Source organism: Lachnoanaerobaculum orale (genome assembly GCF_003862485.1).
In the GTDB taxonomy this organism is placed as follows: domain Bacteria; phylum Bacillota; class Clostridia; order Lachnospirales; family Lachnospiraceae; genus Lachnoanaerobaculum; species Lachnoanaerobaculum orale.
The window spans coordinates 1,355,045-1,585,730 of record NZ_RRCM01000001.1; the positions used below are offsets into that span (position 1 = coordinate 1,355,045).

The window sequence follows — 230,686 nt, forward strand, 5'->3', positions numbered from 1 at the left end:
ATATATTTTAAAGGCTGAGAATACATGTAAAAATGATCTCAGCCTTATCTTTACTTATATATTATATATACCATTAGACAATCTTATTATAATATCCCTCAAATACAAACTTATCAGGATGCTCTTTTATATATTTCATTTCAAATGTATAGTCATAGTCATACAAATCATATACCACACTGTCGGCCTTATCCAAAAGTTCCTCAAAATGTTCACTCATTTTATCCATAGCTTCCCATCGCTCTTCTCTGTCAAATGGAATCTTTCCTCCAAACAGTTCTACAATCTTTTTAAAGTTATCAGCCAGTTCTTCCATGCCGAACTCTTTAAGTCCGTTTAGGGCATCTTCCCATACTATTCCTGTGGAGTTGTCAAAAAACTGAAAATGTCCTCCGTTATTTACTTCCATAAAATACCATGATATTGCGTTAAGATATCTTTGCTCCAATGTAAAATTCCCTGCGGAATTTAAGTACTCCTCATATGAACTGTAAATATCTATAGTCCAATATATCGGATCTAAAATATCCCAAAATTCTTCAATTCTCTCAATATCTTCTGCAGTTATCTTTGCATAAGTTTTACCGGTTCCGGCTTTATTCGTATATTTTTGCATAATCTCTCCAATTTATTTTATAGTACTGATTAACCGGAGGAAATTTGTATTTTTTTTATCCAATATCTCACCATAGACTTAACCGTCAATGACTTCCATATACCACTCTACAAGTAATTTAATATTTGCCTCCGATAATGTTTTATTACATATCTATATTCTTAAACCAAAAATATTTTTTGTCAATATAAAAAGGTCGGAGAATACTCCCCGACCTAAAACTGTAGCAATATCAAATTACTTTTTATTAAATGAAGCAACAAGAGCATCCACCAATGCATCCATATCACTTTCATTGTTCTCTCTGTATGAAGAGGTTATGTTCACTTCATCATCCAAAATATCCATATGTTTCATCTCTTCAAGCTCTGCCTTCATCAGATTTCCTGAATTAGGTGCCCATGAGCCGTTCTCAACTATAGCACAAGTTCTCTTTTGTAAATTGAGAGCCTTCAGATCCATAAGGAAGTTGTGCATTGGAGGGAATATTCCAAGATTATACGTAACTGATGCAAGTACAAGATGGCTATACTTAAATAAATCTGAAACAAGATAGCTTACATGAGTACTTGATACATCATAAAGTCTTGTCTTTGTAATGCCCTTTTCGCATAGCTTTCTTGCCAAAACTTCTGCGGCAGCCTCTGTATTTCCATACATTGAAGCATATACTATCATTATACCCTTCTCTTCAGGCTCATAGCTTGCCCAATGCATATATTTGTCCAGGATATAAGGAATATCTTTTCTCCAAACCGGACCATGAAGCGGGCAGATATACTTAATAGGCAGTGTAGAAGCCTTCTTTAATACCTGTAGAACCTGTGGACCGTACTTTCCAACTATATTTGTATAATATCTTCTGGCATCATCAAGCCATTCTTTATCAAACTCTACTTCATCAGCGAAAAGCTTTCCGTCAAGTGCTCTGAATGAACCGAAGGCGTCTGCTGAGAAAAGCACTCCGCTTGTAGTATCAAATGTTACCATAGCTTCAGGCCAATGTACCATTGGAGCCTTTACAAATGCTAAAGTATGTTTTCCAAAACATCTGCTGTCACCTTCTGTAACCTCATCAACCTGCTCAGGTCTGATATTGAATCCGAACTGACGAAGTATCATTGCAGCTTTCTCTGTTGTAATAATCTTTACATTAGGCCAACGAAGTAAGATCTCCGGAATTGAAGCCGCATGATCAGGCTCTACATGGTTTATAAGTAAGAAATCCAGGTTTCTGTCACCTAAAACACCTTCTACATTTTCTAAGAACTGTCTTCCAACTGACCAGTCAGCTGTATCTACCAGAACTGTTTTTTCATCCATTAAAAGATATGCATTATAAGATACTCCATGATATATAGGATGAATATTTTCAAAAAGACTTAATCTATGGTCATCTCCGCCGACCCAATACAAATCATCTGTAACTTTACGGTAATTATACATACTCTCCTCCTATTATACTTCAATCTCTATGAAATTATCTGCAGCTTCACCACAGTGTGGGCATACCCATTCTTTTGGAATATCCTTAAACTCCGTTCCCGGTCTTACATCACCCTCTTCATCTCCCAGAAGTACATCATATTCATAACCACAACCGTTACATAGATAAAGCTTTCTGGATGGTGTATGTTTCTTAGGTACCGCTCTCTTAATCTTCTTCATTGGTGGTGCAGGCTGCTTTTCACCTGTATCAAGTGCCTTTGTAAGTGCAGGTAATACCTCATTTACATCACCTACTATACCGTAGTCACAGTTTTTGAAGATTCTTGCATTCGGATCCTTATTTATTGCAACTATTGTAGAAGCGTTCTTGATACCCTTTAGATGCTGTAATGCACCTGATATACCACAGGCAATATAAAGATTTCCTTTAAACTTTTGACCTGACATACCTACATATCTGTCAAGCGGCAAATACCCTAAAGTCTCCGCTACAGGTCTTGAAGAGCCTATTGCAGCTCCTGCAGCCTTAGCCAAATCTTCTACAAGTTTCATATTCTCTTTTGATCCTATGCCCTGGCCTGCACTGACAACTCTTTCTGCAGCTACAATAGGTGTATCCATAGGAATACCTACACTGAAGTCATAGCCGTCCTTTTGAAGATTCGCTACAAGTACATCTATTTTTTCTTTTAATGAACCTTCTCCTATGATCATTCTTTTTCTCTCACCGGTCTCAGGTCCCTTTGTTTTCTTAACGGCGGCAGTTTCACCTCTTGATATCTTACCTAATATATGGGCTGCTATAACAACTCTTTGTATCTCATTTGTTCCTTCATATATAGGAGTAATTCTGGCATCTCGATACATTCTCTCTACAGGCATACCCTTTAAGTATCCGTTTCCGCCGAAAATCTGAAGTGCTTCTGAAGTTATCTCAAGTGCAACATCAGATGCATACTGCTTTGCCATAGCCGATTCCATTCCGTACGGAGCATGAGCTTCTTTAAGTTCCGCAGCGGAATATACAAGCATTCTTGCACATCTGAGCTTTGTTGCCATATCCGCAATCTTAAATGCAATTGCCTGCTGTGCGGCTATAGGCTTTCCGAACTGCTCTCTTTCCTTACTGTATTCAACAGCTTCTTCAAAAGCTCCCTGTGCAATACCAAGTGCCTGAGCTGCAATTCCTATTCTACCGCCGTCAAGTGTAGCCATTGCAATCTTAAATCCCTGACCTTCTTTACCAAGTAAATTCGCCTTTGGAACCTTTACATTATTAAAGTTAAGCTCACAGGTCGCAGATGATCTGATTCCAAGCTTGTCATAGTGATCACCGAATGTAAATCCTTCCATACCCTTTTCCACTATAAGTGCTGAGATACCTCTTGTACCTATATTTGGTGTGGTAAGTGCAAAGATTACATAAACATCGGCTTCACCACCGTTTGTGATAAATATCTTGTTTCCGTTTAAGAGATAATAATCTCCCATATCCTCAGCAGTAGTTTCCGTGCCTCCCGCATCGGATCCGGCATTCGGTTCCGTAAGTCCGAAAGCACCTAAAAGCTCACCGCTACATAATCCCGGTAAATATTTCTTTTTTTGCTCTTCATTACCGAAAGCCGCTATAGGATAAGTTCCTAATGAAGTATGAGCCGAAAGGATAACACCTACACCGCCGTCAACTCTTGAAAGCTCTTCTACCGCTATGGCATAGCTTATAACATCAAGACCTGCTCCACCATACTTCTTTTCATATGGCAGTCCCATAATGCCAAGCTTTCCCATGTTCTTCACGATTTGAGTAGGAAATTCGCTCTTTACATCAAGACTGAAAGCTACAGGCTTTATTTCTCTCTCTGCAAACTCACGAACCTTCTCTCTAAGCAACTCATGTTCCTTTGTTGTTTGATAAGACATATATTCCCTCCACTTATATTGTTATCACCGATATAAAACATCGGCAAAATAAAACTGCACAGCAGTCTAAATCATTATAGAATATTTACTATAATGTAATTTTCATACAATCAATCATATACCTTATGTAATACTTTACTTTATAAGTAAAGTATACTTCATTATTTAAAATAGTCAATATACTTTACTAAGAAAGTATAATTTCGGAACAGTGCATAATAAAAAGCCATAGAACTGTTCAATATCACCAATTCTATAGCTTTATAAGTATCTGCCAATATTCTATTATTAAGTTGTTTTAACCTCTATCAAAGTTTATACTCATCCATCAATTTCTTAAACACATCTATTGACTTTTCTATCTTCTTTGTATCTACACAAAAAGAAAGTCTGACATATTCTTTCATTCCGAATCCTTCGCCCGGAACCAAAAGCATATGATATTTCTTTGCTCTCTCACAAAATTCATTTCCGTCATCACTTGGAGACTTTATAAACAGATAGAAAGCTCCTCCCGGATTTGCTACGGTATATCCTATCTTCGGCAGTGATTCAAATAAAATATTTCTGTTGGTTCTGTATACTTCAATATTCGGCTGTGCGTCCACACAATTTTTTATTACATACTGAAACATGGAAGGCGCACAGACATATCCAAGCACTCTGGCGGCACCGCCTACCGCCGCAAACACTTCTCCATGATCTTTTACTTTATTCGGAACCAGAATATATCCTATTCTCTCACCCGGAAGTGAAAGTGATTTTGACCATGAATAAGCCACCAAAGTATTGTCATATATATTAGGCAAAAACTCAGGTTTTTCATTTGTAAACACAAGCTCTCTGTACGGCTCGTCGCTTATTAAAAATATAGGATGCGAGTACTCTTTTTGTTTTTGTTTTAACAGTTCTGCCAGTGCTTCCAAATTCTCCTTAGGATATATCACACCTGAAGGATTGTTCGGAGAGTTTATAAGTACGGCCTTTGTATTTTCATTTATCTTGCTTTCAATTTCGTCTATATCAAGATAAAGATTTTCACTGCATTTTGCAAATACAGGCTTACCTCCCTGTCCCTCTATAAATACCTTATATTCAGGAAAGTAAGGAATATTTACTATTATCTCATCACCCGACTCTATAATCGCCTTAAATATAATATTAAGTGAAGCTGCTGCACCACAGGTCATAAAAATATTTTGCTCATTATAGTCTGTAGAAAAACGCTGATTCAGGTTTTTTGCAACCGCAAGCCTTGTATCGGTATCACCTGCTGATGAAGTATAGCTGTTGTACTCCCTAGGTGAAAGCTCCTCCACCATATACCTTATAGTATTTGCCACCTCTCTCGGAGCCGGAGTACTCGGATTGCCAAGGCTGAAATCAAGTACATTTTCCGCCCCTATCTCCTTTGCAAGCTTGCTTCCATACTCAAATATATCTCTAATAACCGACCTCTTTGTACCGAGGTCAAGCATCTTTTTTGAAACCATTTTTTCTCCTACTTTACTATAGTAACCGATGCCTGTGCCGGCAGGCAAATAGCCGACTCACCTACATTTTTTATATAACCGAATCTTTCGCAGATATGATCGGGACATTCACTGTGTATAAATGCAATCGCACCGTTTTTAATATCCAAATGTATTTTGATGCCGTTGCTCTCCAAATCTATTTCCCTGTCCTTTGACAAATCAATATCCAGACTTAGATTATTGCCATACTTTAAAACCGCCTTTCCGCCTGATTTTTTATTTAATAAAATATAAAGTCCCGCTGCTATGCCTATAATAAGTACAACAATAATCAAAATGATATCATTTTTCTTTAACTTCATTATTTCAGACTCTCCAAAAGCTTTCTTGAAGCCTCTATCTCATCATTTATAGCTTTAAGTCCCGGAGCACCCTTTGTATTTCTCTTTTCAACACAGGTCTTTAGAGAAATTGCATCATAAATATCATTATCAAAGACCTCTGAGATATTCTTAAACTCTTCCAAAGAAAAGTCATCAAGCGCCTTATTATTTTCAATACCGTAGAGTACAAGCCTGCCTACTATCTCATGTGCATCTCTGAAGGCAACATTTTTCTTAACCAGATAATCTGCCGCATCGGTAGCATTTGTAAAGCCGCCTCTTGCACTTTTTGCCATTCTTTCATTATTGAATTTCATGCTTGAAAGCATTCCGCTCATAAGCTTTATCAGACTTTTTACAGTATCTATGGCATCAAAAGACATCTCCTTGTCTTCCTGCATATCTTTGTTATATGCAAGCGGCAATCCCTTCATTGTTGTAAGAAGAGATATCAGACTTCCGTATACTCTTCCGCTTTTACCTCTTATAAGCTCGGCAATATCCGGATTTTTCTTTTGCGGCATTATAGATGAACCTGTAGAGTAGGTATCATCCATCTCTACAAATCTGTACTCATCCGTATTCCATATGATGATTTCCTCTGAAAGGCGACTTAAATGCATTGATATTATGGCAAGGTCTGATAACAGCTCCAAAAGATAATCTCTGTCACTTACGGAATCCATACTGTTTCTTGTAGCCGTATCAAAATCAAGAATGCTTGCTACATAATCTCTGTCAAGATCATATGTTGTTCCTGCAAAAGCTCCTGAACCCAAAGGTGAAAGATTCATTCTCTTTCTTGTGGAAACCAGTCTGTCAAAGTCTCTTATAAACATCTCAAAATATGCACCGAAATGATGTGCCAATGTGGTCGGCTGTGCTTTTTGTAAATGTGTAAATCCCGGCATATATGTAGACTTGTTCTCTTCCATTATATTAAGGACTTCACTAAGCAGTTCATATAAGAGATCCTTAAGCTCATCAATCTCATCTCTTACATAGAGCTTCATATCAAGTGCCACCTGATCGTTTCTGCTTCTTCCGGTATGAAGCTTCTTACCGGTATCACCTATTCTCTCTATAAGATGTGCTTCTACAAATGAATGGATATCCTCAGACCCGTCATCGAATTTTAATTTTCCGGCGTCTATATCCGCTTCTATTGAATTAAGTCCCTCAATGATTTTATCTCTCTCATTATCTGTAAGTATATTTTGTTTTGCAAGCATCTTTACATGAGCAATACTGCCTCTTATATCCTGCTTATAAAATCTGTGGTCAAATGAAAGTGACTCATTGAAGTTTTCAACAAGTTTATTTGTCTCCTTTGTAAATCTTCCACCCCAAAGTTTCATATTTTCTCCAAATCTCTATTCTTTATCATCGCCATCACCATTTGTATCGGCTTCTTTATTACTTTCCTCATTTGTATTGGCGGATGCGATATGCATCATAACATCCACTATCTTCGGGTCTCTTGATGTGTCTTTAGTGTTTATATTTTTAAATTCCTCAGTTTCGGATAACACCTCATCACCTGACTTTGCTACAGTATCCGACTCTTCATGTAAGTCTTTATCTGTGTTTTCATTATCCAAGTCATCATTATCGGCTTCTTCATCATCGTCTTCGTCATCTTCATCCGACTCGTCGTCATCGTCCAAATCTATCTCTTCTATTTCGTCTTCTCTAAGTCCAAGTTCTTCTTTTCTGAACTTAAAGCCGTTATTTTTAAAGAGTATAAATAAGTACATCAAAATAAGTATCGCTATTGAAGCGCCGCTTATTATTGCACCCTCTATAAAACCGACAGTCTGATACTTAAACTCTATCTGATGTTGACCTTTTTCAAGCTTGAGACCGATAAATGCGTCCAAAAGCTTTATCTTCTCAACCTTTTTCCCGTCTACATACACATTCCAACCCTCATCATAAGGAATGGATGTGAAAAGCGTTGTACTCTCCACCGAATGAACATTTCCGACAAGATTTGTATCCGATATCTTACTGAGGGTAAGCGGATTTGTGTTCAAAATATAATAAAGCTTCTTTAATGAATCGTAGTTTACTCTGTAGACTCTGACATCAAGATTTTCATCCTTATTCTTATCGTCACTATTTACAAAGTGTCCGTTCTTTTCGGCATCCAAGGTACCAAGTTCCATTAAATAATGTCTTTTCAGATTTTTGAAAGTTTTCTTGCTTTCACCGTCACCAAAACTGAAATCCACCTCATCAATACTTGGATTTGTAACATAGGCATAGTATTCACCGTCCTCATCTGTAGTAAAGTTTACAGAATTTGATTCATTAAATGTCTCAACCTGTTCAAATATATCAGGTAAATCATATACGGCTGCAAGGTCGTTTTGCACCTCTATCGGGTCACCTAAGTTTATATTCCACTCATCACTGAATCTTTCATCCACCATAAAGCCAAGCGGCAATGTATAAGGATTTTCATACAGATAGCTGTTACCCGACACATCAAGCAGTGAAATATTTGCATTTCTTGTCTCACCTGTATATATTGCATACTTCACGCTAAAGAGCATATCAAGTAAAGGCGTCTCTCCTGTGATGGAATATGCGTTTGTAGACGCTTCATTTCCAAGCTTCTCAAACAGATCCGAGAGTGACGCATTGGCGGTTGATGAAAATATGGATACCGACCTGAAGTTCATCCATGCTCCGTCATCCTTTGTCTTTCTGTCCACCTTGTCAATACGATAAAATTCATCCTTAGAGAGCTTGGCTACAAGTGCTCTTACATCCTTGTTGTCGTTTATATAATTGCTTCTGTTTATTGTGGTTACACTGGTGACAGACATATTTATACTTGACTCTATCACCACCAAAGCAAGCGCACATAAAAATAAGCTTGTAGTTGAAAATCTCTTCTTTATATACATATATGTAAGTATCGCATACACAGAGATAAAAATCATCGCTACATAGAATACCGCAAAATGGAAATCTTCGTTGTTCACTATCTTTTGCGCCAAAAGTATATAACCCATACTTATACCAAAAGAGGTAAAGAGGTCTCTTGCCGTATTTTCCTCAAGCCTGTCATATGCTTTTGCACACATAAAAAGCACAAGGAAAATATATATAAAGCTCTGTCTGGCAGGGAGTGAGTTAGGATAATGAAGTCCGTGCCAGATATAATTAAGTACATTTATGGAAAATCCTGCAAGGAAGAATACAAGCAATGTAGTATACACTGCCTTTTCCTTTTTGCCGATTTTTTTGTTCAACAAATAAAGTATTACAAACAAAAATATTCCGACTCCACAATAAATATTCGGCCAATGGTCAAGTCCTATTTCTATCTGAACATTACCCATATGTCTTGCAATCATATCAAATATGGAGAAATATGATTCAAATGTTGTAGGGAAGTTGAAATCTCCTGATGCGGTAAGCTTCAGCGCATATATCTCAGGTAAAAGCACCAAGGCGCTTAATCCTCCTGCAAGCAATGAAAATACCGCAAACTGTACTGATGTTATGATAAATTTTTTTAAATTATTTTCAGGCTTAAGTATCTGTAAGAATATAAAGTATATCACCATAAACAGACATATCATTATGGAAATATAGTAGTTTGAAAGTATACATATGCCGAGGCTTACAGCGTATAAAAATCCCTTGTTTTTCTTTACAAGGCTTTCAAGGCCTAAGCATACTAAAGGGAACAATACTATACAATCAAGCCACATGATATTCCAACTGTATGCGGCTATATATCCTGAAAGTGCATAGAATATTCCAAAAAAGACTATTCCAGATTTTTTCTTTGTGGAATGCTTTGATAAATAATATGTAAAACTGAGACCGCAAAGACCTATCTTTACCACAATCATATATGTCATAAACTCTATAACATACGCCTGTGGGCAAAGTACAATCAGCCAATTGAGCGGACTTGCCAGATAGTATGCATACAGTGCCGAAAAGTTGATACCCATACCAAGGTCCCAGCTGTATAAAAGTGAACCGCCGTGGCTTAACTTATATTTAAATTCCGAGAAAAACGGAGCGTACTGATGATACATATCAGTTCTTAAAAAGCTCTCATCTCCAAAGGGGAATATACCTCTTTGCACAAATATCAATACCATTATAAAAACCGGTATAAAAAAGGATAAAATAAATACCGCCCTCTTATCCAGTATAGTTTCTTCTCTCTGATTCAAATTCAAATCTTCCATCTTCTTCCTCCGTCTTCCCACTAATTATAGTAGAGGTTATTTTTTAAATCAATCAAAATCATAATATTTATATACAATACTAAAAAAAAATGCTATACTTCTACCTAAAAGTCGTTAGGAGATATATGAAAAAGAAAATTTTATTACCTATTTTGGCATTCGCCGTATTGCTTATCGTGATTGCCGTCATATTTTCAAATAAAAAAAATAAAAAGGAGCCCGAAACTACAACGGAGGCTGCCACCACGGTAGAGGAAACTACCACTATGCCGCCTACAAAAACATATGAAACGGATGAAAACTATAAAAGAAAGATAGATTTTGATTCGCTTAAGGCTACAAACCCTGATGTTATAGCCTGGGTATATATCCCCGGTACAGTTATTGATTATCCTATACTATGGAAGGAATACGATATTGAGTACTATCTGCACCACGATATAAACCATAAGGAATCTTACTACTCCGTATATATGGACGGATACAGCAATTCGGATTTTTCAACACTCAACAATATCATCTACGGACACCATATGAAGGACGGCAAGATGTTCACGGATATAACAAAGTTTAAGGATGAAAACTTTTTCAAAGAACATAGGATGATATATATTTATACACCTAATAAGACATACAGGCTTAAGACTTTTGCGGCGCTTTATTCAGACTCCGCTCCTGAGAGAAGACAGACATATTTTGACGATATGGACTATTTCCATAAATATGTTGACCGGATGACCGAAAAGTGTAAGTTCAGAGATATTCCTGCAAGCGGAATTGATAAGATATGGTCCTTTATTACCTGCTCATATGAAGGTGATGATACCAGAACCATTCTGTATGCTTATGAGTTAAATGATGATGACGAGCCGCAAAGATACGATTTATCCGGTATTGATTTCGGTGCGGACCACAGGTAAAATTATAGCTGTTGTCAAATGCTATAACTTATAGTTATATGTATTATATTATATAATAAATTGACATTTATAATAATGGTGCTATAGTAAAGGGCGAACCAATTTATTTTATTGTTTTGTCAAAACTGTTATTATACTTTAAAATATTTGGAGGTAAAATGAGACGAGTATTTTCACTTATCGTAGATAATTCTTCAGGTGTTCTGAGCCGTGTGGCAGGTCTTTTCTCAAGAAGAGGCTATAATATCGACTCACTCACTGTAGGCGAAACAGCCGACCCGCGTTTTTCAAGAATGACCGTGGTCTCTATAGGAGATGAGGACACACTTGATCAGATAGTAAAACAGCTGCGAAAACTTGAAGATGTAAGAGATATCAAGGTTTTGGAGGAAGGCAAGAGTGTTTTCCGTGAAATCATTATGATAAAAGTTAAGGCAAACGCTTCACAAAGACAGGATATTGCGGCACTTTGTGACATATTCAGAGCCACTATTGTCGATGTGGCAAAAGATTGTCTGACTGTTATGCTTACAGGCGATAATTCAAAACTTGAAGCACTTTCAAATCTTCTTTCAGATTATGAAGTTTTGGAACTTGCAAGAACAGGACTTACCGCTCTTTCAAGAGGCAGTGAGGACGTAGTTGTTTTAAATTAGTTTTTTGACGATTCACCTAACAGGTTAATCATAAAAGTTTTTAGGAGGTATTATTTTATGTCTAAGATTTATTATCAAGAAGACTGTAATCTTTCAATGCTTGAGGGTAAGACTATTGCCATCATCGGTTATGGCAGCCAGGGACACGCACATGCATTGAACTTAAAGGAAAGCGGATGCGATGTAATCGTTGGTCTATATGAGGGCAGCAAGTCATGGGCTAAGGCAGAGGCACAGGGACTTAAGGTTTACACAGCTGCAGAGGCTGCAAAGAAGGCTGATATCATCATGATTCTTATCAATGATGAACTTCAGGCTGATATGTACAAGAAGGATATCGAGCCGAACCTTGAGGCCGGAAATATGCTTATGTTCGCTCACGGTTTCAATGTACATTTCGGATGTATCAAAGCACCTAAGGACGTTGATGTTACAATGATAGCTCCTAAGGCTCCGGGACATACTGTTCGTTCAGAGTACCTTGAGGGTAAGGGAACACCTTGTCTTGTAGCTGTTGAGCAGGATGCTACAGGTAAGGCACTTGAACTTGCACTTGCTTACGGTGCAGGTATCGGCGGCGCAAGAGCAGGTCTTTTGGAGACTACATTCCGTACAGAGACTGAGACTGACCTCTTCGGTGAGCAGGCAGTTCTTTGCGGCGGTGTTTGTGCACTTATGCAGGCAGGTTTTGAGACTCTTTGTGAGGCAGGTTATGACCCTAGAAACGCATACTTTGAGTGTATCCATGAGATGAAGCTTATCGTAGATCTTATCTATCAGTCAGGATTTGAGGGAATGAGATATTCTATCTCAAATACAGCAGAGTACGGTGACTACATCACAGGACCTAAGATCATCACAGATGATACAAAGAAGGCTATGAAGAAGATCCTTTCAGATATCCAGGACGGTACATTTGCTAAGGAGTTCTTACTTGATATGTCTCCTGCAGGTCGTCAGGTACACTTCAAGGCTATGAGAAAGCTTGCTTCAGAGCATCCTTCAGAGAAGATCGGTGCAGAGATCAGAAAGCTTTACAGCTGGAACAATGATGATGAGAAACTTATAAACAACTAAAACAAAAACAGGGGTAGCAAGCGCTACCCCGTTTTTTATTTTTAAATTATGTCTATTCCCCCTTTAAAGGTGTAAAAGTTCTGTCATCCTCAGCCTTGCCGGCTTTTACGGCATTTTCATAGGCCGCCTTTGCCTCTTTTACAAAGATTTCCTGTGAGTTTTTCTTTGCTTCATTGTTTTTCTTTACCTTTTCATAGCTGTCGTCAGGCAAGAGTATTGAAGCCTTTACATTATCTTCAAGCTCAACCTCAAGGTAGTGCTTGATACTCCTTATGATATCCTCATCTGCTACCGGGAATACTATCTCCACTCTCTTTTCAAGATTTCTATTCATCCAGTCTGCACTTCCAAGGAAAATTTCCTCTTCACTGTCTATACGGAAATCAAATATTCTGGCGTGTTCAAGGAATGTGCCCACTATCGATCTTACCGTAATATTTTCAGATACTCCCTTTATTCCTACTCTGAGGCAGCATATACCTCTGACTATAAGTTCTATCTTTACGCCTGCACAGCTTGCGGCATAAAGCGCTTCTATAATATCCTTATCTGAAAGTGAATTCATCTTCGCGATTATATGAGCATCACTGCCGTTTTTTGCAGCCTGTGTACATTGATTTATCTTATTTAAGAATATATCCTTCATCCAAAGCGGTGCTACAACATATCTCTTCCAAAACGGAGGCTCGGAGTATCCGCTGAGCATGTTAAAGACTGCCGTAGCGTCCTCGCCGTAACTTTCTCTTGCGGTAAACATACCTAGGTCAGTATACAATTTGGCAGTGGAATCATTATAGTTTCCAGTTCCAAGGTGTACATATCTTCTGATACCGTCCTCTTCTCTTCTCACTACAAGAGTTATCTTTGAGTGGGTCTTAAGCCCTACAAGTCCGTAGATTACATGACATCCCGCCTTTTCAAGCATCCTTGCCCAGTTGATATTGTTCTCCTCATCAAACCTTGCTTTAAGCTCCACCAAAACTGTAACCTGCTTACCGTTATCCGCCGCATTTGCAAGCGCCTTTATAATAGGAGAATTTCCGCTGACTCGATAAAGTGTCTGTTTGATAGCAAGTACATTCTTGTCTGCAGCCGCCTTTGATACAAAATCTATTACAGGGTCAAAGCTCTCATACGGATGTGAAAGTAATATATCTTTTTTCTTTATTTCCTCAAAAATATCTTCACAGTCCAAAAGTCTTGCATTGGCTACAGGGATATGCTTTTTATCCTTCAGATTGTCAAAGCCGTCAAGAGAGTATATCTTCATAAGAACTGTAAGATCCAGCGGTCCGTCTATTCTGAATACATCCTCTTCGTCAACATTCAGCTCGTTTTTTAAAAAGTTTAAAAGGCTTGCATCCATCCTCTCTTCCACTTCAAGTCTGATTGCCTCTCCCCACTGTCTTTTCTTCAACTTTTTCTTGATTTCCTCTAAAAGGTCAAGTGCCTCGTCCTCATCAAGCTTAAACTCCGCATTTCTCATTACTCTGAAGGTTGCAGCCGAGATTACCTCATAGTTTAAGAAAAGTTTATCAATATTTTTTTCGATAATATCTTCAAGATAGATTATCTTTCTTTCTTCAGAATCTGTAGGAATCTCTACAATTCTTGGAAGTACTGACGGTACCTGTACCATTGCAAAGTCCATATCTCCATCCACATTTCCAAGGTAGACATCCTTTTTCTTCTTCTTTGAGTTTTCATCCTTTCTCTTTCTGATAAGAGCCGCAATATTAAGTGTCTTATTTCTTACAAGCGGAAACGGTCTTGACGCATCCACAGCCATAGGTGTAAGCACAGGATATACAAACTCGTCGAAGTATTCATTTATAAACTTCTTCTCACTATGTGAAAGTTCATCGCCATGACCTAATATATGCAAATGATTCTCTTTTAGAAGCGGAAGCAGTGAACTGTAGATTTCATACTGTTTTCTTACAAAATCATGTGTCTCTTTTGCAAGTACATTAAGCTGCTTGTCCGCACTCATTCCCGCAATATCTTTTTTCTTATAGTCCGCATCCACCATATCCTTAAGTGATGCAATCCTTACCATGAAAAATTCATCTAAGTTTGATGATGTGATACTTAAAAATTTCAGCCTCTCAAAAAGCTTTACATCATCATCTTTAGCTTCATGTAAGACTCTTTTATTGAACTTAAGCCAAGACAGCTCTCTGTTGGTAAAATATTCCACATTGTCAAACTTTTCCATAAAGCCAACTCCTTTCTATCAAAAAGTCCTTATCTGTTTTAAAACAAACTCTATTCCAAAAATTTCTCTAAAAAAGTCTCTATGTGAATTAAAGCTCAGCATCTCAAGGCTCAAATCTCCCATATACCTTATCTCTAAAATCAGTTTATTATCGTCAAGTTTCAAACTGTAGTCCTTTATCTTTTGCTTATGTGACCTGTCAAGCGCATTTGCCATCTGTAATATAGCACTTAACTTCGCCAATCTGATATCTCTTTTATTGTAGATACTTTCTTCAGTGTCAATATTTGACATCTCGGCAACCAACATTCTCTCATCATGTGATATACCTATAATCTCACTTGACGAAATAATATTGTAGGTGGCCACATCACTGTTTTTCATATTGATAAACTTACCGATATTATGTAAGATTGCCGCTATCTGCACAAGTAGTCTGTCTCTTTCACTTAGACCGCTTAGACTCTTTATTGCATCAAATATCATCAGGGCATTCTTTTCCACCACTGTAGTGTGCTTACTGTTACCTCTGTATCTTTTTGCAAGACTCTTTGACGACGCAATAATATCCGCTCTGAAGTCATGTCCTGTATTTACTATATTACTTTTCTTGGCATACTCCGCCGCAATGCCGTCTATAAGCAAAGTTCCCGGCAACCATATTTCCTTGGCATTGAAAAGATCAAAGATTCTTTGGAAAATAAGTACACTCGGTATTATCATCTTTGCGTAGTTTTTGCCTACTCTGAGTATATTTTCTATTTCCTCCACACTCTTATCCCTTATTTTATCAAAGAGCGCTATAAACTCCTCGTAATTTACTATCATATCATCGGCGTCGCGATTCATATATTTGAACATATACATCAGCGGCTCTCCGACGCCTATAATAGTCTTTACCTTTTTATCTTTAAGATATATCTTTTTGAAAGTATTCAAATCGTTATCTATCAGCTCTGTGAGTACATTGTGCTTTTTTTCGGTGATATTGTCTATCTCTTCCACCATCTCTCTAAGCCTTAGAACTCCCAGTGAAAGATTTTGAGTACTCTGTATCGCGCCGTTATCATACAATGTAAGCTGCATACTTCCAAAACCTACATCCGCAACCGCAGTGCCGCTTCTTATATACTTTTCAAAAAGCTCCCCCTTTGCATCAATAGACATATAGTTGATAAATCTTTGCTCAGAGTTTGATATGATAGATATATCTATACCCGCTCTTACCTTTATCTGGTCAAGCACCTGCATATTGTTGGAGGCTTCTCTCATAGCACTGGTAGCATATGCCTTATAATCGTCCACTCTGTATGATTTCATTATTTTTTTGAAATCGGATAATACATCACAAAGCTCGTCAATCATTTCATAGCTTATCTTTCCGTACTTATATGTATCACTGCCAAGTGCAATGGTGTGCTTTATATAATCAACTCTCTTTATACCGGTCTTTGCCGATATTTCATAAATTCCAAGTTCAAGTTCAAACGAACCTACATCAATAGCCGCAAAATATCTTATGTCTCCCTTTTCCATACGCTCTCCATATTATTTTTGACCCTGTAAATAAGTTATAAACTGTGTTGCGCTTCTTCCTGACATACCTCCGTGTGAGAGTTCCCACATATTTGCCTTTGCAAGTATTTCCTTCTCGTCCATATCAATACCGTGCTTTTTAGCAAGTGAAAGTACAATGCCGTTAAACTCCTTCTTATCAGGTGAACCGTAGTAGATCTTTTCACCGAATCTGGCTGAGAGTGAAAGTTTTTCTTCCACTGTATCGCGGCTGTGAAGCTCTTCATCAGTCTCAGTCTTATCTCTGAAGCTCTCTCTTATAAGATGTCTTCTGTTGCTTGTAGCATAGATAAGTATATTCTCAGGTCTCTTTCCGAAACCTCCTTCAAGTATAGCTTTGAGATATTTATATTCAAGCTCAGACTCCTCAAAACTTAAATCATCCATATATATTATAAACTTATAGTTTCTGTCTTTTAACTGCTCAAGTATATCCGACAGATATCTGAACTGATGCTTATAAATCTCTATAATTCTAAGCCCCTTATCATAGTACTCATTTACAATCGCCTTGACACTTGATGACTTTCCGGTTCCGGCATCACCATATAGCAGGCAGTTGTTTGCCGGCTTACCGTTTATAAAACTCTCCGTATTGTGTGTGAGTTTTTTCTTTTGAATATCATAGCCTATTATATCCTCCAGATATACATGCTCAACTCTTGTAATCGGTATAATATTTGCAGAATTAAGATCGTTGCTCTCTTCTATACGAAATGCCTTATTAAGACCGAACTTACCTACACCGTACTCCTTATAAAACTCTGTAACGATATTTTTAAACTCCTCATCCGACTTTGCGCTTGAAAGCTGCTTTGACAATCTTAAAATTCTGTCTCTGACTCTTGTATTTACAAGCTTTGAATCTCTTCCGTTACCTACATAGTGTGATATTGCATCCAAAAGTTCATCATCTATATCAGGTACAAAGTGAAATAAATCTTTAAAAATTTTAAAGTCATGAAGTGCAAAGGTATTTATACTGCCTTTAGTCTCACCTATAATTTCTGTAGCTTTTGAATATACATTTTCATTGTACGCAAGCGCAAGTGCAAGGACATTTTCCCAAAGGTTACCGTCAAGTCCGTACTCTCCCGCAACCTCAAGCAACTTAGCAATTGTCTTACTTGTATCTACACTGTCCTTATTTAAGGAACAAAATTCTCTTATCGTATCTTCAAATTTTAAATTTCTATATAAAATCAAATCATCAATTATACTGTACATAAATACTCCTTACTTTACTGAACAATAATTCCCTAAAATTTTTAAAAAAGTGACTTCTTTTTTCAGTATCTCAAGCACATTTGAGACATTGGACAAACTCAAATTCCCCTCAATATCAATAAAAAACCTGTACTCAAAGGTCTTTTCAGGTATCGGTCTTGACTCCACCTTTACAAGGTTTAATCCGTTTAGTACAAATATTCCGAGAATATTGTAAAGCATACCTTTTTCATGCGGCAACTCCAAAATAAGGCTGAGCTTATTTGACTTTTTTGAGAAAATCTTCTCCTTGCTGAGTACTACAAATCTTGTAGTGTTGTTTGCATTTCTGTTAATTCCTTCATCCAAAACATCAAGATCATATAAATCACCTGAAAGTCTTGAAGCTATGGCGGCCTGTGATATGTCTTTATCATCCCTTACCTTTTTTGCCGAAACAGCCGTATTTAAAAGGCTTATTTGACTCCAGCCCGGATGCTCCTTAAGATAAGCGCTACATTGCATCAATGCCTGAGGATGAGAATACACAGTCCTTATATCATCAGGCTTTGCACCTCTTACCCCCAAAAGACAGTGACTGATATGAAGGTCATACTCCGCCACAATAACAACATCCTTTTTTAAAAGTAAATCGTATACATCACTTACTATTCCGGCTGACGAGTTTTCTATAGGTATTATACAATACTTTGCATTTCCGTTTAATACCTCATTTATCGCATCTTCAAAAGTATTTACATTCTCAGTCTCCACATCAGGAAAAAGTTTTTTTGTAACTATATGTGAATAAGCACCCTCTACGCCCTGATACACAACTCTTTTTATATCAAAGTCCATATATTCCTTACAAATAAACTCGGCTGTGATTTCTTTATATTTTGCCTTTGATATCAGCTTTATGAGCTCTCTTTTTTTATCTATCAGTTCTATTATCTTTTCATCCGTCTTATCAAGCTTTGCTTTTATCTCTTCAAGTCCTTGCATACCACTCCTAAGCCTTATTTTGTGCTACCATATTTTCAAGCATCTCTACTATCTTGCTTCTGGTATAGGCTCCAAGCTTTTTCTTTTCAGCATCAGGCAACTCATCTATAACAATCGGCTTTCCGTACTCTATTATTACTTTACTCTTTCTCATATATGGCAGGTGCTCTTCCCATATCTCATATGTACCGTATATTGCTACAGGAACTACAGGAACTTTTCCTTTTTCCGCAATCTTTAATGAACCTTCTTTGAACTCTTTCACATTCGTTACATCCGGGTTCATATTTCTGCCGCCCTCAGGACAAATCCACACGGAAACGCCTGATTTTACCTGATCTATGCCCTTTATAATAGTCTTTAATCCCTGCTTTATATCCTGCCTGTTCAAAAACAAGCAGTTTACAAGCTCCATCCACTGCTTAAGAAGTGGTGCATGGATCATCTCATACTTTGCGACAAACCCCAGCGGCTTTTTTGTGTATCCGAAACCTGTAAGAATATCAAAATAACTCCTATGGTTACTTACAAACAGCACACCGCCGTCCTTAGGTATATTCTCACTTCCTCTCACCTCCACTTTCGAGCCTGTAATAAAAATCATAAGCCTGAATACCGCACTTACCATACCTTGTGCAACAGATGTCGAAACATCAGGTCTGAACTTCCTTACAATAAGCAAAATAAGCATTACCGGTATAAAAAGTACCAAATACAAAAACAGTCCAAGTGCTACCAATATAAATTTTATCATATAAAAAATCCTCTCATTATAATAACGGGCTTAGGAGTCTGCTGACCTGCTCTTTTATTCTTTGCAGAAGTGAGCGATTCTTATACATATCAAATGTATACTCCTCAGAATCATAAATATCTCTCATAAAATTATCTTCAAGTTCCGTAGTGACTTCCTCGTCATAGATCATAGCGTTTACTTCAAAATTCAACTCAAAGCTTCTTATATCCATATTTGCGGTTCCTACACATGCCACCTTACCGTCGGCCATTACAGACTTGGCATGCAAAAATCCCCTCTCATATGTGTAGACCTTGCCTCCGGCCTCAAGCAGTGTGCCTGCCCAGCTTAACGTGGCTGAATATACAAAAGGGTGATCCGGCATACATGGTATCATAAGCCTTACATCCACACCCGATCTTGCCGCTACATTAAGTGCGCTCATAAATGCTTCATCAGGTATGAAATAAGGCGTGTGAATATACACATGGTCCTTCGCATTATTTATAATCTCTATATAATTATCTCTGATAAGCTTTGTTTCAGAATCCGGACCGCTTGATATTATTTGCATTCTGAGAACATCGTCACCGTTTTTAGGCAAAATGTTCATTTCCTCAAGCGGCTTAAAATATTTGTCACTGTTAAAGATGTCTTCTTTTGTGGCATAATTCCAGTCCAGACCGAATCTAAGTTCAAGCCCGTTGACCGCCTCACCCACTATTCTAAGATGTGTGTCTCTCCAGTGTCCGAATTTTTTTGAGCCGTCCACATATTCTTTTCCTATATTAAAACCTCCGACATAGCCTATTTTACCGTCAATAACCGCTATCTTTCTGTGATTTCTGTAGTTTATACGGAAATTTATCTTGCCGAGTGCGGCAGGAAAGAATACACCTATTTTTATCTTATGGGCTTTCATATTGTCTAAGAGCTTCTTTGACATAAATCTGCCGCCCATTCCGTCAAACAGTACTCTTACTTCCACTCCATCATCAGCCTTTTTTATAAGCTCTCTTGATATATTCCTAAAGAGGTAATCATTTTTTATTATATAATACTGTAAATGAATATACTCCTTTGCATTTTTTATATCCTCAATCAGTGCATCAAACTTGTCGTTTCCGTCGTTGAATATTTTTAATGTATTCTTCATTGTCATAAGCGACCCGCCGGATATCAGATTATACTGCATCTGCCTTTGGTATTTTTTTGTATAAGGGTCATTTAACACCCTGTCATTGTTTGCAAAAAACTTTTCCTGCTTTATTGCCGCCTTACTTATACTGTCTTCAACATTTTTTATCTTAAACATCTTGGACTTTCTGTAATCCTGACCTATAAGCAGGTAAAGTATAATGCCTACCACAGGCAAAAAATTGAGTGCCAAAAGCCATGTCCACACGGCTCTCGGCTCTCTTCTTTGAAAGAACACAATCACAATGGACAATACTAAGTTGATGTAGAATAAATGAACAAATGCTATATGGCCTGTTCTAAAAAAATCAAACATAAAACTCCTAAATGTTCATACTGTTAGGCTTATAAACTTGCCTTACAATCTGAAATTATATAATCCGATTCATTATACCACAAATGTCTAATTTTGGCATAGAAAAAAGAGCCGGTCGCCCGACTCTTTAAATCATATCTTATTTTTTTACGGTTGCACTAAGTTCATTATAAGGATCAAGATCTATATAAATGATATCCTTTGCACTAAGGTCTCCGTCTGAAAGTATCAATCTGGCAACCATAGTCTCCACATTCTTTTGCAGATATCTCTTTAACGGTCTTGCACCGTATGCAGGGTCATAACCGTTGTCGATGATATAGCTCTTTGCAGCATCACTTAATTCTACTGTAAGTTCCTTATCCTTAAGTCTTAAATTAAGTTCGTCAATAAGCAGGTTGATAATACCGCCGATATTGTCCTTTGTAAGAGGCTTGAACATTATAATCTCATCAAGTCTGTTAAGGAACTCAGGCCTGAAGCTGTTTCTAAGCTCGTTCATAACCTTTCCTCTGGCGTCTTCACTTATATCACCGTAGGTATTGATACCGTCAAGCAAATATGCGGAACCGATATTTGATGTCATAATTATGATGGTGTTTTTAAAGTCTACTGTCTTACCCAGAGAATCTGTAACTCTACCGTCATCCAATACCTGTAAAAGTACATTGAATACATCAGGATGTGCCTTCTCAATCTCGTCAAATAGTACTACGGAATAAGGTTTTCTTCTTACAGCCTCTGTAAGCTGTCCGCCCTCATCATATCCTACATATCCCGGAGGAGCTCCTATAAGTCTGCTCACGGAGAATTTCTCCATGTACTCGCTCATATCGATTCTTATCATGTTGTTCTCATCGTCAAAGAGTGCCTTTGCAAGTGATTTTGCAAGCTCCGTCTTACCTACACCTGTAGGTCCGAGGAACAGAAATGATCCTATAGGCTTTGAAGGGTCCTTTATACCTGCTCTTGAACGAATGATAGCGTCCGTAACCTTATCTACAGCCTCATCCTGTCCTATTACTCTCTCATGCAATGTATCTGCAAGGTGAAGTGTCTTCTCTCTTTCACTCTCATTAAGCTTTGAAACAGGGATATTTGTCCATCTTGAGATAATTCTTGCAATCTCATCATCTGTAACAGCCTCACGAAGCAGACTTAGATCTTCTTTCTTTACCTTCTCTTCTTCAGCCTGTAACTGCTTTTTAAGTTCAGGTAACTTACCGTACTGCAACTCTGCTGCCTTGTTAAGGTCATAGCTTTGTTTTGCGGCACTTATCTGCCTGTTAACCTCATCTATCTCACCTCTAAGCTTTGCAAGTCCCTCAACACTTTTCTTTTCATTTTCCCACTTTGACTTCGCTTCGTTAAGCTCGTCATTGACTTCAGCCAACTCTTTTTGAAGTGCTTCAAGCCTTTCTTTTGAAAGATTGTCGTCCTCTTTTTTAAGTGCGGTCTCTTCTATTTGAAGTTGCATCTGCTTTCTGTTTAACTCGTCAATCTCTGTAGGAACAGAGTTAAGCTCCGTCTTTATAAGGGCACATGCCTCATCTACAAGGTCAATAGCCTTATCAGGTAAAAACCTGTCGCTGATATATCTGTCTGAAAGTACTGCCGCACTTACCAGTGCACCGTCAGTTATCTTAACACCGTGATAACTCTCATATCTTTCCTTAAGTCCACGTAGAATAGATATTGTATCCTCTACAGAAGGCTCTTCTACAAGTACAGGCTGGAATCTTCTCTCAAGTGCAGGATCCTTTTCAATGTACTTTCTATACTCGTCAAGTGTAGTCGCACCTATACAATGCAACTCACCTCTTGCAAGCATAGGCTTTAACATATTTCCGGCATCCATGCTTCCTTCAGTCTTACCTGCGCCTACTATAGTGTGAAGCTCATCAATGAAAAGTATTATCTCTCCGTTTGATTTCTTCACTTCATCAAGTACCGCCTTAAGTCTTTCCTCAAACTCACCTCTGTACTTGGCACCTGCTATAAGTGCACCCATATCAAGTGCAAAAAGTCTCTTATCCTTTAAGTTGTTCGGAACATCACCGGCTACTATTCTGCCTGCAAGTCCTTCAACTACCGCAGTCTTACCTACACCGGGTTCACCGATAAGTACAGGGTTGTTCTTTGTCTTACGGCTAAGTATTCTTACCACATTTCTTATCTCGCTGTCTCTTCCTATTACAGGGTCAAGCTTTTGCTGCCTTGCACGCTCAACCAAGTCATAACCGTACTTATTGAGTGTATCATATGTAGCTTCAGGATTGTCTGAAACAACTCTTTGATTACCTCTGACCTCTGAAAGCACCTTTAAGAACTTATCCTTATCAATGCCGTACATTCTGAAAATCTGTGCTACATTTGATGAAGGATTCTCAAGTATATTAAGGAAAATATGCTCTACGGAAACATATTCATCTCCCATACTCTTTGCAACATCTTCAGCTGTTATCAGTATTTTATTTAAATCATTACTTATATAGCTTTGACCGCCGCTAACCTTTGGAAGCTTTTCAATGGCAGCCTCAACTTCATTTCTAAATTCAATTTCATTGATACCCATTTTCTTAATAAGATTGACTATCAATGAGCCCTCTATATCTAACAGTGATGCCAACAGATGTATCTGTTCGATTTGCTGATTACCATGAGTAGCAGCAACCTTTTCCATATTCTGAACGGCCTCAATGGACTTTTGCGTAAATTTGCTAATGTTCATTAACTCACCACCTCTATTCTTTATTTGTTATATATGTACTATAACAGAGTACTTATAAGTTGTCAAGCATTTTTTGAAAATATTTTCATAAAAATATAAAAAAGCGCCATCATATGGATAATCCACATATGATAACGCCTTATAAATTTTATAATTATCTACTTTCTTCCAATTTTTTGCTTTATAGCAGCCAACATCTTATTTTCTTTTACCAACAGACCGTCAAATATCATAAGCAGTGCAGGCAGCAAAAAGATAACAAATGCCATAGACACTATCGCACCTCTGCCTATCAGATGTCCAAGCTGACCTATTGCCGGAAGCTTTGAAATAAAACTTACCACATAACCGCAAATAACAAGTATTGTACCTGAAGTAAGTATCGAATGCATACTGAACTTAGTCATCTTTATTGCCGATTCTTTCTTATTAAGTCTCTTTCTAAGCTCTCTATAGTTTGAAATTGAAAGTATGGCATAGTCTACAGTCGCACCCAGCTGAATACTGCTTACTACTATATATCCTATAAAAGCCAGCTTCGTTCCATATATATATGAAAAACTCATATTTACAAAAATAGCCATTTCAATAGGTATCATAGCAAGCAGTGCAAGAAGTACAGATTTAAACGAGAATGCAACTACCAAAAATACTCCAAGTAATGATAAATTATTTACCTTATTATAGTCTTCCTTAAGTATCTTTTCCATATCCATAGTGGCGTAGGTATTACCTGTAATATAGTTCTCATTCGGATAATACTCATTCACTATCTGCTTTATCTCATTTGCCGAACTGTACGCAAGCTTACTCTCACCCTTGGTCTTTGTGAATACAAGTATTCTGGCATATCCGTCCTTATGTAATAAGCTTACGGTATCACTTGGAATAATCTTTTCAGGTATACCGTCAGGCAGTGTATCAGCCAATGATGTGACACTCTTTACATAATCAAGAGATTTTAACTTCTCCGCCAGTGCCTTCTCCGTGACATTGCTTGTAGAAGGTACCAATATAACATTGAGATTTGACCTGCCGAATACCTTGTTTATCTCCTCACTGTGTTCATACAAAGAGGTTCCCTCTCCTGCACCTACAGCGTCATTTCCATACATAAAGTTGGTCATTCCCTGTGCCATATATGAAGGAATCAGTATAACAAGTGCAAATATAAAAAATCCCTTTGAGATCTTATTTACAAACTTTGAAGTTTTGTCAAATTCAGGTAAAAACTCTCTATGTCTTGTCTTTTCAATTATAGGCATCCAGCTGAGTATAAGCGAAGGCATAAAGAACACTATCGAAAATATTGAACATACTATTCCCTTTGCAAGTACAATACCCAGGTCAAAGCCCATTGAGAATTTCATTATTACAAATACTATAAATCCTACAAATGTGGTAAGTGAGCTTGCCGAAATAGTCTTTATAGATGTTCTTAGCGCATTCTTTAGAGCAATTGTCTTATCCGCTTCCTTTTTTTGTTCCACCTTATATGCATTCAATAGGAATATTGAATAATCCATAGACACCGCAAGCTGTAATACCGCCGACACATTGTTTGTAATAAACGAAATACTGTTTAAGAATATATTTGTACCCCTGTTTATAAATATCGCAGTTCCGATAACACTTAAGAAAAGCACAGGCTCAAACCATGAGGAAGTTGTTACCAAAAGTACCAAAAATACAAATATTACACCTATTGCAAGTATAAGATTCATCTGAGATGAAACTTCTTCTTCGGTAAACTTATTCTGTGGCGCGCTTCCTACCAGATAGCCCCTGTCGCCTATTATCTTTTCCATCTTATCAATTGCCTTATGTGTAAGCTTACTTGAATCACCTTTTACAAAAGTTATATCCATTACAGCCTTATTATCCTTATAATAATCCGATACGTCATCATATTTCATAAAGCTGTTTGACTCATAGACATTCTCGGTAGTGTCAAGCCAAAGTATCCTGTCCACGCCTTCGACCTTTTCAAGCTGCTGCTTAATGGCGTTGGCCTCGTATATTGTGACATCCTTAAGCATAAGTCTGGCGGTTCCCGGATATCCGAATGTCTTTTCCATCTTATTTATTGCGGCCTTTGAAGGCGCGCTTGCAGGTAAATACTTAGTCAAATCATAGTTTATATTTACAAACGGTGTAAAAAGAAGTGAAATAAAGAGCAAAATCAAAAAAACTCTTCTTATTCCTTTATTATGATCTACAATAAACCCTGCAAAATCCTTTTGGTTTGTTTCCTTCATATCATCCAACCTCTCTAAAACTTCATTAACAGGATGTAAGTATATTGCAAATCGACACATTTGTAAATATCAACATCAGAACTTTAATAGACACTTGTCTATAAAATTGTTTTTATATTTTTAATCTTGTAAAAGTATAAAATATGGACTATAATACGAAAAATGATTTTTGTAAAGGAGAAGTATGAGACATCTTTTAAACCCGTTGGATTTTTCTGTTGAAGAAACTAATAAGCTTTTGGAGCTTGCTATTGATATTGAAAACAACAGGGATAAGTATTCCAAAATTTGTGAAGGAAAAAAATTAGCAACTTTGTTCTATGAGCCAAGCACACGAACCAGACTTTCATTTGAAGCTGCTATGCTTAATTTGGGAGGTAGCGTACTTGGCTTTCATTCTGCCGACTCGTCATCTGCGGCAAAGGGCGAAAGTGTTGCAGATACTATCAGAGTCATCTCATCATATGCCGATATAGCGGCTATGCGTCACCCAAAAGAAGGTGCACCGCTGGTTGCAAGCAAGTTTTCTTCCATCCCGGTAATCAATGCAGGAGACGGCGGACATCAGCATCCTACACAGACACTTACAGACCTTCTTACAATCAAGCGACTTAAAGGAGATATAGCAAATCTTACTGTAGGACTTTGCGGCGATCTTAAGTTCGGCAGAACGGTGCATTCTCTTATCAACGCTCTTATCAGATATCCGAATATCAAATTTGTTCTTATTTCTCCGGAAGAGCTGAAAGTTCCCGACTATATCAGAGACGATGTACTCAAGGCCAACAATATAGAGTTTGCCGAGGTGACAAACCTTGACGAGGCTATACCTGAACTTGATATACTCTATATGACCAGAGTCCAAAGAGAGCGTTTCTTCAATGAAGAGGATTATATCCGTTTGAAAGATACCTATATACTTGACAAGAAAAAACTCTCACATGCAAAGAAAGATATGTACATACTTCATCCGCTTCCAAGAGTAAATGAAATCAGTGTTGAGGTGGATAACGACCCGAGAGCCGCATACTTTAGACAGGCACAGTTTGGCGTATATGTAAGAATGGCTTTGATTCTCACTCTTTTGGAGGTAATATAATGTTAAATATAAGCGGATTAAATGAAGGCGTGGTACTTGACCATATAGAGGCAGGTAAGAGCCTTGATATATACTACAATTTAGGACTTGACAAGCTGGATATCCCTGTTGCTATCATAAAGAATGCCAAGTCAAAAAAAATGGGTAAAAAAGATATCATAAAGATAGAGGGTGATGTGCTTGATTTGATTGATTTTGATGTAATCGGATATATCGACCACAATATCACAATCAATGTTATAAAAAATAATGCTATAGTTGAGAAAAAGACTGTTTCATTACCTGAGAAGATAACCAATATCATCAAGTGTAAGAACCCAAGATGTATCACCTCTATAGAGCAGGAGCTTCCTCATATCTTCTACCTTTCAGATAAGGAAAACGAGGTATATCGCTGTATCTACTGTGAAGAAAAGAGAAAAAAGAAAAAATAAGATTATAAAAAGCTTTGCATATGCGAAGCTTTTTTGTTTCCTGAAGTATGACGCAAAAATGCCGAATCCATAAACAGGATTCGACATCAATCACTATACCAATATAGCCTTTTTTATTTCCACTTTTTCCGGAAGTCCCTTTATCTCTCTTAGAATCTGCATGAACTCTTTGCCTGTTATTGTTTCCTTTGTTATAAGGAATTCAGCCAGCTTATCCATTACCTCTCTGTTTTCACTGAGTATTCTGATAGCTTCATCATAGCTGTTTTTAAGGATTCTCATTACCTCATTGTCTATCTCGGTAGCTGTAGTATCACCACAGTCAAGCACCGCTCTGCCTGAGAGATACTGATTTTCAACCTTTGCAAGACCTATGAGACCGAATCGCTCACTCATACCGTACTGAGTAACCATGGCTCTGGCAATAGAAGTGGCCTTTTCAATATCATTTGAAGCACCTGTTGTCACAGAATCAAATACTATCTGCTCCGCCGCTCTACCTCCGAGAGTACTTACAAGCATATCCTCAAGTTCTTTTTTAGACTTCAGATATGTCTCCTCCTCAGGTACATACATTACATAGCCCAAGGCTCCCATAGTTCTCGGCACAATGGTAATCTTTTGGACAGGTTCCGAGTTCTTTTGAAGAGCCGATATAAGAGCATGTCCCACCTCATGGTATGACACAATCCTTCTCTCTTCCTGATTAAGTACTCTGTCTTTTTTCTCCTTGCCGACAAGTACCACCTCTACAGCTTCAAAAAGGTCTTTTTGCTTTACAGCCTTTCTCCCCTTCTTTACAGCCAATATGGCGGCCTCATTTATCATATTTGCAAGGTCGGAACCCACCGCACCTGATGTTGCAAGTCCGATAGCCTCAAGGTCTACAGAGTCATCCATCAACACATCTTTTGAATGCACTTTAAGGATTGCAACTCTACCCTTAAGGTCCGGCCTTTCTACAATCACTCTTCTGTCAAATCTGCCCGGACGAAGCAGTGCAGGGTCAAGTATCTCAGGTCTGTTTGTAGCTCCGAGTACTATAAGTCCCTTGGAAGAGTCAAAGCCGTCCATCTCTGAAAGAAGCTGATTGAGAGTCTGTTCTCTCTCATCATTTCCTCCTCCCATCCTTGAATCTCTGCTCTTACCTATGGCATCTATCTCGTCTATAAAAATGATAGCGGGTGCCGCTTCCTGTGCCTGTTTGAATAGGTCTCTTACTCTTGAAGCACCTACACCGACAAACATCTCAACGAAGTCTGAACCTGAGAGTGAAAAGAAAGGCACATCCGCTTCTCCGGCTACAGCCTTTGCAAGCAGGGTCTTTCCGGTTCCGGGAGGTCCTACCAAAAGAGCGCCCTTTGGAAGCTTGGCTCCAATCTTGGTATATTTCTCAGGGTTGTGCAAAAAGTCGACTATTTCCGTCAAAGACTCCTTTGCCTCATCCTCACCGGCTACATCCTTGAATGTTATACCGGTTTCTTTTTGAACATATACCTTGGCATTGCTCTTTCCGACTCCCATGAATCCACCGCCGCCCATTCTCTTCATCAGGAAATTCATCATGAGTACAAAGAATATAAACGGCAGAATAAAGCTTAAAAACGACAATATCGCGGAGGTTGTCTCAAACCTTTCCATAGTAGCCGGTACATTGGCGGCATAAAGTCTGTCAACCAATGTATCATCCTCTATTCTGACAGTCTTATAAACCGTCATTGATGAGTAATCTGAAAGATTAGGCTTAACCTTGATTTCAATAGAATTTGCCATCACCTTCACAGATTCCACCTTACCGTCATTTACCATTTTCATAAACTCGGTATAGGGTACTTCCTTTGTGGTAGCACTCTTTAATCTGCTTGAGAGCAGACTTACCGCAAAAAATGCAATGGCGGCCGCAATTATAAGTATTATTATCGTCCTGTTATTAAGGCCATTGGATTCATTTTTGTTTTTTTTATCCATACACTTCCTTTCTATTTTATTTTGCTCTTATTATAATTTATAAGAGAACCTGCCTCTACGATGGATTTTTCGGCATCAGTCATTTCAGCGATGTTTAAACTGATTTCTTTTATATCATTACCTATTATATAGGCAGGAATTTTTGACATATCACCCCTTAGATGAGACTTGATATTCGGTACGAAGATATAATCTCCCACTTCAAAATCAGGTTCGGCATCCAAAAGGAAAGGCAGCATACCCCAGTTCATAACATTTGAACGGTATCTCTTTGTGGCATACTCTTTAGCAATATTTGCAAGACCGCCTATTACTCTTTGGCAACTTGCAGCCTGCTCTCTGGCAGAACCGTCACCCGGCTTCTTTGCATAAATCATGCTGCCTATCTCTGTATCGTTTGCAATTATATTTGAAAAGCCTTCAATTGTCTTTATCTTATCAAAGACATCGGCTAATTCAGCATTGTCCTTTAAAATGTCTGCTCCGCTTCTTCTTGCCTTCTCTATAACATCCACCTTCTTACTTCTACCTACATATTCAGGATCTCTTCTTGAAAGTGTAAACTCCGCAAGTCCGAGCGGATTTGATCTGTATGAAGATGTCTCACCTGAAGGTATGAGCTCGTCTGTAGTTGTCACATCGTCAAGTATCTTTGAGCAAACCTTTAAAAGTATATTGTCTGTAAGCGCAGTCATCTCAGGCCAGTCCTTGATATTAGGTCCGTATACCAGATCGCTCTCCTCATGTGCATTGCCGAATCCGTTATATACTCTGTTTTTGTATATTGTATCATCGTAGTGATACTCAGGCACAACATAGTCGTCCGCATACTCTGTAGCAGGTGTTAAGATGCCCTTATTCCTTGCGGTTGCCGCTACAGACCTTGCGTCCATAAGCGCTACTGCAGACATCTGTCCTGAACCCGGCTTTGAACCCTCTCTGTTCGGGAAGTTTCTTGTGGTATGTCTTATAGACAATCCGTTGTTTGCAGGTGTATCTCCGGCGCCGAAACAAGGACCGCAAAAAGCTGTCTTTACAACGGCACCGCTCTCCATAAGATCCGCAACCGCACCGTTTCTTGTAGTCTCTATAAATACCGGCTGTGATGAAGGATATACATTTAAGTTAAACTCATCAAAACCTGTACTGTGTCCTTTAAGTATATGTGCGGCTTCCATTACATTTGAATATGTACCGCCTGCACAACCTGCTATGATACCCTGTGATACACGAAGCTTTCCGTTCTCGATTTTATCGACAAGCTTTAAGCCCTTTCCGGCCTCACCGCCAATCTTTATCGCCTCAACTTCTACCTCATGTAACAAATCTTCCAAGTTTTCATTAAGAGTATCTATCTCATAAACATTACTCGGATGGAAAGGCAGTGCAATCATAGGCTTTATTGTGGAAAGATCTACATATACCACTCCGTCATAGTATGTCACATCTGCAGGCTTTAACTGTTTGTAATCGCCGACTCTTCCGTGTACACTTAAAAACTTCTTTGTATCCTCATCAGTCTCCCAAACGGATGACAAACAGGTGGTCTCTGTAGTCATTACATCCACACCGTTTCTGTAATCTGTGGTCATGGACGCGATTCCCGGTCCTACAAATTCCATTATTTTATTCTTTACATAACCGTTTTTGAACACCGCACCAATAATTGCAAGCGCGATATCCTGCGGTCCTACACCTGCCTTCGGTGCTCCCTCCAGATAAATTGCAATTATTTCAGGTCTGTTTACATCGTATGTATCCTGTAAAAGCTGTTTTACAAGTTCTCCGCCACCTTCACCTATAGCCATTGTTCCAAGCGCCCCGTATCTGGTGTGTGAATCCGAACCAAGTATCATCTTGCCGCAACCTGCAAACGCCTCTCTCATATACTGATGAATTACCGCTATATGAGGAGGTACATATATTCCGCCATACTTTTTTGCAGCTGAAAGTCCGAACATATGGTCGTCCTCATTTATAGTTCCACCGACTGCACAAAGTGAATTGTGACAATTGGTCAAAACATAAGGCAACGGAAATTTTTCCATACCGCTTGCCTTGGCTGTCTGTATTATTCCTACAAAGGTAATATCATGTGAAGCCATAGCATCAAACTTAAGTCTGAGCTTGTCCATATTTCCCGATGTATTGTGAGCCTTCAATATATTATAAGCAATACTTCCCTTTCTTGCCTCTTCCTTATCTATCTCTTTTCCTGTAACCGCTTTTATTTTATCTTTATCATTTTCTTCAATAAGTGTATTACCGTTTATTAAGTATGCACCGCCATTGTATAATTTAACCATATTTCCTCCTAGTTTTCTACAATAGTATATCCTATCAAAAAGTTATTTTCAAGGCTGTTGATTTTATCTTAAAATCAAAATGAGGGCATTGCCCTCATTTATGATACGGTTCATTATTTCTTATTCTGTATGCTCTGTATATCTGCTCAAGCAATATAACCCTCATCAGCTGATGTGGAAATGTCATATCAGAAAAACTCAGCCTCTCATCGGCTCTCTTAAGTACACTCTCATGAAGTCCTAAAGACCCTCCTATGACAAATGTGAGATTCCCCTTTGACAAGATGTCATAATTTTCCATCCTCTTTGCAAAACTTTCCGAGGTATACTTCTTACCGTCAATTGCAAGAGCCACCACATAGCTGTTATTAAACTTTGATAAGATACGCTCCGCTTCAATCTGCTTTATCTTATCTTCTTCAGATGCGCTTGCATTTGCAGGAGTCTTTTCATCCTTTACCTCTGTAATACTCATTTTTGCATACCTTGAGAGTCTCTTTGCATACTCTTCTATGGCATCACGATAAAATTTTTCCTTAATGCTCCCCACCACAACTATATTTATATTCATAACTATTCCTTGAAATAGTATCCCACACCCCATTTGGTATGGATATACTTAGGCTCGCTCGGATTCGGCTCAATCTTTTCTCTAAGCCTTCTCACATGTACATCCACAGTCCTTACATCACCTGCCTCATGCAATTTATTGCCCCAAACAATATTTAAAAGCTGTTCCCTTGAATACACCTTGTCGGGATTTTGAGTAAGCAGCTCCAAGATATCAAACTCCTTTGCGGTAAGGTTTACTTCCTTGCCCTTTTCAAAGACTCTTCTGCTGTCAAGGTCAAGCTTTAAGTCGGACACCTCTATTATTCTGTCGTTTTTATCTGCCGCCTTTGACTTTTTTGAATTTCTTCTTATTATAGCCTTTATCCTTGCCTTGACCTCAAGTATGTTGAAAGGCTTTGTGATATAGTCGTCGGCACCGTATTCAAGTCCAAGTATCTTGTCCATATCTGTGCCCTTTGCAGTCAACATAATAATAGGCATCTCTGAAAACTCTCTTATAGCCTGACAGACTTCCATACCGTCCATCTCAGGCAACATTACATCCAAAAGCACTATATCATATTCTTTTTCCTTAGCCATTCTTAGAGCTTCTTTACCGTCATAGGCCACATCCACCTCATAACCGTCCTGCTCCAAGCTGAACTTAATCCCTTTGACTATCAATTTTTCATCATCTACAACAAGTGCCTTATTCATCATTAACTCCTAATTTATGCAAATCTTATCTTTAATCTTATTAAATGCCGCCTCTTTTATTCCTGATATATTCATTATATCCTCAGTGGATGAAAAAGCTTTTGACTTTCTATATTCTATTATGGAATCGGCCTTTCTCTCTCCTATACCCGGCAAACACATAAGCTCTTCCTTGGTCGCGGTGTTGATATTTACAAGTGCAACCCCCTGTGAATCTTTTGCTTCATCCACAGGCATTTGAAAGCTTGCACTCTCAACCTCATCCACGCTTGGAATAACTATATGTTCACCGCCTTCAAGCTTTTTTGCCAGGTTTACATAATCCTTACAGGCTCCCTCACTGAAACCGCCTGCCATCTTGACAGCTTCATTTATGATGGAACCCTTCTTTAATGTATACACATCCGGATTATTCACACAGCCCGAAACAAATACATCAATATACTCTTCTGTAGCGGCAGTCTCAAGCACACTCTCCTCTAAAGAAGCTTCACTGCTTTCTTCTGAGGTCTCAATATCCGCTTTTTCAAATTTGATATCGCTTTTATCTTTACAAGCCGTAAGCAAAAAGCATAAAAACATCAGCAAAAAAATCTTTTTCACAGCTCTCCTTTCAGACAGCCATGTAAGTATAATTCTATTCTAGCAAATTAAAAGTTAAAAACAAGTATCTAAAATATTAAGATATCTTTTCATATCTTAACTTGTTAATTTTAAGATTTATTTTTTGCCGCTATCACAAGATGCTCTGCCAGTACGGATGTCGTCACCGCTCCCACACCTTTCGGAACAGGTGTAGCCATAGCCGCATTGACTACATTGGATAAATCCACATCGCCACAGAGCTTACCGTCCACAAAGTTGATTCCCACATCAATGACAATTGCATTATCTCCTATATACTCTTCATTTATCATCTTTGCCCTACCTACAGCCACTATCAGTACATCGGCATTTTTACAGACTTCTTTCAGATTTTTTGTCTTTGAGTGGCAGATTGTAACCGTAGCATTTTTACTGAGTGCCATCATAGCCACAGGCTTACCTATAACCATGCTTCTACCCACTACAACAACATTTTTACCCTCAAGCTCTATATTATTGCTCTCAATAATCTTCATTACAGCCTTAGCGGTACACGGTGCAAATCCTTCCTTCTCACCTGCAAAAATCTTTGCTATATTCTTGTATGAAATACCGTCAAGGTCCTTTTTTTCATCCAGCGCGTCAATTACCTTTTTTTCATCTATATGCTTTGGAAGAGGTCTGAAAAGAAGTATTCCGTCAATATTTTTATCGGCATTTATCTTTTTAAATTCATCCAAAAACTCATCCGATGAGATACTTTCATCAAACTCAAATACCTTGGTATTCAATGAGAGCGACTCCATCTTTTTGATTGCACCCTTCTCATATGAAAGGTCTGCAGGATTTGCTCCGATTCTTACTATGCCGAGAGTGGGAGTATATCCGTTTAAACTTTTTTTCATACTTTCAATCTCTTCTTTTATAACATTTGCAGTATCCGCTCCATATAGTAAAATCATAAAAGTACCTCCAAAACTGTTCTGTATATAATATCGGACTTTTCCATGGTGCTTTCAAGCAACTCGCTTGCCTCATCCAAAAGCTCTCCGGCAAGTTTTCTGTCTTTCATATATTTTAAGTTTATAATCACATTCATCATAGCTCCGCTTACTGCACTTCTAAGCAAACTTACAGCCACTCCGGCATCGGAAACTGCAAGCTTTGAGCCGTTTTTGGCCAAAAACTCAATGTCCGACAACATCTCTCCCGCTTCTTTCATAACCTCAAGCGGCGCCATGGCTGCATCGTATAAAAGCTTTTCCATGTTCTTTTCATGCTCCGCCCTCTCTATTTCATCCTTAGGCTTAAAACCGTAAGCTTGTGAAAGCGGATAAAAGACCTCTGCATCCTTATCGGCCAGCTTTATAAAGCTCTTTATATGAGAATTCATACTCTCAAGTATTTTCTTTACATCATCTTCCACTGCAATATAGCTTTTTTTTCCTACAGTCAGATTGCAGACCATACTTGACAGTGCGGCAGATAATGCACCTGCAACGGCACTTGCACCGCCTCCACCGGGCACAGGTGCTTTTGACGCCAACTCTTTTAAATATTCATCTATCTTATAACTTCCTGTATTCATTATGTCCATCCTTTCCACACATCAGGTGTATACCCTACAGTCGCTTCTTTACCATTTCTTACTATAGGCAGTTTAAGTACCTGCTGATTCTCTAAAATCTTAGGGATTTTGTCTTCTTGTGAAAGATATTTTATCAGTGTCAAAGTCTCACTGTCTTTGCACTTTTCATCCAGCATATTTTCAAATCCGCCTACAGCCTGCATAACTGAATTAAACTCCCCTTTTGAAAGTCCCTTTTCCTTCATATCCACAAGCTGAAACTTTATATTTCTCTCTTTAAAAAATCTTACAGCCTTCTTCGTATCTGAAGACTTATTGGTACCAAATATTTGTATGTTCATATTTTCTCCAAAATACTAATAAGAAAGACCCTTATTTGGGTCTTGTCTTTATCTTTTTCTTATTTAACCATAAAAGCAGTCCTATATATGCTGCATAAACAATACGCAATCTGCCTTTAAATGAAATATCCACTTCTATAATCTCATCGTAAAACATCGGTATAATCTTAAAATCATCCTTATAGAGCGGATAAAATACAGCCAAAATTTCAAGCACCTGACCTGTAACGGAAGGATCCTCAAATCCGAACTTAAAGTAACCTACTATTTTTTTAGGCAGTACATGAACTATAATCTTTTTTGTCTTTTCAAGCATCTTCATAAAGATAAGCTTGTTTTCTTCATTTGTAATAATATAGTGAATATCTTTCACCTTTTCCAAAATTTTTTCAGGTAAATTCTTATTCTTATTATCCTTCTTTTTATCTTTGGCTTTTTTTACAGCCTTTGTGTGCTTTTTTTCCTGCTTGTTAAGCTCATCTGCTTTAACAGGCAGTATGTTTTCAGTATCTTTTTTATGTTTTTTTATATTATCGCCTTTTAAAGAAGCACTTTTCTCTTCACTGTTTTCTTTCTTTAATAAACTTTTTTCTTCAGTTTCTTTTTCAAAAGTATCTTTATTATCAGATTTTACCTTTTGCTCATCCTTTGAATCTTCCTTGTTGGAAAATACTGTAAAAAACCAAGCCACCTTGGCACTTATATCAAGCTCTTCCTTAAACTTAAGTGAGATATTCAGGAATTTGAAAAACCATGTAACACTCAAATCTATATCAGGTGTCTTTTTAAAATAAATCTTGCCCCTATATCTTACCGGGATAAAAAGCACCATCAAAACAATAAGCAGTGCGAGGGCAATCAGAGCGAGTATGATAATACCGATAACTTTTAATATAGTAAGTAATACGCCTATCATCCTTCCTCCAATTTTAAAAAACTGTGATATTCAAAATCACCTCTTGTTTTATAGGTATCTTCAACTATCTTTGAAATAAGCTCGATTCCGGATTTCTTGCCTAAAGCAAGACCGACTATATAAACATTTGTATCCTTATAGTTGTTTAAAAAAACGGCATTATGCACCAGTGTAAGCTTGTCTTCTCCTTCAAGAAATACAACCAGATGTAATAAAAAAGAGGTTTTATTAAACTTTAAGGATCTCACATATTTTCTATAGTCATTCTTTATATCCGAAGACAGATATAAATTTTTTGAAAATACCATATATACCTCACTTAAATAAAGTCCCTAAGAAAAATACTCCAAAATGCACTTTCTAAGCAATCCCAGTGCAGAGATAACGGTCTGCTCCCTGACATTTGCTCTGTCGCCTGTGAATCTGAACTCTTCTACATGGACATTGTTCTTTACACATACTCCGATATACACCAATCCTACAGGTTTTTGTGCAGTACCTCCGTCAGGTCCGGCAATGCCTGTTACCGATATACTTACATCACTGTCCGCTTCAAGAGCCGCACCAAGTGCCATCTCTCTTGCAGTCTGAGCACTTACGGCACCGTATTTTTTCAGTGTTGCCTTATTTACTCCCAAAGTTTTTCTTTTGGCCTTGTTTGTATATGTAATGAATCCCTCTTTGTATACATCAGACACTCCCGGAACATTTATTATCCTTCCTGCCAAAAGTCCGCCTGTACACGACTCGGCGGTAGATATGGTAAGTTCATTCTTTTCAAGCAAACTTACCACACTCATCTCAAGAGACTTTTTCTCCTTAGTAGAATAAATATAGTTTCGAAGTCTTTTCTTTATTTCTTTTGAAACAGGTCTTATAATGTCCTTTGCCTCATCTTCGGTATCGGCATCTGCTGTAAGTATTATATAAGTTTTAGAATCAAAAGGCTTTATTTCAATATCCAAATCTTCATTGTCCATTAAGTCTGAAATATCGGCTCTTATTTCCTTTTCAGTTATTCCAATGAGTTTTATCGTTTTATTTCTTGTAATTGTATCCATTTTGTCTCCTTTATAAATACATCTATTTACTGCTCATTATAACACTCTTATTCTTAATAATATACTCACATAGTGAAAATACTGTAAGGAAAAGCATCAGTACAATAAAAATATTTGTTACAATACTTAGCTGCGGCAAATTGATAATAAGTAAAATAACGGTAATCATCTGCACAACAGTCTTTAACTTGCCTGACATTGCGGCCGCTATAACAACACCGTTATCCGATGCTACAAGCCTGATACCGCTTATAATAAACTCTCTTGCTATAACTATCAGCACTACTACAGAACTCAACTGTCTAAGTTCCACAAAGCAAATAAGTCCCGAACATACAAGTACCTTGTCCGCCAGAGGATCCATAAACTTACCGAAGTCTGTAATAAGATTATACTTTCTTGCAATCATGCCGTCCAGAGTGTCTGTAATCGCCGCAACTGCAAATATAATCAAGGCGACAATCCTGAAGTTGTAATCCTCACCGCCTTTATATAACAGGCTTGCCACAAAAAACGGTATCAATAATACTCTCAAAACTGTCAGTTTGTTAGGCAAATTCATAATGCATCTCCTATCAAATCATACTCTGATGAGCCTGTGATAAGCACATCACAAAAATCTCCGGACATATACTCTCTGTCAGTGTTTACAAACACATATCCGTCCACTCCCGGCACATCCATATATGTTCTTCCTAAATATACATTCTCTTCGGGAAGTTTGCCTTCAATAAGTACCTTGAATGTCTTTCCTATCTTTTCTTCAAGATTTTTTTGTGAGATTTCCTGCTGAACTCTCATTATTCTGTCTCTTCTGGCTTCCTTTTCATCCTCATCTATCTGATTGTCAAACCCTGCCGCAACGGTATCTTCCTCTTCACTGTATGTAAAGACTCCCAGTCTTTCAAATTTCATCTGCTTTATAAAATCAACTACAGTATTGACATCTTCCTCAGTTTCACCCGGAAAACCTGCTATAATTGTGGTTCTAAGAGTAATATCCGGTATATTTTTTCTAAGCTTACCTATAATATTTACCAAGTCGTCATGTGTAGTTCTTCTTGCCATTCTTCTGAGTATATTGTCGGAAGCGTGCTGTATCGGAATATCCAGATATTTACATACCTTATCCTCTTTTGCTATCACATCTATCAGTTCATCTGTAATCTCTTCAGGATAGCAATAAAGTATTCTTATCCACTCGATACCGTCTATCTTGTCAAGTTCCTTTAAAAGCTTCGGCAAAGTCTTCTCTTTGTAGAGGTCGACTCCATATAAAGTAGTCTCCTGTGCAACCAAAATAAGCTCCTTGATGCCTTGTGAAGCAAGATCCTTTGCCTGTGTTATAAGGTCCTCAAGCGGATAACTTCTGTAATTACCTCTAAGTGAAGGTATAATACAGTAGGTACAATTCTTATTACATCCTTCTGCAATCTTTAGATATGCATAGTATCCGCCTGTAGAATTTTTTCTCTTTTTTGAAATTGACGGCAATCTGTCAAGATCCAAAAACTCATTCTTTATCTCACCGCCAAGCACATCTTCCACAGTTTCAACAATCTTATCAAAACTTGAAGTACCAAGCAGTGCGTCCACCTCAGGAATCTCTTTTATTATCTCATCCTTATATCTTTGTGCGAGACATCCTGTAACTATAAGTGCCTTAAGATTACCTTCTTCTTTCAGTCTTGCGGCTTCAAGAATAGCATTGATACTCTCTTCCTTTGCAGACTGTATAAAGCCGCAGGTATTTATTATCATTACCTCAGCTTCTTCGTCAATATCTGTATATTCAAAACCTTTTTCGTTCATCAGACCCAGCATCATCTCCGAGTCAACCGTATTTTTGTCACATCCAAGTGACACCATAGACATTTTCATAAAAACCTTTCAAAAACTAATAAAAAGCCATCATGAAAATGATGGCACATTAAAATGATTCTTAAGCTTCGTTATTAGGATCATCGTTTGTTATTCTGACTTTTTGCTCAAACAGCTCCTCAACGGCAATAGAAAGAGGCTTCTTACCGTCAGCCTTCACCTCAGGTATCTCACCGTCAATGATTTGTCTGGCTCTCTTTGCACTGGCAATAACTATTGAATATCTGCTCTGTACTACAGGTGCCTCTCCCGGATCTACATCTGAGTTTGCAACATTGATAAGTTCACTATATGATGGGTGTAACATTTATTTTTCCTCCAAAAACATTGTCTTTAAGTCTTTTTCTATCTTTTCTATAAAATCTTTGCTGTCCACTTTTAAGTTACCGTGGCTCTCAATGATATGATTTAATTCTCTAACCGCTCTTTCCAAGTCGTCATTTATAAGTATATAGTCATACTTACTCATACAACCCGCTTCCCAAGCGGCCTGCTTCAGTCTCGCCTTTATATCTTTCTCACATTCGGTTCCGCGGTTAACAAGCCTGTCCTTTAGGGTATTTGCATCAGGCGGAGTTATAAAAATAAGCATTGCATCAGGATAGTTTTCCTTGACCTTCAGTGCTCCCTGCACCTCTATCTCAAGTATAACATTTTTTCCGCTCTTTCTTTGCTCTAAAACATAATCCCTCGGTGTTCCGTAGTAGTTATTACAAAACATTGCATACTCTATAAGCTCATCACCTGAAATAAGTTTTTCAAACTCTTCTTTGCTTCTAAAAAAATACTCTCTGCCTTCTTTTTCTCCTTTTCTGGGAGACCTTGTAGTGGCAGAAATCGACAAGGCATAATTATCATATTCTGACATAAGTTTTTTCATCAGAGTACCTTTCCCTGAACCTGAAAAACCTGATACAACAACTAATATTCCGTCAGCCATACTCCCTCTATTCTATGTTTTGAATTTGTTCTCTTATTTTCTCTATTTCTGTTTTAAGTATTATAGCATAGTTAGCTATATTTAGGTCTGTAGATTTAGAAAGAATGGTGTTGGCTTCTCTGTTCATCTCCTGAGCAAGGAAATCAAGTTTTCTACCTATACCGGTATCCAATTTCATTTCATCATTCATAGCCTTTATATGGCTGAAAAGTCTTACAACTTCCTCATCTACACATATCTTATCTGCAAACAAAGTCACCTCCGTTGCGATTCTGTTCTCCTCAATACTTGCTCCGCTCAAAAGCTCATTTACCTTTAAGGTAAGCTTACTCTTATACTCTTCCAAAACTTGCGGATATCTTTCCTTGATATTATCTGCGGTATCTGTCAAAAGCTCAAGCTTTGAATTTATATCTGTAAAGAGTTTCTCACCCTCCGACTCTCTGGTACCTAAGAACACTTTACAAGCCTCTTCCAATACTTTAAAGAGTTGACTCTTTACCTTGTCCTCATCAAGCTTAGGTTCATCAATACTGATAACATCGGGAAGATTTAAAAGATGTGACACTTTCAAATCATCAACTATTTTATACTCTTTACAAAGTTCCAATCCTATATCAAGGTATTTCTTTACAATATTTTTATTCAGATATACTCCGCTTGCCTTGTCCTTAAAATCCAGATAATTTATAAAAAGGTCCACTTTTCCCCTTGAGACATATTTTTTTATAATATTTCTTATCTCAGCTTCAAAGGGAAAAAATCTTCTCGGCATTTTTATATTCAAATCCAGATATCTGTGGTTCACAGACTTAATCTCTACAGACAATTTATAATCATCAGTTATCTCTTCGGCTCTTCCAAAGCCTGTCATACTCTTTATCAATGTTTCATCTCCATTCAGTTTATGACATTTGCATTTGATTATACTTTTTTATTTCGGTCAAGTCAAGGAAGGGGGACAAACTTATTTATTTCATAGGGTGAAAAGTTTATTTCCGGTATTCATCATTGAAATAGAAAAAGACAGGATTTTTTCAAACCCTATCTTTTTAAAAACAGATATAATTATTAAAGATTTTGCATATCACAAATTTAAGCAACTATATAAGCTTATACTCTCTCAACAATACTTTTCTGTACTCCCTATCTTCGCTTGCCTTAAGAATCTTTTCTATATTTCCTTCTCTTGCCAAAATACCGCTTAGTTTAGACACTATATCTTCACCTTGCTCTACACCAAGTATCCTGCCTTCTTCTCTACCTTCTTCCCTACCGATCAAAATGCCCTTTTTAACTCCGATTTCCTCTATTTTATCCAATGCCTCACACATTGCCACATTCCTCCATAGAAACTTTATTCTTACCGCCCACATTGACGTCTCGAAGGAAAAGTATATATTGCAATAAACTGCCTCCTTTTACCGCAAATGTCATCTAAAGATAATATACATAAATCCGCAAATGAATACAGTGATGAACACCGTAAACAGTACCGATAGAATTTTTTGATATGGGCGCTTTGCATTTTCTTCTATTTGCTTTAATTCATCTAATCTTTTGCCTTCTGTAAATGCCACAATTTCCTTATAGCTTTGAATATTATGATTTTTCTTGATTTGCTCTATTTTGATTGCAAAAATCATTGCACTCAGCCACAAGCCAAAACAGGGAATAATGGCATAAAACCCGATGAATTTAAGTAGTGGGAAAAGTGCTCCCACTGATAACAAGAATAAAATTAGCATCATTAGAGAATACAACTTCGTCTTCTTAACTTCTTCTGAATTAATTTCAACCTTCATCTGCTCAACATCTCCTTTAATTAAATTATCAACAGATACTTCCAAGACTTCACTCAATAAGATAATGCTGCTAATGTCCGGATAACTTTTGTCATTCTCCCAATTGGAAATAGTTTGTCTTGAAACAAATATTCTTTCCGCAAGATTATCCTGAGTGAGTGATTTCTCATTTCTTTAATATTTAATTTTTTTACCAAGTTCCAAAATTCATACCTCCTTTCATGAAAATAGTATTGGAGATGTTGTTTCTTTTCTATCAAATAGTCTTTACAATCTTAGGCATTTGCTTGTCAAAATCCTTTTACCTTGTTATGTTTTCGTTTTCTAAACAGTGCAAGCGTAACTTGCACTATTTACTTGATTCTCTTTAGAATATCTTCAACCGACGGCAACTGCTCTTCCAGGGCATCCGGTAGACTGCTGGTAACTTTATATTCACTTACGCCAATCGGCTTAGAAATGTCCTTTAGAGAGTATTCCGCAACCAAATTATTCTTGCTCTTGCAGAGCAGTAAGCCGATTGATGGATTATCTTCCGCTTTCTTTAGGATTCCATCTACTGCAGACAGGTAGAAGTTCAGCTGGCCGGCATATTCCGGTTTGAAATCTCCGGCCTTCAACTCGATAACTACATAACACCGCAGGTTCAGATTATAAAACAATAGGTCAATGTAAAAATCATCTCCACCAACATTAAGATGGTACTGATTGCCTAAAAATGCAAATCCTGTTCCAAGTTCCAGCAAAAGCTTCGTAACATCGCGAACAAGCGCCTGCTCAATATCTCTTTCCAGCATCTCATCACGGAATGGGATAAAGTCGAACACATACGGATCTTTCATGGTCTGCGCTGCCAACTCACTTTGCGGTGATGGCAAGCGGCTCTCAAAATTAGAAACCTTATCGACCAGCACCTGCCGCTGATATAGTCCGCTTTCGATTTGATGAATCAAAACATTATGAGACCATCCATTTTCGGCTGTTTTTTGAATATACCATATGCGTTGCTCCGGATCTTTAACCTTTTCGATAATAGCAATATTATGAGACCATGGAATTTGTGCAGACACTGTCTGCACAAATTCACGATTGGGATAGGTCTCGGCAAATTTTGCCATATACTTTAGATTGCGAACAGAATATCCCTTGCTCTCCGGAAAATCTATTCTTATATCGGTAGCCAGGTTATCAATGAATCTGTTTCCCCACAATTTATGCTCATTAATAACACAACCAATATCATGGTAAAGCAAGAGCATATCCACATTTGCATGAATCACAGCACGATACTGTGCAGCTTTTATCTCTCGCTTGATATTTTCAACAATGGAGATATACTCCGACGAATTCATTAACACTCGTTTCACCTCGCTTTCAATGCAATCTGTATTTTTTACAATAATGCGTTGATTTCCCGTATCCCTGCCCTTGGTATAGTCTCCTATCAAATTGCTGAACTTTTGCTCATCCAACGGTGGAAACATCGTCGGCTTTCATTAAGCTGCTTTTTTGCCTTCTTGCCGCATGAACTAACAAAATAGCAGCAACTATACATATTACTTTGGATACTTTTGATTCTTGGATTTCATACTCACCTCTTTATTATATCATACACTGTTAACAACCTGAAAAACCGATACATAGAATACTAAAAAACTTTTATTTGAAAAACGTCCCCATTGTCTTCTATTATACTATACTACTCCTACCCCTTCAATATCCTGTTTGCATTCTCCACTCTTTCCTTTGTAGGCGGGTCAATACCCTCAAGCTTATACAAAATTCCAAGATTATCCCACTTATGCTTACCGAGAGTATGATAAGGTAATACCTCCACCTTTTCTACATTTTTTAATGTATCAATAAACTCTCTCAGTTTTTTAAGGTCCTCATCATAATCACTTCTCTCCGGCACCAATACATGACGTATCCACATCTTTTTTCCCATTTCATCCATAGTCTTTGCCATTTCCAAGATATGGTCATTTTTCAAACCTGTAAGCACCTCATGTCTCTCTTTGTTTATTTCCTTTATATCAAGCATAATAAGATCTGTATATTGCATCAATATTTTAAACTTTTCAAAAAAATTATAATCCTTGCTAAACGGTCCTCCGGCAGTATCAAGGCAGGTATTCACACCGTTTTCCTTACAAAGCTTAAAAAGTTCCGTCACAAAATCTATCTGCAAAAGCGGTTCACCGCCGCTTACAGTAATTCCGCCGTTATCCTTCCAGTACGGCCTGTACCTTATGGCCTTGTCAAAGACCTCTTTTGCACTGAAACTTTGATTTTCCTTGGTAGACCAAGTATCCGGATTGTGACAGAACTGACATCTCATAGGGCAACCCTGTACAAATACTACAAATCTTACTCCCGGTCCGTCCACAAGTCCGAATGTTTCAAATGAATGTATATTTCCTCTTACTTCCATAATTCCTCCAAAAACAAACGGCTATGTAAAGAAACTTCACATAGCCGTTTATCACTGTAAAAGCAATATTATCAGTTTATATCTTACAGCCTGTCATGGCATGTTCTGGCAATAACATCAAGCTGCTGTTCTCTTGTAAGGTCAATAAACTTAACAGCATATCCTGAAACTCTGATTGTGAAGTTTGCATACTCCTCCTTCTCAGGATGTTCCATAGCATCTATAAGTTTTTCAGTACCGAATACATTTACATTGAGGTGATGTGCACCCTGATCAAAATATCCGTCCATTACCTGAGTAAGGTTTTTCTTTTGTTCATCCTCACCATGTCCGAGAGCTGACGGGTTGATAGTCTGAGTATTTGAAATACCGTCAAGTGCATACTCATACGGCAACTTTGTAAGTGAATTAAGTGAAGCCAAAAGGCCGTTTTTTTCTGCACCGTAGCTTGGATTTGCTCCGGGAGCCAGAGGCTCTCCCGCCTTTCTTCCGTCAGGCATGCTTCCTGTTGCCTTACCGTATACTACATTTGAAGTAATTGTAAGTATGGATGTTGTCGCTTCCGAATTTCTGTATGTATGTCTTTTCTTAACCTTTTTGAGGAAAGTCTTTAAAAGCCATACCGCAATATCATCGGCTCTGTCATCATCATTTCCGTATCTTGGGAAATCACCTGTTGTCTCATAGTCAACCACTATTCCGTTTTCATCACGTATTGTCTTTACCTTGGCATATTTGATTGCACAAAGTGAATCTACTACATGTGAAAATCCTGCAATACCTGTTGCAAAAGTTCTTCTGACATCAGTATCTATAAGCGCCATCTCGGCAGCCTCATAATAATACTTATCATGCATATACTGTATAAGGTTCAATGTATTTACATAAAGTCCTGCAAGCCAGTCCATCATCACATCATACTTTTCCATTACCTCATCATAGTCAAGATACTCGGATGTTATAGGTCTGTATGCAGGTCCGACCTGCTCTTTTGTCTTTGCATCCACACCTCCGTTGACAGCATATAAAAGGCACTTTGCAAGGTTTGCTCTGGCTCCGAAGAACTGCATTTCCTTACCTGTCTCTGTAGCCGATACACAGCAGCATATAGAATAGTCGTCACCCCATACAGGACGCATTACATCATCATTTTCATACTGTACCGAACTTGTCCTTATAGAAATAGCCGATGCATACTCCTTAAATGATTTCGGAAGTCTGCTTGAATAAAGCACTGTAAGGTTCGGCTCAGGTGAAGGTCCCATATTTTCAAGTGTATGTAAGAATCTGAAATCATTCTTTGTGACCATTGATCTGCCGTCTATACCTATACCTGCCACCTCAAGTGTCGCCCAAACAGGATCACCTGAGAAAAGCTGATTATATGAAGGTATTCTTGCAAACTTTACCATCCTAAACTTCATTACAAGGTGGTCTATAAGCTCCTGTGCTTCACTCTCAGTAAGCTTTCCCGCCTTCAAATCCCTTTCAATATAAATATCAAGAAATGTTGATATTCTTCCGACACTCATTGCGGCACCGTTTTGTGTCTTTATCGCGGCAAGGTATCCGAAGTATAACCACTGCACAGCCTCTTTCGCATCCTTTGCAGGCTTTGAAATATCATATCCGTAAGCCGACGCCATTTCCTTCATCTCTTTAAGTGCATTTATCTGCATTCCAAGTTCGTCTCTTTGGCGGATTACCTCGTCAAGCATTGTACCGTCACCGCAATTAGCTAGGTCTTCCTGCTTTTTTGCTATAAGAAAATCTATTCCGTAGAGTGCAACTCTTCTGTAGTCTCCTACTATTCTTCCTCTACCGTAGGTATCAGGAAGCCCTGTGATTATTTTATTATGTCTGGCAGCATGCATTTCAGGTGTATAAGCCTCAAACACAGCCTGATTATGTGTTCTGTGATACTCAGTAAATATCTTATGAAATTTCTCGTTAGTCTGATATCCGTAGGTACTTGCCGCCTGCTCAGCCATCTTGATTCCGCCAAAAGGCATAAACGCTCTCTTTAAAGGCTTATCTGTCTGAAGTCCGACCACCTTTTCAAGATCCTTCATACTCTCATTTATATATCCCGGACCGTATGATGTAATGGTGGAAACCACTTCGGTCTCCATATCCAAAACTCCGCCCTTGGCCCTCTCTTCCTTTTGAAGCTTTGAAAGTTCAGCCCAAAGCTTATTTGTAGCATCTGTAGGACCTGCAAGGAAACTTTCGTCTCCATCGTATATTGTATAATTATTTTGTATAAAATCACGGACATCTACATCGTCACGCCATTTTCTTCCTTTAAAACCTTCCCAGCACATAAGTACCTCCTTTTAAATAAAAACAATTAGTTAGGCTTTACTAACCTCGCTATGCCCTGATAATATCACCAATCAATTTCAAATTCAAGTGATATTTGTTAAAATTTTCTCATGTTCACAATAAAAAACAATTCATACTGTAATGGTATGAATTGTTCTCATATATATACATTATTACATACATTCAATTATTAAAAAGGCCTGCATACCCTGTCTGTAAATCTGTTTCCCAATACGTAGCAACAGACAAATGAGAGTATAGCCATTATAATAATCAGTATCTCTTCTTCAAATCTTCCAAAGCTTACTTTATTCAATACATAGTAAGAAAAAGCATCTCTTATCGGTCTATGAAAAACATATATCGGCAAGCTGTATACTCCGAATTTTTTCAAAAAAGGTGTCAAAAAGAATTCCTTTTTGTTTATCAAAACAAAGAAAAAATATGCAATACATAGTGCATATGGAATGAATACTACTCTAAGCGGATTTAAAACACCCTTAAATATACTTGCCATATTTTCATATACCAATATATATCCCCACGTTCCGTAAAACATTCTGGTATACGGTCCTATAATAGAAAAAAATATAATAAATGTTCCGACAAAAACCGCACCTGTAATGAAAAGAGGTTTATTTGTCTTTTCAAATACCGAAACTCTTCCGGATGAAAGGTACTTTTTATAAAGCATTCCCATATAAAAGAAGGGTGCAAAAGATACCACCCTGTCCAAAGCCAAAAAGTCTCCTACTTTCTCCTGCCAAGGCATATTTAACATTGAAAGGCAGGCACTTAATACAATTAAAAACATTAAATATATGCTTATACCGTCACTAAAAAGCTCTTTTGGCATATCTGCCTTACCTTTCATAATATTTTGATTATTCGTTTCAGTATCTTTTTTATTTATCTTTTGAATAAATTCTATCGGCAGCAGCAACAATTTGAAAATAATCATTACCAAAATATACCAAGGTGCATATGACTCATGTAAAAAGTTCGGTATAAGCTTTTTCTCACCGTAAAATAATATATCACTGCAATTAAGCATCAGCTTCATTACACAATAAAGTACTATCCAAGAACAAATCGACTTAAATACTATACCTCTTTTCTTCCACGAACCGTAATAAAAATAACCCGACAGGAATATAAACGCCGGCATATGAAAACTGTAAATAAGCAAAAACAGCCTTCTTGCCACCGGATATTCCCTGTCTATTAAAGGCATCATAAAATGCCCCCACACTACAAGGAATATAAGCAAACCTTTGTATATATCAAGGGTTTCTATTCTACTATTGTAACTGTTACCATTAGTACACATAAACAGCTTCCTTTTCTACAATCAACTACCTTAAGTAGCTATATTACTACATAATGATAAAAAAGCGCAAGCTTATCATGCTTACGCTTTTAACAAGCTGTCAATCCAATCCTTTTTTTGCACCTTGGCTTTCCAACTTGCAGGTATTTTATCATAAGTATAGTATAGTCCTGCAAGCCCACCTGTTACGGCTGCTACAGTGTCTGTATCATCCCCTAAGTTTACAGCTTTTAAAACAGCATCCTTATAAGATGAGGTATTTATCAGACACCATATGGCTGCTTCAAGTGTGTATACAACATATCCGGTACTCTTTATCAGTTCTTTCGGTATATTTTTAAATTGTGAGAGTGAAATAAGTCTGTTATAGCTTCCAAGCTCGTTTTCATTATTTTTACCGTAATACTCAAATGCATTATCTATTCCTATCTGCAGTCTTTCTGTCAATTCTCCACATTCTCCCAAAACAGACCTTACCAAAAAATAATATATACCACAGGCTAATTGGCTTCTTATATGTGCATGTGTCAAAGCTGAACAATTATGTGCAATATCTATAACTTCATCATCCGATATATTTAAGCTTTTTTGCTGTTCAAAAAGATATAAGCATACCGGCAATATTCTCATAAGCGAACCGTTACCGTTATCCCACTCCGTTTTTCCTCCCGACTCTAAAGGCCCTGCCCCGTTACTGTATTTCATTACAGCTCTTGAAGTCGCTATTCCTATATCAAAGACTTCACCAAAAGGTGTGTATTCTCCGTACATACACCAATCATGAAATCTGTCCATAATATCCTTATAATCAATCTTTCCTTTATCCTTAATACTTGCAAGAGTTGCAAGTGCCATACTGCTGTCATCAGACCATGTGCCTTCAGGCTGATTATATGTTCCGTATCCTGTCATATCTTTTATAGGGTTTTTCTCTCTTTCCTCTCTTGTGCCGAATTCAACAGGTACTCCCATCGCGTCTCCGATAATAAGACCGTATATTCCCGATTTCCGAATATTATTCATTTATCCCCCTAGTCTCTATACTATATCTGATTAAAAAGTCTCATAGTAGTATCAGGCCCTCTGTTACCCTTTTGTACCTTGGTATTACTGCCTACATATGAGTTTTTTGATACACGTACAGTATAAAGCCTGTCTTTAAACTTTTCCACCGCATTTTCATTGATTACACAACAAGCCACACTGATGTCCGGACCGTATATCTCTTCTATAGTTTTACCTGTATTTATTACTGAATCCACCAGTATTATATTCTTTGTCTTCGGGCGGATAAACTTATCCTTCTTAGGATCATAAACATCAAACCTGCACCCTAAAGCGTAATATAATCCCATAGCCATAAATATACCGCCTCTAAGTATCGCCACGACCGTAGTATCATGTGAAAACTGCTCCTTTATTTGTTCTCCAAGCGCCATACCCAATTCTACATGAGCCTTTGCAAGTTCCGGTCCGCTTATACCCGAATCCGACTTTGTAATTGCAATAAGCTTCTCTATTCTCTCATCCCTTTTTATTTCAAACAATCTGTATTCCCTCCAAATTTCTGTTTTTTAAGGAGCTGCTAATCTCCCCTGTCGGTTTGGCTATAAGAAATGCCTCGTCAGCCCTCTTTAACATAAAGTAATCATTCATACTGTCTCCGAAAGCTCTCACTTTTCTATTACCTTGTAAAAATTTTGCAATAAAAAACTTTGTGTCTGCCGACATTTGATTTCCAAAAAATACCGGTCTTTTTATTTTTTCCGAAATATTTTTCCATATATCAGGCTGTCCGGACGTCAATATAAATCCGTTATCCATATATTTAAGTACAAATTCATTATATGTAATATCTGGTATTTCCGTTTTCTTAGAAGTGTTTATATATTTAATCATATTTTTATGATGTAAAAAGCTTTGAAAACCTGTATAAAAATTTCCGTCAAATATATGTGTTTTATATCCGATCAAAGAACTTGAATCTTCTCTTATCAATGTCCTGTCACCGTCTGTAAGTGTAATATCTGTAACGTCCGACATTGATAAAATATCATTTGCCACCTCTTTTGCAAAATTTACACAGCTGAACCCTTTTGAAACAGCGTATACAAACTTTAATACTGTATTTATATCATCAAAATATCCCAAATCCTGATTGTCAATGACATAAAAATCCTTATTATGCTCATGGCAATACTCTCTTAAGTTTTCTATTTCAGTATTCTGCCATTTTTTTATATCAAATTTCAGATACTTACCGTTTTTGGAAGATTTCTCCATTCTTGACCTTAATACTTTCGGTTCAATATATAAATATAAAAATGCATCATAAAGCTTACCGTCTTCTTTTGTAAATACCACATTGTCTCCGAATGAATAATGCCCGTCCATAATGAAATTGTCTTCTTTAAGCAAAATATTTGCCAATTCTTTTCTTACAGCTTTTTTACACTTCTCATCCATATGATGAAAATCTTTGTTAATATCAAAAAGCATCTCGCTTCCGTGAAGGACTTTAATCCCCTTTATTCTGTCTAAAATATAGGTCTTACCTGCAGCAGGCAGCCCGTATAAGCCTAATCGCATATCATCTCCTTATAACATTTTTCTCTGTCAAAGTCCAAATGTATTTTTTCAAGTTCATTTATTTTAATATCACTTTTTGCTACAGGTTCCAAATCAACACAGTTTCCACATAGAAATACCTTGCCGTTTGCAAAGAAGAAATTGTTGATTCCGGCTCCGCACATGCCTCCATACATTGTACAGTCATAGCCCCCTCTGCGCACATTCAAGCTTTTCTGTGCATTATCTAAAAAGCGGTTGAACTCTTCTAAAGAAATACCGTATTTCCCGATCATCCTTGAAAATGTGATTCTGTTATCAAACTTTTCAAAGAATTTTATAGTGGCATCCTCTTCTTTTATAACTTCCTTTCCTACGGTACAGTTCATACTCGGATAATTTCCTGTAATCCGCTTATAAAGTTCTATCTTCTCAAGAACCTTTCCATGTGTATTACAGCGATACATATCATGTATTTTTTCTGTTCCGTCTATCGAAAAGCCGAGATTTACATTGTTTTTAGCAAAGAACCTTATCATATCTTCATTTAACAAAAGTCCGTTTGTAATAGAATATGCCATAATTTTTCCCCGCTTTATATAACCGGAAATATGTAATATATATTCTTTAAGATCATTATATTCAAGCAGCGGCTCCCCGTTGCCTACAAATCCGATTTTAAACAGTTTAATATCCTTACTTTCAATATATGTGATTATATTGTCTAAAATTTCAAACACATCCATTGTGTCGTTTTTAATAACATCTTTTTTCTCATGAAAATGACAATATTTGCAGCTTAAATTGCATCTGTTATTTATTGAAATACATACTCTGTCTATTTGCATTATACCTTTTGCTCTTTCCGTAATCTTTTAACATAGGTCCGTTTTTCCTGTATTCATTCATCCAATCAATATAGGACCTGCCGCTCATATCTACAAGCTTTGTATCTGCACCTGCTTCAAGCAAAACTTTTCTTATATCTTTACCGTCTCTAAAGTATCCGTTCATACAGGCTTTCATCAATGCACTAAATCCGTTTGCATCCTGTTGATTAAGGCTTGTTCTCTCATCTTCACATAATAATTTTACAAATTCCGTCATTCCATGCCATGCCGCTATCATCAAAGGCATATTTCCTTCATTCTTTTGCCTTAGTTTCTCGCCGCTATATGGATTTTTGCTGCCTACATTCGGATTTGCTCTACATTCAACCAACAGAAATCCAAACATCTCATAGTCTTTTACCTGTATTGCATGTGAAAGCGGAGGGAAGTATCTCCGTGCATTATCTCTTTTATTTACATCACCTCCCAATGATATCAACCACCTTATTTTTTCCTTTCTTTGATTCATAGGTTTTGATGTTGCTCTTACAGTAGAAATAATCAATGTATTTCCGTCACTCATATAGGCATTTACTTCATCTTTGCCAATCCTTTCAAGGCTTTCATAAGTATCCGCAAAAAAATCTTTTATATTGTCAAGCCTTCCCGTATCTCTTATCGGTTGTTTTGTTGCTATATATTTACCCAAATGTAATGCCGCTATATTCTCATTATTCTTTAAGTATACCGAATAATCAATGTCATCCGTTATAATGTCAACTTTTGTATGATACTTTTTTGAAGCCTCGTTTGCGATATATATAATCTTTTCATCATTTTTAATATTTTTATTTTTACCCGTATACTCCATTGACACAATCTTGTCTCCGTAACTTATACCTCTAAGTACCTCCCAAGCCTTTTTACATAATGATGATTTATAATCCTTTATACTGTTCAATTCATTTACCACAACTTTAGGTATAATAACCTTGTCATATTCCTCATTCAGTTCATCTATCAGTTGAATATTCTTAAGTATTGCCGAGGTGTCCACTACAACCGTCTTTTCTCCCCTTAAGAACTGCTTTATCTGTTCATCCGACATACAAAAAGCCTTACAATATCTTATTGCATAATCTTTTAAGGTATTTTCACGTGTTTTGCCGTTTTCCGCACGGGATAAAGAAGATTTTTCTACTAATGTACCTTCATAGTTTTGTATCTTTTTTACCATATCATCCAAGCTGCATTTATATTCTTCTCTGAGTTCTTTCATCCTCAAGCATAAAAAAGGGATTTCTTTTTTCTTCTCTGTCATTTATACTCCTTTCTTTATATCGTTATTATATTATTTCTCAGTATGTCTTCAATATTCTTAAGCGATAATGCAACAAATCAGAGTATATTGCAACGACACAAGACTCTTATACAGACTTTTCCCATTAAAAAAGCCGTTAAAACCAATCTTTTCATTGATTCCAACGGCTTTTACTATGCCTTTAATCTAATTATACATTTCACTCTCATGTTCCGTTATAAACTTTGCACCTGCACAGGCACCGCAGTCACAGTACTCTCCGCCTGCCGCTTTTACCTCTTTTGCATGTTCTGCAAGCTCATTTGCCTTTTCTTCACCGAACGCCTTCTTACCTTCATCGGATACAAAAAAGTTATACACGCTGTCTATTGTACATATATCCATCTTTGCTTCCGCTATCAATGCCTTTGTAGCGGCTTCCTGTGCATCCGTACCGAGTGACTCAAGCCAGATTTCACCTGCTGTTTCAAGCTCCGGACAACAGCTTGGTGCCTCTATCATTTCCTTTACCGCCTTTACTATACTTTCGTTCATATATTCCTCCTTATAATTTCTATTTCATGCTTCGCATATACTTTTCAAAGCTTTCCACACTCATATTTGCCCTGCTTGCCGCATCGGCTATACTTAGTATACCGTCCTTTACTAAAGATATTAAGGCACTGATAAATCCCTTTTGTATACCTTGCTTTCTGCCTTCTTCTCTACCTTCTTCTCTGCCTTCTTCATATAATTGCTTCAGTACTTCTGACATATCTTCTCCCTCCTCTGAATACTTCAATCTATACTTTATATCAGATACTATCGGAAAATTCCTGCTATAGCTGTCATCTTCTGTAAAAACTCTCATTAGTTCCGATAAACTGCTTCCATCTCTTATATTAGCACAAATATATATTTCTCTTAATCCGTTGTCAAGTTCTATATCAAAACCGTCTACAACCCTTTTTATTTCATATTTTACTCTATTTTTATTAAAGATATCAAAGTTACATACATATATTATGCATATATCCGGTAATTCATTAAAACTGACACCTTTTTCAATCATGTTAGTAGTGAGCATACTGCTGTAATATCTCACTCTCTTTTGATGGTTCACATTATCATCATTTTGTATCTCTACATTTATAACCCTACCGTCTTTTAGCCTACATAAAGCATCAAGAATTACCGATCTTCTTTCGATACTTGTTATTGAGTGTTGTGCATGATTTTCTAATACTTCAAGTCCGGGATCTTCTAAAAACTCTCTAAGTATCTCCTCACAAAAGCTTTTATTTTCTGCCATTTTCCTAAAAAATATATCATCAATAGGGTTTAGTTTCTCTATGACTCTCCTATAATCCATATTTCTCCTTTTCTTCCCCACAACCTGCATCTTACAGCGTCCTGTAATTTTCAAGCAGCATCTTAAGGTCGGCTATGTCCTCAAGGATTTGTTTACCGATGTCCGTATCCTTTACAAACATACGATATGTCTCCTTTTCTATCACCTCTGACTCCGACCTTATATCCGTGTTGTTTATCAGTGCATCTTCTACAGATGTGAAAGGAGTATGAGCCATCAACCTAAGTCCGTGTGAGTTAAATATCAGAGTATAGCCTGCAATTCCCGTAGTCTTGTTCATAGCACGGCAAAATCCGCCGTCTATAACAAACAGCCTGCCGTTTGCTCTCACAGGGTTCTCACCGTCAACGGCATGAACAGGTGTATGACCGTTTATAATATGAGAATGTACATCATACAGACCGAACTCATGTAAGATTTGACTGCAAAAACTCTCATCATAGTACCTGCTGTAATACGGATTCGACGGTTCTTTCCAAAAGCTTTTATCTTCTACATAGTCTCTCTCAAAGGTCTTTACCATTCTGCCACAAAGCGGTGATTTCTCACCACCCCATAAAAACCACATAAAGTCCACATCATCCATACTCGGATTGTCCGTATAAGCCGCTCTTGCCTTCTTATCACATATATCAAACAGCGCTTTACCGTGATAATACTTACCGTCTATAGAAAGCATATCAAATGTACCCTTCTCATCCACAGGCACACAACCGTGATAAATCAGGTTTCTGTTGTAAACATTGTACATACTTCCTTTATCATATAAAAACTTTATATGTTTGTTAAGTCTTTGACCTGATACAAAACTTCTCCTCAACTTCAAAAGAATCTCTTCCTCTTCATCAGTGAGTCTATACGGATCGTTCATATCAAGAGTTGGAAAAAGTGTTGTCTTCAGTGCAGTCTCCACACCGTCTATAGTCACGCTGCCTCTGTCAAGATTTATATGTTCTAAAAGCAATCTGCTGTCCATCTCATACTCCGGATGCCTTTTTATAAGCTGACCTTCCACCTTAAAAAGCATTACCTTGATTGCCGCAAGCGCAGCCTGTATTCCGTCCGATATACCGTACATATTCATCCCGAAAATAATAAGCGGCCTTAGGCTGATACCATATCCGTTTTCCAGGATTTCAACATTGCCGTACTTTAAATTATTTCTGATAACATTGCAGATACAGGCATCGTTACCGCATACCGCACCCATCCAAAGAATATCATGATTGCCCCATTCAATATCCATAGAATGATACTTCATAAGCAAATCCATTATCCTGTCAGCCTGTCCTCCTCTGTCAAATACATCTCCCACCAGATGCAGATGGTCTACCGCAAGTCTTTTTATAAGTGCCGAAAGTGCAATGATAAACTCGTCAGCATCTTCCAAATCTATGATTGTTTGCAAAATATGCCTGTGATAGCTGACTTTATTGGTATCTTCATTCTTTTGTGCGTGTAAAAGCTCGTCGATAATATACGCGTAGTCCTCAGGCAATGCCTTTCTAACTTTTGACCTTGTGTACTTTTGTGAAAGCAGTCTTGCAAGCATTATAAGATAGTTTAAAGTCATAGAATACCATCCGGCATCTATCTTTCCGGTCTCGGCAAGCATGGTCATTTTCTCCCTCGGATAATATATCAGAGTACAGAGTTCCTGCCTGTCAAACTCGGACAAAGTATCTGTAAATATAAGGTCGACCTTTTCCTTTATCACACCTGAACAGTTATTCATAATATGTAAAAATGCCTCATATTCACCATGTATATCACTTAAGAAAAATTCGGTTCCCTTCGGCAGGTTTGTGATGGCGGACAGATTGATAATCTCTCTGATTACCGACTGACTTGACGCGTAATTTTGCTTAAGTAACTTTAAATACTTTACATTCTCCCTATTCATAATACCCCCTATAATATTTAATCTTCAGGCTTTTGCACCGTCTCATCGACAGTATCCGCCTCTGTTGTCAGTTTTTCTACAGTTTCTTCAACACTTTCTTTTTGCTTAACGCTCTCTTCAGTCTTTGACACCTCATTTTTTGATACATCGCTTGTAGGTATCTTCTCAACGGTACTCTCTGCTGTAGTCTCCGTATTCTTTTTACTCAAACTCTCATCCGATTTCACGCCCTTAGTACCTTCTATACTTGTTTCAACACTTGACTTTGGAGCACTTGTAGTCTCACTCTGTGAATTTACCTTTATCTTTGCAGGCTTACCTCTATAGGTGGAGTTGTGGAAAGGTTCTTCCTTTATTATGCTTCCGTTCTTTTTCACAATATAAGTGGTAGCCCACCTTGAACCTTTCTTTGCCTCACTTATTACCACTTCTTTCCCTCTTTTAAGGCTCTTATCCTCAATATACTCAGGCGCGGGAGGGTCAAGATCCGCAATCTTTTTTGACTCCATCTCTATACTCACACCGTCCTCCAAAATAGGAATACCTATGATTGAACAGGTAAGTGTCTGCCCTGTAAGCACTGCACGTATTGCTATCGCAGTGTCACAAGTATTTACAAATTTCATATCAGGTCCGGCATATCCGTCATAGCTGACCATTGCGTCCTCTCCCGGAGTCACATAAGTCGGCTCATATGAATGTGCATGCCTCTCTGTAGTGGTAAGGCCTGCAAATATGACCGCATTATAAAGTGTAGATGATACCTGACATACTCCGCCTCCGGGTTCTTCAGACAGAACTCCGTTCACATAGGCACCTGCCGGTCTGTAACCTCTTTCTTCCGTCCTGTTACCTGTAGTGTTATTAAAAGAAAATTCCTCTCCCGGCTTGATTATCAGTCCGTCAAGTGCTTCACTTGCAAGTGAAATATTGGTATTTCTGTCCTTATTGTCTGTAGTCTTTGTGGTAAAAGTTCCTATTACCTTATACTTCTCCTTTGCACTTACCTCTGTAACACTCGGTTTTGCTTCATTTCTTACGACCAGGATGTCCGCCTGAAAATCCTTTCTGTCTGTAAATGATTTCAAATCACCTTTCAGTCTGTTCTCATCTATCAAAAAGCCGTCACTCTCATGTGTGTAGGTAAAGCTCTTTGTATCCTTGTTAAACCCCGATATAGAGCCGTTTTGAGGAGGAATATCCCACTTTTTCTTCGCCTCATTAACCATCTCTTCTATATCGCCGTCATCAAAACTTATATCATAATGCGTATTTGCCTTATCAATATCCGAATATATTTCACTCAAAAGCTTATCAAGCTTTTTATCAAGTATATTACTTAGCTCCAAGCTGTCATTATCATCTATATGCAACTTCATTTTCCAGGGATATACCCTTTTAATTGCGGATTTTGCCTCCGCCATCTTCATTCCCGTTATATCCACCTCATCAATACTTATATGCTTTTTCAGCTTTTCATTTGCGATATCAACAGTCGACTCTGTGTTTATCTCACCTGCCGCATTTACAGGCCTTATTACCCTCTTTACACAAAGTATTAAGGTTGTAAGCAGCATAACAAAAACAGCTGTCAACAAAGCCACGCCCTTTATATTTATGTCCGCCGGATATATACCGCTTTGTGAGCGTCTTCTGGCTGCTCTTACTCTTTCCGAACCGGACATCTGCTCCTTTTTTCGTCTTTTAAACATTTTATTTCCCTATGAATGTATTATTAAAATACCACTCAATAATATTTTATTTTTACAATAAAAGTAATATTCTTAAGTCAAATTATACCAAGAAAATGATTCCGGTACAACAATCAAGATTTGCTTTAAACAATTCATTGTGCTAGACTGTTTATGGTTTTTATTGACAAATATTAAAACAGAATAATTTTCAGAGGATAATATGAAATATATTGATTTACACACACATTCCACCGCTTCCGACGGAAGCTTTTCTCCCTCTATGGTAGCCACACTGGCAAAAAAAGCAAACCTTTGTGCAATAGCGCTTACAGACCATGATACCATGGCGGGAGTGGACGAATGTTTCAAAAAGGGGCTTGAACTTGATTTGCCTGTGATTGCCGGAGTAGAGATGAGTTGCGTATACAACTCAAAGGAAATACATATTTTGGGATATCTTTTGCCTGATACTTTTCCTCCGAAAAAGCTTCATATCAAAGAGGAAATATTATCCGACTTGGATTTTTTTGCAAAGGAAAGGGCCGAGAGAAATAATGAAATACTGAAAAGGTTCAAAAAAGACGGAATTATAATCTCTATGGATGATTTGATCGGGGACAATCCTAATACTCAGATAACAAGGGCACACTTTGCCGGCGCCCTTATAAAGATGGGAGTTGTTGCAGATAAATCCGAGGCTTTCTTTAAATATCTTGAATACGGCGGCAAGTATGTGCCTGTAAAGAAAATCACAACAAACAGATGTATGGAGTTTTTAAGCAAACATAATTTTTTTATTTCACTTGCACATCCGTTCCAGTATAAATTTTCCGAAAGCGAACTTAAAAGTCTGCTTATTCATTTAAAAGATCTCGGTCTAAACGGTATAGAAGTTTATCACTCCACACATTCGGATGAAGATATTAAAAGACTTCACTCTTTGGCAACTAAATATAATCTGCTTCCGACAGGCGGAAGCGACTTTCACGGCGCACACAAGCCGGGACTTGATATAGGAAGTGGATACGGCAATTTAAAAGTGCCTTACTCACTGCTTGAAAACATTTTAAATCATATAAGATAATCAAAAAAGGTCTGAAACCTCTGCAAACTGCAGCATTTCAGACCTTTTGTATTTTATAATTTATTTACAACCGGCTTTTTCTTTGCCTTTGTTACTATATCATCTGCATTCTTATATATAGATGACTTGCTTACACAACCTCTTACACTTGAAAGCGGATAGATGGTTGTGTTCTTTCCTATAACTGTACCCGGATTCAGAATGGAACCGCATCCTACTTCAGCCTCATCGCCTACTATTGCACCAAGTTTTCTAAGACCTGTCTCAAGCTCGGCATCTTCCAAGTGAAGCACTACATCGGACTTGTCACTCTTAAGATTTGATGTGATTGCAGACGCACCAAGATGTGCCTTGTATCCGATAATTGAATCACCAACATAGCTGAAATGCGGAACCTGCGCCTTGTTGAAAAGTATGGCATTCTTAAACTCACATGAGTTTCCCGCTACCGCGCCCTCGCCGATAATTACATTTCCTCTGAAGAATGCACATGAACGAATACTTGCGTCCTTTCCGATGATAAGCGGACCTGCAAGCGCTACAGTCGGCATTATCTTTACAGAACGATGTACCCATATGTTCTTTCCGATCTTCAGATACTCGGTATCAGGCAATGTAGCTCCTACTTCCTCTATGAAGCTTCCAAGCTCCTTGAATACTTCCCAAGGATATGTGTATCTCTCAAAAAGTTCTTTTGCAACAGTTTCCTCAAGATCAAAAAGTTTTTTTGTTTTTACATCGATTTTCTTCATTTTTTATCCTTTCATGCCCTTATATTCTTTTGAAATCTTTTCAAATACGGCATTTAAACTATATTGATTATTAAGCTGCTTCACATTTATGCATCTTATACCTACAAATCTTTCAAGCTTTGTCATATACTCTTGTGATGATATATCACCGTTTGACACCATTGTTAAGCCCTTTTCCCAACTTGCTGTGAGTTCGGGATTTAACAGCTGTGAAATGGAACAATTCACCACTTCATATACTATCTCACCGAAAAGTGTAGGTGTGATTATCTGCGTTTTTTTGTTGAGAGCCAGATACTTGATTGCAAACAACTTTTTCAAAATATCCGCTCTTGTAGCTGAAGTACCTATACCGCTTCCCTTTATCTGACTTCGAAGTTCTTCATCTTCTATAAGCTGACCTGCATTTTCCATTGCAAGTATTATGGATCCGGATGAATACCTCTTTGGAGGTACAGTTTCTCCCTCCTTTATGCTTAAAGAATCAAGCCTTAACTTGGAACCCTTTCTAAGCGATGAAATCATATTTATATATTCGGGATTTTGTGAGTCTCCGTCATCATCGCCGTCTTCCTTTAGCGGACTTAATACATCCAAAAATCCTCTTTCAATACAAACCTTGGTATTTGTGATAAATATCTCATCTCCTATACCGAACTTGATGGCAAACTTCTGATATATGGCAGGAGGATAAAATATAGCAAGAAATCTCCTACATATCAGTTCATATATCAACATCTGCAATCTGCCTAAAGAATTCATATTTCCAAACCCGGTAGGTATTATAGCATAATGGTCGGTGATTTGACTATCATTAACATACTTTGTTTTTGATATATTTTTGTATGTACCCTTATTAAGTATATCATTTGCGAAATCCGCAAGCAAAGGGAATTTACAAAGTCCTCTGATATTTTTATCTATTTCCTTGGCTACAGCGCTTGAGAGCACTCTGGCATCGGTTCTGGGATAGGTAACAAGCTTTTTTTCATAAAGCTCCTGTATAATCTTTAATGTTTCATCGGGGCTTATCTTAAATCTCTTTGAACATTCATTCTGTGCTTCGGCAAGATTAAATAAAAGCGGAGGATTTTTCACTTCCTTCTTTTTCTCATTTGAGAGTACCTCTGCTTCTCTGCCGTTTTCATTTGCGATTTCTTCCACATGTTCAATAAGCTTCTGTGCATATATCTTTTCTCTAAAGCCGTTATCCTTATAAAGCACCGGAGAATTGAAGTACTTTGACTTTTCATTCACCTTCCACTCTCCGTCTATGAACATACCCTGATTCTCAAATTTTGCCAATACCTTATAAAAGGGAGTCTTTACAAAATTTCTTATCTCCCTTTCTCTGTTGACAACCATTCCTACAACACAGGTCATTACTCTTCCCACGCTTAATACCGCTCTGTCAAGCTTTAGAAAATTTGCCACATTCCTGCTGTACTTAAGTGTAAGAATCCTTGAAAAGTTGATACCCATCAGATAATCTTCTTTAGCTCTAAGGAATGCCGCCGCTGAAAGATTGTCATAGTATGACCAGTCTTTGGCATCTTTGATACCTCTGCGTATCTCCTCTTCAGTCTGTGAATCAATCCAGACTCTTTTTCTGACCTTATCTTTTACACCGGCCATCATATCCACAAGTCTGTAGATATACTCACCCTCTCTTCCCGAGTCGGTACAGATATATATGGTATCAACATCTTCTCTGTTAAGCAGTTTTGAGACTGTATCAAACTGAGTTTTCACTCCGTCAATCACTTCATACTTGAACTCTTTAGGTAAAAAAGGCAGAGTGTCAAGCGACCAGCGTTTGAACTTTTCATCATACTTTTCAGGATAACTCATAGTTATAAGATGTCCTACACACCATGTAACTATAACACTGTCTCCTTCCAAATATCCGTTTTTTCTGCCTGTAGGTACTTTCAGAGCCTTTGCAAACTCGGCTGCAACACTGGGCTTTTCCGCAATAAAAAGTTTCTTCATCAATCTTTTTCTACACTGAACTTGTATACAGTCTCACTGATAAACTCTTCAAGCTCATTAACTACCGGCTGTATAAAGTCGGGATTGTTTACAGCATTCGGAAAAAACTGTGTCTCAAAGCAGTATCCGCTTCGTTTATTATAATGTACACCGTTTTTGCCTACAATCTCATCATTCAAAAAATTTCCTGTATAAAACTGTACTCCCGGCAAATCCGTATACACTTCCATAACTCTTTTACTTACATTATCTCTTGCTTTGGCTATCAGTCTTAGATTGCCGTCGTAATCTCTTATAACCCAGTTATGATCATAACCTCCGCCTTGAACTGTCGCCTCATAATCGGAGTCTATACCGTCACCGATCTTTCTGTACTTTCTAAAGTCCATAGGAGTATTTTCAACTTTTCTTATCTCACCTGTAGGTATGGAATTCTCATCACATGGCAAAAAGCTGTCTGCGTATATCTCAACTTCCTGGTCATATATATTTTTCGCATCCTCACCTGCCAGGTTGAAATAATTGTGATTTGTCAGATTGACAGCTGTCTTTTTATCACAAACAAAACTGTATCCTATTGTAAGAGCATTGTCATCCGAAAGCACATAACTTACACTTATTCTTGCTTCTCCGTCAAACCCTTGATCACCGTCAGGACTTATCAGCATAAATGTAACCATATCTCTGTCTTCATCTTCAAATGTTCCGGCTTCCCATATCCTTTTATCCCAGTAATCGGGACCTGAATGCAGCGCATTGTTACCGTTATTTAGAGATAATTGAAATTCTTTTCCGTCAAGAACAAACCTGCCTCCTGCTATACGGTTGGCATATCTTCCTATTATAGCACCGAAATGCGGCTTATTGTCCTCATAGCCTGCCACACTGTCAAAACCGAGGCATACATCTTTAAAGTTTCCGTCCTTATCAGGTACCAGCATACTCACCCATGTACCGCCCAAATCGGTAAATGACGCACTCAACCCGTTTTTATTTGTAAGAGTATACAGATTCACTATCTTACCGTCTTTTGTTTTTCCAAATTCAGTTTTCTTAATACCCATAACTTTCCTCTCTCTACAAAGAAAAAGCCGTCACAGCCTGATGTGACAGCTATTTCCATACATTATACAAATTTTTCTATTCCCTTGCAATACTTAGTGTAAATATTACTATGTGACTTGATAATGAAAAAGGCATCTGCCATGCAAATGCCTTTGATAGAATATTCAAAAAATTATTTTGCCTGTATAAAGTTCTTTGCTGTCAAGTACTCCGCACAAAGAAGGGCACCGCCTGCAGCACCTCTTAGAGTGTTGTGTGAAAGTCCGATGAACTTATAGTCATAGATTGTATCTTCTCTGAGTCTGCCAACAGAAACTCCCATACCGTTCTCAAAGTCCACATCAAGTGAAACCTGAGGTCTGTTATCCTCTGTAAGATACTGTATGAACTGCTTAGGTGCGGACGGAAGATTAAGCTCTTGCGGCTCACCCTTATACTCTACAAGCTTCTTTATAAGCTCTTCTTTCGAAGGCTTATTTTTGAATCTTACAAATACCGCAGCTGTATGTCCGTTAAGTACAGGTACTCTGACACACTGGCAAGTAATCTTCGGTGAAGTTGCAGGAACAATCTCGTCACCTTCAATATGTCCCCATATTCTAAGAGGCTCTTTCTCACTCTTTTCTTCCTCACCACCGATAAAAGGAATGATATTTCCCTCCATCTCAGGCCAATCCTTGAAAGTCTTTCCGGCACCTGATATAGCCTGATATGTTGTAACAACAACCTCCTCAGGTTCAAACTCCTTCCATGCGTTAAGTACAGGAGCATAACTTTGTATAGAACAGTTAGGCTTAACTGCGATAAATCCTCTCTTGGTTCCAAGTCTCTTCTTTTGTGACTCGATAATTGCAAAATGCTCAGGATTTATCTCAGGTACAACCATCGGTACATCCTTTGTCCAACGGTGTGCGGAGTTGTTTGAAACTACAGGAGTCTCAGTCTTTGCATATGCCTCCTCAATAGCCTTTATCTCATCCTTAGTCATATCTACAGCTGAGAATACAAAATCCACTTCCTTTGCTACAGCATCTACATCATTTACATTCATAACTATAAGGTCTTTGTAAGCCTCAGGCATAGGTGTAGTCATTTTCCAACGACCGCCTACAGCATCCTCATATCTCTTGCCGGCACTGTTCGGGCTGGCTGCAACAACTACCACCTCATACCAAGGGTGATTTTCAAGTAATGATAAAAATCTCTGTCCTACCATACCTGTAGCACCGAGAACACCTACTTTTAATTTTCTATCCATAACATTTCTCCATATCTATCTGTATTTTGTAACAGCCATTCAAAACTTTTGAACAACTTTTTTAACTGCATGCAATCATAGTACAACACGAATAATATTTCAAGCACTTTTTCGCAATACACGCACATTTGTACGTTACACAAAGACAATTGTTTTAAAATGTTTTATTTACTTGATTTTTTGTCCCTTATATCCCCTGTGACTGAGCCTTACTTTTGAAAGGTTTACTTCCTTTCCGTTCACATTTCCGATACCTGTTTCAGATAATATGTACAGATTTTCTACAAACTCATTGTAACCCAAAGTTATGGCCTTCTCTCCTCTTGTACTCTTTTTAAATTCATTGACCTCGGAGACATTAAACTTAAGTATATAGCCTGCACTGCTTGATACACATATATCCGTCTTAATTCTTGCATCAAGGAGCTTTACACCCACCAAAATATCATCATCATTAAGCTTGGTGGAAGCCACCTGTTTGTTGTTTGTCTTAAATTCGCTTGATGACACCTTCTTTATATAGCCGTTTTTGGTAAGCATCAAAATATAAGATCCCTGCATACTGTCTTCACTTAAAGCTAAAAGTATCTCTTCACTGCCGCTGTCAAACTTTGTCAGATTGTCAACAGGTACTCCCTTATCTCTAAGCTTTGACATAGGTAAATCCATTGCCTTTATTTTATATAAAATACCCTTATTTGAAAAAATACATACTTTATCTGTATTCATAATCGGGAATACGTACTTATTCTCAGTCTCTATATTCTCGGCATTCTTATCAAATGTGCCCCTGTCCAAAAGCTTACAGTATCCGAACTTATCCATAACAAAGATCACTTCTTCACTGGCAACTTCCTCCTCAACATATACGGCTTCCTTGGCGTCTTCAATATGAGTTCTTCTCTTTAATGCAAACTCTTTTTTGATTTTTTCAAGGTCCTTTATAAAGAGTTTATCCATATTTTTGTGATTTTTCAAAATATTCTCATATTCCGCTATATTCTTAAGAGTAGTCTCATTGTCCTTTAAAAGAGCTTCTATCTCGAGACCTATAAGCTTATAAAGCCTCATATCAAGTATTGCCTGTGCCTGTTTTTCAGTAAATGAGAGCTTCTTTGCATCTTTTTCAAGTGACTTTACCTTAAATGTGATACCTGTAGTATCACCGCTTGTCAGACATTTTTTTGCCTGAGCCAAATTTTTGGAACCACGAAGTATGGCAATTATCAAGTCAATTACATCTACAGCCTTTATAAGACCCTCTTGAATTTCCTTTTTCTCAAGCTCCTTATTAAGAAGAATGTTATACTTTTTTGTAGTAATCTCATACTGAAACTCAATATAATTTTTTAAGATATCTCTAAGTGATAAAATCTCAGGTCTGCCGTCGACTATTGCCAGCATATTTACACCGAAAGTATCTTCAAGCTTGGTCTTTTTGTAAAGAATATTTTTTATCTTTTCAATATCCGCATCTTTTTTCAGTTCCAAAACTATTCTGGTACCGTTCTTATCGGATTGGTTGCTGATATCCACCACATCACCAAGCTTCTTATTCTCCACCAGATTGGCTACATCCACCAAAAATTTATTTATTCCGCTGCCTATCATAGTATACGGAATCTCTGAGACTATAAGCTTGTCCTTGTCACTTTTTCTTCTTCCAAGCTCTACTTCTATCTTACCTCTAAGCTTTAACTTACCGTTTCCCGTATTGTATATTTCTGGCAAATCCTTTTTATTTGCAATAATACCGCCTGTAGGAAAATCCGGTCCGTGTAAGATATCAAGTAACTTTTTTGTGTCTATATCCCTGTTTTTTATATAGGCAATGCAGGTATCACAAACTTCGGCCAGATTGTGTGTGGGTATGGATGTTGACATTCCGACGGCAATACCTTCCGCACCGTTTATCAAAAGATTCGGCACCCTGACAGGCAGTACTTGCGGCTCTTTTTCAGTCTCATCATAGTTTGAAACAAACTCCACAGTCTTATCAAGGTCTTTTAAATACACCTCTTCTGTAAACTTTGCAAGCTTTGCCTCGGTATATCTCATGGCCGCCGCACCGTCACCTTCAATAGAGCCGAAGTTTCCGTGTCCGTCAATCAAAGCCATGCCCTTTTTGAAGTCCTGACTGAGTACTACCAAGGTCTCGTATATTGAGCTGTCTCCATGCGGATGATATTTACCCATTGTATCTCCGACTATTCTGGCGGACTTACGATGAGGCCTGTCACTGAATATCCTAAGTTCACTCATATCATAGAGAACTCTTCTTTGTACAGGCTTTAACCCGTCTCTTGCATCAGGTATCGCCCTTGCAGTGATAACACTCATAGAATAATCCAAATAGGACTTTTGCATCTCCTCCGAATATTCCGTTCTCAATATTTTCTCAGCCATATACCCTCCTATGCATCAATCACGGCTTCTCTTGCGTGTTCATGTATAAAATTCCTTCTTGGGGCCACATCCGAGCCCATCAAAAGTTCCGTCACTTCACTTGCAAGCCTTGCATCTTCAATCTCCACCTTCTTTAACACCCTTCTTTCAGGGTCGAGCGTAGTCTCCCAAAGCTGTTCGGCATCCATCTCACCGAGACCTTTATACCTTTGCAGTGTAAAGTTTTCCTTGTGCTTTTTCCTATAGTCTTCAAGTGCCTTTTCATCGTAGAGATAAATTCCCTCTCCTTTTTTCGGTACCACCTTAAAAAGCGGCGGCATTGCAATGTATACATGTCCGTCATATATAAGCTCAGGCATAAATCTGTACAGGAATGTCAAAAGCAGTGTATCAATATGACTTCCGTCCACATCAGCATCAGTCATAAGTATTATCTTGTCATAGCGAAGCTTTGATATATCAAAGTCATTTCCGTATCCTTCAGAAAATCCGCATCCGAAAGTATTTATCATGGTCTTAATCTCGGCATTTGCAAGTACTTTATCAATGGATGCCTTTTCCACATTCAAAATCTTACCTCTGATAGGTAGGATAGCCTGAAAGTTTCTGTTTCTGGCAGTCTTTGCCGAACCTCCGGCGGAATCACCCTCTACAATAAATATCTCACATTTACTCGGGTCCTTTGATTCACAGTTTGCAAGCTTACCGTTTGACTCAAAAGAAAATTTTGACTTTGTGAGCATATTTGTTTTGGCTCTTTCCTCGGCCTTTCTTATCTTTGCGGACTTCTCGGCACATGAAATAATAGCCTTTATAACATCCACATTTCTGTCAAAATATCTTGTAAGCTCATCTCCTGTCACGGTAAGTACGGCTCTGGTTGCGTCCGCCGAGGCCAGCTTGGTCTTTGTCTGTCCTTCAAACATAGGGTTCGGATGCTTGATACTTACTATTGCGGTCATACCGTTTCTTGTATCCGCTCCTGTAAAGTTGCTGTCCTTATCCTTAAGTATTCCAAGTTCTCTGGCATATGTATTTACAAGTCCTGTAAACTTGGTCTTAAATCCGGCTATATGTGTTCCGCCCTCCTGAGTAAATATATTGTTACAAAATCCGAGTATATTCTCCTCAAAGGCATCCACAAACTGTATAGCCGCCTCAACCTCGATATTATCACATACACCCTTATATGATATAGGTGCATGCATCACCTCTTTACCCTTGTTTAGTTCCTTGACATATGCCACAATGCCCTCAGGCTCATGGTATGTCTTTTCCTCATGCTCATTTTCTCTGTTATTGACAAAATGCAGTATAAGTCCCGGGTTTAAATATGCACTCTCATGCATCCTTGACTTTAACCAGTCGGCTCTAAACCTTGTTACTTCAAATATAGTATCATCAGGTAAAAATGTTATCTCTGTACCGGTCTCTCTTGTTTTTCCTATAGTAGGCAAAAGACCGTTTTTTAACTCGATTACAGGTACACCCTTTTCATATCTGTCGTGATGTATATAACCGTCACGATATACCTTTATATCCAAAAAATTTGACAGTGCATTGACTACAGATGAACCTACTCCATGCAATCCTCCGCTTGTCTTATAAGATTCATTGTCAAACTTTCCGCCTGCATGTAGTGTGGACAGTACAACTCGCTCTGCCGAAATACCCTTTTGATGCATCTCAACCGGTATTCCTCTACCGTCATCCTTTACAGTGCAGGAGCCGTCCGCATTCAAAGTCACCCATATATTTTTACAATATCCTGCCAAATGTTCATCAATGGAGTTGTCCATTATTTCATATATGAGATGATTGAGTCCCTTTACACCTACACCGCCAATATACATTCCCGGTCTTACTCTGACCGCTTCAAGTCCCTCAAGTACTGTAATACTGCCTGCATTATAGTCCTTCATAAAACCTCTCTTTTACAAAAATGTAACAGTCCGGCAATGCCAAACTGTTACATAAAATCTATATCTTATTCTTCCATATGTGCAATAACATCTTCAACAAGTTCTTCATTGTTATCTGTGGAGTCGAACTTCTGTATAATCTGCTCCGCACTGTCTTCCGGTCTCATATTTTCAGTAGCTTTTCTCATCGCGTTTACAGCCAAAGCCTCTCTCTCGCTGAGAAGTAAATCGTCTCTTCTTGTGGAGCTCTTTAATACATCAATTGCCGGGAATATTCTCTTTTCGGAAAGCTTTCTGTTGAGTACTATCTCCATATTTCCGGTTCCCTTGAACTCCTCAAAGACTACATCATCCATTCTGCTGCCTGTATCTACAAGTGCCGTAGCCAGTATTGTCAGGCTGCCGCCCTCCCTTATATTTCTTGCAGCTCCGAAGAAACGCTTAGGCATATGAAGCGCAGCAGGATCAAGTCCGCCTGAAAGTGTTCTGCCGCTCGGTGCAACTGTAAGGTTATATGCTCTTGCAAGTCTTGTAATGGAATCAAGAAGTATCATTACGTCCTTTCCCTGCTCTACAAGTCTCTTTGCTCTTTCTATAACCATCTCAGATACTCTCTTATGTCTTTCAGGTACCTCGTCAAATGTAGAGTATATAACCTCGACATTGTCACCTACAATAGCCTCTTTAATATCTGTAACCTCTTCAGGTCTCTCATCGATAAGTACAATCATAAGATGCATATCCTTCTCATTGGCTATAATGGACTTTGCAATCTCTTTTAAAAGTGTTGTCTTTCCGGCCTTAGGCTGTGCAACTATCATACCTCTTTGTCCCTTGCCTATAGGTGCAAGCAAATCTACTATTCTCATAGCCTTGGATTTGGTTTCATTAGTTGCAAGATGTATTCTGACATCCGGGAATACAGGTGTCAAATCTTCAAAATTCGGCCTATCTCCCAACTCATCGGCAGGTGTTGAGTTCACCGTATTTATATAAAGAAGTGCCGCAAATTTCTCTGTAGATGTCTTTATCTTCTTCATTCCGGACACAACATCTCCTGTTCTCAGTCCGAACTTCTTTATCTGTGCAGGTGAAACATATACGTCATTGTCACCCGGCAGGAAATTCTCACATCTGATAAATCCGAAACCGTCAGGCATGATTTCAAGTATTCCCTCAGCTATCTCACCCGACTCAAGTTCTCTCATATCTGTAGTGTAATCTCTGTCCCTTTGGTATCTGTTGTACTGGTCGTAGAAATCATTTCTGTAACCCTGCTGATTTTGATATTGATTTTGGTACTGATTACTTCCGTATTGATTTTGATACTGATTTGAATACTGGTTGTTATACTGATTGCCGTACTGATTTTGGTTGTTGTAATAATTAGGTGTATTTCCCTGATTATTACCCTGCTGATTGTTATATCTTTGCTGATATGAATTGTTATATCCTGTTGTTCTGTTTTGATTCATAACATTATTCCTCTGTGTGCTATGATATGTGTTCCTGTTCTGATTTGAATATCCGGACTGGTTTGCATAGCCGCCTTGATTTGAATAATTATTTTGAGATGAATAGTTATTCTGGTTTTGATAACCGTTCTGGCTCTGATAATTATCTCTTTGATAAGAATTCTCTCTAGTCGCCACTTCAGACGAACCTCCTTCGCTTTTTGCTATCGGTTTATTCTGATTTTCAGAAAACTCAACTAATAAATCTATTAAGTTTGCTTTATTTAAATTGCTTACTCCTTTAAATCCCTGTTCTCTTGCAATTTCTTTCAACTGTACTAATGATAAAGTTTGTAACTTCTCCTTCATAATTGTCAACTTTCTTTTCTTATTTTTTCTAAATATTCTTTGATGTTTTTTTCAAAACCCATATCTGTCAGATTTAAAAAGACCGAATCTTTTATTTCATCCGGTAAATATTGCTGTTTTACATAATGATTTTTATAATCATGTGCATACTTATATCCCACACCTGTTCCTAAATCTTTTTCACCCTCATAGTTTGCATTTCTGATATGTTTCGGTACATCATAATCAACATTTTCCTGTACAAACTTCAGTGCCGCATTTATAGCCAGGTAGGATGCATTTGATTTAGGTGCACAGGCAACATAATTTGCCGCCTCAGCCAAAATAATCCTTGCTTCAGGCATTCCCACTCTTTCCACCGCCAAAAAAGCGTTGGTTGCAACACATAGTGCATTTGCATCAGCCAAACCCACATCCTCAGCTGCACATATGACTATTCGTCTGGCAATAAACTTTATATCTTCCCCTGCATAGAGCATTTTTGCCAAATAGTACATGGTCGCATCAGGATCCGAGCCCCTCATACTCTTTATAAATGCGGAAATCGTGTCATAGTGACCGTTTCCGTCCTTATCATATTTTAAAACCTTTTTCTGAATACATTCACTGATAATATTTATATCTATATGAATTTTACCGTCTGTTGAAATATCCGTTGTAAGAATCGCCAATTCTAACGCATTTAATGCACTTCTGGCATCTCCGTCCGCGTTTCTGGAAATAAATTCTATAGCATCTTCGGAAATATCTAACTCATATTTTCCCATCCCTCTTTCTTTATCTTTTATTGCCTTATTTAAAATTGATTCTATATCACTATATGAAAGCGACTTTAATTCCAATACTCTTGACCTTGAAATCAAAGCCTTATTAACTTCAAAAAACGGGTTCTCCGTTGTCGCACCGATAAGTATTATTGTACCATCTTCTACAAAGGGTAACAAGTAGTCTTGTTGAGATTTATTAAATCTGTGAATTTCATCAATAAACAAAATAGTCTTTTTCTTATACATAGAAAATGATACTTTAGCTTCTGAGATTGCCTCTTCCATCTCCTTTTTTCCGGCTGTGGTGGCATTGATTTGCTTAAAATTTGACTTGGTGGTATTTGCAATGACCTTTGCTATCGTTGTCTTTCCACATCCCGGGGGACCAAAGAATATAATTGAACTCAGTTTATCAGCCTTTATCGCTCTATATAAGAATTTATCCTTGCCTAAAATATGTTCCTGCCCTACTATCATATCCAAAGAATCAGGTCTTAACCTTGAAGCCAACGGGGCACTCTCCTTTTCGTTAACTTCTTTCATATAATCAAATAAGTCCATACTATCTCCATACAGGTTATCTACTTTACTTTACCACATTTTTTTGATTTGTCAAATATATTCTTATTATTTTATAGAATATTATGCTAAAATATACTATTATATCATTTTTATTGAGGTCAATTTATGGAAAAGAAAAGAGAACGGATTTTTTTCAGATGTTGTATCGGTTATTTTTTCAGCGGAACGGCAACTCTTATTATAGGTGCCGTAATTCCTCACCTTATGAAAGAAATAGGACTTAATTATATCGGTGCAGGCGGTATTCTGACATTTTTTTATATAGGTAATTTTTGCGGAAGCTTTTTATATACGGCTTTGTCTGCAAAATTAGGGGATAAAGCTACCATAACCTTTATGACATTCCTATCCGTACTAAGTTTTGTCACTTTGATTACCACGCCTCCGCTGATTATAATAAATATCAGTGTGCTCATTTTAGGGCTTACAAAGGGTTCCATCACTCTTTTTAACAATTACTATGTCAACAATATGTATGAAAATCCGGCACCGAAAAGTTCCGTACTTAATGCAATGTTTGCCGTAGGTGCCTTTATATCGCCTTTTCTGCTTTCATCCATTCTTCTTATCGGATTGAACTGGAGATATATTCTTGTACTTATAGCAATAGTTGCGCTCTTTGTTACGGCGAACTTTTTTACTGCCGACAAAGATACTCTGAAGTTTTACAAGATGCATGCAAAAAATACCGCAAATACGGCATCAAAATCTCAGATATCTTTTTTGTATAATAAGGATTTTTATATCAATGTATTATTGTTATTTTTCTATCTCGGGTTTGAATACAGTATCAACGGATGGTTTATCACATATCTGAAGGATACCGGAATTATGAGCATTTCACTGGCTACTACAATGGTTTCCGTCACTTGGATTGCCATATTGATATCAAGACTTTTTGTAGCAAAGCTAAGTCAAAAAGTCTCATCAAAAAAGATAACGGCCTTTGACTCATTCGGTTTGGTTGTATGCTTTTGCCTGCTTATTGCCACAAAAAACATATTTGTTATAGTTATATCACTGTTTTTGCTGGGCCTCTTTATGGCACCTGTGTTTCCTCTTGTATATGCCATATCAAAAAGCTCATTGCAAGGCTCAGCTTTTGCTATGACTGTATTTACGGCACTTACATCTATGGGAGGTATACTCACACCGTATGTTATAGGAGTGATATCAAACAACTTCAGTATAAATACCGCAATATTGACACTTATATTCAATGCGGTACTTATCTTTATACTTTCTTTTTTGAGTTATAAAAAATCATATTAAAACAGGGCAGCCGTTTTAGCGGCTGCCCCTTAATTATTCTCAAGCTTTATTTGCTGAACCGAAAAGTTCAATCTTTTCTCTTACAGTATCCTTTATAGCCTCTGCACCCGGTGCCAAAAGCTTTCTAGGATCAAATCCCTTACCCTCAAGGTCCTTACCTGCTTCAATGTACTTTCTTGTAGCATCTGCAAATGCAAGCTGGCACTCTGTATTTACATTGATCTTTGAAACGCCTAAAGTAATAGCCTTCTTTATCATGTCTGCAGGGATACCTGTACCGCCGTGAAGAACAAGCGGAAGTGTACCTGTCTTCTCCTGTACCTTTGCAAGTACGTCAAAGTTAAGTCCCGGCCAGTTTGCAGGATACTTACCGTGAATGTTTCCGATACCTGCTGCAAGGAAATCTACTCCAAGATCTGCAATCTTTTTGCACTCCTCAGGATCTGCAAACTCTCCGGCACCGATAATACCGTCTTCTTCACCGCCGATTGAACCTACTTCAGCCTCGATAGACATTCCGTTCTCATGTGCAAGCTTTACAAGCTCCTTGGTCTTTTCAATATTCTCTTCTATAGGAAGGTGTGAACCGTCAAACATAATTGAAGAAAAACCTGCTTCGATACACTTTTTGCATCCCTCATATGAACCGTGGTCAAGGTGAAGTGCTACAGGAACTGTAATTCCCATCTCCTCTATCATAGCCTTTACCATAGCGGCTACTGTCTTATAACCTGTCATATATTTTCCGGCACCCTCTGAAACTCCTAAGATTACCGGAGAGTTAAGCTCCTGTGCTACCGCCAAAATGGACTTTGTCCACTCAAGGTTGTTGATATTGAAATGACCTACTGCATAATGACCTGCTTTTGCCTTGTCAAGCATTTCCTTAGCTGTTACTAACATAATTACCTCCTGTTATTAAATAGAATATCCTCTACTTCTTTTTGCATATCTGCACTGTCACATTCTCTTGTATGTCTGACAGGTGCATCCTTTATCTCCAAGATTGCTCTCGGAATATCAGGTGCTCCCATCTCATGCAATTTGTCAATGACTTCAAAATCTCCCATCTTTTGCTTCTCGCCCAAGATTGCTTCAAGCACGCTGTCTGCAAACTTATACGGACTTGCTGTAGATGCTATGACTGTAGCGGTCATATCCTTTGTGGCATTTTTATAATCCTGATACACTGAGTATGCCACACCTGTATGTGTATCAATTATATAACCTGTACTGTCATACAGAGATTTTATGCCTGCAAAATTCTTCTTTTCGTCGGCATAACCGCCTACAAAGTCCTTCATAAAGTCCTTCATGGCAGGTGTTACGGTATACTTACCGCCTTTTGCCAACTCTTGCATAAGCTTCTTCACATATTCACCGTCACAGCCGCAACTTAAATAAATAAGTCTCTCAAGATTACTTGAAATAAGTATGTCCATAGACGGTGAAGAAGTCAGTATAAACTTCCTGTTCCTATCATATACCCCATTCTCAAAGAAATCAAATAAAACTTTATTTTCATTTGAAGCACATATAAGCTTATTCACAGGTAATCCCATCTGCTTTGCTATATACGCGGCCAAAATATTTCCGAAATTTCCTGTAGGAACACATACATCTATCTTCTCATTATCATCAATGTCGCCGTTTGCAAGAAGCTTTAAGTATGCATATACATAATATGCTATCTGTGGTACCAATCTACCTATATTTATAGAATTTGCACTTGAGAGCTGAATACCGCTTTCTTCCAGCTTCTTGGCAAACTCTTTATCTGCAAATATCTTCTTTACACCGCTTTGCGCATCGTCAAAGTTGCCGTGGATAGCCACCACATCGGTGTTGTCACCCTTTTGCGTAACCATCTGAAGTCTTTGCACATTGCTGACACCGTCCTTAGGATAAAAGACTATTATACCTGTGCCTTCAACATCACAAAAACCTGACATTGCGGCCTTACCTGTATCTCCGCTTGTGGCTGTAAGAATAACAATCTTATTCTTGATACCGTTTTTCTTTGCTGCCGTAGTAAGCAAATGCGGCAATATGGAAAGTGCCATATCCTTAAACGCTATGGTATCACCGTGGAAAAGCTCAAGAAAATATGCTCCGTCAGCCTTTACAAGCGGTGCAATCTCCTTTGTATCAAACTTATCGTCGTATGCCTTTTCTATACAATTCATAAGTTCTTCTTTTGTATAATCACTCAAAAGAAGCTTCATTACCTCATAGGCTGTTTCTTTATATCCCTTATGCATAAGCTCCTTAAATTTGAAATCAAACTTGGGAAACTTCTCAGGCATATAGAGTCCTCCGTCATCTGCAAGACCTTTTAAAATCGCATATGACGCGTCAACAACCTCTTGTCCACCCCTTGTACTTTTATATTTTATGACTTCCATAGTAAACTCCTGTTTTTTGATCGTTTAAACTATAACACATATATCAAAAATAATAAAGTTTATATTTTAATATCGTTATTTATTGCTTTGTATTCTCTCTCTTCCAATTACTCTTGTACCAAGATCTATATCCTTACAGTACTCTATCTTTTCCGCATAGTTGTTGTTGAAGTCAATCTGATTTACACCCCTGTTTATTACTGCCGAGGATGTCATATTGTAGTCCGATGTCACTTTAAATATATATATAACATATGCCGCTATACATCCTATCAAAGTGTATATAAACAGATTTGACTTCATATTATCGGTAAAATACAGCAGTGCCGTAATTATTGCAAATATCGGCAATATTGTAAAAAGTGCGGTAAGACATAACTTTGCCATATCAAGCGGCAACTTGCCCACCACCTTACCTGTCTGTCCGTTTACACTGAAAAAGTACTGCTTATCGCTGTCCTTATCATTATAAGATATCGCCCAAACCGGCAACATTGCATACTCAAAACTGCCTCTTTGTACTCTGAAGTCATTATTTACTATCCTTACCTTCTCACCGGTCATAGACTTATCCACAACCCTTGTAGAGTATTTGTATACATCATCTTCTATAGACGACATAAGCTCTTCTTTTTCAATATCCTTTTTTTCAGCTACAAATCCGCTAAGATAAGATGCATCAAATTTTACAGCCGTATTAAAGTCAAAAGGATAAACAGACTCTACCAAGACTTTATTCGACTTTGCAAGTGCAAGCTTCGGGAGATTCTTTACGATCACATCTCCCTTTCTTATAATTCTAAAATCCTTCCTGTAAGTTACCCTATAATCTCCTTCACTTCTTGTAAAGGTTCTGCTGCCTTCTCTGTCCAAATCCACAAATACTCTTGTGTTGTAAAGCCAATAAGGGAAATATACTCCGTTTATCTCTCCTATCTCTTTTTTATCATTGTAAAAGCTCTTCGGTACAAATTTCTTTTTCTTCATCCAGGCATCAAAAGACTCAAGTGCTTTCTTTTTGTCTACTTTAAAAGGTATTACCTTTGTAGGCATCTGCGAGCTTTCAAGCTTGCCTGTCAAAACTATAGGGTTGTTGCAGTAGTAGCAGGTAGTAGCTACAGTTGTCTCATCCGTAACTATATTTGCTCCACAGCTTGGGCAGTGGTATTCAACATAGTTACCGTTACCGCTTACCACCTCTTCATCTCTTTCAGACAAGCGTTCAAGCGATTTTACCTCATCCTCTGTATAAACCGTATTACAATATTCGCAATTGAACTTTCCAAGTGTTGCCGAATATTTTACAGGACCACCACAATTTTTACATTTATAAATTACTGTTGCCATATTTCCTCCAAGTCTTACCATGTGGTTTTATTTTTACTACAGATAATGCCAAAAAGATAACAGATAAGGATAAGTCCAAAAACATATTTATGTAAAACCAGTTATTGTACCAAAAGAGGCTTACCAACACATCCGAGCTGTCTTCACCCATAATCTTTGACAATAAGAAATCCATACTAACTAAAGGATTAAATAACAAAATAAACTTACTGACTTTTATAAAAACTATACTAAAAAAATTCTTATCATTCATATTGAATGAATTTGCTGCTAAAAAGTAAAGAACCAAAGTTCCAACAAAAAGTATAAGGACGGCCAAATAAAGCAATGCTGTTGCTATGCTTGTCTTCCTTGAAATACTTGAGCAAAAAATACCCATTGAAATCAAAAGTACTACGAACACAATAAAGTTTAGAGTAAGCTTTACAATATCTCCTACAGTTATACCGCCGTATAAAAAAAGTATAGCACTAATAGGCAGCTGTGACACCAAAATAATCATTATTGAAGCCATCAAGCTTAAAAACTTTCCTACCACAATGCTCTTTGCAGTCATCTTGGTAGTGAGAAGTATCTCTAACGTACCTCTATGTCTCTCATCACTTATAGCACCCGATATAAAACTCGGTCCTACAAATATAAGCAACACAACAGGTACAAATACCACTATCTTAAAGATTTGTAAAAAGGATGTATAGTCGATACTTGATGTCTTCCTTGCATAGTCCACCACTCCGTTCATCTCTATCAAGGTAAATCCCGCCACAATAAAGTTGAAAACTAAGATAGCTGTTGAAAGTCTCAAGCTTCTCGTACTTACTCTATGTTCCCTTTCATAAATAGGATTAATATTCATTGCTAAAAATCACACTTTCATTGGAATGATTGGTAACTTTGATGAAGAATGATTCCAAGCTGCCCGGCTCTCTTATAAACTCACTGACCAAAACATTATTTCTTACAAGGTCTTCAAGCAGTTTAGCTTCATCCAACTTCCTACCATCAAAGTATACCATAAAATAGCCATTATCTACAGATAAAATTCTAACTTTTTTATTATTTTTTAATATCTCAAGTGCTGAATTTTCATTGTTGAGTACCTTAATCTTTATCGGATTGGCACCCTCCACCTTATCAAGTATTTCTTCCACACTTCCCGATATTATTATCTTACCGCCTTCAATAATCCCTATATCCGTACAGATTTCGGAAACCTCGGATAAAATATGTGAGCTTAAAAGCACAGTCTTTCCTCCGCTGTTAAGTTCCTGCAAAAGCTCCTTTAATTCATATCTGGCTCTCGGATCAAGTCCGCTTGCAGGCTCATCCATGATAATAAGTGCCGGGTCATGTATAAGTGCTCTGGCGACACAAAGTTTTTGTTGCATTCCTCTTGAGAGTTCATTCAGATAAAAATCTTTTTTATCAGTCATTCCCACCTGTTCTAAAAGTATCTCAATCTTTTTTCTGGCTATATAGCCTGTAAGCCCATATGTAGAGGCAAAAAACACCATATATTCAAATACTGTCATATCGTCATATATTCCCAAAACATCAGGGACATACCCTACAGTTTCCTTTGCGCTTCTTTCTTCTTTAACTAAATTTACATTGTCAAAGAGTATTTCACCTCTGTCAGGCAACATAATTCCCGAAATCAACTTTATTGCTGTTGTCTTGCCTGCTCCGTTAGGCCCGACCAGACCGTAAAGTGCACCGTCAGGTATCGTTAAACTGAGATTTGACAATGCAATATGCCTTCCGTATGACTTACATAAGTTTTTTAATTCCAACATCTATTTTTCCACACCTAATACAGATATCATCGGCAGTGCCGTCTCCAAATCACTGTTTTCTATATTTGAATACCTCACTCTTATAGTGTTGGTATCCGACAGATATGTAAGCAGATCTATTATAGAAAACTCATTTTGGGAAATAAAATCAAAGTTTCCGGTTTTAAAATTATAAAGAGCGATATTTCCTTTAAACAGTTTTATTTTATCACTGTACCTTTGATTTGAGAAAACATCCGATATCTGTTCAAACTTTACTTCCTCAATATTTATATTATCCCCAAGAAAATATTCCAAAACTGTCGCATCACTGCTTTTTAGTGCATTGTCTATATACGAATAGTCTCCGCTTAATACTAAAGGCATCTTGAGAAGCGACTGTCTGTATACCTTTCCGTCCTCAATGGAGTTTACAGGTATAACAGATGTTAAAAGTGTCAACCCGCTTCCCTCCATAGTATTGCTAAAGAAGATAGGGTTTGACAACGGCACTTCCGAAAATGCAATTATTCTCGCATCCGCCGTATAACCGTTTGAATTTTCTTTCAGGTAAAATGATATAAAGTTTGATACATTCATAAGCTGCATATACTTTTCAGTATCAATTCCGTTTGCATTTCCGTTTTGATTTATTGTACTATACTTTTCCATACCTGTAATAAGTCTTGCGGTTATATCAAAGTTTGTCAGAGGTATGTTTATAAGCTCACAGTTGTCTATTTTCCTTGTCTCTCCCGCTTCAAAATCTCCCAGTATCGCAATCTTACCGTACAAAATCAGTGTAGCGTTCTTTACCTTGTAGTCGTAGTTATTTGTAATCTCCACATTAAGGTTTCCGTCAAAAAAATTGATTTCACCGGTAAAGCCTTCATTATTGAGGTTTTCAATCGTTTTATCCATTTTCCAAATATTTGATGAAAACGCACCGATATGATTTATATGCACATTCTTTGTAAACTCCGTATTATCAATAGTTATTGACGTATTTCTTTTGAGTTCTCTGTTGCTCTCACTCCCCTTTATATCTCTTATTATCGGAACAATAGAATAATTGGAGTCAACCACCACATCATAAGGCCTGTTATACGGGTTTCTCAGATTCACATAAGTAGACTCCGAAACGTCCGAGTCTCCGGCTTCATATACCGTCACATAATTATAAAAAGTTGTGGTAAACCTTGTTCTGCCGTTGTATATGAGTACTAAAGCAAAAAACAAAAAAGATATAAGCACCACAGCCTTCCTGTAGTAAATTGCAAGGCCGTAATCTCTCAGATAAATAAACAAAACAGGGCCTATTATCAATATATACGCTATTATTATAAGTGTATAAACAGGCATGGCCGGAAGCTTTTTTATTTCTGAGGAATTCAGTATAGGCTCCACATTCTGAAATGTGTTGTCGGATACTTCATACTGCTTTGCAAGTTTTTCAATTCTCTCATCTCCAAGCACACTTGACACTATATATCTGGCAAACTGTGTATTATCCTTGGCAAACTGTGACAAATCGCAAAAATCAAAGCCTGCAACGGCTATCAGTCCTCTTTGCTTATTTACAGAGGTTATAAGCGGAAAATCGCCGTCGGATATTATTACATTGCCGCCATGCAAATTTATATTGACAGTATCCAAATCTATCTGTTTGTCTTCATTGTTAAAGCTGAACTTGACTGTCCTCATGCTTGGTGCTTCATACATATCCTCCAAAAGCTCAGGTGCGTACCTTCCTATAGTATCGTCAGCCCTCTTGCCTGTACCGATAAGCAATACTCCGCCCTGCTTTATCCAATCCATCAGCGCTCGTGACTGCTCATTTGACAAATCTCTGATTCTGAAATTGCTGATAATTATCATATCCAACTGTTCAAGCCCTGAATATGATTTAGGAAAAGAGCCTGCCGCCAGATTGACAGTCTTCAGATTCATAAGTCCAAAATTTATTGCAACATCATTAAAATAGTTTATTTGGTTTTGGCTGTCACTTAAAAGCCCCACCAATAAATTGGACCTGTTTGCCTCCATATTCAAAGAAAGCACCTTTTTTTCAACCGTCTTTTTATCGGCATCTTTTAGAGATACTTCTATTGTATTCACATCATTGCTTATTCTGATATAATAATCTGATAACAGACTCTTCTGTGCATCCAAGCTTACATTGTACTCGTATGCATATCTCCTGTTGTCTTCTTCCGTAAATTCAACCGATATCTTCCCGTCAAATTTTTGTTCGGAGAAATTACTGTAAAATACATGAATAGGGAGGTATCTCCCTCCCTTTGCAATATTTCCGTAACCATAGCTTATATCCATGGTTATCTTATTATTCTCTTTATCTGCAGCAAAAGAATTGATATGAATACCTGCAATAAAACAAAAGAACAGCAATAAGAATACAAATATCCTATTCAAATCCTTTAAAATTTTCTCTTTCAACATCTAACTCCTTCGGCAATGTCACACTGAATACGGTTCCGCCAAGATCACTTGTGACCTCAATAACACCGTGATGCAATTCTGTAATATTCTTTGCTATTGCAAGTCCCAGGCCTGTTCCTCCCGTATTTGAGTTTCTGGCCTGATCCACCCTGTAAAACTTATCAAAGATCAGCGGCAATTCATTTTGAGGAATTACCTTTCCGTAATTTATCACCGCAATCTTTACTATCTTCTTTTCTGCGGTAATCTTAATATCAATCCTCTTTCCGTCGGCACCGTATTTTATGGCATTGTTTATCAGATTATCAAAAAGCCTTGCAAGCAAAGTACCGTCTCCGTCTATCACATATGAGTCGATATTTGTATTTACACTGCAGGTTATACCGCTTTTTTCAAAGTTCGGATAAAACTCTTCCATAAGTTGACATAACAGCTTTATAATATCTATCTTGTCCACCTTCAGCACAAGCTTTGAAGAGTTGGTCTTTGTAAAGCTGAACAGACTTTCTATCAAATCCTGCAGTTTTTTTGCCTTCTCATATACTATATTTATATATTCCTTTTTGGTATCCTCAGGTAAATCTCGCTTGTTTATCAAATCAAGATACCCCAGTATCGATGTAAGCGGAGTTCTCAAATCATGTGCAATATTGGTAATCATCTCGTTTTTGGACTTTTCGTTTTTTCGCTCACTGTCCATAAGAGACCTTAATTCTTTGGCCATCTTATTGATACTTGCAGCTATCTCCGAAAACTCGTTGTCACCCTTTACCGCAACATTGGTATTCAAGTCTCCTGCAGACATCTTTTTTATTGCATGAAGTATATCATCTATATATATAAATGATTTCCTTTGTAAACCCCAAAATGTTGCGGTAAACACACCTATACCGAAAATCACCAAAACAAGTATGACTACCAAATCACTTCCGCTTCCTCTTACCAAAAGAGTATCGTTTTCATGGTTTATTATATGTAATCCCGAAAAAACCGAAATATTGCTTACTACCAAGGTCTCTACCAAAATAGAAACCACCAGACTGAAGAGGATATTTACTATGACTTTAGTCTGAAATTTCTTTTCTAAATCATCTCTCAATTTTATATCCAACACCCCAAACAGTAGTTATAATCTTATTTTCTCTTGAATCTTCATTCATCTTTCCGCGAAGCCTTCTGATATGTACCATTACGGTATTGTTGGCTTCATATACCTTCTCATTCCACACTCTTTCAAATATATCGTCTGTAGAGAATACTTTTCCGGCATTGCTTGCAAGCAAATACAAAATATCAAACTCAATAGGCGTAAGCTTTACTTCATTACCGTCTATTATGACCTTGTGGTTTTCCTTGTTGATAACCATTCCCTTAAGTCTAATCTCATTAGGGTCCTCTTTTTCAACCACAGTACTGTTAGGATTCAGCTGAGTGTATCTGCGAAGCTGTGATTTCACTCTGGCTGTAAGCTCCAGAGTATTAAAAGGCTTTGTCACATAGTCGTCAGCCCCTGTTCCGAGACCAAGTATCTTATCAATGTCGGCACTCTTGGCACTGAGCAAGATAATAGGGAAATTGTGCTTTTCTCTTATTTTTTTGCACATTTCAAGTCCGTCCATACCCGGCATCATTATATCCAGTATTGCAAGATGAATCTCTTCTTTTTCTATTATAGCCAGTCCGTCTTCCGCATTATTTGCCTTAAAAACGGTATAGCCGTCACTTACCAGATATATCTCCACCAAATCAGCTATTTCTTTTTCATCATCTACCACTAAAATATTTATATCCACTCTTATTCTCCTTTATTCACTACCTGTTTCACTCTGACTTTCCAAATCGGTTTCATCGCTGTTCTCATCCTGTCTTGTTTCATCACCCTGTCCGTCTTCCTTACTTTCGTCTTCTATATGTTCGCCTTCTTTGGTTTCCCCGTCATCTTTATGCGGTGATATTCCGATAGCACCTTCCAAATCGGTATCCACATTTACATCCGTATCCTCTTTGTCGGCACCAAGCCCCGAGTCCTTGATTATCTTGTTGCTTATCTTTATCAATTCCTCACTTGGTGTATATGTATATCCCGGAATCTTTCCGAAGAGCATCTGATGAAGTGCAATTACATTTGACTTAAGTGTAACAGGTACAACATAATCTCTTCTGTGCATCTTCTTGGTATCCTTATCAAAAGGGAAACCTGCCGTCTCACTTAAATGATACTTTGATATATCCTTTGCAAAAGGTATAAGGTCGTTTATACCCACATTGGTGGAAGTCTGCGGCAATACGGCTACCAAAATACTGTACAAAGTTGAGAAATTGGCACTCTTTGCCTTATCAAATGCCAAACTCACTACCTTTCTTTGTCTCTCGGTTCTGTTAAAGTCGGTATCCATAAGTCTTAATCTTGCGTAGGCTACAGCCTGTACACCGTCAAGATGATTCATTCCGGCATGTTCAAGCTCATGTGAACCGACTCCTGTCGCCTCTACTGTCTTTGCAATAAATGAATTCAGGTATTTAAACTCCGCATCGGTCACCTCAAGGTCGACACCGCCTAATATATTGATGGCGTCAATAACCGCCTTCCAGTTCACCGTAATATATTCCTTTAAGTCCATATCAAGGTTTCGATTCAACGTCTGCATAGCCTGTTCAGGACCGCCCTCAACATATGCCTGATTAAACTTGTGGAACTTACCTTCACTGTCTATCATCGAATACATATCTCTGTAAATAGATACCAGCTGTATATCTCCTGTCTCCCTGTTTACATTGACTATCATATTGACATCGCTTAGAGCGCCTTTTCCTACATTTCCGTCTCTTGAGTCCACGCCGAATACAGCTACGGTATAGTAACCTTTTTGGTTTTTGACATAGTGAAATGCAAAGTAGGTACCGCCTCCGACTATAGTAAACAAAAGTATAAGTAAAACCAGCCTTCCAAGAAATCCTCTCTTCTTTTTAGGCTTCTTTTGCCTTGCTTCAGTTGCCTTTGCCTGCTTTTGTGCTTTCTTAAGCTGCTTTGAACTTGGGCCTACATTCACCTTCTTGGTAACCTTTTGTGTCTTTACAACCTTTTTTGTAACCGGTTTTTGTACCTTCTTTTTTACCGTTTTTTTGGGAGCTTCTTGTGGCTCGCTGAATCTTAAACTGTCGTTTTTTCGTACTACCGATTTTTGGTTACTTTTAGGTAAAGGTATCTTTATACCGTCCGGCTCAACATCTTCGCTTACATTGCTCTTTATATTCCTGCCGTTTTTAGGCTTTGAAGACCTGTTCCCGATAATATTTATCTTATCAGCCTTTTTTTCTACTTTTCTTATATTCTTTCCAATCTCTTCAAGCTTTTTATTATTTTCGTTTATGGTCTTCTTAAGTTTTTCGTTTTCTTCTTTTAGTTTCTCTTCTTCTCTTATTTTTTTGAGCTTAGCCAGATCTCTCAAATACTTTTCAAGATCCTCACTGTCAGCTTCACTAAGCTCTTTGTATAAATCATCATCTCTCATCTGGAGTAATGCTCCTTTCAAGAAGTATTCTTCTATATTCTATCATAGATAAAAATAATATACACTAAGAAAAACAGAATAAAAAAGGATATTTCCATAAAAAAAGGCGGGCAAAGCCCGTCCTATAAACATTAAGTCAACTTCTTAATATTTTATTTAGAAAGTGATACCCCATTTGAATTTGTATCATCCTTAGTCAAATCAATTTTATCAGACTCTTCTTTGTCTACTGCCGTCTCGTTACCTGCCATCTCTCTTGCAAGTTTTGCAGTCTCGTCTACAATATCACTTGTATTTTTTGCACCGTCAAGCTTGTTACCGCATTTTGTACAAAAACTTGTGCCCTCTGCACATACGGCACCACAGTTATCACATACTACAGTATTCTTTACAGGCTCATTTGATGCCTTGCTCTGCGCCTGCATCTTCTTGGCATTTTCAAGATTATTTCCGCAGTGATTACAAAATGTTGATGACTCCGGACAAGTTGCACCGCATTTATCACATACCACAGTCTTTGTACCCGCCTTACTTGCTGCAGCGGATACATTACTTGCCACACTGTTTGCCATGCTTCCGGCCTTATTTAACATTTCCTTTGCATAGTTAACATTAAGGTCAAGTGCTACTGCATTTTCATCTATCTCGGTTCTACCTGTTTTTAAAATACCGTATATTGAAAGTATAAGGTTTATGAAAAGTAAAATCACCAATATCCAAGCAAAGAATGTAGCACTTAAAAATGAAGCATGCATACCTGATACGCCGTTTGTTGAAGTGAACTCCACAAATCCTAAAGACACATTCAAAATATAAATTATATGTACAAAAATATAGCTTCTGTTGCCTGTAGACTTTTTGTTAAGTGCCCACAACACTATATTTGCAATAGGATAAAATAAAAATAAAAGTATAGGCCCCTTAATTGCGGCAAGCTGTCCTACAACACTGTCACTTGGATCTATCAACAATGCGCTGAACATTGAAAAACTCTTTTTAAAATCATCTCCCAAAAAGCCGGCGCCAAAATCCACCTTGATTATAGGTATAAAGAAAAATAAGACAAACAGTGCCGAAAGAATACATAAAATATTTAATACACTGAGTCCTTTACTGTTAATAACCAAATCGTTATTTTTTGTCCTTTTTATGCCCTTTAACATACAACTCTCTCCTTTTCTTTATGTAATTTCTTTGCCGCAACTTGAGCAAAACTTATCGCCTTGATTGTTCTTTGCTCCGCAGTGCGGACAAAATACTGTCTTATTACCTGTGTCGACCTGAGTACTTCCACCTGCCTGCACTTTCTTTTTCTTTGACTTCTTTATAGAAACTATAACCACAATCACCAAGATAAGGATTGCAATAAGTGCAGCAACGGTGAAAATAAGATATCTGAAGTAATTTGTACGAACACTTGTAAAATCCGGGAAACTTATATGTGTAGCCACCACATTATCTCCCTTTACCACAAAGTCGTTTCCCTTAAACTTGGCGGTTACATCGTCAAAACCTCCTCCTAAGTAATCACCTCTTGATGAAGGCTTACCGATACCTTTTACCCTGTACTCATATGAACCTATTGTTCCAAGTGTGAATATCTCAGGTGTAAAATCGTCTGTAAAGCTTATTTTTTGCTTGTCTGCAAGATATCCCTTCTTATCAATATCCAAATCTGCACTGTTTCTGTCATAATCTGTGGCTTTTTCCCACATCTTCACATCTTCATCAAGAGTACCTACGGAAGTTATCTTTACTTCAAGGTCTTTACCCTTTGGCGCCAACTTGCCTACTTTGATCTTGGTATCCGCAAACGCCTTTTTTAAGTTGTCTTCAAGTGTCTTTGTATCCTCATCTGTAAATGAATCTTTAAATACAACTGTAATATTTCTTTTTATCTTACCTGTCGGACTGATAGTCACAATATGCTTATATTTGCTCACTGTAGGAACAATATTTACATCCATGCTGATATCAAATAACGAACTGTTACCGCTAAACAAGAGTTCATTTTTATCACTGTCAAACGAAGCCATTGACAGATTTTGCTCCATACCTTCGGCGTCAATTACATCTCCGCCGTAGTTGTTTTGCGGATTGACATAGTAGTTGAATCTTACCGTATTGTCACTGTTACTGATATAATCCTCAAGGTTGATGTTCTCATCTATAAATATATTCTTTGAAAACAGATGTTTTCTGTCAAGAGTATCGTCTATATCATCTTTAGCTTCATCGCCTTGTGAACCGCTCTCACTTGCATCCGTGCTTTCATCCGCTTTTTTTGACTTATCTTTCTTTGATTTGTCTTTTTTGGAGTCTGCTTTTTTTGACTCGGCTTCAGATGTCGACTCATCCTGTGCACTGCTGTCGGATGACTCCATAGATTCAGTACTATCGGATGGCTCTGTAGATGCGGTACTTTCATGCGGCTCTATTGTAGCGGTTTCATCCTCTACCGGAAATCCCGAGTCTTCTTTTTTGCCTGTAAAAGTCTCGGTCATCTGCTTACAATCGTCAAGGCTAAGCGCCTTACCCTCTATTGTAAATATATGCGAACCGTCCTTTTCAACCCATTTACCGCTTCCGATATTTCCGACTCTTTTGGACATAAACTGATCTATATCGTCCTTTGCCTCTTTATATGTGGAATCCGGAATATTCACTTCAATAGTTCTGTCTACAGTACTGTCTTTGTTGATGACCGTGTTAAAGTCCACACTGTTTATCGGAAGATACTTCGCCGAGTTCACATCAATGATACTCATTGTGCTGTCCTTGGCATATTCATCTCCGTTTATATGAAGACTTATATAGTCGGATGAGAAAATATATGCTTCATAAGATGATGTAATGTAATTATTTTGTATAATTCCGTCACTCATCCACTTTAACAAATCGTCACTGCCGAAATTTTCCTGATATGCAACTCCCTTTGCAAAAGCTGTATTTGATCTGAGGAAGGTTACCTTCGGTTTGATATCACTGCCTACAGCCCTAAGTATATTGCCGACTTTTTCTTCGTACTCGTCCTTTGATGTGAAGTTTATAGTAAATGTCGCCACTATGTTGTTTTCATCCTGATTTAGCGAAGTAATTTCTATATCAGGCGGACACAGCTCTTTAAGCGTAGACTCTACAGTCGCCAAATCCTTTTGAACATATGATGTATAATCTGCGTTTGAGATTGTATATGTCATCACTCTGCTTCCCGAAAAAGAGTCGTCAAAACTCATATCTGTCTTCACGACTCCTCCACATGCGCTAAGTAATATAAGAGCAAGCAGACATATTAAATATTTCAGTTTGTTTTTCATAATACTCCAGTGTGTTTATTTATCTTCCGAAGTAGCTGTCTATTCCGTCCGCTATTCCCTTTGAAAGATTTTTAAGTGTGTCTTTGCCGTGATCCGATTTCTTATCACCAAGCTCGATATCTATAGACGGAATGGTTGAATAAGAAGTCTGTGTAAGATCCATCTCCATTCTGCCTTTGCTGAATATCTTTGTACCGTTTGCTGAAAGTCCGTTTATCAACGATTTGCCGAGCGCCTCATGCTTTTTCCAGTTTGAAGCTACAGGCTCCATGCTCCTGTATGAATCCACTTCAGGCACTCCCATATAGAATGCACCCTTGTTTGATGTGGTGGAATCCCAGTGCAGTGCAATATGTGCAGCCGCATTATTGTTGGCAATAACGGTTCTTGCAATATTGTCAAGCTGAACATCGCTTCCGTCACGAATCATAAGTACATTGTATCCTCTTGAGAGTAACTCGGCCTTCAAAACTTTTGCCATCTCGTAAGTAACAGTACTCTCAGGAGTTCCGTCTTCAAATGTCATACCCTCGGATACCGCAACGGCTGTAGTTGCTCCGGCCTTTGTAGTACCGCTTGTCACTTTTGCACTTCCGTCAGGATGACAAAGTGTTTTCTGTGATGAACCTCCCTTGGTACCGTGTCCGGCATTTACCGCTATAGTAATTCCGTTACCCTTCTCACTCGGTTTATATAATACGGCGCTTCCTGAATGTATCTTTGAAAATGAAGCATACTCCCAGTTCGGATCAAATCCTATCTCACCGGCTTCCTTAGCTTTTGTAGCTTCTTCACTCTTTTTGGATGTCTCCTGTTCAGGCTTTGAAGTTTCCTGTTTTTCACTTTCTTTCTTGGCCTCTGTAGAAGTTTCCGCAGCAGTGGTCACAGGCGCTGTAGTAGCTTCTGTAGTACTTTCCTGTGTACTCGTCTCTTCCTTTGATGACGTCACATTCTTTTTAACCACCTTCATATCTGTAGCTTCTCTGCCGTCACTGCTTGCAACACTGCTTTCCACACTTACATTACTCTCGTCAACTTTAGCACTCTTATTGTTTGTACCGCATGCAGCCAATATTCCCGCCAGGATAATTGCCTGACAAATCAATTTTTTTCTCATAGTAAACCTTTTATCTTTGCGTATGTTTTTATAAGCTCCACACTGCCCTCAAGTCCAAGCTTTGTGCTGTTTACACACATATCATAGCTTCTTGTATCAGCCCATCTCTTGCTTGAATAGTAGTTGTAATAGCTTGATCTTTTCTTATCCGTCTTTATCATAATATCCTTTGCCTTATTGGCATCAATATTATTTGTTTCCATAATCCTCTTGATTTTATCATCATCATCTCCGGTAATAAATACTGAAAAAGCATTCGGATCGTCTGCCAAAGCATAATCGGCACATCTACCTACAATAACACATGACTCCTCTGAAGCCAGTTTTTTGATAGTGTCAAACTGTGCTAAAAAAATCTTATGGTTTATAGGCATATCCATATATGATGATGATGTGTATCCTAAAGAATAGGTATCCATTACAAGAGAGTACAAAAATGAACTGGTAGGCTTCTCATCATGAGTTTCAAACAGCTCGGCGGCAAGTCCGCTCTCTTTTGCAGCTCTGTTAAGGATCTCCTTGTCATAACACTTGATACCAAGCTGCTCCGCCAGCATCTGTCCTATCCTTCTTCCACCGCTTCCACACTGTCTACCGATAGTAATAACCAATCTTTTGTCCATACCAACCTCCTAAACAATCAATGTATACATTTTAGTGCTGTAGTAAAACAAAACTACAGATAATCTATAACATTATTATATAACAAAAAAAGCACAATGTATATATTTGTCATTAAATACAGTATTTTTGACCTGTGTTTATGCTAACATATCTGAATATTCATTTAATTTTTCCTAAACTTATTTAAGATTTCATTAAAGTATTCAGGTATCGGTGCACTAAACTCCATATACTCATTTGTTCTCGGATGAATAAATCCAAGTACCATGGCATGCAAACACTGTCCCTGTAATTTCATACCGCTTTTACCTCCGTATACCTCATCGCCAAGCAGAGGATGATGTATATATGACATATGTACTCTGATTTGGTGAGTTCTTCCGGTCTCAAGCACACATTCAATATAGGTATAACCGTTCAATCTCTCAAGTACCTTATAATGTGTTACCGCTCTCTTGCCGTTTTCATCCACCGCCATCTTCTTTCTGTCACTTTTTGACCTTGCAATAGCGGCATCTATTACACCCTCATCTTCCTTTATATTACCTGTTACAATGGCAACATACTTTCTTGTGATACTGTGCTTTGCCAACTGCTCTGCGATATGCTGATGTGCCATATCGTTCTTACATACAATGATAACTCCCGTAGTATCCATATCAATCCTGTGTACAATCCCCGGCCTTAACACTCCGTTAATGCCTGAGAGATTATCCTTACAATGATACAGAAGCGCATTCACCAAAGTATCACTGTAGTGACCTGCAGCAGGATGCACCACCATACCTTTAGGTTTGTTCACCAGTATAACATCGTCATCTTCATAAAGTATATCAAGAGGAATATTTTCAGGTAAAATCTCAAGCGGTTTCGGCTTAGGTATACTCAACACCACACTGTCGCCCTCTCTAAGCCTGTAATTTGCTTTTACAGTCTTACCGGATATGGTGGCTTTGCCCTTTTTTATCAAATCCTGAATATACGACCTTGAAAAGCTCTCAAGATTAGCTGCCAAAAATAAATCTATTCTTTTATCAATATCGGATTCTTCCACCGTTATTTCAAAGGTATCCATTTATCTCCAAACTATTTCTTATAAAATTCCAATTCGTTTTCTTTGTATACAAATATCAGACATAAAAACAGTAAAAATGTTCCTACAGTAACACAGATATCCGCAAAATTGAATATAGGAAAGTTTATCGGCTTAAAGTATATAAAATCCACTACATAATTTCTTATAACTCTGTCTATAAAATTTCCAAGTGCACCTGCAAAGATTAAACTTCCGCAAAAAAGCAAAGGCAAGAAATGTCTGTCACTCGGCAATTTAAAGAGCAGATACAGTATACCTATTAAAACGACCACAGTGATTATAAAGAAAAAAATATGCTTGCCCTGCAATATTCCGAAAGCAGCACCCGCATTCTCAGAATACCAAAAATAAAGTACATTCTTTATAAGAGGATATGCATCACTTCTTCCAAGTTTGGTCATAGCTTCATATTTGCTCCACTGGTCAACTCCTACCAATACCGCCACTGTTACCAAAAATAAAATAAACTTATTTAAACTCTTTTGCATATGCTATTTAACGCCTCCAACATATCAATTTTTGACACCTCTCTGTCAATAAAGGCCTTTCCGATACCGTCCAAAAGAATAAACTTTATCTTTCCGGCTTCCATCTTCTTATCATTAAATGTGGCTTCAAACACTTTCTCCACATCCATATTTGTATCCGTATCAAATGAATAAACTTCCATAAGCTGCTTTAAAAATTGCCTGTCGCTCTCTGTAAGCTTATTCTTCTTTATACATATATCAAATGCCGCAAGCATTCCAAGCCCCACACACTGACCGTGTGATAATACAAATTCTTTCTCTCTTTCAATGGCATGACCCAGTGTATGTCCGAAGTTTAATATCGCTCTTTGTCCCTTTTCATAAGGATCGTTTTCAACCACCTGCTTTTTGATTTTCTGACTTACAAGTACCATATGTGCCAATGCTTTCGGGTCTCCTGCAAGGATTTTTTCACTGTTGTCAAAAAGCCAACTATAATAATCTTTATCAAATATCAAACCGTGCTTTATAACTTCACCCATTCCTGAAGTAAACTCTATCTTTGGAAGTGTATTAAGTGTGTTTATATTTACATATACAAGCTTCGGCATATAGAATGCACCCACCATATTTTTGTAATGCTTGAAATCCACACCTGTCTTTCCGCCTATACTTGAATCCACCTGTGAAAGCAATGTCGTAGGAATCTGTACAAAGTCGATACCTCTAAGGTATGTTGCAGCCGCAAAACCGCATATGTCTCCTACAACACCTCCGCCAAGTGCCAACAATATATCTTTTCTGTCAAACTTATTATAAATAAGAGTGTCATATATCTCGGAAACCGTTCCAAGATGCTTATTTCTTTCACCTGCATCAAAGATATGTACAAAGACATTTAAGCCTTCCAGTTCTTTTTTTACGGCTTCCAGATACAAAGGAGCCACATTGGTATCACTTACAATACAAATCTTTTTCTTTTCTATATCAAGTTTAACAAGTTCGTCTCTCAAATTGCTAAAATCATCTGAAATAACAATGTCATAGCAAGGCTTGTTTTCAAAATTTACTTCCAATCTATCTATATACATTTATATATCCTTATCTAAAAACCTCTGTTTCGGCAAATAATCTGCCCTTTCTTGATGTTGAGCTTATACCCAGAAACCTGGCTCTTCCAAGTCCCCTCACTGTTATAATATCTCCGTCCTTTACTTTCATCGAATGTGAAAGGCACTGTCTTGAATTTATAAAGACTTTGCCTGCATCAATATACATATTTACCTTACTTCTTGATATATTGTAGATTGACCCGATAATAGAATCCAGTCTCTCTGACGGAATATTTATCTTCTTATACTCTACTCGATTTACCGTCTTCAGATCGTCTATGCTTTCTTTATTAAGAACCACCTTGGTATGTTTCACCGTACCAAGCTCATTTATTATTGTATCGGCCATACTCTTAAATGTAATGATATGCGCAACATTATCTACAATACATATGTCACCGATCATATGCCTTTCTATACCAAGATTCATAAGTGCACCCAAAAAATCTCTGTGCGTAAGTTCGTCCGCAAACTTTTTGTTAGCCGGTGCGACTTTTATATACTCAAGCATATCAAATTCTGGCTTTTCATCACAATAAAAGCAGACAACCTTCCTTTCTGCTTCAGAATAACCCCCAAACATAATACTTTTTACATTTGGCAATTCATTTTGAATCATCTCGAATATTGTCTGCTCATATAAATTTAAGAATGTGGAATGTGTCATAATGTTCTTAAAATATGCATTTCTTGCTAAATCTAAAAACTTATTCCTTAGAATCAGCTCTTCTTTTTCCAAAATTACAACCTCGAACCGAATCCTGAAGCATCAGCACTGTCCTGTGAAAGTCCTGAGCTGCCTAAAAGATCTGTAAAATCACCTGTTAATCCGATATTCGGAGGTGTAACTATAAATATGCTGTCTGATATACTCTGAAGATTTCCTTCCATATCATAAGCGGCACCGCAAATGAAATCGACTATTCTCTGTGCGATATTTGTTCTTACATCCTCAAGATTAAGTACAACCGCTCTGCCTCCCTTAAGATTATCAACAACAATTCTTGACTCTTCAACAGAAGCAGGTCTTATCATAGTAACCTCAAGTTCTTTTCTTATAGGTATAACCTTGCCTACCTTTGTGTTTCTTGTAGCAACTTTAGGTCTCGCAGGCTCTTCCTCTTCAACCTCATCTTCTACTACCTTACTTGTGTTTTTAATCTCTGTGTCGTCGTCATCATAATAATCTTCGGTATCATTTACATCATCGTAATCCGACGCATCGTCGGTATCGTCAACATGTAAATACTCTTTGATTCTCTGAATTAAATCCATCATAACACGTTCTCCAATCTTACCTTTTTCCAAAAATTCCTGTACCAACTCTTACAAAATTTGCACCCTCTTCAAGTGCTACCATATAATCGCCGGTCATCCCCATTGATAAAAATTTTACCTCTATATTATCGTAGTTTTTCTCACTTATGTCAACTGATAATTTTTTTAATTTCTTAAAAATTTTTCTGTTATCCTCGGCATCATCCACATTAGGTGCAATTGTCATAAGACCCTTGATATGTAAATTTTTATATCTGCCGAAAAGCGGTAAAACTTCTTCCAATTCTTCTTCCACAAAGCCGTACTTTGAAGCCTCTTTTGCAACATTAATTTCAAGTAAACCGTCTACATGTATATTCTTTTTTCTGGCTTCGGTATCTATCGTATCCGCCAATCTTATACTGTCAATTGAATGTATCAAAACGGTATTTCCGAGAAGTTGCTTTACTTTATTGGTCTGCAAATGACCGATCATATGCCATCTGATATCCTTAGGCAGCTCCTCACACTTTCTCACAAGTTCCTGTACCTTGTTCTCGCCGAAATCTCTTATTCCGGTTTCATAAGCTTCCATAACAAGCTCATTCGGTTTTGTCTTACTCACTGCAATAAGTGTGACATCTTTCATATCTCTGCCGCTTTTCTCACATGCAAGCTTTATGTTGTTTTCAACATTTTCTAAGTTTTCTTTAACCATTTTTTCTCCTATTGATAAATAAAATCTCCCTCTTTAAAGCCTTCAGGGTCAAGTAAAATATGGTCATATACTTTAAGTCCATATTTTGTTCCCTTATCTATTATATAGAACTCTTTATTTGAGTCCAATATATCAACAGTTTTAAATACGGTATATCCTTTGTTTATATTGTATACACCTAATAATTTTTCCTTATTTGAAACCTCACAGGTTTCATTTGAATCAGGTTTTATCAACTTGTCGCCTGCTGCTATGTCGGTATTTTCCGTACTGATATAACAGTTGGTATCTGTTACCTTTATTATATTTGCAGGTACAAATACGGTGGTAGCGCTACCGTCCTTTTCTACAGATTTATAAAATCCGTCACCGACTCCGTCACCGCCCTTTGATATAAACTCAACCGGTATAACAAAGAAATCTTTTTCAAGAACAGACTTTGACGGTATCTTCAGACCGCTCACAGAAGATGACTCTATATCAAAGTCCGCATATCTGCTTGTAATAAACTGAATCATATACTTATCAAAGGTCAACTTACCGAGACGATAGCCGTCTTTTGTGTCTACAACCGAATAATCTCCTGTAATTTCCAAGCCGTTTGATTTGAATTTTACGGTTAAAGCTTTCTTTTCGGCATATAATTCTTCTTCGCCTTTATCAAACTCAAAATATATGCTCCAAGTTTCACTGTTAACCACTCTGTAAATCTTTGCACCGGTCTCTACCAGTTGTTCATTTTTTATATAACTTATAGGATGCTTACCCGCATCAAAATCAGCCTTGGTCAAATCTCCTTCTTTTTTATCCGCGATATCATCTATAGCATATGATATCTCTCCGGAAGCAGGTGAAGTTACCACATCCAAGTTCAAACCGTTCTCATTTGAGATATTGTCAATGTTTTCCACATTCACAACATTTGAATAGTCGCTTGCGGCATTGTCAAGTAAATACTTTGTACTGTAGACATATTCAAAATTCGAATCCGAATAGTTTGATGTGAAGTTTGACAGCTTTTTCTTCAACTCGCCAATATTGGCATCTGATATACTGTCATCTTTACCTGCAGACGCCTCGATCAATTTTTTCAAATCTCCTGTCGCATCCAGTGAATATACTCTACCTCCTACGCTGGCTCTCTTACCGTCTCTCATATAGGTATTAATATATCCTGTCGAAGGTGCCGTTTGAACACTTTCATCTCTAAGTATAAGTCCTGTATGGGTCTTGTCATGTGACATACTTCCTTCTACGACTTCATAGTATCTTATCTGCCTCTTTGTATAACCTCTTATAACATTGACAAATATATACAAGAATATAATCAGGAAGATGACTATACCCATATTTAAATCTCTTCTCTTTTTATAGGGAATAATCTTTTTTGATTTAGCCAATTTTATTCTCCTTAAAATGCAAATAGACACTTGCCTGCACAAACACAAGCTAACACATTATACTTCACAAAGATGAATTTTTCAAATGATTTTAAAATGGCAGGCTCAATATGAAACCTGCCATCATATATTTAAATCAAATAATCTCTGTATATCCCAAGTCTGAAATCATATGGTATTTTCATCTTTATAATGCTACAGTAACATTCTTTTTTGCATTCTCAGGCAGATTGGATGCATCAGCTGAAACACTGATAACAAATGTGATACCGTACTTCTCGCCCAATGTTTCTATACGGTCAATCGCTGAAGTGATATCCGCTCCCTCAAGAACGGCAAGCTTCAAAAAGCTGTCTAAGAATATAGCCTCAATATCATGGTCTGATGAAATGAGACCGGATATGAATCCTATAAATCCGTCTGCCGACATTATAGGAAATTCACTGACATTTATAAGCCTTATCTTGTTATTAAGTTCGTACATATGCTTTGAACTCTTGTCAAGATAAATAACCGAACCGTTTGCCTTTGAAACAGCCTCATTGGCCTTCTCAAGTAAAATTTTTGTTTTTCCCTTACCCTTTTCTCCTGCAATAATAGAAACCATGGTAACGCCCTCCTTAAAAATTAATGTTATCAAGTATAAATCATTATAATGATATTATAAAATATTAGTATGAATAGTGCAATGCTATTTATCGATTTTCAAAAGAAGTTTAGACATATTGTCATAGAGTCCGGCCTTATTCTGTGCCTTCAACACTACTGAAATATATCTCTTTCCGTCAGCATCTTCACTCGCAAGTACAAGACAACTTCCCGCCGCAAATGTGGTTCCGGTCTTACCCGCATCTACTTTCACGCCGCTTGGAGGCGCTTCCTGACCTGTTACATATCTGTTTCCGTTTCTCCAATTCTTTGTAACCTGACTTCCGTCCGCCGCAGTATATGTTACATTGTATGAAGCCGCTCCCGCATAGTTTACAAATCTTGAGTCTTTCATGGCCTCATTCAAAATCAGATAAAGATCATATGCCGTTGTATAATGTTTATCATTTGAAAGACCGTTGGCATTTACAAAATTTGTATCCACCGCGCCTATTCTCTTGGCTTCATCATTCATCATCTTTACAAAGTTATCTATACTTCCGCCCACATGTACGGCGATTGCATTGGCGGCATCATTTCCCGACGGCAACATAAGTCCGTATAGAAGTTCATCCAGTGTAAGCTTGTCACCCGGATGTATCCCCGCAAGACTGGCGCCTGCTTCATTTATCACACTCTCCTCAGGTACCGTCACCTCATCTGAAAGATTGCCGTACTTTAATGCAAGAAGCGCAGTCATAACCTTTGTCGTACTGGCAGGATACATCTTGGTTGTAGCCGCCTTTGAAGCCAAAAGACTGCCGTCATCTTTTGCTATAATTGCCGCCTGCGCGGATATATCTCCTGCATTGACCTCATCGTCGCTCGGCAGCGCCAAATCTTTTGCAAGCGGCACTATCTGCGTATCTATATCAAGACTTGACAACCTTTGAGAAAAGTCGTACTCAGTCATCATAAACCTGTAGTAGTATGTGCCGCCCAAAATCAAGGCAATTACTATAGCAATCGGAATTAACAGATATAATTTATTGCTTGGTTTTTTACCTCTTTTTATATAATCCGACATGAGACTATCTGTAAGCCTCTCTAAACTCAAAGTCACCTCTGTCAAGTGCCATTATAAGAAGTTCCGCAGTTGCAAGATTGGTTGCAAGAGGTATATTGTGCATATCACAAAGCCTCATAACCTTATCCGCATCCGGCTCATGGTTCTTTCTTGTAAGCGGATCTCTTAAGAAAATAACCAAGTCAATCTCATTGTTCTCTATCTGAGCGCCGAGCTGCTGCTCACCGCCCAAATGTCCTGCCAAAAATCTATGTATATTTAAGTTGGTAACCTCTTCTACCAATCTTCCTGTTGTTCCTGTTGCCGATAAATTATGTTTTGATAAAATCCCCTTATATGCAATACAAAAATTCTGCATGAGCTTTTTCTTAGCATCATGTGCGATCAACCCTATATTCATCATTACCTCCAAAATTCTAGTTCTTACCCTGTCTTACAGCCACGCTTGCTACCAGACCTACACCCAGATATAAGCTTAAAAGCGAGCTCACTCCATAACTGATGAAAGGAAGTGGCAATCCCGTATTGGGAAATAGTCCTGTCGCAACCGATATATTTGTGAAGCTTTGGAAACCTACTAAAGCCGCAAAACCTACACAAACCAATTTTCCCTCTAAATCTTTAGCCTTAGAGGCAAGGCGAAAACATTCAATAACTATAAGTGCAAAAAGCATTATTACAACTAAACTGCCTACAAAACCAAGTTCCTCTCCGATAATTGCAAATATAAAATCCGTCTGATCCTGTGACACAAAGTTGCCGTTTTTCACCGAAGCGAAAGTATTGTTATTAAGTCCTTTGCCCATCAACTGCCCCGATGAAATAGCCATAATCGAGTTATCCTGCTGTACATTTATGTCTGCATACTTGTCAGGATATATCCATCCAAGTATTCTATTTGCTTGATATCCCCTAAGGAAGGGAACAAAGTTACTGCGCAATAATAGTATGAATATCACTGCTGATGGTATTACAAATGCCAAACTGCCAAGTATCCACTTGTAACTGATACCTGATACAAACAACATACTGAGTATCATAATAAACACTACAATGGTTGTAGATAAATCAGGCTCTTTCAGTATTAAAATACATGGTATGGCAGCAACTACGGCAAATGCCAGTAAGAACGAAAATCTGTCAACCTCCTCCTGATGCTTGCCCAAAAAAGCTGCGATAAATATTATCATGCCAATCTTTACAATCTCAGAAGGTTGCGACTGCCCAATAACCGGTACTTTAATCCATCTCACCGCTCCGGCACCCTCAGGAGAATAACCGAAGAGTAAAACTGCAAGTAATAAGATAATACATATTCCGTATATAATCCACATTAAATCCATTATTTTTCTGTAATGTATCAGGGATAAAAAGACTACCACCACAAGCCCTAAGACGATGCCGAAAATTTGTTTAGCAACCATACTTTTGTCTCCGCCTGTAGCACTATAAATAGCCAATACGCCTATAACATTCAGAACTAAAATATAAAACAATAGTCTAAATGGATAATATCTAAGTTTATAACCGTCTAACATTCTCTACTCTCCAAATTCTACACGAATTTAGTAAAAAAATCCAGTGTTTTTTGAAAATTAACCTTTTTTCCGTAAAAATCAGTCACCAATTTTGACATCACTTACATCAAGTGCACTATTATTCAAAATATAATCCAGACTAATTTGATTATAGTAGTATTTGTAAATATTCTTTGCAATAACTGCCGCATTTGTTGATGAATATCCGTAAGGTATATTTACGGTTACAGCTATCTCAGGACTTTCAAAAGGTGCAAAAGAAATAAAGAATGCATGGTTGGCTCTTGTCTTTGACTCCTGCGCCGTACCTGTCTTTCCGGCAATATTTACATTCAAATCTGTAAATACTCTTCTGGCGGATCCTTCTTTTATAACTCTGTTCATACCTTCCTTTACATTTGCCCAGGTTTCAGGACTTATATCCACATGGTTCTTTGCCTCAGGAGTATAATCCTTTACCAAATTGCCGTAGCGGTCGCATACCTTATCCAAAAGACTCAGTTCAAATAGGGTACCCTGATTTGCAATAGTTGAAACATATCTTGCAAGCTGTATATTTGCAAATGAGTGATTACCCTGTCCGAGTGATGACTGCTCAGGGTTTATATCTGAAATCTGAGGGTCATTTTCCACAATCTCCACACCTGATTTATGATCGAGTCCGAACATTGAAGCATACTTTCTGAGCCTCTCTATACCAAGCTCCGCCGAATATTCTCCGCTCGCATCTGTAGAAAGTCTGTGTCCCGTCTCTGCAAAGTATACATTACATGAATCCTGTATGGCCTTAACCACATTTTCACTTCCGTGACTTCCCGGATAAATCCAACACTTTATTGCAGGATTTATCGCATCATATATACCGTTACATACTATTATGTCATTCGGATTTATAACATGCTCTTCAAGTCCGGCTATTGCGGTAATAGGCTTAAATGTGGAACCCGGAGCCTTCTTTGTTTGAGTTGCATTGTTATAAAGCGGCAAACTCTCATCTTCAAGCAGCTTGTTAAAGTATGCCACATCCATTGAATTGGCAAGCCTGTTGTTGTCATATCCCGGATATGAAACAAGCGCCCTTACCTCACCTGTGTTTACATCCGTTACTACCGCTCCCGCGGAACATGGGTCAAGTGCAAGCTGTGCAGGTGTTATCTCTATTCTTGACACCTTGTCAATGAAGAAATTAAATGCGAATCCTTCATTTCCCGACATCAACTGTGCATATGCATTATCATCCATATTTAAAATACCCTGATCAAAAAGCGCAAGGCAAAGTTCTCTGCCCGTTACCACATTGTTCTTTATCAGATATTTATAAATCAGTTTGTCAAACTCAGGGTCTTCTCTTAACATATTCCCTATATACTCAACAAGCTTTGTATATATGTCTTCCGCACTTGAGTAATTGGTATCGCCTGAGAATATGGTCGTATCGATATATCCGCTTGATATTCCTATAAACAGGTAATCTCTGAGAGTGGTCGTCTCATTCTTCCAAGCCTGATAAACCTCCGACTTTGTATCTATACTGTCTTTTTTTATAATATTTTTTTTGGAAAGCGCCGTATGAATATAATTCATATACGCCTTTGTATCTTCAGGCAGAGCATTCACCACGGTAGGCGCACCTGATGTCAGCTCATTGTTTATCGCCACCAAAATAGCATCTTTTTGGGCATTCAGCTTCGCATTAAGTCCCTGCTCCGTAGCCGAGGCGCCCTCTTTTGAAAATCTTGTTATATCAAGTACATTATTACCTATAAGCTGATAATAAGCATCCTTTACAGGTATAAGTCTTTGTGTGGAGTCCGTTCCCTCACTGTTCGGATTGTCGGCATTTACAATCTTGCTTGCAAGTATTCCGGCAAGCTGCTGCTCCACAAGTCGATATGTGGCTATCTGCAAATTCTTGTCAATAGTCAGATAAACATCGTTACCTGCCGAAGATTCAACTTCGCTTATTGTCTGCATTATACGGCCTACATTGTCGACTATCATAGTTTTGGAGCCTTTTGACCCCTGTAGGGTACTCTCCATACTCTCTTCTATACCGGTTCGACCCACTATATCATTAAGAGTATAATCCGGTCTTTCTTTTAAAAGCTCATCAAGCTTGTCATCAGGCATCTTACCCGTATATCCGATAATATCCGAAAAATAAACCGCATCATTGTAAACTCTGTAGGTATCGTTTTCCACATCGACGCCAATCAAAGAAGCCGCATTTTCCATAATATCAATCTTTGTCTCTTCCGAAACATTGGTAGCTATTACAGTAGGCTCAAATCTTCTGTAAAGTTTCTTACCCATCTCGTATCTGACATTTATAAGGTCTATTTTATCCTGATTTGTAAGTTCTATCGGATTTCCCGATGCATCCTTCATCTTATCAAGACCGTAAGTCTTTGCTTTTTTATCAATCATTTCCTGTGCCGTGATATTTGCCGGATACTTTCCCGCCTTATCATCCAGCTCATCGGTTGACTTAAGTCCGTACATATCCGCAATGAACCTAAGCCTTGCCGAATCCGACTTTGTAGTGTAGTAAGCCTCTCCGTTTTCATTTACCGCCACCAAAAAGTCTCCGTCTATCTTCTGGTCATGTTTCCTCAGAATCTGTATAAGACGATAGTACATATTATTTTTATCGTTAGGTTTTTTATAGTAACCGCCGTCTGTGATGGTTACCGTATATGACAGCTTATTATACGCCAAAAGATTGCCGTTTCTGTCATATATATTGCCTCTGGCACCTGTGGTGGTCACAGTCTTTTTTATCTTTTGTACATATTCCTCCTGCGCCTCTTTACCGTTTACCATTTGCATTGTAAAAAGTTTTGAGCCCAGAATAAATACCATAAACGCATATATTACACTAAGTATAAATAGTCTGGAGGATTTTATCTTTTCAAAAAACTCTCCTAAAAAATCCTTAAAATCCCTTATCACCGGTTTATCCCTCTACTGTCCAATACTCTAAGTTTTTTGTTGTACCAAAGTAAAAATCTGTATAATATTAAGGTAAATATCAGCGTTATTACTACTTCAGGTATTATAATATTTTTTATATAAAATACAACATTGAATTTTTCTCTGATTAAGAACTTAAAAATATATATAAATACATTGTACATAACCTCACTTGCCGCACATACCGCTACAGGCAGCACTATATATTCCTCATAAAAGTATGTCGAAAGCTTGCCGTTGATAAATCCGATCCATAAAAACAAAAAGGTAAAGAAACCGAAAGGACCGGCAACATATAAGTCCATTAATATTCCACATATCAATCCGTAGAGCATCCCCTCTTCCACGCCCAGACTGAATCCGTATGTAAAGGTCAGTATTATAAGCAGATTCGGTGAAGCATATAAAAAAGGTATAAACGGAAAAATACATATTTGAAGTGCAAATGCAAATATAATAAAAGCTATATTTACTATTATTCTTCTCATTGGTCACTCACTTCCTTCAGCTTGGTTATAACCAGCACCTCCGATATAGTGTCGAAGTTGACTACCGGTATTATATATCCGCTCTTTGTAAGCCTTGAAGAGTCATCCTTAAGATCTCTTGCATAGCCTATAAGTATATTAGGTAAATACTTTGTTGACACATTGGATGTAACTATCATATCGCCTTCATTGACATCGGCATCAGACTTTACATCTCTTAAAATAAGTCTGCCTTCATTGTACTGCTCAAGGTTGCCGTCAACCCTGCAAAGTGCACCCGTTCTTAAAGACATCGCACTCACTCTTGAAATATCGTCTATTACAGCCCTGACCGTAGCGTAGTTTTTTCCTACATCCGTTACAATGCCTATCAGTCCGCCGTAACCTATAACATTCATATCCACAGCAATTCCGTCGTCACTGCCCTTATCTATTGTAAATGTTGAGAACCACTTTGTACTGTCCTTTGCTACAACTCTTGCACCTACCTTAGGGTAGTCCGAATAGCTCTCATCAAGCTTATATAATTCTCTAAGTCTGGCAAGTTCTCCGTTATCCGCCATAAGCTTAGTATTTTCCTGTGTAAGTTCGTCAATCTTTTTATTAAGCTCGATATTTTCGGTAATCGCACTATGTATCTTTCTTTGTTCTTCTATATTATCATATACCGCTCTTCCGGCCGTATTTACACCTGACTGTACAGGCAGAAGCACAATGCCTACCGCCTGTCTTAAAGGCGAAATAATAGAATCGTTGAATGAAGTTATTCCAATAAGAATAATGCTGATTATACTCAAAACTATCAGTACAAATTTGTTCCTAGATTCCATCAAATAATCCCCTGTTCCTTAAAGCTGTAATAGCAGTTGTCACCTATGACTATATGGTCTATAAGTTCTATACCGATGCTATCAAGTGCTTTATTTATATCCTTTGTTATATCAATATCCGCCTTGCTTGGTGACGGGTCACCACTTGGATGATTATGTAATAATATCACATTTACAGCCAAATGTTTTAAACTCTCTATTAAAATTTCTCTAACAGAAACTAAAGACGAGTTCACGGTACCCACAGAAATTACCATATCTGAGATAGGTCTTTGTCTGGTATCCAAAAATACAATCCTAAGTTCCTCCACTTCAAGATGTCTGATACTTTCCTTGTAGTAGTTTGCAACGACATCAGGAGAAGCAAAAGAAATACTCTTTTTTATATTCTTTCTCTCCCAGGCTCTTTTACAAAACTCTCCAAGCGCAAGTATCTGCACCGCCTTTACCTTACCGACACCCTTTATTGAAAGCAACTTTTCCATATTGTGGTGAAATATACTGTTTATACCGAAACCTTCACCGTTGCCCTCAAGTATCTTGTAAGCAAGATTTATAACATTGACATCTTTTGTGCCGCTTCTAAGCAAAACCGCCAAAAGCTCAACATCAGTAAGTGACTCAACTCCATATTCAATCGCTCTGTCATATGGTCTTTGTTCAAGTGGCAATTCTTTTATTTTTCCCATAAATTCCTTTCCACTCTCCAAGCATGAAAGGCATTCATATTTTATCACAAAATATACGATTGTAAAATTAAAACATAAATTATTGTATCAATCCTGCATCATATATCTTTTGTAATGACAACATTATTCCAAGTTTTGCATGATACCATGTAAGTCCGCCCTGGAAAAATACCGAATAAGGCTCCTTCATAGGTCCGTCAGCACTGAGTTCTATAGAAGAACCGCCTACAAAAGCTCCTGCCGCCATAATTACATCACTGTCATATCCCGGCATCGCCCAAGGCTCCGGCTTTACAAATGAATCTACAGGTGCCGCCGCCTGTATTCCCTCACAAAACGCACATAAAGCTTTAGGGTCTTTTAATGTAATCTCCTGAATAATATCAAATCTCGGTTCCGTCGCGTTCGGATGACAGTCAAATCCTAAGCTCTCATACAGATTTGCCGCAAATATTGCACCTTTAAGCGCTCCTGCAACCACTGTAGGCGATAAGAAAAATCCCTGGAAAAGACTCTGATTGATTCCGAGGCTCGCTCCTATCTCTTTTCCCAGTCCCGGTGCCGAAAGTCTGAATGAAGCATTGTCCACACATTCCTTGCTGCCTACAATATATCCTCCTATAGGAGCCAGACCGCCTCCGGCATTTTTTATAAGAGATCCGACAATCATATCGGCTCCCACCTCAAGCGGTTCTATCCTTTGTACAAACTCACCGTAGCAGTTGTCCACCATACATATAATCTTAGGGCTTATTGATTTTACAAAACTTATCAACTCGCCTATCTGCTCTACAGATAATGTCTTTCTGGTAGCATAGCCCTTTGACCTTTGTATTGTAACAAGCTTTGTTCTCTCATTTATAGCATTTTTTATGCCCTCGTAGTCAAAAGAGCCGTCAGGGAGTAAATCAACCTGTGCATAGCTTACTCCGTACTCCTTAAGTGAGCCTCTTGACTCTCTTATACCGATGACCTCTTCCAAGGTATCATAAGGTTTGCCTACAGGAGATAAAAGCTCATCTCCCGGTCGTAAGTTTCCCGAGAGTGCTATATGAAGTGCATGTGTACCGCTGACCAACTGCGGTCTGACCAAAGCCGACTCACCTTTAAATGTTGTGGCGTATACATCCTCAAGCACATCTCTTCCCAAGTCGTTATATCCGTATCCCGTAGTGGCCGCAAAATGTATATCGCTTACTTTATGCTTTTGCATAGCGGACAACACCTTCATCTGGTTGTACTCTGCATTCTTATCAATTTCCAAAAATCTTTCTTCCAAAGATTTCAAAACTTTATCTGAAAGTTCAATAACCTTTTTTGAAACCCCGAAACTTGCATATATATCATTCAAACTGCTCATTGTCTTTTCTTTCCGTATCAATTTTTTCAACCATATAGTCGACTATCTTTTCATTGTTTTCAAACTCAAAAGGATTGATGTAGATCACATCCTTCTCCCTCTTAAACCAGGTCACCTGCCTCTTTGCCATATGCCTCGTATTTTGCTTTATATTATCTATCGCCTCATCTAAAGTGATCTCTCCGTCAAGATATTCAAGTATCTCCTTATACCCTATACCCTGCATAGAAATATTTTCTATTGAAAGTCCGGCATTCTTTAAGCCCTTAACTTCTTCAACCAGCCCTTCTTCCACCATTTTGTCGACTCTTTGATTTATCCTGTCATAGAGTATATCTCTTGGTGGATTTAACACAAAGAATCTGAAATCATAAGGCGAGTCCTTCTTTCTTTGAGACTCGTTATGTGCAGATATAGGCGCATTGTTTATCAAAAAATACTCTATTGCTCTTATTATTCTTTTTTTATTGTTTTTGTGGATATTTTCTGCAGAAACACTGTCAATTTTTTTTAGTTTTTCATACATGAAATCAGCACCCTTTTTATCATATTCTTCTTCAAGTGCTTTTCTGATATCGCCGTTGTCATCCTGTGTATCAAAGTCTATATCGTAAATAACAGATTGTATATAGAATCCGGTTCCGCCTACAAGTATAGGTATATGTCCGTTTTGCCTTATCTCCTCTATAGAGTATTTTACCATATCTTGGAACTTTACGATATTAAAATCTTCTGTCGGATCCAAAACATTTATTAAATAATGCTTAACTCCCTGCATTTCATCAGCTTTTATCTTTGCAGTACCCACATCCATACCTCTATATACCTGCATCGAATCGGCGCTTATTATCTCTCCGCCGATTCTTTTTGCCAAATCTATGGATACGGAAGTCTTTCCGGATGCTGTAGGTCCTGCCAAGATTATCAATTTATCCTTTGTCATACTATCCTTTTGAATTTCTTTTCAATTTCCTGCTTAGTCATTTTTATTACTGTAGGTCTTCCGTGCGGACAATTATAAGGATTGTCAAGTGACAAAAGCTCATCAAAAAGCTCATTTGCCTCAAACAAAGAAATCCTCATATTTCCCTTTATAGCCGCCTTACAAGACATAGACGCCACTTTTGCAAGTATCAGCTCCGAAGGTGATATGACATCATAGTTTGTACTGTCTGAGAGCATCTCATTAAAAAGTTCGGCCTTAGGTATTGAAGGGAAAATATTTGGAATTGCGTTTATCTTGTATTCCTTACCTCCAAACTCCTCTATGTCAAAGCCGATACCTCTAAACTCATCCATATGTTCATTTAAAACATTTTGTTCCAAATCTGTCAATGTCACTATTATAGGAGGATTTATCATCTGAGATGAAAGCTTATTTGCTTTGCTCTCCTTTAAGAGTCTCTCATACATCACCTTTTCATGTGCGGCATGCTGGTCTATAATATACATCTCATTTTCAAACTGTACAATCCAATATGTATCAAAGACCTGACCGATGACCTTCATATATTTTTTGGATTCTCTCTCAAAAAATGAAAGTTGTGAAGGCTTTATGCCGTTTAGATTAACATTATCAATATTTCCGATGTTGACCTCTTTGATACTTTTATTTGATAAATCATTTATATCGGAGTAAACTCTTTTTGTATTTTCATCCCTTATAAAAGACATATCATCCTTAGGATTGTACATATTTTCTTTCGGTACTCTCCATTTTATCTCATCATCCGAACCGGTACTATGAAGCGTATCTTTGGTAACGTCCTCGTACTTATACTGTGAGACTTTTTCCGGTATTTCAGACATATCCCTTCTCTTGTTTTCAAAAGGCTCCGGAGTGTTTACAAATACCTTTTTTTCATTGGAAGTCTTACCTACCGGTACTTCTCTTACCGCACTCTGTGTTGTAAATATTTCTTCTACAGCCTCTTTTGTATTGTCATATACAAAATTCCTGTCTGAAAATCTTACTTCCATCTTCCTGGGATGGACATTTACATCCACTCCGTTCAAATCAAAGTTCAGAGCGCAAAACGGATACTGATGTTGCATAAGTCTGTCTCCGAAGCCGTCTTCAACAGCCTTTGATATGATATTGTCCTTTATATACCTTCCGTTTACAAAGATATTCTCAAGATTTCTTGAACTTCTTGTGACCTCAGGTCTTGCAACCACACCTCTTATCTTTATACCGTTTTTTTCATAGTCCACATTACAAAGCGCCTTTGAAATCTCCTTGCCGTAGAGCTGATAGACTATATCCTTCAGATTGCCGCTTCCGTTTGTCTGCAATTTGATCTGACCGTTTGAGATAAACTTAAAAGCAATCTCTGTATTTGACATAGCAAGCTTTTCCACCAGTTCGCTGATATGTGCACCCTCTGTGGAAGCGGTCTTTAAAAACTTTCTTCTTGCAGGTGTATTATAAAAAATATCTCTGATAATTATACTTGTACCGTCAGGCGCGCCGATTTCTTCATATTCCACCTCATTGCCGCCTTCTATATAGTAGCGAACCCCTGTAAGCTCATCCCTTGTCTTTGTAATCATCTCACATTTTGAAACGGCCGCAATACTTGATAGCGCCTCACCTCTAAAGCCGAGACTTTTTATTGAAATAAGGTCCTTATCACTGACTATCTTTGATGTGGCGTGCCTTAAAAACGCTTTCTTTACTTCGCTTGAAGCTATACCGCAGCCGTTATCCGTAATTCTAATAAGATCTATTCCGCCGTTTTTTATCTCAACCGTAACCGAAGAACTTCCGGCATCTATTGAATTTTCCAAAAGCTCTTTAACTATTGATGCAGGTCTTTCCACCACCTCACCGGCCGCAATCTTATCAATAGTGTCCTTATCCAGTATATTTATCATAAGTCTCCTTTTAAAAAACCCGATTTTTAAAATTATATCCTGTTTTTTATCTTATTTTGCAGATTGTACAAGGTATTTAGTGCATCCATAGGAGTCATAGAAGTAATATCAATTTGAGATATTTCATCTATAATTGTGTCATTATTCACCGCGTCAAACAAAGAAAGCTGCCCCGCCTCGACCTCATCGGTCCTTTTCACAGGCTTTCTCTTTGAAGCGGCGGGAGTCGCCTCGGCTATTTCTCTTGCCCTTGTGGCTATATCCGCACTTGAAAGCTCCTCTATAAGCTCCTTCGCCCTTTCAGTCACACTGTCAGGCACACCTGCAAGTTTTGCAACCTGGATTCCGTAGCTCTTATCCGCACCTCCTGCAGCTATCTTTCTTAAGAATACTATATCGTCTCCTCTTTCCTTGACCAAGATACAGTAGTTGTTTACTCCGGGCATTGTACCTTCAAGCTCCGAGAGTTCATGGTAATGTGTTGCAAAAAGAGTCTTTGCACCTATCAGCTTTGTATTTGAGATATGCTCCACCACCGCCCATGCGATAGCAAGTCCGTCAAAGGTCGATGTACCTCTTCCTATCTCATCCAAAATAACCAAAGAATTTCTTGTGGCGTTTCGTAAAATATTTGCAACCTCCGTCATCTCCACCATAAATGTGGACTGACCGCTTGCAAGGTCGTCCGAAGCCCCCACTCTTGTAAATATCCTGTCACATACACATAGGCTTGCCTGACTTGCAGGTACAAAGCTTCCTATCTGAGCCATCATACATATAAGAGCCGTCTGTCTCATATAAGTTGACTTACCTGCCATATTCGGTCCTGTAATTATAGACATTCTCTTCTTATTCTGATCAAGATATGTATCATTTGCAATAAACGAATCATCATTTAACATACTTTCAACCACCGGATGCCTGCCGTCTTTTATATCTATAACCCCGTTGGTATTTATTTGAGGTCTTATATAATTATTGTTGTATGCAACTGTCGCAAGTGAACATATCGCGTCAATATACGCAAGCGACTTGGCACTTGACTGTATTCTGTTCACATTGCCTGCAACAATATCTCTTACTTCTACAAACACCTCATACTCCAAATTGTTTAACTTATCCTCGGCACCGAGAATTATATTTTCAAGTTCCTTCAACTTGTCTGTAGTATATCTTTCCGCATTTGTAAGTGTCTGCTTTCTCACAAAGTAGTCAGGCACCATATCTTTAAACGAATTGGTTACCTCAAAATAATATCCGAAGACTTTATTGTACTTTATCTTAAGGTTTTTAATACCGGTCTTTTCCTTTTCATCCGCCTCAAGCGAAGCCAGCCAGTTCTTACCCTCCGTCTTTGCCTGCCTGAGCTTATCTATCTCGGCATTATAACCTGTATTTATTATATTTCCTTCTTTCAGTGAAAGCGGACTGTCCTCATTTATGGACCTGTCTATAATATCTATAATATCCTCAAGTTTATCAAGGCCTTCATTTATCTTTACTATCTCACCCGATGTACAGGTATTTAAAACTTCCTTTATCGGAGCGATCATCTTCATGGAAGATGACAACGCCAAGAGGTCTCTTGTATTTGCACTCTTTGTCACAACCCTTGCCATAAGTCTTTCAAGGTCATAGACCGGGTTTAAATACTCTCTTAACTCCTCTCTGTCTATATATCTGTCAAAAAGCTCGGCTACGGCTTCCTGTCTGTTAAGTATTCTCTCTCTGTTTATAAGCGGCTGCTCTAAAAAGCTTCTGAGCATTCTGGCACCCATTGCCGTACTTGTCTTATCAAGTACACCGAGCAATGAGCCGTTTTTCTTTTTTTCTCTCATAGTCTCTACAAGTTCAAGATTTCTCCTTGAGCTTGTATCCACAATCATATAGTCGCCGTTTTTATAGGCGGATATACTCACTATCTGTGCACATGAGCTTTTTTGCATCTCATAGAGATACTTAAGCATCGCACCTGAAGCTATGGTTGCATCTAAAAACTCCGAAAGTCCCAGTGCTTCAACACTTGATACTTTGAAATGCTTCTTTAATATATCAATACCGCTTTTTTCACTGAAGTATGAATTGTCAAGCGAAGTTATTGTTATATTGTATTTTTTCTTCAACTCATCAAGTGAAATACCGCTGATTTCAAAGGCGTGATTACATATAATTTCGGTAGGTTGATACTTTTGTATCTCATCAAAGAGTTCTCTGCTTGTAACAAGCTCCGTAACAAAGAAATCGCCTGTAGATATATCACATATGCTAAGCCCGAATCTCTCATCAATATAAAATATCGAAATGATATAATTATTCTTATCATCTGCAAGTACTCCGCTGCTTGTTATTGTACCGGGAGTGACAATCCTTACGACCTCTCTTTTTACAAGCCCCTTTGCAAGCTTAGGGTCTTCCATCTGCTCGGCTATAGCCACCTTATGTCCGTTTTGCACAAGTCTGTTTATATAAGTTTCCGCCGCATGATAAGGCACACCGCACATAGGAGCTCTCTCTTCAAGCCCGCAGTCCTTACCTGTAAGTGTAAGTTCAAGCTCCTTTGCCACCATAGTCGCATCATCAAAAAACATTTCATAAAAATCGCCTAGGCGATAAAAAAGTATACAATCCGGATACTCGTCCTTAGTCTCCAGATACTTTGACATCATTGGAGATAGTGCCATTTATTCCTCACTTGTCTGTATATGCCCCATATAGTAAAAGCCTTTTGCCTCATCAAGGAAAACATCCACAATTTCACCTATCAGTCTTTTACCGCCCTTAAAATGTACGGTCAGGTTGTTTTCAAGCTTTCCTGTAAGATATCCTTCAAGATGCTCATCCTCTCCCTCTACCAAAACAGGCATACATTTTCCTTCATTTTTCTTTGTATTTTCCGCCGCTATATCCTGAACGGTCTTTAAAAGTCTGTCAAATCTGTCCTTAATGACCTTAGGATCTATCTGATCCTCCATCTTTGCAGCAGGCGTTCCCGAACGCTTTGAATATATGAATGTGAATGCGGAGTCATATCTGACTTCCTTTACCACATCCAAAGTGTCAAGAAAGTCTTCTTCAGTTTCTCCCGGGAATCCTACAATAATATCTGTTGTAAGAGAAATATCGGGGATAGCCGCCTTTATTCTTTTTACCAAATCAAGATATCCTTCTTTGGTATAAACTCTGTTCATCTTTTTCAAAATTGAAGAACTTCCCGATTGCAGCGGCAAATGAAGATGCTTACATATCTTTTTATTATTCTTCATCACCTCTATGACCTCATCTGAAAGGTCCTTGGGATGAGGAGTCATAAATCTTAATCTCTCAAGTCCCTCTATTTTTGAAACTTCATCCAAAAGCATTGCAAAGTTTGTCTTTTCATCAAGCCCCTTACCGTATGAGTTCACATTCTGCCCGAGCAACATAACTTCCTTTACTCCGTCGGCCACCAGGCCCTTTATCTCATCTATTATTTCCTCAGGCTTTCTTGATCTCTCCCTGCCTCTTACATAAGGCACTATACAGTAGCTGCAAAAATTATTGCATCCGAATGTAATGTTGACACCTGATTTGAAAGAAAACTGTCTCTTGTTCGGAAGCTTTTCCACAATCATATCTGCACTTTCCATTACATCCACAACCTGTTTTTTGGTCTTAAGATGATCGAAAAGTATCTCTGCGAGCTTATAAATATTGTGTGTTCCGAATACAAGGTCCACATGGCGGTAGGATTTTTTAATTTTCTCCACCTCTTCGGCTTCCTGCATCATACATCCGCAGATACCTATGATCATATCGGGATTTTTTTCCTTGCTCTTTTTTAACTGTCCCACTCTGCCGTAAAGTCTGTCATTTGCATTTTCTCTTACCGTACAGGTATTAAACAGTACAAGGTCGGCATCCTCTTCATTCTCAACTTCTATATATCCTATTCCGCTAAGTATTCCCGAGAGCTTTTCGGAATCTCTTGCATTCATCTGGCATCCGAAAGTGACCACCTTATATGTAGGGTATCTCCCCTTGTCTATCGCCCCTGCGTGTATTATATCATTGACCTCAGACATGAAATATTCCTGTCTTAAAGGTTCCTCTGTAGGTATTAAATTCTCCATAATCCTCTTTCTATCTTGCTTTTAAAATATGGTCCATCACAATATCATACTCATTTGCTTCAAAGTCTATATCGGTCTGAAAATCATATACCGGTCCTATAAGAGTATTCTCACTGTGTAAGCCGAAATATCTGTCATAGTAGCCGGCACCGAAGCCGAGCCTTTTACCGTGCTTATTTAAGCCGATAAGCGGCACCAATACCTTTGCGCCTTTTGGAATAATCTCTTCACATGAAAGGCTTGGCTCAAGTATTCCGAACTTTGACCTTTCAAGATTGTCAAGTGAGTATACTCTGAAAAACTTCATATCCTTTCCGCAGACTCTTGGAAGCCCCAAAGCTATATCTATATTGTAATTTTCCTTATAATATCCGCTTAGAATCTTTTCAAACAGCGGCCTTAAATCTATTTCATTTCCAAGCGGCATAAATCCGAGCACCACTGTATCTTTTGACTCTTTTAATATAGAGTCAATATCTTTTATAATGCTTTCACTTGCAACTTGTACTTCCTCTTTTGTAAGTGAATTCCTTTTTTTAAGTAAAAGTTCTCTAGCCTCTTTCTTAGTCATTTTTATTTCCGAACTTTTTACCAAGGTCTGTAATACTGCCGTCGGCTTCCTTTATTGACACATTATTAAGGCTTTGTCTTAAGTTTTCTTTTACAGCCTCCAAATATTCTTTTCTAAGCTCGGCCTGTTCCTTTTTTTCTTCCTCGGTCAGACCTACACTCTTTTGTTTATGTGCCAATGTATTTATTCTGTCAATCTTTATATTATCCATCTTTCACCTCTTATTCCAAACAATTCAGCCAATCAAAATCCTTATTTTGTTTAGCCGGAAAATATGTTCCTATTTTTTCACCTTTTGCAATATTTTCTATTATACTCATATCGCTTGCACTTGCAATTACCATATCACATCCTGAATTGGTGGCAATCTGTGCCGCCAAAAGCTTTGTATACATTCCGCCGGTTCCAAGATTTGACTTTGAAGTGGACTTACCCATACTCATATATTTGTCTACATCGTCCACATAGTCGATAAACTTTGCATCCTTATTTGTATTCGGGTCGTCTGTATACAATCCGTCAATATCAGATAAAAGTATCAAAAGGTCGGCTTCAGTCAATGCGCTTACCAAAGCGGAAAGTCTGTCATTGTCTCCGAACTGTATCTCATATGTTGAAATAGTATCGTTTTCATTGACTATAGGTACCGCCCCGTATGCCAAAAGCTGTGTAAATGTAGCCTTTGCATTGTCACGGTAGGTATCATCCGTGATAGTGGTCTTTGTCATCAAAATCTGTGCTATTCTTATACTGTACTCTGAAAAAAGCTTTCTGTATTCCATTATAAGTCTGGCCTGACCTATTGCGGCAAGCGCCTGCTTCTCACATAGAGTTGACGGCTTTTCGTTTATTCCGAGTGAATGTCTGCCTGTTGCAATAGCACCTGATGAAACAAGTATTACCTCCTTACCTGCTCCCTTCAAATCGGCTATCCGCCTTATAAGTTTTTCTATCTTTGAAAGATTAAGCTCACCTGTCTCACTGTGTGTGATACTTGAAGAACCTATCTTTATAACAATCCTTTTGGCATCTCTTACTTTTTTTCTTATATCCATTACAGCTCCTTGTAACTCTCAATAATTCTCTCGGCCACCTTAAGCCCGTCCATAGCCGCACTCATTATACCGCCTGCATATCCTGCGCCCTCACCGCAAGGGTATATACCTGAAATATTTGACTCAAGCACCTCGTTTCTACTTATTCTTACCGGAGATGAAGTCCTTGACTCTATAGCCGCCACATATGCTTCATCATTTATAAAGCCTTTTATCTTCCTGTCAAAATCTTTGAAAGCCTCTTTCATACTCTCATAGATTTCCGTAGGGAAAAGCTTGTCAACTCTTGATATCTTTGTGGCTCCTTTTATCTTAAGGTCTTCAGTTTCAAAGTCCTTACTTTCCACACCGTCTAAGAAATCTACCAGTCTTTGTACAGGTACTTTGCCTTCTCCCATCTTATACGCATTTTCCTCAAGTCGCCTTTGAAACTCTATCCCCTTTAGAGGGTCGTCATTGTCGCCATATTTGTCAAAATCTTCTTCAGATACACTTACAATTATGGCCGAATTGGCTTCACCTGAATCTCTTTTATGGTAGCTCATGCCGTTTACGGCAATTCTTTCACCTTCTGTGGAAGCATTCACTATGAATCCTCCGGGGCACATACAAAATGAGTACACACCTCTGTCAAAGCTTGATCTGAATGTAAGCTTATACGGTGCCGGCGATAAAAATGCCGCTTCCTTTTTCCCGTACTGTGATACATCTATCAGATTCTGTGAATGTGAAACTCTTATTCCCAGTGCAAAAGCCTTAGGTTCCATATAAATATTAAGGTCTTTTAACAGCTTAAAAGTATCTCTTGCACTGTGTCCGAGTGCCAAAATTATATCCTCACAAGGTATATCTTCCGTCTGATTTGTCTTTGTATTTAATACCTTTATATTCTTGATTTTTTTATCTATATCTTCTATATCTATAAGCTTGGTATCAAATCTTACTTCTCCTCCAAGTCTTATTATCTCTTCTCTGATTGACTTAACTATACCCGTCAAAAGATCCGTTCCTATATGAGGCTTGTTGTCATAAAGTATCTCTTTCGGAGCTCCGTATTCCACTAAAGTCTCAAGTACAAACTTATTTCTTCCGAAAGTATCCTTTACCAAGGTGTTTAACTTGCCGTCTGAGAATGTACCTGCACCGCCTTCACCGAATGAAACATTCGATTCCGGATTCAACTTGCCCTCATTCCAGAACCTGTCCACACTTTCTTTTCTTTCCTCTACACATTCACCGCGCTCTATTACTATAGGTTTTAACCCGTTTTTAGCCAGTAAGAGTGCCGCAAATATGCCTGCCGGACCGAAGCCCACCACTACAGGTCTTTTAATATCAGCCGCTTTCAGCCCTTTTGCATCCTTATAGGCATATATTACAGGCTTTGCAAGGCTTAAGCTCTTATTTCTTTTTAAATACTTCTCTTCATTACAAACACTTACATCTATAGAATAAGAATAAAAAATTTCAGGCTTTTTTCTGGCATCTACAGATCTCTTTTTTATTTCTATACTCTTTATCTCATCTATATTGCAACCGACAGTCTTCGCTATCTTTTTTCTCAAATCATTTTCATCATGATGTACACCCAGTTGCAAAGAATTTATATGTAACATATTCTCACCCTTATAATCCGTTTCCTGCTATATAACCCGATGTCCATGCCCACTGCAGATTATAGCCTCCGCATATTCCGTCCACATCAAGTATTTCACCTGCAAAGTACAGATTTTTTATAGACTTATACATCAGATTTTCATCCACATCCTTTAGAGGAATTCCTCCCGTGCATACCTGTGCCTTGTCAAAATCACCGCTTGCCTTTACTTTAAAATCAAGCTTCTTACAAAGTAAAACAAGTCTGTCAAAGCTTTTTTTATCAATCTTTTTTATTTTTATCTCAGGAGAAATTTTGGCAGCTTCAAGTATTCCAAGCCAAAGCTTACTGTTTATAAGCCCGTTGCCAATGTCCTCAATTGTAATAAATGAAGGTATATTTTTTCTGCTGTTAAGTATCTTTTCTATATCCCCGATATGCGAGAACATATCAAGCCTTACAATTACACTTTTTCTTTCATAAAGCAGTTTACTTACATATCTGCTCACCTGAAAGGTAGGGATACCCGAAATACCGCTGTCAGCAAACTGCAGTTCTCCGAAGTCTCCGGCAATCTTTTTATTATCACAATATACAGATATTTCACACTTTGCCCTGACACCCGATGTCATCTTAAAAAAGAGCTTATCATCAAGCTTAATACCGCAAAGTGCCGGCAAAGGAGGTCTATACTTTATATTCAGCTTGTCAAGTACAGGTAAAAAAGAACCGTCACTTCCAAGCTTAGGCGCCGCCTTAAGCCCTGTCGCCACTATAAGCTTATCAAAGTATAACTTACTTATCTTTTTTTGTGTATCACAGACATCTACAAAAAAACCTTTCTCAGAGAACTTTATATCCTTTACATATGTATTTAAAAGTATATCCGCGTCATATCTGTTAAGTTCCATCAAAAGTGCATTTCTTATGGAAGCGGCCTGCTCCGAAGCCGGATAAACATATCCGTCTCTGATATACTCCACCACTCCGATACTGTTAAAAAACTTTATAGTATCAAAACGGCCGAATCTGTCTGTAAATTCAATCACTTTGTAATTGTTGTGAAAATTTGCAGCTTCCATTCTTGTGTTTGTAAAATTACATTTGCCGTTTCCGGTTGACAGTATCTTCTTTAGAAGCTTGTCATTATGTTCTATGACGGTAACTTCATTCTTTCCCTTACACGCAAATAGAGCAGACATTATACCTGCTGCTCCACCGCCAATAATCCCAACTTTCATTTCAAAAGCCTGACTTTCTGTAAAATACTTACCAACTTCTTGCCCTTTGGCATCTGCAATATCTCATTCTTTGAGATTGTCCTTGTACCTATCAAAAGTATCGCATATACCGGAACACCTACCGCTACAGGTATCATTGTAAGCAAAGCCCTACTCTGTGTAAACATTCTAAGTCCTGCATATGCCATATACACAGCTATTCCCATAATACCGGCACAGATAAAAGGCATCAAAAATGTCTTTATAACTTCCTGCCTGTAGTATAAATTCTTCCTTATACTTCTTGCATTCAATATACACATAGACAGTGCGAATACCATATTTCCAAATACCAATCCTATTACATTTGACTTAAACGCAAACAATAATATATACAAAACAATAAAATGGATAACAAGTGATATGGCCGCATTCTTTACAGGTCTGTTGATAAGATTTGTACCCTGTAATATAGCATTTGTAACTGTGGATATGGAATAAAGCACAACTACAGCCGAACCTATAATCATAAGATATGAAGCCAAAATTGCATCATCTGCAGAATTAAACAGTATCCCCATAACAGGTACCGAAACCACCGCCAGACCTATTGCACACGGGAAACTTACTATAGTTGCAAATCTGATTACCATAGAAATCTTTGAGTTCACATCTCCCTTATCGCCCCTTGAAAAGCTTCTTGAAACGGTAGGAATCAAAGAAGACGACATTGCATTCGCTATAGCCACAGGTACATTTACAAGCACCAGATACCCTCCGGTATATATACCGTAAAGCCTTGAAGTCTCATACTCAAGACCCAGTGCCTTCATACTCTGTCCGAAAACCATACCGTCAAGTACGGAGTTTATATTGTAAATTGCTGTAGAAGCTATAACAGGTATAACAGTAAGCACAAGCACCTTTGTGATATGTGAAAAGCTCTCTTTCTTTGAAGTATTGTCCTCTCTAAGACTCTTACGCCTTTTTCCTGCGGTCAAAAATAAGAATACAAATATTATTAAAAGAGCCGTTACTGTACCTGCACCTGTACCGATAGTGCCTCCCGCCGCACCGTAAGCCGCCTTTACATCGTTTCCCTTTGCACCCTTTATTGCCATCTCACACAAATAATATGCTGCTCCTACAGATACCGCAGCATTTATTATCTGTTCAAAAATCTGTGAAACGGCTGTAGGCACCATAGTGGAATGTCCTTGGAAATATCCGCGAAACACTCCAAGATAAGCCATTATCCATATGGTAGGGGCAAGGCTCTTTAGCGCATACTTTGCCAAAGGCATCTGATACAGACTGCTTGCAAAATAATCCGCACCGAAAAATACTACACAAAATCCTATTCCGCCTACTATAGTTGCATAGATTAAAGCCGCTCTAAGTATCTTTCCGGCATTCCTGTATTCATTCTTTGCAATCCTTGCCGAAACCATCTTGCTTACCGCAAGCGGCAATGAATATGAGGACAACAAAAGAATGATTGCATATAGATTGTATGCTGTGGAATAGTATCCCATACCTTCACTTCCTATAATTCTAAGAAGCGGAACTCTATACGCAAGTCCTATCAGTCTTACAAGTATTCCTGCTACAGCCAATATGGCTCCCTGAACCAAAAAATTATTAGATCCACTCTTTTTCTTTTTAACCGGCATTATCTGCTAATCCCTTCAAGCTCCAAAATTTTTCTTTGTCTGTCTTCCATAACCACTCTGTCTTCATCCACCATATGGTCATACCCCATAAGATGAAGCATTGAGTGTACCACCAAAAATGCAAGTTCTCTGGTCTCACTGTGACCGTATTCTATAGCCTGCTCTTTTATATGATCTGTGGAAAGTATAATATCACCAAGCAGCAGCTCACCGGTCTCAGGATTAAAGGCATCCACACTCTCTTCAATATTATCAAAGTTTCCGGGGATTTCAAACTCGTTAAAAGGAAATGATAAAACATCTGTAGACTTATCAATTCCCCTGTATTCACTGTTTATCTTCCTTATCTCTTCATCGTCCACAAAAGTCACCGAAACCTCGGCTTCATAAGGACAATTTTCAAAGTCAAGTGCAGATACCACCATCTTGTTTACTATCTCTTCATACGGTATATCAAGTTTTTTTTCAGACTCATAGCTTATCTCTATAGTCATACTCCCTCGCCAAAGCCTAAAGGCTTATCTTCTAAATCTTTTTTTATCTTCCTTATCCTTTGACATATTTTTCTTTTCATATATATCATAGGCTTCTACAATCTTTTGTACCAAAGGATGACGAACAACATCCTTATTTGTAAGCATACAAACACCTATATCATCAATATTCTTAAGTATTTTCAGCGCAATATCAAGTCCCGATGTCTGCCCCTGCGGCAAATCCTTCTGGCTCTGATCTCCCGTCACTATCACCTTTGAGCCGAAACCTATTCTTGTAAGGAACATCTTCATCTGTGCCGGAGTGGTATTTTGTGCCTCATCAAGTATTATAAAAGCATTATCAAGGGTTCTACCTCTCATATATGCAAGAGGAGCCACCTCTATAAGACCTTTTTCCTGATTGTGCAAAAAGCTGTCCGCACCCATTATCTGATAAAGCGCGTCATAAAGCGGCCTCAGATAAGGATCTATCTTACTTTGCAGATCTCCCGGCAAAAATCCGAGTTTCTCTCCGGCCTCAATAGCCGGTCTTGTAAGAATAATCCTGTTTACGGCACCGTCTTTAAAAGCCTGTATCGCCATGGCCATAGCCAAATATGTCTTACCCGTACCGGCAGGTCCTACACCGAAGACTATCATCTTGTTTCTTATAAGATCCACATACTGCTTCTGACCCAAAGTCTTAGGCTTTATAGGCTTGCCCAAAATAGTTCTGGCTATCACATCCTGATCTATCTCAAGTATCTTGTCGTCTTCCAATGTAAATGATAATGAAAGTGCATAATCCACGTTCTGCTCTGTGATCTGATTGCCCCTTTTTGAAAGCTCGATAAGGTTGTTGAATACGGATTTTGCCTTGTCCACATAGGCTTTAGGTCCTATTATCTTTATGCTGCCATCTCTGGCAATCATGCTGACTTTAAGAGTTCTCTCAATCTTCTTTAAATACACGTCAAACTCGCCGCAGACATTCCTTTCATGCTCCATAGGTATATCTATAATATTTTCAATAATGCTCAATATTTTCTCCTTAAAATTATCTGTTTAAAAAGAAAACCCCGGTCAAATGACCGAGGTTGTGAAAACACGCAATTAATTAAACTTACGCTTTCTAGCTGCTTCAGACTTTTTCTTACGTCTTACGCTTGGCTTCTCGTAATGCTCTCTCTTACGAATTTCTTGTTGAATGCCTGCCTTAGCACAATTTCTTTTAAATCTTCTAAGTGCACTGTCAAGACTCTCGTTTTCTTTCACAATCACGTTTGACATCTAAGATCTAACCTCCCTCCGGTTGTGAAATTCAAAATCTATATCATTATACCACAAAGTACAGATTCGTCAATATGTTTATTTTATTTCTTATCAAAATTGAGAGCCAAATTATTGTCGGCATCAAGAGAGTAGTTTACAAAGATGTACATATCATACCATTTGTCGTCCTCCCAAAGCTTCTCATCCTCACCTTTTTCATAAATAGACTCAAAGCTTTCAACCTCACTCTCAGGCACAAGCCATCCTCCAAGATCGCAAACTTTCATATCATTCAACGAAATATCTCTTCCTTCAAAAGTATCACAAAAAAAGATACCGCCGAGTTTTTTGGCTTCTTCTTCTACAATACCAAGAAACTTTTCAAAATCTTCTCCTTCATTGCTTCTTAAGCCCTGCATCTGTATAATCTCCTGTCTTTATTACAAAATTTTCACTAAAAAATACTTTTTATATAATATCACAACAGCTACAGAAATGGAATGAAAATATACATATTTCTGATATTATTTACAAAGACCTATCTATATTGCCTGTTTTGACCTTGGTCGTTTCATCTTCTTTCTTGGTCGTTAGCTTATTTATAATCTTAGTCTATATCTTAATCGCTATGTCGTGCATTATCTTGCATCTTAGTCGTTATTTGTACGCTATACTATACGGCATTTGTCCTATTATAATCGCTTTATTGCAGTCACTTTGCCGAATATGTTTAACGTATATGATGTTACAATCTGCGATTATGATATTTTCTTATACCTTTGATGTCTGCTTCTTGGCTTACCGGGCAATGTCATCTCTACAAGGCCGAGTTCTATAGCCGGATTAAGATAGTTCTTCCTGAAGGTAGGCTTATGAGTCATACCGAGTCTGAGCATTATTTCATTTGTAGAAAGTACCTCGTCACCCATAACCTCCAAAAGCTTTCTTGTAAAAGAAGATGCAATATTTACTGTGACACTCTCATCCATACACTCTTTTTTATAAATCTTATTTATACTTTTAGGTTCATCAACCTTAATACCGTCTTTAGGCATATCCGCATTCTTTAATCTTTCATATACCGTCTCAAGTATCAACTCTACAAACTTGTTACACTCTCCCGTCTTACAGGCATCATACAATACCTCTTTGTATTCATCCCTTCTCTTTGTCAGATTATCATAAACGCATACAAGCAAAAATATATCCTTCCACCTGCAAAGCAGCATATCAAACCAAAGCCTTGACATGATTCCGTTATATTCTTTAAACGGTTTCAAAAACTCAAGTTCAAAATATAATACGGCACTCTTTATAAGAGGGTGAAGCTTATTTCTTTTATACCACTCCAACACATCCCTTATAGCCCCCGACACGAATCTTGACGGTATCAAATCCGTTTCAAACATAGTGCCGTCATTCTTACCGTCTTCCCTAAACTCATATGAGAGCGTATCTATAGAACCTAAAAGCATTTTATACGCAAAGAGCATATCGTTTATGGAACAGGGATTTATTTTGGCTGACATTTCATATACTTCAAAAAGATTTTTCGCAAGTGTACTTTCCTTATAATCTTTAGCAATCTTCTCTCCTCTTATAATATCCTCTATATACTCCGGCGAAAGACTGTACTCCTCAAGCGACAGCAAAGTATTGACTTTATTTATTATGAAGCTCTTTGCATTTACGCTTACCTTTCCCTCAAAAAGCACACTTACTCTGCCTACTTCCTCACTTATCTGTGTAAGTAAATTTATCATCTTATCGCTCAATTTAAAACTCGGACTGTATTCTCTCAAGGTATCCTCCTCTCTTCCAGCTCAACATCAATTACTATAATGAATATTACAGTAAAAATAAGAAGCTGTCGATATAATATGACAGCTTCTCATACATTTACTCCGTTTTATTTTTTCTTTCCTTATTTTTTACATACAATATCTGTATATTTTCCACCAGTATGGTAAGATTTCTAAATACCGACTCTGCTCCGAATCCGAATATAACCATCAATAAGACGCTTACTCCGGACAAATCTGTAAGTGCAAACAGCTTGCCGAAGAACAGCCCTGCAAATATAAACCCGAAAATATTGCCTGCTATAATCATATACTTTCTTGTGTTGAAAGGCTCACTTATCTTACATAAAATCATAAAGCCTACAACCGACATTATCATAGTGGCAATAGTTCCGATACTGTCATCGGATATCTCAAATACTCTTCCGCACATCACTATCGCAAACACCGCAATGACATCAGTCAATCCTCCCGGCAATGCTTTTATGAGTACATTCTTAAGAAAATCGCCCTTAATCCTGTGCTTATTGGGTTCCAGTGCCAATAAAAATCCGGGAATACCTATAGTAAACATACTTACAAATGAAATCTGTGCAGGCTCAAGCGGATATGTGAACATAAATACCGCCGAGAGCACGGATAAAAGCAGTGAGAATATATTCTTTACAAGAAACAGACTTGCAGAACGTTCAATATTATTGACCACTCTTCTGCCCTCATATACCAGATCAGGCATATGTGCAAAATCCGAATCCAAAAGTACAACCTGTGCGGCCTGTGCTGTTGCCTCACTTCCCGATGCCATTGCCACACTGCAATCGGCATCCTTCATAGCCAGTATATCATTGACACCGTCACCTGTCATAGCCACAGTATGCCCGCTACTTTGTAACGCTTTTACAAGTAGCTGCTTTTGTTTTGGAGTCACACGCCCGAAAACTGTATAATTATTTGCCGCCTCCGCTATTTTCTTATCACTGTCAAGTAAAGATGCATCAATATAATGCTGTGCATTTTCTATTCCGGCCTGAACTGCAATCTGTGAAACCGTCTGCGGATTATCTCCTGAAATTACCTTTATAGCCACATCCTGACTCTTAAAGTAGTTAAATGTCTCTACAGCATTCGCTCTTATCGGATTGGCAAAAGATATAAATCCGAGAGGAAGCACATCTTTCTCGATGCCGTTTTCAATATTGTCACCTTCATACTTTGCAAAAAGCAGTACTCTGCTACCCCTCTCTGTATAAGGCAAAATATCGTTTTCATACTTTGTTATATTACTTTTAAGAATAAATTCAGGAGCTCCAAGTACATAGCAGCCGTCATCAAAGGTGATGCTTCCGTATTTAAGCGTGGACGAAAAAGCCGATATCTTAAGAGGCACTTTCCTCCCGTATATCTTTATATTACTTGCATATAACTTTAACGCCTTCATTGTCGCATTATTATCTTTTGAAGCAAAGGCATAATCCGCCAAGAGTCTCTTCAAATCTTCCTCATGTAATGTATCATGTGTGCCTGATTTACAAAGGAAAACATCTTCCACCTTCATATCAGGTTCGGTAACGGTTCCCGTCTTGTCTACACAAAGTACATCAACTCTTGCCAAAGTCTCAATACTCTTCATATCATGTAAAAGTACCTTCTTACCTGCCAGCTTCATTGTACTTATTGCAAGTGCAACCGTAGTCAAAAGATACAGTCCTTCAGGAATCATACCTATAATCGCCGCCACTGTAGATGTCACACTCTTACTGAAGGTATCATGATTTACATAGAAGCTCTGCCAAAACAAAATAATTGCAATAGGTATTATAATAATACCTACAGTCTTTACAATAAGATTTATCTGACGTATCATCTGTGACTGTTCTTTACCGCTCATAGACTTAGCTTCTATACTGAGCCTTGAGATATATGAATCCGCTCCTACCCTCTCAAGCTTTGCATAGCACTCTCCGGATACTACAAAACTTCCGGACATCAATGTACTGCCGGGAGTCTTTTCTATCTCATCCACCTCACCTGTCAGTAATGACTCATTCACGTGGATGCTTCCGCTTATAACTGTAGCATCCGCGCAGATTTGTTTTCCTGCCGACAATAAAACTATATCATCCTTTACAAGCTCTTGTGACAAAATATTTTGCAGTTTACCGTCTCTTAATACATCCGCATGCGGTGCATTAAGAAGGTTCATCTTCTCAAGTGTCTTCTTTGCACGCAGCTCCTGTACTATTCCTATTACAGTGTTTCCTATAATTATCGGAAGAAATGTAAGATTTCTAAAAGATCCTACCACTATCAGCAATATTGAAATAATCAAAAATATGAGGTTGAAGTATGTGCATACATTTGATAACACAATTTCTCTTTTAGTCTTATCAGTCTTTATATCCGCCTTATTTACCTCACCTCTTTCAACCCTTGTTGCTACTTCCGCTTCACTAAGTTCCACCAAGACCGGATTATTCTCATCAATACTATCCATAAAACTGTCCTTTATATTATTTCTTCATCTTTTATACCCATAAGCTTGCGCTCCCAATCCCCTACTATATCACAAAGTATGCCGTCACAGGTATACTCATCTTCTCCATAGTTAAATTTACATGTAAATAAAGGCTCTCTTTTGGCAGCTTTATAAAACTTCATTGCATACTCATACAAATTTTCAGGATTAAATGTAATATCAAGTCTGTCTGCAATACTTTTTCTTATATTATCCCATTCTATACCTTTTTTCTTATAGTCTTCTCTTATATAAGATAAGTATCCGTTACAAAACTTCTTTAATATACTCTCATTCTTATATATATACTTACAGGTAAAGTCAAAAATATTTCCGGCATGAAGCAAAAACTCCATAAGCTCTTTTATGCTGTCCGCCACTCTTCCGACACTGCCCTCACTGCTTATAAGTCCAACACTGCCGTCCTCTAAAATAACAAACTCTCCTCCGCTTCCGTCAACTGCAAACGCTTTTGCAGACATTGAATATACCTCACCGTTTTCGGACATTGCAATATCCTGATTTTGCTTATAAAAGCATATATTACACTCTCTCATCAGTACTGTATTCAAATCATCATCTTTTCTTATCATTTCAATCAATTCCATAATATTACAACCCTAAAGACTTTATTACCCAATATGTAAGCGCTAATATGGCCATTGTAATATAGCTGTATACAACTGTCAAAATAGCCAACCCCATACCTTTTTTCCAATATTTTATACTTATATACAAAACGTCTATAATATTTACTATCGGTATCATTTGCAGAAAAAAATGTATCGTCCTCATCGAGAAACTCATTCCATATTTTTTTCTTGTAATATCCAGCATACAATTCACCGCTACAGTACACGGCAATCCTATAAAAACATATGATGCCAATATATATGGTACTACTACTACAATAAAAGCAATAAATAAAAATATCAAAATTGACGTAACCAATTGATTGTCAGATTTAATCGTCATTGAAATCCACTCAAAAATAATATAGGACAGTATTCCTACACATCCACATATAAAGGGCGCTGTTATATACTTATATAGAAAGTATGTATTCAGGCAATAATCTATATCTTCTATCTTTGTAGCAGATAAAACACCTCGAATTTGTAATATCATAACAACAAAAATCATTATAAATAAAGCAAATACAACAACTATCGACGATTCGCCCAACCTATTATTTTCTATAATCGAAAATACAAAACCATACAATGCCGTTCCGTATAGCAGTGCCAACAATATAATCGGCAGTCTGCTTTTTTTCACTTGAACATCACTGTTCTTACCATCCAAAATCTCTTTTACTTCAACATCATCTTTTTTCTCAAAATCCATATCTTCACTCATATCCCGTTCAAAATACTACTACCCTACAGTGCAGGTACAATAAAATATGCGGCTATACCGACAATTAGACAAAAAGAAGTTATAACAGCAGCGACCTTACCTCTCTTCCAATATTTTATACTTATATAAAACCCGTCTATAAGATCCAATATCGGTATCAGTTGCAAGAAAAAATGTATCATCTTTTTAAAAGAACTCATTCCGAATTTTTCTTTTGCAATATACAAGGCGAAATTTATGCTTATAATACATGGCAAACCTATTAAGACAGTTACTGTAAATATATAAGGTACAAGTAATAAACCAAAAGCTGCAGCAATACCTATAGGATCATCTGACGACTTAACGGTTATTAAAACCATAGATGCCACTATTCTTCCACAACTCCATATAAAGGGAGCCGTTATATACTTATATAGAAAGTATGTATTCAGGCAATAATTTATATCTCCTATCTTTTTGGCAGATTCAATACCTCGCACCTGTAATACCATAACAACAAAAAACGTTATAAATAAAGTAACTGCAAAGGCCATTAACAAACCTAACAATATAATGTTTGCTATAAACTAAAATATAAAACCATACAATGCCATTCCATATAGCAGTGCCAACAATATAATCGGCAGTCTGCTTTTCTTCACTTGAACATTGCTGTTCATATCATCAAAAATCTCTTTTACTTCAACATCATCTTTTTGCTCAAAATCCATATCTTCACTCATACCCGGTTCCAATTTTTATCAGTTTCAAAAACGCTACTACCCTACAATGCCGGTACAATAAAATATGCGGCCATACCGACAATAACACAAAAAGCGGTTACAACAGCTGCGACCTTACCTCTCTTCCAATATTTTATACTTATATACAAACCGTCTATAAGATCCACTATCGGAATTATTTGTAAAATAAAATGCAAGATACATTTCCCTAAACTTATTTTATTTTCACTCTTAGTAAATGCCAATATACAAACAGACGCTATAAAACTTGGTATATCCGCTATAATCGCAAATGTCCATACTATAGGTAACATTATAAATGCAAAAGCCCATAAAAAAGGTAATATAAGCAGCAGTTGAGGCATTACAAACGACATCGGAGTGATTACGATTACTCCAAGCATAATATATAGAGATATAAATATAGCGGTCAATATAACAGGAGCCGCTGCATACTTATAAAAAAGGTAACTGTTTATACAGTAATTTATATTTTTATTCCTTATGGCAGATATGCTTCTTATACTCTGCGTTATCACTACTATCATAAGTGCCGTAAAAAACAGTATATTTATAAGTACAATAATTAAAACCGGAATATGAACCCGTGACTCAGCCCCCATTCGGCTAAACAAAAATACGTCAAACCCTATCCATCCATATAAAAATACAAGATAAAATATAGATAATCCCCATGAAAACCTCTTCATAACCGCTCCTTTTTATATCATTTTATCTGCCAAAATTATAACACGTACCATATAAAAATACATCTTAACTTTATACTATGATTAACTCCAATATAAAAGTGGGCTGAAAAATCAACCCACTTTAATACTTGACATGAAACCCTAATTTTCTTCTTTCCTATATATATTCCTTGCAAACAGTGCCGCCGCTACCGCTATCGCCGCCAAAACCACCTCAACTATGACTGCAGGTATATGTGTACCTGTCATAATTACAGATATCGCATCTACCAAAAAGTGTATAAGCAGCGCTGCAAAAAACAAGGATTTTTTATCCTTTACAGAAAACCAAACCAAAACTGAAAGTGATATTTGTATGATTACGGTAGATATTCTCTCCACTATACCGAGCAAATATATATAAGAGGGTGTTGTAGCCAATGTGGTGATACTTGTCTGAAGCTGTGAAAGCGCGGCCCCGGACAAACTGCCTGAAACCGACTCAATCCTTCCGTTATTTACCATAGCAGCCAATGTCAGATTACTTATCATTGTAAATCCCAGAATAGCCGCCGCCTCAAATCCTCCATGACCTGCACCGTACATAAGTGCATTTATATCTTTATCCATGCGTTTTTTCAGCATCACTTTGAATGCAAACAGTCTGCCGCACTCTTCAAAAACAGCAGCCATCGCTCCGCCATATATCGCATACAGTACAATATTATTTTTAATATTTGCACCTATAGATGAACCCAGCACTACTTTGTGAACCGACGTTTCAAGTATCATAGAAAAAAATATAAATATAAAGCATCCTACAAAAAAAGGCGATATATCCGTCTTTTTATTCTTCCTGAAAAAAATGAACAGAACAATCGGTATCAAAAAGCCTGCAAAAGCGGCCGTTCCCATAAAAAATATACTTAAGGAAGGTACTTTACTCATATTACTTTCCGATTTCCGTTGTCTTCTTGTATGCAGCCTCTACAGCTTCCATTATGCTGCCCTGTACTCCAGCTTTTTCAAGTACATGTAATCCCTCGATACTGATTCCGCCCGGTGCATTTATCTCATCAATAATCTGATAGAAATGCTTGTTTGTTTTTTCCAAAACCATTCCTGTAGCTATCAAATTCTCTATTACAATCTGCTTTGAATCGCTTCTTGAAAGCCCGATCTTTACACCTGCATCTACCAAAGAAGCGGTAATAAGTGTGAGCCACTCAGGACCTGCACATCCTATAGCGGTGAAAGCGTCCAGCTGATTTTCCTGCATTTCCATAGTCTTTCCTATAGCATCTACAATAGCTGTCACCTTCTCTTTTTTCTCATTCGGAAATTCCTTGTCAAATACAAGAGCACTGTATCCTCTTTGAGACTCTATCATTGTATTCGGCATCACTCTGGCAATATGTGTCTTTTCTCCGAACCATTTATGTAATTTGTCTATTGATATTCCTGCGAGCAAAGATACTATAATCTTCTTCTCGTCAAGATATGGCAAAATCTCCTTTGCAGCCGCTTCGCCGTCCTGAGGTCTTACCGCAAATACAATCAGGTTTGCCTTTAAAGCCAAGTCCTCCGCACTCTCAACTATAGAGATGCCAAACTCTCTTTTAAGCTCATACTCTCTCTTTGTTACAGCCTCTTTTACATATATATTTTCAGGCAGGAAAACTCTTCTCTTTATAAGTCCCCCAATTATTCCTGCGGCCATATTTCCGCCACCAATAAATCCGATACCTTTAGACATACTTACTCCTTTACTTAAAATAAAATTAGTTTTGAATCAAAATATATTCAATCCAATGTCCTATTATATCACTTTCCGAGAAAATTGCTCCCTAAAAATGGTCGAAAACTCAAATCTATCAAAAAAATTATGGCAAGTATTAAAGAAAATACATTTATCGCTCTTTTATCTGCTTTTTTGATACAAATATTTATCAGAGGTTCAATAAAATATAGTATTATCAAACCGCCTATACCGAACTTAACACTGCTCCAAAGCGCAATCCTTCCTTCAAAGTTACAAAAATAATTGCTGTAGTCCCAAAGCCAATCTCCGGTTAAAAACTCCATAAAATAGCTTCCGAAAAGTTCAAGTACTGTAGTGATAAGCATTGTGCTAAAAAATACCAAGATAAATGAAATATTGATCCTGCCTATTTGAATCCTTTTATCTCGCACTCTTTTAAGCAGTATAATCAGTATCAACCCTCCGAATCCGTATATCGGCAGATACGGTCCGAACAAAAATCCTCTGTTTACATAGCCTACATGAGTCTCAAATATACCTACCGATACCTCATATATCCATCCCAAAAAAGAGCAGGTCATAAATATAAGGAAAATATTTCTAAGTTTAGTAAAATTCATAATATAAGCCTATTTTCCGAGAACATACTTTACAATATCCGGTAATACTCCCTTATTCTGCTGCCAAATATTCTCAATCTGTGTTTCAGGAACAGGTGAAGTACCGATACCGACCTCGACTGTAACATTCGGTATGCCCTTCTCCCAATCAAGCCAATCCTTAAAACCTGTACCGTACTTTGAACCGTCAGCCTCGGGAGATACAAGCTTGTAACCTGTATGTGATACAACTATATCGGCCATCGCCTTATCCTTTGCCGCCACTTCCGCAGAGGCGTGCTGATTTGACCAGTATATAATCTGACCCTGTGCGTGGTAATTTAATACCGCCGCAAACTTTTCATTATTTACCAAATTTATGAGATACTGTGTTTCACTCTCAGAACCTGCACTTGGTCCTTTATAATGCTCATTTGAAGGTCTCTTCCTGCTGTCCGCTCTGTCCTTCCAGCCCTGAGTCGGGAAATTGTGGTTAATATCCACACCGTTTAAATTATTCTTCCACTTGTTCAAAAACCAGTTGTACTTGTCCTGATTTTCCTTAAGTCCCCACTCCGACCAGCTGTCGATAATCTCCTGCAGTTTCTTCTTTGACTCTTCCTTATTCAGCCCGTTGATACCGCTTTGTGATATTGCAACTCCGTCAGGATTTACCATAGGAATATACTCTATACATACCTCATCCAAACTCTTATCACCTTCATCTCTTTTATCAAGCATCTCCTTTATCTGACGCATTACAAGCGGTGTGGTGATGTACTCTCTCGCATGAATTGCACCCACTACCAAGATCTTCTTTCCTGCATCCTTGTTACCTATAGTTATTCTGTACATATTTCTTCCGTCAGGTGTTGTGCCTATAGAATCTGAAGTGACTCCCTCATATTTTTGTTTCAAAAGATTTATATCACCTTCCATCTTTTGATATGTATACATCTCACTTCCCAAAAAATTAAAATCCGTACTTACATTCTGTGTAGTCGCATAATTCGCCGAGGCATGACCTATTATTCTGCCTGCCAAAACCGGCATCGCCTGTGCCATTGTAATACATGTGGTTAATGTTATTGCTGTCCAAATATATCTCTTCTGCATATCTTCCTCCATCTTTTGTGCCTTTCTAATATACGACATAACGGCAAAAAATAATAGTTACAAAAAGTTTAAAAGATATATAAAATTAGATATATTTTTATTTTGTGCCTGTATATATGACTATATTAACCAATGTTTTGCAATTTTGAGCTTTTAAATTTTATGCAATCCCTATGTACTTTGATAAAAACACGACGAATATAGCTGTAAAATATTAGCAAATAATATAAAAAATGCTCTTTTTATTTGGTTGTAAGCAATTTATATTTGTTAAATTATCTACTTTCGCAAAGTCTATAGCTTTTATTTTTCTTTTATGCTAGAATCAATCTATAGTAATTTACTAAAGATTAACAACTCGAAAGGAGTATTTTAAATATGGCAAAGAGACCGGACGAAAAGTATGGACTTTTTATTAACGGAGAATTCAGAGATTCAAAGGACGGTAAGTTTTTTGATACATACTCTCCTGCAACCAAAGAAAAAATCGCAAGTGTGGCGGAGGCTACCAAGGAAGATGTAGATGATGCTGTAAATGCGGCATGGGCAGCTTTTGATTCTTGGAAAAACCTTGATAAGATAAAGAGAGCCGAGATTCTTTTAAAGATTGCAGATGTTATAGATGCAAACAAAGAAGACCTCGCTTATATCGAGAGTCTTGACAACGGTAAGCCTCTTCGTGAGACATTAAATATAGATATACCTTATGCTGCAGATCATTTCAGATATTTTGCATCCGCTATTCGTACAGAGGAGGATACTTCAAACTTCCTTGATTCAAAGACTCTCTCTCTTGTATTCAGAGAACCTATCGGTGTAGTTGGACAGATAGTTCCTTGGAACTTCCCTTTCCTTATGGCTGCATGGAAGCTTGCACCCGTACTCGCTTCAGGATGCTGTACAGTACTTAAGAGCAGTTCTTCAACTCCTCTTTCAATCCTTGAGCTTGCAAAACTTGTTAAGGACATCATACCGAAGGGTGTATTCAATGTTATCTCAGGTGCAGGCAGCAAATCAGGACAGTATATTCTTGATCACAACGGATTTAGAAAGCTTGCATTCACAGGTTCTACAGAGATAGGCTATTCTGTAGCAAAGGCAGCAGCTGAAAAACTTATACCGGCAACACTTGAGCTTGGCGGAAAATCTGCAAATATATTCTTTGACGACTGTGACCTTGACCTTGCTATTGACGGTGTACAGCTTGGAATCCTCTTCAACCAGGGACAGGTTTGCTGTGCAGGTTCAAGAGTATTTGTACAGGAAGGTATCTATGATGAGTTTGTGAAGAGAGCTGTAGATCAGTTTAACAAGATTGTGGTAGGAAATCCTCTTGATATCAATACTCAGATGGGTTCACAGATTAACGAAGGTCAGGTAGCAAAGATTCAGGCATGTGTAGACAGAGCTGTGGCTGACGGTGCTACTGTTGCATGCGGAGGTTCACGCTATACAGAGGGTGAGCTTGCAAACGGATCATTCTATAAGCCTACACTTATCACAAATGTGACCAACGACTCTTACGCAGCTCAGGAAGAAATCTTCGGACCTGTAGCAGTTATCATCAAGTTTAAGACTGAAGATGAAGTAATCAAATATGCAAATGAGAGCGTATACGGTCTTGGCGGCGGTGTTTGGACAAAGGATCTTAACCGTGCATTCCGTGTTTCAAGAAGCATCGAAACAGGTAGAGTTTGGGTAAATACCTACAATGCTATCCCTGCAGGTGCTCCGTTTGGAGGATATAAGACTTCAGGTATCGGCAGAGAGACACATAAGGTTATCCTCGATCACTATACACAGATGAAGAATATCCTTATCAAGCTTGATGAGAATCCAAGCGGTTTCTACCCTAAAAAATAATATAAAGCTGTTCCTTTATATAGTATAAATGACAATATACGGTATATGCACACCATACTGTATATCAAATACAAAAAAACTCTCATTCCGCTAAAATCGGTTTGAGAGTTTTTATGTTTAGATATTGATTGTATCAGGATTGCTGTGATTGCGTAAGCTGCCATGTCTTAAGTAGTTTCCGTATCTCATATTTGTCAGCTTTAACATCACTATAGGCAAGATTATAGACTTTATGCAATACAATCCTAAAAAAGTAAAGAAAAGTTCCGGTTTTACTTTAACAGTAAGTAATTTTGTGGTGTATCCTATATAAAATATACTTACATTCAGTCCCACATTAAATAATGTGGTAAGTACAGGAAATGCTATATCCACTTTGGATTTAGGAGAAAAATACTTCACGGCAAATAATGACAATACCGAAATATTTGAAATACATATAGGCTTATAATTATGTCTATATACTACCATTGTTTTTACATTATAAAATGAGCATTCATGTCGGTATAAACTAAGTTCGTTTATCCATGTATATGTAATATTTGATATATCCTCCCACGGTACCGTCAAATCTATCTTTTTCAAATAAATTCCGTCCTTTGAGATAACACATTTTGTAAATACAAATGAAAATACAACAAACATAACAATCCATATTATATTTAATACGGTACAAAGCTTTGTTGAATTAAACAGATGACCTACAATAATTATATCTCCACCTCCCGAAAGAAAATATATTACCATTGTAAAAAACATAAGCATAAATAATGTAAATCTGTAATATATACTGTGAAATTTTATTCCTTTTTTCATACGCTCCACCTTTTTATAAACTGCTTATATTATAATACATCTTTTGAGCAGGTACTAATACATTTCACACATAAAATAAACTCCGGTCCGTTTTATATTATTTATCCCGTATTTTAAAATAAAAAAGCTCTCACAAAAGTGAAAGCTCCTTATTTACTATATTAGTACCATCTGGTCATCGGCAACTCATTGTTGACATCATTTGTAAATATAATCTGGTGAAGATCTATAACTCCATTCCAAAAAGTAGCGGCACAGCTGCACAGATACAGCTCCCACATTCTGGCAAACCTTTCATCAAACATCTTAACCACCTCATCTCTGTGAGCCTGGAAGTTTGCATTCCAGCAAAGCAAGGTCTTGTTATAATGTCTTCTAAGGCTCTCCACATCTAATGTATAAAGTCTTAAATCACTTGCATCAGATATAATCTCTCGAAGACTCGGTATAACACCGCCCGGGAAAATATATTTCTTAATCCATGCATCACCCGGATACTCCTTAAGAGAGCTGATAAAGTGAAGTACGAATATACCGCCCGGAGCAAGTACGGACTTGGCACACTGCAAATACTCCGCATAATTGCCTCTGCCCACATGCTCAAGCATACCTACACTGACAATGCTGTCGAAAGTTCTCTTGGTCTTTGGAAGATCTCTGTAGTCCATAAGCTCTACTTCAAGGTAATCTTCAAGACCCTCTGCCTTTATTCTCTCCTCAAACTTAGCCTTCTGCTCATGGCTTAGAGTTATACCCAGGCCCTTTACTTTATACTTCTTTGCAGCCTCAATGAGCAAAAATCCCCAACCGCAACCGATATCAAGTATTGTCATACCCTCTTTCAGATGCATCTTATCCAAAAGATGATGTACCTTGTTTACCTGAGCCTGATAGAGTGTATCATCTTCATTCTTAAAATATCCGCATGAATAGCTCATAGTATCATCAAGCCATAGACTGTAAAAATCATTTCCTATATCATAGTGTGAAGAAACTTCCTTCTGCTGATTCTTCTTTGAAAGTGAAGTAAATATAAGCTTCTTCAACTTGTTTTGATCTGTTGAAAACTTACTCATCTGTCCGAGGAACATATTTAAAGCCTTATAAAGGTCACCCTCTATCTCGATATCTCCGTCCATATATGCCTCGCCCAAGGTAATAGACGTACTTGTAAGCATATCCACAACTGAAGGTACCTTATTTACCTTAATAGAAAATGTAGGTTCTCCCTCTCCTATCATATGCTTATTTCCGTCGATTATCATCTCAAACGGATGCTCATCAAACTTTTCCATAAACTTTACAAACTCATTTTCTATCAATCCCATTTTAATACCTCCAATGGTTTCTCTATATATCATCAAATAAAAAAGACAATGGCGAATCCTCGTCTCGACATCATTGTCTCTATGCATATCTAAAATGCGATATAAATTTAACAAAACATATATAAAAAGTCAAGTTTACTACACAATTTTCTATCTTTTGCATATATTAACACTCTAATGCATTGGTAAAAGCTGTCATATTTTAGAGGCAGTATAAATACTTTATTAAGTAAAAGAATACTTTTCTAATATAGCAAATACTTATTTTACAATATCTTTATTAAAAAATATTTTTTGCAGAATACCGGTTTAAAAGCTTGAAAACAAAAGTATAACTATTGAGAAAACAAATAAACCCTGTCTAATTATACAAAAAACAAATCTATTGAATATATATATTGTAAACTTTAGTTATTTTATATACAATTTATACAATATATCGTTTTACGGAGGATTTCATTATGTTACGACTGCCGGAAAATTTTGAGAGTTTTCCTGAAGCAAGAAAATCAGGCTTTATGAAGATGAAAGCTCATAAAGATAACGGAGGTAAAATAGTAGGAACATACTGCTCATTTATTCCTACAGAACTTATCATGGCCGCAGGTGCAATTCCTGTTACACTCTGTGCTACAAGTGAAGAGCCTATAGCTGCCGCACAAGAACATCTGCCAAGCAACCTTTGCCCTCTTATCAAGGCAAGTTACGGATTTGCACTTACAGATACCTGCCCGTACTTTTACTTCTCTGACTTCATAGTAGGTGAGACCACCTGTGACGGCAAAAAGAAGATGTTTGAGCTTATGAACGACATCAAGAATACCTATGTTATGCAGCTTCCGTCTTCAAGAGATGAAGTTGCACTTACAATGTGGGAAGCCGAAATCAAAAAGTTTTGGAAAAAGCTTGAAGACTTCTACGGCGTCACAATAACCGAAGAGGATGTTAAAAAAGCAATATTACAAAAAAATGCCGAAAGAGACCTTGTACTTGAATATCTTGACCTCGGCAAGCTGAATCCGTCTCCTATCTCAGGCTACGAACTCGGAACCAAGCTTGATACACTGAGCTTTATACCAAGTATGGAAGAGCGCTGCAAGCAGTTAAGAGAACGAATAGACGAGGTCAAGGCCGACTGGGAAGCAAACTATAAGGGTAAGGTAAGCAGGAAGCCAAGAATATTGATAACAGGATGTCCAAACGGCGGTGTCAGAGACAAAACTATCAAAGTATTGGAAGAACTCGGTGCGGACGTGGTAGCATTTGACACCTGCAACAGTAACAGAGAAAAAATCGAAAAAGTTGACACAACATTGCCTGTGACAGAGGCTCTTGCCAAAAAATATCTGAATATCAACTGTTCTGTTATGAGTCCGAATACCAACAGATTAAAGTTCATCTCAGATATGATTGACGATTATCAGGTAGACGGAGTACTTGAGATAATACTTCAGGCCTGCCATACTTTCTCTATAGAGTCATACAATGTCAAAAAGTCCATACTTGCAAAGGGAATCCCTTATCTTAAGGTGGAAACAGACTATTCAAAGGCGGATGCGGGACAGATAAATACCAGACTTGAGGCTTTCCTTGAAACAATAGCCGTATAAAGAGGTTTTTGATGGATTGTAAATATTACATAGGAATAGATATAGGTTCTACAGCTTCCAAGGTTGTGGTTACAGATAATGAATTTTTACTTGACTCATTTTGTATGCCTACAGGTTGGAACAGTAAGGAAACCGCCAAAGCTATAATACAAAAGCTTAAAGAAAAAGGCTTTAGTGAAGATATGGCTTGTGCGGCTACAGGTTACGGAAGGATATGTGTAGACTATGCCGATAAAAACATCACGGAGATAACCTGTCACGGCAAGGGTGCTTATGCACTTTTTAAAGTAAACGGTACCGTTATAGATATAGGCGGACAGGACACCAAGATTATTACACTTGAGGAAGGCATGGTGAAAGACTTTTTGATGAATGACAAATGTGCGGCAGGTACAGGCAAGTTTATAGAGGTTATGGCAAACAGGCTGGGATGTGACTTTGGCGAACTTTATGCACTTGCATACTCCGGCGACGCTCTGTCTATAAGTTCCATGTGTACCGTATTTGCGGAATCTGAAGTAATAAGCTATATAGGTTCAGGTGAAAAAAGAGAAAATATTGCCGCAGGTGTTATAGACTCAGTAGCCAATAAAGTAATATCTCTTGCCAAAAAGCATGGTATAAAAGGCGAAGTCATGCTTACAGGCGGTCTCAGCTTCACACCTTATTTTGTAGAACTTATGTCGAAAAAGCTTGATAAAAAGATTCATACACATCCGCTTGGAAGATACGCAGGTGCTATAGGTGCCGCACTCTCACTAAGGCCTAAACAAAGTAATCCTATAGTATTTGACTGATTATTAAAAGGACTTTTTAAAGAAGTCCTTTTTTATTTGACTTTTTTATTTCTTTGTGCTAGAACTTGTTCATAAGTAAAGCTATGAAAGTGTGTTATATATGAAGTTTTATAGAAGAAACGGTGAATATATACATTATGAAATTTGTGGAGAAGGTTTTCCGGTTGTTTTCTTACACGGTAACAACCTTGAAAGCGGATACTTTAAAAAACAAAGAGTTCTAAGTAAATACTGCAAACTTATATTTGTGGACAGCTTGGGACATGGCAAATCAGGAGATATTTTGGGGAAAATAAGCTTTTCTTATCTGGCAGACAGCCTTGAAGAGCTGCTCTCACATTTGCATATAGAAAAGTGTTTGCTTGTAGGACATAGTGACGGTGCAAACCTTGCCATAGAGTACGCAAAACTGCACGGCAAAAGAGTTGCAGGTATTATTGCAAACAGCGGCAATATCTCATTTGACGGTTTAAAGTTTTTACCAAAATATGCCTGCTTTTTTGAAGAATACCTCTACAAAGCTCTCGGCATATTTTTCCCTGTTTTCAAAAGAAGGTCTATGGTATCTCCTCTACTTCATGAAAGTCTTGATATATCAAAAGATACCTTCAAAAATGCAGACTATCCTGTCATCGTTTTAGTAGGTGAGTGCGATATGATAAAGAGAAGTCACAGTATCTCTATATCAAAACTCTTCCCACACGGAAAGTTTATAGAAAGAAAAAATCAAGGACATAACATTCCTAAGAAAGACAGTACCTACTTTAATAAGACTGTTTATAAATTGGTTCAATATATTTCAAGGAGGTAGGATGCGCAGTATAATCTCATTCCTAAAAAAATACCAAAATATCCTAAAGGGTATACTTTTTATATCAATACTTATTCTGGTAATTATAGAACTTTTCCATATGGGAAAGACTATATCATTCAGTGCCGTAAAAAAGATAATAGAGCATCTCTCACCTCTTCAGGTCTTAAGCCTGTTTATCTTCGGAATACTTGCGGTATCTCCGATGATGCTCTATGACTATATACTGACAAAAGAACTTGGCAAAGAGATTTCTGTAGGCAAGCTTATTGAAAGCAGCTGGACGATAAACAGCCTGAACAACCTTATCGGATTTGCAGGGCTTGTTGATGTAGGACTTCGCTACAGCTATTTCAGTGAAAAGGAAAAAGAGGGCAAGACAATGCAGGGCATATCAAAGGTAATGCCTTACTTTATGTCGGGACTTTCTTTGCTCTCACTGCTTTCAGTGTTTTTTATCTTTTTTTATGCAAAAAATGACACACTTAGACCTTACAGCTTTGTCCTTATCATTGCCTCACTTATACTTCCTGTTTTACTTATACTTTCTACCAGAAAAAATATGGATTACTTCGGAAACTTAAGCGGCAAAAAGATGTCGGCACTTATAGTAACATCTTTACTTGACTGGAGCTTTGTATCGTTATTTTTCTTCTATGTCGGAAGAACTTTGGGATATGATGTTTCATTGGTGAATATACTTCCATTGTATTTTATCTCCATATGCATAGGAATGGTTTCTATGATACCGGGAAGTCTCGGAAGCTTTGATCTTATGATGATTAGCGGACTTTTACATCTGTCAATCAATCACAATGAAGCTGCAAGTTGGCTCTTACTCTTTAGAGTTTTTTATTATATAATTCCGTTCTTTATCGGACTTATCCTTTTCTTAAAGAGCATGGGAGGTCAAATCAACGATAAGTTTTCCGGTATTCCGAATAAGCTTTCAAAACTTGTAAAGCAAAGTGTAAGCCACTTTATGGCAAATTTCTTCGGATTTTTTCTGATGGCGACAGCCATCCTTCCCGACAGTATACACTCCATACCTATTATCGGAAAGATGGATCCTATACATGGTCAGCTGCTTTTCCAGTTCCCAAGCTTCTTACTTGGAAGCTTATTCTTCCTGCTTGGAAGGCTGTTAAAGAGACGCTCACAGTTTGCACTTTGGTTTGCCGCCTGTTTGTCTTTTATAAGTCTGATTTATATAAATATCGGAGATATTTCGGTTTTCAGCAGCATATATCTGATAATATTCATCCTTTTGGTATTTTCAAGGAGAAAGGATTTGGACAGGAAATCATTTTTCTACCCTCCTGAAGACAGATTAAAAGATATAGGATATATTATAGGCAGCTTTGCACTCACATTCTTTCTTATGTATATTTCAAGTAAGAATACAGGACATGAAAGTCTGGGATATATTATCTTCCACAGCAAAGTCGGTATGGAACACGCTACTAAAATGCATTTTTTTAATGTCTTTTTTACACGTTTTTTACATCTGTTCATCTACCTTGTCATAATAGCACTGTTTTATATTGTAGTGGAATCACTTGCAAAGGACAGGCATTTTTCATTCGGTGAGAAGTTTGATAAGGTCAAATATCAAAATTTTTTGCAAAGTTTTGATAATACAAATCTGAACGCCTCACTTGCATTTTTGGATGACAAACTGCTCTACTACTACACTGAAGATAATAAAGACCTTGTGGTATTTCAGTTTGCCTTGGAGGACGGCAAGGCTATTGTTATGGGTGACCCGATAGGTAAAAAAGAATACTTTAAAAATGCAGTCACCAAATTTATAAATGAAGCCGAATCTAAAAATCTTATTCCGCTTTTTTATGAAATCGGACAGGAATTGACCTTACTTTTGCATGAGCTTGGATATGAGTTCATGAAATTCGGTGAGACTGCCAAAGTAAATCTTAATGAATTCGGACTTGTGGGAAAATCCGGAAGAAAGTTTCGTGCCATTATAAACCGAGGCGAAAACTCAGGATACAGCTTTAAGATAGTGAATCCTCCGTTTTCAAATGAATTTATGGATGAACTTGAAAATATTTCAAATTCTTGGCTCTCGGGCAGAGAGGAAAAGGGATTTTCACTCGGCTTTTTTGACAGAGACTACCTCTCATTAGCGCCTATCGCCTGTGTACTTGATGAATCAGGAAAAGTACAGGCATTTGCAAACTTCCTTGTATGCAATACCGCCACCGAATCAAGTATAGACTTGATGAGATATGACCCGCAGACTGAAAGAAACGGTATTATGGACTATCTCTTTGTACAGATTTTTCTTTATATGAAGGAAAAGGATGTGATGTACTTTGACCTTGGAATGGCACCGCTGTCCAATGTGGGGCAAAACGACCACAGCTTTGTCGAGGAAAAACTTGCCTTTTTGGTATACACATTTGCAACACGTTTCTATTCATTCGGCGGCCTTAGAAAATATAAGGAAAAATTTGCTCCTACCTGGGAAGCAAGATACCTCTCCTACCCTAAAGACAGCAACCTCTTATTTAACCTGCTAACCCTATATAAAGTAGACAACAGGCAAGTCAAAAAGATATAATTAGATACTTATGTAAAATCTTAACTACAGTGGAGCAACAGAAATCACATCGAAGGACTCTCAAAGTGACAAAACTTATACTTCAAGTGAAAGTGATCAGAGTGCTATTTTAGTTTCTACTTCTGATGATGTATCTATCACTAATCCTACAGTTACAAAATCAGGTGATTCAGATGGTGGAGATAATTGTAACTTCTATGGTTTGAATGCTGCAGTTTTGGTGAAAGATGGGTCTAATACTACTATTACAGGTGGTGACATAACTTCTGATGCAAAAGGTTCAAATCAGGTGGCGGTGTGACAAAAGCATCAAATCTTGATATTACTACAAGCGGACAATCATCTGCTGCTATTCGTACAGATAGAGGCGGTGGCAGTGTCACTGTAGATGGCGGTACATATACATCAAATGGTCTTGGCTCTCCGGCTATTTATTCTACAGCAGACATTTCTGTATCTAATGCCACATTAACATCCAATCTTTCAGAAGGTGTATGCATAGAGGGTTTGAATTCTATAAAGCTTGAAAACTGTGACCTTACCGCTAAAAATACAAAGCAAAATGGTAATGCTACTTTTTTAGATACTATTATGATTTACCAGTCAATGTCCGGAGATGCAAATAGCGGCACAAGTAGCTTTAGCATGAGTGGTGGAAGTATTACCAGCAAGAGTGGTCATGTATTCCATGTTACAAATACAGATGCTGTCATTACTCTAAATAATGTCACAATAAAGAATGAAGATAGCAATAATATATTACTTTCTGTTTGTGCAGATGGTTGGAGTGGTGGCTCTAATATTGCTACATTAGATGCTACATCTCAAAAACTCAGTGGCTTAGTAAAAGTAGGCAATGATTCAACTCTCACCATGAATCTAAGTTCTAATTCAAATTTTGAAGGTACAATAGATGGTAATATCAGCAATGCTTCCGGTATCAGAGTTTCAACTGAAGTTGGAAATGTTTCTGTTACATTAGATGACACAAGCACTTGGACATTAACTGCTGACAGTTATGTGACAAGCTTCCATGGTAATTCACAAAATATCATAAGTAATGGACATACACTGTATGTAAGTGGTACTGCACTTACAGGTACTAAATAATTGCAAGTATTTTAATTCATAAACTATAAGAGTGGGCCAGGCCCACTCTTATTTATATATCACTATATATAATTTAACCTCAATCCTTAGAACCTCTTACCCAGCGCAATCCCCATCCAAATGCTTTATCAAGTTCTACGTGGCCACCATAAAACTTCACCACCTTCTCCATAGAAAGTGACTGTCCATCACGGTTTTCTAAAAGAGCTATACCACACATAGTTAAATTTGAGCCATATTCATCCATCTTCACTATAATATCTCTGCTTCCCGGACATTTTACTGTGACAACACCATTAGTCTCATACCAGTTGGCTGCACCTTCATATATAAAGGTATATACCAGCATTCTTTTAATCTGTGGAATCATTGCACTGTTTACTCTAAGATTCTCACCATCTACTGCTAAACCTGTTCTATCATCTCCATCAAGAGAAATATATGGAGGATTAACCAAGCTACCAAAGCAATTCCCAAGTGCCTGTACTACTCCCTTTCTACCATCTTGCAACTCATAAAGACAACCAAGGTCTAAGTCTATGCCATTTCCAAATCCTTTATTTTGTGGCTGACTCCAGTTTAAGTTTATTAGTATTTCTCCACTGCCTTTTTTTAAGCTTACCTTATGACCCTTCTCAAGTACAATAGCACCTCTATCTCTATCCTGAAGTTCAAGGTTCACTCCATAATTCATACAAAGTGCTTTTAGTCCGCCTTTGAACCCACTACCTACGGCATTGAATTTCCACTCATTCTTATACTTATATATTTCTCCAACTACTATAGAAGCCTCCATTGAAAAGTCTTCGCCTAAATCATATCTAAGTATCTCATTATTGTTTGTAGTATCCAATATATGGATATAAGCATTGCTGACCTGACCAAAATTTTGTCCTCTCTTATCAGCATCATAGATAGTCACTGCAATAACAATTCTTTCAATGTCGCTTGGTACCATCCTTAAGTCTACGTAGACTTGTTCATCATCACCCATAGCACCACCTGTCAAATTGTCGCCCATATGACAGACACTTCCTGATGAATGCTTTAGATTCCCATAATAAATAAAGTCATTATTTGAACTTACCCTGCCATCAGCTTTCAAAAGAAATGCTGTTGCATCAAGGTCGAAGTCATATCCGCCACTATACTTATTGGTATCCCAACCTAAACCAACCATAAGTTTACTCAACCCCGGATTTCCCTTTGTCAAATCTACCTTCTGACCTTTTCTTAAACTTAATGCCATAATATAATCCCCTTTTATTTAATAATTTATTAGCTAAATATTATAATATAACATCCTACTTATCCACTTTGCACTGTAAAGTATATCATCTTTACAGTGCAAGAAACAGATACCAACTCAAGTCGTTTGTCTTCCAGAGCCAAAGCTTCTATTCCTTTTGTGGACCAAGAAAGATACTACTCTATATTCTGAATAACTCCTGTAAAAAGAATTGAACCGTCAGGAGCCGCCACTGCAAATACAAAAGGTCTGTCAATAATAAAATCCACCTGATTCTGTATTATTCCTGCGCTCTCCATCATAAGTGCAGTATACGCCGCACCTGTAACACCTTCCTCATCTATCTTTACCATGGTGGCATGCTCTGCTCTGCTTACATAAATATTTTCAACTTCTTTTGTAAGTGGAGTGAAATCTGCCTGTTTGTCTGAAAGCACATCTGTAATTCCGATATTCTTCAGACACTCCAACAGATTTATTTTAGCCGAATCATTGAATTTTGGAACTGTCAGATGCACCAATGCCGAATTACTTTCCACACTTGCAGGTTCCATACAGATTTTTATCATTTGTGGATCTGCTGCAATATCCTGTGCTTTATAACCTTCTTTCGGCAGGAAAAAATACATTGCACCACTGTCGACAAGGCTCAATCCTACAGCCTGAAAATGCTCTGTTTGATACAAATTTGTCATAACATCATTGTTCATCATAGGAACCGACTTATCCCCTGAAAGCCCATGAAATATTCCATCATTTGTTTGCTCCTTTGGGAATTCCTTATCCCAAGATGCCTTGTAATAAACGGTTGAAATAAGTGCCAACACCGATTCCGGTTTAAGTTCCAATTCTTTTGTATACTCTTTAAGCAATCCTCCTGTATGCTCATCAGTCCATTTTTGAAGTTTCAGATTCATTGACTTAGATCCCATCTCACCGCTGTAAGATGAAGCATGATACTCCGTTGACAGCCTTTTTAAAGTATCTTCATTATACCCTATACCGCTTTTTAACCATATAGAATTTGCCAACATACTCTTTAGTGCAGGTGTATCCACATAATTGGCATCCCATATCGCTTCTATTCGCTTATTTAAGACATCCATATCCTTTACATTAAGCACATCAAGTATTTGCTTACGTGTATTTCCATCTGTCACTTCAGCCAGCATGGAAAGTGCTATATAAATATTCAATGGCGAACATACTGCATTATGATCTGAGGCATCTGATAAAAGTTCCTTCTGTATCTGTTCATAGTACTGTCCCATCCCTTCCTGCACAGTTTGTGAGTTGTGAACCTTTTCTATATAATCCTCCCACCATTTCCAGTGATCATCTCCGTTTATAAACTTATTAACATCTGTTCCCTCCGAAACCGGATTCGGAATCACAGCTTCAACAGATTTTATGGATTTATCAGATTCAGTAACACTTTTATTTTCTAACTGTGTACCTCCCTTTTTACAGGCACTAAGCATAGTCATTGCCGCCAAAAATATTCCTACAATTTTTTTCATCCTCATACTAACCTCCTTTTTAAAATAATAATAACTTCCCAAATTATACTGTTGGCTTTAACAAACTCATTACAATCTCATATCCTTAGGGAAAGCTTCCTTTCGCATAATCCCCCACATTTCTTCTACAGAATATGGATTAAGCGAAAGCAGCAACTCATATGTATCATAGGCATTTTTAACCTCTCTTATTTCATTCGGATTCCCAAGTATTCTCTTTCCGTCAAGAATAGCTGTCACCTGCTCTAACAAAAGCGAGTTTTGCTCTATTGCAAGTGACGAATGGATTGTTCTTATTCTGTTTTCTTTTTTCAGATGTGGACTCAAATTTCCATGAGAAAGTACCGTAATTCTTCCTACTTGTTCACATATGGTTGCTACAAGGTTTGTAATCCTGTCAGTCATATGAAAAGGCGGCTTATATTCTCCCATCTTCTATGTCCTTTCTGTCTAATTTTTCTAAAAACTCTCTCCTACCAAGTCCATAACCACATGGTGGCGCCAAATTTCTTCACCGCTGCCTTCATCATATGCCGCAAGATAATAATTTCTGTTCTTGTCATACTTTTTATCTTTGAATCTGAAATTCATACGGAAAATTCGCTTTCTTGCATCAAGCTCTCTGCTGTCTGCAAAAAGAGTAGCTTCGTTTGATATCTTCTCATTATCATCAGAGATAAAATAAAGCTTGTATGTAGTCGCCTTGACAGTATCGCTTACAGCTTCAGACTGGATAAATTCAAGTACGGTAACATTGCTTGTAATCTTTTGCACCATACTGACAAGTGCTATCTGTGCATTCCCCGTATCAATATGACCGCGCTCCATCTTAATATTCAGCACAGGAATAAGCATTTCCTGCGGAGACGAGCCTCCATGTACAAAGTTTTGTCCTCCTCCGGATACCTTAAAAACATTACTGCTTATAGGAAATGATACCACCTTGCCGTCTTCATTTCTTAAAATTCTGCCCATAGAAACATTTTCTATGCCGTCTTCATATATCGCCTCATAAGATACTATAAATCTGCGGTTTACAAAAGCGTTCTTATCTCTTACATTTATCTTGTCGCTCTCATTAAGCTTATCTCTTTTATAGATAAATCCGTGGTCGGCCGTTACAATAAAATGGTGAGTGTTGGCATTTGAAGATATTCGGCGAATCAAATCTGCTATCTCATTTACCGCCTCTTTGCAGGCTACGAACACCTCATCCTCAGTATTTGCCTTATCTCCTCTTGCATCAATCTGGTTGTGATAGACATAGACCAGCTGCTTTCCGGTAAATACATCTCTAAGTTCCGACTTTTTCATGTTTTTAATATCGTCAAACTGTACACAAATACCGTTATCACAATATCTTTGCAATATGTTCTGCCTTGTAAGCAGGTTGTCACAGCTCATACCGTCTACAAGCACGGTATAATCATCACTCATTGTAATGCTCTTATGTGGCAATAATGCCGCCATTCCAAGCCTTGTATAAGAAGGCAATACACTCAAACTCGTATCAATCCTTATATTGCTCTTGGGATCGTCCGCTAATGTAGTATAAAGCTCATGTCCCACCTCATAGCGAAGCGCATCCGAAATTATGACAACCGTTCTGTCCTTAAGACCTCCGATATTGCTGTCATAAAAGTCTATTTGCAAAGGCAACTTACCGTATGCATTCTCCTCCAAAATACCGCTGTTCCACTTTTGCAAAAGCTTGTCAAGGTATTCATTGGCATATATATTCTCTACAAGTTCACGCAGTCCCTCAAAATCCTCACTGTCATCAAGACCGTCATAATCATAATAAAAATGTCTGTAGTTTTGATCTATCTTATAGTCGCTTGTCTTATACTTTTCCAAAATATCGCTAAAGCTGTCAGGACAGGTATACTTTGCACTCACCACAATATCATATGCACTGCCAAGCATATGATAAATCTTTCCCGTACTCTCACTAAAGTGCATCTTTGATCTGATTGAAACGACCTCTTTTATTGAATGATTATCAAGCATTGCACCTGTATCCTCTGCAAGCAGACGCTCTTTTATCCACCTTATAATAATCTTATCAATGCATACAAAGGTATCACAATACAATAATTCTTCAGGCAAAAGATTCTCAAATACTTTGACTATATTTAACTCATTTGAAACAAATTCCGACAATTCATTGTATCTGTCCTTATACAGTACACTGTTTTTAAGATTATCCATAAATGTGATGATATTTCCGCTCTTATGAGATACCATACTCTTTAAACTCTCAGGAAGCTCTCCTGTGATGCTTTTTGCGGTATAAGTGACAAAAAGAGTCAAAACAAAGTTTGTCAGAGACGGTGTATTGTCAATATATCCGAAATGTCTTTCACACAGCTTCCAAAACTCACTATGCAAATCATACTTTTTGAATGCGTCAATAAATTTATTCTCTTCACATTCTCCGTCACTTAAAACCGCTCTTACCACTTCTTCAAAAGAGCAGGTCTGCGTACGACAGATACTGCCAAGCATTCCTACAATTATGTTCTCTTCATTAAACTGTTCAATCTCAAGATCATAAAACCTCTGTGTTCTGTCCTTATTTGCAAAGAACTTGATATGCTTTTCAATGATATTTTTATACTTCTCGTCCACTCCGAGGTCCGCCATAAGCAGTGACGCTCTGTCTGCAAAAAATCTCTTTGAATACAGCAATGTATCTTCAAGATGATTCTCTCTTACATCGGGCTTCGGAAAAGGTGCATATATAAGATAATTGTTCTCCTTATCCTTTCGCTCCAAAAAGTACTTTGTATAAAACTGATTGTCAGGTTGCAAAAAATATACCTTTGCATTGTCAAGTTCTATATCCTTTATATCCTCTGCAAACTCGGCCTTGTCATCATACCAAAATACAAGCTTTCTCTTCTCTCCTCTAAACTCCTCATTCAGACGAGCGTTTATCTGTTTTAGGTTTAATTCCGCCATCGCTTTACTACTTTCCAATAACCTTTAAGTTATACTATTTTTCCTTATACATGATATTCTTTGAATCTGCCAGCACATCATAAAATTTGCCGTCTCTATCTGTCTGTATCTTTCTGTAGTTTACCTTCACACCGTCGTCAAGGTCAAGCTCTATACGACTAAGTGCAAGGTGAGCAATCTTCTCATCGTACTCATGACATTCCTTCAACTGCTTTTGAAGCTTTTCCTTTCTCTTTGAGGCAAGCGCCACCTCACGAGGGCTTTTTGCACTGTCAAGCGTACTTTGCATACGCTTACTCTCGCTCTCATAGATACGTTGTAAAAAATGCAAATAGTCGATACGCAGATTCCCGATAGTGTCGGCATTGTATCTGTGCAAATATATAAGCGCCTTAAAGCCGTTTTGCTTTCCTGCATCAAAAAGCCAGTAAATCGGTCTCTTACCTGAACCTGTTACTGAGTAAGTACTGCAATGATCTTTAAAGAAATCGTTTAAAAAGTAATTTCTTATAATTTCACGGCTTGTATTGCCCTTACCGCCAAGTGCATCAGCTATAAAGTCAAGATTTGCTTCAATTGTGGACTCACCGTAGACTGCCTTTAGCCAAGTGCAAAGCCTTGTGACTATATCATCATCAAGGTATTCTTCATCTGTAATCGGAATAATATTGTTATCATCAGGCTTAAAGGTAGTATATTTTGAATCATCCCACTCTCCGCCTGCGTATGCCAACCCCTCTACATCAAGTGAGTAGCGTCCGAACATACATCCCACAGCATATGAAAGCAGTGATACCACTTCATCACGCTTGGTACGAACATAGTTTGAGCCTTTCATAGACTCTAGTATATCCTCCTTGGTATCAAATATGCGATGCACCGTAATATCCTTATCCGCCACATCGGCAGCAAGTTCATCCTGCAGACCGTAGATATCTATAAATATACGGTTCAGCTCCTCTTCATTAGCTTTCAGATTATTGAAGCGAGATTCACACTCATCTACCCATGCACTGTAGCAGTCGGCAATAAGAGTTTGTGAGCGGTTAGAATTATTTTCTACAAGAACCGGCTTTACAAGGGGGTGAGTCGCAAAATCCCATGAGGTTTCATAGGAATCCCAGTCGGACCGGGAATATTGAAGACATCTGTTTACTAAGTCATCCACATCTTCCTTACACATTTGGATAAATGGCATAACCCTAATGTCTTTAACCTGAATATTTATAGTTGGATTAACTATCTTCTGCATATACTCAAATATTTTGCTATTTAGTAATCCAATCATATAATCCAAATTATTATCATCTTTTAGAAATATACTTGACCCTCCTACATCGAAGGTCGCATTTGATGGCAATAATCTAAAACTTGGATTATTAGAAATTAAACTCCATGTTATACCTACTTTATACCAAAGATACTCCGGAATAATTCTACAGATTTTATCCCTTCTATAAAACTCTCTTGATTCTTTTGACCAATCCACTACTTCTGATATATTACCATACCATTTTCTATAGCCTCCACCCTTAGCATAAAATAACCATTTTTTATCTACACCAACATTTGACTTTTTAACTTCCCAAAATTCACGAACAAATTTTGCATTATTACCCGTTTTATTTTGACCATCTGAAATAGTAAAATCATATAATAATGGATTTAAAAAAACCGAATAAAAGCTATTTGTTACCCAATACGCCACCGGTTCACCCGGTATCTTTTTAAAGTTATCCTGCACAGTGACATATCTGTTTTCTCCGTCCAAAAACATCTTCTCTTTGCCTTGCTGTGAAGTCGGCTCTATAAGTCTGCAGTAAGTTCCCCTATAGTCTTTTATATGCTCTATACATCGTACAAATGCAGTCACCTGCACCACTTCACCGCCGATTTCTTCAAAAGCCCTTGCTCCAAGATGTGCCATATTTATAATTTCACTTTGCATCATCTTCTTTCTAAGCTTTTCAAAGCTTGATAAGAACATCCATGAATGCTGCGTTATCATTGCCTGATAACCGTTCTCTCCTGTCATCTCACTGCAACGCTCTATAAATACCGCAAACAAATCAGATTTGCTGTCAGGATAATTTTCCTTGATATAGGCATTCAGCTTAAGACTTAGATTACTTGTTCCTGCATACGGCGGATTTGTAACCACAGTATGATACTTATCTGAAAGCACCTTGCCCACTGCAATTATCTGTCTAAGCTCTTGTATAGTTTCTTCTATGCCAACAGTGTGCATACTTATCTGTCCGTCAGGCTCACTTTGTGAAATGAACTTTTCAAGCAACTCTGCGTCAAATTGCTCCACATTAAGTATTGAACCGTACTCCTTGGCGTCTTTAAATTTATCCAACAAGATAACTATCTGCTCTAATGCCTTATTTCTTTCATCTTCACTGCATCCGCCTCCAAGGTAGTTAAGCTGCTCTCTGTTTATACCGTTGCTCTCCTTGATAGAGTAGATATTCGGCTTGTACTCTCCGTTTAATATTCTTCTGTTGTACTGCCTTGCCTTCATCATTATAGCAAAGTATGCCAACTGAAAGGCTCTGTCATCTATATCAAGCCCGTAGATATTATGCTCCAAGATACATTTTGCGGCGTCACGAGTGCTGTAACCTGCACTCTCATATATCTGTATCAACACATCAAAGGCATATACCAAAATATGTCCCGAGCCCACACAAGGATCTATTATCTTGATATCCTCAGGTGAGAGCTTGGCATACTCTTTTCTGATTTCTGTAAGCTGTTTTTCTACCTCGGCTTCCTGAGCCGCTTCATCAAGATAGTACTTCCAATTTGCCTTAATCTCTTCATTACCATGCCCCTCTACCCACAGTCTGCCGAGGCTGTTTTCCACCATATAGCGCACTATCCAGTCCGGAGTGAAAAGCTGTGTAACCGCAGGTATCTCTTCCTTACTTATCTTACCCTTTTTTGCAAATGCGGCGGCCTTCGGCTCACTGTTATAATATTGGTACAGCCATCCGATAATCTCTACCTGACCGCCCTTTTCTATATTGAAATCATCTTCTGCGATATCTGTTACAAGCTTATACACTACGCCGTCTCTGTCAATAACTGACAGATTCAAAAGCAGCTCCGTATAGTCGTCGGTCTTTTCAAAAAGCGCCGGCAATAGGGTATTCAGAGCATTACACTGTTTTATAAACAGGAGATTGAAAAGCTCATCAATATTGTTGTCACTCTTATACGTGTTTATTTTTCCTCTGTCATCATCACTAAGCTCAAGCTCCGCCTCAAAAGGATTTGTTACAATATCAGGCTCGTGCTTTCCCGACACTGATGAAAGTACTCGCATACGAGAAGGCAAATAGTCATTTACCTCCATAAATCGTATGGCAATAAGTCTGTTAAACCAGGTATAGGCAACCTCTTCAATTATGTATTTATATGCGGTTTTATAGTCTGTATCCGCTTCCTTTTTTCTGATTACTTCTACAAGTCTTTTTCTTTGCTTTATCTGATTTGTGCTTATAGCATAAGGATTGTCAGTCCCGATATCATAAAACTCTGTACTTATAGTAGACTGTGACAGCGCCTCACTGATTCCATCCTCATTTATTCCCATCAATGAAGCTTTATAACCGATATCCGCAATCAGCTTATTCCTCGCCCAAATCGCAAAGTTTTTTATGGATGTCTTATCCATCAAACTCCTCCCGTTTATGTATCCTATATATTTTTTATCTTAATATTTACTTTCTAAGCTTTAATATCTACTTTTCTATACTTCTGATTTCTACTTTTCGGCTTATCTGGTATTGTCATCTCAATTCTTCCTGCATTAATCAAAGGAACAAGATATCTTTCCCTGAAGCTCTTACTATCGGTAAGTCCGATATAATCCATCATATTACGTTTGCTCTGAGGCATACTGCAAAATTCAACCAATTCTTCCAATCTTTTCTCCAAATCTTGGGGGGTATCTTGGGGGGTATCTTGGGGGGTATCTTGGGGGGTACCTCCTGTCACCGGACCGACCGTGGCTGTAGAGGCTTCTGATAACGGAATCACTGTAATAAAAATATCCGCCTCTGTAAAAATAGGTCTTCCACCTGAATACAGCATTGTATACTTATAACTATTTCTCATACCGCTTCCAAGCTCATCAGCAAGTCCTATTTCCCTAAACACTTTTGCTATCACAGGATTTTTTGCAAAAGGTCTGAATGTATTCAAATTCAGATTTCCATGTCCGTGTGCAAGGTTAGCATTCTCTGTTATAATTTTATCACGTTCAATGACAAATTTTGGTACATATCCACCGGCAAAATCACGATGCATAAGTGAATTAGAGATAATCTCACGTAGTATGGCATCTCTGGCGCTTACTCTTTGTATTCCATCTAAAGTAAATACATCATTTAGGTGCTTCCTTCCAAATTCCATCAAACGATCATAACTTTCAATAAGGTTTGTAATTACAACGTCCCTGTCATCATAACGATCAACATTGAATACTCTAAAAATCGCATCTGTTTTATGTTGCGGCAACACAGACATAATACGATTATCCGTACCGAAGAGTAGAATTGCCGCCAGCGTAATTCCCTCTTTGTTTGTTTCAGGATCTTCAAGTATGAGCCCACAACTTCTCAACATCTCTTCATTTGTCATATCTACCCACGGATGATGCTCATTATTTACTCTTGTCATTCTCCTTGCTCTATCCATCAAATCTTGACGAAGAGCAGAAACCGGAACAGCCGGATAAACCTTGTTAACAAAATAAGTACTTTGTTTGCGTGCATATAAATTAAACACCATATCAGCATTATTTGTGATATCAATGTCAGACTCATTGTTTCGATCAAATATTTTACCTGAATTACGATAAACTGTTTTCCCGACCGGTATATATACATAAAGGACAATACGACCATCTATCTCATACTCCTCTATAGTCAAATATAGTGGTGGATAAATTTTACTTTCATTATTTATTGTAGCGACAAAGTTTTTCTTCATCTGTTCTACACAGTCTTTATTAACACCGATAATAGTACCATTATCCTTAACTCCAAGGAAAATATGACCTCCCTCTCGATTTGAAAAAGAACAAACTGTATCGTAAACATCTTTTGTTATATCTGTTGTTGACTTCTTAAATTCAACTGTAATCCCCTCACCCTGACTGATTAACTCCATCAACTCTTTCGGGAGAATCATAAAACTCACCCCTTTCATTTTTCTTATAATTATATTTACAATGTATCTCACTCAATATTCACAAACATATTACAACCATATTTTATATTTATCCATCAAGCTCCTCCCGTTTATAGTTGTATATTTATAACAGTATCCTCTTCAAGTTCTTTTAATATCCTTTCACGCAGAGATGATAAGTACCTGTCAATATCTTCCTTGCTCTCAAGCCTCCAAAGCATTGTACCTGTCATCTTCTTTATCGGGATGTTCTTGGTCTTTTTGACCTTGTACTGCTTACTTTGCTCTTCAATACTCTTTTTTACTTGATCGTCATCGACATCAATGCCCATCTGTCCGGCCTTTTCTTTCAGACTTTGCTCTATCTCAGCCTGCTTCTTTTTTGCAATCTGCTCATCAAGCATATCCATCTCACCCAACAGACGTGTCATCAAAGCTTTTGCCTTATCTTCAAGACCTCTAAGAGTTGATACATTGGTGGAACTCTCAGCTTCGTTTAACAACTCATCAAAACCTGCAAGATACTTTTGTCTTTTTTCATTTGCATACTCTTTTTCATTTAAAGTATCCGATATATATGTCCTGCACTCCTTGACGGACTCACATATAGGGTGCAACTCTTCATCCAGCACCTTGTTATACGCATCTTGGTACTGCTCCATAAGCTCAGGCAATTTGTGGATTTCCTTATACGGCATACTCATCTTCAAAATGTCACGCATCTTTTTTACGGTGTCCTCAAGTGCAGCGTCCACTATATAGGTCTTGCTGTCATCATAAATTCTAAGCTTATCTATAGCACGGCTGAATATCTCCTTTTGACCGCCTTTAAAGAATGCCTTTACAGGCTCATAGTCTTCATCAAAGTCATAGAAAAAATCTCTCATCTTTGAGATATGACCGAAAAATTCCAATGCATCACTTATCTGAATTGCAGACTGAAATAATCTCTTACCGTCATCTATGACCTTCTTTCCCGGATAATTATACTTAATATAATTTATTTCAAGGTCCTTTAACTCATTTATCATATCATTTGCGTGCCTCTTGAAATCAGCCATCATGGCATCCTCATCATCAGGCACTATAGGAGTATGGAATACCTCCTTCATCACATCACGGACTTCTTTTTTATCCTTTTCACTTACACGGATACGCTCTTCCATAAGCAGCTTTTCTGTAAAGGCCTTCTTTGTGATATAGTTTATTATCTCATCCGCACTCTTATTGTTAAGGTTTACTGACGCACCGTTTAATGTGAATGCAATATCTCCGACTTTGAATAAATATGCAATTATCCAATATATATCATCCTCCACAAATCCGTAAGGAGCTTTCATAAAACGATCTTTTACAGTCTTCATGGAAGTCTTCAAATGGCCTTTTGAATTCATAGAGATAAAGCTTAACACATCCTCCGTCGCATGGATATTTGCTACGGTACCTCCGTTTATCTTCATCTGATTGCCGGTATCAAAGAGTTTTCTTATGTCGGCCTCGCCCATAGCGGTATCTATATAAGAGAGCTTGTGGAATACTATCTGAACAAGGCGTCCTATAGCCTCATTCACCTTTGTACTCACTTCCTTGGAAGAAAGCCTTGCAATATCTCCGTTGACATAATATCTTGCATCCTTTAGAGACTCCACAAGATAAAGCCTTGCATTGGCATTTCTCTCATTCATCTCGTCATGCTTACTCTTTTTGATATTCTCATATTTTGCAAGCTGTCCCGATGTGGCATTCTTTCTTAAGAAGCGCTCTATTCTAAGGCTCATCGTCATCTCGTTCAAAAACTCGTCGTCATCCGGCAACAGTACTATGACTTCTCTGCCCTGTCCGGACATCATACGCAATGTGGCATCTTCTTTGACATCATACCAAGGTGTAAGTATACGAAGCCCTATATCGAAGTTCTGGTTGGACTTATACGGACGGTCATCAATATTTTGATTAAAACCGAATGAGTATCTGCCGTTAAATGACGGATATCTATACTTGTTTTCTTTTAAAATATCCTCATATATCATCTCACCTATCTTTGTGATGACCTCGGACATCTCAACATTTTCTTTTGCAATCTCATTGTTGATTTCCTGTTCTTCATCCGTCAAAAATATGTATAGACTTCCGTTTTTTTGTATAAGCATTTGGCTTATCAAGACCTTCAGCGCCTCTTCCACCCTTGACTTTAACTCTATTCTGTCATCATCTATATTTTCAACCATCAAGCTTGTGATATTGTCGATATTTGACTCAATCTGATCTACATACTTTATCATAAAAAGAGTCTTTAAAACATTGATTGTAAATACATCTCCGTCCTTATTTAAAGGATTGATTGCCGTATTGTCATACGCCTTTGATATAACTCCCTTATGGCTGTGGTCAAGGAAGTTTTCAAGTGCATCATAGAAGCGATGGAAAGGCACAAGTATTCCGATTTCATCATCCTTACATTCGGTTGCGGACTCCTTAAATAAAGCAAGCATTGAACGCTCACCTTCTGAAAGGTGCTTGCCTGAAGCTCCATGTGTACGTATAGATGTCAGCACACTTGCAAGCAGATTGAACTGATAAGGCACAAAAGGGTAGACTTCCTTAAAATCATTTTCATTTGCATACAGTTTTTTCTCAACGCCGTCATTAAATACAATCAAGTTTTTGATTACCGTAGCCTTTTGTTCATACAAAAGGCTGAGGGTTTCGGCTGCCGTTTCAGTCTTATCAAGTATTCTCTTTTTGATAACGGCGTCAACATTTGCACTTGAAAGTGAAAGTCTGGTATCAAAACGTCCCTGAATTTTTGAAAAATCATTTCCCTTTACCTTGGTTATTGAATCTATATCCTGTTGTGATGTGACAATCACCCATGCCTTGCCCATACATTCCTTGCCAAGCTCCTCGGTAACGGTCTGAAGATTGAGCATAAGCTTTGAGTCGTCTCCTATATACTGTCCAATCTCATCAACAAGGAATACTACATGGTGGTTGTTTCCCTTTTTATCAATATAGCTTCTTACTCTCTTTGCAAAGTCTTCAATACTTATAGTATAGCTTGTGGTTGCCTTCTCACACCAGTTTCTTGCCGCATCCTCACTCATAAAACCGATATCTGCAAGTGCATCCACTACACTGTCCTGAATAAAATCAAAGTCGGAGCGTGATTCTTCCCAAGTCTCTCCATACTCATTTTCAAAGCTTTCTTTAAATTCTTCAAACTTTCCGTCATCGTTAAGCTTTCTTTCAAGGTCGGCCAAATAAGGCATTGAGCCGCAAAATCCCTGCATTTCATTAAAGACCTTCAAAAATACATTGACTATGGCATCCTTATTTTGCTTTCCGCTTGACTCACTCTTTGAATCAATGTTAAAGAGGATAACATCTGAAGGAGTGGAAGCTGCAAGCCTCATATCTGAAAGTATTTTTTCATCCGTTATCTTTTTATCGTTCACAAAATAGTCATAGGCGTGCTTGTTTCCCACAGACTTATTGTCCAAAAGATAGGATAAAATCTTTAGAAAGTGAGATTTACCGCTTCCGAAGAAACCTGAAATCCATACACCCATCTTCGGTGTCATACCTTCAATACCCTTTTTGTAGGCGGCAAAAAAATCCGCAAAATGCTTTTGCAGCTCTTTTGTTACCACATACTCTTCCAACTCCTGTGCCACATTGGTCTCTTCGCCCTGTCCTACTATGATGACTCCCTGGATTTCACGGTCAATCTTTTTGGCAAACATATCCTTAATCTGCACTTTAAATCCTCCTATTTCACAAGCTTGAATGCTCTGTAATAATTATCGTCTTTTATCTCATCAAACAGGATAAGTTCCTGTTCATTGTACGTGCCCGGAAAAAACATCACCACAGGCGCTTTCACAAATGCCTGATGCAAGTTGTTGAGTACCTTATGTGAACGAAGTATAGGATAACATTTCCCAATACCGCACAAAAACACTACGGCATTATCCGGAGTATTATCTTTTATATACTGTACAATAACACTGTCGTCATCATTGAACTTCATAGAATTGCTTACAGCCTTTGTGATTCTCTCCAAACCCTTTTTCTTTTCAAAATCAAAGCATTTTTCTATAAAATTTTTATTTTCAAGAAAATCTATGATTATATCATACAGGTCAAATACCGCCAGAGTAAAATCATTTGCTCCGCTTTCATTTTCAGCTTTCAAATAAGCTATCCTCTCTCTGACTTCAAGCTCGTTTTCAGGCGGATAGTCAAACAGCCAATAGTTTACCTCATTTGCCCTTCCGGCACTTTTGCGAAATCCCGGCTTTTTTATGGCGGCTTCCATCATATCAAGTCGCTCTGTCAAATCTGTCATTATCTTACTCCATTCAATGCTTTCACACATACTTCCATATCATGTGTATTTAACCACTCCTCGACTGTAGGACTTAAGACAGGTCTTATAATCTTTCTGTCCGCCTTGCCCTTATCTAAAAGTCCCGCCTCACAAAGCATTGTCTTATAGTATGCTCCAAGGCGCTTTAGAGTGGCGGCTGTCCACTTGGCAACCCTTTCATCCTGAAGGCTTTTATCCTTAAAGAAAATCCTTATATCGCTGTCGGTTAAAGTATCCGCCCCCAAAATAAGTTTTTCACGAATCACTTCATATACAAACTCAAAAAACAGGCTGTCATAGGCAAGTGATGAAACCAGCACAAATATCTTTTGCATTGCAACATCACTTCTTTGAAACACTTCCACAAAACTTTTATCAAGCGTCCTAATTCTTCCCGATACTGTAACAAAAATCTGATTGGCACGGGCGGCAGTCGGCGCACCGAATATATTTTCGTTTTTATTCATCTCTTTGATTTCTTCCAATGTTTTACCGGCAGCAAGAAGCTCCACCACCTTGCGAAACTCCATAAACCAAAAAGACATCTTCACCGCACCTGCACTGTAAGGCTTTTTCTCCATAGCTTTCTCCCTTATTATAATATATTAGCTGTACGATCAAACGGACTTATATCCGTTTATAATAGACTCCAGATACTCAAAATCCTCTTCAAACTCCTCATCTTTACATAAGAGCCTTGCTTCATGTAAGCGTTTCCTTGCCTCTGTGGTGTCATTATTAAAAACTACATACATAAACACATCAAGTAATATAAAATACTCATAGTAATCATCAGTCTCTCTGTACTTGTCAAAAAAAGGCTTACTGTCTGTATACAATTCTTTTGCTCTCTCATATTTTTTGAGATAAAAACAGCAAAGACACAAATTCAACCTTCTTGCCATCTCCACTTCAGGCATCTTTTCAAGTGAACTTCCAAAATTTTCAAATATATATTTTGCCTCACCGTAATCCTTCTTTTTCATAAATGCAAAAGCCATGTTCAGTTTTGCCATTTTTTTGATATGTTTTGATTTTGTAGTCTTCTCTATAGCATTCAATTTATCAATGCACTCATCAAACTTACCTTCATCAAACAGCAATAAAAGCTTCTGTATTTTCTTTATATATACTACATTGTAGATTATATTAACCGATATAGCTCCAACAAAAATGATTACAGCCGATACTATATAGATTACAAAAACTTGCCTGCCGTTCAGTCCAAGTCCTATCTCACACGCTAATATTATGCTTGCGTATACGATTCCCATAACTAAGATACTCAAGAATCTCTTCATATTCTCACACCCCTGTAAAAAATTATAGCTGATATAATTTTGTATATTTATCTTCTATATAATCAAGGAAGTAATTTACATTAAATTCTTCTCCTGTTACCATCTTCATAAGCTTTGGTGCCTCATAACGGAAACCGTAGGTATGGATATTTTCCTTTAACCAATTCATTACTTCATCAAATTTATTATTTTCAAGCAGACTGTCCACATCCAAATCCTTTTTCATAGCGTGAACATACTGTGCCGCAAAGGCTGTACCAAGTGCATATGTCGGGAAGTATCCGAAGCTTCCGTCAGACCAGTGCACATCCTGTAAAATACCCAGCTTGTCATTAGGCACATCTATTCCGAGGTACTCCTTATACTTTGCATTCCATGTCTTATCAAGTCCTTCTGTGGAAATACTTCCGTCAAACAATCCCTTTTCTATCTCATATCTGATAAGTACATGAAGCGGATATGTAAGCTCATCAGCCTCCGTACGTACAAATGAAGGCTTTGAAGCATTGATTGCCTTATAAAAATCCTCAAGGCTTACTTTTTCAAGCTGCATCGGGAAAACTTTCTGCAATTTCGGATAATGATACTTCCAAAAAGCTAATGTCTTTCCGAGATAGTTCTCACACAGTCTTGACTGTGACTCATGCATTCCTGAAGATACACCTTCAGATAAAATCATTCCGTCATATTTAGGATTTATATTGTGCTCATAGTAGGCATGTCCCACCTCATGTACTGTTGAAAGTATTGCAGATGCTACATTGTCCTCTATATATTTTGTAGTTGTACGGCAGTCGTTCTCACAAGTCCATGATGTGAAAGGATGCTCGGACTCATTTTGATATCCCCATGAAGGATCAAAATGTAAGTACTTAAGAAGCTCATCCATAAATTTCTTTTGCTCTTCAACCGGAAAGCTCTGATGCAGGAAATCTTCATTTATCTGCTTTGCAGCTGTCACCTTCTTTATAAGAGGAACCAGTCTTTCTTTGAGTGCTTCAAAGAAAACATCATATTTTTCCACATCCATTCCCGGCTCATAGTCGTCAAGCATCTGATTATAAATACTCTTATCACTGTTTCTGTAGCCGTAAAGTTTCTTTTGACTTTCTATCACTTTCTTTAGATAAGGCTCAAATATCGAATAGTCGGCCTTTGACTTTGCAAGTATCCACGCATCAAATGACTCGTCACAAAGCTTCTTAAATGCCACATACTCATCTTTCGGTATACAAAGTGTGTCCATAGCTCTTTTATAATAAAGTTCTATTGCACGCCTATCTTCAGCATCTACTTCAGTGTCGTCCTTTAATTCCTTTAAAAGCTTTACCGTCTCGGGATCCGTCTCAAGGCTGAACAGTTCTCCTGCCAAATATGCCGACCTCTCATCTCTGTAAGATGCTCCCGCACTTGGTGCTACTGTCTGCTTGTCAATTCCAATAATATTTAACGCCATTTGGTATGCTGAACATTTAAAAATCCAGTCATGATATTTTTTTAAATTTTCTTTTGTAGTCATATTGTTCCTTTCCTTAAAAACTTTTATAAATTTTTATTGATACTCCGCTATTATAAAATAAAAAGACCAGCTCATTTAGCTGATCTTAAGTCTTATAAATAATCAATAGCCTAATAGCGACGCCAACACATGACGCTTACCTAGAAAACGGCACTAAAATAGGACTTACTGTTGATATCTCAATGTTAGCATATGCAATCAACCATGTCAATATAATACATTTTAAATAAATTCTTTTGCAAAAAGTTGTTATACTTTTATGTAATTTTCTCAATCGAATTGCAAATCATATAGTCCCTAAAATTACTTACACAGAATATTTCTTGACCGACTTTAATCACCTGAATTTACTTCTCCAATGCCTGCTCTATATCAGCTATTAAGTCACGGACATCTTCTATTCCGACAGACATTCTGATAAGGTCAGGTGATACTCCTGCCGCTTTAAGTTCATCATCATTCATCTGTCTGTGTGTGGTGGATGCAGGATGAAGTACACAGGTTCTTGCATCTGCCACATGAGTAACGATTGCAATAAGCTCCAAAGAGTCCATAAACTTAACTGCCGCTTCTCTGCCTCCTGCGATTCCGAATGATATAACACCACATGAGCCGTTTGGAAGATATTTTTTAGCCAGCTCATGCTGACTGTCATTTTCAAGTCCTGAGAATGATACCCATGATATCTTAGGATGTTTTTCAAGATGCTTTGCAATAGCAAGTGCATTCTCAAAATGTCTTGGCATTCTTAAATGCAATGTTTCAAGTCCAACTCCAAGATAGAATGAATTTTGAGGTGAAGGAATCGCTCCGAGGTCACGCATAAGATTTGTTGTCATCTTTGTAATGTATGCCCCCTTGCCGAAACTTTCTGTATACACTATTCCGTGGTAAGTTTCATCAGGAGTTGTAAGCCCTTTATATTTATCTTTATACTTAGTCCAATCAAAGTTTCCCGAGTCTACCACAACACCGCCAAGTGCATTGGCAGTACCGTTCATATACTTTGATGTTGAATGTGTTACGATATCAACTCCCCATTCAAAAGGTCTGCAAAAAATCGGTGTAGGGAATGTATTATCAACTATAAGCGGTACACCATGCTCATGTGCAGCTTTTGCAAACTTTTCAATATCCAAAATTCTAAGTGCCGGATTTGCTATAGTCTCGCCAAATACAAGCTTTGTATTCGGTTTAAATTTAGTAGCAAGTTCCTCCGCTGAAATATCAGGATCCACAAATGTAGACTCTATACCCATATTTTTCATTGTGTTGGCTATAAGATTATATGTTCCTCCATAGATAGCTGAAGAGGCTATGACATGATCTCCTGCACCTGCTATATTAAGTATCGCATAAAAGTTTGCCGCTTGTCCTGATGATGTAAGTATAGCCGCTACACCACCCTCAAGTTGACAAATCTTTCTTGCTACGGCATCATTTGTAGGGTTTGCAAGTCTTGAATAAAAATATCCGCTTTCCTTTAAGTCAAACAAATCTCCCATCTGCTGTGAAGACTCATATTTAAAGGTTGTAGATTGCACTATCGGAAGCACTCTGGGCTCACCGTTTTTAGGCTCATAACCGCCCTGTACACAGATTGTATTTATATTGTATTTTGACATTAGTATTTCTCCTTTTTATACATATATTTCGCAATGATTTTATGCAGGTATGCATCCCTTACTCTATACGAAAATGAGTATACTTTATTATTACAATAATATCAAATATATCATTTAATCAAAATGTTTTTATTGTTAAGTCAGACACAAATCTTTTCAAATTCCGTCTCAAGCACTTTATTTAATTCTTCTGTGGAACTTGTACCATAGGTTTCCACATAAGCCTCTGAAATCATATCTTTCACTTCTTTATTTATCATTTCATTAAATTTTTCCAATAATGATACATCACCTAATGCTGCTATCAATGTTTGATTGTCTTCAATGACTTCCTTACGATCAATGACATAATCCGTCAGATTTTTACAATAGGCATCAATTTCCAATGTATTCATATTCGTCTCAAAGGCTGCATAATCCTGCAATTTTTCGATAAATTGCTGTGATAATAATGTCTCATAAATACCCAACCATTTATCATGTGATGTATGCCACAACTCATTTTCTCCAAGAACTTCGTGGTTATTTACATAATATATTTCATCAAAATACTTTAATGAAACCGTGAACATCGAAAGTAATGCAAAAACAGAGAAAACAGTTGCTTCATTGTTTGCTGAAATATCTTTTTGGAATACGTTAATCAACAATGATAGTACATTATATTCCCTATCTACCAGGTCACGCATTCTTTCTTCCGAATAAGGCTGTCGCTTTCGTCTGCAATCAAGCATATCTGTATGATCCGCCAAAACTTTATTAAACTCATAGTCTATTTGTACATCTTGTCTCTGTTTTATCAGATTCTTGACTTTATCAATCTGCTGCCCGATTTTGGCACTCATCTTTTCAAGCTTTGCATATATAATTGCAAAACCTGCACATGAAGCACATAAATTTAGTCCGTTCAAAAGTAAACCTATTTTTTGTAAATTTGCAACATTTGCCATAAGTTTTAAATTCTTTTCATTGACGGCATTACTTTTATTGATTGCATTAAGTATGTTTTCAAGGGTTTCCTTATTTTGCAGTTCATTCTGCATCAAACCGTCCACACAAACCTTCTGAATCTTTGCAAACGTTTTGTTTTTATTTCTTATGGCAACTTCCATAAATCCGTTTTCATTCAAAAATTGCATCAGCTGTTCTATTGTATTTATATTTATCACTTCACCCATTGATACCCCCTATATTCTTTCATTTATTATTGTATAAAGAAGAATAACAGCAATGACAAATGTACATGTATCAATGCTATAAAGTTCTTTTATATTAAAGTATTTTTTCTTTACTATCAAAAAATCTTCCTTCATTTTCATACCGTTGATAACAGCATCCGGTTTTAATACATTAGACGAAAAATCAAAGTTATCGATTACCGAATAATTATTTTTTATTATCTCCATATACAGGCAAAAGATAATTCTGGAGTAATCAATCAAATTTCTTGTTGAAAGATTTCTTGAATTTTTTATTGTCAAAGCCTTCTCATAATACTTTGCGGCTCGCGGCGTATCTTCTTTTACCTGACTGTTTTTTTTAGCTTTAGGAACTTTTGCAATATTATTACCGACAACATAGGCTATACCTTTTGTATACGCCTCAATAAGCTTGTCAAAACTCTTCCCTGTTTTTATTGTAACCTTCTCAAAGTAATCACAAACCTTTTCTGAAAGTACTTCTTTTGAAACCTTATCCTCTTTAATAACAGAAAATGACAAATATTCCCCTACTAAAGCTTTTTTCAGCATTTCAAATGTATAATCGTCAAAACTGCCGAGCGTTTCAACCACAAAATCAATATATTCCAAAGCTTCACCTCTCTCTCATCATATGTATTCACATAACCTGTTTTTTACTTGCTATAGCCCATTATATTCCAAAACCCTTATAATATCTATTTAAAATGCAAAAAACACCTCGTTACGAGATGCTTTTTTACTGTTTTAGATTTTTTTATAATTCCATACTTTATAAAATCCGACTTTAATACCTGTACTGCTATAAATTACTTTTGTATTAAAGCTGAGTATATCTACTACCGAATTTTTATTAAGTACTTGTCTGACCGTGGATATAAAAGTTATAAACTTTCCGGTTTTTTTTTAAAGTGCATCCTTCGGGCAATTCTTGACACATTCCATACACAGAATACATTCTGTGCCGTTTGCTCTCTTCCGTGAATTATCGGTAACATCAACATTCATCGGACAGATTCTCTTGCATTTACCGCAGTCAATACACCTGTCCTTATCACACCTTATCCGTAACAGCGAAAAATAGCTCATCGGTTTCAGGAATATTGTAATCGGGCAGATATATTTACAAAATGCCCTATTATCCTTAAAATAAAACGCTAAAGCTATACCTATCCCATAATAAGCCAAATTTCCAACAATAAACGCCCAAAACATAATTCGTCCAAGGTTTCCGACCTTCGCCAGAAACATTGCTGCAACAAACATCAGAGACGATACAAAAGTGATGTAGCGAATCCATCCTATTTTCCTTCTCGGCTGTTTAGGCACCTTGTAGGGAAGAAAGTCAAGCACCATCGCCGTCCAACAGGCATATCCGCACCATCCTCTTCCGAACAGCAACGGACCGAATATTTTTGCTACCGCATAATGTATCGTTGCCGCTTCAAAAACGCCTGTGAAAAGATAATACCAGAACCCTTCTATCTGCATATTTTCATTGCGAATCAGTCCCAGATAAAAGAGCATATACAAACCTACCAGTAGCTGGACGATCCGACGGGCGTGCTTATACTTTCTAATAAACAAAAATACACCAAATGATATAGAGATTCCAATATAGCTGAAGTTGAAAAGGTAGAATATATTATCCTTCGTCAGCCACAGCACAACTGCTACCGTTTCAAATATCACCGGCATCATTATAATCGGCCAATATTTTTTTAACATTAAATCACCTTCCAATATCCGTTTTCCTTGCTTTTCATTATGTTTGTTATAAGATTATATATTCCTCCATAGATGTCTGAGGAATCTATAACATGATCACCTGCATTTATAATATTAAGTATGGCACATAAGTTGGTCTCCTAAGCTGATGATTTTTCAGTATGCAGTAAATCTCTTGTTTTTGTCAAGTACAGTCATATTCACCATTTCTTCATTTGTCAATTCAATGTTGAAAAATAAAATTACAGCAGTATTGTTATTTTGTTTATATAGATATTGATATTCTCTTATCCCAAAATTACATCAACACAACTTATCAGGATGGGCATACGCAAATCTTACAATAAGGCACTTGTTCTACCGGCATCTTAGCCGGTAGAACCTCTCATTTTAATTTGTACTAAATCTTGACATAGGAGTATTCTTCTTCATTCATAATGTCACCTCAAGTTTATTTTTTTAGCCTAAATCTTTCACCCTCATATACTCTTATCGGATTTCCTCTAACTATCTCGGTATGTTTACTCCATGCATTGTTCTTACTTTGTTCAATTTGGGAAGTATTCTTGTTTTTTAAAACAATGGCAAGTTTTCTAAGGGCATCCTTCTTATTCATAAGCTGACTTCTTTCCCTTGTTGAACTTATCCTTATTCCTGTAGGAATATGAATAACCCTCACTCCGGTTTCCACCTTGTTTACATTTTGACCTCCCGGTCCACTTGCATGAAATTTCTCCACTATAATATCCGCTTCAGAGAAGTTATCATCTACATTAACTGTTTCCGGAATAATACTAATATCCACAAACCAATTCTTTCTTTTATGCTCAGGCCTATAGCGACTTTTACAGATCCAAAGCATGGTACCTTCAAGATATGATAAATCTTCATCAGATGAGAGCATCACTGAGTAAAAAGTTTCTTTTCTCTCACCCTCTACATAACTTAAAATCTCTAAAGACTGAAATTCCCTCATTAAAGCTTTACATATACCAAATACAGCCCTCTGACATTCCACCGGACCCATACCTGCACTTATTTGTAAAATCATTTTCTGTCCCCTCCCTTATAATTAAATATAGGAGTAAGAACATTTTCCACCTCTACGGTATCTTTTATGACTTCTTTTATATAGTCTATTCCTCTATATGCAAAAGGTGCTTCATCCAAAGTATCCTTACTTATACAGCTTGTATAGATACCCTTCATTTCTTTTTTGAACTCGGAAACCGTATGTGAAGAATTTACTTCTCCTCTTGAAAGTACTCTTCCGCTTCCATGCGGTGCCGAATTATTCCATTCTTCGTTTCCAAGTCCTCTTCCAAGTAAAACACCTTCCTTCATATTTATGGGAATTATTACCTTTTCATCCAACTTCGCTGAAATGGCACCCTTTCTTAATATAGACTGATTTCCTGAAAAATCCACATAATTATGAGAACATGAAATTTCCTCAATTACCTTCCACTTCATCTTTTTTATAATCTCAGCAGCAATTATTTTTCTGTTTAATATTGCATACTCTTCAACTATTTTTAGATCATGCAGATAATCTTCCATCAAATATCCGCTAAGGTAGGTCATTTCAAAGGGAATATCATTTATACCTTTTCCTTTCAGCTCATCCTGTCCGGCTTTCATATAGTACTCAGCCACTTCTTTTCCAAGATGTCTGCTTCCCGTATGTACTATAAGATAAACTTCTCCGTTCTTTGCTACATCCAGCTCAATAAAATGATTTCCACCACCTAAAGTACAAAGACTGAGCAACGCTTTTTCAGATCTTATATGTGAAAAGCATTTAAGATTATTTAATTCAATTCTGTATGCATATGCATGTACATCTTTTCTTAAAGCAAATCCTACCGGAACATTATCTCTGATTACGGTATCCAGCTTCATAAAATCATTTCTTATTTTACCAAGTTTTACCGCAAGCATACCGCAACCGATATCTATTCCCACTAAAGATGGTAAAATCTTTTTTCCCACAGTCATTGTAAGACCTATAGGACCTACCTTTCCCGGGTGAACATCAGGCATTACCCTAATCTTTGCTCCCTGTGATACTTCATTATCACAAATCATTTTCACCTGAGACTTTGCCACTTCTTCCACCATGGACTTTTCCATAGTTTCATCACACATAATATACGCCTGTGCGTATTTTCCATTTAATTGTATCAAAATAAAAACCTCTGTTTTCTTCTGTTTCAAAGGCTTTATCGTTCATTCTCTAATAAAAAAGTTTTAGAATAATAGACAGCGAACAACTATGCCTCTGTAGTTTATAGTTCCACTTATTGTATTATTCATTGTATTCCTCATAGTCATTCTCCTTTCGATCGCTATTATTTATTTTAACTTTATAATTATATCATAGCATTTTTAAAAACACATCTTAACTTTCTTCTACATATATCTTTCGTGAAAATAACGCAACTATTATTGAAACCACACCAAAGATAAGTTCTACAAATATCAAAGGTACATGAAATCCGTTTAATATAACTATTAAAGTATCCGCCACAAAATGAATCAAAAGTGCAGCAATAAATAAATATCTTTTCCCATTAACACTTGACCATATTTCTTATCGACGTCAAAAGTGCTATTAATATAATTCCTCCAAAACCATAAATCGGCAAATATGGACTGAATAAAAAACCACTATTTACATATCCGACATGTGTTTCCAAAAGTCCTACCGGTACTTCATAAATCTATCCGAGAAATGCACATGCCATAAACATAAGAAAGATATCTCTAAGTATTTTTAATTTCATGTATTATCATCCTCCTCTTTTTTATATTGTATTCAAAAATTTCATTTATTTTATACATTGATTTTTCACATATATAGTATATATTATTTTTGGCACCAAATGTTCAAGCAAATATTCTTGCTTTAGAAATATATTATATAGAAGAAAGAGAGATATAAAAATGAATTTTTTAGAAAAAATCAGACCGAAAGAAAAGCTTAAGTATTTGAGATGGTTTGATATCCTTATTGTTACCTGTATTATGTTCGGTATTTTTATAGTAACTTCAACCCAACTTTTTATCGGCTTACTTCAGTCTGACCCACAAGCCATACAGGATTCAGCGGAATCTATGGATATTACCTCAGACGGTGCGGCCTATACCGGAAATTTTACATTGCAGTCGATTCTTTTAATTATTGCATTACTATATTTACTTATCAGAAACTTTGATTTTAAACAGTTGAAAATAAGATTACATTGGTCTGTGATTATTTGGGTACCTGTTCTTTTTTCAATTATTGGACTCTTTGGTGACCTTGTTAGTACAGTGAGTGGAGAATACAACTATTTTGATCCTTCATTGTTTAAATACATAAATCCTATAGAAGCATTAAATAAATTTCTGGCACTTTCACCGTTTGCAATAGGATATGCTTTTTTAAACGGATTTTATGAAGAATTTTTCTTTCTGGGTCTTTTGACTTCTGTAAAGGATGAGCATAAATGGTACGCTCTGGCTTTTTCAACTTTAGTCAGAGTATCATTCCACACTTATCAAGGTCTTCTTTGGTCATTAGTAATAGGTGTTGTATATGGACTCTTCTACTATTTTATGTACAAGAAAGTAATAAAGAATCTTTTACCATTCTTTTTGATGCATGCAATGACTGATATGTTCGGTTCATCACTTATATATCTGCTTATAAACTGGAATTATCAATAAACAAAGATGAATCCGAAACGGAAAAAAGACTACTACTAAAAATGTGGTTCGCATAGGAAAACCTTCCGAACTTCTAAAAACTACCGCTGACCCTCTGGCTTACGCTATAGATGGGGTCAAAAGATATAATGAGGAGGTGGCATTATAATTAATATTCGCCCTGTATCTGATCTCATAAATAAATTTTTGGAGATTGAAGAGACTGTTGTTAATTCCAATTCACCTGTTTTCCTTACTAAAAACTGTTATGGAACGATGGTTATCATGAGTGTTGAACAATACTCTGCACTCACAGAAAACATCGAGCATAAACTGGATGAAGCAGATGAGACCGCAGAGAAATCCGACGTCCGTTATTCTTCTTCTCAGGTATTTGGAAGGGTAAGGAGTAGGATAAATGAGCATGAGAAAGTATAAGCTGTCATTTCTTCCGCTCTTTGAAGCTGACCTGATAGAGATTACAGACTACATCTCCAATCGCCTGAACAATCCGGAGGCAGCACTTAGATTAGTGGATGATATAGAAATAGCAATTAATAGTAGTTTAGAAACTAATACAATATATACCAATACCGGTGAAATCATTGGGTTCCATAATTGAAAGCCTGATGCTGTAATCAGACCTGATGATCAAGTATCCATTTCAACAGATCACCAAAAGAAAGGCCTCCCGCAGCAATTTTCAAAAATGTATCTGACAAATCATGCTGTGTATAGCTGAGTTCGATCTTGTTAAGCGCAAGAAAGACAAGCATGGCATGTGCCCCAATACGCTTATTTCCATCAACAAAGGCATGATTCTTTGTAAGTCCTATGCCAAGACGTGCAGCCTTTTGCTGAATGGACGGATATACATCTCTGTCACCAAATGACTGGAACGGTGCATAGAGAGCAGATTCAAGTAGTCCCTCGTCTCGGACTCCTTCAGCACCTCCTGTTTCTGCTATCAGCTGAGCATGTAGAAGAATGACCTGTTCCTTGGAGAGAATAATCATTTGGCAAGCACCTCATACGCCTCGCGGTTCTTTTCAATGAGACGCTTTGACAGCGCAAGAATATCTTCATCAGATGCAGACTGTTCTCTCTGTGCCTGATTAAACTCAATCAAAAGGTACCGTGGAGAATTGTTTTTAAGAATAACTACTGAACCTTTCTCATCGACCATACGAGCTATACGGGAAAAGTTCTGATTTGCTTCCGTGATAGAAACCAGATTTTCAGTATTTACATTCATTTATAGAACCTCCTGTCTATTTGATGATTTTATTATATCTTATAAATAGGTTGATTTCAACCTATTTTAACCCGTAAAAAAGGCTCCTCACCACCGGAAACAACTCAATCTATTGACTGGAGTGTTTTTAATTATTGTGTGAATAAAAATCTATAATTGGTACTTTTTTATCTATCAAATAATTTCCGATTCCCAACTCTAACTCCCCAACTGAACGATTACTAAGAATTTCAGAAGTCATAGGAAATATCATTACAAAAGATTTATCCCATGCCTCACCTACCTCTTCAACTAATACAGTAGAACTTATTGGCCGTCCTTCTCTTGTCTTTCTATCAAAATTAATATCAAAACTTTTAGCAACCACACCTACATGCCCCTTTGTAGTAAATTTTATCCAGACTATATCAGATGGATTGCTAAGATTAAACTTTTTTTTATAATATCATTACTTGTAATCCCATTTCACATATTTCTGTTTTCTACAATCATATATAGGAGCATTCCATTTTAGTCCCATAGTCAAATTTCCATTATCTATAATTGTATGGATTGTATTATCTAATACAAAAGGTTCAAATCTTACATTCTTTTCACAGTACCCATTTGCAGTTCTTAGTAGTTCAATGAATTCATTTACATATGAGAATACTTTACAAATTTGAGCAGGCGAAAGATTTGACTGTTTTCTTGCCTCGTCGTTTCTTAATGTATCACCATAATATTTATGTACTCCTCGAAACTTTTTTCACCCCTCTCCATATAATCAAGTGTTTTTTTAATAAATTCAATACTTTTTGATACCTGTCATTGAATAGAACTAAGGTTATGGAGTGATCTTTACCTCATACAGGGCAGATATATAGTAATAATGGGTGCACCAAATAAAACGTCATCACTATTCGTTCTAAATGGCCTCGATGTGTACCCATCCCTATATGGCAGCTCACCTCTCATGTCCAACAGGATTATCCTCCTTACGGTGGGTCCTCACTTCCTTCGTTCTGCCTGTCCATAACCAGGGTGCCAGCTTAGCTATTCATCAGGGTCATGCCCTTTGGAGAAAATTCCTGCCGGCTACCAGCTCATTCTTTGTACTTTCATCACTGATCCAAACACTACGATTACAGCACCTTTCGGTGGACGCTTCCTATAATCATTATGGTTGTTCTTTATTGCTCGGTTATGCAGCCTTTAACTGCTCTCCCGGACGTCGAATATCTTTCAACATCTTTGATGCATCATAACTGATTCCCTTGGTAAGGATCACATGGAATACTCTTATCAGCTTACATGCTACTGCTATCAGCGACTGCATCTTTTTCAATGGATTCTTTTCCCTGGTGGTATAATATCTGTGGATTTCTTTGAATTCTTCATTCTTTCCCACCACCGATATCGCTGCCTCAAAAAGTAGATATCTGAGACGCTTGCGTCCTCTTTTGCTTATCTTTGTTTTTCCGTCGTGCTTACCGGAACTATCTGCCACCAGTTCCAATCCTGCAAGTTTCTGAAGTTCTTTCGTGCTATCAAAGCGCGTGATATCACCAACTTCTGCTATGAAACCAGCTACGGTTGTTATTCCTATACCTTTTATTTCAAGCAGCTTATCCGCATACCTGACCTGTTGGCACAGTTCTTTGATCAGGTCATTGACCCGTTCAAGGCGTTTTGTCTGGAGTTCATAATCCTCTATCAGATCCTGTATCTCCATCCGAGCTTCTGTAAGACCTGCTTTTAATCCTATGCTTTTCATGGCTGCATTCAGAATCAGCATAGCCTTCTTATGCCCATTTCCTCGGAGTTTAGCGTCTTTCCATATCTTTATGATACCTTCCACTCCTAGTCTTACTATCTCCTCAGGAGTTGGTGCCTGTTTTAACACCAGCAGCCCTCCCTTGGCATCTATGTGTGTATAAATCCCCTTATATTCCGGGAAATACACTGCAACCCACTTCTGCAGACGGTTCTTCGCCCTTGTCTGTTCTTCTACAAGCACAAACCGGCGGTTTGACGCATTCCGCAGTTCTGCATATACACCTGTCGGCATATATGAATAAAAATATCGTCCATCCCTTACAAGCCCTGCAATAACACGTGGATCTTTTCTGTCATTTTTAGACGGACTATTGTCATCTAATTCTTTGGTCTTATGCACATGGTGCGGATTTACCATCACAAACTTTATGTTCTTTTCACCCATGAACTGCCCAAGATCAAACCAGTAGTGACCGGTTGGCTCTATTCCTACCAGTGCCTCTTTAAGTTCATTTTTCTGCATCAGTTCCACAACCGAATTGTAAAAGCTGTTGAATCCCTCCATAGAGTTTGAAAACGCTACAGGCTTTCTGGTAAGTTCTATGCCTCTCCAGTTAAAAGCTCTGAAATAATGCTTTTCACTTCCAACATCAATGCCGACAATCATTGTTGTTTCTTTTACTTGTTCAATCTTCTTATTTTGTGTAGAATTCATTTGTAGATACCTTCCTTATTCTGCTCATTTGCTAACTGGCCGGTCAGCAATGACAGTTTAACTTAGGTATCTATTTTTGTAAAATCATTTACTTTCTACACTTTGAATTATACAGGAAGCTATTAAAGTACAAAAGTCAATGTTATTACCAATACATTTTCCAATCAGGTCTTGAAAGTCTTGTAAGAGCCTCCATAAAGAAATAATCTCCCCAAATCACACACTCGTCTACTCCGCTGTTTTTACAGGTATTATAAGGTGTTTTCTTTGCATATGTTCCATGTAAAAGCTGACCGTTTGATATACTCTTATCTTTAACCTGATAATTCTTTATAAGAGAATACATGATTTTCTTTGCAACCGAAGTATAGTAGGCTCTGCTTTCTTCATCCAGATATTTACTCATTTCCAAAAATCCGCATACAGCTATTGCAGCTGATGATGAGTCTCTTGGCTGTTCATTTTCATCTCCGTCACCAAAACTTAGATCCCAATATGGACAAAGATCTTTAGGCAGATGCTTTAAAAAATACTTTGATACTCTCTCAAAATATTTTATATATTCCTTATCTCCTGTATTCTTATAGGCAATGGCAGTTCCGTAAATTCCCCATGCCTGTCCTCTTGCCCATGCGCTGGCATCCTTATATCCTTGGCAGGTTGCGCCGTGAGAAAATTCTCCGGTATCAGGATCAAAGAATATCGTATGCCAGGTAGAATCATCATCTCTTATTATATACTTCATTGTAGTAATTATATGGTTTTTGGCAATCTCGGCATAATGCTCATCCTTTGTCAATTCACTTGCCCGGTAGAGTAGCGGCACATTCAACATACAGTCTATTATAAGTCTGGCATTATCTCTTGCCCACATTTCTCCCCATGCCTGTATATACTTACCTTCAGGACGATATCTGCTGCAAAGCTGATCTGCCGCCTTTATTGCCGCCTCCTTTGCATTTTCATAAGAAATCAGGCTGTAAGCTGCCACACAGGAAGGTATGTAAAGAAATCCCATATCATGGTGATCTATATAATGTCTTATATTTATTCTCTCTAAAAAAGAATCCACCTGTTTTTTTCCTGCTGTTTCAAATAATTCTTTGTCCTTCTCATTCTTTGCATTTTCATAGGAAAGCCACACTTCTCCTGTCCAAAAACCGCTTGTCCAGTCGGTATTAATACCCGGTGTATAAAAATTTCCCTCACTGTTTGCAGCCGGAAAATGCTCTTCAAATGCAGGTAAATTATTCTTTACCTGTTCCATGCACATATCAAGAGCCTCACTAATCATACTGTCTGTGGCTTCCGGGTATTTTTCCAATAAATCAATATCAATCCATTTATCCACTTAACTAATCTCCTTTTAATACTACCATTTAAGTACTGTCATATATTCAGGATTTTTATGTAATTCGGCAACCATAGTTTGTCCGAGTCCATATACTCCTCTTATACCGTTTAAGTCACTATGATTTCCAACATCATTTTTAATGAGAACCACACTGTATTTCTCCTTGTTTCTTGTAATTACATATCCTTGAGCTGTATCCTTTGAAAGCATAACATCATAAGCAAAATTGTATACATCTTCTTTTACGATCTCTATCTTTTTATTTTCTCTATTTTTTACAATCACTGTGGTTAAAAAGTATGAACCTGTTGTATTTACTTTAATAGCAAACGTTTCTTCTATTTGATTATAATGTCTTGAAAGCAAAGAATTTGTAATTTCAGGTAATAATTCACCTTTTTCATCAAAGCACATTACACTAAACTCACATCTTTCCCCTTGCCCTGTTATCACGTTATTTTCCTTTTTTAGACTTATATTCTTTCCGAAGGCAAAATGCTGTAATAAGTAATTTTTCTTATTTCCTATAATTTCATCACTTATAATAATGATATCGGATGTCGGTGCTACAACACGCCTTCTAAGCAGCACTCCAATGTTCATATATCCACAGTGAAATCCTTCAAATAACAGCCGGTTTTTCTTGAAAACAAAAGTATTTCCCATGGAAGGAGGTAAACTTTTATAAATCCATGAATCCTTGCATTCCGCATATTCACTGTTATTTATAATTGGCACATTGTGGGCCTGACTACCTTTAAGTCTGTATCTTTCCTCTACATCTTTATATGTAAAACGTCCACTGTCCCTAAGTATTTCCTCACCTTCAAACCAAAGTTCCATATGAAGTTTGTCCTGATGTCCATGTCCTCCACCAAGGCTTGTGTTTCTAAAATAAATAAAGTCTGAACTCTCATTATAGGAGTCTCTCCATATAGCTTCACCACTTTCATGGCATGCTACAAGGCCTCCGGAGAGTCTTTTACTTTCTAATTTTTCATAGAATACTATTCCCTCAGTTCCAAAAAGCCATGCACTTTCAAAGTCAAGCTCCTTATAGCCTGCAAATTTAAGCAAACTGTCTTTAAACAATAATGCCGCCCTACTTAACAGATCTCTTACATCGGTATCATCCGAATCTCCTGTCAAAATTTGATGATGATTTGGATAAGTATGATATAAAGTAGCAAATGCCATATTTTTTATAATATTTTTTTCATCTTCCGAAAAAACCTCATCATTATAAAGCTTAGCCACTCTTAAAACTTCAAAATATGCATCCAAGACTTCATTATGATACATTGGAGATGCTTCCCATTGCATACCGTCATCATGTATCTGTGTATGAAGAGCCATCTTTAGAAAATAAATTGCTTTCTTTTTATATTCATCGTTTTTGAGTACCTGTGAAAGTACATATAAACCTGCATACTCCATAACACCCCAGTTACTTTTTATGGAAAAGCCCTCTTTAGGATTTGTTGCCAAATGATTTGCATGTACGGATAATGCCAAGAAAAACTTTTCTTTTATTTCATCCGTAACAAGAGGATGAGATGTGAAAAAGGACATTGCCCTTACCCAGTAGTCTGCACGAAGACCTGTCTCAAGTGTTCTCCAAACTTTTGAGTCGGTATTTTCAATATCAATATTTTCATTTATCCAATCAAGCATCTGATTTAGAAAAGTTATTACATATATATCATCTTGTTTAATCCAAAATGCCTGTCCCAAACATATAAAGTACCTGTGTCTGTTTAATTGAAAAATAAATTCTTCATCTTCATTAAAGGAGTAATTCCACTTTATTTTCTCAGCAAAATTTACCGGTTCATTTGTGGCTTCCATATCCCAGGGTAATCTGAAAAGAAATGTATTCTCTGTCAGCTCATCTGCGGTTTGAAGAATAATATCCCTCATCTCTTTGCAGTTTTTATTACAAAAGTCCGCAATTTTTATATATTCGTCTTTTTTGAATGAAAAATGTTCTTTAAAATCATCCCACAACAAATCTAAATTATTCATAGTTTACTGTTCCAGTTCTTATAAAAACCGTCATTTTGATGCTTCATCCATTTAATAACTTCTTCTTCCATCGTTTTAGCAAGCTGTTTATTCTCTTCATTATCTAAATCAAGAGTATTTTTTTGCTGCGGATCATTTTGTATATCATAAAGATATCTTTTAGGATTACAAATAACATCATAACCCAGCTCTATAACATAGGTGTATTTTCTTGTTCTAATCCCACGCCACCCATACTCGGCAGGGTTCTTACCCACTTTTTTGAATTTTTCCACAAAATCGGCTCTACCCGGGCATGCCATAATAAAGCTTACTCTATCCTCATCCTCATCACCTTTAATAAATTTGGAGCAGTCCTCTCCTTCAACTGTATCAGGTATAGCGCAACCCAAAAGTCCCAAAACTGTAGGCATCATATCCTGACTTCCCATACAGGTGGAACATCTTTTATTCTTGTTTCCCGGTAAATGTACTACAAAAGGAATTTTTATTGACTCCTCATACCAAACATGCTTGCCCATCAGCCCATGCGATCCCATCATATCTCCATGATCCGCCGACAAGATAACAAGAGTATCTTCGTACAGATTATTTTCTTTCAGGTAGTCAGTCAACCTTCCAAACTGCTTGTCAAGACCGCTTATAGCCGCATAATACTGCTTTGTGGTAAGCCTTAGTTCTTCCTCACTCATTGCGGCATTTTCCCCGGTATGATGATGAATATTTTCAAAGATAACATTTTCCTTTAACTCCACATTATCATACAGTTTTAAATATTCATCCGGCACTTCACTGTATACGCTATGTGGCGGATTCCAAGATATATACATGCCAAAAGGCTTTGATTTGTCCCGTATTTTAGACAGATATTCTATTGCCTTATCAGTTTCATGCTCAGGTGACCATTTGTTTACTTTAATCATCTCATCACTGTCATGCCAATAATGTGGTGATAAATGCATATCGTAAGTACCGTATGAGTACCAATAGTCAAACCCATGCCTTCTTACTCCCGGCGGAGTATATGCATCCCAATCTCTTGCACCTGACTTTGGAAATTCACAAATATTTTGTTCAGGTTCATCTAAATGCCATTTGCCTATATATGCGGTTTCATAACCGTTTTCTTTCAGCACCTGACCTACACAAATCTCTTCATCTTTTAATCTTAAAGATAATCCCTTCTTACAGTTTGTAAAAAATCCGGATGACAGTGGGTATTTTCCGGTCATAAGGCTGGCTCTGTGAGGAGAGCAAACCGGAAAAGTACTGAAAGTATGATCGCAATAGGTTGATTCTTTGCAAAACTTATCCATATTCGGAGTTTTAACCGGATCTTCCTTTGCATATCCCATAGCTCCGGCTCTCCATTGATCTGCAAAAACAAACAATAAATTCATATTGTGCTTCCTTCCTATCCCTTTACACCTCCGGTTATTCCACCGATTATCTTCTTTGAAAGTCCAATATAAAGTATAAATGTCGGAATAAATACAATTATTACAGAAGCAAATAGACCTGACCAGTCACCACTGTATTTCATTCCGTTTATCATTGAGAATAATCCAAGCGCTACAGGTCTTAGTTTCTCTGAATTTACAAATAAAAGTGAAAGGAAATATTCATTCCATATTGCTATGAAATTAAAAATTGTTACCGTTACAACTCCTCCTTGAGCCAGTGGAAATACAATCATCCAAAAAGCCTTTATCGGATGACATCCGTCTATAGCCGCCGCCTCTTCATAGGCACTTGAAATATTAGCAAAGTATGCCATAAGGAAGGTAGTTGTATAAGGTACTTTTATAGCTACAAACAAAACTATAAGTACAATTCTGTTTGAAAAAGCATTACCAAGTAATCCGGCTCCTGCCACCAATGTATACAATGGTATTATTACCATTATAAGAGGAACACCCATAGTTCCTGCCAGTGCGGAGGTAAGAAATTTTCTTCCTTTGAATTCAAATCTTTGTAAAACATAAGCATATGGGGCACATACAAGAATAATAAATACACAGGATAAAACCGCATAAATAAGTGAGTTTACAAAAAACACGGAAACATTTGATGATACCCATGCTTTAGCATAATTCTCAAAATGAAGTCCTGTTTTAAATCCTAAAATATCCCCTGAAAATATATCTGCGGTAGTAGACAAACTTGCAGCCACTACCCAGCCTAAAAGCACCGCAGTGAAAGCAACCCAAAGTATCAGTATTATATATCCGGGTAACAATTTAATCTCTTTTGATAAATTAAAAGGTGCGGATTTTTCTTTGTTTTTCAGCATTTTCATAATCTAACCTTTCTTAAAATTCCAAATCATCATCTTTAAGAACCCTATTGGCAACTCTAAATATAATTATTACCAAAGCGCAAAGAATTATACCTATTGCCGCACCTGCACCCGCATCACGAGAAATCATATCGGCAGTTTCAGCTCCGAATACTTTGGTATACATATATACCATGGGAACTACTGTTGATGTATCTGCAGTTAAAGGTGAGAAAAGCTGTGACCATATAAAGAATCCTGCAATACTTATTGACCACATAATAATATTTGTTCTTAAAATTCCTCTTAAAAGAGGCAATGTTATATGAAAAAACTGTTGGACCTTATTTGCACCGTCTATTCCTGATGCTTCATAGTATTCCTTACTTATTCTTTCAATACCGCTGATCCATATAAGCATATGATGTCCTATCATTCCGAAGCAGTAAGAAAATAAAAGTGCATAGAATTTGTGCTCCGCATCCAGCCACTGTATTTTCGCCAAACTCTCCAAACCGATCATTCTAAAGAAAGTTGTAAAAAATCCATAGGAGGAGTTAAATGCATATTGAATCCACATTGTAGCCATAGCTACCGCACTGATTACATTCGGCAAATATATTGCCGCCTGAAAAAATCCCTTTCCTCTTATTCCGCTTGTCAAAATAATAGCTATAAGTAAAGAGATTGAAAGTGTAACTATCCCTCCGATTGTCCATATCTTTGCTATATTAATAAGCGACTGTATAAACAACGGGGCATTAAACAAATCTACGTAATTTCCTAAGCCTCTAAATTCCCATTTGTTTATCGGATCCGTAATTTCCACTATCTTAAAAAAACTCATAATTACGGTTCTTATTATAGGGTAAATAAATACTCCAAGAAACAATATTGTTCCGGGAATAGTAAATGCCCAAATCATACTTTTATTGCGTTTCATAAATATTTTCCCTTCTGAAACAGGCAAGAGCCCGACTTTTAGATTATTATCTTAAAGGCAGCAATTTCACCGGTTAAAAAAGGCAGGTCAAATAACGACCTCGTTACCCGCCTGCCCTCTTTTGTTCATTTAGACTTTATTTTCCTGCTGCCTTTTTCATATTTTCAACAAATTCAGCACCTGTAATCTTACCTGAGTAAAGCTTAATTAAATTCTCCTTTAATGCCGGTGTGATCTCCGGATTGCTTTCCGCACCACCCATGATCTCTGTGCAGTTATCAAAGTATGGCTTTACATCAGCCAACTGCTCAGGCCATGAAGGATTCTGTGAATCTGCAGGAAGACTTATACTCTCCTTGGCAAGCTTCTCATCATATTCACCTCTTGTCATCTTCTCAATAAATCCGAATGCAGCTTCTTTATTCTTACATACTGAAGTAATAGCAAAGCTCTGTCCACCAATCATCATAGCTTCTGTGCCGTTAATTCCGTTATTAACTTCAGGATATCCGAAAAATCCCCATTCAAAATCGGGTCCTGTAATATTTTTAACTTCGTTAACAACATATGTTCCTACAGCATACATTGCAACCTTACCTGTAGCAAATTCTGTATTCTGTCCTGTAGGGAATACGTTTGAAGCCACAAGCTCTGAGAAATATCCCTTTGATGCAAGCTCAGCCAAATCATTAGCTGTTTGTAAAACTTCAGGTCTGTCCCATTCATTATTGTTAATAGTTTCCTTTAAACCTTGACTTCCTACAAGTCTTCCAAGATGCATACCGAAAGCCTGTGGTACATATGCATCATCAGTGGTAATCGGAGTTATTCCCGCATCTTTAAGCTTTTGACATACAGCAAGGAATTCATCCCAGTTTGCAGGTACCTTATCAATACCTGCTTCTTTGAAAAGCTTTTTATTGTAAAGATAAGCATTTGCCTTAAACTGATATGGAATCTCCTTAAGTACACCTTCATTATAGCTTCTGAAAAGATTCATCATTGTAGGATTTGAGCGAGACTCATAATCACTTTCTTTAACCAAATCCTCAAGACTTATAATACGATCACCGTAATTGCTCTTGTTTCCCTGTCCGTCAAAGAAGTCAACCTGCTGTTTTGCATCAAGTGCCGGAATCAAACCTTCTTTAATTCCTTTACGTCCCTTAAACTCTACTTCAATTTCTACACCGGTTTCTTTTTCATAAGCTTTTATGGCTTCGGCAATAACAATTCCCTGTGGCTCTGTAGCTTCCCAGTTTGACCAATATACGAGCTTCACTCCGCTGTAATCAGGACCTTTAGCTGTATCATCCTTTGATTCCCCGCTTGTACCCTCGCTTGATGCTTGAGCGGCTGTAGTACTTTCCTTGGCCGAATTGTTACCACAACCTGCCAGTATCGACATAATCATTGCACCGGAAATCACTGCAACTCCAACTTTTTGTAAAAACTTTCTCTTCATATAATCCTCCTTGAATATGAATATTCACATATAAATTTTACATATTTTATTAAACTGCATTCCGCTTCGGAAAACAGCAAATATAGTTCTAAAACAATCAATCCGCATAGAGATCCGCATTATTTTCAAGAGCGATATCAATTCTGCATGGTATAACATCAGGTACAGATATGTTTTTTATTAAGCAGTCCACCATGATCTTAAAAGCCATATATCCTTTATCATAAGGATTTTGGTCTATAACCGCCGACATTCTCTTCTTTTTTAAAAATTCCAAGGTTTCTTCATTTAAATCTGTTCCTATTATGGCAACTTTTTTATTATTACCATGTTTTTCAAGTGCTTCAACAAATGCTCTGTTATCATGAGAGGTAAGTGCATATATAAGACATATATCACTGTACTTATCAAGCGCCTCACATGCATTTTTATAGAGTTCTCCTCTATGATCCATATTCCTTGTATATCCTGTCACAAGTTCTATTATCAACTCCGGTTTGTTTTCTTTTATATAATTACAAAAGCTTTCCAAACGCCCCTCATGTATCTTTGAATCTTTGCGTCCACATGAAACAAGTATTCTTCCTTTACCTTGAGTAATAAGTGCTGCAAGCTCAGCCGCCACTTTACCCACCTGTATTTCCCTAGGTGGAATGCTTATGAGGCCTTCAGGAATTTCGATGTGATCGTCTATAACCAGCACCCTCATATCCTTTGCCAACATTCTCTGAAACTGCATAAGCACTTCTGATGCTCTTGTAAAAGAAATTGTTATAACACCGCCATATTCACCGGGCCCCTTATCGGCAATCTCTTTTAACTGCGCAAGTTGCTCTTCTTCGTTATCGCATACAAAAGGACTTATTTCTATATTTAGCCCTTTAAGCTCCTGTGCACCTTTATTAATACCGAGCCATAAATAATCAAAGTAAATTTTTTTCTCCCATTTGTCCTTTGGCAGCACTACCGCAACTTTACTGGTTTTTCTCTTAATGGAGGCGGCGGCATAATTTTCCACATACCCCATTTCTTTTGCCGTTTCCAAAATCTTGGAGCGAAGTTCACTACTTATCCCTTCTTTTCCTCTAAGTGCTCTGTGAACCGAAACAGCCGATATACCAAGTTCATTTGATATATCCTTTATGGTTACCTTGCCTGAAGCTTTTTTCATAAATAATCTATCTCCAATCTTTTAAAATCAAAGCCGGATATTAAGTCGAATTATCGTTTGCGTAACCGTTTACTTATGTGGTAAGTATATACCTAAATCGTTTTAATGTCAATATTTTTATTTATATTGTATAAAATGTATTTTGCTTTAAAATATACCTTATTTGCATCCGGAATATAAACATATTTATCTTAAACTATCGTATATTTCAAGTATTTTATCATAATGGGCATCAAAAAATATCTTATATGCTTCACAAAAATAATTACTGTATAGTCCGGTATTCGTGTCTAAATCTCTATTGCGCTGACATCCTCCTTTGCATACTCTGTAATATTTACATTCATGGCATGCCGTATCCAATTTAAGTGACTTTTCAATAAATCCAATTTCAATTCTTTTTTCGTCTATCTCACTTAAGTTGTTTTCATTGAAATTCCCAAGGCGATATTCGTCCATGGCATAGAAATCACATGGATATACACTTCCGTCAGCTTCCACTACTGTTTGAATTCCACATACTCCATTCTGCTCACAGGATTCCGCCATATACCCTCCGGCAAGATTTATATAATTTATAAACTGCCTGTTATATGGATCTTTCCCATTTATATAATCTTTATACCATAGATCAAATAAATCAATTAAAAACTTTCCATAAACTTTTGGTGTTAAGGAATAAAGCTTAGCCCCACGCACTTCATTTATCGGGTCAAGACAGGCTATATACTGTTGGTATTTCCATCCCTGTTTATTATAAAACCTGTAGATATCTGAAATATTCTTTGCAACCTTAGATGTAACAACGGTAAGAATATTATAATCCACCTTATGCTTATCAAGTAGTTTCGCCGAATTTATTATTCTGTCAAAAGTATTGTCTCCGTTTTTTGAATGTCTATAAGAATCGTGTATTTCTTTTGTACCGTCCACCGACAATCCTATTAAAAAATTGTTTTCCTTAAAAAAAGAACACCATTCATCTGTAAGGGCAAAACCGTTTGTCTGAAGGGCATTAGTTACTTCTATATTATTTTTATTGTACTGTTTTTGGTATGCCAATGCTTTTTTGAAAAAATCAATGCCACATAAGGTCGGCTCACCTCCCTGGAAAGCATAATGTATGCTCCCCTCCGCCCTAAGCATGGTTTTTCTGATTGTGTTTTTCAAAGTCTTTTCAGACATAAATCCATAGGAATTTTGCAAACGCTTACTTGCCTCATCACAGTAAAAACAATATTCACAAGACATATTGCAAAGACCTGATGCAGGCTTAATTAAAACAGTTATTGGGGGCATGGGATCTCCTTTTTGTTGGTGTGAGTTTCAGGTCAAACTCTTTTTCAAGTAATTTATCAACTTCATCTGCAGAATATATTTTTCCTGCTTTTATAGAAGCATAACCTTTCTTCAGTTCCGTATCGAGTTGCTCTCTAGTCATTGTAGCAATAGATAACAGTATAGATTTATCTGTCATAGTAGCACCTCCATTTTCTCATAAAACTATTGTAATAATTATTTCTCCACCACAACATAACTTCCGGTTTTATAATGTATATTTGACTTTTCATACCTAAAACCCTCATTCTTAAATGCATTCAATAGAGTATGCATAAAAAATCCATGTGTTATGACTATAGCATCCTCTCCATCCCTACAAAGCATATTTACAAAACTTTTCGCACGTTTTTTTGTAATCAATCTTCCTTCAATCTGTCTTGCAATATTAAAAAACCACTGAATCCGTCCAACAAAATTCCAAAACCACAATGGTAATTTAATTTTTGAATCAAAAGCGGACCTTAAGGGCACTTCATCTATCAGCTCAGTTTGTCTAAGGTGGGTTTGTCCGAATATACTTATAGCAGTCTCTCTACTTCTTGACAATGTACTTATATAAATATTTTTATGATTAAAATACGGGAAATCTTGCTCAGTGTATTCGACAAAAGAGCTATCGTATTCTTTGCAGGCTTTATCAAATTCGTCTGAGGTATACCATTTTTTCCATATATATTTTACTCTTGAATGTCGCATAATAATTACTTTCATGATACCTCCCGAATAAGTTATAAGTACATTATTATTTAATAGCTAAATCCGGCAGTTTTAAATATATTATAAATAGCTTTAGTATATCACATATACACCGGTATACTTCTGATATCAATAAAACATAATATAATGCAGGCTGATTCGCTACAAAATATAAAATTATTATATCCTCTTTTTTACAGCTAAATATATGTCTAATACCGGATTTTTATAATAAATGCGTATTTACTACTTTTATCAAAATGTGCGTTAGAACCTATCAAATTCAGCTTGCCCTGCAACCTTACTGTACTTTGCCCTATCATTTGACTAAACTCATACTCCCTCCATACGATGTAGCAGCTTCCAATCCGCATAAAATACACAAATTACAGGTGGGTGCAAGTGGGTGCAACTTTTGACATCAGACACACCGTCTCCACATGAAACGAGTGAACACCAAGTATGCCGCTTCTATAAAAACGGCACCATATACACAGGGATATAATTAATGCCATTTTCCCACTTATAATCCTTCGTATGAACGACGTATTTATCTCTTATCCGGCTACTGAATTTTATACAAAAATTGTCCAGCGATTTATGATTTCTATAGTTTCCTGATTTAAATTCCACCGGACATATTTTATCGCCTGTTGATATTAGAAAGTCGATTTCATGCAAATGATTTGAAGTTTCACTCCCCATTGTATAATAAAAAAGTTTGTTTCCTTTAGCAGTTAGCATCTGAGCGACTGCATTCTCGTATACATACCCCAGGTTTGCCTCCAGTTTATCAGAAAGCAGTTTATTATAGATTATATTTTCAGTGTATTTCTTATCTCTGAAAGCAAGAGTTACAAACAATCCTACATCAGATGTAAAAAGCTTATAGCGCCCCGCATCCTTCTCAAGCGACATTCCTACACTTGGATTATTAGCATGATATGCAATAAGCACTGTATATGAACTCAACATATCAGGGATAAGCTCCTTCATTTGTTCTGATTTGATGCCGGCTCTAGCATTTGCCAAAACATATCTTGATGCATTACCGCTAAGGCTAGCCGGAATCGCATCATAGACATCTCCCGCAAGGCCTGTTCCATCTATTTTTGTGAAATCTTCCTCGTATAAATCTACAATTTCTCTTTTAGCTTCATCAACTGCCTGCAGATTATTATCTGCCACATACGTTTCAACTGCCTGTGGCATACCGCCAACAAGCATATACAGCCTAAAAATACGCATCAGACTCCTATGCATCGCATTACCGGCCGGCCTTTTATTTTCCAACAGAATTTGAATTGTATCTGCAGTTACTTCATCTCCGATTGCCCACAGAAATTCTTCAAAATCCATGGGGTACATATCTATTTTATGTTCCTCGCTTGGTATGAGAATATCCTTCGTATTTTTCCTTATAGACAAAAGTGAGCCCGTCTCTATATATTTATATCTTCCGTCCGCAACAAGATACTTAATAGCCTGCCTTGCCTTAGGCAGAAGCTGTACCTCATCAAATATGATTACTGATTCCTGCTCATACAGTCTAACACCAGTCAGCTGTTGCAGTTGGAGAAAGAAAAAATCCAAACTATACATATCCTCGAATAAGCTATTGATATCTTTACCGGTACGAGCAAAATCAAGCAATATATATGATTTGAATTCTTTACTTGCGAACTCCTCGACAATCGTTGATTTTCCGACACGTCTGGCTCCTCTTATCAAAAGTGCATACTTATCGCTACGATTGTTTTTCCATTCAAGAATTTCATTATATATTTTCCTTTTAAAAACTGTTGTCTCCATATATATCACCTCACTATAATGATTCTACTCCAAATCCCCATTTATGTAAAGCGTAATATTCCTTAAATCCCCATTTTAAGATTTATGAATTTTCTTCAAATCCCCATTTGACAGTCTTACTTTTGTAACATCTGCCTTTATAAAAATACATTAAACTGATTTGCCATGAGCAATTCGTCTTTCTTCGTCATAAGCTTCAATGCCCCTAATCCTCTCGTATATATAAATCAATATCCCATTGGTTTAATTCAATCCTGAATCCGTGAAGCTAATTTTATATTTAAACATTGATTTAAAGGATTATTATATCTTGATATGACTTCTCTCCTATCGATATTTACAATCTACTAAGTGGTCATTCACAATCCCGATAGACTGCAGAAAAGAATACGTGATGACCGGGCCTACAAAACTGATGCCACGTTTTTTCATGTCTTTGCTTAGACGAATAGAAATATTAGACTCTACAGCTATTTCTGAGAGTTCTTTCCAATGCCTGTCAATTTGCTGTCCATCTCATCAAAAGAGCCGAACTCATTCTGTATCTTCTGTACTGCCAGTGCATTCTTGCGGACGCTGAAGATCTTGTTTCGATTTCGTATGAGGCCTGTATATGACATTAAAGCCGTAAGTTCTTCATCTGTCATAACTGAGCAGGCATCAATTTTAAAATTGTGAAATGCCTTACGGTAATTCTCCCTCTTATGCATTACCGTTGCCCAGGAAAGCCCGACACTTGCCCATTCAAGGCACAGCATCTCAAATTCAAAATCATCATCATGATTAATTTTACACCACTCGTGGTCATGGTATTCCTCTAGTACCAGATCACCTTCCGACCAAGTTTGACACTGACTGCTCATTGCATTTCCTTTCTCATATACTCAATTTTCAATCTTTGTCTCGCTCCCTAACACTAGTGATTGCCGCAATACTGTCTCAGCATAAATTACGGAGTTTATTCATAAATATGTCATCATATCAGCATTTCTATTTCCCAATTTCAATTTATTTTTATTTTTGGGAAATAGAATTTATTTCTTCCATTTTTCCTTCACCAATAAAGATTGATTAAATCACTCCTGCTTTTTCAAAATGTTTTTTTAGTATCTTTATTGCAACAAATGCTCCTATGCACGCAAGAACAAAAGTTATCAAGCCAAATCCTACTGCCCACGAAACTTTGAAATAAGATAATGCTTCATTTATCCCCGCTTCGCTCATTTTCCATTTTGATGCTCTTTCCACAAAAGAAGCTGTTCCGAATAAAATTACAGGAATTACTGTTCCTAAAAAATCTGCTAATGCAAATGTCCCATATACAATAATCATTCGTCCCTTGCTCTCATAATTTCCTATAATCAAATCACATATCATTCCACCGATTACAGCAAAGACTGCATGAGGCAAATGTCCTCCTGACAATGCAATTAAACCAAGAAGCGTTCCTGATATTGTAAATACACCCTTCTTTTTAACTTTTACAGCCATAAGAATATAAACGGTAGCAGCTACCATAAAGCTAACTCCTGAAGCAATAAATCCTCCAATAACTGTTGTTGCCATAGCAAATGCAACCGCCATGTATATGACAATTCCAATTGCATTAAAGATTCCGATTGTAATAAAATCACGACCATTCAATTTGTTTTTCATAAAAGTCCTCCTAATAAATTTTCTGTATTACTATCAAAAAAGCAATCATCAAAGCTCCTAATAGTCCAATCATTAAGTCTGTTTTTCTAAACCGCAATTCTGTTAATGTTACCCTTTTCTCATCACTATCAAGTCCTCTGATAAGTGCCGAAGCTGACAATTCGTCTGAAATTTTAATCATTCTCATTAAAAGCGGAACAAGCGTATATTCAATGTATTTAATTGGATGTAGCAACGGGAAAAATCTGCTTGTTACGATTCCTCGAATTTTCATATTTTCTTTTAATGCCTTGAGCTCTATTTTTATAGTTGGTACAAACCTAAGCAAAACACTAAAAGGTATACCAATGCTTCTTGGTACTTTCATTCTATTTAACGCTTCCAGCATTTCACTTACACTTGTAGTCTTTGTTATATATCCACCAAACATAGCGATTAAGGTCATTCTTGATGCAAAGTAAATAAACATATATATTGCAAATACGATACTTGCTTTCGGGAACTTTCCAAGCCCTAACTCTATGCAATATAAAAGCCCAAAAAACAAGATAAAGCGTAACGCTCTTTTCCACATCCCGCTATATAAATATAGAAAAAAGGCAAAAACAATTAGTACAAAAAGTAGAATTGTATCGCTTATAAAAAAGCTCGTAAATCCAATAATTGGAAGTAGAGTAAGTTTTATTCTCGGATCTATAGTTTTTCTATCTGACAAGCTCCCTACCTCCTCTCATCTTGTCTAATATGAGAAATTTATTACTTTCACTCATATCTAAAACAGTTTCTATTTTTCCATCTCCCATTACCCATAACTTGCTCACTGTGTTTGCTAAAAACTCAAAATCATGACTTATTACCAAAACTGTTGTCCCATTTTTCAATTGTTCTTCAATCAGTTTTGCGACGGAAAGCATTGAGTCTTTATCACAACCTGATGTTGGTTCATCATAGATGAAAATCTTTGCCTGTTTCATCATTCCACAAGCTATTGTCAGTCTTTGTTTTTCTCCTCTTGATAAAGCAAACGGATGCTTATCAATGTATTTGTCTAAGCCAAGTACACTCAAAATAGACTTTGCCTTTTGAGTATTTTCTTTTTTATCTTTACCCTCCATACTAAGTAGCATTTCATCAAGTACACTTTCCGAAAACAACTGATAGTCTGAATCTTGAAAGACAAAATATGATATATCCATTAAATCTTTATGATTAAGCGACTTATCTTTTCCCACCCATATTGTTCCCTCTTTTATCTTCTCAAGTCCCGAAAGCACCCTTGCAAAGGTGGTTTTCCCGGTACCATTTAAGCCGATAAGACCAATGGCTTTTCCGTACTCCATGTTGAAATCAAGATGATTTAAAATGTACTGTTTTTTCTTCTTTCCATCCTTAGCTACATTCGGATAGCAAAATTTCAAACCTTTTCCACTAATACTTTCATCATTTAATTGATATGAATCTTTCTTCTTACTTATCCTGTATTCTTCTAATTCAAGAGTTCTTAGTCCATTTTCATCCCAAAACTCCCCTTCAAGATGGATAACTTCTTCCCGACTCAAATCCTGTGCAATTTCGCCATCTTTCATCAAAAGAAAACGGTCAAATAAAGACTTTACATAGTACAAACGATGTTCAATTAGAACAACCGTTGTTCCTTTTTTCTTTAATTTCTCCAAAATTAAAAACAGGTCAAATGTTGCTTTCATATCCAAATTTGCTGAAGGTTCATCTAAAATTAAAACTTTCGGATTCATCGCATAGATGCTTGCAATAGCTATCTTTTGCTTCTGTCCGCTTGATAATTCAAAAACAGATTTTCCTTTCAGTTCCGGGGTATCCAGCTCTGCATACACTTCTTCTACTCTCTGTTTGATTTCCCCTCTTGATTTACAGATAGTTTGAAGACCAAAAGCTATTTCTTCATCTGTAGTTGTCGTAAAAAACTGACTTCTTGGATCTTGAAATACAGTTCCTACAATATGCCCTATTTCATGAAGTAATAATTTGCTTATATCTTTTCCTGCCACAAAGGCTTCTCCTTGCATTTTGCCTTTATAATAATGCGGAATAAGACCATTCATTACACTTCCAAGAGTGCTCTTACCACTTCCACTTTTCCCTGAAATTAAAACAAATTCCCCTTTTTTAATTTCAAGATTGATATTTTTTAAAGCAGTTCGTCCATCTTCCCATTCATAAGAAACATCTTTTAACAAAATCATGACTATACCTCGTACTGAGCTTTCCATAATTTTGTGTAGTAACCATCTTTCTCAAGAAGTTCCCCATGCTTTCCTTTTTCAAGTAAATTGCCTTTTTGAAATACGAGAATTTGATCAGCTTTTTGAATGGTTTTTAAATGATGAGCCACCACAAGTACAGTTCTATTCTTTGCAAGTTCTGTAATGGCATCTTGTATCAAAGATTCATTTACAGGATCAACATTACTTGTCATTTCATCAAGAATTAAAATCGGTGCATCCTTTAGAAAAGCTCTTGCAATAGATATTCTTTGTCTTTGTCCACCTGATAAAATCCCACCATTTTCTCCAATATCCGTTTCATAAGCTTTGGGTAAACTCATAATGAAATCATGTATTCTTGCTTTCTTTGCAGCTTCAATGATTTCTTCTTTCGTTGCTCCTTTTTTTCCTACCCTGATGTTTTCTTCAATCGTGTTATCAAACAGTTGAACATTCTGCATAACAATGCTGATACGATCCAAAAGTTCATCATAAGGAATATCTCTAATATCCACACCGCCAAGTGTAATTTTGCCTTGCTGCACATCATAAAATCTTAATAACAGGTTAGTTATCGTCGTCTTGCCACTTCCTGACTCACCAACCAGTGCCGTCATTGTTTTTTCATCAATATCAAAACTTAAATTTTCCATTTTGAACTCATCTTTTTCATAGGAAAAATCTATGTTTTCAAAAGCTATATCATTATATTTCGGAACAATTCCATTCACTTTATCCGGTATTACATCTGCATATAAAATTCTTGAAAGTCTTTCGTAACTATCTACCGCCGAAACATAGTACATATAGTGTTGTTCCATAGAAGCGAACGGCTTATAAAACTCTTTTGAAATTACTGCAAAGATAATAAAATGAAGGACATCAAGATTTCCCTTTACAACAAATACTGTTCCTGCAATTAAAAGAATCAAATATCCAATATCCAGCAAAAAACCAAAAATAGATAACTGTTTTGCCTTGAATCTTGAAGCTTCTTTACTTGTTTCTCCAAACTTTTTTGTTTTATTCATAAGCTCATTATCCAAGCTCTTATTGTTTGAAAAACTCTTTAGTACAGGTATTCCTCTAACATATTCAACAAATAAGCTAACCATATCCAGAAGTGCTGAGTTGTTTTGATTTTCAATTCTTTCAGATTGCTTAATTGTTAGATATAGAAAGATAAGTGCAATCAGAACAGATACAGCCATCATAATGGCAAGTTTAAAATTAATACTTGCAAGACCAACAAATACAACTGCACCTATCAAAAAATCACCAAACATTCTTGACCACATATGTCCTACAACAAGTGACATATTATCAACATCTTTGTGTAAAATTGTATTGATTTCTCCCAATCTTTCATTTGTATAAAAACCTAAACTAAATTTCTTTAATTTGATAATCATGCGTTCTCTGATTTGCTGAACAATATCAAAACCTGCACTATGCTTTTTCATATCTGCGATCATATTACAAATACCTTTAAAGACTACAAGTAATCCAATCGCAATAAAATATTTATATAGGCTTGCTAAGCTCGTTCCATCAAAGATTTGGAACAGTATAGAAAATACGATAACAATCATGGCTATGGAGCTTAGTCCATAAAGGGCAAAGAATACACTTGATATAATCAAATCTCTCTTGCCGGTTTTTGTAAGTAGTTTTAACATTTCTCTAAACATTTTCTGTTACCACCTCCGTACACTCGCAATCCGCTTTGCTACTTGCTCGTGAAAGACTATTATCTTTCAGATTCCATCTATCAACTTTGTTCTGTGCTTCAACCATATACTTATAGACCTCACATCTTTTCATCAGCTCTTCATGACTTCCTGCATCAAGAACAACACCCTTATCCATAACAATAATTTGGTCTGAATCTCTAATCGTATTTAGATGATGAGCAATTGTAATGATGGTTTTATCCATGCTTAAATCGTCAATTGCTTCGCCGATTAGTCTTTCATTTTCACTATCAACAGCTGCCATTGCTTCATCTAATATTAAAATCGGTGCATTTTTCAATATCATTCTTGCTATGGAAATTCTTTGTTTTTCTCCACCGGATAACTTAACTCCCATTTCACCTACTCGTGTTTCATATCCATTTGGCAAAGCAGAAATAAAATCATGGCATCTTGCTTTTTTAGCTGCCTCTATAACTTCTTCTTTTGTTGCATTTAGTTTTCCGATTGCTATATTTTCAAAAATGCTTAAATCAAAAAGGATAACTTCTTGTTGCACACTGCCAATCAGCATTGAGATGTTTTCTTGACTATATTCTTTTATATCTTTTCCATTTATCAGTATTTGTCCTTCATCTGCATCCCAAAATCCCATAAGCAAATTGGATACAGTGCTTTTCCCACAACCACTTACTCCTACAAAGGCATTCAAACTATTTTTCTTAAAAGTCAAATTGATATTTTTAAGCTCAAAGCCATCTTTTCCATATGCAAAATTCACATCTTTAAATTCTATGTTTCCAAATTCTAAACCTTGTTCTGTCTTTTTGTTAGGAAGTGGAACTGTTAAAACTTTTCCAATCGCCTTTAAGGCCTCCTTAAATACAATAGAAAAATGTTGTAGAATTGCTGTCTTGCTTATGGATGCTGTAAAGGCAGAGGATAGAATAATTGCGAGTATAAATTTAGGTGTTGTTATTTCTCCATAATAAAGAAATATACTTCCCAAAATCATGACAATAACTACTCCAATTTCCATAAATATATCAATAAGTCCCATTGGAATTGTAATTGCTCCCATGCTCTTTTTAACCCAGTAAATATACTCTCTTGCCGTTTTTAATGTTCTTTCGCTAATCTCCTCTTCTTTAGCAAAAGCCTTAATCACAGAGATATTTTTTACATATTCCATTAGCTCTTCCCTCATCTTGTTTTCATGGTTAAAGTAAATAGCAAAGTTCTTATCCATTGTTTTCTGTGAAAGAACTTTTACCAAATACATGAGTGGAACTCCGGCAATCATTCCAAGAGCAAGACGCCAGTCTACAAAAATCATAGCTATGAAAATAATGGTAGGCAGAAGCGTAACTGCCATTATTTCAGGAAGACCATGAGCAAGGTATACTTCCACTTGCTCCACATCATGTTGAACAATGTTGGTAAGCTCTCCAGTATTATGTTCTTTGAAAAATCCTAAACTTAGTTTTTTTAGATGACCGATAATATCTAACCTAAGTTCTGTCAATTTTTCGTATGCTTTCTCATGAGCAACCTTTGTCGCAAAATAGTAAAACACGCCTTTTAATACAAACGATATAAAGATTCCCAAGAATATATACTTTAAATTACCTTCGTTAATATTGTTTGTGATTAAAGAACTAATCAAATATACAAGTAAGATTTGTGGTATCAAATCAAATACTATTTTTAAAGCAAGAAGTGAATTGGATAAGCCGTTTTTCCCAATCACTTTTTTCCTTAATTCTTTTTCTGGCATGAACAACGCTCCTTTCAAAATTGAATAATATTGAATTTTAATTCAGTATTAAGGTTTAAAGTAAGACTTTGCTGATTACGCAAAGTCTATTTTTTAGTGCTAATTATAGGGATTCCACTCCCTTATAATAACACCTTGCAATAAGTTTTAGCATATCTTTTGCCCACTTTTCACTTTGATAGTGCCTTGCTATTTCAAGAAGCCCCTCTGTAAAGTTACTGGCTAAAATATGGGCAAGCATTGGATCATATTCCTCTTTTGATTGTCTTTTTAAACTTACTTCAATATGAACCTGCATTTGTGATATGAGTTTGTGTTTTGCTTCTGTATGTTTCGTTCCTGAGCTTTTATCCATCAAAATAATTAACTTCTTACGCTCTTTTAAAAGTTCATGAATATAGTTTTCTCCAACTTCATCAAACCTTTCAGAAGCAGAACCTTTTTCCAAAGACTCTTCCTCATCAAAGGCTGACTCGAAATTTATATAAACTGAACTTACTACTGCATCAAACAAAACTTCCTTATTTTTGAAATAGGTATAAATTAGTGCCACAGGAATATCTGCTTCTTTTGCAATTTCTGTTAATTTGGCACCTCTATAGTCCTTTTCATAAAATACTTTTTCTGCTGCTTCTAGTATTCTATTTCTAACTTCTTCTTTTAATACTTGTGCCATAGCACACCTCTTTCTATTCCAATACTGAATTTATATTTAATAATAAATTAAAATTCAATATTTGTCAAGATACATGTGGAAATTATGGCGTTCTAATAGTATAATTTAATAACAATTTCAAAAATTCTACAGGTGTTATCTACAAAGAGGACATAGTCGATATGAAAAAAGAGAGTAAACATTCTTCCTCAAAATCCACAATGGAAGAACTTTACAAGATACGCAAAAACTATGGAATCTATATGGGTAAAGGATGGAGAGATAATCTATATCTTCTCTTTTTTTCTCCTTGATCATACAAATAAAAAAATCTGATGTAGCCCTAAAGCTCACACCAACCATAAGACTATTTATTATCGTCATTCACATTTAATACAGAACCTATTTCTTCATAGATTGATATAGTATCTAAGAAATCAACATCTTTAGCATAAGGGTTATTCTGTGTGTATTTTTTCCATAGTTCTTTTGGTGTTTCACTTTTTATGAACAACTCTACTATTTCCTTATACTGTAATGCTGTTTCGAGAGAACCTCTGTGTTTGCTCGTTCTTTCTATTGCTTTTCTTAATATGTCTTTATCAATTTTATCTTTATAAATGCTGTATATCATATACAAATCATAGAAATCCCTTGCTCTTGTTGTGGTAATATTTCTGCTTGAAATGGTTTCAAATTTTTCAGCAAGTATAGTTTCTATGGTATAGGTCATAATCGGTATTGTACCTTCTTCTAAGATTTTTGAATAGGAATAATTCATTTCTCTTGGAGTAATAACATCTCCTGTCGTTATATCTATATTTAAGGTTGCATTTATTTTCCCAAAAATGCAGGATATGCTTGCACAAAAATCTTCATACACATCTTCCTGTCTTATTGGCAATAATTTAATCAGATTATATTCAATATCTGCATCAATTTTAATCGCCAATATTTCATTTAAGATTTTTGTTATAGACTCTTCATTTAGTGGAATTCCTCTAATCGTGGTATCCATATCCATTGTACTACGCATATCAACACCGATGAGAGAGGATATAAGAAGTCCTCCTTTTAAAATAAAATTCTCACTATATTTTGATTTGGAGAGTTTTTCAAGTATTCCTTCAAATAAGCACATCTGAAGCAGAGAGTTAGGATTAACTCCTGTTTTCTTAGATATGTTCCTAATCGCTCCTTTTATCTGTTCCGATGTTTTCATAACAGCACCTCCGTATATCGTTTTAAAGCTTGCTCCATATTCATCTTAACAGCATATTTCGACAGTTTTAATAAATTTTTCTCCTTACTTGCAAAGTAAGATTTTATTGACTCGCTAAATACTTGTGCATCTATTCTGTCCTTATCTTTGATAATATCAAGCATAGTTCTTTCTTTGTCATACACTGATATTTCTCTGCCAAAAGGACCGGTTATAGTTATTTTCCCAATATCGTAATAATCTATTTTTACATACTTAAAAATAATATTATCTCTTGCCGCCTTAACTCTGCTGACATTATCTCCTGCCTTTACAGTCATCACATAAACAAGAGGCATTCTTGTTGATAATCCTTGTAAATACGCCGCTGTTTCGTGTGAAAAAATACCTTTGGGTATTCTATATGAGAAATAAAGATACTCATCGATATTTTCACCCGGAAGTGCATAGAGTCCATTTGCTATTTTTTCAAGTTCTTCTTTTATGGTTAATTCTTTTAGTATATCTTTATGAACACCAAAATTTAAGGCTTCTTTGGTAGTTATAATCCCATTATTTTCTTTTATTTTTTTTAGCAGGAGTTCCCTTTTACTCATTTTTATCACCGCCTTTTTGTTCTTAAATTATAGTTTTTATAAGAACAAAAGTCAATATTTAAACAGAAAAAGAGGCTGAAAAGCCCTAAAACCACCTGCACTGTCTGATCTCAGAAATAGTGTTGAACAATATCTTCATCTGATACAGACTGCCCCCTGTGCCTGATTAAACTCAATCAAAAGGTACCTCGGAGAATTATTTTTAAGAATAACTTTCCACCTGTTCTACCAAATCTAAAATAAGCTCGGAAAAGTTCTCTGCAATTTCCTCAAGGTCAGCATAGTCATTATTATATCCACGTACCTTACCGCTTTCCAAGTCTATAAATACGATGCTTCCGTCACCTAAACCTCCGACAGGAAAGGCTTTCCCGTGTTCACATCCGCTCATATACTCCTCGTATGCTTCTTCAAAGAATGTATAGTTTTCTTCAAGCTCTTTCAAGTCAAAAATCCACGGTTCCGCCAAATAGCAACCTCCCAGGTTAAGAAGTAGCCAACGGTACTCTGACGGTATCGATTCATAATTTGATTCAAACTTTTTTATATTATCCTCTGACTCCGGCCTGATACCTTTTGTGAACACGCTTGCTTCATAAGCCGCCTTAATCCTTTCCAAGTGTTTTTCTAAAACAATATTACACATTTTCGCTCCTCAATGAAATTACAGACGCTTTATTATATAGAGATTGACATTCCCTTATTTCTTAGCTTATCCCTTAAAATGTAGTATATTTTAAGGGATAAAAATAATATATCATTGCCTCTCCAACAACGCCACCGTCTCCGCATGCTTCGTATGACAAAAGCAATCAAACGCCATCCCCTTTTCAAATCTGTACCTTTGTTTCTTGAAAACTTCCAAATCCCTTGCCAATGTCTCCGGATTACAGGAGACATATACCACTTTCTTCGGTTTCAGCCTGCCTACTGCGGCTATGAACTCCTCTGTGGAGCCGGTTCTTGGAGGGTCTAAGATTACAACATCTATCTTTTCATTAGCTGCCGCCAGGTCATTTATAAATGCGGTTGCATCGGCATTATAGAATTTCACATTCTTTATATTGTTTATCTTGGCATTTGTGACGGCATCTTTGTGGGCATCCTTATTCAGTTCCACAGATATTACTTCCTTTACGGACTTTGAAGCGATCAGTCCGATAGTTCCAATTCCGGAATAGGCATCAAGCAGTATCTCATCCCCTTGCAAACCCGCATACTCTATTGCCTGAGAGTAAAGCTTTTCGGTTTGGTCTCTGTTTACCTGATAGAACGACTTCGGTGAGATTTTGAATGTAAGCCCACATAGTTCATCTGTGATATAGCCCTTGCCATACATCACTATTTCTCTGTCACCAAGTACCATACTGGTATTTTTATTGTTTATATTTTGAACTATAGTGGTTATCTCCGGATGTTCTCCTCTAAGTACCTTTATAAAGGCGTTCTTATTTGGGAATATTACATTTGAGGTCACCAAAACCACCATGATCTGACCGCTTTTCTTTCCTACACGTATCAGCACATGGCGTAAAAAGCCGAAGCCTGTGTCCTCATCATATGCCTTTATTTTAAATGAAACACACATTTTCTTTATGGTCTGAATGATACTTCCGGCCTTCTTATCTTCTATCAGACAGTTTTTTGTATCCACCACTCTGTGTGAGTTCTTTTCGTAGGTGCCTGCAATGATTTTCTTGTTTTCAAAGCCGAAAACCGCACTTACTTTGTTCCTATAATGATAGGGATTGTCCATTGAGACAATCCCGTCAAACTTGCCATATTTTTTTATCAAAGAATTTGCCTTCTCAAGCTTTTCTTTGACATGCTTATCATATGGGCTGTTTATATAATCGCAGCCTCCGCATTTTTTTGCGACACTGCATTTTAAATCCTTTTTGGACTTTAAATTTCCTTTGTTACTTCTTTCAGCCATGCTTTCTCTTCTTCATTTAATCCGCCGGATATGGAATCATAGACTTGTTTTTGATAATTATTATAAAGTTCTATATCTCTCTTTGTCATTACATCCACCAAAAGCGGCTCATTGTCAATAGGTGCCATTGTAAGCGGTTCAAATCCTAAGAATCCTTCTCCCTTGTCCACCACAGTCATCAAAATTTCCATTCTGATACCGTGCTTACCGCTTATATATACGCCCGGCTCATCACTCATTATCATTCCCGGCTCAAACTCAAGATTTCTGTATACATCTTTATTTATCTTGTTTCTGATAGATGTAGGCATCTCATGTACAGTATTTACAAAACCTACACCGTGACCTGTGCCGTGATTATAGTCAAGTCCGTACTCCCAAAGCGCCTCTCTTGCCTTTATATCAAGGCTTACACCTATAGCTCCTCTTTTAAATGTGGTATTTAAAAGTCTAAGCATTCCTATGGTTACCAAAGTATAATGAAGCTTCTCTTCATAGGTATTTTCTCCAAGAGAAATTGTTCTTGTAACATCTGTGGTGCCGTCCTTATATGTGGCACCCGAATCAAACAAATAAAGACCTTTAGCTTCAAGCTTCTTTGCCGTCTCATACTCGGCCTCGTAGTGAACTATCGCGCCGTTGTCCGCATATCCCGAGATAGTAGGGAAGCTTAAATCAAGGAAGAGTTCATCCTCTCTTCTAAGATTGTCAAGGTAGTCTGAAGCGGTCTTTTCTGTAAGATCTGCTCCGTTTTTTACCTGATTTTTCAGCCAATAGATATACTTTGCCATGTATACACCGTCTCTTAGATGTGACTTCTTTGTGTTGGCAACTTCCACCTCGTTCTTTATATTCTTCAGATATGTTACAGGACTTAACACGGAGTAGAGCTTGTTGGCATTTTCTTTTTTGCTTATTGAGATAAAAGTCTTATAGCTTACATCTGCCTCGTCAAAGAGTATCTCTTTGTGAGAAATACCTGCCACAGTCTCATCAAAATCGTCATAAGGCTTTATATCAATGCCGTTTTTCTTAAGGTATTCCCTTACTTCGTCAGTCAGTGATTTATCCTGTATAAAGATGGTCGCTCTGTCCTTTTCAAGTATGAAATAAGATAAAAACAACGGATTACACTGTATATCAAAAGCTCTGAGGTTTGTAAGCCATGCGATATCCGACAGTGAAGAGATTATAAGCAAATCCTTTCCGTTCATCCTCTCTCTGACTTCATTTATCTTTGTACTTGCCGACTTTCCCGCATACTTTTCATCCAATATAAATACCTTTGTATGTGGCCTTTCAGGTCTGTCAAGCCATATTTCATTTGTGATATCTTTTCCGATTTTTAACTTAACACCGTTTTTTACCACCTTACCTGCAATGACTTTGCCCTCCGAAAAGCTGAGTACCGAACCGTTAAATCCCAGTACTTCACCGCTCTTTAACTTTTTTTCAAGCAATTCATCCAAAGTAGGTACTCCGGGCTCACCCATTTTCATAAGAGTTATTCCGCTGTCTTTGAGCTCACTTTCCGCCTGTAAAAAGTATCTTCCGTCAGTCCAAAGATAAGCTTCTTCCTTAAGAACAAGCAGTGTTCCCGCACTTCCTGTAAATCCGCTTAAAAATCTTCTGCATTTGTCATATTCTGTAGGATATTCACTTTGATGTGCATCTGAAGAAGGGGATATCCATGCGTCTATCCCCTCTCTTTGCATTACTTTTCTCAAATCAACAATTGTCGCTCTCATAATGCTCCTTTCACAATACCTTGGCTTAAGCTTGCCAAGGTATTGCATAATCTATTTAGTATTTATATAACCGAACTTTTCCAGTGCATTATAGACTCCGTTATCTGTAATATCATCGGTAACATAGTCCGCATATTTTTTTAGTTCCTCTATTGCATTGCCCATAGCTATTCCAAGTCCCGACTCCTCTATTATCTCCTTGTCATTCATAGAATCACCGAAGGCAACCGTATCCTTGATGTCAATATTATAATATTTACACAGTAACTTCAAGCCCTCGGCCTTGCTTGCACATTTTTCTATAACATCCGCTCCGAACATTCCTGCAAAAAGCGGAAGCTTCAGAGTAGGAAAGTTTTCTTCTATCTCTTTTGCGCCGCTTGGAGGACCTACATATGTAAGTGTCCTTACAGGCAAATCAAACAGCTTTTCCGGAGGGTAAAACTTTCTGAAGCTCTCCCCCCATCTCTTTTTGTCATAGTCATCTATTACATTTTGATTGAAATAATAGTCCTTATCTTCCAAGGTAAGGCCCAATGAGCAGTCCTTACCTTCTACAAACTTTGCAAGCCTTTTTAAAACATCCTTGTCAAAGAAATGTTCAAAAATTTTTTCTTCTCCTACCTTTACCAAGGTACCGTTAAGTCCTATTACCGCATTAGGCTTTACTATATCTACAAATTGCTTACTGTCACTGTTTTCAGGATTTCTTCCGGTAGCAAGTACTATTATATGTCCCTGCTCTTTTAATCTTTCTATAGCCAAAAGAGCTGAAGGGGTTATCTTATAAGTCTTATGCTCCAAAAGCGTCATATCAATATCAAAACTGAAAATTTTTCTATTTTGCATTATCCAACCTTAACTTAGTGAGATGCCAAATATCTCTTACATACTCCTCGATAGTTCTGTCAGATGAGAACTTACCTGCGTTTGCAGTCTGTGTAAGCGCCATCTTTGCCCATCTCTTCTTATCTTTGTAGGCTTTCTCCACTTCATCATGTGCTTTGGCATAGCTTCTGAAGTCCTTAAGAATAAAGTATACATCCGCTCTGTCATTGCCCTGCTTCTTTAAAAGTGAATCATAGATTTCTCTAAACTCCTCGGTATTGTTCGGAGAATAAAATCCGTTTACAAGCTGCATAAGCACCGTTCTGATTTCAGTATCGGAGTTGAAGATAGTCATAGGGTCATATCCGCCGTTGTTTTCGTAGGCGATTACCTCATCTGAAGAAAGTCCGAAGATGAAAGCATTATCTCTTCCCACTTCTTCCACTATTTCCACATTTGCACCGTCCATAGTTCCTAAGGTAGGTGCTCCGTTTAACATAAACTTCATATTTCCGGTACCTGAAGCCTCTTTACTTGCTGTGGAAATCTGCTCACTGACATCTGCAGCGGCGAAGATTATCTCAGCATTGGATACCTTATAATCCTCTATGAATACCACCTTTATCTTACCGTTTATGCTCTTATCATTGTTGATGACATCCGCTACTGAATTTATAAGCTTAATAGTCTGCTTTGCTCTTCTGTATCCTGCCGCAGCCTTTGCACCGAAGATAAATGTTCTCGGATACATATCGAAGTTATCATCATTTTTAAGCTTATTATAAAGATACATTACATGAAGGATATTTAAAAGCTGACGCTTGTACTCATGAAGTCTCTTTACCTGAACATCAAAGATGGAATTCGGATCCACATCTATACCGTTATGTTCCTTGATATACTTTACAAGTCTTAATTTATTTTGATATTTGATCTCCATAAACTCTTCCAAAGACTTATCATCGTTTAAATACTGCTTTAGGCCTGAAAGCTGTGGTAAATCTGTAATAAATTTATCACTTCCAAGTTTCTTTGTAATCCAATCCGTTAAAAGAGGATTGGCGTGAACAAGGAATCTTCTCTGTGTGATGCCGTTTGTCTTATTGTTGAACTTCTCAGGCATCATCTCATAGAAGTCTTTAAGCTCCTGATGCTCAAGTATCTGTGTATGAAGCTTTGCAACTCCGTTTACGGAAAATCCCGCTATGATTGCCATATATGCCATTCTGACCTGACCGTCATAGAGTATTGCCATCTTCTTTTCTTTTTCAGCGGCATTATTCGGATATCTGTCTCTTATTTGCACTACAAATCTTCTGTTTATCTCTTCCACTATCTGATAAACTCTTGGAAGTAATGACTTAAACAAGTCGATGGGCCATTTTTCAAGAGCCTCCGACATGATTGTGTGATTGGTATATGCCATACATCTGCTTGTGATGTCCCACGCCTCATCCCAGTTAAGGCCTTCTTCATCCAAAAGAAGTCTCATAAGCTCAGGTATTGCCACTGTAGGATGTGTATCATTCAGCTGGAATACCACCTTCTCGGGAAGCATATGTATATCGCTGTGAGTTGATTTGAACTTATCAAGCGCTCTTTGAAGGCTGGCTGAGATAAAGAAGTACTGCTGCTTTAATCTAAGTTCCTTACCCGCATAATGATTGTCATTAGGATAAAGCACCTCTACCAAAGTCTTTGCAAGGTTTTCCTGCTCAAGTGCCTTTTGATAGTCACCCTTATCAAACTGCTCAAGGCTGAAGTTTGTGATAGCCTCCGCATCCCAGATACGAAGTGAATTTACCATTCCGTTCTCATATCCGAGCACCGGCATATCATAAGGTATAGCCTTTACCGAACCGTAATTTTCCTGTATAAACTTCTCTTTGCCGTTTACATTATCAACCCTTACATTTCCGCCGAACTTTACTATATATGAATATTCGCTTCTCTTTATTTCAAAAGGGTATCCGTTCTTAATCCAGTCATCCGGAACTTCCTTTTGATATCCGTTTTCTATCTTTTGCTTAAACATACCGTAGTGGTATCTGATACCGCAGCCGTATGCAGGATAATTAAGAGTTGCAAGAGAATCAAGGAAGCAGGCGGCAAGCCTTCCAAGGCCGCCGTTTCCAAGTGCAGGATCGCTCTCCTGATCTTCTATATCTGTAAGGTCAAATCCGAGTTCCTCTAAAACCTCTGCCACTTCTTTTCTTGCACCGAGGTTTATTATATTGTTGCCAAGCGCTCTGCCTATCAAAAACTCCATTGAAAGGTAGTATAAAATCTTTGCATCCTGCTCATCATATGCCTTATGTGTATTTATCCATTCATCTATGACGGTATCTTTTATGGCATAGGAAAGAGCATAAAAAACCTGCTCTTTACTTGCCTCGTCTATAGTCTTTCTGTACAATACCTTTACATTATCTTCTATAGCCTTTTTTAATTCCTTAGCGTTCATCATCGTAAGTACATCTAACCTTTCTTACTTACTCCAAGGGATGTATGTTCTCCGTTCAAGTTCCAATCTTTAGTGTATCCCTCTACATTGTTATAAACTATCTCATCTGCTAATGTATCATTCTTTATAACAGCTTCATTTTTCTTTATTATCTCGGCAATTCTGTCATTTCCGGACTGTGAAAGTACTATATGATCAACGACCTCAAATCCGGCCTCTTTTCTCATTGTCTGAATCTTTGAAATAAGCTCTCTTACAAAGCCCTCTTCAAGGAGTGCGTCGTCAAGTCTTATATCAAGTACTACAGTTACTTTGTTGTCGGCTTCCGTAACGAAGTTGTCATTCTTTGCAGTCTCAATAAGCAAATCTTCTCTGCCGAGTACCACCTTCTCACCATCAAAGTCGAAGTTTAATGCTCCGTCAGTGTTCAGTTCCTGCATTGCCTTATGTCCGTCGAGATTTGCAAGCGCTTCTTTTATCTTGCCTAGAAGCTTGCCGTACTTAGGTCCTACAGTCTTTAACTGCGGCTTGAATGAGTAGCTTACAAACTCTTCCACATCATCCTTAAACTCTACAGCCTTAACATTAAGCTCATCCTCTATAATCTCAACATAGAAAGGACTAAGTACATTCTCAGCCTTAACATACATATTTCCGATAGGCTGACGATTCTTTATATTTGCCGAATTTCTTGCAGCTCTACCAAGTACCACTATATCAAGAACCTCGTCCATGCTTACTTCAAGATCTTTGTCGATAAATTCCTCATTTACCTTAGGGAAATCCGTAAGATGAATACTTTCAGGTGCATTCTTGTCCACACTTCTTACAAGATTTTGATAAATCTCTTCAGTCATAAAAGGTATCATAGGTGCTGAAATCTTTGAAAGAGTGATAAGTGACGTATACAAAGTCATATATGCATTTATCTTATCCTGCTCCATACCCTTTGCCCAGAATCTCTCTCTACATCTTCTTACATACCAGTTACTCATATCGTCTGTGAAGCTTTGCAGCGCTCTTGCAGTCTCTGTTATCTTATAGTTACTTAGATAGTCGTCCACTGTCTTTACCAATGTGTTAAGCTTTGATAAAAGCCACTTATCCATTACGCTAAGCTTTTCATAGTCAAGTGTGTACTTTGTAGGGTCAAAGTTGTCAATATCCGCATAAAGTACATAGAAAGCATAAGTGTTCCAAAGTGTACCCAGGAACTTTCTCTGTCCTTCCTCAACCGCCTTGTCATGGAATCTGTTCGGAAGCCACGGAGCGGAGTTCACATAGAAATACCATCTGATGGCGTCCGCACCGAACTTGTTCAGTGCATCCATAGGGTCTACAGCATTTCCCTTTGACTTACTCATCTTCTGGCCGTCTTCATCCTGCACATGACCCATTACGATAACATTCTTATACGGTGCTCTGTTAAATATCAATGTCGATATTGCAAGCAGCGAATAGAACCATCCTCTGGTCTGGTCCACAGCCTCCGAGATAAAGTCTGCCGGATACTGCGCTTCAAACTTCTCTTTATTCTCAAACGGATAATGATGCTGTGCAAAAGGCATAGAACCTGAGTCAAACCATGCATCAAGCACCTCAGGAGTTCTTTTCATCTCCTTGCCGCACTCAGGACAGGTAATTGTCACTGCGTCAATATAAGGTCTGTGAAGTTCTATATCTTCAGGACAGTTCTTTGACATAGACTTAAGTTCTTCAATGCTTCCGATACTGTGCATATGTCCGCAGTCGCAAATCCAAACATTAAGAGGTGTACCCCAATATCTGTTTCTTGATACAGCCCAATCCTGAATATTCTCAAGCCAATCGCCGAATCTTCCTTTACCTATGCTCTCAGGTATCCAGTTGATTGTATTGTTGTTTCTTATTATATCTTCTTTTACAGCCGTCATCTTGATGTACCAAGACTCTCTTGCATAGTAGATAAGCGGTGTATTACATCTCCAGCAGTGCGGATAGCTGTGTTCAAATACAGGTGCGTCAAAGAGCTTTCCGTTTTCTTCAAGGTCTTTTAATACAAGCTTGTCGGCATCCTTTACAAATACGCCTTCCCACTTTGTCTCTTTTGTAAGATTACCCTGTGCATCTACAAGCTGAACAAAAGGAAGATTATAGTTTCTTCCTATTCTTGAGTCGTCCTCACCGAATGCAGGAGCTATATGTACAATACCTGTACCGTCTGTAAGAGTTACATAGCTGTCACATACCACATACCATGCCTTACCCTTTACATTAAGTCCGCCCCAAAGCGGCTCATACTCAATGCCTTCAAGTTCCTTACCCTTATATGTTTCAAGTACGGTATAGTCATCTTTTAAAACTGTTTCAACCAATGCACTTGCAAGAATATATGTATAATCTCCCTGCTTTACCTTTGAATACTCTTCGTCAGGATTTACACAAAGAGCCACATTACTTGGCAATGTCCAAGGTGTTGTGGTCCATGCAAGGAAGTATACATTCTCATCCTTTTTCTTAAATCTTACAATAGCGGATCTTTCCTTTACATCCTTATATCCCTGTGCCACCTCATGGCTTGAAAGCGGTGTTCCGCATCTTGGGCAGTAAGGTACTACCTTAAATCCTTTATAAAGAAGTCCCTTATCCCAAATCTGCTTAAGTGCCCACCACTCGGACTCTATATATGAATTGTGATATGTTACATACGGGTCATCCATATCGGCCCAGAAGCCTATTACATTTGAGAACTGCTCCCACATGCTCTTATACTTCCAAACAGACTCTTTACACTTCTCTATAAAAGGTGCAACTCCGTATTTTTCTATCTGCTCTTTTCCGTTGATGCCGAGTTCTTTCTCAACTTCTATCTCTACAGGAAGTCCATGTGTATCCCAACCTGCTTTTCTCGGAACTTTGTAGCCTTTCATTGTCCTGTATCGTGGAATCATATCCTTGATAACTCTTGTAAGTGCGTGTCCTATATGCGGCTTTCCGTTGGCTGTAGGCGGTCCGTCATAGAACATATATGTCGGAGCATCTTTTCTGTCTTCGATACTCTTTTCAAAAATATGGTTGTCACGCCAAAACTTCTCAACTTCTCTTTCTCTCTCCACAAACTTTAGATCTGTAGGTACCTTTTTATACATAAAAATCCTTTCTTTGTAAGCCGGATTATAAAAAAGACCTGTCCTGTAACAGGACAAGTCAAAAACTTATAAACCACCTTTACAACATACTGTCATATGTGCTCCTATAACGGGGAAACCGGCTCACCCTACTGATATTTCAGGCGGCAACTCGGGAGTGATCTTCACTCTTGACTCCATACCGGTCTTCCACCGTCACCGGCTCGCTGAAATTTCTGTCAAGAACTACTCTCTCCGTCTCAGTCTTTATAACTAGGGATATTATAATCACTTGTAGATATTCTGTCAATGCCGCAAATCACAGCAGCGGCATTATATAAGCTGTCCAGATATGGCTTATCGGCATTGCAAGTATCATAGCCGGTATCATATCGGCCACAGGAAACATCTTTACCTTTATCATTCTGAAACTTGTTGCAAGCAGTATTATTCCGCCCACCGCCTTAAAATCGTCAACCATCTCAGGGGTTGTATAAGGCATAATCATTCCTCCGCATGAAAACAGTGTAAAGAATATAATAAACTGCGGTATGGCAATGAAGGATACCACAGGTCCCAACAGACATGAAAAAATCATAGCTGTAAACAAATCAAGTATTGCCTTTGATATAAGTAAAGTGTGATCTCCGCTCATTCCCGATACTATAGAACCGTAGATACCTGTTCCGCCTGCACAAAACAGCACTATAATTGTAAGCAGCATTTCATCATATTCCTTATCGGATATATCACTCTCTTTTCTTCTTACAAGTCCGAATATCAAATTTTTCAAAAGCACTCCAAGTCTGTTTATCAGATCTCCGAAATGAACTATAAGCCCTATCGTAGTACCTGCAACAGTGGCAAATATAACAGCCGGCATATTTTTCATAAGCATTACGCTTGTAATACCCATTGCCAAGGCACAGGCTCCGAAGACCATGTTTATCTTTTCCTTAAAATCAACACTCAAATACTTTCCGAATAATGTTCCCAATATTCCACCAATTATAATTGATGAGGAACAAAATATAACTCCTATAGGCATTTTTTTCTCCTCTCATTCACGACATATATAATAATGTAATATTTAACTTATGTCCAACAAAATTCCGGAATAAGTTTTATATAAAGATTTAAATTCTAATATTACTTATAGTTATACTTAACATTCCATTTTTCCTGAATATTTAACAGAAATATTTTGCTAAAATCTCTGTTTTTGTAACCTAAATTTTATATGAATCAAGCATCACTATTATTTATTTATAATTGTTTTTCTTAATTATTTTTTTATTTTATTTCCATATTATAGACACAATTATTCATTATATTATAAGAGCATTAGCGAATGGCTAATGCAGGTTTCAGAATTACTGGAACTACAAAGCTTTTTCATACTCATACCGGACAGTTTAACTGTCCGGCCCCCCTAAAAATGTTAAACCACCTTTTTCCCGGGTGGTTTTTTCTTGTATCGAATTTGAAACCGAGTTCCTTTATTGTTAGAAATGTAGCAATATTCTGAAAGTACTTTCAATAATCTATGTTTTAACAGTTCTTATAATCATATAAAAAGGAGCCTACTTTAAAGTAAGCCCCTCTCTTAAACTCATTATTAAATTACGCCGTCATTGCAAGCTTTCCGTCTACAACCTGAATGACCTTGGTCGGACACTTAGCCGCACATTTTCCGCAGTTTATACACTTGGAATAATCTATAAGCGCAACATTTCCGTTCATATGTATTGCATCGCTCTCACAAGCCTTTACACACATAGTACATGCGATACATCCTACCTCACATACTTCCTTAACGGCTTTACCCTTATCCTGTGAGTTACACTGTACGAATGTAAATGTCTCATAAGGTACAAGGTCGATAAGCTTCTTAGGACAGGCCTCAACACATTTGCCGCAGGCAACACATTTTTCTCTGTCTACAAGCGCAATACCGTCCACTATATGAATAGAATCAAACTCACAAGCCTTTACACATGAACCGAATCCCATGCAGCCGTAGCCGCAGGCCTTACCGCCCTGACCCGGTACATTCATAGCTGAATTACAGTCTGTAATACCGAAATATGTAAAGTTTTGCTTTGCCTTGTCACAAGTTCCCTTACATTTTACAAATGCAACCTCTTTTACGGCTTCACCTGCGCTTACACCCATAATCTCACCGATAACGGCCGCTACAGGAGGTCCGCCTACAGGACATTTGTTTACAGGGGCCTCTCCTGCCGCAATAGCCTTTGCAAGACCGTCGCAACCCGGATAACCGCAACCGCCACAGTTGTTTCCCGGCAATGCTTCTCTAACCGCTATCTCTTTTTCATCCACCTCTACTTTAAACTTCTCGCTGGCAACTCCAAGTAGGAGACCAATAAGAATACCGACTATACCGACTACAGCCGCAGCAATAATTACACCGTTCATATTTTTCCTCCTATTTTATAAGTCCTGAGAATCCTGTAAAGGCAATAGCCATAAGACCTGCAGTGATAAGAACAATAGGCATACCTGATACGGTGTGAGGAATATCATTGTGTTCAATCTTCTCTCTTACACCTGAAAGTAATACTATTGCCAAAGCAAAACCGCTGGCGGTACCTACACCATATACCAAGCTCTGTGCAAAATTGTACTCTTTTGCAACATTGTCAAGTGCCACACCGAGCACTGCACAGTTGGTTGTAATAAGAGGCAGGTATACACCCAGTGCCTCATAAAGTGAAGGCATATTTTTCTTTAATACCATCTCAACAAACTGTACCAAAGCCGCAATAACCAAGATAAATACGATAGTCTGCAAATATTCAAGATGCAGCGGTATCAAAATATGTGCATATATAAGACTTGCCGACATACTTGAAAGAGTGATAACGAATATAACCGCTGCACCCATACCTACAGAAGTCTCTGTCTTTTTCGATACACCGAGGAAAGGACACAGTCCCAAGAATCTGCTCAGCACTACGTTGTTTACGAGTGCCGCACTAATCAAAAGTAAAATCAGTTGAGTCATTATTTACCCTCCCCCGCATTTGCATTTTCTTTTGCGGCCTTTGCCTTAGCAAGAGCCTCTTCTTTTTTCTTCTTTGCTTCAAGTTCTTTCTTTTCAAGATCCTTATCAATAGTGATATGGTTTTCAAGCTTAGCCTCACCGAAGCAAGCCGCACAGTTACCTCCACATGCTATCTCGGATGTATTGCCTGTATTTGTAGCACTTGGAGCCTTGAAATGATTTTGTAATGCTGAAAGCAGCGCCAGTACAAAGAACGCACCCGGTGCAAGTACGAATATGGAAATTCTGTATCCGTCAGGGATAATTACTATACCGTTCGGGAATGATGCCGCCGGTAAAAATCCTTTTAAGAAAGTACCTCCGCCTATAAGCTCTCTCACGATTCCTATACATGAAAGTGAAATTGTGAATCCCAGCCCCATTCCAAGTCCGTCAAAGAATGAAGGGAGTGCAGGGTTCTTTGAAGCATAACTCTCTGCTCTACCAAGAATAATACAGTTAACAACTATAAGCGGTATATAGATACCAAGTGACTTATAAAGCGCAGGTGTATAGCCCTGCATTAAAAGCTGTACAACTGTAACCAAAGACGCAACGATAACTATAAACGCAGGGATTCTCACTCTGTCAGGTATTATATTTCTCATTGCGGATATAATTAAATTTGAAAACATTAAAACGGCTGTCGTAGAAAGTCCCATACCGACGGCATTTACAAATGATGTGGTAACTGCAAGTGTAGGACACATACCTAACATCAGAACAAAGGTAGGATTTTCTTTGAATATACCGTTATATAAACGCTCTAAAATCTTGTTCATATTTCCTCCTTATTCCAATATTGAATTAAAGTAAAGCGCTGCATTGACAGCATTTGTAACGGCACTGCTTGTGATGGTTGAACCGCTTATAGCAGCGATTTCATTGTCACCGCTTGCACTGCCCTTTACAAGCTTAAACTCTTTTGTATTTTTGTTTGCATACTGAGAGTAGAAATCTTTTTCTCCAGCTCTCATACCAAGTCCCGGTGTCTCAGCCAATGTAAGGAATGTAATTCCCACTACCGTACCGTCAGACTTAATACCTACCGAAAGCTGAACGGTACCGTTGTAACCGTCCTTTGATGTTGCGGTAATAACTCTTCCGACATTGTTTCCCGAGGCATCCTTTGCATCTACAACTTCATCAACAGTTACATGACCGAAGCCCTTACCTGATATTTCATCCGCAGTCTCTGCAATCTTTGATGTTTCGGCATCGCTTGCCTCAAAGTCCTTTGCCTCCGGGAATACCACTGCATAAGCTTCATTCTTTGCAGCCTTTGCAGCTGCCGCTATAGGTGCCTTTGTAATATCGTATACAAAGCCCAGTATAAGTCCTGAAATAAGGGTTATAGCAAATAAAATAATCGCATCTTTTATAAATCCTGATTGCTTTTTCATGCCTTCTTTGCCTCCCTTCCGAATGCCTTAGGTAATGTTGCTTTCTCAATCAAAGGTGCAACTATATTTCCGATAATGATTGCATATGAAACACCTTCCGCATTACCTCCGAAAAGTCTGAACAATCCTGTCAATATACCTATAAATATGGCGAAGTAAACCTGTCCCATCTTTGTTACCGGAGTACTTACATAGTCTGTTGCCATAAAGAACGCACCGAAGATAAGTCCACCGCCAAGTACATGATAAAGTACCGTTGTAGGATTGTGGTCACCGAAAATAAATACAAACACAGCTACTGTTGCAATGTATATAAGAGGTATTCTAAGTGAAATAACCTTTCTTACCACCAGATAGATTGCACCGATAAGAAGCGCAATTGTTGAAACCTCTCCTATTGTTCCCGGTATTCTGCCGAGGAAAATATTCAAAAGCTTGTACTGATCAAGCGCCTTCTCTATACCGTTTGCTCTTAAAAATCCGAGCGGTGTAGGTGTTGATGTTGAATCAAACTTCAGTGCTGTTGAGCTGAAGTTTGTCATAGCTCCGGCAAAAGATATAAGCATAAAGCATCTTGCTGCAAGTGCCGGATTCATAAAGTTCTGACCGAGTCCGCCGTAGAGCTGCTTTACAACTATTATTGCAAACACACCGCCAAGTATAGGCATCCACACAGGAATCTGCGGCGGCATATTGAGGGCTAATATAAGTCCTGTAACTACAGCTGAAAAATCTCCTATAGTTATCGGTTTATTCATAAATTTCTCATATAAGTATTCAGCAAGTACACATGAAAGAACTGTACATATAACAACTATAAGTGCAGAAATACCGAATTGAAAGCATCCGAAAGCCAATGTCGGAATCATTGCAATGCAGACATCCTTCATGATACCGGCGGTAGATGAATTGTCCCTTACATGAGGAGATGATGAAACATTAAATTTGCTTGCCATTATTTCCCCTCCTTCTTTGCTGCTGCAGCTCTTCTCTTTGCCGCTACAGCCTGACGCATATATTTAAATCCCTGTGTAAGCGGTCTCTTTGCCGGACATACATAGGCACATGAACCGCATTCCACACATTCCATACCGTTTAACTTCTCAAACCCTTCAGTATCGTCTGCAAGTGCCTTTTCCATCATAAGAACAGGAACAAGGAAGCTTGGACAAGCGTCAACACATCTTCCGCATTTGATACAAGGTGTCTCAGGATTATCCTCAACTTCATCATTTACAAATGTTGTTATGGAGGATGACGCCTTTGTAACAGGTATATCAAGTGTAAAGAGCGCCTGACCCATCATAGGTCCGCCTGAAAGAACTTTTCTCGGCTCTTTTTTGAATCCGCCTGCGGCCTCTATAAGCTCCTGATAGTTCATACCTGTTCTGACTTTAAAGTTCTGCGGTGTTGTAATCGCATCACCTGTTATTGTAACAATTCTTCTGATAAGAGGTGTAGACTCAACTACCGCATTATAAATAGATATAACGGTATCGGTATTGTCAACTATACATCCCACATCTGCAGGCAACTTGCTTGAGTTCAACTTTCTACCTGTGCAGGCATAGATAAGTGATCGCTCACCGCCTTGCGGATACTTTGTATAAAGCTCCACCACTTCTATCTTGGACTCGTTCTTTACAAGTTCTCTAAGTTTTTCAATAGCTTTAGGCTTATTGTTTTCAATTCCTATAATACCTTTTGCATTAGGGAAAAGCTGAAGTATAACCTTTAATCCTCCGACTATTTTTTCAGGTTCTTCCATCATAAGTCTGTAGTCACTTGTAAGATAAGGCTCACACTCCGCACCGTTTACAATAATATAATCAATCTCATTTTCATTCTTCGGTGAAAGCTTTACATGTGTAGGAAATCCTGCACCTCCAAGACCTACAATACCTGCCGCTTTCACTATGTTTCTGATTTCATCCTTGGAAAGCTTGGTGTAATCTCTTTTTTCTCCGAAACCTTCTATTGCACGGTACTCTTTATCATCTTCGATGATAACGGAATTCACCATTGAACCGTTAGCGACTCTTCTCGGCTCGATTTTTTTCACTTTTCCGGACACTGAGCTTACTACATTGGCTGAAATAAACCCTCCGGCCTCTGCAATGATTTGTCCGACCAGCACTTCATCTCCAACAGCCACCAAAGGTTTTGCAGGTGCACCGATATGTTGAACTAACGGAAAAACCATCTCGGTACCCTTTGGTTGTAGCACTGTTATAGGGTGTTCCATTGAAAGTTCCTTACCTTCATACGGATGCACACCACCAATAAATGTAGCTAATCCCATATTTTTCTCCTCTTCCTATCCGGGTAAAAAATGTAATTTAAAGCAATATACAAGTACATATAATGTCAACTCACAAGCAGATTACTAAAGCAAATCATAATCTCTTAAAACACAAATAAACCAAGAAGCCGCAAAAATTCTTAGTCATTCGGTATATCACCGTCAAAAGCATTTTATCACCCAAATTTTTCTTTATTATACCATATTTGTACAAACTTAAAGATGATTATTGAGTATTTATATTGCACTTTTTTGCATACATTGTGTAAAATTATATACCTTATGTATTTATTGCAAAATATTATGTAATATAAACCTATATATCATCTCTTTACTATACTACACTTAGTCTATAATTTTATACATATAATTTCAATCTAAATAAAAATAATATAGCAAAAATATTTTTTTGAAAACAAAAAACTACCGCCTTTGATTCCAAAAGCGATAGTTTTTTATTACATCTTATCAGGTGCTTCTATTCCAAGTAAGTTTATAGCTGTTTCAAGTATTTCCTTTGTTAACAGAATAGTTGCCAGATATCCCTTTTTCTTTTTCTCATCACTCTCTGTGAGTATCTTAATCTCATGATAGAATGAATTGAATGTGTTTGAAACCGAATATATAAACTGACATATTCTATGCGGTGCCAGTTCTTCCCATGCCGTCTTCATAACCTCATTGTACTGTGACAATTCCATATAAAGTTTCTTATGAATATCCTCTACAGGCACTGTCAAGTCATTAAGACTTATCTGTTGTGAACTGCTTTCATAGTACTTTTCCAATATAGACTTTATTCTGACTATTGTATATAGGATATAAGGTCCTGTATTTCCTTCAAATGAAGTAAATCTGTCAATATCGAATATATAGTCCTTTGCAGCCTGATTGCTGAGATCCGCATACTTTATAGCGGCAAGTCCTACAATCTTTGCGGTATTTCTTGCTTCCTCATCAGAGACATCTCGGCTTTGCTTTATCTTTGAAAAAACTTCGTCGGCAATATCATTTATAACAGCTTCCAGACGAACCACACCGCCGTCTCTGGTCTTTAGAGGCTTGCCGTCCTTACCGTTGATTGTACCGAAACCTATATACTTAAGCTCATGACTTTTCGGTACAATCCCTGCTATTCTTGCCACTCTGAAAAACTGTGTATAGTGAAGTTCCTGTCTCTTATCAGCTATATAGATATACTCATCCGGAGAGTAGAGTTTTTCTCTCTCCACAAGTGTACCCAGATCCGAGGTGGCATAGAGTGCCGCGCCGTCCGACTTTCTGATAATACATGGAGGCAATTCTTTCTTATCTCCCTCCACGCCTATATCAACTACAAGTGCACCCTCCGACACTCTTGCAATCTTTCTGTCTTCAAGATCCTTTATAAGATCGGGGATATACGGATCCGCGTCAGATTCGCCCTTCCAAAGGTCAAAATCTACAAGCAGTGAACCATAGTTTTTCTTCAAATCCTCTACCGACAAATCCATAATATGCTGCCATATGGCTCTATAAGGTTTGTATCCCTTTTGAAGCTCCAATGTAGCTTCCTGTGCCCTTTGCTTAAAGTTCTCGTCCGCCTTTGATTTTTTGGAAGCTGCAGGATATATCTCCTCAAGATCGTTCAATGTAAAAGGCGCCTCCTTAGGATACTCTCCGTCAAAGTCCTTCTTAAAATATACAAGCTCAGGATTTCTTTCTCTAAGCTCTTCTATTATAAGTCCCATCTGAAGGCCCCAGTCGCCCAGATGCACATCGGATATCACTTCATTTCCGAAGAATCTTCCCATTCTCTTTAGACACTCACCTATAATGGCCGAACGAAGATGCCCTATATGCAAAGGCTTTGCTACATTTGCACCGCCGTAGTCGATCATTATTTTCTTTGAAGGATTGTCATATTCCACTCCGTATTTTTCAGAGTTTGACATATCCTTAATGTACTTTTCTATAAAAGCGGCGCTTATATTTATATTGATAAATCCCGGCATAACAGCCTCTATTTTATCAAAGCTGTCACTTTCTTTTAAAAGTTCCGCAACTTCATTTGCAATATCAATAGGTTTTTTCTTAAACACCTTAGCAGCCGCCATTGCACCGTTACACTGATACTCACACAGGTCAGGTCTGTTTGAAATATTGACCTTACCGTAATTGTCGTCACCATACAATTTTGCAAAGGCGGATTTTAATTCATCTGAAATCAATTCTATAATTGTCTTCATACTTCTCCACTTTAATTTATGTTTTGTAAGCCTTTATAAAGGCCTTCGGACTTCAATGTTACAAAAAAGGACGGTCCTAAGACCGCCAAATACTAAATCATTAAACTCTTGATAGATACTCACCTGTTCTTGTATCAATCTTGATCTTATCACCAAGATTTACAAACAAAGGAACATATACGGTAGCACCTGTCTCAACTGTTGCAGGCTTTGTAGCTCCCTGTGCCGTATTTCCGGCAAATCCCGGCTCTGTATCTGTGATTTCCAACTCTACAAATAATGGCGGCTCTACTGAAAATACATTGCCATTGAATGAACAAATCTTGACCATCTCATTCTCTTTTACAAACTTAAGAGCATCTCCAACCTTGTCCTTGTTGAGTGCTATCTGGTCAAATGTCTCTACATTCATAAAGTTGTACATATCACCGTCTGAATACAGATACTGCATATCCGCTCTGTCAATTCTTGCCTGTGGGAATTTCTCAGTAGGTCGGAAAGTTCTCTCAACAACGCTACCTGTGATTACATTCTTAATCTTTGTACGAACGAATGCAGCTCCCTTTCCCGGCTTAACATGCTGAAACTCAAGAATCTGAAAAACCTGACCCGCCTCGATTTCCAATGTCAAACCGTTTTTAAAATCACCTGCTGAAACCATTTATATCTCCTCCTAAACTTTCATGCGATACTCACGATATTTTATAACAATTTTTAATTCAAATCAAGCTAAAATTTATCGCCCGGTAACATTCTTTACTATATATTCCATTGCCAAAGTATATCCGTCAAGCCCAAGTCCGGCTATCTGTCCGTTGCACACCGGCTGTGTAAGTGATTTATGCCTGAAATCCTCCCTGTCGGAGATATTGGATATATGGACTTCTACTTTTATACAGCCAAGACTTTCAAGTGCGTCTCTTATTGCCACACTTGTATGGGTAAATGCCGCAGGGTTTATTACAATACCTGCCACATCTTCAAAATATGCTTCTTGAAGCTTATCAACTATTGCACCCTCGTGATTGCTTTGAAAGCATTCCACTTCCACTTTAAGCTCTTTTGCCTTTTCTTCAATCATCTTCAGAAGATAATTGTAGTCCTTATTTCCATAGACTTCCTTGTTTCTGATACCGAGGAAGTTCATATTTACACCGTTTATTACCAAAATCTTCATTTCATTCTCTCTTTTAGCTTTTCAGTAAGTAAAACCTTCACCTTTTCAACTACGGACTGTCCCACCTTTACATCATTCCATATCTCAAAGCTTGCAACTCCCTGAAGTATAAGCATATCAAGCCCGTTGATGCATCTTTTATTTGCTTTAAGCATATTTTTGATAAATAAAGTCTCAAAAGGAATATATATTAAATCAATTCCGCAGTCACATTTTTCATAGAATCCTGCATCATCTATTATGCACTCGTCAATTTTCGGGTACATACCTACATTGGTGGTCTGAAACACAAAATAATCGTTATGCTCCAAAATTTCCAAATTTCGTTTAAGTTCATCCAATGACACTACAGATATATTTTTAAAAGTATCGCAGACCTCTTTTTTTAGTTCATTTGCTCTTTCGACATTTCTGTTTATGATGGTGACAGACTTTGCACCTTCTTCTATTGCCAGATAGAGTGCAGCCTTTGCAGCACCGCCTGCACCGAGAAGTATCACATTTTTGCCTTTGATACTCATCCCGTTATTTTTTATACTGTGCTTTAATCCGAGGATATCTGTGTTATAGCCCTTATATCCGCTCTCTACTTTTTTCAGAGTGTTTACGGCTCCTATTTTTTTTGCTCTTTCATCTATATCGCTTACTATATCAAGCATATCTTTTTTGAAAGGAATCGTTACATTAAATCCCTTTATTCCAAGAAAATAAGCTCCTTCTATTGCAGCTTTTATATTATCAGTCACATGAAATGCCACGTAGCCCATATCAATATTCATCTCTTTTGCCAAAGCGTTTTGTAAAAGAGGTGACAGGCTGTGCTCTATCGGATTGCCTACTATACCGTATACACTTGTACTTGCACTAATCATTGCTTCTTCCTTTTTCTAAAGCTCTTTTATAAAAGAACAATACAATTCTTTCAAGGTATCTTTTCAAAACTATCTGTATCTCCTCTTTAGGACTTATAGGGTCCACCAGTATGGAATACACTCCGGCACTGTTTGCTCCCCAGATATCAGTAAAAATCTGATCTCCGATAAAAACTGTCTGAGTATCCTTTACTTCAAGCAGCTCCATCGCCTTTATATATCCTCTTTTTGAAGGCTTATTTGCCTTATAAATATACTCTGAATTTACCGCCTTCGCAAACGGAAGCACCCTTTTTTCTTTATTATTTGATATAAGGCAGGTCTTAAAGCCTATATCTCTCAAGTTTTTGAAAAAAGCGACATTTGAACCGTCTGCCCTTGTCCCATGTGTGGTCAAAGTATTGTCTATATCAAAAAGTATTGCTCGAAACCCCCTGTTATACAACCCCCTGTAGTCTATATCGTATATATCTTTTTTATACAATCTCGGAAAAAGTTTATTCATAAATATCATTTCTTTAAAAGCTTTGTAATTTCATCCATAAAAGTACTTACATCCTTAAATTCTCTGTATACGGACGCAAACCTTACATAGGCCACCTCATCAAGATCCTTCAATTGTTCCATCACAAGTTCACCTATCGTCCTTGTAGGTATTTCACTGACTTCCATCGCATATATTTGATTTTCTATCTCATCAACGGTCTTTTTAATTTCAGCTGTGGATACAGGCCTCTTATGACAACTTTGTATAATTCCTGCTTCTATCTTCGACCTGTCAAAGTTTTCTCTGGACTCATCTTTTTTTATTACCATAAGAGGTATTGTCTCAAGCTTTTCATATGTGGTAAATCTCTTATTGCAGCTTTCGCACTGCCTTCTTCTCTTTATTGAAGAGTTGTCGTCGGCAGGGCGTGAGTCTATAACCTTTGTATCCTGTGCTTGGCAAAATGGGCATTTCATACGCTAATACGCTATCCTTTATATTTTAAAATTCGTTAAGTCCTTCACTTCCTTTGTAGTCAAAAACACCGTCGTCATATTCGTAAGGTAAGTTTTTGTAATAATCGTCATAGTCAAGCGAATCGTTATCATAATCAAAGTAGTCAAATACACTGTCATGATTATAGTAATTTCTGTCTGAATCAGGTGAATTTAAAACTGCGATAATAATAAATACCGCGGATATTATAGAAAGTATAAATCCGATTATTGAAAGTATCAAACCTATTATAGCCTTTGCATCCGCTTCGTTACCGTTTCTTGTGGACAGTACAAACAGTACCACTCCTGCTATTCCAAGCGGAAATCCTACACACATACAACATAGTACACAGCTTAGTATTCCCACTATCAAACATGCTACCGAATATTGCTTTTCCAATATTTTCCTCCTTAAATAAAATCATTCAGGCAAATAGACCCGTAAGGTCTTATCTTCATCTTATAAGAAGAACCCTCGCCTAAGAATCCGTCCATATATGCAACATACTCGTCACTGTACTCTTCAGGTACCATTGCCATTATTACTCCTGCAAAACCTCCGCCATGTACTCTGGTTGCACCTACATTTTTATCCTTCAAAAATCTCTCTGAAAGTGCAAGTGCCACAGTGATGCCCTGTTCGTTCGGTGCGGCATTTGTATACACATTCTGAAGATACTTCCATGACGAATTGCCGCTTTCGGTTATATTTTTCAAGAATGTATCAAAGTCATTATGTGCAAGTGCATTCACCTGCGCCTCCACTCTCTTGTTCTCATCAAAGAAATGTATGCTCCTTAACACCGCTCTGTCATTTGCATACTCTCTTATCTGTGGCAAATTGTTGTAGAATTCCCCTTCATCCACCTCAGACAGTGTATTTTTACCGAAGTACTCAGCCACCTTCTTCATCTCTGAAGGTATGGATGAGTAATCTGCAGAAAGGTCGGCATGTCCTCTTCCTGTTTGAACTATAATAAGATCATGCTTTGCAGCTGAAAAATCAAAATCTATCTCCGTAACTTTCGGCATATCCGGATTTTTAAAGTCGATACTTATCAGTCCGCCGTATGCACAACACATCTGGTCCAAAAGTCCGCTTGCCTTATCCCAATAGTGATTCTCGGCATACTTTCCTATATATGCATAATCCGTCTTTGAGAGTTTCCCGTCATTGAACAGTGTATTTATTATCTGGCATATAAGAGTCTCAAACGCTGCAGATGAGCTTACACCTGCACTTGAAATAACATTACTTGTGATATATGCGTCAAATCCGCCTATATTGGCATTTCTTTCTATGAAGCCCGCCAAAATACCCTTAAGTAACTCCGTAGTTCCTACCTTTTCCACTCCCGGTTTTATATCGTTTATATCTATACTGAACTTTTGTGAAAATGACTCACTCACAATATTTACAATATTTGAACCGTTATCCGCCGCGGCCGCTATACAGTCAAGGTTTATACTTCCTCCAAGCACTTTACCGTTGTTGTGATCCGTATGATTTCCTGAAATCTCCGTTCTTCCGGTAGATGAGAACAGTTTAACATCTTTTTCACCGAATTCTCTTACAAATCCTTGTAAAACATCTTCATATCTCTTTAAATTATCCTTAACTCCTACCTTGGTATATAATTTTTCCAATAAATCCTGCCCTTTATTTTCCAGTGCAGCCTTTGTATCAAGTATATTCATAAAATCCTCGCTATATATTAGTAAAACAAGCTCTAAATAACTTCATGTTTTCTAAAATTAGTTTATCATAAAATCAAAAAAAGTACACAATTTATTATTGTGTACTTTTAATTTATCCTACAGCGATGACTATACCTCCGTCACCTGCATACAATGTCGCAACTCCTGCACCGTTTACCATCTTTATATCCTTAAACTTACCTGACTTTCTGAAAAGATCGGCCACATATTCGCCTCTCTCCAAATTGTTTATATGTGTGATACATACGGTCTTCTCGGATGCATTATCTCCCGCCTCTTTTACGGCTATCTCTACCATCTTTGCAAGCGCCTTTTGCATACCTCTTTGTTGGTCTTTTTTTATTATTACACCGTCCACGGCACCCATTATAGGCTTTATATTAAGGGCTGATGCTATAAATGCGGTAACTGCAGAAAGTCTTCCGTTTTTCCTTAATGTATCAAGAGTCTCAATGACAAAGTATGTCTTCATCTCATCTCTAAGCTTGGTAATTTTCTTTGAAATCTCCTCAAATCCAAGCCCCTGCCTACAAAGTTTGTCAAGTTCCAACATCAGTCTGTATTGACCTGCTGAAGCCGACTTTGATGAAAGCACCAAAATATCCTTGTGGTCATGCTCTTCTTCATAGAGCTTCTTTCCAATCTCGGCACTTTGGTAACTTCCGCTCAAGTGTTCTGAAAGTGTCACCACAAAAGCCATGTCGGTATCACATTCCATAGCTTCTTTGAAAGCCTCAGGAGACGGACAGGCACTCTTTGCTCCTATCTTTGACTCCGCCATTCTTTTTATAAAATCTTCTTGATTAAATTTATCATCATCTTTAACACTGTAATCTCCGATTTCAAGTGTGAGAGGTACAATGACTATATTGTCATCTTTCTTTAGATTATCATCCAAATCGGTACAACTGTCTCCAATCAATCTATATGTCATATATCTCAACTCCGTTTAATGTAGTTTTAAAAACTACATTCATTATAATTATACCGCCTATATAAGTCAAGTTATAAGTAAAAATATATCCAAACATACCTCACCGTATTTTATAAAATTTCTTGATATTTTACAGTTATATGGTAAAATCTTTAAATGTATAAGGCAATACGCTTTATGTAAATTATTTGCAAAAGGGGTTTTACAAAATGAAATTAAGCGCAAGAAATCAATTCAAAGGAATTGTTACTAATGTTAACGAAGGTGCTGTAAACGGTATAGTATCTATTAAGGTAAACGATGAGATTGTTTCATCCACTATTTCAATGAATGCCATCAAGGAATTGGGACTTAAAGAGGGTGTTGAAGCTGTTGCCATTATCAAGGCTACAGAAGTTATGATTGCAACCGAGCTTCCGAAGATATCTGCAAGAAACAAATTTAAAGGTACAGTAAAGAATATTCAGGTAGGTGCCGTAAACGATATCGTAACTCTTGAAACAAATCTCGGTATAGTTTCTTCTACAATTTCAAAAAATGCCGTAGAGGAGCTTGAACTTGCCGTAGGTAAGGAAGCATATGCAATTATCAAGGCCACATCCGTTATGGTAGGCGTTGAATAATTCAATAAAAATGAGGCTGCCACATTTAATGTGACAGCCTCATTTTTTATTTAAGTTTTAACATAAGTTCATTGCTTCTTTTTATAAATGCAGTCATTCTCTCAGGTGAGAGCGGGCTGTGTGATATGGAAGCCATATCATAGAGCTGCTCACAAATCATATTAAAATACTCTTTATGACTGTCTGATAAGAGTTCCTTTACAAGCGGATGATTTGCATTAAGTACAAGTGTCTCTCCTTCGCCTCCGAACATGGAAGGGTCCATTCCCATCATACCGTACTGCTTCATCATCTCCTGCATTCTTCTGCTCTCTTCAGATATCGTGATAACCGAAGAAATTTCATCATTCTTCAGATGCTGTACGCTTACCTTAAGCTTATCGTTGTGAAGCGCGCCCTTTACCTTCTCACATAATTCATCATAAGCCTTCTTTGACTCCTCGCTTACATCCTCACTTCTCATATCATCGCTGACATCGGAGTCGATTCTTAAGAACTTTACATCTCCTCTCTTCATTTCAAGAGTTGATATAAAAGGTACATCTATACTGTGTGGAAGTACTACCGCATCCTTGCCTGCCGACTTGAAGATATTTACATACTGACTCTGCTCTTTTACATCATTTACATAGAAGATTTCGGTCTTTTTCTCTTCATTTTCTTTTGGCTTTTCATCACCGGCAGATTTCTCATCGGCTAAACCTTTAAGCTCATCAGTCTTATTTTCTTTTATAAGTTCATCAACTGTAAGGTATTTGTCATTTATGGTCTTAAATAGAATGTATTCTTCCACCTTCTTACCGAACTTCTCATCTTTTAAGTATCCGTACTTTATAAAAGGTGCTATATCATCCCAGTACTTCTCATACTTATCTCTCTCAGTCTTGCACATTCCGGAAAGCTTGTCCGCCACCTTCTTTGCAATATACTCTGAGATTTTCTTTACGGAACCGTCATTTTGCAGTGCAGATCTCGATACATTAAGAGGAATATCCGCACTGTCTATTACACCCTTTAGCAGCAGTAAAAACTCCGGAATAACTTCTTTTATATTGTCTGCAATAAATACCTGATTGTTGTAGAGCTTTATAGTGCCCTCTATAGAGTCATACTCACTGTTTATCTTAGGGAAATAAAGTATACCCTTCAGATTGAAAGGATAATCCATATTCAAATGAATCCAGAAAAGCGGCTCCTTGTAGTCCATAAACACTTTTCTGTAGAATTCGATATACTCCTCGTCACTGCACTCGTTAGGATGCTTTGTCCAAAGCGGATGTATATCATTGATCGGAACAGGGCGTTTTACTATTTTTACCTTTTCCTTTGCAGGTTCAACTTCCACAACTTCTTTGGTACCGTCTTCTTTCTCCTTTTCCTCAGTCTTTGCAGGCTCTATGATATTCTCTATCACGGTGTCCGTATCCAAAAGTTCCGAACTGTCTATTGTCTCGGTAGATTCCTCTGCATCAATATCCTTTAGGAAAATCTCCTCAGGCATAAATGAACAGTATTTATTTAAAATTTCTCTTACTCTGAACTCGTTTGCAAACTCGTGGCAGTTCTCATTCAGAGTAAGTGTAATAGAAGTTCCTCTTGCAGCTTTATCTCCTTCACCCATTTCAAACTCAAGTCCGCCGTCACTTACCCAGTGAACAGGCTTTGAGCCTTCCTTATATGATAAGGTATCTATAGTAACCTTATCGGCAACCATAAATGCGGAATAAAATCCGAGTCCGAAATGTCCTATTATCTGCTCTTCATTTGCCTTGTCTTTATACTTTTCTATAAAGTCGACAGCACCTGAAAAAGCTATCTGATTGATATACTTTTCCACTTCTTCCTCAGTCATACCTATACCGTTGTCAATAAAACGGATAATCTTTTGCTTAGGACTGATTTCAACCTCAATCTTATACTTTTCATCTTCAGGCTTTGTAAACTCGCCTGCAAGACTTAATTTTTTCAGTTTTGTTATTGCATCTGTTGCATTTGATATCAACTCTCTAACAAATATATCATGATCTGAATACAGCCATTTTTTTATAATCGGAAAAATATTTTCACTGTTTATTGATAAATTTCCCTTTTTCATGTCATCACCTCTCAAATAAATTAGCAAATGCTTCACATTTGCCTGATATATCTATTATATCAACCAAAATACAAATGTCAATAAAAAATTAGCACTCGAGTAACTCAAGTGCTAATAACTTTATTTTTATTCAACCAATTTATCAAGTTCCTTTACGGATTCGGTTTCGCTTGCCACTATATGGCTTGCTTTTGATGCGTACTGGTTTACGGCTCCCTGTGACTTCTTGATATTTTGCATTGTACCCGGTCCTGCAACACAGCCTCCCGGACAAGCCATACCCTCAAGAAGATATCCCGGATATTTTCCTGCCTTTGCCATCATTACCATCTTCCTGCAGTCAACCAATCCCTCGGCATTCATAACCTTGACTTCTTTGTCAGGATATTGCTTCTTTATAACACCTACTACCGCCTTTGCAACTCCTCCCGCTACGGCGAAGTTTCTTCCGGCTGTAGAAGCATCATTGACACCGTTAGGATCTTCATTCAGATTTTCAATATCTATATGCTTGGCATCAAATATTCCCGCCATCTCCTCAAATGTCAGTACAAAGTCCACCTCACTTCTAACCTCTGTCCACATAGCCTCAAGCTTCTTTGCGGAGCAAGGTCCTATAAATACAACCTTACCGTCAGGATGATGTTTCTTTATAAGTCTGGCTGTCAGTGTCATAGGCGTAAGCGCCATTGATATACAATTTGCCTGATCAGGGAATACCTTCTTTGCCATCAATGCCCATGAAGGACAACATGATGTACCCATAAAAGGCAACTTTTCAGGAACCTCGGAAAGGAAGTCCTCGGCCTCTTGAGTAGCACAAAGGTCGGCACCTATCGCAACCTCAAATACATCCGCAAATCCTAGCGCTTTCATAGCCGCACGAAGTTTTCCCGGTGTAACCTTAGGTCCGAACTGTCCTACGAATGCAGGTGCAATCGCCGCATATACTCTCTCTCCCGACTGTATAGCTCTTATAGTCTGGAAAATCTGTGACTTGTCCGAGATAGCGCCGAAAGGACAGTTTACAAGGCATTGTCCGCAGGATACACATTTGTCATAGTCAATATCGGCCTTGCCGTTCTCATCTGAAGAAATGGCGTCCATACCGCATGAAGCCGCACAAGGTCTTGTCTGTATTATTATGGCATTGTAAGCACAGACATTTGCGCATCTTCCGCATTTGATACATTTTTCCTGATTGATGCTTGAAAAGCCGCTTTCTTTGTCGATACTTACCGCACCTGTAGGACAAACTTCGGCACAAGGATGTGCAAGACAACCCTGACAGCCGTTGGTAACATAGACTCTTTTTTCAACACAGCCGTGACAGGCAAACTTTATAATATTGATCAACGGTGGTGTGTAATATGTTTCAGCCTTATCAGCCAGTTCTATACCCTCTGAAAGCGGAGCATGATTTGCCGCACTTCTGTAAGGCAATCCCATAGCAAGTCTTAATCTCTCCCCGACTATAGCTCTCTCCAGGAAAACATTGTTTCTAAAATTTCCAACCTCGCCCGGAATGATCTTATACGGAAGTTCTTCTATTCTCTTATCTACAGGCCACTCCGTGTGGTATGCCATTCTTGCAACTTCCCTAAAGATTCTGTGCCTTATTTCCTGAATTCTTGTTTCAACACCTCTCACAATATTCCTCCACTAAATAAATCCTTTGTTAAGAGACGGATAACCGCCTCAATGAGCAGTTATATTTTACTATATATAATATATAAAATAAAGTCAGGTACGCCATTCCTTCACCAATTTAATGTTTTTTATAAGAAACAGCCAATTTTAAATATAAAAACACAAAAAGGCAGGCTATATAGCCTGCCTAAAATGCTTATACACTATGGACTTAAAAATATATCTAAATTAGTTTTCTTTCTTCTTTGTAGCTACTACAAGAGCACCGCCTACAGCTGAAAGACCAAGTAATGCTGCATATAATCCCATTGCTGAAGCATCTGCTGTCTTTGGAACATTCAATCTGCCTCTCTTAGCTGCTGTAACATCTCCCTTTGTTGCACCGTTGTTGTTAGCGCCTGCAGGTCCTACATTTCTTGTACTTGTGTTAGCTGTATTTGAGTTGTATGAGTTTCCGTTAGGTCCTACATTGTTTGTAGTATTTGTATTGTTTGTGCTTACAGGTCTTGCACTTCCGCCGCCGTAGCTTGAACCTGATGATCTTCCTCTGCTTGATGAAGAACTTGATGATGAAGCGTTAGAACGTGTTGCATTTGAAACTGTTGCATTGCTGAAAGTAGCTCTTCTGATCTGTGTGTTTGTAGCTGCACCAGGTGTGATAACCTGTGAAGGTGCCTTCTGTCCCTCACCAACGATAACTATTCTTTTGTTACCGTTTTCGATAACCTGTGAATTAACACCTCCTAGAGCGGTAGCTGCTGTTGACTGACCCGGTGTGATAACCTGTGAAGGTGCACCGAAAGCCACCATACTGCCTGAAACCAAGCCTAAAGCTAAGCCTACTGAAACGACTAACTTTTTAATGTTTGATAAACGCATGAATGATATCTCCTTTTTTATAAACTTTATTTCGTTGGCACTAATATAGACCCATATGAAAAAATTTTCAACCCCTTTATTCAATCTGTAACATTATAGTAAGAATTCTTACAAGGATGCTACAGATTATTTTATTATTTTAAAAATGATAATTACACAACAGTTTGGAGCTGTAATAAAAGCGATGCACAAAAGAAACATTATCTTAAAAAAGGGGCTGTCGCTTTAAAGCTACATAGCGACAGCCCCAATTATTAAATCAATATATTATTCTGTATCGGCATCAAGCTTTGAAGCTCTGGCCTCAACCTCTTTTTTCTGGATATCACCCGGAGTCTGCTCGTATCTTGCAAACTCATAGCTGAACACGCCCATACCGCCTGTCATGGAGCGAAGCTCAGTATTGTATCCGAACATTTCAAGCATAGGTACATCAGCCTTAATAAGCTGCTTACCGTGGTTAACGGACTCCATACCGAGTACTCTTCCGCGCCTCTTATTAAGATCTCCCATAACATCACCTGTGAATTTATCAGGTACTATTACGCTGACTGTATATATAGGCTCCAAGAGTACAGGAGCGGCCTTCATGAATCCGTCCTTAAATGCAATGGTTGCAGCCATCTTAAATGCCATCTCCGATGAATCAACCGGATGGTAAGAACCGTCCAAAAGCACAGCCTTAACACCTACTACAGGATATGCAGCCAAAGGTCCCTTAACGCAGCACTCCGCAATACCTTTTTCTACTGCAGGGAAATAGTTTTTCGGAACCGAACCTCCGAATACAGTCTCTTCAAATACATACGGCTTTTCAAGATCTCCTGAAGGCTCAAAGCTCATCTTAACATCACCGAACTGTCCGTGTCCGCCTGACTGCTTCTTATATCTTCCTGCCGCCTCAACCTTTTGTCTGATAGTCTCTTTGAAGGCCACCTTAGGTCTTGAAAGCTCTATCTTAACCTTATATCTGTCTAAAAGTTTACTAACCACAACTTCAAGCTGCTGGTCGCCTATACCGTATATAAGAGTCTGTCTGTTTGCAGTATCGTTTACATGCTTTAGTGTCAAATCCTCTTCCATAAGCTTTGACAAGCCTGATGAAAGTTTATCTTCTTCACCCTTATTCACTATCTTATATCTCATACATGTATACGGTGATGAAATCTTCGGACCGTGATAAAGTATAGGAGCGCTCTTAAGTGCGATAGTATCACCTGTTGTTGTCACACTGAGTTTTGCCATAGCGCCGATATCACCTGCTACAAGCTCAGGTACTTCTATGGCGCTCTTACCTCTGAGTACATATATCTTTCCGGACTTTTCTTCAGTTTCCTTACCTACATTATAGATTGCACTGTCAGGTTTAAGTGTACCTGTACATACTTTAACCAGTGAATACTTTCCGATAAACGGATCCACTATTGTCTTAAACACTCTTGCGGACAGTGAAACATCCTTGTTGTACTTTGCTGTGAAATGCTCGCCGTTGCTTACATCCACGCCTACACATTCCTTAAAATCAGGTGATGGGAAATACTTTTCAATAGCCATCATAAGTGCCTTAAATCCTTGTGCATCGATTCCCGAACCCATCATAACAGGCACTATATCTCCGTTGCAAATATTATCCTTGAGTGCGCCTGAGATTTCTTCATCACTGAAGCCTTCACCTGAGAGATATCTTTCCATATACTCTTCACTTGTCTCTGCAACAGCCTCCATAAGCGCTTCTCTTGCAATCTTAAGGTTTGCCTCTACATAGTCAGGTATCTCACACTCAACATAATCCGATAAATGTGTAAATCTTCTACCTTTCATCTTTACAACATTTACAAATCCCACGAACTTTTCATTCTCTCTGATCGGAAGATGGAACGGAGCCACTTTTCTTCCGAAGCGTGTCTCAAGCTTCAAAAGCAGTTCACGATAGCTCGCCTTGTCATCATCCATATTTGTTACAAAGAATATTCTAGGTAATCCGTACTCCTCACAAATTTCCCATGCTTTTACGGTACCTACTTCTATTCCCGCTTTACAATTGACTACAATGATGGCTGCATCCGCAGCAGATACGGCTTCTTCCACCTCGCCTACAAAGTCAAAATATCCCGGAGTATCCAAAAGATTTATCTTCAAGCTTCCGGATTCGCCCTCATATTCTACCGGAACCAAAGAAGTACTGATGGAAAAACCTCTTTTTATTTCTTCCTTGTCATAGTCGCTTATGGTATTTCCGCTTGAAATACTTCCCATCTTAGAAATATTTCCAGCTACAAAGCTCATAGCCTCCGCCACTGTAGTCTTGCCCGAGCCTCCATGACCAAGTAATACGACATTACGAATTTGTTTAGTTTCATAAACCTTCATAAGAGAATCCCTCCTTTTTCGTCAATAGACTTTCTGATAAAGATATTTTACTAAACAAACAATAAAATTTCAAGTTTTATATTCAATTTATACAATGTATTTTACAATTTTTTTATAGTTAAATTGTTAGAATATTTTATAATATTTTGGTGCAATTATACCATTTTAGTAAAGTTAAATAGTACATAATCTCCTTTTTCTTTTATCACTTTAAACCATTAAAGTAAAATTGTTGACTAATGACTTTAAATGTAATAGACTTCATATGTCAAAGTTAAGCGGAAACGGAGAATTATGAAGTACAATAACATAGCCTTCATAGGCTTTGGGCTTATAGGCGGCTCCATAGCAAGGGCAATAAAAAAATACAGACCGATATCAAAAATATATGCCTATACAAATAACAGCCTTGAACTTTCAAAGGGTAAAAGTGACGGAGTAATTGATGTTATTTTGGAAGATATAGATACTTCGCTTTCAGAATGTGACATTATCTTTTTATGTACTCCTGTAGAATTCAATGAGTACTACCTTGAAAAGATAAAGCCGTATATTAAGAAAGAAAGTATAGTAACGGATGTAGGTTCCACGAAATCATCCATTCATAATCTTGCAAAAAAGCTTGATATGGAAGAAGTTTTTATAGGCGGTCATCCTATGGCAGGTTCCGAAAAAACGGGATATGCCGCATCGGACGCACTGCTTTTGGAAAATGCCTACTATATGATTACGCCTTCATCAAAGACTCCCGAAGAAAAACTTGATGTACTGACAGATATTGTTACGATGATAAAGGCCATTCCTTTTGTAATAGACTATCAAAAACATGACAATGTGGTAGCTACAGTCAGTCACCTGCCGCATATACTTGCGGCCGCTTTGGTAAATCTTGTAAAGGATAACGATTACAGTGACGAGGTCATGAAAAGAGTTGCCGCAGGCGGCTTTAAGGATATAACAAGGATTGCATCCGCCTCCCCTATTATGTGGGAGCAGATATGTATGGTAAACTCGGTGCCTATCAATAAGATACTCAGAAAATACATTGATATGCTTGAAGATGTTTACACGCATCTATCAGACAAATCAAGTCTTTATATCAGCAATATGTTTGAAAAATCAGGAGAGTACAGAAACTCCTTTGACTCAAACTCTCAAGGAGTCATTATTTCAAAACATGATATCAGTGTGCATATACAGGATAAACCCGGTGCGATATCCGTTATTTCCGCGATACTGGCAGCAAACTCAATCAGTATCAAAAATATAGGTATCAATCACAACAGAGAGAAGGGCGAAGGTGCTCTAAATATCTCATTTTACGATGCGGATTCCTGTGAAATGGCAGGCAAATTATTAAGAGAATATAATTATACGGTACTATAACGGAGGTAATATGATAAAAGGAAGATTAAGAGTTCCCGGAGACAAGTCAATCTCACACAGAGCCGTGATGTTCGGCTCTATAGCCAAGGGGACAACAAATATAAAAGGGTTTTTGACAGGAGCCGACTGTATTTCCACTATTTCGATATTCAAGAAAATGGGAATTGATATAGAACTTTACAACACCTCGGTAAAAGTTCACGGAAAGGGACTTTACGGGCTTACCTGTCCAAATGAGATACTTGATTGCGGTAACAGCGGCACTACAACAAGACTTGTAAGCGGAATACTCTCGGCACAAAACTTTACCTCCGTGCTTACAGGTGACAAATCCATACAAAAAAGACCAATGAATCGAATAATTACACCCCTTTCAATGATGGGAGCCGATATAGAAAGTAATGACGGATTTGCACCGCTTACAATTACAGGAAGTAAACTGCACGGTATAGAGTACAACTCTCCTGTAGCAAGTGCACAGGTAAAATCCGCAATATTGCTTGCAGGATTATATGCGTCAAGTCCCACTACAGTAACTGAACCTGCAAAATCAAGAGACCATACCGAACTGATGTTAAAAAGATTCGGTGCAAATTTGACCTCTACCAAAACAAGTGTAACCATAAATCCATGCAGTGAACTTTTTGCAAATGATATAGATGTGCCTTCAGATATATCTTCAGCCGCATTCTTTATGGCTGCCGCAATACTCGTTCCCGGTTCGGAACTGATACTTGAAAATGTAGGTATCAATCCTACAAGAGACGGTATAATAAAAGTATTGAAAGATATGGGCGCAAATATTGAAATAATAAATCAAACTGATTCCTTTGAACCTGTAGCGGATATAAAGGTGGCTTATTCAAAGCTTCATGCAACCTGTATAGGCGGAGATATAATACCTACACTTATAGATGAACTTCCTCTGCTTGCAGCCCTTGCTTCACTTGCCGAGGGTACCACTGTTATAAAAGATGCCCTGGAGCTTAAAGTAAAAGAGTCAAACAGAATCCGTGTAATGTGTGAGGAACTTTCTAAGCTCGGTGTGGATGTAATTGAGACCGAAGACGGTATGGAGATTAAAGGAGCCGATAATTTAAAAGGCAATGTAACAATATCCACTCACGATGACCACAGAATTGCAATGACCTTTGCCGTCTTAAACCTCATATCTGAAGGAGAGATAAGACTTGATAATAAAAATTGTGTTGAAATATCATATCCCGAATTTTTCAATGATTTGAATAAAATGAATCTATAAAAATACCGCCACCCATATGATTTTACTCTCATATAGGTGGCGGCATTATTTATTTTTGATGTCCGAAAATCATTGCCACATAGTAGTAGCCGTTACTGTAGTAATAACCTACACCTGCATATATTGTAGATGCCGGCAGATTCTCAATAAATCCTTCACTCTGCAACATAAGCTCATTGTGCTTAGGTGAATTCTTGAATGAATTTATCTTCATATCTGTAGATGCCGAATTATCCATAGTAAGTATCTCGGATAATCCCACATAATTATTTGTGATATCGTTTACAGTATAAAAACTCTGACCGTCAGGTCTTGTATGCGAGAAAGATGCCGCAGCCTCCATGGCTCTCTTCTGTGCGGCAGCCATAAGCTCGTTGCTTACAACCATCTGTGGAAGTCCCTTAGACTTTCTGTATTCGTTAAGCTTTAAGAAAAGATCCGCTCTTTCTCCGGAATTTTCACCGCTTATGCCCTGTGCTACACTAAGTCCCGCTTCTCCGGACTTTGTCATTACAACTCCGTTTTGCACCCATGCACCGTCGGCATTCAAATCGTATCCGTCAGGAGATTTTGTACTCTTTAACATTGCACTGTACGGGAAACTTTTATTGCTTCCATCATTAAAGAAGTATGACTTTCCGTCAATCCACTGCCATCCTGTGAGTGTATATCCCTTTGAATTGAAGTAATACCAGTTGCCGTCAATATTTCTCCACTGTGCTACCGGATATTTATAATCGTCTGTTATATACCACCATCCCTTTGAATCGTGCTCCCAACTTGCAGCATATGAAGCTACCGACATCCCCATGCTCATACCGAGTGCGGCGGCCAAAACAACTATTCCTCTTTCCATTTTTCCTCCTACATCTTTTACAAATATGCACTGTTCAGTCATAAAATATATTTTACAGATGTTAATTTCTCAGGTATAATACGACAGATACCGGATTGACCGGTCTTTTCGGTATCATATATATTATGGCTTTTACACAATCAAATTATATCAGATACATAAGTCATTTCATAGAGCTTATTTATGTATCTTTTATAAATTAAATTGTAAGAAATACACAAAAGAAAGGAAAATATGAGTCAAGAAAAATTTGATTTGGACGCTGCACTTAAAAATCTTAACAACACTTCAGCTCCTCAAAAAAGAAACGGAACAATAAAAAAGAAAAATGCCGTCAGTATAAAACCCGACTACAGATATGAAGCTTGTAACGACTCTTTCCCATGTGCAAACTGCGGAAAGATGATTACACCTGAGGGCGCAGGCACACATCACAGAAACCA

200 protein-coding genes and 3 pseudogenes (2 of these 203 cut by a window edge) are annotated in these 230,686 nt (G+C 37.6%); 21 read left to right on the forward strand and 182 right to left on the reverse strand.

What is annotated here, in order from left to right; genetic code table 11:
* On the forward strand, position 1 holds a 1-nt sliver of the coding sequence (gene msrAB, locus EHW90_RS06495) for a bifunctional peptide-methionine (S)-S-oxide reductase MsrA/peptide-methionine (R)-S-oxide reductase MsrB (RefSeq protein WP_124952068.1). It extends 1,130 nt beyond the left edge of the window; a 1-nt sliver of its 1,131-nt coding sequence is all that appears in the window; its start codon lies off the left edge, out of view; the stop codon is cut by the window's left edge — 1 of its three bases falls inside, at position 1.
* Positions 2-73: 72 nt separating this feature from the next.
* Here msrAB and EHW90_RS06500 read toward each other — a convergent pair whose 3' ends face one another.
* From EHW90_RS06500 to EHW90_RS06530, 7 genes are all read right to left on the reverse strand, one after another.
* The gene (locus EHW90_RS06500; protein ID WP_243113928.1) at positions 74-616 is read right to left on the reverse strand and encodes a DMP19 family protein; all 543 of its coding nucleotides are present in this window, start codon (positions 614-616) and stop codon (positions 74-76) included.
* Between the two features lie 237 nt (positions 617-853).
* Positions 854-2,062 (reverse strand): FprA family A-type flavoprotein, encoded by a 1,209-nt coding sequence (locus tag EHW90_RS06505; protein WP_124952069.1) that lies wholly within the window; start codon positions 2,060-2,062, stop codon positions 854-856.
* Positions 2,063-2,074: 12 nt separating this feature from the next.
* Complete coding sequence (locus tag EHW90_RS06510; protein ID WP_124952070.1) at positions 2,075-3,985, reverse strand: acyl-CoA dehydrogenase family protein; 1,911 nt, start codon at positions 3,983-3,985, stop codon at positions 2,075-2,077.
* Between the two features lie 308 nt (positions 3,986-4,293).
* Positions 4,294-5,478: a pyridoxal phosphate-dependent aminotransferase gene (locus tag EHW90_RS06515; RefSeq protein ID WP_124952071.1), complete on the reverse strand. Its 1,185-nt coding sequence runs from the start codon at positions 5,476-5,478 to the stop codon at positions 4,294-4,296.
* A gap of 8 nt (positions 5,479-5,486) precedes the next feature.
* The gene (locus tag EHW90_RS06520; protein ID WP_009445926.1) at positions 5,487-5,822 is read right to left on the reverse strand and encodes a NusG domain II-containing protein; all 336 of its coding nucleotides are present in this window, start codon (positions 5,820-5,822) and stop codon (positions 5,487-5,489) included.
* Complete coding sequence (argH, locus tag EHW90_RS06525; protein ID WP_124952072.1) at positions 5,822-7,201, reverse strand: argininosuccinate lyase; 1,380 nt, start codon at positions 7,199-7,201, stop codon at positions 5,822-5,824. The genes EHW90_RS06520 and argH overlap by 1 nt, the downstream gene beginning before the upstream one ends.
* A 15-nt stretch (positions 7,202-7,216) precedes the next feature.
* Positions 7,217-10,063 (reverse strand): YfhO family protein, encoded by a 2,847-nt coding sequence (locus EHW90_RS06530; protein ID WP_124952073.1) that lies wholly within the window; start codon positions 10,061-10,063, stop codon positions 7,217-7,219.
* A gap of 125 nt (positions 10,064-10,188) precedes the next feature.
* On the opposite strand from EHW90_RS06530, the gene srtB reads away from it, so the two are divergent.
* The 3 genes from srtB to ilvC all read left to right on the forward strand — a co-directional run bounded on the left by srtB (position 10,189) and on the right by ilvC (position 12,716).
* On the forward strand, positions 10,189-10,983 hold the full coding sequence (srtB, locus tag EHW90_RS06535; RefSeq protein WP_124952074.1) for a class B sortase: 795 nt from the start codon (positions 10,189-10,191) through the stop codon (positions 10,981-10,983).
* Between the two features lie 158 nt (positions 10,984-11,141).
* Positions 11,142-11,639 (forward strand): acetolactate synthase small subunit, encoded by a 498-nt coding sequence (gene ilvN, locus EHW90_RS06540; protein ID WP_009445922.1) that lies wholly within the window; start codon positions 11,142-11,144, stop codon positions 11,637-11,639.
* Positions 11,640-11,696: 57 nt separating this feature from the next.
* Entirely contained in the window at positions 11,697-12,716 is a 1,020-nt protein-coding gene (gene ilvC, locus EHW90_RS06545; RefSeq protein WP_124952075.1) for a ketol-acid reductoisomerase, read from the forward strand.
* 52 nt (positions 12,717-12,768) lie between these two features.
* Here the strand turns inward: ilvC and EHW90_RS06550 are convergent, their stop codons facing one another.
* The 8 genes from EHW90_RS06550 to EHW90_RS06585 all read right to left on the reverse strand — a co-directional run bounded on the left by EHW90_RS06550 (position 12,769) and on the right by EHW90_RS06585 (position 25,958).
* Positions 12,769-14,934 carry an RNA degradosome polyphosphate kinase gene (locus EHW90_RS06550; RefSeq protein WP_124952076.1) on the reverse strand — a complete coding sequence of 722 codons (2,166 nt, stop codon included), beginning with the start codon at positions 14,932-14,934 and terminating at the stop codon, positions 12,769-12,771.
* 18 nt (positions 14,935-14,952) lie between these two features.
* Entirely contained in the window at positions 14,953-16,470 is a 1,518-nt protein-coding gene (locus tag EHW90_RS06555) for a Ppx/GppA phosphatase family protein (RefSeq protein ID WP_124952077.1), read from the reverse strand.
* Positions 16,471-16,482: 12 nt separating this feature from the next.
* Positions 16,483-17,736, reverse strand: a complete 1,254-nt coding sequence (locus EHW90_RS06560; protein ID WP_124952078.1) for an ATP-binding protein — start codon at positions 17,734-17,736, stop codon at positions 16,483-16,485.
* Between the two features lie 9 nt (positions 17,737-17,745).
* Complete coding sequence (gene pheA, locus EHW90_RS06565) at positions 17,746-18,720, reverse strand: prephenate dehydratase (protein ID WP_124952079.1); 975 nt, start codon at positions 18,718-18,720, stop codon at positions 17,746-17,748.
* A 7-nt stretch (positions 18,721-18,727) separates the two neighbouring features.
* On the reverse strand, positions 18,728-19,474 hold the full coding sequence (locus EHW90_RS06570; RefSeq protein WP_124952080.1) for a lysophospholipid acyltransferase family protein: 747 nt from the start codon (positions 19,472-19,474) through the stop codon (positions 18,728-18,730).
* A gap of 16 nt (positions 19,475-19,490) precedes the next feature.
* A complete protein-coding gene (gene cls / locus EHW90_RS06575; RefSeq protein WP_124952081.1) occupies positions 19,491-20,969 on the reverse strand; it encodes a cardiolipin synthase in 1,479 nt (492 codons plus the stop codon).
* Positions 20,970-21,108: 139 nt separating this feature from the next.
* On the reverse strand, positions 21,109-23,700 hold the full coding sequence (clpB, locus tag EHW90_RS06580; protein WP_124952082.1) for an ATP-dependent chaperone ClpB: 2,592 nt from the start codon (positions 23,698-23,700) through the stop codon (positions 21,109-21,111).
* 158 nt (positions 23,701-23,858) lie between these two features.
* Positions 23,859-25,958: an efflux RND transporter permease subunit gene (locus EHW90_RS06585; protein WP_124952083.1), complete on the reverse strand. Its 2,100-nt coding sequence runs from the start codon at positions 25,956-25,958 to the stop codon at positions 23,859-23,861.
* A 184-nt stretch (positions 25,959-26,142) separates the two neighbouring features.
* On the opposite strand from EHW90_RS06585, the gene pyrB reads away from it, so the two are divergent.
* Both pyrB and EHW90_RS06595 read left to right on the forward strand, forming a co-directional pair.
* On the forward strand, positions 26,143-27,057 hold the full coding sequence (gene pyrB, locus EHW90_RS06590; RefSeq protein ID WP_124952084.1) for an aspartate carbamoyltransferase: 915 nt from the start codon (positions 26,143-26,145) through the stop codon (positions 27,055-27,057).
* Positions 27,057-27,491 (forward strand): aspartate carbamoyltransferase regulatory subunit, encoded by a 435-nt coding sequence (locus EHW90_RS06595; protein WP_009445920.1) that lies wholly within the window; start codon positions 27,057-27,059, stop codon positions 27,489-27,491. The genes pyrB and EHW90_RS06595 overlap by 1 nt, the downstream gene beginning before the upstream one ends.
* A 93-nt stretch (positions 27,492-27,584) precedes the next feature.
* Here the strand turns inward: EHW90_RS06595 and ftsH are convergent, their stop codons facing one another.
* The 33 genes and pseudogenes from ftsH to EHW90_RS06755 form a co-directional block, all read right to left on the reverse strand.
* On the reverse strand, positions 27,585-29,459 hold the full coding sequence (ftsH, locus tag EHW90_RS06600; protein ID WP_124952085.1) for an ATP-dependent zinc metalloprotease FtsH: 1,875 nt from the start codon (positions 29,457-29,459) through the stop codon (positions 27,585-27,587).
* Positions 29,460-29,470: 11 nt separating this feature from the next.
* A complete protein-coding gene (locus EHW90_RS06605; protein ID WP_124952086.1) occupies positions 29,471-31,765 on the reverse strand; it encodes a hydratase in 2,295 nt (764 codons plus the stop codon).
* Between the two features lie 94 nt (positions 31,766-31,859).
* The gene (gene rlmH, locus EHW90_RS06610; protein WP_124952087.1) at positions 31,860-32,336 is read right to left on the reverse strand and encodes a 23S rRNA (pseudouridine(1915)-N(3))-methyltransferase RlmH; all 477 of its coding nucleotides are present in this window, start codon (positions 32,334-32,336) and stop codon (positions 31,860-31,862) included.
* Between the two features lie 2 nt (positions 32,337-32,338).
* A complete protein-coding gene (locus EHW90_RS06615) occupies positions 32,339-33,034 on the reverse strand; it encodes a response regulator transcription factor (RefSeq protein ID WP_040457947.1) in 696 nt (231 codons plus the stop codon).
* A gap of 9 nt (positions 33,035-33,043) precedes the next feature.
* Positions 33,044-33,637, reverse strand: coding sequence for a helix-hairpin-helix domain-containing protein (locus EHW90_RS06620; RefSeq protein WP_124952088.1), 594 nt, complete (start codon positions 33,635-33,637; stop codon positions 33,044-33,046).
* A 110-nt stretch (positions 33,638-33,747) separates the two neighbouring features.
* Complete coding sequence (locus EHW90_RS06625; RefSeq protein ID WP_124952089.1) at positions 33,748-34,581, reverse strand: bifunctional 5,10-methylenetetrahydrofolate dehydrogenase/5,10-methenyltetrahydrofolate cyclohydrolase; 834 nt, start codon at positions 34,579-34,581, stop codon at positions 33,748-33,750.
* Positions 34,578-35,207, reverse strand: a complete 630-nt coding sequence (locus EHW90_RS06630) for a cyclodeaminase/cyclohydrolase family protein (RefSeq protein ID WP_207667035.1) — start codon at positions 35,205-35,207, stop codon at positions 34,578-34,580. The genes EHW90_RS06625 and EHW90_RS06630 overlap by 4 nt, the downstream gene beginning before the upstream one ends.
* A complete protein-coding gene (locus EHW90_RS06635) occupies positions 35,207-35,548 on the reverse strand; it encodes an arsenate reductase family protein (protein ID WP_124952091.1) in 342 nt (113 codons plus the stop codon). The genes EHW90_RS06630 and EHW90_RS06635 overlap by 1 nt, the downstream gene beginning before the upstream one ends.
* 31 nt (positions 35,549-35,579) lie before the next feature.
* The gene (locus tag EHW90_RS06640; protein ID WP_124952092.1) at positions 35,580-36,464 is read right to left on the reverse strand and encodes a DUF2953 domain-containing protein; all 885 of its coding nucleotides are present in this window, start codon (positions 36,462-36,464) and stop codon (positions 35,580-35,582) included.
* Positions 36,461-36,772 carry a hypothetical protein gene (locus tag EHW90_RS06645; RefSeq protein WP_124952093.1) on the reverse strand — a complete coding sequence of 104 codons (312 nt, stop codon included), beginning with the start codon at positions 36,770-36,772 and terminating at the stop codon, positions 36,461-36,463. The genes EHW90_RS06640 and EHW90_RS06645 overlap by 4 nt, the downstream gene beginning before the upstream one ends.
* A 24-nt stretch (positions 36,773-36,796) precedes the next feature.
* A complete protein-coding gene (locus EHW90_RS06650) occupies positions 36,797-37,525 on the reverse strand; it encodes a nicotinamide-nucleotide amidohydrolase family protein (RefSeq protein ID WP_124952094.1) in 729 nt (242 codons plus the stop codon).
* A gap of 22 nt (positions 37,526-37,547) precedes the next feature.
* Positions 37,548-38,087, reverse strand: a complete 540-nt coding sequence (gene pgsA, locus EHW90_RS06655) for a CDP-diacylglycerol--glycerol-3-phosphate 3-phosphatidyltransferase (protein WP_060932167.1) — start codon at positions 38,085-38,087, stop codon at positions 37,548-37,550.
* Positions 38,084-39,406, reverse strand: a complete 1,323-nt coding sequence (gene rimO, locus EHW90_RS06660; RefSeq protein ID WP_124952095.1) for a 30S ribosomal protein S12 methylthiotransferase RimO — start codon at positions 39,404-39,406, stop codon at positions 38,084-38,086. Before rimO ends, pgsA begins: the two co-directional genes overlap by 4 nt.
* Positions 39,407-39,467: 61 nt before the next feature.
* Entirely contained in the window at positions 39,468-39,713 is a 246-nt protein-coding gene (rpoZ, locus tag EHW90_RS06665) for a DNA-directed RNA polymerase subunit omega (protein WP_008751277.1), read from the reverse strand.
* Positions 39,714-40,346, reverse strand: coding sequence for a guanylate kinase (gmk, locus tag EHW90_RS06670; protein ID WP_124952096.1), 633 nt, complete (start codon positions 40,344-40,346; stop codon positions 39,714-39,716).
* A gap of 7 nt (positions 40,347-40,353) precedes the next feature.
* Complete coding sequence (locus tag EHW90_RS06675) at positions 40,354-41,232, reverse strand: YicC/YloC family endoribonuclease (protein WP_124952097.1); 879 nt, start codon at positions 41,230-41,232, stop codon at positions 40,354-40,356.
* 217 nt (positions 41,233-41,449) lie between these two features.
* Positions 41,450-41,686: a hypothetical protein gene (locus EHW90_RS06680; RefSeq protein ID WP_330507749.1), complete on the reverse strand. Its 237-nt coding sequence runs from the start codon at positions 41,684-41,686 to the stop codon at positions 41,450-41,452.
* Positions 41,673-41,783, reverse strand: coding sequence for a DUF1697 domain-containing protein (locus tag EHW90_RS13870; RefSeq protein ID WP_408610018.1), 111 nt, complete (start codon positions 41,781-41,783; stop codon positions 41,673-41,675). The genes EHW90_RS06680 and EHW90_RS13870 overlap by 14 nt, the downstream gene beginning before the upstream one ends.
* Positions 41,780-42,151 (reverse strand): hypothetical protein, encoded by a 372-nt coding sequence (locus EHW90_RS13475; protein WP_243113929.1) that lies wholly within the window; start codon positions 42,149-42,151, stop codon positions 41,780-41,782. Before EHW90_RS13475 ends, EHW90_RS13870 begins: the two co-directional genes overlap by 4 nt.
* 21 nt (positions 42,152-42,172) lie before the next feature.
* Positions 42,173-42,313 (reverse strand): annotated as a pseudogene (locus EHW90_RS13800) (helix-turn-helix transcriptional regulator); the annotation flags it as partial.
* A 191-nt stretch (positions 42,314-42,504) separates the two neighbouring features.
* Complete coding sequence (locus EHW90_RS06690; RefSeq protein ID WP_124952652.1) at positions 42,505-43,503, reverse strand: PDDEXK nuclease domain-containing protein; 999 nt, start codon at positions 43,501-43,503, stop codon at positions 42,505-42,507.
* Positions 43,504-43,856: 353 nt separating this feature from the next.
* Positions 43,857-44,585, reverse strand: a complete 729-nt coding sequence (pflA, locus tag EHW90_RS06700) for a pyruvate formate-lyase-activating protein (RefSeq protein WP_124952098.1) — start codon at positions 44,583-44,585, stop codon at positions 43,857-43,859.
* Positions 44,586-44,668: 83 nt separating this feature from the next.
* The gene (pflB, locus tag EHW90_RS06705) at positions 44,669-46,909 is read right to left on the reverse strand and encodes a formate C-acetyltransferase (protein WP_124952099.1); all 2,241 of its coding nucleotides are present in this window, start codon (positions 46,907-46,909) and stop codon (positions 44,669-44,671) included.
* A gap of 191 nt (positions 46,910-47,100) precedes the next feature.
* Positions 47,101-48,240: an acyltransferase family protein gene (locus EHW90_RS06710; RefSeq protein ID WP_124952100.1), complete on the reverse strand. Its 1,140-nt coding sequence runs from the start codon at positions 48,238-48,240 to the stop codon at positions 47,101-47,103.
* 81 nt (positions 48,241-48,321) lie between these two features.
* Positions 48,322-49,263 carry an ADP-ribosylglycohydrolase family protein gene (locus EHW90_RS06715; RefSeq protein ID WP_124952101.1) on the reverse strand — a complete coding sequence of 314 codons (942 nt, stop codon included), beginning with the start codon at positions 49,261-49,263 and terminating at the stop codon, positions 48,322-48,324.
* A gap of 20 nt (positions 49,264-49,283) precedes the next feature.
* Entirely contained in the window at positions 49,284-49,787 is a 504-nt protein-coding gene (locus tag EHW90_RS06720) for a phosphoribosyltransferase (RefSeq protein ID WP_124952102.1), read from the reverse strand.
* A complete protein-coding gene (locus EHW90_RS06725; RefSeq protein WP_124952103.1) occupies positions 49,780-50,829 on the reverse strand; it encodes an ATP-binding protein in 1,050 nt (349 codons plus the stop codon). Before EHW90_RS06725 ends, EHW90_RS06720 begins: the two co-directional genes overlap by 8 nt.
* Positions 50,820-51,656 (reverse strand): radical SAM protein, encoded by an 837-nt coding sequence (locus EHW90_RS06730; RefSeq protein ID WP_124952104.1) that lies wholly within the window; start codon positions 51,654-51,656, stop codon positions 50,820-50,822. Before EHW90_RS06730 ends, EHW90_RS06725 begins: the two co-directional genes overlap by 10 nt.
* On the reverse strand, positions 51,622-52,959 hold the full coding sequence (locus tag EHW90_RS06735) for an ankyrin repeat domain-containing protein (RefSeq protein ID WP_124952105.1): 1,338 nt from the start codon (positions 52,957-52,959) through the stop codon (positions 51,622-51,624). The genes EHW90_RS06730 and EHW90_RS06735 overlap by 35 nt, the downstream gene beginning before the upstream one ends.
* Positions 52,960-53,145: 186 nt before the next feature.
* Positions 53,146-53,493, reverse strand: coding sequence for a hypothetical protein (locus tag EHW90_RS06740; protein ID WP_124952106.1), 348 nt, complete (start codon positions 53,491-53,493; stop codon positions 53,146-53,148).
* Positions 53,494-53,512: 19 nt separating this feature from the next.
* Positions 53,513-54,340, reverse strand: a complete 828-nt coding sequence (locus EHW90_RS06745) for an Rpn family recombination-promoting nuclease/putative transposase (protein ID WP_207667036.1) — start codon at positions 54,338-54,340, stop codon at positions 53,513-53,515.
* Between the two features lies 1 nt (position 54,341).
* Positions 54,342-56,213, reverse strand: a complete 1,872-nt coding sequence (locus EHW90_RS06750; RefSeq protein ID WP_124952108.1) for a fructose-1,6-bisphosphatase — start codon at positions 56,211-56,213, stop codon at positions 54,342-54,344.
* A gap of 17 nt (positions 56,214-56,230) precedes the next feature.
* On the reverse strand, positions 56,231-57,925 hold the full coding sequence (locus EHW90_RS06755) for a VanW family protein (RefSeq protein WP_124952109.1): 1,695 nt from the start codon (positions 57,923-57,925) through the stop codon (positions 56,231-56,233).
* 202 nt (positions 57,926-58,127) lie between these two features.
* Here EHW90_RS06755 and EHW90_RS06760 point away from each other — a divergent pair, with 202 nt between their 5' ends.
* A complete protein-coding gene (locus EHW90_RS06760; RefSeq protein WP_124952110.1) occupies positions 58,128-58,991 on the forward strand; it encodes a PHP domain-containing protein in 864 nt (287 codons plus the stop codon).
* 53 nt (positions 58,992-59,044) lie between these two features.
* Here EHW90_RS06760 and EHW90_RS06765 read toward each other — a convergent pair whose 3' ends face one another.
* The 8 genes from EHW90_RS06765 to EHW90_RS06800 all read right to left on the reverse strand — a co-directional run bounded on the left by EHW90_RS06765 (position 59,045) and on the right by EHW90_RS06800 (position 71,537).
* The gene (locus tag EHW90_RS06765; protein WP_124952111.1) at positions 59,045-59,743 is read right to left on the reverse strand and encodes an LbetaH domain-containing protein; all 699 of its coding nucleotides are present in this window, start codon (positions 59,741-59,743) and stop codon (positions 59,045-59,047) included.
* 3 nt (positions 59,744-59,746) lie between these two features.
* Positions 59,747-61,735, reverse strand: coding sequence for a DNA topoisomerase (locus tag EHW90_RS06770; protein ID WP_124952112.1), 1,989 nt, complete (start codon positions 61,733-61,735; stop codon positions 59,747-59,749).
* Complete coding sequence (locus EHW90_RS06775; protein WP_124952113.1) at positions 61,735-62,799, reverse strand: aldose epimerase family protein; 1,065 nt, start codon at positions 62,797-62,799, stop codon at positions 61,735-61,737. Before EHW90_RS06775 ends, EHW90_RS06770 begins: the two co-directional genes overlap by 1 nt.
* 173 nt (positions 62,800-62,972) lie before the next feature.
* Positions 62,973-64,058 carry an aspartate-semialdehyde dehydrogenase gene (asd, locus tag EHW90_RS06780; protein ID WP_009445424.1) on the reverse strand — a complete coding sequence of 362 codons (1,086 nt, stop codon included), beginning with the start codon at positions 64,056-64,058 and terminating at the stop codon, positions 62,973-62,975.
* Positions 64,059-64,226: 168 nt separating this feature from the next.
* Positions 64,227-66,464, reverse strand: coding sequence for a DNA gyrase/topoisomerase IV subunit A (locus EHW90_RS06785; RefSeq protein ID WP_124952114.1), 2,238 nt, complete (start codon positions 66,462-66,464; stop codon positions 64,227-64,229).
* An 8-nt stretch (positions 66,465-66,472) separates the two neighbouring features.
* Positions 66,473-68,386 carry a DNA gyrase/topoisomerase IV subunit B gene (locus tag EHW90_RS06790; protein WP_124952115.1) on the reverse strand — a complete coding sequence of 638 codons (1,914 nt, stop codon included), beginning with the start codon at positions 68,384-68,386 and terminating at the stop codon, positions 66,473-66,475.
* A 65-nt stretch (positions 68,387-68,451) separates the two neighbouring features.
* Positions 68,452-70,209, reverse strand: a complete 1,758-nt coding sequence (gene rho, locus EHW90_RS06795; RefSeq protein ID WP_124952116.1) for a transcription termination factor Rho — start codon at positions 70,207-70,209, stop codon at positions 68,452-68,454.
* Positions 70,210-70,214: 5 nt separating this feature from the next.
* Positions 70,215-71,537, reverse strand: coding sequence for a replication-associated recombination protein A (locus tag EHW90_RS06800; protein WP_124952117.1), 1,323 nt, complete (start codon positions 71,535-71,537; stop codon positions 70,215-70,217).
* 126 nt (positions 71,538-71,663) lie between these two features.
* Here EHW90_RS06800 and EHW90_RS06805 point away from each other — a divergent pair, with 126 nt between their 5' ends.
* On the forward strand, positions 71,664-72,830 hold the full coding sequence (locus EHW90_RS06805; protein WP_124952118.1) for an MFS transporter: 1,167 nt from the start codon (positions 71,664-71,666) through the stop codon (positions 72,828-72,830).
* A gap of 39 nt (positions 72,831-72,869) precedes the next feature.
* Here the strand turns inward: EHW90_RS06805 and fba are convergent, their stop codons facing one another.
* From fba to EHW90_RS07070, 54 genes are all read right to left on the reverse strand, one after another.
* Complete coding sequence (gene fba, locus EHW90_RS06810; RefSeq protein ID WP_124952119.1) at positions 72,870-73,733, reverse strand: class II fructose-1,6-bisphosphate aldolase; 864 nt, start codon at positions 73,731-73,733, stop codon at positions 72,870-72,872.
* A gap of 2 nt (positions 73,734-73,735) precedes the next feature.
* Positions 73,736-75,235, reverse strand: coding sequence for a threonine synthase (thrC, locus tag EHW90_RS06815; RefSeq protein ID WP_124952120.1), 1,500 nt, complete (start codon positions 75,233-75,235; stop codon positions 73,736-73,738).
* 75 nt (positions 75,236-75,310) lie between these two features.
* A complete protein-coding gene (locus EHW90_RS06820; RefSeq protein ID WP_124952121.1) occupies positions 75,311-76,582 on the reverse strand; it encodes a zinc ribbon domain-containing protein in 1,272 nt (423 codons plus the stop codon).
* Complete coding sequence (locus tag EHW90_RS06825) at positions 76,563-77,438, reverse strand: ABC transporter permease (protein ID WP_124952122.1); 876 nt, start codon at positions 77,436-77,438, stop codon at positions 76,563-76,565. The genes EHW90_RS06820 and EHW90_RS06825 overlap by 20 nt, the downstream gene beginning before the upstream one ends.
* Entirely contained in the window at positions 77,428-78,378 is a 951-nt protein-coding gene (locus tag EHW90_RS06830; protein ID WP_009445412.1) for an ABC transporter ATP-binding protein, read from the reverse strand. The genes EHW90_RS06825 and EHW90_RS06830 overlap by 11 nt, the downstream gene beginning before the upstream one ends.
* A complete protein-coding gene (locus EHW90_RS06835) occupies positions 78,379-80,817 on the reverse strand; it encodes a hypothetical protein (RefSeq protein ID WP_124952123.1) in 2,439 nt (812 codons plus the stop codon).
* A complete protein-coding gene (locus EHW90_RS06840; protein ID WP_060932252.1) occupies positions 80,783-81,916 on the reverse strand; it encodes a sensor histidine kinase in 1,134 nt (377 codons plus the stop codon). The genes EHW90_RS06835 and EHW90_RS06840 overlap by 35 nt, the downstream gene beginning before the upstream one ends.
* The gene (locus EHW90_RS06845; RefSeq protein ID WP_009445409.1) at positions 81,906-82,610 is read right to left on the reverse strand and encodes a response regulator transcription factor; all 705 of its coding nucleotides are present in this window, start codon (positions 82,608-82,610) and stop codon (positions 81,906-81,908) included. Before EHW90_RS06845 ends, EHW90_RS06840 begins: the two co-directional genes overlap by 11 nt.
* Positions 82,611-82,622: 12 nt before the next feature.
* Positions 82,623-84,329, reverse strand: a complete 1,707-nt coding sequence (locus EHW90_RS06850) for an LCP family protein (RefSeq protein ID WP_124952125.1) — start codon at positions 84,327-84,329, stop codon at positions 82,623-82,625.
* Between the two features lie 152 nt (positions 84,330-84,481).
* Positions 84,482-85,492: a zinc ribbon domain-containing protein gene (locus EHW90_RS06855; protein WP_124952126.1), complete on the reverse strand. Its 1,011-nt coding sequence runs from the start codon at positions 85,490-85,492 to the stop codon at positions 84,482-84,484.
* An 18-nt stretch (positions 85,493-85,510) separates the two neighbouring features.
* On the reverse strand, positions 85,511-87,646 hold the full coding sequence (locus EHW90_RS06860; protein WP_124952127.1) for a zinc ribbon domain-containing protein: 2,136 nt from the start codon (positions 87,644-87,646) through the stop codon (positions 85,511-85,513).
* Between the two features lie 19 nt (positions 87,647-87,665).
* A complete protein-coding gene (locus EHW90_RS06865) occupies positions 87,666-88,763 on the reverse strand; it encodes an N-acetylmuramoyl-L-alanine amidase family protein (RefSeq protein WP_124952128.1) in 1,098 nt (365 codons plus the stop codon).
* Positions 88,760-89,386, reverse strand: coding sequence for a cytidylate kinase-like family protein (locus tag EHW90_RS06870; RefSeq protein ID WP_124952129.1), 627 nt, complete (start codon positions 89,384-89,386; stop codon positions 88,760-88,762). The genes EHW90_RS06865 and EHW90_RS06870 overlap by 4 nt, the downstream gene beginning before the upstream one ends.
* 164 nt (positions 89,387-89,550) lie before the next feature.
* The gene (locus EHW90_RS06875) at positions 89,551-90,462 is read right to left on the reverse strand and encodes an RluA family pseudouridine synthase (protein WP_124952130.1); all 912 of its coding nucleotides are present in this window, start codon (positions 90,460-90,462) and stop codon (positions 89,551-89,553) included.
* An 11-nt stretch (positions 90,463-90,473) separates the two neighbouring features.
* Positions 90,474-90,971, reverse strand: a complete 498-nt coding sequence (gene lspA, locus EHW90_RS06880) for a signal peptidase II (protein ID WP_124952131.1) — start codon at positions 90,969-90,971, stop codon at positions 90,474-90,476.
* Positions 90,956-92,044: a 3-dehydroquinate synthase gene (aroB, locus tag EHW90_RS06885; protein ID WP_124952132.1), complete on the reverse strand. Its 1,089-nt coding sequence runs from the start codon at positions 92,042-92,044 to the stop codon at positions 90,956-90,958. The genes lspA and aroB overlap by 16 nt, the downstream gene beginning before the upstream one ends.
* A 10-nt stretch (positions 92,045-92,054) precedes the next feature.
* Positions 92,055-92,804, reverse strand: a complete 750-nt coding sequence (locus EHW90_RS06890; protein ID WP_124952133.1) for a YlmH/Sll1252 family protein — start codon at positions 92,802-92,804, stop codon at positions 92,055-92,057.
* A gap of 2 nt (positions 92,805-92,806) precedes the next feature.
* Positions 92,807-93,343: a cell division protein SepF gene (locus EHW90_RS06895; RefSeq protein ID WP_124952134.1), complete on the reverse strand. Its 537-nt coding sequence runs from the start codon at positions 93,341-93,343 to the stop codon at positions 92,807-92,809.
* 16 nt (positions 93,344-93,359) lie between these two features.
* A complete protein-coding gene (locus EHW90_RS06900) occupies positions 93,360-94,040 on the reverse strand; it encodes a YggS family pyridoxal phosphate-dependent enzyme (protein WP_124952135.1) in 681 nt (226 codons plus the stop codon).
* 8 nt (positions 94,041-94,048) lie between these two features.
* Positions 94,049-95,440, reverse strand: coding sequence for an HlyD family efflux transporter periplasmic adaptor subunit (locus EHW90_RS06905; protein WP_124952136.1), 1,392 nt, complete (start codon positions 95,438-95,440; stop codon positions 94,049-94,051).
* A gap of 187 nt (positions 95,441-95,627) precedes the next feature.
* A complete protein-coding gene (locus EHW90_RS06910; RefSeq protein ID WP_124952137.1) occupies positions 95,628-96,047 on the reverse strand; it encodes a twitching motility protein PilT in 420 nt (139 codons plus the stop codon).
* 84 nt (positions 96,048-96,131) lie between these two features.
* Positions 96,132-97,115, reverse strand: a complete 984-nt coding sequence (locus EHW90_RS06915) for a D-alanyl-D-alanine carboxypeptidase family protein (RefSeq protein WP_124952653.1) — start codon at positions 97,113-97,115, stop codon at positions 96,132-96,134.
* A gap of 4 nt (positions 97,116-97,119) precedes the next feature.
* The gene (locus EHW90_RS06920; RefSeq protein WP_060932124.1) at positions 97,120-97,515 is read right to left on the reverse strand and encodes a methylglyoxal synthase; all 396 of its coding nucleotides are present in this window, start codon (positions 97,513-97,515) and stop codon (positions 97,120-97,122) included.
* 16 nt (positions 97,516-97,531) lie between these two features.
* The gene (locus EHW90_RS06925) at positions 97,532-98,653 is read right to left on the reverse strand and encodes an FtsW/RodA/SpoVE family cell cycle protein (protein ID WP_124952138.1); all 1,122 of its coding nucleotides are present in this window, start codon (positions 98,651-98,653) and stop codon (positions 97,532-97,534) included.
* A 78-nt stretch (positions 98,654-98,731) separates the two neighbouring features.
* The gene (locus EHW90_RS06930) at positions 98,732-101,605 is read right to left on the reverse strand and encodes a penicillin-binding transpeptidase domain-containing protein (protein ID WP_124952139.1); all 2,874 of its coding nucleotides are present in this window, start codon (positions 101,603-101,605) and stop codon (positions 98,732-98,734) included.
* Positions 101,602-102,114 (reverse strand): rod shape-determining protein MreD, encoded by a 513-nt coding sequence (gene mreD / locus EHW90_RS06935; RefSeq protein WP_009445387.1) that lies wholly within the window; start codon positions 102,112-102,114, stop codon positions 101,602-101,604. The genes EHW90_RS06930 and mreD overlap by 4 nt, the downstream gene beginning before the upstream one ends.
* Complete coding sequence (mreC, locus tag EHW90_RS06940) at positions 102,111-102,944, reverse strand: rod shape-determining protein MreC (protein WP_009445386.1); 834 nt, start codon at positions 102,942-102,944, stop codon at positions 102,111-102,113. The genes mreD and mreC overlap by 4 nt, the downstream gene beginning before the upstream one ends.
* Entirely contained in the window at positions 102,944-103,633 is a 690-nt protein-coding gene (radC, locus tag EHW90_RS06945) for a RadC family protein (protein ID WP_124952140.1), read from the reverse strand. Before radC ends, mreC begins: the two co-directional genes overlap by 1 nt.
* Before the next feature lie 79 nt (positions 103,634-103,712).
* A complete protein-coding gene (locus EHW90_RS06950) occupies positions 103,713-104,993 on the reverse strand; it encodes a methionine gamma-lyase family protein (protein ID WP_124952141.1) in 1,281 nt (426 codons plus the stop codon).
* Positions 104,977-105,936 (reverse strand): tRNA (adenosine(37)-N6)-dimethylallyltransferase MiaA, encoded by a 960-nt coding sequence (miaA, locus tag EHW90_RS06955; RefSeq protein ID WP_124952142.1) that lies wholly within the window; start codon positions 105,934-105,936, stop codon positions 104,977-104,979. Before miaA ends, EHW90_RS06950 begins: the two co-directional genes overlap by 17 nt.
* Positions 105,933-107,870: a DNA mismatch repair endonuclease MutL gene (mutL, locus tag EHW90_RS06960; RefSeq protein ID WP_124952143.1), complete on the reverse strand. Its 1,938-nt coding sequence runs from the start codon at positions 107,868-107,870 to the stop codon at positions 105,933-105,935. The genes miaA and mutL overlap by 4 nt, the downstream gene beginning before the upstream one ends.
* Positions 107,871-107,902: 32 nt before the next feature.
* Positions 107,903-110,551, reverse strand: a complete 2,649-nt coding sequence (gene mutS / locus EHW90_RS06965; RefSeq protein ID WP_124952144.1) for a DNA mismatch repair protein MutS — start codon at positions 110,549-110,551, stop codon at positions 107,903-107,905.
* Positions 110,552-111,979: a tRNA (N6-isopentenyl adenosine(37)-C2)-methylthiotransferase MiaB gene (gene miaB / locus EHW90_RS06970; RefSeq protein ID WP_124952145.1), complete on the reverse strand. Its 1,428-nt coding sequence runs from the start codon at positions 111,977-111,979 to the stop codon at positions 110,552-110,554.
* 10 nt (positions 111,980-111,989) lie between these two features.
* On the reverse strand, positions 111,990-112,550 hold the full coding sequence (locus tag EHW90_RS06975; protein ID WP_124952146.1) for a 5-formyltetrahydrofolate cyclo-ligase: 561 nt from the start codon (positions 112,548-112,550) through the stop codon (positions 111,990-111,992).
* Complete coding sequence (locus tag EHW90_RS06980) at positions 112,543-112,761, reverse strand: DUF896 domain-containing protein (RefSeq protein WP_009445377.1); 219 nt, start codon at positions 112,759-112,761, stop codon at positions 112,543-112,545. Before EHW90_RS06980 ends, EHW90_RS06975 begins: the two co-directional genes overlap by 8 nt.
* Before the next feature lie 10 nt (positions 112,762-112,771).
* The gene (gene proB / locus EHW90_RS06985) at positions 112,772-113,605 is read right to left on the reverse strand and encodes a glutamate 5-kinase (RefSeq protein WP_124952147.1); all 834 of its coding nucleotides are present in this window, start codon (positions 113,603-113,605) and stop codon (positions 112,772-112,774) included.
* Entirely contained in the window at positions 113,605-115,221 is a 1,617-nt protein-coding gene (locus EHW90_RS06990) for an NAD(P)/FAD-dependent oxidoreductase (RefSeq protein ID WP_124952148.1), read from the reverse strand. The genes proB and EHW90_RS06990 overlap by 1 nt, the downstream gene beginning before the upstream one ends.
* 10 nt (positions 115,222-115,231) lie before the next feature.
* Complete coding sequence (locus EHW90_RS06995) at positions 115,232-116,443, reverse strand: aminoacetone oxidase family FAD-binding enzyme (protein ID WP_124952149.1); 1,212 nt, start codon at positions 116,441-116,443, stop codon at positions 115,232-115,234.
* A complete protein-coding gene (locus tag EHW90_RS07000) occupies positions 116,440-118,095 on the reverse strand; it encodes a putative polysaccharide biosynthesis protein (RefSeq protein WP_124952150.1) in 1,656 nt (551 codons plus the stop codon). The genes EHW90_RS06995 and EHW90_RS07000 overlap by 4 nt, the downstream gene beginning before the upstream one ends.
* Complete coding sequence (ybeY, locus tag EHW90_RS07005; protein ID WP_124952151.1) at positions 118,095-118,589, reverse strand: rRNA maturation RNase YbeY; 495 nt, start codon at positions 118,587-118,589, stop codon at positions 118,095-118,097. The genes EHW90_RS07000 and ybeY overlap by 1 nt, the downstream gene beginning before the upstream one ends.
* Before the next feature lie 24 nt (positions 118,590-118,613).
* Positions 118,614-119,612 (reverse strand): PhoH family protein, encoded by a 999-nt coding sequence (locus EHW90_RS07010; RefSeq protein ID WP_124952152.1) that lies wholly within the window; start codon positions 119,610-119,612, stop codon positions 118,614-118,616.
* Positions 119,613-119,684: 72 nt separating this feature from the next.
* On the reverse strand, positions 119,685-119,861 hold the full coding sequence (gene rpsU / locus EHW90_RS07015; protein ID WP_005539624.1) for a 30S ribosomal protein S21: 177 nt from the start codon (positions 119,859-119,861) through the stop codon (positions 119,685-119,687).
* An 83-nt stretch (positions 119,862-119,944) separates the two neighbouring features.
* Positions 119,945-120,262, reverse strand: a complete 318-nt coding sequence (locus EHW90_RS07020; protein WP_124952153.1) for a hypothetical protein — start codon at positions 120,260-120,262, stop codon at positions 119,945-119,947.
* A gap of 339 nt (positions 120,263-120,601) precedes the next feature.
* Positions 120,602-121,645, reverse strand: coding sequence for a Fic family protein (locus tag EHW90_RS07025; RefSeq protein WP_243113932.1), 1,044 nt, complete (start codon positions 121,643-121,645; stop codon positions 120,602-120,604).
* A 97-nt stretch (positions 121,646-121,742) separates the two neighbouring features.
* Positions 121,743-124,139, reverse strand: a complete 2,397-nt coding sequence (locus EHW90_RS07030; RefSeq protein ID WP_124952154.1) for an HAD-IC family P-type ATPase — start codon at positions 124,137-124,139, stop codon at positions 121,743-121,745.
* 11 nt (positions 124,140-124,150) lie between these two features.
* Complete coding sequence (locus EHW90_RS07035; protein ID WP_124952155.1) at positions 124,151-124,768, reverse strand: hypothetical protein; 618 nt, start codon at positions 124,766-124,768, stop codon at positions 124,151-124,153.
* Between the two features lie 4 nt (positions 124,769-124,772).
* Complete coding sequence (locus EHW90_RS07040) at positions 124,773-125,507, reverse strand: hypothetical protein (protein ID WP_124952156.1); 735 nt, start codon at positions 125,505-125,507, stop codon at positions 124,773-124,775.
* Between the two features lie 35 nt (positions 125,508-125,542).
* Entirely contained in the window at positions 125,543-126,013 is a 471-nt protein-coding gene (locus EHW90_RS07045; protein ID WP_243113933.1) for a hypothetical protein, read from the reverse strand.
* Positions 126,014-126,088: 75 nt separating this feature from the next.
* Positions 126,089-126,244 carry a hypothetical protein gene (locus EHW90_RS13485; protein ID WP_243113934.1) on the reverse strand — a complete coding sequence of 52 codons (156 nt, stop codon included), beginning with the start codon at positions 126,242-126,244 and terminating at the stop codon, positions 126,089-126,091.
* A 41-nt stretch (positions 126,245-126,285) separates the two neighbouring features.
* Positions 126,286-126,954 (reverse strand): hypothetical protein, encoded by a 669-nt coding sequence (locus EHW90_RS07050; protein WP_009445365.1) that lies wholly within the window; start codon positions 126,952-126,954, stop codon positions 126,286-126,288.
* A gap of 141 nt (positions 126,955-127,095) precedes the next feature.
* Positions 127,096-127,881: a YhfC family intramembrane metalloprotease gene (locus EHW90_RS07055; protein ID WP_124952157.1), complete on the reverse strand. Its 786-nt coding sequence runs from the start codon at positions 127,879-127,881 to the stop codon at positions 127,096-127,098.
* A 1-nt stretch (position 127,882) separates the two neighbouring features.
* Positions 127,883-128,689, reverse strand: a complete 807-nt coding sequence (gene proC / locus EHW90_RS07060; RefSeq protein ID WP_124952158.1) for a pyrroline-5-carboxylate reductase — start codon at positions 128,687-128,689, stop codon at positions 127,883-127,885.
* A 68-nt stretch (positions 128,690-128,757) separates the two neighbouring features.
* The gene (locus EHW90_RS07065) at positions 128,758-129,315 is read right to left on the reverse strand and encodes a putative ABC transporter permease (protein WP_124952159.1); all 558 of its coding nucleotides are present in this window, start codon (positions 129,313-129,315) and stop codon (positions 128,758-128,760) included.
* A 9-nt stretch (positions 129,316-129,324) separates the two neighbouring features.
* Entirely contained in the window at positions 129,325-130,410 is a 1,086-nt protein-coding gene (locus EHW90_RS07070) for a M14 family zinc carboxypeptidase (protein ID WP_124952160.1), read from the reverse strand.
* A gap of 378 nt (positions 130,411-130,788) precedes the next feature.
* Between EHW90_RS07070 and EHW90_RS07075 the strand changes: the two genes are divergently transcribed.
* On the forward strand, positions 130,789-132,273 hold the full coding sequence (locus EHW90_RS07075; protein ID WP_060932104.1) for an aldehyde dehydrogenase family protein: 1,485 nt from the start codon (positions 130,789-130,791) through the stop codon (positions 132,271-132,273).
* Between the two features lie 117 nt (positions 132,274-132,390).
* Here the strand turns inward: EHW90_RS07075 and EHW90_RS07080 are convergent, their stop codons facing one another.
* Complete coding sequence (locus EHW90_RS07080) at positions 132,391-133,089, reverse strand: hypothetical protein (protein WP_124952161.1); 699 nt, start codon at positions 133,087-133,089, stop codon at positions 132,391-132,393.
* A gap of 161 nt (positions 133,090-133,250) precedes the next feature.
* Entirely contained in the window at positions 133,251-134,417 is a 1,167-nt protein-coding gene (locus EHW90_RS07085) for an SAM-dependent methyltransferase (RefSeq protein WP_124952162.1), read from the reverse strand.
* 461 nt (positions 134,418-134,878) lie between these two features.
* On the opposite strand from EHW90_RS07085, the gene EHW90_RS07090 reads away from it, so the two are divergent.
* The 5 genes from EHW90_RS07090 to EHW90_RS07110 all read left to right on the forward strand — a co-directional run bounded on the left by EHW90_RS07090 (position 134,879) and on the right by EHW90_RS07110 (position 141,329).
* Positions 134,879-136,027, forward strand: coding sequence for a double-cubane-cluster-containing anaerobic reductase (locus EHW90_RS07090; RefSeq protein ID WP_124952163.1), 1,149 nt, complete (start codon positions 134,879-134,881; stop codon positions 136,025-136,027).
* Between the two features lie 11 nt (positions 136,028-136,038).
* The gene (locus EHW90_RS07095) at positions 136,039-136,824 is read left to right on the forward strand and encodes an acyl-CoA dehydratase activase (protein WP_124952164.1); all 786 of its coding nucleotides are present in this window, start codon (positions 136,039-136,041) and stop codon (positions 136,822-136,824) included.
* Between the two features lie 100 nt (positions 136,825-136,924).
* Positions 136,925-137,635 (forward strand): alpha/beta fold hydrolase, encoded by a 711-nt coding sequence (locus tag EHW90_RS07100; RefSeq protein WP_124952165.1) that lies wholly within the window; start codon positions 136,925-136,927, stop codon positions 137,633-137,635.
* 1 nt (position 137,636) lies between these two features.
* The gene (gene mprF / locus EHW90_RS07105; protein WP_124952166.1) at positions 137,637-140,219 is read left to right on the forward strand and encodes a bifunctional lysylphosphatidylglycerol flippase/synthetase MprF; all 2,583 of its coding nucleotides are present in this window, start codon (positions 137,637-137,639) and stop codon (positions 140,217-140,219) included.
* A 297-nt stretch (positions 140,220-140,516) separates the two neighbouring features.
* Entirely contained in the window at positions 140,517-141,329 is an 813-nt protein-coding gene (locus EHW90_RS07110) for a hypothetical protein (protein WP_243113935.1), read from the forward strand.
* A gap of 673 nt (positions 141,330-142,002) precedes the next feature.
* Here EHW90_RS07110 and EHW90_RS13805 read toward each other — a convergent pair.
* From EHW90_RS13805 to EHW90_RS13810, 19 genes and pseudogenes are all read right to left on the reverse strand, one after another.
* Positions 142,003-142,578: pseudogene (locus EHW90_RS13805) on the reverse strand (TerD family protein); the annotation flags it as partial.
* Positions 142,579-142,754: 176 nt separating this feature from the next.
* The gene (locus EHW90_RS07120) at positions 142,755-144,104 is read right to left on the reverse strand and encodes a serpin family protein (protein ID WP_124952168.1); all 1,350 of its coding nucleotides are present in this window, start codon (positions 144,102-144,104) and stop codon (positions 142,755-142,757) included.
* Positions 144,105-144,167: 63 nt separating this feature from the next.
* A complete protein-coding gene (locus tag EHW90_RS07125) occupies positions 144,168-144,530 on the reverse strand; it encodes a Fic family protein (RefSeq protein WP_124952169.1) in 363 nt (120 codons plus the stop codon).
* Positions 144,531-144,557: 27 nt separating this feature from the next.
* On the reverse strand, positions 144,558-147,062 hold the full coding sequence (pglZ, locus tag EHW90_RS07130) for a BREX-1 system phosphatase PglZ type A (RefSeq protein WP_124952170.1): 2,505 nt from the start codon (positions 147,060-147,062) through the stop codon (positions 144,558-144,560).
* Positions 147,063-147,096: 34 nt separating this feature from the next.
* Positions 147,097-150,747 carry a BREX-1 system adenine-specific DNA-methyltransferase PglX gene (gene pglX, locus EHW90_RS07135; protein ID WP_124952171.1) on the reverse strand — a complete coding sequence of 1,217 codons (3,651 nt, stop codon included), beginning with the start codon at positions 150,745-150,747 and terminating at the stop codon, positions 147,097-147,099.
* Positions 150,748-150,800: 53 nt separating this feature from the next.
* On the reverse strand, positions 150,801-152,267 hold the full coding sequence (locus tag EHW90_RS07140) for an RNA-binding domain-containing protein (protein ID WP_124952172.1): 1,467 nt from the start codon (positions 152,265-152,267) through the stop codon (positions 150,801-150,803).
* Positions 152,268-152,377: 110 nt separating this feature from the next.
* A complete protein-coding gene (brxC, locus tag EHW90_RS07145) occupies positions 152,378-156,025 on the reverse strand; it encodes a BREX system P-loop protein BrxC (RefSeq protein WP_124952173.1) in 3,648 nt (1,215 codons plus the stop codon).
* A gap of 11 nt (positions 156,026-156,036) precedes the next feature.
* A complete protein-coding gene (locus EHW90_RS07150) occupies positions 156,037-156,615 on the reverse strand; it encodes a DUF1788 domain-containing protein (protein ID WP_124952174.1) in 579 nt (192 codons plus the stop codon).
* Positions 156,615-157,217, reverse strand: coding sequence for a DUF1819 family protein (locus EHW90_RS07155; RefSeq protein ID WP_124952175.1), 603 nt, complete (start codon positions 157,215-157,217; stop codon positions 156,615-156,617). Before EHW90_RS07155 ends, EHW90_RS07150 begins: the two co-directional genes overlap by 1 nt.
* Before the next feature lie 36 nt (positions 157,218-157,253).
* Complete coding sequence (locus EHW90_RS07160; RefSeq protein ID WP_124952176.1) at positions 157,254-157,937, reverse strand: tetratricopeptide repeat protein; 684 nt, start codon at positions 157,935-157,937, stop codon at positions 157,254-157,256.
* 22 nt (positions 157,938-157,959) lie between these two features.
* Positions 157,960-159,456 carry a carboxypeptidase M32 gene (locus tag EHW90_RS07165; RefSeq protein ID WP_124952177.1) on the reverse strand — a complete coding sequence of 499 codons (1,497 nt, stop codon included), beginning with the start codon at positions 159,454-159,456 and terminating at the stop codon, positions 157,960-157,962.
* 347 nt (positions 159,457-159,803) lie between these two features.
* A complete protein-coding gene (locus EHW90_RS07170; protein WP_124952178.1) occupies positions 159,804-161,081 on the reverse strand; it encodes an O-acetylhomoserine aminocarboxypropyltransferase/cysteine synthase family protein in 1,278 nt (425 codons plus the stop codon).
* Positions 161,082-161,221: 140 nt separating this feature from the next.
* Entirely contained in the window at positions 161,222-162,259 is a 1,038-nt protein-coding gene (locus tag EHW90_RS07175; RefSeq protein WP_124952179.1) for a hypothetical protein, read from the reverse strand.
* Positions 162,260-162,268: 9 nt separating this feature from the next.
* Positions 162,269-162,892, reverse strand: a complete 624-nt coding sequence (locus EHW90_RS07180) for a hypothetical protein (protein WP_243113936.1) — start codon at positions 162,890-162,892, stop codon at positions 162,269-162,271.
* A 294-nt stretch (positions 162,893-163,186) separates the two neighbouring features.
* Positions 163,187-164,008 carry a 4Fe-4S binding protein gene (locus tag EHW90_RS07185; protein ID WP_124952180.1) on the reverse strand — a complete coding sequence of 274 codons (822 nt, stop codon included), beginning with the start codon at positions 164,006-164,008 and terminating at the stop codon, positions 163,187-163,189.
* 451 nt (positions 164,009-164,459) lie between these two features.
* The gene (gene prfH, locus EHW90_RS07195; protein WP_124952181.1) at positions 164,460-165,059 is read right to left on the reverse strand and encodes a peptide chain release factor H; all 600 of its coding nucleotides are present in this window, start codon (positions 165,057-165,059) and stop codon (positions 164,460-164,462) included.
* Positions 165,056-166,156: an RtcB family protein gene (locus EHW90_RS07200; protein ID WP_207667046.1), complete on the reverse strand. Its 1,101-nt coding sequence runs from the start codon at positions 166,154-166,156 to the stop codon at positions 165,056-165,058. The genes prfH and EHW90_RS07200 overlap by 4 nt, the downstream gene beginning before the upstream one ends.
* A gap of 253 nt (positions 166,157-166,409) precedes the next feature.
* Entirely contained in the window at positions 166,410-166,538 is a 129-nt protein-coding gene (locus EHW90_RS13630; RefSeq protein WP_009445331.1) for a hypothetical protein, read from the reverse strand.
* Between the two features lie 43 nt (positions 166,539-166,581).
* Entirely contained in the window at positions 166,582-166,731 is a 150-nt protein-coding gene (locus EHW90_RS13810; protein WP_408610031.1) for a putative ABC transporter permease, read from the reverse strand.
* Positions 166,732-166,954: 223 nt separating this feature from the next.
* Here EHW90_RS13810 and EHW90_RS07215 point away from each other — a divergent pair, with 223 nt between their 5' ends.
* From EHW90_RS07215 to EHW90_RS07225, 3 genes are all read left to right on the forward strand, one after another.
* On the forward strand, positions 166,955-167,719 hold the full coding sequence (locus EHW90_RS07215; RefSeq protein ID WP_009445330.1) for a CPBP family intramembrane glutamic endopeptidase: 765 nt from the start codon (positions 166,955-166,957) through the stop codon (positions 167,717-167,719).
* A 144-nt stretch (positions 167,720-167,863) separates the two neighbouring features.
* On the forward strand, positions 167,864-168,136 hold the full coding sequence (locus EHW90_RS07220) for a type II toxin-antitoxin system Phd/YefM family antitoxin (protein ID WP_083820685.1): 273 nt from the start codon (positions 167,864-167,866) through the stop codon (positions 168,134-168,136).
* Positions 168,123-168,320 (forward strand): type II toxin-antitoxin system RelE/ParE family toxin, encoded by a 198-nt coding sequence (locus tag EHW90_RS07225; protein WP_009445328.1) that lies wholly within the window; start codon positions 168,123-168,125, stop codon positions 168,318-168,320. The genes EHW90_RS07220 and EHW90_RS07225 overlap by 14 nt, the downstream gene beginning before the upstream one ends.
* Before the next feature lie 16 nt (positions 168,321-168,336).
* On the opposite strand, the gene EHW90_RS07230 is transcribed toward EHW90_RS07225, so the two are convergent.
* The 46 genes and pseudogenes from EHW90_RS07230 to EHW90_RS07455 all read right to left on the reverse strand — a co-directional run bounded on the left by EHW90_RS07230 (position 168,337) and on the right by EHW90_RS07455 (position 219,123).
* Complete coding sequence (locus EHW90_RS07230; RefSeq protein WP_060932081.1) at positions 168,337-168,714, reverse strand: type II toxin-antitoxin system death-on-curing family toxin; 378 nt, start codon at positions 168,712-168,714, stop codon at positions 168,337-168,339.
* Positions 168,711-168,953 (reverse strand): type II toxin-antitoxin system Phd/YefM family antitoxin, encoded by a 243-nt coding sequence (locus EHW90_RS07235; protein ID WP_060932080.1) that lies wholly within the window; start codon positions 168,951-168,953, stop codon positions 168,711-168,713. The genes EHW90_RS07230 and EHW90_RS07235 overlap by 4 nt, the downstream gene beginning before the upstream one ends.
* Positions 168,954-169,080: 127 nt before the next feature.
* On the reverse strand, positions 169,081-169,320 hold the full coding sequence (locus tag EHW90_RS07240; RefSeq protein WP_124952183.1) for a hypothetical protein: 240 nt from the start codon (positions 169,318-169,320) through the stop codon (positions 169,081-169,083).
* Positions 169,321-170,136: 816 nt separating this feature from the next.
* Positions 170,137-171,426, reverse strand: a complete 1,290-nt coding sequence (locus tag EHW90_RS07245; protein ID WP_124952184.1) for an IS110 family RNA-guided transposase — start codon at positions 171,424-171,426, stop codon at positions 170,137-170,139.
* 145 nt (positions 171,427-171,571) lie between these two features.
* Positions 171,572-172,777 carry a glycoside hydrolase family 88 protein gene (locus EHW90_RS07250; RefSeq protein ID WP_124952185.1) on the reverse strand — a complete coding sequence of 402 codons (1,206 nt, stop codon included), beginning with the start codon at positions 172,775-172,777 and terminating at the stop codon, positions 171,572-171,574.
* 21 nt (positions 172,778-172,798) lie between these two features.
* Complete coding sequence (locus EHW90_RS07255) at positions 172,799-174,805, reverse strand: heparinase II/III family protein (protein WP_124952186.1); 2,007 nt, start codon at positions 174,803-174,805, stop codon at positions 172,799-172,801.
* Positions 174,802-176,205, reverse strand: coding sequence for a sulfatase family protein (locus EHW90_RS07260; protein WP_124952187.1), 1,404 nt, complete (start codon positions 176,203-176,205; stop codon positions 174,802-174,804). The genes EHW90_RS07255 and EHW90_RS07260 overlap by 4 nt, the downstream gene beginning before the upstream one ends.
* A gap of 14 nt (positions 176,206-176,219) precedes the next feature.
* Positions 176,220-177,104 carry a carbohydrate ABC transporter permease gene (locus EHW90_RS07265; RefSeq protein ID WP_009662473.1) on the reverse strand — a complete coding sequence of 295 codons (885 nt, stop codon included), beginning with the start codon at positions 177,102-177,104 and terminating at the stop codon, positions 176,220-176,222.
* A gap of 13 nt (positions 177,105-177,117) precedes the next feature.
* Complete coding sequence (locus tag EHW90_RS07270; protein WP_009662680.1) at positions 177,118-178,026, reverse strand: carbohydrate ABC transporter permease; 909 nt, start codon at positions 178,024-178,026, stop codon at positions 177,118-177,120.
* A gap of 136 nt (positions 178,027-178,162) precedes the next feature.
* Positions 178,163-179,491: an ABC transporter substrate-binding protein gene (locus tag EHW90_RS07275; RefSeq protein WP_124952188.1), complete on the reverse strand. Its 1,329-nt coding sequence runs from the start codon at positions 179,489-179,491 to the stop codon at positions 178,163-178,165.
* Between the two features lie 97 nt (positions 179,492-179,588).
* A complete protein-coding gene (locus EHW90_RS07280; protein WP_124952189.1) occupies positions 179,589-180,662 on the reverse strand; it encodes a LacI family DNA-binding transcriptional regulator in 1,074 nt (357 codons plus the stop codon).
* Between the two features lie 186 nt (positions 180,663-180,848).
* On the reverse strand, positions 180,849-181,961 hold the full coding sequence (locus tag EHW90_RS07285; protein ID WP_124952190.1) for an anaerobic sulfatase maturase: 1,113 nt from the start codon (positions 181,959-181,961) through the stop codon (positions 180,849-180,851).
* Positions 181,936-182,139 (reverse strand): hypothetical protein, encoded by a 204-nt coding sequence (locus tag EHW90_RS07290; RefSeq protein ID WP_243113937.1) that lies wholly within the window; start codon positions 182,137-182,139, stop codon positions 181,936-181,938. The genes EHW90_RS07285 and EHW90_RS07290 overlap by 26 nt, the downstream gene beginning before the upstream one ends.
* A gap of 38 nt (positions 182,140-182,177) precedes the next feature.
* A complete protein-coding gene (locus EHW90_RS07295) occupies positions 182,178-182,714 on the reverse strand; it encodes a histidine phosphatase family protein (protein WP_124952191.1) in 537 nt (178 codons plus the stop codon).
* A 456-nt stretch (positions 182,715-183,170) separates the two neighbouring features.
* Positions 183,171-184,511 carry an ATP-binding protein gene (locus EHW90_RS07300; protein ID WP_124952192.1) on the reverse strand — a complete coding sequence of 447 codons (1,341 nt, stop codon included), beginning with the start codon at positions 184,509-184,511 and terminating at the stop codon, positions 183,171-183,173.
* A gap of 327 nt (positions 184,512-184,838) precedes the next feature.
* Positions 184,839-185,374: pseudogene (locus EHW90_RS13875) on the reverse strand (DNA-3-methyladenine glycosylase I).
* Between the two features lie 208 nt (positions 185,375-185,582).
* The gene (locus EHW90_RS07310; protein ID WP_124952193.1) at positions 185,583-186,167 is read right to left on the reverse strand and encodes an MptD family putative ECF transporter S component; all 585 of its coding nucleotides are present in this window, start codon (positions 186,165-186,167) and stop codon (positions 185,583-185,585) included.
* A 10-nt stretch (positions 186,168-186,177) separates the two neighbouring features.
* The gene (locus EHW90_RS07315) at positions 186,178-186,882 is read right to left on the reverse strand and encodes an energy-coupling factor transporter transmembrane component T (protein WP_124952194.1); all 705 of its coding nucleotides are present in this window, start codon (positions 186,880-186,882) and stop codon (positions 186,178-186,180) included.
* Complete coding sequence (locus tag EHW90_RS07320; protein WP_124952195.1) at positions 186,872-188,389, reverse strand: ABC transporter ATP-binding protein; 1,518 nt, start codon at positions 188,387-188,389, stop codon at positions 186,872-186,874. The genes EHW90_RS07315 and EHW90_RS07320 overlap by 11 nt, the downstream gene beginning before the upstream one ends.
* A gap of 2 nt (positions 188,390-188,391) precedes the next feature.
* The gene (locus tag EHW90_RS07325) at positions 188,392-190,101 is read right to left on the reverse strand and encodes an ABC transporter ATP-binding protein (protein WP_124952196.1); all 1,710 of its coding nucleotides are present in this window, start codon (positions 190,099-190,101) and stop codon (positions 188,392-188,394) included.
* The gene (locus tag EHW90_RS07330; protein ID WP_124952197.1) at positions 190,094-191,881 is read right to left on the reverse strand and encodes an ABC transporter ATP-binding protein; all 1,788 of its coding nucleotides are present in this window, start codon (positions 191,879-191,881) and stop codon (positions 190,094-190,096) included. The genes EHW90_RS07325 and EHW90_RS07330 overlap by 8 nt, the downstream gene beginning before the upstream one ends.
* 103 nt (positions 191,882-191,984) lie before the next feature.
* On the reverse strand, positions 191,985-192,557 hold the full coding sequence (locus EHW90_RS07335) for a TetR/AcrR family transcriptional regulator (protein WP_009428883.1): 573 nt from the start codon (positions 192,555-192,557) through the stop codon (positions 191,985-191,987).
* Positions 192,558-192,903: 346 nt separating this feature from the next.
* Positions 192,904-193,758, reverse strand: coding sequence for a nucleotidyl transferase AbiEii/AbiGii toxin family protein (locus EHW90_RS07340; protein ID WP_124952198.1), 855 nt, complete (start codon positions 193,756-193,758; stop codon positions 192,904-192,906).
* The gene (locus EHW90_RS07345) at positions 193,755-194,354 is read right to left on the reverse strand and encodes a type IV toxin-antitoxin system AbiEi family antitoxin domain-containing protein (protein ID WP_124952199.1); all 600 of its coding nucleotides are present in this window, start codon (positions 194,352-194,354) and stop codon (positions 193,755-193,757) included. Before EHW90_RS07345 ends, EHW90_RS07340 begins: the two co-directional genes overlap by 4 nt.
* A gap of 202 nt (positions 194,355-194,556) precedes the next feature.
* Complete coding sequence (locus tag EHW90_RS07350) at positions 194,557-195,000, reverse strand: SMI1/KNR4 family protein (RefSeq protein WP_124952200.1); 444 nt, start codon at positions 194,998-195,000, stop codon at positions 194,557-194,559.
* Positions 195,001-195,111: 111 nt separating this feature from the next.
* On the reverse strand, positions 195,112-196,290 hold the full coding sequence (rlmD, locus tag EHW90_RS07355; RefSeq protein ID WP_124952201.1) for a 23S rRNA (uracil(1939)-C(5))-methyltransferase RlmD: 1,179 nt from the start codon (positions 196,288-196,290) through the stop codon (positions 195,112-195,114).
* Positions 196,260-198,038 carry an aminopeptidase P family protein gene (locus EHW90_RS07360; RefSeq protein ID WP_124952202.1) on the reverse strand — a complete coding sequence of 593 codons (1,779 nt, stop codon included), beginning with the start codon at positions 198,036-198,038 and terminating at the stop codon, positions 196,260-196,262. Before EHW90_RS07360 ends, rlmD begins: the two co-directional genes overlap by 31 nt.
* 51 nt (positions 198,039-198,089) lie before the next feature.
* Positions 198,090-198,887: an HAD family hydrolase gene (locus tag EHW90_RS07365; RefSeq protein WP_124952203.1), complete on the reverse strand. Its 798-nt coding sequence runs from the start codon at positions 198,885-198,887 to the stop codon at positions 198,090-198,092.
* Entirely contained in the window at positions 198,877-201,333 is a 2,457-nt protein-coding gene (locus EHW90_RS07370; protein ID WP_124952204.1) for a glycogen/starch/alpha-glucan phosphorylase, read from the reverse strand. The genes EHW90_RS07365 and EHW90_RS07370 overlap by 11 nt, the downstream gene beginning before the upstream one ends.
* 11 nt (positions 201,334-201,344) lie before the next feature.
* Positions 201,345-204,458 (reverse strand): isoleucine--tRNA ligase, encoded by a 3,114-nt coding sequence (gene ileS, locus EHW90_RS07375; protein ID WP_124952205.1) that lies wholly within the window; start codon positions 204,456-204,458, stop codon positions 201,345-201,347.
* Positions 204,459-204,756: 298 nt separating this feature from the next.
* Positions 204,757-205,485 (reverse strand): DUF554 domain-containing protein, encoded by a 729-nt coding sequence (locus EHW90_RS07380; RefSeq protein WP_124952206.1) that lies wholly within the window; start codon positions 205,483-205,485, stop codon positions 204,757-204,759.
* 575 nt (positions 205,486-206,060) lie between these two features.
* The gene (locus EHW90_RS07385; protein WP_060931695.1) at positions 206,061-206,876 is read right to left on the reverse strand and encodes an RnfABCDGE type electron transport complex subunit B; all 816 of its coding nucleotides are present in this window, start codon (positions 206,874-206,876) and stop codon (positions 206,061-206,063) included.
* 10 nt (positions 206,877-206,886) lie between these two features.
* Positions 206,887-207,465, reverse strand: a complete 579-nt coding sequence (rsxA, locus tag EHW90_RS07390) for an electron transport complex subunit RsxA (RefSeq protein WP_124952207.1) — start codon at positions 207,463-207,465, stop codon at positions 206,887-206,889.
* Positions 207,465-208,286, reverse strand: coding sequence for an electron transport complex subunit RsxE (gene rsxE, locus EHW90_RS07395; protein WP_009446382.1), 822 nt, complete (start codon positions 208,284-208,286; stop codon positions 207,465-207,467). Before rsxE ends, rsxA begins: the two co-directional genes overlap by 1 nt.
* A gap of 9 nt (positions 208,287-208,295) precedes the next feature.
* Complete coding sequence (locus EHW90_RS07400) at positions 208,296-208,907, reverse strand: RnfABCDGE type electron transport complex subunit G (protein WP_124952208.1); 612 nt, start codon at positions 208,905-208,907, stop codon at positions 208,296-208,298.
* The gene (locus EHW90_RS07405; RefSeq protein WP_124952209.1) at positions 208,904-209,863 is read right to left on the reverse strand and encodes an RnfABCDGE type electron transport complex subunit D; all 960 of its coding nucleotides are present in this window, start codon (positions 209,861-209,863) and stop codon (positions 208,904-208,906) included. The genes EHW90_RS07400 and EHW90_RS07405 overlap by 4 nt, the downstream gene beginning before the upstream one ends.
* Positions 209,863-211,209 carry an electron transport complex subunit RsxC gene (gene rsxC, locus EHW90_RS07410; RefSeq protein WP_060931698.1) on the reverse strand — a complete coding sequence of 449 codons (1,347 nt, stop codon included), beginning with the start codon at positions 211,207-211,209 and terminating at the stop codon, positions 209,863-209,865. Before rsxC ends, EHW90_RS07405 begins: the two co-directional genes overlap by 1 nt.
* Before the next feature lie 458 nt (positions 211,210-211,667).
* A complete protein-coding gene (argS, locus tag EHW90_RS07415; protein ID WP_124952210.1) occupies positions 211,668-213,437 on the reverse strand; it encodes an arginine--tRNA ligase in 1,770 nt (589 codons plus the stop codon).
* 100 nt (positions 213,438-213,537) lie between these two features.
* The gene (gene efp / locus EHW90_RS07420) at positions 213,538-214,098 is read right to left on the reverse strand and encodes an elongation factor P (protein ID WP_009446377.1); all 561 of its coding nucleotides are present in this window, start codon (positions 214,096-214,098) and stop codon (positions 213,538-213,540) included.
* Positions 214,099-214,173: 75 nt separating this feature from the next.
* Complete coding sequence (gene aroQ, locus EHW90_RS07425; RefSeq protein WP_060931700.1) at positions 214,174-214,614, reverse strand: type II 3-dehydroquinate dehydratase; 441 nt, start codon at positions 214,612-214,614, stop codon at positions 214,174-214,176.
* Positions 214,611-215,486 (reverse strand): shikimate dehydrogenase, encoded by an 876-nt coding sequence (gene aroE, locus EHW90_RS07430; protein WP_124952211.1) that lies wholly within the window; start codon positions 215,484-215,486, stop codon positions 214,611-214,613. The genes aroQ and aroE overlap by 4 nt, the downstream gene beginning before the upstream one ends.
* Complete coding sequence (locus EHW90_RS07435) at positions 215,479-216,000, reverse strand: YqeG family HAD IIIA-type phosphatase (protein ID WP_124952212.1); 522 nt, start codon at positions 215,998-216,000, stop codon at positions 215,479-215,481. Before EHW90_RS07435 ends, aroE begins: the two co-directional genes overlap by 8 nt.
* A complete protein-coding gene (gene nrdR / locus EHW90_RS07440) occupies positions 215,997-216,449 on the reverse strand; it encodes a transcriptional regulator NrdR (protein ID WP_124952213.1) in 453 nt (150 codons plus the stop codon). The genes EHW90_RS07435 and nrdR overlap by 4 nt, the downstream gene beginning before the upstream one ends.
* 25 nt (positions 216,450-216,474) lie before the next feature.
* Positions 216,475-216,870 (reverse strand): DUF4190 domain-containing protein, encoded by a 396-nt coding sequence (locus tag EHW90_RS07445; protein WP_243113938.1) that lies wholly within the window; start codon positions 216,868-216,870, stop codon positions 216,475-216,477.
* 11 nt (positions 216,871-216,881) lie between these two features.
* Positions 216,882-218,168, reverse strand: coding sequence for a galactokinase (locus EHW90_RS07450; RefSeq protein ID WP_124952215.1), 1,287 nt, complete (start codon positions 218,166-218,168; stop codon positions 216,882-216,884).
* A gap of 112 nt (positions 218,169-218,280) precedes the next feature.
* Positions 218,281-219,123 carry a DegV family protein gene (locus EHW90_RS07455; RefSeq protein WP_124952216.1) on the reverse strand — a complete coding sequence of 281 codons (843 nt, stop codon included), beginning with the start codon at positions 219,121-219,123 and terminating at the stop codon, positions 218,281-218,283.
* 209 nt (positions 219,124-219,332) lie between these two features.
* On the opposite strand from EHW90_RS07455, the gene EHW90_RS07460 reads away from it, so the two are divergent.
* Positions 219,333-219,746, forward strand: a complete 414-nt coding sequence (locus EHW90_RS07460; RefSeq protein WP_124952217.1) for a TOBE domain-containing protein — start codon at positions 219,333-219,335, stop codon at positions 219,744-219,746.
* 46 nt (positions 219,747-219,792) lie between these two features.
* Here the strand turns inward: EHW90_RS07460 and htpG are convergent, their stop codons facing one another.
* The 4 genes from htpG to EHW90_RS07480 all read right to left on the reverse strand — a co-directional run bounded on the left by htpG (position 219,793) and on the right by EHW90_RS07480 (position 226,740).
* Positions 219,793-221,841, reverse strand: coding sequence for a molecular chaperone HtpG (gene htpG / locus EHW90_RS07465; RefSeq protein WP_124952218.1), 2,049 nt, complete (start codon positions 221,839-221,841; stop codon positions 219,793-219,795).
* A gap of 126 nt (positions 221,842-221,967) precedes the next feature.
* Positions 221,968-223,491, reverse strand: coding sequence for a 4Fe-4S dicluster domain-containing protein (locus EHW90_RS07470; RefSeq protein ID WP_124952219.1), 1,524 nt, complete (start codon positions 223,489-223,491; stop codon positions 221,968-221,970).
* A gap of 228 nt (positions 223,492-223,719) precedes the next feature.
* The gene (locus EHW90_RS07475; RefSeq protein WP_124952220.1) at positions 223,720-224,370 is read right to left on the reverse strand and encodes a sortase B protein-sorting domain-containing protein; all 651 of its coding nucleotides are present in this window, start codon (positions 224,368-224,370) and stop codon (positions 223,720-223,722) included.
* A 267-nt stretch (positions 224,371-224,637) separates the two neighbouring features.
* Entirely contained in the window at positions 224,638-226,740 is a 2,103-nt protein-coding gene (locus EHW90_RS07480) for an elongation factor G (protein ID WP_124952221.1), read from the reverse strand.
* A 294-nt stretch (positions 226,741-227,034) separates the two neighbouring features.
* On the opposite strand from EHW90_RS07480, the gene EHW90_RS07485 reads away from it, so the two are divergent.
* The gene (locus EHW90_RS07485; protein ID WP_124952222.1) at positions 227,035-228,126 is read left to right on the forward strand and encodes a prephenate dehydrogenase; all 1,092 of its coding nucleotides are present in this window, start codon (positions 227,035-227,037) and stop codon (positions 228,124-228,126) included.
* Between the two features lie 10 nt (positions 228,127-228,136).
* Positions 228,137-229,387 carry a 3-phosphoshikimate 1-carboxyvinyltransferase gene (aroA, locus tag EHW90_RS07490; RefSeq protein ID WP_124952223.1) on the forward strand — a complete coding sequence of 417 codons (1,251 nt, stop codon included), beginning with the start codon at positions 228,137-228,139 and terminating at the stop codon, positions 229,385-229,387.
* A 49-nt stretch (positions 229,388-229,436) separates the two neighbouring features.
* Here the strand turns inward: aroA and EHW90_RS07495 are convergent, their stop codons facing one another.
* On the reverse strand, positions 229,437-230,243 hold the full coding sequence (locus EHW90_RS07495) for a CAP domain-containing protein (RefSeq protein ID WP_124952224.1): 807 nt from the start codon (positions 230,241-230,243) through the stop codon (positions 229,437-229,439).
* Positions 230,244-230,477: 234 nt separating this feature from the next.
* Here EHW90_RS07495 and EHW90_RS07500 point away from each other — a divergent pair, with 234 nt between their 5' ends.
* Positions 230,478-230,686, forward strand: the beginning of a protein-coding gene (locus EHW90_RS07500; protein ID WP_124952225.1) for an RNHCP domain-containing protein. 268 nt of this gene lie beyond the right edge of the window; 209 of the gene's 477 nt are visible here — the first part of the coding sequence; the start codon lies at positions 230,478-230,480; its stop codon lies beyond the right edge, outside the window.

Excerpts from the sequence above, each read along its gene's own strand:
- EHW90_RS06500 (WP_243113928.1), bottom strand. The coding sequence starts at position 616 with ATGCAAAAATATACGAATAAAGCCGGAACCGGTAAAACTTATGCAAAG.
- EHW90_RS06505 (WP_124952069.1), bottom strand. The coding sequence starts at position 2,062 with ATGTATAATTACCGTAAAGTTACAGATGATTTGTATTGGGTCGGCGGA.
- EHW90_RS06510 (WP_124952070.1), bottom strand. The coding sequence starts at position 3,985 with ATGTCTTATCAAACAACAAAGGAACATGAGTTGCTTAGAGAGAAGGTT.
- EHW90_RS06515 (WP_124952071.1), bottom strand. The coding sequence starts at position 5,478 with ATGGTTTCAAAAAAGATGCTTGACCTCGGTACAAAGAGGTCGGTTATT.
- EHW90_RS06520 (WP_009445926.1), bottom strand. The coding sequence starts at position 5,822 with ATGAAGTTAAAGAAAAATGATATCATTTTGATTATTGTTGTACTTATT.
- argH (WP_124952072.1), bottom strand. The coding sequence starts at position 7,201 with ATGAAACTTTGGGGTGGAAGATTTACAAAGGAGACAAATAAACTTGTT.
- EHW90_RS06530 (WP_124952073.1), bottom strand. The coding sequence starts at position 10,063 with ATGGAAGATTTGAATTTGAATCAGAGAGAAGAAACTATACTGGATAAG.
- srtB (WP_124952074.1), top strand. The coding sequence starts at position 10,189 with ATGAAAAAGAAAATTTTATTACCTATTTTGGCATTCGCCGTATTGCTT.
- ilvN (WP_009445922.1), top strand. The coding sequence starts at position 11,142 with ATGAGACGAGTATTTTCACTTATCGTAGATAATTCTTCAGGTGTTCTG.
- ilvC (WP_124952075.1), top strand. The coding sequence starts at position 11,697 with ATGTCTAAGATTTATTATCAAGAAGACTGTAATCTTTCAATGCTTGAG.
- EHW90_RS06550 (WP_124952076.1), bottom strand. The coding sequence starts at position 14,934 with ATGGAAAAGTTTGACAATGTGGAATATTTTACCAACAGAGAGCTGTCT.
- EHW90_RS06555 (WP_124952077.1), bottom strand. The coding sequence starts at position 16,470 with ATGGAAAAGGGAGACATAAGATATTTTGCGGCTATTGATGTAGGTTCG.
- EHW90_RS06560 (WP_124952078.1), bottom strand. The coding sequence starts at position 17,736 with ATGTACAGTATAATTGATGATTTGATTTTATATAGAAATTTAAAATTT.
- pheA (WP_124952079.1), bottom strand. The coding sequence starts at position 18,720 with ATGCAAGGACTTGAAGAGATAAAAGCAAAGCTTGATAAGACGGATGAA.
- EHW90_RS06570 (WP_124952080.1), bottom strand. The coding sequence starts at position 19,474 with ATGATAAAATTTATATTGGTAGCACTTGGACTGTTTTTGTATTTGGTA.
- cls (WP_124952081.1), bottom strand. The coding sequence starts at position 20,969 with ATGTTTGATTTTTTTAGAACAGGCCATATAGCATTTGTTCATTTATTC.
- clpB (WP_124952082.1), bottom strand. The coding sequence starts at position 23,700 with ATGAACATTAGCAAATTTACGCAAAAGTCCATTGAGGCCGTTCAGAAT.
- EHW90_RS06585 (WP_124952083.1), bottom strand. The coding sequence starts at position 25,958 with ATGAAGGAAACAAACCAAAAGGATTTTGCAGGGTTTATTGTAGATCAT.
- pyrB (WP_124952084.1), top strand. The coding sequence starts at position 26,143 with ATGAGACATCTTTTAAACCCGTTGGATTTTTCTGTTGAAGAAACTAAT.
- EHW90_RS06595 (WP_009445920.1), top strand. The coding sequence starts at position 27,057 with ATGTTAAATATAAGCGGATTAAATGAAGGCGTGGTACTTGACCATATA.
- ftsH (WP_124952085.1), bottom strand. The coding sequence starts at position 29,459 with ATGGATAAAAAAAACAAAAATGAATCCAATGGCCTTAATAACAGGACG.
- EHW90_RS06605 (WP_124952086.1), bottom strand. The coding sequence starts at position 31,765 with ATGGTTAAATTATACAATGGCGGTGCATACTTAATAAACGGTAATACA.
- rlmH (WP_124952087.1), bottom strand. The coding sequence starts at position 32,336 with ATGAATATAAATATAGTTGTGGTGGGGAGCATTAAGGAAAAATTTTAT.
- EHW90_RS06615 (WP_040457947.1), bottom strand. The coding sequence starts at position 33,034 with ATGAATAAGGCACTTGTTGTAGATGATGAAAAATTGATAGTCAAAGGG.
- EHW90_RS06625 (WP_124952089.1), bottom strand. The coding sequence starts at position 34,581 with ATGATTTTACTATATGGAGCGGATACTGCAAATGTTATAAAAGAAGAG.
- EHW90_RS06630 (WP_207667035.1), bottom strand. The coding sequence starts at position 35,207 with ATGAATACAGGAAGTTATAAGATAGATGAATATTTAAAAGAGTTGGCG.
- EHW90_RS06635 (WP_124952091.1), bottom strand. The coding sequence starts at position 35,548 with ATGAACATACAAATATTTGGTACCAATAAGTCTTCAGATACGAAGAAG.
- EHW90_RS06640 (WP_124952092.1), bottom strand. The coding sequence starts at position 36,464 with ATGATAGGCGTATTACTTACTATATTAAAAGTTATCGGTATTATCATA.
- EHW90_RS06645 (WP_124952093.1), bottom strand. The coding sequence starts at position 36,772 with ATGGTATTTTCAAAAAATTTATATCTGTCTTCGGATATAAAGAATGAC.
- EHW90_RS06650 (WP_124952094.1), bottom strand. The coding sequence starts at position 37,525 with ATGGATACAATTACAAGAAATAAAACGATAAAACTCATTGGAATAACT.
- pgsA (WP_060932167.1), bottom strand. The coding sequence starts at position 38,087 with ATGAATTTGCCTAACAAACTGACAGTTTTGAGAGTATTATTGATACCG.
- rimO (WP_124952095.1), bottom strand. The coding sequence starts at position 39,406 with ATGAAAATGTCTATGGTGTCACTTGGATGTGACAAAAATACGGTTGAC.
- rpoZ (WP_008751277.1), bottom strand. The coding sequence starts at position 39,713 with ATGTTACACCCATCATATAGTGAACTTATCAATGTTGCAAACTCAGAT.
- gmk (WP_124952096.1), bottom strand. The coding sequence starts at position 40,346 with ATGGCTGACGGAATATTAGTTGTTGTATCAGGTTTTTCAGGTTCAGGG.
- EHW90_RS13870 (WP_408610018.1), bottom strand. The coding sequence starts at position 41,783 with ATGACATTTGCGGTAAAAGGAGGCAGTTTATTGCAATATATACTTTTC.
- EHW90_RS13475 (WP_243113929.1), bottom strand. The coding sequence starts at position 42,151 with ATGAAGGTTGAAATTAATTCAGAAGAAGTTAAGAAGACGAAGTTGTAT.
- EHW90_RS06690 (WP_124952652.1), bottom strand. The coding sequence starts at position 43,503 with ATGAATTCGTCGGAGTATATCTCCATTGTTGAAAATATCAAGCGAGAG.
- pflA (WP_124952098.1), bottom strand. The coding sequence starts at position 44,585 with ATGGAAGTAAGAGGAAATATACATTCATTTGAAACATTCGGACTTGTG.
- pflB (WP_124952099.1), bottom strand. The coding sequence starts at position 46,909 with ATGTGCTGGGAAGGTTTTAAAGGAAGAAAATGGCGTGACGATGTAGAT.
- EHW90_RS06710 (WP_124952100.1), bottom strand. The coding sequence starts at position 48,240 with ATGTGTACTAATGGTAACAGTTACAATAGTAGAATAGAAACCCTTGAT.
- EHW90_RS06715 (WP_124952101.1), bottom strand. The coding sequence starts at position 49,263 with ATGAATAATATTCGGAAATCGGGAATATACGGTCTTATTATCGGAGAC.
- EHW90_RS06725 (WP_124952103.1), bottom strand. The coding sequence starts at position 50,829 with ATGCGATTAGGCTTATACGGGCTGCCTGCTGCAGGTAAGACCTATATT.
- EHW90_RS06730 (WP_124952104.1), bottom strand. The coding sequence starts at position 51,656 with ATGCAAATAGACAGAGTATGTATTTCAATAAATAACAGATGCAATTTA.
- EHW90_RS06735 (WP_124952105.1), bottom strand. The coding sequence starts at position 52,959 with ATGACAGAGAAGAAAAAAGAAATCCCTTTTTTATGCTTGAGGATGAAA.
- EHW90_RS06740 (WP_124952106.1), bottom strand. The coding sequence starts at position 53,493 with ATGAACGAAAGTATAGTAAAGGCGGTAAAGGAAATGATAGAGGCACCA.
- EHW90_RS06745 (WP_207667036.1), bottom strand. The coding sequence starts at position 54,340 with ATGCAGGTTGTGGGGAAGAAAAGGAGAAATATGGATTATAGGAGAGTC.
- EHW90_RS06750 (WP_124952108.1), bottom strand. The coding sequence starts at position 56,213 with ATGAATAGGGAGAATGTAAAGTATTTAAAGTTACTTAAGCAAAATTAC.
- EHW90_RS06755 (WP_124952109.1), bottom strand. The coding sequence starts at position 57,925 with ATGTTTAAAAGACGAAAAAAGGAGCAGATGTCCGGTTCGGAAAGAGTA.
- EHW90_RS06760 (WP_124952110.1), top strand. The coding sequence starts at position 58,128 with ATGAAATATATTGATTTACACACACATTCCACCGCTTCCGACGGAAGC.
- EHW90_RS06765 (WP_124952111.1), bottom strand. The coding sequence starts at position 59,743 with ATGAAGAAAATCGATGTAAAAACAAAAAAACTTTTTGATCTTGAGGAA.
- EHW90_RS06770 (WP_124952112.1), bottom strand. The coding sequence starts at position 61,735 with ATGAAGAAACTTTTTATTGCGGAAAAGCCCAGTGTTGCAGCCGAGTTT.
- EHW90_RS06775 (WP_124952113.1), bottom strand. The coding sequence starts at position 62,799 with ATGGGTATTAAGAAAACTGAATTTGGAAAAACAAAAGACGGTAAGATA.
- asd (WP_009445424.1), bottom strand. The coding sequence starts at position 64,058 with ATGGATAGAAAATTAAAAGTAGGTGTTCTCGGTGCTACAGGTATGGTA.
- EHW90_RS06785 (WP_124952114.1), bottom strand. The coding sequence starts at position 66,464 with ATGGCTGAGAAAATATTGAGAACGGAATATTCGGAGGAGATGCAAAAG.
- EHW90_RS06790 (WP_124952115.1), bottom strand. The coding sequence starts at position 68,386 with ATGAAGGACTATAATGCAGGCAGTATTACAGTACTTGAGGGACTTGAA.
- rho (WP_124952116.1), bottom strand. The coding sequence starts at position 70,209 with ATGAAGGAGAAGTTACAAACTTTATCATTAGTACAGTTGAAAGAAATT.
- EHW90_RS06800 (WP_124952117.1), bottom strand. The coding sequence starts at position 71,537 with ATGGACTTATTTGATTATATGAAAGAAGTTAACGAAAAGGAGAGTGCC.
- EHW90_RS06805 (WP_124952118.1), top strand. The coding sequence starts at position 71,664 with ATGGAAAAGAAAAGAGAACGGATTTTTTTCAGATGTTGTATCGGTTAT.
- fba (WP_124952119.1), bottom strand. The coding sequence starts at position 73,733 with ATGTTAGTAACAGCTAAGGAAATGCTTGACAAGGCAAAAGCAGGTCAT.
- thrC (WP_124952120.1), bottom strand. The coding sequence starts at position 75,235 with ATGGAAGTCATAAAATATAAAAGTACAAGGGGTGGACAAGAGGTTGTT.
- EHW90_RS06820 (WP_124952121.1), bottom strand. The coding sequence starts at position 76,582 with ATGGCAACAGTAATTTATAAATGTAAAAATTGTGGTGGTCCTGTAAAA.
- EHW90_RS06825 (WP_124952122.1), bottom strand. The coding sequence starts at position 77,438 with ATGAATATTAATCCTATTTATGAAAGGGAACATAGAGTAAGTACGAGA.
- EHW90_RS06830 (WP_009445412.1), bottom strand. The coding sequence starts at position 78,378 with ATGTTGGAATTAAAAAACTTATGTAAGTCATACGGAAGGCATATTGCA.
- EHW90_RS06835 (WP_124952123.1), bottom strand. The coding sequence starts at position 80,817 with ATGTTGAAAGAGAAAATTTTAAAGGATTTGAATAGGATATTTGTATTC.
- EHW90_RS06850 (WP_124952125.1), bottom strand. The coding sequence starts at position 84,329 with ATGAGAGATGATGATTTATACAAAGAGCTTAGTGAAGCTGACAGTGAG.
- EHW90_RS06855 (WP_124952126.1), bottom strand. The coding sequence starts at position 85,492 with ATGTTAAAGGGCATAAAAAGGACAAAAAATAACGATTTGGTTATTAAC.
- EHW90_RS06860 (WP_124952127.1), bottom strand. The coding sequence starts at position 87,646 with ATGAAAAACAAACTGAAATATTTAATATGTCTGCTTGCTCTTATATTA.
- EHW90_RS06865 (WP_124952128.1), bottom strand. The coding sequence starts at position 88,763 with ATGAGAAAAAAATTGATTTGTCAGGCAATTATCCTGGCGGGAATATTG.
- EHW90_RS06870 (WP_124952129.1), bottom strand. The coding sequence starts at position 89,386 with ATGGACAAAAGATTGGTTATTACTATCGGTAGACAGTGTGGAAGCGGT.
- EHW90_RS06875 (WP_124952130.1), bottom strand. The coding sequence starts at position 90,462 with ATGGATACCTTTGAAATAACGGTGGAAGAATCCGATATTGATAAAAGA.
- lspA (WP_124952131.1), bottom strand. The coding sequence starts at position 90,971 with ATGCAAAAGAGTTTAAATAAGTTTATTTTATTTTTGGTAACAGTGGCG.
- aroB (WP_124952132.1), bottom strand. The coding sequence starts at position 92,044 with ATGTATATAGATAGATTGGAAGTAAATTTTGAAAACAAGCCTTGCTAT.
- EHW90_RS06895 (WP_124952134.1), bottom strand. The coding sequence starts at position 93,343 with ATGATGGATTTAATTCAGAGAATCAAAGAGTATTTACATGTTGACGAT.
- EHW90_RS06900 (WP_124952135.1), bottom strand. The coding sequence starts at position 94,040 with ATGGTTAAAGAAAACTTAGAAAATGTTGAAAACAACATAAAGCTTGCA.
- EHW90_RS06910 (WP_124952137.1), bottom strand. The coding sequence starts at position 96,047 with ATGGTTTCTATTATTGCAGGAGAAAAGGGTAAGGGAAAAACAAAAATT.
- EHW90_RS06915 (WP_124952653.1), bottom strand. The coding sequence starts at position 97,115 with ATGTCGGATTATATAAAAAGAGGTAAAAAACCAAGCAATAAATTATAT.
- EHW90_RS06920 (WP_060932124.1), bottom strand. The coding sequence starts at position 97,515 with ATGAATATAGGGTTGATCGCACATGATGCTAAGAAAAAGCTCATGCAG.
- EHW90_RS06925 (WP_124952138.1), bottom strand. The coding sequence starts at position 98,653 with ATGTTAGACGGTTATAAACTTAGATATTATCCATTTAGACTATTGTTT.
- mreD (WP_009445387.1), bottom strand. The coding sequence starts at position 102,114 with ATGAGAAGAATAATAGTAAATATAGCTTTTATTATATTTGCATTTGCA.
- mreC (WP_009445386.1), bottom strand. The coding sequence starts at position 102,944 with ATGGAATCTAGGAACAAATTTGTACTGATAGTTTTGAGTATAATCAGC.
- radC (WP_124952140.1), bottom strand. The coding sequence starts at position 103,633 with ATGGGAAAAATAAAAGAATTGCCACTTGAACAAAGACCATATGACAGA.
- EHW90_RS06950 (WP_124952141.1), bottom strand. The coding sequence starts at position 104,993 with ATGAGCAGTTTGAATGATATATATGCAAGTTTCGGGGTTTCAAAAAAG.
- miaA (WP_124952142.1), bottom strand. The coding sequence starts at position 105,936 with ATGACAAAGGATAAATTGATAATCTTGGCAGGACCTACAGCATCCGGA.
- mutL (WP_124952143.1), bottom strand. The coding sequence starts at position 107,870 with ATGATAAATATACTGGATAAGGACACTATTGATAAGATTGCGGCCGGT.
- mutS (WP_124952144.1), bottom strand. The coding sequence starts at position 110,551 with ATGGCACTATCTCCAATGATGTCAAAGTATCTGGAGACTAAGGACGAG.
- miaB (WP_124952145.1), bottom strand. The coding sequence starts at position 111,979 with ATGGAGAATTTAATACCTACAGAGGAACCTTTAAGACAGGAATATTTC.
- EHW90_RS06975 (WP_124952146.1), bottom strand. The coding sequence starts at position 112,550 with ATGACTAAGAAAGAGGCTAGAGAACTTTTACTTAAAAAAAGGAATTCA.
- EHW90_RS06980 (WP_009445377.1), bottom strand. The coding sequence starts at position 112,761 with ATGGATAATATAAAGATTGACAGAATAAATACATTGGCACATAAACAA.
- proB (WP_124952147.1), bottom strand. The coding sequence starts at position 113,605 with ATGGATATAAGAAAAAAAGTAAGAGATGCCAAAAGGATTGTTATAAAG.
- EHW90_RS06990 (WP_124952148.1), bottom strand. The coding sequence starts at position 115,221 with ATGTTACATATAAATTCTTTGCAACTGGGTGTACATCATGATGAAAAT.
- EHW90_RS06995 (WP_124952149.1), bottom strand. The coding sequence starts at position 116,443 with ATGAAAGTTGGGATTATTGGCGGTGGAGCAGCAGGTATAATGTCTGCT.
- EHW90_RS07000 (WP_124952150.1), bottom strand. The coding sequence starts at position 118,095 with ATGCCGGTTAAAAAGAAAAAGAGTGGATCTAATAATTTTTTGGTTCAG.
- ybeY (WP_124952151.1), bottom strand. The coding sequence starts at position 118,589 with ATGACTATAGAGATAAGCTATGAGTCTGAAAAAAAACTTGATATACCG.
- rpsU (WP_005539624.1), bottom strand. The coding sequence starts at position 119,861 with ATGTCAAACGTGATTGTGAAAGAAAACGAGAGTCTTGACAGTGCACTT.
- EHW90_RS07020 (WP_124952153.1), bottom strand. The coding sequence starts at position 120,262 with ATGCAGGGCTTAAGAAGCAATGAAGGAGAAGATTTTGAAAAGTTTCTT.
- EHW90_RS07030 (WP_124952154.1), bottom strand. The coding sequence starts at position 124,139 with ATGGATAGTATTGATGAGAATAATCCGGTCTTGGTGGAACTTAGTGAA.
- EHW90_RS07035 (WP_124952155.1), bottom strand. The coding sequence starts at position 124,768 with ATGGAATTGATTGAAATGATAAGAAAAGATGATGATTTGAATACAGTA.
- EHW90_RS07040 (WP_124952156.1), bottom strand. The coding sequence starts at position 125,507 with ATGGATTTTGAGAAAAAAGATGATGTTGAAGTAAAAGAGATTTTGGAT.
- EHW90_RS07045 (WP_243113933.1), bottom strand. The coding sequence starts at position 126,013 with ATGGTATTACAGGTGCGAGGTATTGAATCTGCCAAAAAGATAGGAGAT.
- EHW90_RS13485 (WP_243113934.1), bottom strand. The coding sequence starts at position 126,244 with ATGAGTGAAGATATGGATTTTGAGCAAAAAGATGATGTTGAAGTAAAA.
- EHW90_RS07050 (WP_009445365.1), bottom strand. The coding sequence starts at position 126,954 with ATGAAGAGGTTTTCATGGGGATTATCTATATTTTATCTTGTATTTTTA.
- EHW90_RS07055 (WP_124952157.1), bottom strand. The coding sequence starts at position 127,881 with ATGAGTAAAGTACCTTCCTTAAGTATATTTTTTATGGGAACGGCCGCT.
- proC (WP_124952158.1), bottom strand. The coding sequence starts at position 128,689 with ATGTCTAAAGGTATCGGATTTATTGGTGGCGGAAATATGGCCGCAGGA.
- EHW90_RS07065 (WP_124952159.1), bottom strand. The coding sequence starts at position 129,315 with ATGAATTTTACTAAACTTAGAAATATTTTCCTTATATTTATGACCTGC.
- EHW90_RS07070 (WP_124952160.1), bottom strand. The coding sequence starts at position 130,410 with ATGCAGAAGAGATATATTTGGACAGCAATAACATTAACCACATGTATT.
- EHW90_RS07075 (WP_060932104.1), top strand. The coding sequence starts at position 130,789 with ATGGCAAAGAGACCGGACGAAAAGTATGGACTTTTTATTAACGGAGAA.
- EHW90_RS07080 (WP_124952161.1), bottom strand. The coding sequence starts at position 133,089 with ATGAAAAAAGGAATAAAATTTCACAGTATATATTACAGATTTACATTA.
- EHW90_RS07085 (WP_124952162.1), bottom strand. The coding sequence starts at position 134,417 with ATGGGATTGATAGAAAATGAGTTTGTAAAGTTTATGGAAAAGTTTGAT.
- EHW90_RS07090 (WP_124952163.1), top strand. The coding sequence starts at position 134,879 with ATGTTACGACTGCCGGAAAATTTTGAGAGTTTTCCTGAAGCAAGAAAA.
- EHW90_RS07095 (WP_124952164.1), top strand. The coding sequence starts at position 136,039 with ATGGATTGTAAATATTACATAGGAATAGATATAGGTTCTACAGCTTCC.
- EHW90_RS07100 (WP_124952165.1), top strand. The coding sequence starts at position 136,925 with ATGAAGTTTTATAGAAGAAACGGTGAATATATACATTATGAAATTTGT.
- mprF (WP_124952166.1), top strand. The coding sequence starts at position 137,637 with ATGCGCAGTATAATCTCATTCCTAAAAAAATACCAAAATATCCTAAAG.
- EHW90_RS07120 (WP_124952168.1), bottom strand. The coding sequence starts at position 144,104 with ATGAGGATGAAAAAAATTGTAGGAATATTTTTGGCGGCAATGACTATG.
- EHW90_RS07125 (WP_124952169.1), bottom strand. The coding sequence starts at position 144,530 with ATGGGAGAATATAAGCCGCCTTTTCATATGACTGACAGGATTACAAAC.
- pglZ (WP_124952170.1), bottom strand. The coding sequence starts at position 147,062 with ATGGCGGAATTAAACCTAAAACAGATAAACGCTCGTCTGAATGAGGAG.
- pglX (WP_124952171.1), bottom strand. The coding sequence starts at position 150,747 with ATGGATAAGACATCCATAAAAAACTTTGCGATTTGGGCGAGGAATAAG.
- EHW90_RS07140 (WP_124952172.1), bottom strand. The coding sequence starts at position 152,267 with ATGATTCTCCCGAAAGAGTTGATGGAGTTAATCAGTCAGGGTGAGGGG.
- EHW90_RS07150 (WP_124952174.1), bottom strand. The coding sequence starts at position 156,615 with ATGACAGATTTGACAGAGCGACTTGATATGATGGAAGCCGCCATAAAA.
- EHW90_RS07155 (WP_124952175.1), bottom strand. The coding sequence starts at position 157,217 with ATGGAGAAAAAGCCTTACAGTGCAGGTGCGGTGAAGATGTCTTTTTGG.
- EHW90_RS07160 (WP_124952176.1), bottom strand. The coding sequence starts at position 157,937 with ATGAAGAGATTCTTGAGTATCTTAGTTATGGGAATCGTATACGCAAGC.
- EHW90_RS07165 (WP_124952177.1), bottom strand. The coding sequence starts at position 159,456 with ATGACTACAAAAGAAAATTTAAAAAAATATCATGACTGGATTTTTAAA.
- EHW90_RS07170 (WP_124952178.1), bottom strand. The coding sequence starts at position 161,081 with ATGTCAAAATACAATATAAATACAATCTGTGTACAGGGCGGTTATGAG.
- EHW90_RS07175 (WP_124952179.1), bottom strand. The coding sequence starts at position 162,259 with ATGGGTGAAGTGATAAATATAAATACAATAGAACAGCTGATGCAATTT.
- EHW90_RS07185 (WP_124952180.1), bottom strand. The coding sequence starts at position 164,008 with ATGTTAAAAAAATATTGGCCGATTATAATGATGCCGGTGATATTTGAA.
- prfH (WP_124952181.1), bottom strand. The coding sequence starts at position 165,059 with ATGATTTTACAAATAAGTGCAGGTATGGGTCCGGTGGAATGTCAGAGG.
- EHW90_RS07200 (WP_207667046.1), bottom strand. The coding sequence starts at position 166,156 with ATGTGTGATGAAACTATGGAAAAGTCCATGGTGGAAGAAGTGGCAAAG.
- EHW90_RS07215 (WP_009445330.1), top strand. The coding sequence starts at position 166,955 with ATGAATTTTTTAGAAAAAATCAGACCGAAAGAAAAGCTTAAGTATTTG.
- EHW90_RS07225 (WP_009445328.1), top strand. The coding sequence starts at position 168,123 with ATGAGAAAGTATAAGCTGTCATTTCTTCCGCTCTTTGAAGCTGACCTG.
- EHW90_RS07230 (WP_060932081.1), bottom strand. The coding sequence starts at position 168,714 with ATGATTATTCTCTCCAAGGAACAGGTCATTCTTCTACATGCTCAGCTG.
- EHW90_RS07235 (WP_060932080.1), bottom strand. The coding sequence starts at position 168,953 with ATGAATGTAAATACTGAAAATCTGGTTTCTATCACGGAAGCAAATCAG.
- EHW90_RS07245 (WP_124952184.1), bottom strand. The coding sequence starts at position 171,426 with ATGAATTCTACACAAAATAAGAAGATTGAACAAGTAAAAGAAACAACA.
- EHW90_RS07255 (WP_124952186.1), bottom strand. The coding sequence starts at position 174,805 with ATGAATAATTTAGATTTGTTGTGGGATGATTTTAAAGAACATTTTTCA.
- EHW90_RS07260 (WP_124952187.1), bottom strand. The coding sequence starts at position 176,205 with ATGAATTTATTGTTTGTTTTTGCAGATCAATGGAGAGCCGGAGCTATG.
- EHW90_RS07265 (WP_009662473.1), bottom strand. The coding sequence starts at position 177,104 with ATGAAAATGCTGAAAAACAAAGAAAAATCCGCACCTTTTAATTTATCA.
- EHW90_RS07270 (WP_009662680.1), bottom strand. The coding sequence starts at position 178,026 with ATGAAACGCAATAAAAGTATGATTTGGGCATTTACTATTCCCGGAACA.
- EHW90_RS07275 (WP_124952188.1), bottom strand. The coding sequence starts at position 179,491 with ATGAAGAGAAAGTTTTTACAAAAAGTTGGAGTTGCAGTGATTTCCGGT.
- EHW90_RS07280 (WP_124952189.1), bottom strand. The coding sequence starts at position 180,662 with ATGAAAAAAGCTTCAGGCAAGGTAACCATAAAGGATATATCAAATGAA.
- EHW90_RS07285 (WP_124952190.1), bottom strand. The coding sequence starts at position 181,961 with ATGCCCCCAATAACTGTTTTAATTAAGCCTGCATCAGGTCTTTGCAAT.
- EHW90_RS07290 (WP_243113937.1), bottom strand. The coding sequence starts at position 182,139 with ATGACAGATAAATCTATACTGTTATCTATTGCTACAATGACTAGAGAG.
- EHW90_RS07295 (WP_124952191.1), bottom strand. The coding sequence starts at position 182,714 with ATGAAAGTAATTATTATGCGACATTCAAGAGTAAAATATATATGGAAA.
- EHW90_RS07300 (WP_124952192.1), bottom strand. The coding sequence starts at position 184,511 with ATGGAGACAACAGTTTTTAAAAGGAAAATATATAATGAAATTCTTGAA.
- EHW90_RS07310 (WP_124952193.1), bottom strand. The coding sequence starts at position 186,167 with ATGAAAAACAAATTGAATGGTCGTGATTTTATTACAATCGGAATCTTT.
- EHW90_RS07320 (WP_124952195.1), bottom strand. The coding sequence starts at position 188,389 with ATGATTTTGTTAAAAGATGTTTCTTATGAATGGGAAGATGGACGAACT.
- EHW90_RS07325 (WP_124952196.1), bottom strand. The coding sequence starts at position 190,101 with ATGTTTAGAGAAATGTTAAAACTACTTACAAAAACCGGCAAGAGAGAT.
- EHW90_RS07330 (WP_124952197.1), bottom strand. The coding sequence starts at position 191,881 with ATGCCAGAAAAAGAATTAAGGAAAAAAGTGATTGGGAAAAACGGCTTA.
- EHW90_RS07335 (WP_009428883.1), bottom strand. The coding sequence starts at position 192,557 with ATGGCACAAGTATTAAAAGAAGAAGTTAGAAATAGAATACTAGAAGCA.
- EHW90_RS07340 (WP_124952198.1), bottom strand. The coding sequence starts at position 193,758 with ATGAAAACATCGGAACAGATAAAAGGAGCGATTAGGAACATATCTAAG.
- EHW90_RS07345 (WP_124952199.1), bottom strand. The coding sequence starts at position 194,354 with ATGAGTAAAAGGGAACTCCTGCTAAAAAAAATAAAAGAAAATAATGGG.
- EHW90_RS07350 (WP_124952200.1), bottom strand. The coding sequence starts at position 195,000 with ATGTGTAATATTGTTTTAGAAAAACACTTGGAAAGGATTAAGGCGGCT.
- rlmD (WP_124952201.1), bottom strand. The coding sequence starts at position 196,290 with ATGGCTGAAAGAAGTAACAAAGGAAATTTAAAGTCCAAAAAGGATTTA.
- EHW90_RS07360 (WP_124952202.1), bottom strand. The coding sequence starts at position 198,038 with ATGAGAGCGACAATTGTTGATTTGAGAAAAGTAATGCAAAGAGAGGGG.
- EHW90_RS07365 (WP_124952203.1), bottom strand. The coding sequence starts at position 198,887 with ATGCAAAATAGAAAAATTTTCAGTTTTGATATTGATATGACGCTTTTG.
- EHW90_RS07370 (WP_124952204.1), bottom strand. The coding sequence starts at position 201,333 with ATGATGAACGCTAAGGAATTAAAAAAGGCTATAGAAGATAATGTAAAG.
- ileS (WP_124952205.1), bottom strand. The coding sequence starts at position 204,458 with ATGTATAAAAAGGTACCTACAGATCTAAAGTTTGTGGAGAGAGAAAGA.
- EHW90_RS07380 (WP_124952206.1), bottom strand. The coding sequence starts at position 205,485 with ATGCCTATAGGAGTTATATTTTGTTCCTCATCAATTATAATTGGTGGA.
- EHW90_RS07385 (WP_060931695.1), bottom strand. The coding sequence starts at position 206,876 with ATGAACGGTGTAATTATTGCTGCGGCTGTAGTCGGTATAGTCGGTATT.
- rsxA (WP_124952207.1), bottom strand. The coding sequence starts at position 207,465 with ATGACTCAACTGATTTTACTTTTGATTAGTGCGGCACTCGTAAACAAC.
- rsxE (WP_009446382.1), bottom strand. The coding sequence starts at position 208,286 with ATGAACAAGATTTTAGAGCGTTTATATAACGGTATATTCAAAGAAAAT.
- EHW90_RS07400 (WP_124952208.1), bottom strand. The coding sequence starts at position 208,907 with ATGAAAAAGCAATCAGGATTTATAAAAGATGCGATTATTTTATTTGCT.
- EHW90_RS07405 (WP_124952209.1), bottom strand. The coding sequence starts at position 209,863 with ATGGCAAGCAAATTTAATGTTTCATCATCTCCTCATGTAAGGGACAAT.
- rsxC (WP_060931698.1), bottom strand. The coding sequence starts at position 211,209 with ATGGGATTAGCTACATTTATTGGTGGTGTGCATCCGTATGAAGGTAAG.
- argS (WP_124952210.1), bottom strand. The coding sequence starts at position 213,437 with ATGAAGACAATTATAGAATTGATTTCAGATGAATTAAAATCCGCCTTT.
- efp (WP_009446377.1), bottom strand. The coding sequence starts at position 214,098 with ATGGTTTCAGCAGGTGATTTTAAAAACGGTTTGACATTGGAAATCGAG.
- aroQ (WP_060931700.1), bottom strand. The coding sequence starts at position 214,614 with ATGAAGATTTTGGTAATAAACGGTGTAAATATGAACTTCCTCGGTATC.
- aroE (WP_124952211.1), bottom strand. The coding sequence starts at position 215,486 with ATGATTAGTGCAAGTACAAGTGTATACGGTATAGTAGGCAATCCGATA.
- EHW90_RS07435 (WP_124952212.1), bottom strand. The coding sequence starts at position 216,000 with ATGATATTTATGAATAAACTTTTTCCGAGATTGTATAAAAAAGATATA.
- nrdR (WP_124952213.1), bottom strand. The coding sequence starts at position 216,449 with ATGAAATGCCCATTTTGCCAAGCACAGGATACAAAGGTTATAGACTCA.
- EHW90_RS07450 (WP_124952215.1), bottom strand. The coding sequence starts at position 218,168 with ATGAATATACTTGATACAAAGGCTGCACTGGAAAATAAAGGGCAGGAT.
- EHW90_RS07455 (WP_124952216.1), bottom strand. The coding sequence starts at position 219,123 with ATGACATATAGATTGATTGGAGACAGTTGTACCGATTTGGATGATAAT.
- EHW90_RS07460 (WP_124952217.1), top strand. The coding sequence starts at position 219,333 with ATGAAATTAAGCGCAAGAAATCAATTCAAAGGAATTGTTACTAATGTT.
- htpG (WP_124952218.1), bottom strand. The coding sequence starts at position 221,841 with ATGAAAAAGGGAAATTTATCAATAAACAGTGAAAATATTTTTCCGATT.
- EHW90_RS07475 (WP_124952220.1), bottom strand. The coding sequence starts at position 224,370 with ATGCGTTTATCAAACATTAAAAAGTTAGTCGTTTCAGTAGGCTTAGCT.
- EHW90_RS07480 (WP_124952221.1), bottom strand. The coding sequence starts at position 226,740 with ATGAAGGTTTATGAAACTAAACAAATTCGTAATGTCGTATTACTTGGT.
- EHW90_RS07485 (WP_124952222.1), top strand. The coding sequence starts at position 227,035 with ATGAAGTACAATAACATAGCCTTCATAGGCTTTGGGCTTATAGGCGGC.
- aroA (WP_124952223.1), top strand. The coding sequence starts at position 228,137 with ATGATAAAAGGAAGATTAAGAGTTCCCGGAGACAAGTCAATCTCACAC.
- EHW90_RS07495 (WP_124952224.1), bottom strand. The coding sequence starts at position 230,243 with ATGGAAAGAGGAATAGTTGTTTTGGCCGCCGCACTCGGTATGAGCATG.